General features: G+C 70.5%; 196 protein-coding genes, 7 pseudogenes and 1 riboswitch (1 of these 204 only partly in view). Of the genes and pseudogenes, 87 read left to right on the top strand and 116 right to left on the bottom strand.

Annotated elements, in window-relative coordinates; genetic code table 11:
• Window positions 1-128: 128 nt before the first annotated feature.
• A complete protein-coding gene (locus AVL59_RS25215; RefSeq protein WP_067308434.1) occupies window positions 129-878 on the bottom strand; it encodes a TioE family transcriptional regulator in 750 nt (249 codons plus the stop codon).
• Window positions 879-936: 58 nt separating this feature from the next.
• Here AVL59_RS25215 and AVL59_RS25220 point away from each other — a divergent pair, with 58 nt between their 5' ends.
• Entirely contained in the window at window positions 937-2,139 is a 1,203-nt protein-coding gene (locus AVL59_RS25220) for an erythromycin esterase family protein (RefSeq protein ID WP_067308437.1), read from the top strand.
• 391 nt (window positions 2,140-2,530) lie between these two features.
• Here the strand turns inward: AVL59_RS25220 and AVL59_RS25225 are convergent, their stop codons facing one another.
• Window positions 2,531-3,439, bottom strand: a complete 909-nt coding sequence (locus AVL59_RS25225; RefSeq protein WP_208870448.1) for a LysR family transcriptional regulator — start codon at window positions 3,437-3,439, stop codon at window positions 2,531-2,533.
• 195 nt (window positions 3,440-3,634) lie between these two features.
• Here AVL59_RS25225 and AVL59_RS25230 point away from each other — a divergent pair, with 195 nt between their 5' ends.
• The 4 genes from AVL59_RS25230 to AVL59_RS25245 all read left to right on the top strand — a co-directional run bounded on the left by AVL59_RS25230 (window position 3,635) and on the right by AVL59_RS25245 (window position 7,604).
• Window positions 3,635-4,330 carry a type 1 glutamine amidotransferase domain-containing protein gene (locus AVL59_RS25230; RefSeq protein ID WP_067308439.1) on the top strand — a complete coding sequence of 232 codons (696 nt, stop codon included), beginning with the start codon at window positions 3,635-3,637 and terminating at the stop codon, window positions 4,328-4,330.
• A gap of 89 nt (window positions 4,331-4,419) precedes the next feature.
• Window positions 4,420-5,103, top strand: coding sequence for a type 1 glutamine amidotransferase domain-containing protein (locus AVL59_RS25235; protein ID WP_067308442.1), 684 nt, complete (start codon window positions 4,420-4,422; stop codon window positions 5,101-5,103).
• Between the two features lie 291 nt (window positions 5,104-5,394).
• A complete protein-coding gene (locus tag AVL59_RS25240; protein ID WP_067308444.1) occupies window positions 5,395-6,360 on the top strand; it encodes an NAD(P)H-quinone oxidoreductase in 966 nt (321 codons plus the stop codon).
• 338 nt (window positions 6,361-6,698) lie between these two features.
• Complete coding sequence (locus AVL59_RS25245) at window positions 6,699-7,604, top strand: LLM class F420-dependent oxidoreductase (RefSeq protein WP_067308447.1); 906 nt, start codon at window positions 6,699-6,701, stop codon at window positions 7,602-7,604.
• Between the two features lie 287 nt (window positions 7,605-7,891).
• Here AVL59_RS25245 and AVL59_RS25250 read toward each other — a convergent pair whose 3' ends face one another.
• From AVL59_RS25250 to AVL59_RS25265, 4 genes are all read right to left on the bottom strand, one after another.
• Window positions 7,892-10,918: an AAA family ATPase gene (locus AVL59_RS25250; RefSeq protein ID WP_067308450.1), complete on the bottom strand. Its 3,027-nt coding sequence runs from the start codon at window positions 10,916-10,918 to the stop codon at window positions 7,892-7,894.
• On the bottom strand, window positions 10,918-12,072 hold the full coding sequence (locus AVL59_RS25255; protein WP_067308453.1) for an exonuclease SbcCD subunit D: 1,155 nt from the start codon (window positions 12,070-12,072) through the stop codon (window positions 10,918-10,920). The genes AVL59_RS25250 and AVL59_RS25255 overlap by 1 nt, the downstream gene beginning before the upstream one ends.
• A gap of 240 nt (window positions 12,073-12,312) precedes the next feature.
• The gene (locus AVL59_RS52535; RefSeq protein ID WP_159400072.1) at window positions 12,313-12,690 is read right to left on the bottom strand and encodes a hypothetical protein; all 378 of its coding nucleotides are present in this window, start codon (window positions 12,688-12,690) and stop codon (window positions 12,313-12,315) included.
• Window positions 12,691-13,636: 946 nt separating this feature from the next.
• Window positions 13,637-14,134 carry a hypothetical protein gene (locus AVL59_RS25265; protein WP_237281661.1) on the bottom strand — a complete coding sequence of 166 codons (498 nt, stop codon included), beginning with the start codon at window positions 14,132-14,134 and terminating at the stop codon, window positions 13,637-13,639.
• 1,941 nt (window positions 14,135-16,075) lie between these two features.
• Here AVL59_RS25265 and AVL59_RS25275 point away from each other — a divergent pair.
• Together AVL59_RS25275 and AVL59_RS25280 are read left to right on the top strand one after the other, a co-directional pair.
• Window positions 16,076-17,290, top strand: coding sequence for a cytochrome P450 (locus AVL59_RS25275; protein WP_067308464.1), 1,215 nt, complete (start codon window positions 16,076-16,078; stop codon window positions 17,288-17,290).
• A 476-nt stretch (window positions 17,291-17,766) separates the two neighbouring features.
• Window positions 17,767-18,099: a helix-turn-helix domain-containing protein gene (locus tag AVL59_RS25280; protein WP_067308466.1), complete on the top strand. Its 333-nt coding sequence runs from the start codon at window positions 17,767-17,769 to the stop codon at window positions 18,097-18,099.
• A 91-nt stretch (window positions 18,100-18,190) separates the two neighbouring features.
• On the opposite strand, the gene AVL59_RS25285 is transcribed toward AVL59_RS25280, so the two are convergent.
• The 3 genes from AVL59_RS25285 to AVL59_RS25295 all read right to left on the bottom strand — a co-directional run bounded on the left by AVL59_RS25285 (window position 18,191) and on the right by AVL59_RS25295 (window position 20,025).
• Complete coding sequence (locus AVL59_RS25285; protein ID WP_159400073.1) at window positions 18,191-19,138, bottom strand: hypothetical protein; 948 nt, start codon at window positions 19,136-19,138, stop codon at window positions 18,191-18,193.
• A 219-nt stretch (window positions 19,139-19,357) separates the two neighbouring features.
• On the bottom strand, window positions 19,358-19,684 hold the full coding sequence (locus tag AVL59_RS52540) for a hypothetical protein (RefSeq protein WP_159400074.1): 327 nt from the start codon (window positions 19,682-19,684) through the stop codon (window positions 19,358-19,360).
• Window positions 19,685-19,788: 104 nt separating this feature from the next.
• On the bottom strand, window positions 19,789-20,025 hold the full coding sequence (locus AVL59_RS25295) for a hypothetical protein (RefSeq protein WP_067308473.1): 237 nt from the start codon (window positions 20,023-20,025) through the stop codon (window positions 19,789-19,791).
• A gap of 305 nt (window positions 20,026-20,330) precedes the next feature.
• Between AVL59_RS25295 and AVL59_RS25300 the strand changes: the two genes are divergently transcribed.
• The 4 genes from AVL59_RS25300 (at window position 20,331) to AVL59_RS52545 (ending at window position 24,018) form a co-directional block, all read left to right on the top strand.
• A complete protein-coding gene (locus tag AVL59_RS25300) occupies window positions 20,331-22,025 on the top strand; it encodes a tetratricopeptide repeat protein (protein WP_067308475.1) in 1,695 nt (564 codons plus the stop codon).
• 479 nt (window positions 22,026-22,504) lie between these two features.
• The gene (locus tag AVL59_RS25305; protein ID WP_067308478.1) at window positions 22,505-23,062 is read left to right on the top strand and encodes a DoxX family protein; all 558 of its coding nucleotides are present in this window, start codon (window positions 22,505-22,507) and stop codon (window positions 23,060-23,062) included.
• A 167-nt stretch (window positions 23,063-23,229) separates the two neighbouring features.
• The gene (locus tag AVL59_RS25310; RefSeq protein WP_067308481.1) at window positions 23,230-23,754 is read left to right on the top strand and encodes a MepB family protein; all 525 of its coding nucleotides are present in this window, start codon (window positions 23,230-23,232) and stop codon (window positions 23,752-23,754) included.
• 111 nt (window positions 23,755-23,865) lie between these two features.
• On the top strand, window positions 23,866-24,018 hold the full coding sequence (locus AVL59_RS52545) for a hypothetical protein (protein ID WP_159400075.1): 153 nt from the start codon (window positions 23,866-23,868) through the stop codon (window positions 24,016-24,018).
• On the opposite strand, the gene AVL59_RS25315 is transcribed toward AVL59_RS52545, so the two are convergent.
• Window positions 23,996-25,054, bottom strand: coding sequence for an aldo/keto reductase (locus tag AVL59_RS25315; protein WP_067308484.1), 1,059 nt, complete (start codon window positions 25,052-25,054; stop codon window positions 23,996-23,998). The genes AVL59_RS52545 and AVL59_RS25315 overlap by 23 nt on opposite strands.
• 108 nt (window positions 25,055-25,162) lie before the next feature.
• On the opposite strand from AVL59_RS25315, the gene AVL59_RS25320 reads away from it, so the two are divergent.
• Window positions 25,163-25,789, top strand: a complete 627-nt coding sequence (locus tag AVL59_RS25320) for a TetR/AcrR family transcriptional regulator (RefSeq protein ID WP_067308487.1) — start codon at window positions 25,163-25,165, stop codon at window positions 25,787-25,789.
• Window positions 25,790-26,127: 338 nt separating this feature from the next.
• Window positions 26,128-26,352: a hypothetical protein gene (locus AVL59_RS54955; protein ID WP_237281662.1), complete on the top strand. Its 225-nt coding sequence runs from the start codon at window positions 26,128-26,130 to the stop codon at window positions 26,350-26,352.
• Window positions 26,353-26,448: 96 nt separating this feature from the next.
• On the opposite strand, the gene AVL59_RS54960 is transcribed toward AVL59_RS54955, so the two are convergent.
• From AVL59_RS54960 to AVL59_RS56645, 4 genes and pseudogenes are all read right to left on the bottom strand, one after another.
• Window positions 26,449-26,799 carry a hypothetical protein gene (locus AVL59_RS54960; protein ID WP_162494765.1) on the bottom strand — a complete coding sequence of 117 codons (351 nt, stop codon included), beginning with the start codon at window positions 26,797-26,799 and terminating at the stop codon, window positions 26,449-26,451.
• Between the two features lie 42 nt (window positions 26,800-26,841).
• Window positions 26,842-27,027, bottom strand: a complete 186-nt coding sequence (locus AVL59_RS54965; protein WP_159400076.1) for a hypothetical protein — start codon at window positions 27,025-27,027, stop codon at window positions 26,842-26,844.
• Window positions 27,028-27,036: 9 nt separating this feature from the next.
• Window positions 27,037-27,339, bottom strand: coding sequence for a hypothetical protein (locus AVL59_RS54970; protein WP_159400077.1), 303 nt, complete (start codon window positions 27,337-27,339; stop codon window positions 27,037-27,039).
• Between the two features lie 362 nt (window positions 27,340-27,701).
• Window positions 27,702-27,932 (bottom strand): annotated as a pseudogene (locus tag AVL59_RS56645) (recombinase family protein); the annotation flags it as partial.
• A gap of 74 nt (window positions 27,933-28,006) precedes the next feature.
• Here AVL59_RS56645 and AVL59_RS25335 point away from each other — a divergent pair.
• The 3 genes from AVL59_RS25335 to AVL59_RS25345 all read left to right on the top strand — a co-directional run bounded on the left by AVL59_RS25335 (window position 28,007) and on the right by AVL59_RS25345 (window position 30,530).
• A complete protein-coding gene (locus tag AVL59_RS25335) occupies window positions 28,007-28,426 on the top strand; it encodes a hypothetical protein (protein ID WP_208870449.1) in 420 nt (139 codons plus the stop codon).
• Between the two features lie 68 nt (window positions 28,427-28,494).
• A complete protein-coding gene (locus AVL59_RS25340; protein WP_067308490.1) occupies window positions 28,495-28,986 on the top strand; it encodes a PH domain-containing protein in 492 nt (163 codons plus the stop codon).
• A complete protein-coding gene (locus AVL59_RS25345) occupies window positions 28,983-30,530 on the top strand; it encodes a PH domain-containing protein (protein ID WP_067308493.1) in 1,548 nt (515 codons plus the stop codon). The genes AVL59_RS25340 and AVL59_RS25345 overlap by 4 nt, the downstream gene beginning before the upstream one ends.
• A gap of 719 nt (window positions 30,531-31,249) precedes the next feature.
• Here AVL59_RS25345 and AVL59_RS25350 read toward each other — a convergent pair.
• Window positions 31,250-32,218 carry an NADP-dependent oxidoreductase gene (locus tag AVL59_RS25350; protein WP_067308496.1) on the bottom strand — a complete coding sequence of 323 codons (969 nt, stop codon included), beginning with the start codon at window positions 32,216-32,218 and terminating at the stop codon, window positions 31,250-31,252.
• A 162-nt stretch (window positions 32,219-32,380) separates the two neighbouring features.
• On the opposite strand from AVL59_RS25350, the gene AVL59_RS25355 reads away from it, so the two are divergent.
• The gene (locus AVL59_RS25355; protein ID WP_067308499.1) at window positions 32,381-32,758 is read left to right on the top strand and encodes a winged helix-turn-helix transcriptional regulator; all 378 of its coding nucleotides are present in this window, start codon (window positions 32,381-32,383) and stop codon (window positions 32,756-32,758) included.
• Between the two features lie 145 nt (window positions 32,759-32,903).
• On the opposite strand, the gene AVL59_RS25360 is transcribed toward AVL59_RS25355, so the two are convergent.
• The gene (locus tag AVL59_RS25360) at window positions 32,904-33,623 is read right to left on the bottom strand and encodes an NADPH-dependent F420 reductase (protein ID WP_067308502.1); all 720 of its coding nucleotides are present in this window, start codon (window positions 33,621-33,623) and stop codon (window positions 32,904-32,906) included.
• A 94-nt stretch (window positions 33,624-33,717) separates the two neighbouring features.
• On the opposite strand from AVL59_RS25360, the pseudogene AVL59_RS25365 reads away from it, so the two are divergent.
• A pseudogene (locus tag AVL59_RS25365) lies at window positions 33,718-34,675 on the top strand (helix-turn-helix transcriptional regulator).
• Between the two features lie 507 nt (window positions 34,676-35,182).
• The gene (locus AVL59_RS25370) at window positions 35,183-36,424 is read left to right on the top strand and encodes a hypothetical protein (RefSeq protein WP_067308505.1); all 1,242 of its coding nucleotides are present in this window, start codon (window positions 35,183-35,185) and stop codon (window positions 36,422-36,424) included.
• Between the two features lie 164 nt (window positions 36,425-36,588).
• Here AVL59_RS25370 and AVL59_RS25375 read toward each other — a convergent pair whose 3' ends face one another.
• Window positions 36,589-37,326 carry a TetR/AcrR family transcriptional regulator gene (locus AVL59_RS25375; protein ID WP_079146977.1) on the bottom strand — a complete coding sequence of 246 codons (738 nt, stop codon included), beginning with the start codon at window positions 37,324-37,326 and terminating at the stop codon, window positions 36,589-36,591.
• 59 nt (window positions 37,327-37,385) lie between these two features.
• Between AVL59_RS25375 and AVL59_RS25380 the strand changes: the two genes are divergently transcribed.
• The gene (locus AVL59_RS25380) at window positions 37,386-39,056 is read left to right on the top strand and encodes an FAD-binding oxidoreductase (RefSeq protein WP_067308508.1); all 1,671 of its coding nucleotides are present in this window, start codon (window positions 37,386-37,388) and stop codon (window positions 39,054-39,056) included.
• Window positions 39,057-39,515: 459 nt separating this feature from the next.
• On the top strand, window positions 39,516-40,142 hold the full coding sequence (locus tag AVL59_RS25385; RefSeq protein ID WP_067308511.1) for a hypothetical protein: 627 nt from the start codon (window positions 39,516-39,518) through the stop codon (window positions 40,140-40,142).
• 158 nt (window positions 40,143-40,300) lie between these two features.
• On the opposite strand, the gene AVL59_RS25390 is transcribed toward AVL59_RS25385, so the two are convergent.
• Window positions 40,301-41,089, bottom strand: coding sequence for an AAA family ATPase (locus tag AVL59_RS25390; protein ID WP_067308514.1), 789 nt, complete (start codon window positions 41,087-41,089; stop codon window positions 40,301-40,303).
• 521 nt (window positions 41,090-41,610) lie between these two features.
• Between AVL59_RS25390 and AVL59_RS49385 the strand changes: the two genes are divergently transcribed.
• Together AVL59_RS49385 and AVL59_RS25400 are read left to right on the top strand one after the other, a co-directional pair.
• Window positions 41,611-42,006, top strand: coding sequence for a LysR substrate-binding domain-containing protein (locus AVL59_RS49385; protein WP_067308515.1), 396 nt, complete (start codon window positions 41,611-41,613; stop codon window positions 42,004-42,006).
• An 86-nt stretch (window positions 42,007-42,092) separates the two neighbouring features.
• Entirely contained in the window at window positions 42,093-43,637 is a 1,545-nt protein-coding gene (locus AVL59_RS25400; RefSeq protein WP_067308518.1) for an AMP-binding protein, read from the top strand.
• A 187-nt stretch (window positions 43,638-43,824) separates the two neighbouring features.
• Here AVL59_RS25400 and AVL59_RS25405 read toward each other — a convergent pair whose 3' ends face one another.
• On the bottom strand, window positions 43,825-44,727 hold the full coding sequence (locus AVL59_RS25405; protein WP_237281664.1) for an alpha/beta fold hydrolase: 903 nt from the start codon (window positions 44,725-44,727) through the stop codon (window positions 43,825-43,827).
• Entirely contained in the window at window positions 44,712-45,314 is a 603-nt protein-coding gene (locus AVL59_RS25410; protein WP_159400078.1) for a TetR/AcrR family transcriptional regulator, read from the bottom strand. The genes AVL59_RS25405 and AVL59_RS25410 overlap by 16 nt, the downstream gene beginning before the upstream one ends.
• 464 nt (window positions 45,315-45,778) lie before the next feature.
• On the opposite strand from AVL59_RS25410, the gene AVL59_RS25415 reads away from it, so the two are divergent.
• Together AVL59_RS25415 and AVL59_RS25420 are read left to right on the top strand one after the other, a co-directional pair.
• Window positions 45,779-46,723 carry a hypothetical protein gene (locus tag AVL59_RS25415; protein WP_067308524.1) on the top strand — a complete coding sequence of 315 codons (945 nt, stop codon included), beginning with the start codon at window positions 45,779-45,781 and terminating at the stop codon, window positions 46,721-46,723.
• 191 nt (window positions 46,724-46,914) lie between these two features.
• Window positions 46,915-47,178, top strand: a complete 264-nt coding sequence (locus tag AVL59_RS25420) for an SMI1/KNR4 family protein (RefSeq protein WP_335743779.1) — start codon at window positions 46,915-46,917, stop codon at window positions 47,176-47,178.
• Between the two features lie 46 nt (window positions 47,179-47,224).
• On the opposite strand, the gene AVL59_RS25425 is transcribed toward AVL59_RS25420, so the two are convergent.
• From AVL59_RS25425 to AVL59_RS25435, 3 genes are all read right to left on the bottom strand, one after another.
• Window positions 47,225-48,265, bottom strand: coding sequence for a sulfotransferase family protein (locus AVL59_RS25425; RefSeq protein ID WP_067317744.1), 1,041 nt, complete (start codon window positions 48,263-48,265; stop codon window positions 47,225-47,227).
• A gap of 178 nt (window positions 48,266-48,443) precedes the next feature.
• A complete protein-coding gene (locus AVL59_RS25430) occupies window positions 48,444-49,109 on the bottom strand; it encodes a VC0807 family protein (RefSeq protein WP_067308529.1) in 666 nt (221 codons plus the stop codon).
• 286 nt (window positions 49,110-49,395) lie between these two features.
• Window positions 49,396-49,863 carry a hypothetical protein gene (locus AVL59_RS25435; protein WP_067308532.1) on the bottom strand — a complete coding sequence of 156 codons (468 nt, stop codon included), beginning with the start codon at window positions 49,861-49,863 and terminating at the stop codon, window positions 49,396-49,398.
• Window positions 49,864-50,452: 589 nt separating this feature from the next.
• On the opposite strand from AVL59_RS25435, the gene AVL59_RS25440 reads away from it, so the two are divergent.
• From AVL59_RS25440 to AVL59_RS25450, 3 genes are all read left to right on the top strand, one after another.
• The gene (locus AVL59_RS25440) at window positions 50,453-51,112 is read left to right on the top strand and encodes an NADPH-dependent FMN reductase (protein ID WP_067308534.1); all 660 of its coding nucleotides are present in this window, start codon (window positions 50,453-50,455) and stop codon (window positions 51,110-51,112) included.
• A gap of 461 nt (window positions 51,113-51,573) precedes the next feature.
• On the top strand, window positions 51,574-51,999 hold the full coding sequence (locus AVL59_RS50850; RefSeq protein WP_067308537.1) for a hypothetical protein: 426 nt from the start codon (window positions 51,574-51,576) through the stop codon (window positions 51,997-51,999).
• 703 nt (window positions 52,000-52,702) lie between these two features.
• Complete coding sequence (locus AVL59_RS25450) at window positions 52,703-53,314, top strand: GNAT family N-acetyltransferase (RefSeq protein ID WP_067308539.1); 612 nt, start codon at window positions 52,703-52,705, stop codon at window positions 53,312-53,314.
• A 232-nt stretch (window positions 53,315-53,546) separates the two neighbouring features.
• Here the strand turns inward: AVL59_RS25450 and AVL59_RS25455 are convergent, their stop codons facing one another.
• Window positions 53,547-54,395, bottom strand: coding sequence for an SDR family oxidoreductase (locus AVL59_RS25455; protein WP_067308542.1), 849 nt, complete (start codon window positions 54,393-54,395; stop codon window positions 53,547-53,549).
• Between the two features lie 101 nt (window positions 54,396-54,496).
• Between AVL59_RS25455 and AVL59_RS25460 the strand changes: the two genes are divergently transcribed.
• Complete coding sequence (locus AVL59_RS25460; protein WP_067308545.1) at window positions 54,497-54,958, top strand: MarR family winged helix-turn-helix transcriptional regulator; 462 nt, start codon at window positions 54,497-54,499, stop codon at window positions 54,956-54,958.
• 532 nt (window positions 54,959-55,490) lie between these two features.
• Here the strand turns inward: AVL59_RS25460 and AVL59_RS25465 are convergent.
• From AVL59_RS25465 to AVL59_RS25475, 3 genes are all read right to left on the bottom strand, one after another.
• Complete coding sequence (locus AVL59_RS25465) at window positions 55,491-56,816, bottom strand: hypothetical protein (protein WP_159400079.1); 1,326 nt, start codon at window positions 56,814-56,816, stop codon at window positions 55,491-55,493.
• A 285-nt stretch (window positions 56,817-57,101) separates the two neighbouring features.
• On the bottom strand, window positions 57,102-58,241 hold the full coding sequence (locus AVL59_RS25470; protein ID WP_067308550.1) for a methyltransferase: 1,140 nt from the start codon (window positions 58,239-58,241) through the stop codon (window positions 57,102-57,104).
• A 348-nt stretch (window positions 58,242-58,589) separates the two neighbouring features.
• On the bottom strand, window positions 58,590-59,744 hold the full coding sequence (locus AVL59_RS25475) for a glycosyltransferase 87 family protein (RefSeq protein WP_159400080.1): 1,155 nt from the start codon (window positions 59,742-59,744) through the stop codon (window positions 58,590-58,592).
• A gap of 932 nt (window positions 59,745-60,676) precedes the next feature.
• On the opposite strand from AVL59_RS25475, the gene AVL59_RS25485 reads away from it, so the two are divergent.
• Complete coding sequence (locus AVL59_RS25485) at window positions 60,677-61,489, top strand: hypothetical protein (RefSeq protein WP_067308559.1); 813 nt, start codon at window positions 60,677-60,679, stop codon at window positions 61,487-61,489.
• Between the two features lie 51 nt (window positions 61,490-61,540).
• On the opposite strand, the gene AVL59_RS25490 is transcribed toward AVL59_RS25485, so the two are convergent.
• The 4 genes from AVL59_RS25490 to AVL59_RS25505 all read right to left on the bottom strand — a co-directional run bounded on the left by AVL59_RS25490 (window position 61,541) and on the right by AVL59_RS25505 (window position 67,542).
• Entirely contained in the window at window positions 61,541-63,529 is a 1,989-nt protein-coding gene (locus AVL59_RS25490) for a glycoside hydrolase (RefSeq protein WP_067308561.1), read from the bottom strand.
• A 78-nt stretch (window positions 63,530-63,607) separates the two neighbouring features.
• Window positions 63,608-65,008, bottom strand: coding sequence for a sensor histidine kinase (locus AVL59_RS25495; RefSeq protein WP_237281666.1), 1,401 nt, complete (start codon window positions 65,006-65,008; stop codon window positions 63,608-63,610).
• An 11-nt stretch (window positions 65,009-65,019) separates the two neighbouring features.
• Window positions 65,020-65,730: a response regulator transcription factor gene (locus AVL59_RS25500; RefSeq protein WP_067308567.1), complete on the bottom strand. Its 711-nt coding sequence runs from the start codon at window positions 65,728-65,730 to the stop codon at window positions 65,020-65,022.
• A 384-nt stretch (window positions 65,731-66,114) separates the two neighbouring features.
• Window positions 66,115-67,542, bottom strand: a complete 1,428-nt coding sequence (locus tag AVL59_RS25505) for an alkaline phosphatase family protein (protein ID WP_067308570.1) — start codon at window positions 67,540-67,542, stop codon at window positions 66,115-66,117.
• Between the two features lie 665 nt (window positions 67,543-68,207).
• Between AVL59_RS25505 and AVL59_RS25510 the strand changes: the two genes are divergently transcribed.
• Genes AVL59_RS25510 through AVL59_RS25530 form a run of 5 tightly spaced genes read left to right on the top strand, consistent with a single transcriptional unit; the run spans window position 68,208 to window position 75,550 of the window.
• Window positions 68,208-69,470 carry a phenylacetate--CoA ligase family protein gene (locus tag AVL59_RS25510; protein WP_067308573.1) on the top strand — a complete coding sequence of 421 codons (1,263 nt, stop codon included), beginning with the start codon at window positions 68,208-68,210 and terminating at the stop codon, window positions 69,468-69,470.
• Window positions 69,467-70,753, top strand: coding sequence for an MFS transporter (locus AVL59_RS25515; RefSeq protein WP_067308576.1), 1,287 nt, complete (start codon window positions 69,467-69,469; stop codon window positions 70,751-70,753). The genes AVL59_RS25510 and AVL59_RS25515 overlap by 4 nt, the downstream gene beginning before the upstream one ends.
• Entirely contained in the window at window positions 70,750-71,886 is a 1,137-nt protein-coding gene (locus tag AVL59_RS25520; protein WP_067308579.1) for a GNAT family N-acetyltransferase, read from the top strand. Before AVL59_RS25515 ends, AVL59_RS25520 begins: the two co-directional genes overlap by 4 nt.
• Window positions 71,883-73,049 (top strand): LuxE/PaaK family acyltransferase, encoded by a 1,167-nt coding sequence (locus AVL59_RS25525; protein WP_067308582.1) that lies wholly within the window; start codon window positions 71,883-71,885, stop codon window positions 73,047-73,049. The genes AVL59_RS25520 and AVL59_RS25525 overlap by 4 nt, the downstream gene beginning before the upstream one ends.
• Window positions 73,046-75,550 (top strand): acyl-CoA reductase, encoded by a 2,505-nt coding sequence (locus AVL59_RS25530; protein ID WP_067308585.1) that lies wholly within the window; start codon window positions 73,046-73,048, stop codon window positions 75,548-75,550. Before AVL59_RS25525 ends, AVL59_RS25530 begins: the two co-directional genes overlap by 4 nt.
• Window positions 75,551-75,637: 87 nt before the next feature.
• On the opposite strand, the gene AVL59_RS25535 is transcribed toward AVL59_RS25530, so the two are convergent.
• On the bottom strand, window positions 75,638-76,582 hold the full coding sequence (locus tag AVL59_RS25535) for a RimK family alpha-L-glutamate ligase (protein WP_237281667.1): 945 nt from the start codon (window positions 76,580-76,582) through the stop codon (window positions 75,638-75,640).
• Window positions 76,583-76,803: 221 nt separating this feature from the next.
• Window positions 76,804-78,192, bottom strand: coding sequence for an FAD-dependent monooxygenase (locus AVL59_RS25540; RefSeq protein ID WP_067308588.1), 1,389 nt, complete (start codon window positions 78,190-78,192; stop codon window positions 76,804-76,806).
• A 107-nt stretch (window positions 78,193-78,299) separates the two neighbouring features.
• Here AVL59_RS25540 and AVL59_RS25545 point away from each other — a divergent pair, with 107 nt between their 5' ends.
• On the top strand, window positions 78,300-78,896 hold the full coding sequence (locus AVL59_RS25545; protein WP_067308591.1) for a TetR/AcrR family transcriptional regulator: 597 nt from the start codon (window positions 78,300-78,302) through the stop codon (window positions 78,894-78,896).
• A gap of 32 nt (window positions 78,897-78,928) precedes the next feature.
• On the opposite strand, the gene AVL59_RS25550 is transcribed toward AVL59_RS25545, so the two are convergent.
• Window positions 78,929-79,900 carry an Lrp/AsnC family transcriptional regulator gene (locus tag AVL59_RS25550; RefSeq protein WP_067317748.1) on the bottom strand — a complete coding sequence of 324 codons (972 nt, stop codon included), beginning with the start codon at window positions 79,898-79,900 and terminating at the stop codon, window positions 78,929-78,931.
• Between the two features lie 186 nt (window positions 79,901-80,086).
• Here AVL59_RS25550 and AVL59_RS25555 point away from each other — a divergent pair, with 186 nt between their 5' ends.
• On the top strand, window positions 80,087-81,706 hold the full coding sequence (locus AVL59_RS25555; protein ID WP_067308594.1) for an amidohydrolase: 1,620 nt from the start codon (window positions 80,087-80,089) through the stop codon (window positions 81,704-81,706).
• A 12-nt stretch (window positions 81,707-81,718) separates the two neighbouring features.
• Here the strand turns inward: AVL59_RS25555 and AVL59_RS49395 are convergent.
• Both AVL59_RS49395 and AVL59_RS25560 read right to left on the bottom strand, forming a co-directional pair.
• Window positions 81,719-82,234, bottom strand: a pseudogene (locus tag AVL59_RS49395) (hypothetical protein); the annotation flags it as partial.
• A 49-nt stretch (window positions 82,235-82,283) separates the two neighbouring features.
• Window positions 82,284-83,303: an aldo/keto reductase gene (locus AVL59_RS25560; protein WP_067308596.1), complete on the bottom strand. Its 1,020-nt coding sequence runs from the start codon at window positions 83,301-83,303 to the stop codon at window positions 82,284-82,286.
• A gap of 137 nt (window positions 83,304-83,440) precedes the next feature.
• Here AVL59_RS25560 and AVL59_RS49400 point away from each other — a divergent pair.
• Window positions 83,441-83,662 (top strand): annotated as a pseudogene (locus tag AVL59_RS49400) (SbtR family transcriptional regulator); the annotation flags it as partial.
• Between the two features lie 576 nt (window positions 83,663-84,238).
• Window positions 84,239-85,450, top strand: a complete 1,212-nt coding sequence (locus AVL59_RS25570) for a hypothetical protein (RefSeq protein ID WP_237281668.1) — start codon at window positions 84,239-84,241, stop codon at window positions 85,448-85,450.
• A 296-nt stretch (window positions 85,451-85,746) separates the two neighbouring features.
• Here AVL59_RS25570 and AVL59_RS25575 read toward each other — a convergent pair whose 3' ends face one another.
• The 4 genes and pseudogenes from AVL59_RS25575 to AVL59_RS25595 all read right to left on the bottom strand — a co-directional run bounded on the left by AVL59_RS25575 (window position 85,747) and on the right by AVL59_RS25595 (window position 88,456).
• The gene (locus AVL59_RS25575) at window positions 85,747-86,238 is read right to left on the bottom strand and encodes a DUF4232 domain-containing protein (protein ID WP_067308598.1); all 492 of its coding nucleotides are present in this window, start codon (window positions 86,236-86,238) and stop codon (window positions 85,747-85,749) included.
• 356 nt (window positions 86,239-86,594) lie between these two features.
• A pseudogene (locus AVL59_RS25580) lies at window positions 86,595-86,793 on the bottom strand (hypothetical protein); the annotation flags it as partial.
• Between the two features lie 34 nt (window positions 86,794-86,827).
• Window positions 86,828-87,235 carry a nuclear transport factor 2 family protein gene (locus AVL59_RS25585; RefSeq protein ID WP_067308603.1) on the bottom strand — a complete coding sequence of 136 codons (408 nt, stop codon included), beginning with the start codon at window positions 87,233-87,235 and terminating at the stop codon, window positions 86,828-86,830.
• A gap of 594 nt (window positions 87,236-87,829) precedes the next feature.
• On the bottom strand, window positions 87,830-88,456 hold the full coding sequence (locus AVL59_RS25595; RefSeq protein ID WP_067308609.1) for an isochorismatase family protein: 627 nt from the start codon (window positions 88,454-88,456) through the stop codon (window positions 87,830-87,832).
• 171 nt (window positions 88,457-88,627) lie between these two features.
• On the opposite strand from AVL59_RS25595, the gene AVL59_RS25600 reads away from it, so the two are divergent.
• The 3 genes from AVL59_RS25600 (at window position 88,628) to AVL59_RS25610 (ending at window position 89,986) form a co-directional block, all read left to right on the top strand.
• Window positions 88,628-89,128, top strand: a complete 501-nt coding sequence (locus tag AVL59_RS25600) for a MarR family winged helix-turn-helix transcriptional regulator (protein ID WP_067308612.1) — start codon at window positions 88,628-88,630, stop codon at window positions 89,126-89,128.
• Window positions 89,129-89,236: 108 nt separating this feature from the next.
• A complete protein-coding gene (locus AVL59_RS25605) occupies window positions 89,237-89,584 on the top strand; it encodes a DUF1330 domain-containing protein (protein ID WP_067308615.1) in 348 nt (115 codons plus the stop codon).
• Window positions 89,585-89,770: 186 nt separating this feature from the next.
• Window positions 89,771-89,986: a hypothetical protein gene (locus AVL59_RS25610; RefSeq protein ID WP_067308617.1), complete on the top strand. Its 216-nt coding sequence runs from the start codon at window positions 89,771-89,773 to the stop codon at window positions 89,984-89,986.
• A gap of 213 nt (window positions 89,987-90,199) precedes the next feature.
• On the opposite strand, the gene AVL59_RS25615 is transcribed toward AVL59_RS25610, so the two are convergent.
• Window positions 90,200-90,673, bottom strand: a complete 474-nt coding sequence (locus AVL59_RS25615) for a hypothetical protein (protein WP_067308619.1) — start codon at window positions 90,671-90,673, stop codon at window positions 90,200-90,202.
• 361 nt (window positions 90,674-91,034) lie between these two features.
• Between AVL59_RS25615 and AVL59_RS25620 the strand changes: the two genes are divergently transcribed.
• Window positions 91,035-92,972: a trypsin-like serine peptidase gene (locus AVL59_RS25620; protein ID WP_237281669.1), complete on the top strand. Its 1,938-nt coding sequence runs from the start codon at window positions 91,035-91,037 to the stop codon at window positions 92,970-92,972.
• Between the two features lie 9 nt (window positions 92,973-92,981).
• On the opposite strand, the gene AVL59_RS25625 is transcribed toward AVL59_RS25620, so the two are convergent.
• The 7 genes from AVL59_RS25625 to AVL59_RS25655 form a co-directional block, all read right to left on the bottom strand.
• Window positions 92,982-93,740, bottom strand: coding sequence for an acetyltransferase-like protein (locus AVL59_RS25625; RefSeq protein ID WP_067308622.1), 759 nt, complete (start codon window positions 93,738-93,740; stop codon window positions 92,982-92,984).
• Window positions 93,741-93,845: 105 nt separating this feature from the next.
• Window positions 93,846-94,964 carry an enoyl-CoA hydratase/isomerase family protein gene (locus tag AVL59_RS25630; RefSeq protein WP_079146981.1) on the bottom strand — a complete coding sequence of 373 codons (1,119 nt, stop codon included), beginning with the start codon at window positions 94,962-94,964 and terminating at the stop codon, window positions 93,846-93,848.
• Window positions 94,965-94,992: 28 nt separating this feature from the next.
• Entirely contained in the window at window positions 94,993-95,343 is a 351-nt protein-coding gene (locus AVL59_RS25635; RefSeq protein WP_067317760.1) for a hypothetical protein, read from the bottom strand.
• Between the two features lie 141 nt (window positions 95,344-95,484).
• Window positions 95,485-95,606: riboswitch (cobalamin riboswitch) on the bottom strand.
• Between the two features lie 115 nt (window positions 95,607-95,721).
• Window positions 95,722-99,816, bottom strand: coding sequence for a molybdopterin-dependent oxidoreductase (locus AVL59_RS25640; RefSeq protein ID WP_372450427.1), 4,095 nt, complete (start codon window positions 99,814-99,816; stop codon window positions 95,722-95,724).
• Window positions 99,817-100,140: 324 nt separating this feature from the next.
• Complete coding sequence (msrA, locus tag AVL59_RS25645) at window positions 100,141-100,662, bottom strand: peptide-methionine (S)-S-oxide reductase MsrA (RefSeq protein ID WP_067308625.1); 522 nt, start codon at window positions 100,660-100,662, stop codon at window positions 100,141-100,143.
• Window positions 100,663-100,819: 157 nt separating this feature from the next.
• The gene (locus AVL59_RS25650) at window positions 100,820-101,527 is read right to left on the bottom strand and encodes an LmeA family phospholipid-binding protein (RefSeq protein ID WP_067308628.1); all 708 of its coding nucleotides are present in this window, start codon (window positions 101,525-101,527) and stop codon (window positions 100,820-100,822) included.
• A 46-nt stretch (window positions 101,528-101,573) separates the two neighbouring features.
• Entirely contained in the window at window positions 101,574-103,778 is a 2,205-nt protein-coding gene (locus AVL59_RS25655) for an MMPL family transporter (protein WP_208870452.1), read from the bottom strand.
• Window positions 103,779-103,936: 158 nt separating this feature from the next.
• Between AVL59_RS25655 and AVL59_RS25660 the strand changes: the two genes are divergently transcribed.
• Together AVL59_RS25660 and AVL59_RS25665 are read left to right on the top strand one after the other, a co-directional pair.
• Window positions 103,937-104,563, top strand: a complete 627-nt coding sequence (locus tag AVL59_RS25660; RefSeq protein ID WP_067308634.1) for a TetR/AcrR family transcriptional regulator — start codon at window positions 103,937-103,939, stop codon at window positions 104,561-104,563.
• Window positions 104,564-104,629: 66 nt separating this feature from the next.
• Window positions 104,630-105,016: a cupin domain-containing protein gene (locus AVL59_RS25665; protein WP_067308637.1), complete on the top strand. Its 387-nt coding sequence runs from the start codon at window positions 104,630-104,632 to the stop codon at window positions 105,014-105,016.
• 95 nt (window positions 105,017-105,111) lie between these two features.
• Here the strand turns inward: AVL59_RS25665 and AVL59_RS25670 are convergent, their stop codons facing one another.
• The 3 genes from AVL59_RS25670 to AVL59_RS25680 form a co-directional block, all read right to left on the bottom strand.
• Window positions 105,112-106,074, bottom strand: a complete 963-nt coding sequence (locus AVL59_RS25670) for an EamA family transporter (RefSeq protein WP_067308639.1) — start codon at window positions 106,072-106,074, stop codon at window positions 105,112-105,114.
• A gap of 124 nt (window positions 106,075-106,198) precedes the next feature.
• Entirely contained in the window at window positions 106,199-106,453 is a 255-nt protein-coding gene (locus tag AVL59_RS54985; protein ID WP_067308641.1) for a hypothetical protein, read from the bottom strand.
• A gap of 48 nt (window positions 106,454-106,501) precedes the next feature.
• Window positions 106,502-107,620: a PP2C family protein-serine/threonine phosphatase gene (locus AVL59_RS25680; protein WP_067308644.1), complete on the bottom strand. Its 1,119-nt coding sequence runs from the start codon at window positions 107,618-107,620 to the stop codon at window positions 106,502-106,504.
• A 32-nt stretch (window positions 107,621-107,652) separates the two neighbouring features.
• On the opposite strand from AVL59_RS25680, the gene AVL59_RS52570 reads away from it, so the two are divergent.
• Window positions 107,653-108,093 (top strand): hypothetical protein, encoded by a 441-nt coding sequence (locus tag AVL59_RS52570; RefSeq protein WP_159400081.1) that lies wholly within the window; start codon window positions 107,653-107,655, stop codon window positions 108,091-108,093.
• Window positions 108,094-108,108: 15 nt separating this feature from the next.
• On the opposite strand, the gene AVL59_RS25685 is transcribed toward AVL59_RS52570, so the two are convergent.
• Window positions 108,109-109,101 (bottom strand): XdhC family protein, encoded by a 993-nt coding sequence (locus AVL59_RS25685; RefSeq protein ID WP_067308648.1) that lies wholly within the window; start codon window positions 109,099-109,101, stop codon window positions 108,109-108,111.
• Window positions 109,102-109,164: 63 nt separating this feature from the next.
• Window positions 109,165-110,982, bottom strand: coding sequence for an APC family permease (locus tag AVL59_RS25690; RefSeq protein WP_067308651.1), 1,818 nt, complete (start codon window positions 110,980-110,982; stop codon window positions 109,165-109,167).
• A gap of 178 nt (window positions 110,983-111,160) precedes the next feature.
• On the opposite strand from AVL59_RS25690, the gene AVL59_RS49405 reads away from it, so the two are divergent.
• A protein-coding gene (locus AVL59_RS49405) for an IS5 family transposase (RefSeq protein ID WP_237281881.1) occupies window positions 111,161-111,960 on the top strand; the annotation gives its coding sequence in 2 pieces (ribosomal slippage) (window positions 111,161-111,496 and window positions 111,499-111,960; 798 coding nt in all).
• A gap of 187 nt (window positions 111,961-112,147) precedes the next feature.
• On the opposite strand, the gene lysA is transcribed toward AVL59_RS49405, so the two are convergent.
• Both lysA and AVL59_RS25710 read right to left on the bottom strand, forming a co-directional pair.
• Window positions 112,148-113,476 carry a diaminopimelate decarboxylase gene (gene lysA / locus AVL59_RS25705; RefSeq protein ID WP_067308654.1) on the bottom strand — a complete coding sequence of 443 codons (1,329 nt, stop codon included), beginning with the start codon at window positions 113,474-113,476 and terminating at the stop codon, window positions 112,148-112,150.
• A complete protein-coding gene (locus AVL59_RS25710) occupies window positions 113,473-113,721 on the bottom strand; it encodes an SAV_915 family protein (RefSeq protein WP_372450430.1) in 249 nt (82 codons plus the stop codon). The genes lysA and AVL59_RS25710 overlap by 4 nt, the downstream gene beginning before the upstream one ends.
• A 322-nt stretch (window positions 113,722-114,043) precedes the next feature.
• On the opposite strand from AVL59_RS25710, the gene AVL59_RS25715 reads away from it, so the two are divergent.
• Window positions 114,044-114,610 (top strand): universal stress protein, encoded by a 567-nt coding sequence (locus AVL59_RS25715; RefSeq protein WP_067308657.1) that lies wholly within the window; start codon window positions 114,044-114,046, stop codon window positions 114,608-114,610.
• Window positions 114,611-114,753: 143 nt separating this feature from the next.
• A complete protein-coding gene (locus AVL59_RS25720; protein ID WP_067308660.1) occupies window positions 114,754-115,530 on the top strand; it encodes a GNAT family N-acetyltransferase in 777 nt (258 codons plus the stop codon).
• A gap of 10 nt (window positions 115,531-115,540) precedes the next feature.
• Here the strand turns inward: AVL59_RS25720 and AVL59_RS25725 are convergent, their stop codons facing one another.
• From AVL59_RS25725 to AVL59_RS25770, 10 genes are all read right to left on the bottom strand, one after another.
• Entirely contained in the window at window positions 115,541-116,143 is a 603-nt protein-coding gene (locus AVL59_RS25725) for a sarcosine oxidase subunit gamma (protein ID WP_067308663.1), read from the bottom strand.
• Window positions 116,136-119,369 carry a sarcosine oxidase subunit delta family protein gene (locus AVL59_RS25730; protein WP_067308666.1) on the bottom strand — a complete coding sequence of 1,078 codons (3,234 nt, stop codon included), beginning with the start codon at window positions 119,367-119,369 and terminating at the stop codon, window positions 116,136-116,138. Before AVL59_RS25730 ends, AVL59_RS25725 begins: the two co-directional genes overlap by 8 nt.
• 12 nt (window positions 119,370-119,381) lie before the next feature.
• Window positions 119,382-120,614, bottom strand: a complete 1,233-nt coding sequence (locus AVL59_RS25735) for a sarcosine oxidase subunit beta family protein (RefSeq protein WP_067308668.1) — start codon at window positions 120,612-120,614, stop codon at window positions 119,382-119,384.
• Entirely contained in the window at window positions 120,611-121,894 is a 1,284-nt protein-coding gene (gene glyA, locus AVL59_RS25740) for a serine hydroxymethyltransferase (protein WP_067308671.1), read from the bottom strand. Before glyA ends, AVL59_RS25735 begins: the two co-directional genes overlap by 4 nt.
• On the bottom strand, window positions 121,891-122,751 hold the full coding sequence (locus tag AVL59_RS25745; RefSeq protein ID WP_067308674.1) for a bifunctional methylenetetrahydrofolate dehydrogenase/methenyltetrahydrofolate cyclohydrolase: 861 nt from the start codon (window positions 122,749-122,751) through the stop codon (window positions 121,891-121,893). Before AVL59_RS25745 ends, glyA begins: the two co-directional genes overlap by 4 nt.
• Window positions 122,752-122,787: 36 nt before the next feature.
• On the bottom strand, window positions 122,788-125,226 hold the full coding sequence (locus tag AVL59_RS25750) for a GcvT family protein (protein ID WP_067308677.1): 2,439 nt from the start codon (window positions 125,224-125,226) through the stop codon (window positions 122,788-122,790).
• 297 nt (window positions 125,227-125,523) lie between these two features.
• Window positions 125,524-126,489 carry an ABC transporter substrate-binding protein gene (locus AVL59_RS25755; protein ID WP_067308680.1) on the bottom strand — a complete coding sequence of 322 codons (966 nt, stop codon included), beginning with the start codon at window positions 126,487-126,489 and terminating at the stop codon, window positions 125,524-125,526.
• A gap of 13 nt (window positions 126,490-126,502) precedes the next feature.
• A complete protein-coding gene (locus tag AVL59_RS25760) occupies window positions 126,503-128,497 on the bottom strand; it encodes an ABC transporter permease (RefSeq protein ID WP_067308682.1) in 1,995 nt (664 codons plus the stop codon).
• Window positions 128,497-129,588, bottom strand: coding sequence for a quaternary amine ABC transporter ATP-binding protein (locus AVL59_RS25765; RefSeq protein WP_067308685.1), 1,092 nt, complete (start codon window positions 129,586-129,588; stop codon window positions 128,497-128,499). The genes AVL59_RS25760 and AVL59_RS25765 overlap by 1 nt, the downstream gene beginning before the upstream one ends.
• A 21-nt stretch (window positions 129,589-129,609) precedes the next feature.
• Window positions 129,610-131,079: an aldehyde dehydrogenase family protein gene (locus AVL59_RS25770; protein WP_067308688.1), complete on the bottom strand. Its 1,470-nt coding sequence runs from the start codon at window positions 131,077-131,079 to the stop codon at window positions 129,610-129,612.
• A gap of 221 nt (window positions 131,080-131,300) precedes the next feature.
• Here AVL59_RS25770 and purU point away from each other — a divergent pair, with 221 nt between their 5' ends.
• On the top strand, window positions 131,301-132,173 hold the full coding sequence (gene purU, locus AVL59_RS25775) for a formyltetrahydrofolate deformylase (protein ID WP_067308694.1): 873 nt from the start codon (window positions 131,301-131,303) through the stop codon (window positions 132,171-132,173).
• Between the two features lie 72 nt (window positions 132,174-132,245).
• Here the strand turns inward: purU and AVL59_RS25780 are convergent, their stop codons facing one another.
• Window positions 132,246-133,079: a methylenetetrahydrofolate reductase gene (locus AVL59_RS25780; RefSeq protein ID WP_067308696.1), complete on the bottom strand. Its 834-nt coding sequence runs from the start codon at window positions 133,077-133,079 to the stop codon at window positions 132,246-132,248.
• A 3-nt stretch (window positions 133,080-133,082) separates the two neighbouring features.
• The gene (gene betA / locus AVL59_RS25785; protein WP_067308698.1) at window positions 133,083-134,753 is read right to left on the bottom strand and encodes a choline dehydrogenase; all 1,671 of its coding nucleotides are present in this window, start codon (window positions 134,751-134,753) and stop codon (window positions 133,083-133,085) included.
• A gap of 152 nt (window positions 134,754-134,905) precedes the next feature.
• Here betA and AVL59_RS25790 point away from each other — a divergent pair, with 152 nt between their 5' ends.
• Window positions 134,906-135,703 (top strand): IclR family transcriptional regulator, encoded by a 798-nt coding sequence (locus tag AVL59_RS25790; protein ID WP_067308700.1) that lies wholly within the window; start codon window positions 134,906-134,908, stop codon window positions 135,701-135,703.
• Window positions 135,704-135,736: 33 nt separating this feature from the next.
• Here the strand turns inward: AVL59_RS25790 and AVL59_RS25795 are convergent, their stop codons facing one another.
• The 7 genes from AVL59_RS25795 to AVL59_RS25825 all read right to left on the bottom strand — a co-directional run bounded on the left by AVL59_RS25795 (window position 135,737) and on the right by AVL59_RS25825 (window position 142,048).
• Window positions 135,737-136,870 carry an aromatic ring-hydroxylating oxygenase subunit alpha gene (locus AVL59_RS25795; RefSeq protein WP_067308703.1) on the bottom strand — a complete coding sequence of 378 codons (1,134 nt, stop codon included), beginning with the start codon at window positions 136,868-136,870 and terminating at the stop codon, window positions 135,737-135,739.
• An 89-nt stretch (window positions 136,871-136,959) separates the two neighbouring features.
• Window positions 136,960-138,120 (bottom strand): NAD(P)/FAD-dependent oxidoreductase, encoded by a 1,161-nt coding sequence (locus AVL59_RS25800; RefSeq protein ID WP_067308706.1) that lies wholly within the window; start codon window positions 138,118-138,120, stop codon window positions 136,960-136,962.
• Window positions 138,117-138,479: a bifunctional 3-phenylpropionate/cinnamic acid dioxygenase ferredoxin subunit gene (locus AVL59_RS25805; RefSeq protein ID WP_067051502.1), complete on the bottom strand. Its 363-nt coding sequence runs from the start codon at window positions 138,477-138,479 to the stop codon at window positions 138,117-138,119. Before AVL59_RS25805 ends, AVL59_RS25800 begins: the two co-directional genes overlap by 4 nt.
• A 185-nt stretch (window positions 138,480-138,664) precedes the next feature.
• Window positions 138,665-139,297, bottom strand: a complete 633-nt coding sequence (locus AVL59_RS25810) for an MBL fold metallo-hydrolase (RefSeq protein ID WP_067308708.1) — start codon at window positions 139,295-139,297, stop codon at window positions 138,665-138,667.
• The gene (locus AVL59_RS25815; protein WP_067308711.1) at window positions 139,297-140,382 is read right to left on the bottom strand and encodes an S-(hydroxymethyl)mycothiol dehydrogenase; all 1,086 of its coding nucleotides are present in this window, start codon (window positions 140,380-140,382) and stop codon (window positions 139,297-139,299) included. Before AVL59_RS25815 ends, AVL59_RS25810 begins: the two co-directional genes overlap by 1 nt.
• Window positions 140,383-140,815: 433 nt before the next feature.
• Complete coding sequence (locus AVL59_RS25820; protein WP_067308713.1) at window positions 140,816-141,394, bottom strand: TetR/AcrR family transcriptional regulator; 579 nt, start codon at window positions 141,392-141,394, stop codon at window positions 140,816-140,818.
• 42 nt (window positions 141,395-141,436) lie between these two features.
• Window positions 141,437-142,048: a TetR/AcrR family transcriptional regulator gene (locus tag AVL59_RS25825; protein ID WP_067308716.1), complete on the bottom strand. Its 612-nt coding sequence runs from the start codon at window positions 142,046-142,048 to the stop codon at window positions 141,437-141,439.
• A gap of 84 nt (window positions 142,049-142,132) precedes the next feature.
• Between AVL59_RS25825 and AVL59_RS25830 the strand changes: the two genes are divergently transcribed.
• On the top strand, window positions 142,133-143,056 hold the full coding sequence (locus AVL59_RS25830) for an SDR family oxidoreductase (RefSeq protein ID WP_067308718.1): 924 nt from the start codon (window positions 142,133-142,135) through the stop codon (window positions 143,054-143,056).
• A gap of 188 nt (window positions 143,057-143,244) precedes the next feature.
• Here the strand turns inward: AVL59_RS25830 and AVL59_RS25835 are convergent, their stop codons facing one another.
• A complete protein-coding gene (locus tag AVL59_RS25835; RefSeq protein ID WP_067308720.1) occupies window positions 143,245-144,405 on the bottom strand; it encodes an alpha-hydroxy-acid oxidizing protein in 1,161 nt (386 codons plus the stop codon).
• A 109-nt stretch (window positions 144,406-144,514) separates the two neighbouring features.
• On the opposite strand from AVL59_RS25835, the gene AVL59_RS25840 reads away from it, so the two are divergent.
• From AVL59_RS25840 to AVL59_RS25860, 5 genes are all read left to right on the top strand, one after another.
• Window positions 144,515-145,552, top strand: coding sequence for an Lrp/AsnC family transcriptional regulator (locus AVL59_RS25840; RefSeq protein WP_067308722.1), 1,038 nt, complete (start codon window positions 144,515-144,517; stop codon window positions 145,550-145,552).
• Window positions 145,553-146,084: 532 nt separating this feature from the next.
• A complete protein-coding gene (locus tag AVL59_RS25845) occupies window positions 146,085-147,029 on the top strand; it encodes a DUF6424 family protein (protein ID WP_335743754.1) in 945 nt (314 codons plus the stop codon).
• A gap of 15 nt (window positions 147,030-147,044) precedes the next feature.
• Window positions 147,045-148,169, top strand: a complete 1,125-nt coding sequence (locus tag AVL59_RS25850; RefSeq protein ID WP_067308727.1) for a DUF2235 domain-containing protein — start codon at window positions 147,045-147,047, stop codon at window positions 148,167-148,169.
• A 181-nt stretch (window positions 148,170-148,350) separates the two neighbouring features.
• Entirely contained in the window at window positions 148,351-149,070 is a 720-nt protein-coding gene (locus AVL59_RS54990; protein WP_079146984.1) for a peptidoglycan-binding protein, read from the top strand.
• A gap of 71 nt (window positions 149,071-149,141) precedes the next feature.
• Window positions 149,142-149,855 carry a hypothetical protein gene (locus AVL59_RS25860; RefSeq protein WP_067308729.1) on the top strand — a complete coding sequence of 238 codons (714 nt, stop codon included), beginning with the start codon at window positions 149,142-149,144 and terminating at the stop codon, window positions 149,853-149,855.
• Here the strand turns inward: AVL59_RS25860 and AVL59_RS25865 are convergent.
• Entirely contained in the window at window positions 149,852-150,052 is a 201-nt protein-coding gene (locus AVL59_RS25865) for a hypothetical protein (protein ID WP_067308731.1), read from the bottom strand. The genes AVL59_RS25860 and AVL59_RS25865 overlap by 4 nt on opposite strands.
• Window positions 150,053-150,081: 29 nt before the next feature.
• Complete coding sequence (locus AVL59_RS25870) at window positions 150,082-151,791, bottom strand: SpoIIE family protein phosphatase (RefSeq protein WP_159400082.1); 1,710 nt, start codon at window positions 151,789-151,791, stop codon at window positions 150,082-150,084.
• 338 nt (window positions 151,792-152,129) lie between these two features.
• Here AVL59_RS25870 and AVL59_RS25875 point away from each other — a divergent pair, with 338 nt between their 5' ends.
• Window positions 152,130-152,612 carry a TetR family transcriptional regulator C-terminal domain-containing protein gene (locus AVL59_RS25875; protein ID WP_237281924.1) on the top strand — a complete coding sequence of 161 codons (483 nt, stop codon included), beginning with the start codon at window positions 152,130-152,132 and terminating at the stop codon, window positions 152,610-152,612.
• Here the strand turns inward: AVL59_RS25875 and AVL59_RS49415 are convergent.
• The 4 genes from AVL59_RS49415 to AVL59_RS25890 form a co-directional block, all read right to left on the bottom strand.
• Window positions 152,522-152,887 (bottom strand): hypothetical protein, encoded by a 366-nt coding sequence (locus AVL59_RS49415; protein WP_079146986.1) that lies wholly within the window; start codon window positions 152,885-152,887, stop codon window positions 152,522-152,524. The genes AVL59_RS25875 and AVL59_RS49415 overlap by 91 nt on opposite strands.
• Before the next feature lie 156 nt (window positions 152,888-153,043).
• Window positions 153,044-155,149 carry a nuclease-related domain-containing DEAD/DEAH box helicase gene (locus AVL59_RS25880; RefSeq protein WP_067308736.1) on the bottom strand — a complete coding sequence of 702 codons (2,106 nt, stop codon included), beginning with the start codon at window positions 155,147-155,149 and terminating at the stop codon, window positions 153,044-153,046.
• 205 nt (window positions 155,150-155,354) lie between these two features.
• On the bottom strand, window positions 155,355-156,128 hold the full coding sequence (locus AVL59_RS25885; protein ID WP_067308739.1) for a VOC family protein: 774 nt from the start codon (window positions 156,126-156,128) through the stop codon (window positions 155,355-155,357).
• A gap of 185 nt (window positions 156,129-156,313) precedes the next feature.
• Complete coding sequence (locus tag AVL59_RS25890) at window positions 156,314-157,231, bottom strand: alpha/beta fold hydrolase (protein ID WP_067308742.1); 918 nt, start codon at window positions 157,229-157,231, stop codon at window positions 156,314-156,316.
• Between the two features lie 112 nt (window positions 157,232-157,343).
• Here AVL59_RS25890 and AVL59_RS25895 point away from each other — a divergent pair, with 112 nt between their 5' ends.
• On the top strand, window positions 157,344-157,988 hold the full coding sequence (locus tag AVL59_RS25895; RefSeq protein ID WP_067308745.1) for a TetR/AcrR family transcriptional regulator: 645 nt from the start codon (window positions 157,344-157,346) through the stop codon (window positions 157,986-157,988).
• 84 nt (window positions 157,989-158,072) lie between these two features.
• Here AVL59_RS25895 and AVL59_RS25900 read toward each other — a convergent pair whose 3' ends face one another.
• Window positions 158,073-158,450: a winged helix-turn-helix transcriptional regulator gene (locus AVL59_RS25900; RefSeq protein ID WP_067308748.1), complete on the bottom strand. Its 378-nt coding sequence runs from the start codon at window positions 158,448-158,450 to the stop codon at window positions 158,073-158,075.
• Window positions 158,451-158,651: 201 nt separating this feature from the next.
• Between AVL59_RS25900 and AVL59_RS25905 the strand changes: the two genes are divergently transcribed.
• Entirely contained in the window at window positions 158,652-159,728 is a 1,077-nt protein-coding gene (locus tag AVL59_RS25905) for an MBL fold metallo-hydrolase (protein ID WP_067308751.1), read from the top strand.
• Between the two features lie 143 nt (window positions 159,729-159,871).
• On the opposite strand, the gene AVL59_RS25910 is transcribed toward AVL59_RS25905, so the two are convergent.
• A complete protein-coding gene (locus AVL59_RS25910; RefSeq protein WP_067308753.1) occupies window positions 159,872-161,002 on the bottom strand; it encodes an aldehyde dehydrogenase family protein in 1,131 nt (376 codons plus the stop codon).
• A 154-nt stretch (window positions 161,003-161,156) separates the two neighbouring features.
• Between AVL59_RS25910 and AVL59_RS25915 the strand changes: the two genes are divergently transcribed.
• Complete coding sequence (locus AVL59_RS25915) at window positions 161,157-162,836, top strand: IclR family transcriptional regulator domain-containing protein (protein WP_067308756.1); 1,680 nt, start codon at window positions 161,157-161,159, stop codon at window positions 162,834-162,836.
• A 41-nt stretch (window positions 162,837-162,877) separates the two neighbouring features.
• Here the strand turns inward: AVL59_RS25915 and AVL59_RS25920 are convergent, their stop codons facing one another.
• The gene (locus tag AVL59_RS25920) at window positions 162,878-163,399 is read right to left on the bottom strand and encodes a hypothetical protein (RefSeq protein WP_067308758.1); all 522 of its coding nucleotides are present in this window, start codon (window positions 163,397-163,399) and stop codon (window positions 162,878-162,880) included.
• Window positions 163,400-163,665: 266 nt separating this feature from the next.
• On the opposite strand from AVL59_RS25920, the gene AVL59_RS25925 reads away from it, so the two are divergent.
• Window positions 163,666-164,532: a LysR family transcriptional regulator gene (locus AVL59_RS25925; RefSeq protein WP_067308761.1), complete on the top strand. Its 867-nt coding sequence runs from the start codon at window positions 163,666-163,668 to the stop codon at window positions 164,530-164,532.
• Window positions 164,533-164,539: 7 nt separating this feature from the next.
• Here AVL59_RS25925 and AVL59_RS25930 read toward each other — a convergent pair whose 3' ends face one another.
• Window positions 164,540-165,103 carry a TetR/AcrR family transcriptional regulator gene (locus AVL59_RS25930; RefSeq protein WP_067317766.1) on the bottom strand — a complete coding sequence of 188 codons (564 nt, stop codon included), beginning with the start codon at window positions 165,101-165,103 and terminating at the stop codon, window positions 164,540-164,542.
• 273 nt (window positions 165,104-165,376) lie between these two features.
• Here AVL59_RS25930 and AVL59_RS25935 point away from each other — a divergent pair, with 273 nt between their 5' ends.
• Window positions 165,377-165,949, top strand: coding sequence for a hypothetical protein (locus AVL59_RS25935; RefSeq protein ID WP_099053131.1), 573 nt, complete (start codon window positions 165,377-165,379; stop codon window positions 165,947-165,949).
• A gap of 194 nt (window positions 165,950-166,143) precedes the next feature.
• On the top strand, window positions 166,144-167,580 hold the full coding sequence (locus AVL59_RS25940) for a GMC family oxidoreductase (protein ID WP_067308767.1): 1,437 nt from the start codon (window positions 166,144-166,146) through the stop codon (window positions 167,578-167,580).
• 169 nt (window positions 167,581-167,749) lie between these two features.
• On the opposite strand, the gene AVL59_RS53710 is transcribed toward AVL59_RS25940, so the two are convergent.
• Together AVL59_RS53710 and AVL59_RS25950 are read right to left on the bottom strand one after the other, a co-directional pair.
• Window positions 167,750-168,034 carry a hypothetical protein gene (locus AVL59_RS53710; RefSeq protein WP_067308770.1) on the bottom strand — a complete coding sequence of 95 codons (285 nt, stop codon included), beginning with the start codon at window positions 168,032-168,034 and terminating at the stop codon, window positions 167,750-167,752.
• Window positions 168,035-168,222: 188 nt separating this feature from the next.
• Window positions 168,223-168,951 (bottom strand): LysR family substrate-binding domain-containing protein, encoded by a 729-nt coding sequence (locus AVL59_RS25950; protein ID WP_067308774.1) that lies wholly within the window; start codon window positions 168,949-168,951, stop codon window positions 168,223-168,225.
• A gap of 407 nt (window positions 168,952-169,358) precedes the next feature.
• On the opposite strand from AVL59_RS25950, the gene AVL59_RS25955 reads away from it, so the two are divergent.
• On the top strand, window positions 169,359-169,946 hold the full coding sequence (locus AVL59_RS25955) for a hypothetical protein (protein WP_067308776.1): 588 nt from the start codon (window positions 169,359-169,361) through the stop codon (window positions 169,944-169,946).
• A gap of 116 nt (window positions 169,947-170,062) precedes the next feature.
• Here the strand turns inward: AVL59_RS25955 and AVL59_RS25960 are convergent, their stop codons facing one another.
• Window positions 170,063-171,511 carry an MFS transporter gene (locus AVL59_RS25960; RefSeq protein WP_067308778.1) on the bottom strand — a complete coding sequence of 483 codons (1,449 nt, stop codon included), beginning with the start codon at window positions 171,509-171,511 and terminating at the stop codon, window positions 170,063-170,065.
• 57 nt (window positions 171,512-171,568) lie between these two features.
• Between AVL59_RS25960 and AVL59_RS25965 the strand changes: the two genes are divergently transcribed.
• Window positions 171,569-172,237: a TetR/AcrR family transcriptional regulator gene (locus AVL59_RS25965; RefSeq protein WP_067308781.1), complete on the top strand. Its 669-nt coding sequence runs from the start codon at window positions 171,569-171,571 to the stop codon at window positions 172,235-172,237.
• Between the two features lie 123 nt (window positions 172,238-172,360).
• Here the strand turns inward: AVL59_RS25965 and AVL59_RS25970 are convergent, their stop codons facing one another.
• The 7 genes from AVL59_RS25970 to AVL59_RS26000 all read right to left on the bottom strand — a co-directional run bounded on the left by AVL59_RS25970 (window position 172,361) and on the right by AVL59_RS26000 (window position 179,658).
• Window positions 172,361-172,960 (bottom strand): TetR/AcrR family transcriptional regulator, encoded by a 600-nt coding sequence (locus AVL59_RS25970; RefSeq protein WP_372450288.1) that lies wholly within the window; start codon window positions 172,958-172,960, stop codon window positions 172,361-172,363.
• A gap of 51 nt (window positions 172,961-173,011) precedes the next feature.
• Window positions 173,012-173,452 (bottom strand): hypothetical protein, encoded by a 441-nt coding sequence (locus AVL59_RS25975; protein WP_079146989.1) that lies wholly within the window; start codon window positions 173,450-173,452, stop codon window positions 173,012-173,014.
• Window positions 173,453-173,563: 111 nt separating this feature from the next.
• On the bottom strand, window positions 173,564-174,328 hold the full coding sequence (locus AVL59_RS25980; protein WP_067308787.1) for a class I SAM-dependent methyltransferase: 765 nt from the start codon (window positions 174,326-174,328) through the stop codon (window positions 173,564-173,566).
• A gap of 97 nt (window positions 174,329-174,425) precedes the next feature.
• Window positions 174,426-175,631, bottom strand: a complete 1,206-nt coding sequence (locus tag AVL59_RS25985) for an aminotransferase class V-fold PLP-dependent enzyme (RefSeq protein ID WP_067308790.1) — start codon at window positions 175,629-175,631, stop codon at window positions 174,426-174,428.
• Between the two features lie 5 nt (window positions 175,632-175,636).
• A complete protein-coding gene (locus AVL59_RS25990; protein WP_067308793.1) occupies window positions 175,637-176,956 on the bottom strand; it encodes a pyridoxal-phosphate dependent enzyme in 1,320 nt (439 codons plus the stop codon).
• Window positions 176,953-178,422 (bottom strand): type III PLP-dependent enzyme domain-containing protein, encoded by a 1,470-nt coding sequence (locus AVL59_RS25995; protein WP_067308795.1) that lies wholly within the window; start codon window positions 178,420-178,422, stop codon window positions 176,953-176,955. The genes AVL59_RS25990 and AVL59_RS25995 overlap by 4 nt, the downstream gene beginning before the upstream one ends.
• A 183-nt stretch (window positions 178,423-178,605) precedes the next feature.
• Window positions 178,606-179,658, bottom strand: coding sequence for a CPBP family intramembrane glutamic endopeptidase (locus AVL59_RS26000; protein ID WP_067308797.1), 1,053 nt, complete (start codon window positions 179,656-179,658; stop codon window positions 178,606-178,608).
• A 138-nt stretch (window positions 179,659-179,796) separates the two neighbouring features.
• Here AVL59_RS26000 and AVL59_RS26005 point away from each other — a divergent pair, with 138 nt between their 5' ends.
• The 3 genes and pseudogenes from AVL59_RS26005 to AVL59_RS54995 form a co-directional block, all read left to right on the top strand.
• Window positions 179,797-182,139, top strand: coding sequence for a sensor histidine kinase (locus AVL59_RS26005; RefSeq protein ID WP_067308799.1), 2,343 nt, complete (start codon window positions 179,797-179,799; stop codon window positions 182,137-182,139).
• Entirely contained in the window at window positions 182,136-182,795 is a 660-nt protein-coding gene (locus AVL59_RS26010) for a response regulator (RefSeq protein ID WP_079146991.1), read from the top strand. The genes AVL59_RS26005 and AVL59_RS26010 overlap by 4 nt, the downstream gene beginning before the upstream one ends.
• Before the next feature lie 99 nt (window positions 182,796-182,894).
• A pseudogene (locus AVL59_RS54995) lies at window positions 182,895-183,261 on the top strand (MFS transporter); the annotation flags it as partial.
• A gap of 227 nt (window positions 183,262-183,488) precedes the next feature.
• Here AVL59_RS54995 and AVL59_RS26015 read toward each other — a convergent pair.
• Window positions 183,489-183,737 carry a hypothetical protein gene (locus tag AVL59_RS26015; RefSeq protein ID WP_159400083.1) on the bottom strand — a complete coding sequence of 83 codons (249 nt, stop codon included), beginning with the start codon at window positions 183,735-183,737 and terminating at the stop codon, window positions 183,489-183,491.
• Between the two features lie 449 nt (window positions 183,738-184,186).
• On the opposite strand from AVL59_RS26015, the gene AVL59_RS26020 reads away from it, so the two are divergent.
• A complete protein-coding gene (locus AVL59_RS26020; RefSeq protein ID WP_067308806.1) occupies window positions 184,187-186,379 on the top strand; it encodes an MMPL family transporter in 2,193 nt (730 codons plus the stop codon).
• Window positions 186,380-186,545: 166 nt separating this feature from the next.
• Here the strand turns inward: AVL59_RS26020 and AVL59_RS26025 are convergent, their stop codons facing one another.
• Window positions 186,546-186,752: a hypothetical protein gene (locus tag AVL59_RS26025; protein ID WP_067308809.1), complete on the bottom strand. Its 207-nt coding sequence runs from the start codon at window positions 186,750-186,752 to the stop codon at window positions 186,546-186,548.
• 419 nt (window positions 186,753-187,171) lie between these two features.
• On the opposite strand from AVL59_RS26025, the gene AVL59_RS26030 reads away from it, so the two are divergent.
• From AVL59_RS26030 to AVL59_RS50870, 3 genes are all read left to right on the top strand, one after another.
• Window positions 187,172-188,128, top strand: coding sequence for a GlxA family transcriptional regulator (locus tag AVL59_RS26030; protein WP_067308812.1), 957 nt, complete (start codon window positions 187,172-187,174; stop codon window positions 188,126-188,128).
• A gap of 104 nt (window positions 188,129-188,232) precedes the next feature.
• Complete coding sequence (gene gap, locus AVL59_RS26035) at window positions 188,233-189,231, top strand: type I glyceraldehyde-3-phosphate dehydrogenase (RefSeq protein ID WP_067308815.1); 999 nt, start codon at window positions 188,233-188,235, stop codon at window positions 189,229-189,231.
• Window positions 189,232-189,300: 69 nt separating this feature from the next.
• Window positions 189,301-189,462, top strand: a complete 162-nt coding sequence (locus tag AVL59_RS50870; protein ID WP_372450289.1) for a hypothetical protein — start codon at window positions 189,301-189,303, stop codon at window positions 189,460-189,462.
• Window positions 189,463-189,504: 42 nt separating this feature from the next.
• On the opposite strand, the gene AVL59_RS26040 is transcribed toward AVL59_RS50870, so the two are convergent.
• From AVL59_RS26040 to AVL59_RS26050, 3 genes are all read right to left on the bottom strand, one after another.
• The gene (locus AVL59_RS26040; protein WP_067308817.1) at window positions 189,505-190,158 is read right to left on the bottom strand and encodes a maleylpyruvate isomerase N-terminal domain-containing protein; all 654 of its coding nucleotides are present in this window, start codon (window positions 190,156-190,158) and stop codon (window positions 189,505-189,507) included.
• Window positions 190,159-190,467: 309 nt separating this feature from the next.
• Window positions 190,468-192,099 carry a sigma-70 family RNA polymerase sigma factor gene (locus tag AVL59_RS26045; RefSeq protein WP_067308820.1) on the bottom strand — a complete coding sequence of 544 codons (1,632 nt, stop codon included), beginning with the start codon at window positions 192,097-192,099 and terminating at the stop codon, window positions 190,468-190,470.
• 193 nt (window positions 192,100-192,292) lie between these two features.
• A complete protein-coding gene (locus AVL59_RS26050) occupies window positions 192,293-193,093 on the bottom strand; it encodes an SDR family NAD(P)-dependent oxidoreductase (protein WP_067308823.1) in 801 nt (266 codons plus the stop codon).
• 87 nt (window positions 193,094-193,180) lie between these two features.
• Between AVL59_RS26050 and AVL59_RS26055 the strand changes: the two genes are divergently transcribed.
• A complete protein-coding gene (locus AVL59_RS26055) occupies window positions 193,181-194,032 on the top strand; it encodes a helix-turn-helix transcriptional regulator (protein WP_067308826.1) in 852 nt (283 codons plus the stop codon).
• Between the two features lie 9 nt (window positions 194,033-194,041).
• On the opposite strand, the gene AVL59_RS26060 is transcribed toward AVL59_RS26055, so the two are convergent.
• Window positions 194,042-195,037 carry an ArsR/SmtB family transcription factor gene (locus tag AVL59_RS26060; RefSeq protein ID WP_067308829.1) on the bottom strand — a complete coding sequence of 332 codons (996 nt, stop codon included), beginning with the start codon at window positions 195,035-195,037 and terminating at the stop codon, window positions 194,042-194,044.
• Window positions 195,038-195,094: 57 nt separating this feature from the next.
• Here AVL59_RS26060 and AVL59_RS26065 point away from each other — a divergent pair, with 57 nt between their 5' ends.
• The gene (locus AVL59_RS26065; protein WP_079146992.1) at window positions 195,095-196,396 is read left to right on the top strand and encodes an MFS transporter; all 1,302 of its coding nucleotides are present in this window, start codon (window positions 195,095-195,097) and stop codon (window positions 196,394-196,396) included.
• A gap of 136 nt (window positions 196,397-196,532) precedes the next feature.
• On the opposite strand, the gene AVL59_RS26070 is transcribed toward AVL59_RS26065, so the two are convergent.
• A complete protein-coding gene (locus AVL59_RS26070; protein WP_067308831.1) occupies window positions 196,533-197,006 on the bottom strand; it encodes a nuclear transport factor 2 family protein in 474 nt (157 codons plus the stop codon).
• 142 nt (window positions 197,007-197,148) lie between these two features.
• Between AVL59_RS26070 and AVL59_RS26075 the strand changes: the two genes are divergently transcribed.
• From AVL59_RS26075 to AVL59_RS26085, 3 genes are all read left to right on the top strand, one after another.
• Window positions 197,149-197,703, top strand: coding sequence for a TetR/AcrR family transcriptional regulator (locus tag AVL59_RS26075; RefSeq protein WP_067308834.1), 555 nt, complete (start codon window positions 197,149-197,151; stop codon window positions 197,701-197,703).
• Between the two features lie 424 nt (window positions 197,704-198,127).
• A complete protein-coding gene (locus AVL59_RS26080) occupies window positions 198,128-198,904 on the top strand; it encodes a CAP domain-containing protein (protein WP_067308837.1) in 777 nt (258 codons plus the stop codon).
• A 193-nt stretch (window positions 198,905-199,097) separates the two neighbouring features.
• Complete coding sequence (locus AVL59_RS26085; RefSeq protein ID WP_067308839.1) at window positions 199,098-201,209, top strand: FUSC family protein; 2,112 nt, start codon at window positions 199,098-199,100, stop codon at window positions 201,207-201,209.
• On the opposite strand, the gene glpK is transcribed toward AVL59_RS26085, so the two are convergent.
• Window positions 201,190-202,701: a glycerol kinase GlpK gene (gene glpK, locus AVL59_RS26090; RefSeq protein WP_067308842.1), complete on the bottom strand. Its 1,512-nt coding sequence runs from the start codon at window positions 202,699-202,701 to the stop codon at window positions 201,190-201,192. The genes AVL59_RS26085 and glpK overlap by 20 nt on opposite strands.
• Before the next feature lie 41 nt (window positions 202,702-202,742).
• The gene (locus tag AVL59_RS26095) at window positions 202,743-203,510 is read right to left on the bottom strand and encodes an IclR family transcriptional regulator (RefSeq protein ID WP_067308845.1); all 768 of its coding nucleotides are present in this window, start codon (window positions 203,508-203,510) and stop codon (window positions 202,743-202,745) included.
• Between the two features lie 194 nt (window positions 203,511-203,704).
• On the opposite strand from AVL59_RS26095, the gene AVL59_RS26100 reads away from it, so the two are divergent.
• Entirely contained in the window at window positions 203,705-204,130 is a 426-nt protein-coding gene (locus AVL59_RS26100; protein WP_067308848.1) for an ATP-binding protein, read from the top strand.
• 304 nt (window positions 204,131-204,434) lie between these two features.
• Here the strand turns inward: AVL59_RS26100 and AVL59_RS26105 are convergent.
• From AVL59_RS26105 to AVL59_RS26120, 4 genes and pseudogenes are all read right to left on the bottom strand, one after another.
• Window positions 204,435-205,580: pseudogene (locus tag AVL59_RS26105) on the bottom strand (PP2C family protein-serine/threonine phosphatase); the annotation flags it as partial.
• Window positions 205,581-205,677: 97 nt separating this feature from the next.
• Window positions 205,678-206,436, bottom strand: coding sequence for an IclR family transcriptional regulator (locus AVL59_RS26110; protein WP_067308850.1), 759 nt, complete (start codon window positions 206,434-206,436; stop codon window positions 205,678-205,680).
• 194 nt (window positions 206,437-206,630) lie between these two features.
• A complete protein-coding gene (gene tatA, locus AVL59_RS26115) occupies window positions 206,631-206,909 on the bottom strand; it encodes a Sec-independent protein translocase subunit TatA (RefSeq protein WP_067308853.1) in 279 nt (92 codons plus the stop codon).
• 132 nt (window positions 206,910-207,041) lie between these two features.
• On the bottom strand, window positions 207,042-207,404 hold the full coding sequence (locus AVL59_RS26120) for an ArsR/SmtB family transcription factor (protein WP_067308856.1): 363 nt from the start codon (window positions 207,402-207,404) through the stop codon (window positions 207,042-207,044).
• A gap of 252 nt (window positions 207,405-207,656) precedes the next feature.
• On the opposite strand from AVL59_RS26120, the gene AVL59_RS26125 reads away from it, so the two are divergent.
• Together AVL59_RS26125 and AVL59_RS26130 are read left to right on the top strand one after the other, a co-directional pair.
• Window positions 207,657-208,850, top strand: coding sequence for a serine/threonine-protein kinase (locus tag AVL59_RS26125; protein WP_237281671.1), 1,194 nt, complete (start codon window positions 207,657-207,659; stop codon window positions 208,848-208,850).
• Between the two features lie 123 nt (window positions 208,851-208,973).
• Window positions 208,974-209,669, top strand: coding sequence for an esterase/lipase family protein (locus AVL59_RS26130; protein ID WP_237281672.1), 696 nt, complete (start codon window positions 208,974-208,976; stop codon window positions 209,667-209,669).
• Between the two features lie 601 nt (window positions 209,670-210,270).
• Here the strand turns inward: AVL59_RS26130 and AVL59_RS52575 are convergent.
• Window positions 210,271-210,441 (bottom strand): hypothetical protein, encoded by a 171-nt coding sequence (locus tag AVL59_RS52575; protein WP_159400084.1) that lies wholly within the window; start codon window positions 210,439-210,441, stop codon window positions 210,271-210,273.
• Window positions 210,442-210,829: 388 nt separating this feature from the next.
• On the opposite strand from AVL59_RS52575, the gene AVL59_RS26135 reads away from it, so the two are divergent.
• Both AVL59_RS26135 and AVL59_RS26140 read left to right on the top strand, forming a co-directional pair.
• On the top strand, window positions 210,830-212,395 hold the full coding sequence (locus tag AVL59_RS26135; protein WP_067308861.1) for an alpha/beta hydrolase: 1,566 nt from the start codon (window positions 210,830-210,832) through the stop codon (window positions 212,393-212,395).
• 91 nt (window positions 212,396-212,486) lie between these two features.
• A complete protein-coding gene (locus AVL59_RS26140) occupies window positions 212,487-213,731 on the top strand; it encodes an LmeA family phospholipid-binding protein (RefSeq protein ID WP_067308863.1) in 1,245 nt (414 codons plus the stop codon).
• Window positions 213,732-213,811: 80 nt separating this feature from the next.
• Here AVL59_RS26140 and AVL59_RS26145 read toward each other — a convergent pair whose 3' ends face one another.
• Both AVL59_RS26145 and AVL59_RS26150 read right to left on the bottom strand, forming a co-directional pair.
• The gene (locus AVL59_RS26145) at window positions 213,812-215,386 is read right to left on the bottom strand and encodes an alpha/beta hydrolase (RefSeq protein WP_237281674.1); all 1,575 of its coding nucleotides are present in this window, start codon (window positions 215,384-215,386) and stop codon (window positions 213,812-213,814) included.
• Window positions 215,383-216,630: a serine hydrolase domain-containing protein gene (locus AVL59_RS26150; RefSeq protein ID WP_067308865.1), complete on the bottom strand. Its 1,248-nt coding sequence runs from the start codon at window positions 216,628-216,630 to the stop codon at window positions 215,383-215,385. Before AVL59_RS26150 ends, AVL59_RS26145 begins: the two co-directional genes overlap by 4 nt.
• Window positions 216,631-216,811: 181 nt before the next feature.
• Here AVL59_RS26150 and AVL59_RS26155 point away from each other — a divergent pair, with 181 nt between their 5' ends.
• Both AVL59_RS26155 and AVL59_RS26160 read left to right on the top strand, forming a co-directional pair.
• A complete protein-coding gene (locus tag AVL59_RS26155) occupies window positions 216,812-217,534 on the top strand; it encodes an alpha/beta fold hydrolase (protein ID WP_067308867.1) in 723 nt (240 codons plus the stop codon).
• A gap of 11 nt (window positions 217,535-217,545) precedes the next feature.
• Entirely contained in the window at window positions 217,546-218,103 is a 558-nt protein-coding gene (locus tag AVL59_RS26160) for a GNAT family N-acetyltransferase (protein ID WP_067308870.1), read from the top strand.
• Between the two features lie 25 nt (window positions 218,104-218,128).
• On the opposite strand, the gene AVL59_RS26165 is transcribed toward AVL59_RS26160, so the two are convergent.
• Together AVL59_RS26165 and AVL59_RS26170 are read right to left on the bottom strand one after the other, a co-directional pair.
• On the bottom strand, window positions 218,129-219,034 hold the full coding sequence (locus tag AVL59_RS26165) for a YegS/Rv2252/BmrU family lipid kinase (protein ID WP_067308873.1): 906 nt from the start codon (window positions 219,032-219,034) through the stop codon (window positions 218,129-218,131).
• A 61-nt stretch (window positions 219,035-219,095) separates the two neighbouring features.
• Complete coding sequence (locus AVL59_RS26170; protein ID WP_067308876.1) at window positions 219,096-220,688, bottom strand: FAD-binding oxidoreductase; 1,593 nt, start codon at window positions 220,686-220,688, stop codon at window positions 219,096-219,098.
• 83 nt (window positions 220,689-220,771) lie between these two features.
• Between AVL59_RS26170 and AVL59_RS26175 the strand changes: the two genes are divergently transcribed.
• The gene (locus tag AVL59_RS26175; protein ID WP_067308879.1) at window positions 220,772-221,371 is read left to right on the top strand and encodes a TetR/AcrR family transcriptional regulator; all 600 of its coding nucleotides are present in this window, start codon (window positions 220,772-220,774) and stop codon (window positions 221,369-221,371) included.
• Entirely contained in the window at window positions 221,368-222,960 is a 1,593-nt protein-coding gene (locus AVL59_RS26180; protein ID WP_067308882.1) for a glycerol-3-phosphate dehydrogenase/oxidase, read from the top strand. Before AVL59_RS26175 ends, AVL59_RS26180 begins: the two co-directional genes overlap by 4 nt.
• A gap of 200 nt (window positions 222,961-223,160) precedes the next feature.
• Here the strand turns inward: AVL59_RS26180 and AVL59_RS26185 are convergent, their stop codons facing one another.
• From AVL59_RS26185 to AVL59_RS26195, 3 genes are all read right to left on the bottom strand, one after another.
• On the bottom strand, window positions 223,161-224,531 hold the full coding sequence (locus AVL59_RS26185; protein ID WP_067308885.1) for a S41 family peptidase: 1,371 nt from the start codon (window positions 224,529-224,531) through the stop codon (window positions 223,161-223,163).
• Between the two features lie 129 nt (window positions 224,532-224,660).
• Window positions 224,661-225,584, bottom strand: a complete 924-nt coding sequence (locus AVL59_RS26190) for an L-tyrosine/L-tryptophan isonitrile synthase family protein (RefSeq protein ID WP_067308888.1) — start codon at window positions 225,582-225,584, stop codon at window positions 224,661-224,663.
• A gap of 135 nt (window positions 225,585-225,719) precedes the next feature.
• Window positions 225,720-226,694: the 3' portion of a cytochrome P450 family protein gene (locus AVL59_RS26195; protein ID WP_067308891.1), read on the bottom strand. It continues 264 nt past the right edge of the window; the window shows 975 of its 1,239 coding nt (coding positions 265-1,239); its start codon lies beyond the right edge, outside the window; it ends in the stop codon at window positions 225,720-225,722.

Here is a 226,694-nt window from a genome sequence, read left to right on the forward strand (position 1 = left end):
CTCCCTCCAGTAGCCGTAGTTCCAAGCCGGCCGGGCTCGATCGGACCGAACACACTTGACGTTCCAGCAAATTGGGACTGATCGGAACCGCCTGTGACACTCGTTCCCTTCGCCCGGCGGCCGAAGGCTCATCCGCGTTCGCGAAGGTACGCCTCCAGCTCTGCGGCCCCGGTCAGCATCGCCCGCCCACGGGCGGACAGCCGACCCTGCCAGTCGCGCAGTGCGGCTTCCAGCGGCTCCAGACCGCCGGCCGCCCGCACCTGGGCGATCAGCGGGGCGATCTGCTCCAGCAGGTAGCCACCCCGCCTGAGCTGGTGGGCCAGCCGGGCGTCGCGCACGTCGGCCTCGTCGTAGACGCGGTACCCGGTTCGCGGGTCACGGCGCGGGCGTACCAGCCCGGCCGTCTCCCATTTACGCAGTGTCGCGGGCCGGATACCGAGCTTCCCGGCCAGCGGCCCGATGAACGTGCCGCTGGGCCCGGACACCGCGGCCGGCTCGGTCCCCGCACCGAGCTCAGGCGTCGGGGTGGGCTCCAGGTCACGGAGGGCGCTCTCCACGGCCTGGAGGGTCCGCCGGTCGTCGAGAAGCTGGGCGTGGCTCTCGTCGATGAGGCGGAATGCCTCCTCGGCCGCATCCTGGTTCACGGCCCGCATGATCGACGTCGCCGTCTGGTGGCCGTGGCCGGGCACCAGGGCGAGAAACGCGCGCAGGGCCCCCGCGTGCAGCGAGGTATAGGTGCGGTAGCCGTGGGGTGTGCGGCCGGCGGCCGGAAGGATGCCGGCCTCCTCGTAGTTCCTGATCGCCTGAGTCGACAGACCGTGCCCGCGTGCCAGATCGACCGGCCTGAGCCGCACGCCGCTTTGAAGGTTTCGCCCCATGTGACCGACGATATCGCGGAAAAGTTTCAACCGAGGGTTCAACGATACCGTTGAAGGCATGGCTACCGACATCAAGGACACCGCCCATACCGTCGAGGCTGCCGCCGTCATGAGCCTGCTCCCGGCCCGGCCCCGCCTGCTCGCCCTGGGCGAGCCCACCCACGGCCAGGACGCTCTGCTCGACCTGCGCAACGAGCTCTTCCGGCAGCTCGTCGAGCAGGAGGGCTACCGGACGATCGCGCTCGAGAGCGACTGCATGATGGGCCTGGTCGTGGACGACCACGTCACCTCGGGCACGGGCACGCTCGACGAGGTCATGGAGCACGGAATCAGCCACGGCTGGGGCACGTCCGCGGCCAACCGCGAGCTCGTGCGCTGGATGCGCGCCTACAACGACGGCCGCCCCGCGTCCGAGCAGCTCCGGTTCGCCGGTTTCGACGGCCCGCTGGAGATCACCGGCGCCGCGAGCCCCCGGCAGGCCCTCATCGCACTCCACGGGTACCTCTCGGCCCGGGTGGACGCGGACCTGCTCCCCTGCACTGCGGGGACACTCGACCGCCTGCTCGGCACCGACGAACGGTGGACCAATCCCGCCGCGATGATGGACCCGGCCCGGTCCGTGGGGCAGTCGGCCGAGGCCAGGGAGCTGCGGCTGCTCGCCGACGATCTGGCGGCGCTGCTCGACGAGCAGGCGCCGTACTTGATCACTGCGACCTCGCGGGACGACTGGGACCGGGCGCGCCTGTACGGGCGCACCGCGACCGGCCTGCTGCGCTACCACTACTGGATGGCCGACACCTCACAGGCCCGCATGACGCGGCTGGTGGGCGTGCGGGACCAGATGATGGCCCACAACCTCCTCGCCGTCGCCGCTCGGGGCCCGGCACTCGTCCACGCCCACAACGGCCATCTCCAGCGGCAGAAGAGCACGATGCGGATGGGCGGGATGCCGCTGGAGTGGTGGAGCGCCGGTGCGCTGGTGAGTGCCCAGCTCGGCGAGGGGTACGCCTTCGTGGCCACGGCCCTCGGCACGATCCGGCACCAAGGAGTCGACACGCCGCCGCCGGACACCGTCGAAGGACTCCTGTACGCCCTCCCGGAGGACCGCTGCGTCATCGACGCCCCGCGGCTGGCCACCGCCCTCAGCGACGAACGGCCCGCGCCCCGCGTTTCCCCCTGGTTCGGCTACTCCCCGCTCGACCCGTCCCACTTGGCGGACAGCGACGGGATCGTGTTCGTCAAGGACGTCCCGCGACGCTAGGGCCGGCATCGGGGCCTGTGTCCCGGATCACGGGGATCGCTACACCCCTTGGCGAGTCCCAGCAGTGAGCCCGGCTTCCTTCCCGCTATGAGCGGAGCCGGACGATGAGGGCAGCGGCGGTGACGGTGCCGATGCGGACGTAACCACGCTTGTCATTCACCGCGTTGCGCCTCGCCGGCGTCCTGTGGCCGATTTTCATGGCGGCGGCCGATCCTTTCCGGGACGGGTCAGAATGGTCAGTGTTGTGTGCCGGCGAGGCGCGACGCGGTGAGTCCATGACTTCGCATGGCGAATGGGTGCGGTGTCGGGCCCGTGCCCGCCCCAGCCGGCCGGCAGTGCCGACTCCGCAGACCGATGGCAGACAGACGCGGCCTCCGGGTGACAGGTGGGCTCACCAGGTCTTCGCGGCGGTCACGAGGCACTCGCGTACGAGCGTCACGTGCGGATTGGTGGAGCTGCCCGGGCGTTGCACGAGGTAGGCGGTGTTGATCGGGGGGTCCTCCGGCTGGTGGAGCAGTCGGAGGGCGCCGGAGGCGAGTTCGGTGCGGCACATGTAGCTGGGCAGGACGCTCCAGCCGGCGCCTGCGGTGACGGCGGTGAGGACGCCGCGCAGGTCGGGGATGGTGATCGCGGCCTGGGTGTGCAGGCGGCGGTTGAAGACGTGGCGCCAGTAGCGGCGCGCGATGGGGAGATCCTCGGCGTAGGTGATCAGTGGCAGGGTTTCCAGGGCGGCGGGCAGTTCCTGTCCCTTGAGCCGTTCGGCCCATGCCGGGGCGGCGACCAGGACGAATTCCTCGTCGGCGAGGAGTTCGGCGTGGAGAGTCCGGCCACGGGGCCGGCGGGTGGCGACGACGAGGTCGTGGCGTCCGGCCCGCAATTCTTCGAGCAAATGTTCGGTAAGTCCGATAGTCACCCGCAGCCGGACGCCCTGCGCGACCAGCGGGGCCAGCACATGGAGGCCGGCGACGCTCATGAACTCCGCGGGCCCGGCCAGATGCACCGGTGCCACGGTACTGCTGGGCTCCTCGCCGGCGATCGCGGCCAGTTGATCGAGAGGAGCCGACAGCTGCCCGGCGAGTTCGTCCGCGTGGGGCAGCGGGGTGACGCCGTGCGCCCGGCGTTGGAACAGTTCGCGGCCCAGGCGGTTCTCCAGCGCCCGGATCTGCGTGGTCACGGTGGACTGCGACAGCCCCAGCTGTCGCGCGGCGGCGGTGAAGGACCCCAAGCGGTGCACGGCGAGAAAGGTGCGCAGCAGATTCAGGTCCAGCGGACCGGCCCCATGAATGCCCTGATCGCTCACGACGTCGAGCCTACGAGGTGCGCCCGGCAGTCACCTGCCGATCCGTCCCCGTACGGGGCATCGATTCGTCGATACCACGTATCGGTGCATTCATTGGCGCAGATACTTCAGCACCTTTAGTTTCGAGAACGACAGCGATGACGTTCTGAGCACGCAGCGCCAGAACGCGAACCACCGGCTCTCGGAGACCGCACCATGTCGAAGATCCTCTTTGTGATGACCGGCGCCGACCACTGGACACTGGCGGACGGCTCCAAGCACCCGACCGGCTTCTGGGCCGAGGAGGCCGTCGCCCCGTACCAGGCGTTCACGGCCGCCGGCCACGAGATCGTCGTTGCCACCCCGGGCGGCGTCGTGCCGCCCCTGGACCAGGGCAGCCTGGCGCCCCAGTTCAACGGCGGCGAGGAGGGCGCGAAGAAGATGGCGGACGCCCTCGCCACGATCAGCGAGATCCAGCATCCGATCAGCCTGGAGGACGTCGGCCTCGACGACTACGCCGCCGTCTTCTACCCCGGTGGCCACGGCCCGATGGAGGACCTGGCGGTCGACTCAGACTCCGGCCGCCTGCTCACCTCGGCGCTGAAGTCCGGCAGGCCCCTCGGCGTGGTCTGTCACGCCCCGGCTGCTCTGCTCGCCGCGGTCGAGCAGGACGGCACGAACTCCTTCGCCGGGTACAAGGTGGCCGCGTTCACCAATGCGGAGGAGGCCCAGTCGGGTCTCGCCGACAAGGCGAAGTGGTTGCTGCAGGATCGCCTGACGGAGGCGGGTGTGCAGGTCCAGGTGGGCGAGCCCTGGGTGCCGAACGTTGTCGTGGACCGCAACCTGTTGACCGGTCAGAACCCCTCCTCCTCCGCGCCCCTGGCCGTGGAGCTGCTGAGGAAGCTGGCCTGACGCGCGCAATCACCGATCGCGCATGCGGGGGGGGTACTGGACGCCGCGTTCCCCAGTCGGACCCGGCCCTTACGGTCATAGGGAAACAGATGAGCAGAATCCTCGCCGTGGTTACCAACCAGGCGACCTACGGGACGAACCACCACCGGACCGGACTGTGGATCGGAGAGCTGGTTCACTTCTACGACGGGGTCCGCCGGGCCGGCTTCGAAGTCGATATCGTCAGCCCCGGAGGGGGGCAGGTGCCGCTGGACCCACGCAGCACCAGATGGGCCGACAAGGAGGTGCGCGACTACATGAGTGATCGCGCGTTCATGTCGAGCCTGGACCACACCAGCAAAGCGGCCGATGTCGACCCGGCGCGGTATGCCGCGATCTTCTACACCGGCGGGCACGGCGTCATGTGGGACTTCCCCTCCGACACCGCGCTCCAGCAGGCCGCCCGGGAGATCTACGAGAACGGCGGCGTGGTCTCCTCCGTCTGCCACGGCGCCTGCGGGCTGCTGGACATCACCCTCTCCGACGGCTCCCTGCTTGTCGACGGCCGCACAGTCACCGGGTTCTCCACCGCGGAGGAGCGAGTCGCCATGGTGAAGAGGCGGGTGCCGTTCCTGCTGGAGGACGAACTGCGCAAGCGGGGCGCGCACTATGTCAGGCACACCATCCCGATGGCCCCCTTCGCCACCGCTGACGGCAGGCTCGTGACGGGGCAGAACCCGTACTCCACCAAGGCCGTCACCGCACGACTCATCGAGACGCTGCACCGCCTTTGAGCTGATCGACAACGCCTGGCCCGGCCCTGCTCGTAGAGCCTCTCGGGGCGATCGGCTGTTCTGCCCACGTCTCGTCGGGTGACAGGTCTCTCGTTCTGCGAGCTCGGGGCCGCCCGGGGCCGGGGCGCATCGGTCTCGGTGCGCGGGCCGGCCAGGGCAGGCCCGGGCGGAGGTCCCGCGGCGGCCCCGGACCGGAGTGAGCCTGCCGGGCGGGCCCTGTCGCCTGGCATCTCGACACCATGGGGACCGGCGTATGTGCCGTCCCGTCAGCTGCGTACTTGGAGGAACGCCGTGAAGGCAATTTCGATCAAGGAGCCCGGGGGGCCGGAAGTCCTGCAGTGGATCGCTGCGGAGGACCCCGTCCCCGCAGCGGGAGAGGTGGTCATCGACGTCGTTGCCAGCGCCGTCAACCGCGCTGATGTGGCACAGCGGCTGGGGCTGTACCCGGTTCCGGAGGGAGCATCGCCTTACCCGGGGCTGGAGGTGTCCGGACGGATCAGCGCCGTCGGCGAGGGTGTGACGCACTGGCAGCCCGGCGACGAGGTGTGCGCGCTGCTGACCGGGGGCGGATACGCGCAAAGGGTCGCTGTCCCCGCGGGGCAGCTGCTCACGGTGCCCAAAGGCGTCAGCCTGGTCCAGGCGGCAGCGTTGCCGGAAGCCACCGCCACGGTGTGGTCCAACGTCTTCATGACCGGTGGACTGAAGGAAGGCGAGACCTTCCTCATGCACGGCGGGGCCGGCGGCATCGGCACAACGGCCATACAGATCGCCAGGGCCTATGGCGCCCGCGTCGTCACCACGGTCGGCGGCCCCGAGCAGGCTGCCAGGGTCCGAGAACTCGGCGCCGACCTCGCGGTCAACTACCGCACCGAGGACTTCGCCGAGCACGGCCCCTACGACGTGATCCTCGACGTCATCGGCGGCGACTACCTTCCGCGTAACGTCAATTCCCTGGCCCTGGACGGACGCCTGGTCATCATCGGGCTGCAGAACGGCCTGTCGGCCGAACTCAACCTCGTCGAACTCCTCGCCAAGCGCGCATCCGTCCATGGCACCACCCTGCGCTCCCGCCAAGCCGGCCAGAAAGCCGCCATTGTGGCCGAAGTCCAGGAACACGTATGGCCCTTGATCGAGAACGGAACCATGCAGGTCGTCATCGACCGGACCCTGCCCATGGACCAGGCCGCAGAAGCGCATCGCATCCTGGACGCCCCCCACATCGGCAAAATCGTCCTGCTCAACCCCGATGCGGCTTGACTCCGAGAGTCATTCGCAGCGCAGGAAGCGGCGGCGCACATCATGGCCGTAGCGGACACTGTCCGTCGTGACGACGCATGACCGCGTCGGTGCGCACTGCAATGACACGCGATGGGGCATCCACCTGGGTGCCGGCACCGACTCGACGGGCCACCGCAAACGATGTCGGCGGCCGAACCCGGTTCAGTGATGCCCGGTGATCGTCCAACGTCTGGCCGGATCCGCGCGAGCCTCGCAGGCGTGTGGTTCCGGACGCTCTCCCACCGGTCCGACTCGGCAATTTCAGCAAACCCCACAAACAACTCTCTAAGTATTATTAGATGATTATGGGCGCTGATATGCGAAGTGGTGTTCTTGTCACCACGCACGGGCTGACGCTCGACGGCGTGGTCGGACAGATCAGGGCGGCGGCTCGGGCAGGCGTGGGCACGGCTTGGCTGCCTCAGGTCCTCGGGGACGACGCGCTGACCACGCTGGCCGTCACCGGCCGTGAGGTGCCGGGCATCAGACTGGGCACCGCCGTCGTGCCGACCCACCCCCGGCACCCGCTGGCGCTCGCCGGGCAGGCACTCACGGTGCAGGGCGCGACGGGCGGGCGGCTGACGCTGGGCATCGGTCCGAGCCACCGGGCGACCGTCGAGGGGATCTACGGATATTCCTACGACCGGCCGGTGCGGCACGTACGCGAGTACCTCACGGCCCTGGCACCGCTGCTCCGCGGCGAGCCCGTCGAGTACCGCGGCGAGACGGTGACGGCCGTCGGCGCGCTCGACGTGCCCGGCGCGACGCCGCCGTCGCTGATGGTGGCCGCGCTCGGTCCGGCGATGTTGCGGCTGGCGGGCGAGTTGACGGACGGCACCGTCACGCTCTTCACCGGGCCACGCACCATCGCCGACCATGTGGTGCCGACGATCACCCGCGCCGCGAGCGAGGCCGGGCGACCGGCGCCGCGCGTCGTGGTCGGCCTGGCGGTCTGCGTGTCCGACGACCCGTCAGCGCGGCGCGAGTTGCTGAGCACCGTCTACGCGGCTGTGGGCACCGGTGGCGAGCCGAGTTACCGGGCGATGCTCGACCGCGAGGGCGTCGCCACGGCGGTCGACGTGGCGATCGCCGGCGACGAGGCGACCGTGGAGCGCGAGCTGCGGCGGTACGCCGACGCGGGCGCCACCGAGTTCATGGCGACGCTCTTCGGAACCGACGAGGAGAACGCGCGGACGCTGGAGCTCATCGCGTCGTTCGGCTGAGCACGAGCCCCACGGCGTCCCCGATGACCACCATGGGCACACGGCCCGATGCCGGTGGCCGCGCCGCCCGTTCGGGGCAGGGCGTCAGCTCGACGGGGCGCTGTTCGGTGAGTCCGCAGCGTGGATGGCCAGAACCATCGACCGGCCCCGACACAGGCGTCGCATCCCGGCCGCCCCGGCCAGGGCGCGGGCACCTGATTGCCGTGAGGCTCTTCGATGGGGCGCCCTGCTCGGTTGCGGTGATCGTCGACTCAGCCCGTCGCTCCCAGAGGGCCCGCGGAGAGAGCTCACAGGTCGGTGTCGACGACATGGCGGAGTGCGGAGCCGTTGCGTTGCTTGGTCACGCGCAGCTGGTTGGGGATCCGGCGGCCCAGTTCGGCAACATGGCTGACGATTCCCACGGATCGGGCGCCGGCGCGGAGCTGGTCGAGGACGTCCATGACGTCCTGGAGGTTTTGTTCATCGAGTGTGCCGAAGCCTTCATCGATGAACAACGTTCCCAGAGGGCGGCCGCTGGCTTCCTGGGTCACGACGTCGGCCAGGCCCAGGGCCAGGGCCAGTGAGGCTGTGAAGGTTTCACCGCCGGAGAGGGTGGATGTCTCCCGATGGGTGCCGGTCCAGGTGTCCAGGACTCTCAGCCCCAGTCCGGCCTTGAGGCGGCCGCGGCGGCCTGCTTCCTTTTCGTCACTGTGTACGAGCAGGTAGCGGTCGGAGGTCATGGCTTGCAGGCGGGTGTTGGCTGCCTCCGCGATCTCCTCCAACCGAGCGGCAAGGACATAGGCCTCCAGCTCCATGCTCAGGGTGTTGGTGGTGTCGGTGGCACAGGCGATGCGGGCCAGCCGGTCAGTCAGCGCGTAACGCGCTTGCAGGGGGGCGAGGTCGGCCAGGCGGGCGGTGAGATCGGCGACGAGAGGGGTGAGGTCAGTGACGCGTTTGTGGGCTTGTTGGGGCGCGCCGGCGGTGGTCTTCAGTTGTGCTTCCGCCTGGCGGAGAGTGTCGGCGGCGGCCAGCAGATCGGCGGGGGGCTGGGCGTGGGCTTCGATCAGGCCGGACCGGTTCAGGGTGTTGGTGACGATCGCGTCGTCGTGGTCCCACTGTTTGAGTTCCTCGGCCCATTGCCTCAGCAGTGAGGTGGGTCGCAGGGCGGCGGCAGCGTCCTGCCGGGTGGGGAATCCTGCCTGGTGGGCGGCTTGGTCAGCGGCGTTGACGGCGTCCTGGTGGCGGTCGGCGGCGGCAGCGAGGAGTTGGGCTGCGTCGATGGCGTGAGAGAGGTTCTCGGCCTCACGAACAAGTTCGCTGATGCGGTCCTTCAGCGTGGTGGCGGTGCCGCGTGCGTCCGCGAGGGTGAGGGCGATCGTGCGCTGCTGCTGTGCCAGGGCCGTGTGTCGAGTCCGGCATTCGACGAGCAGGTCTTTGGCTTCTTGGCGCTGCTGGGTGCGGGTGTCACATTCGGTGCGGAGGGTGGCGAGGTGCTGTTGGGCTGTGCCGAGTCGGCCGGCCTGGTCGCAGGCGGCTTGGTGGGCTGCGCGCGCTGCCTCGAGTTCGGTTTCGAGGGATGCGATGGAGGTGGTTCCCGCTGCCCCCAGTGCCTCGGCGTGCTGTGTGGCCAGGTCGCTGCCGCTGCGGGTGGCGTCGGCGTGGGCGGCTTCGGCCTCTTCGTGGGCGGTGCGGGCCTCTTCTTCGGCCTCGCGGGTGGGCCGGCCGGCCGGCAGGGGTGCTTTGCTGGGGTGGACGGTGGAGCCGCAGACCGTGCAGGGGGTGCCGTCGGCCAGTTCGGCGGCCAGTTCGCCGGCCATACCGTTCAGACGGAGCTCGCGCAGGTCGAGCCAGGTCTTCTTGGCAGCCAGGGCTTCGGCGTGCCGCTGTGACTGCAGGGTTTGTGCCTGGTCGAGACGCTCGGCCAAGGTGTCGCGGTTGCGGGCTGCGGCGAGCGTCGCGTCCAGGTCCTTGACCTGCTCCTCGAGTTGGGGGATGCGATCGGCTGCCTTGCTCAGGGCCTCGATGAGGGCGGTGTGTTCGGCTTGGGTCGCAGGCCAGGTCTGGAGCCACTGATCGGCATCGTCGTGGACGCCTTGGGCCTGTGCTTCCTTGTCCTTCAGGTCGGCCAGTTGCCTGTCCAGTTCTGTCAGCCGCTCTTCTTGCGGAAGCAGCCCTTGAAGGCGGCCGATCTCGGTGTGCCGCTGGTCATGGGCCAGCTGCAGCTGCGGGGTGCCGGCGTGGGTGTGGGCGGCGTCGAGTGCGGTGCGGGCGACCGTCTCGGCTGCCTGCGCTTCCTGATGGGCATGTGCGGTGCGTTCGACGGCGTCCAGAGGTATCCGCAGTGGTTCGGCTCGTGTGCCGTGGTCGAGTTGTTCGCGTAGCCGGGGATGGCCGCCGGCCTGCTCGTCGAGGGCTGCGCGCTGCTGGAGGGCGTCGGTGTACTGGGTTTGTCGGTCGGCCAGGTCCATGGCGGCTTGCTGGTCTTGTTTGGCCTTTTGATAGGCCCCGTCGCTGTGGTCTTCTTCGGCCAGGGCGACGGTGTGTGCTTCCTGGGCGCGATCGAGCAGGCCTTGGGCCCAGGCGAGGGTGGCCGCGGGCTGCTCGGCGTCGGGGCGGGTTGCGTGCCGGGCGCCGCTGTCCTCGGGCAGGATCGGGCCGGCTGCCTGGTCGATGCGTTCACTCAGGTGCAGGAGGCCGGTGGCGACCTGTTCGAGGTCTTCCTTGGCTGCCCTGCTGCGCTTGGCCAGCCAGCCTTGCAGTTCCTGGAAGCGGCTGGTGCCAAAAAGCCGGCTCAGCAGGCCGGCGCGGTCCTTTGCGTCTGCGCGCAGGAACTTGGCGAAGTCTCCCTGGGGCAGCAGAACGACCTGGCAGAACTGTTCTTTGGACAGTCCCAGCACCGCCTCGATCTCCCGGGCGGTGTCCTGATGGTTCGCGCAGACAGGTTCCCAGTCGCCGCCCGCATCCAGGGTGCCGGCCCATTCATGGAGCTGCACGGTGGCCTCGGCGGTGGCGAAGCCGTTCTTGGCACGGGAGCTGGGGTAGCTCTGTTTGGGGGTTCGTGTGATCTTCAGGCGGCGGCCGGCCGCGCTGAAATCCAGGGTCACCTTGGTACGCCGGTCGACGGGGGCGTGATCGCTGCGCAGGCGGTGGGTGGGGCGGACGCCGGGCACCGTGCCGTAGAGGGCGAAGCAGACCGCGTCCAGGACGCTGGTCTTGCCTGCTCCGGTGTCGCCGCGCAGCAGGAAGAGCCCCGCCCCGGACAGGTCGTTGAAGTCGACCGATTCACTGTTCCCGAACGGGCCGAAGGCCTGGATGTTCAAATGGTGCAGATGCATCAGTGGACCTCTCGCACGGCGGCTTCGGTACGGACGGCTTCCAGGCCCTGACTCAAGAGACCTTCTTCGGCGGGGGTGGCGGGTACGCCCGTGACGTGGTGGAGGAAGCCCACGGCGATTTCATGATCGCTACGCCCGCGTACCCGGGCCCGGTAGGACTCCCCCTCGCTGCGACGCCCGGTGGAGAAGCTGAGCTTGAGCGTCTGAGGGAAACGCTGCTTCAGGCGTTCCATGGCCATGTACGGCCGGTCCGCATCGGTCAGTGTGATGTGCAGCCAGCACCTCTCGTAGCGGGCGTACTCAGGGCTGGTCAGCAGGTCCTGCAAGGCGCCACTCACCTCTCGCAGCTCGTACGGCACCGGGCATGGCAGCTTGCGTGCCGTCAGCGCGGCGTCGGCGGCCAGGTCGATCAGCCACATCGCCTTGGGGTGGGAGGCTTCGGAGAAGGAGTACGCCAGCGGGGATCCGCTGTAGCGGATACGGTCACTGACCCGCTGGCAGCGGTGCAGATGTCCCAGCGCCACATAGTCCACCCCGGCGAAGACCGACGCGGCGACGGACGGGACGCCTCCGGCGGTGATGTCGCGTTCGCTCTCACTGACCTCGGCTCCGGTGACGAACGCGTGGGCCAGCACCACCGACCGGGTGCCGGCCGGCTGCCCGGCCAGATCGGCACGTACCGCGTCCATGGCGGCGGCCAGCACCGACTGATGGCTGGGCCGCTCGGCCTGCACCTGGGTGTGCACGAGGCCGGGCTCCAGGTAGGGCAGCCCGTAGAAGGCCACGGGGCCGTGTTCGTCGGTGAGGACCACCGGGCGGGCGCAGTCCTCGACGCTGGTCCGCAGATGGATTCCCGCGTGCTCGATGAGACGGGAGGAGACACCCAACCGTCGTGGGGAGTCGTGGTTGCCGCTGATCATGACGAGCGGGACACGCAGTGCAGCGAGTTCCTCAAGGACCCACTTGAACAGGTCGACCGCGTCCAGCGGGGGGATGGCGCGGTCGAAGATGTCGCCGGCGACGGCCACGACGTCGACGTGATCCGCTTGCACGGTCTCCAACAGATGTCGGAGAAAAGCGCGTTGCGCGTCCAGCAGGGGCTCGCGGTGCAGTGGACGGCCCAGATGCCAGTCCGACGTGTGCAGGATCCTCATGCGCCCAGACCGTAACCACTGAGAGGTCAGATAGGGGCGGTTTTCCTGATAATCGTGCATCTCTAAGGGAAGACAATGACATGAGAGGAATGGTTTCTCCGCACGTCCCGCCCCGGTCCGAGTACACGCGATAGGCCCCAGCCGGGCCGACGGCCGCCCCTCCTCTCCGGGACATCACGCTTTCGCGGCCTCTGGCCCGCCCCGTGCCGTGCGGAGCGGGCCCCCACAGGCCCTGCACCATCAAGTCACCAGCCGCGCCACAGGACCAGGCACCCTCCCTGGCGAGCCGGGCTGATCGCGCGCCGGCCAGAAGGGCGGAAGGATCTTCTCCAGGCGGGAGGTGACGGCTCCCTCGTTACGGCCCAGTTCGCGGGCCATCTCCGCCACCGGCACCTCGTCTGCGTTCATCCGAGCAAGCCGTTCGTCCTCTTCGGGACTCCGGCGCTCGTATGCCCGCGGATGGCTCTGCCGTTTCTCCGCCACCGTGTACGCCTTGGGCTGAGCGGCCTGTTCCTGTGAAGAGACGGCAGCCCGCGCGGCGGGCACCAAATCGGCTGGATAGGCGGCGAGCTTGAGAACGTAGAGCTTCCAACGAATCGCGTTCTCGGATCGCCCCAACTCGCGCGCGAGTTCAGAATCTCCATGCCCGACTGATGCAGCCGACGAAGGCGTTCCTCATCGTCCGGTGTCCACGCGGCACCGGTGCGCACCGCACGTGCGTTGCCCGATGCACCAGCTGCCGGCGAGGCTTTCGCGATGGAAGACGCCGATGAGGGCAGCACAGTGGCCGATGGCGCGGCGGCTGTGTCCTGGGACGCGGCGACTGCCGCCGCGATCAGCCGCCCCACCGCCGCCAGATCACCAGGAGCCAACTCGCCCGACAGCTCCCCTTGGATGACTCCGTCCACCATGGTCCAGGTTCCCGATCAGCGATCACGGCGTCTCGGTCACCGTGCCAGACACCATCCTGGTCACGAAAGGCATACACAAGGATCGCCCAAGTCTCCTCTCACTCAAAGATCACAGTCCCTTACTTTGAGGGGCAGTTGGCAACGCGCGGTCGTCACCCCGCCCCTCGCAGCATGTCAACCCTGCCCACCGACCGTCCCCGCCACCCCGTGACATACGCCCGTTCGAAGGGTGCACAGTCATGCCCATTCGCGCCATGTCAGGGGGCCGGCTTCCAGCGACTCAGGCACTGACCATCAGAACCGGTCGGCAGACCAGATGCATAACCAGGCGCTGCTCCAAAGAAGTTGGGCATCTCGAAGACGACAGTATGGGACACGACATAGCCGGCCCGGCTGGTCGTGGTCAGCATTGGGCCGCCATCTGGAAGTGATGTTCGGAGCAGCCACGGGGGACCCCGTCGGCGATGGGCGCGGGTCCCCAGGAATGTGCGGGAAGGACGCCGAAGCCCTGGCCCTGCAGACCGCCGAGGAGGGCCGGCACCACGGAGGGCTTGATGCTGTTCGCGCAGATACGGGGGCGCGGAGGGGATGCCTCCTCCTTGGAAACGGTCAGTACAGGCAGCACGACAGAGGCCCAGGAAGCAGACCGGCTGTCACTCCTCTCTCAACCGCGCCCAGGTATGAGTGTCCAGACTGTCGTGGGGGCCGAGGCGGGAGAGTTCGACGCCGTCGCGTCCCAGTGCCACGATGACGGGGCGGACTGCACGGCTGGTGTAGGGGGACGTCCAGACAGCTATCAGCCTGCGCTGCGCGGGAGCCTCGATCCGGCGGGCACCGATGAGAACGTGGCCCACGTCCCGCCCGAGGCGCACTTTGGCGCAACCGATCCACGGGGCCATGGTGATGGAGTGCGGAAGGTCAAGGCTGCGGGTGAGACTGAGGGCGCCCCCGCCGTTGCTGACGTCGAGCACATCGACGTTGACAGGATCGTCTGCGGGGCCGCTGCCGCCCCCCACGTCCCGCCACTGCTCGCCGGACCACTCCAGGAGCGCGATGTGCTCACACGCCCGCGGCGATTTCGGACGCCACACCATCCAGATCGCCCCGGCACCGGCAGTGCCGTCGACATCGACCGACACCACGGTCAGCATGCGCCGCGGCATCCACCACGGCTGCGGCTCATCCCTCGCCGGCGCCCGCCTCGCCACGCCCCGCAGAAATGTCTCCAACCGGCGTCCCGCCCATACGGCCTCTCCCCATGCCCGCATGCACCTGTGATACCCGGCGCGCGAAATCATCAAGCCCCGAGCCAAAGCCGCTGAAGCAACGCCTCACCACCTTGCGGCCCAAAAGATCACGGCTGGATGGATCTTGGGGAGCGAAGTCAACGGCTTCAAAGCCACCGTCTCAAGTCGGACCGTCGGAGCGTCTCTTCGATGTGGCCGGCACGTTGGATGACTTCGGGGCGGACGCCGGATGGCCTGTTGGGCGAAGAAGAAGCCACCGCGCAACGCTGGTTCCGTGGCCGACCGGGCGAGCCCGCTGCCACGAGCAGGCGCGTCCATGCGGGTTGCATCCACGGCACGGACGAGCCGAAATCGGCACCGCCGCCGTTGTCCAGGACATCCATCACCACGGCAAGAAAGGCAACCCCCATGCAGCGCAACACACTCTTCCTCGCCCTGTGCGCCCTCCTTACCGCCGCCGCAACAGGATTCCTCGCCACCACTGCTCTCCGGACCAGCCGCGCACCGCACTGACAGCGGCTCCCCTCTCCCGACCAGATCTTCACGCAGAGACTCGCCCACCTGCGTTTCCTTGATCGGGCCCCGGCACGGCGCCGAGCCTGAGCGCCCCGGCAGGGTCCACGCCGCTGCGGTGTCCGCACCCAACCGAATCCGGAGGATCAAGGACTGTCACCCGACCAGCCCCAGCAGGCCGGATCACCCGGACGCGGATCGTGCACGCCCGCTCGCGGGACCCGCACTGCCCGAGCTCGCCCTGGAGGGAAACCTCCAATGCCGATCTCGTCCCGGAGCCAGCCTGCGATGCCGAGCAGCGGCCCTCCATCGGACCATCAACCAGTTCGGCATTGGCGGAGGCGAGGCCCGCCATCGGGACCCTGCTGGGGATCGTCGCGATTCCGGCCGTAGACCCACCCGCACGGCAGGGCCACTCGGTCGGCGGCGCCTTGGCAGTTCAGGGCAACTCATACGTGGGCCACTGGGCCCGACACGGGACGGCCCGCGCGCCTTGGTGCCGCAGGCGGCGGACGTCCCGACAGCCACAGCCGAGGAGGTCACCGGCAGCCCGGTTCGCACCTTTGTCCTATGGGCGCAGAACCATGCCCTGGAATTTCTTCCAGATTGATGATTTGACAATGCGGACCGGAGCCTGGGATCGGCGCCTGCCCAACCGGACACAACGGCCGCACGCCGGCCGACGGACCACTCCATTGTCCAGTCCGTTGCCTGAAGCGTCTGTTCTGCGAGGCACGCCAACCTGCCGCATATTGATACAGATGACCTCTTTCAGGCCAGACAACCGGGAGGACGCTATGTCCAGCGAGCCGCGAGGCGGCGCACCCGACGTTCTCCAGCCGGATGAGATCCGCTCCGCAGCTTCGCCCCTCTCCGAGGCCGGCCTCAGGGACGAAGTGGCATCCCGGATCGCGACCAGCCCGAGCCAACCCGTCACCGCCCAGCAGATCACCGCTGTGGCCGGTTGAACGGCCATCGCTCAGGCAGCACAGCCGACCGGACAAGGGCCTTCCCGCATCGCCGCAAGAGCCGCGGCAGGAGTCCCGGTGCCCATATACCGGACGGCCCGGCCCCCAACGGCGAGATCCCTGACACGGCTCTCCGTGTAAGGCCGGCCGCAGACAGCCCGGGGTTCGACCGGCGGCGCCTCCGCCACGGTGATGGACATCGAGAAATCGGTGCTCGGGACACAAGCCCTTCTGACCCGATTCTGCGGCTGCTCGAACAACCCCTTCGGCCTATCCATGCCACCCGAAGCTCGCTGTACGGCGAGTACGGGAAAAGCCTGCACCCTCGAAAGCGACGCACCCCTCGACGCATTAAGGACTCCCCATGACGTCCCACGACACGACAGCGCGCTCTTGCCCCTTCGACTTCGCTGACGGGTTGGAGTTCGATCCCTCGCTGGCCGCGTTGGCGCAGCGCGGCCCCGTCAGCCGGATCCGATTGCCCTACGGCGAGACCGAGGCGTGGCTGGTGACCAGCTTCGCCGGAGTGCGCCAGGTGACGTGCGACCCGAGGTTCAGCCGGGCGGCGATCGTCGGGCGCGACTATCCGAGGATGACGCCCGAGCCCATCGTGTCCCCGGAGTCGATCAACGTGGCGGACCCGCCGCACGCCACCCGGCTGCGGCATGTGGCAGCCCAGGCGTTCACACGGGAGCGGGTGGCAGGCATGCGTCCCGCCGTGGACCGAGTGGTGGCCGGTCTGCTCACGGCGATGGCCGAGGCGGGACCGCCCGCGGATCTGGTGACACATCTGTCCGTTCCGCTCCCCCACCTGACGATCTGCGAGTTGCTCGCCGTCCCCGAGTCCGACCGCGATCACCTGCGCACGTGCACCATGCGGCTTCTGGCCACCTCCCCGGACACCAAGCAGGACGCGGCCGACGCCAAGGCCGAGCTGCGGAAGTACTTCGCCGACTTGATCCCGGACCGGCGGCGCGCGCCGGGCGAGGACCTGCTCAGCGCGATGGCCGCGGCCCCGGTGCCGGAGGGCGAGGAGCCGCTGAGTGACGACGAGTTGGCCGTCCTGGCCGTGACGCTCATCCTCAGCGGCAACGACACCGCGACCTGCCAGATCAGCAACATCGCCTATCTGCTGCTGACCCGGCCCGAGGAGCGGAGCGCGCTCGAGCGCGAGCCCGCGCGGTTCCCCGACGCGCTGGAGGAGCTGCTGCGGTTCATCCCCTTCCGCAAGGGCGTGGGCATCCCACGGATCGCGCTGGAGGACGCGGAGGTCGAGGGAACCGCCATCCGGGCGGGCGACTACGTGCACGTGTCCTACCTGGCAGCCAACCGGGACCCGGTCATCTTCCCCGATCCGCACACCCTGGACCTCGAGCGCCCGGCCCACCCGCACATGACATTCGGCTGGGGTGGGCACCACTGCCTGGCCGCACCGCTCGCACGGGCGGAGCTGGACAGCGCGGTCACCGGCTTGCTCACCCGCTTCCCGCACCTGCGCCTCGATGTCGACCGCGACGAGATCCAATGGGACACCGGGACCATCCGCCGCTTCCCCATCCGCCTGCCCGTCACCTGGTGAGGCCGGGGCAGCGGGACTGCTGGACGCAGCGCCCGGCCATGCTTCGGACGCGTACGCCGGCCCGCAAGTCACAAAGCGCCAGCTGACGAGTACGCGGTCGTGGCCTTCGTGGTGTGCGAGTGGCGCGCGATCTGACAGGGGACCTCCGCGCCGGGCTCATGGCGGCGGCCCGCCGGTGAACCGGCGGGCCGCCGACGAGCACGTCCCCACGGTCGTGGAACGACTGGAGTGGTCGGGGTACTGCCGACGCCTGCGGCTCGAGACGCCGTCGCCTCGGATCAGGCCGGACGAGACGGCCACTGACCCGACAGGGTGACTTTGCGTTTCTTTCTCGAAGTGAATTACTGCAGGTCAGCGACCTCGACGTGGGATGTTGGGCGTAGATTCTTCACCGACCGGGTTTTTAGTCATAGCTAAAGGTGGCATCCTCATGGAGTGGCAACAAGTGTTGCCACTCCATGAGTTGGGGGTGCCCCATGGGCATTTTTGCCCGTGACGAGAGCCGGACGAACTTAGCGGCTGCCCGGATAGCGAGGCAGGCGACGGCCTCCCTCGCCGGACTGCTGGCAGGGCTGGGCAAGAACCGCTCCGATCTGGCGCACGCGATGGGCGTCAGCCCGGGCCGGGTCAGCCAGATCATGTCCGGCGATGCGAACCTGACGGTCCGGACGCTCGCCGCCGTGGCGGAGGCGCTGGATGCCGACGTCCAGATCACCTTCTGTGCCCGACCACGGTCAGCGGACGCCGAATCCGGCGGCACCACAGATGCGTCGCCCGTCAGGAGCAGCGGGCTCCCGGCCCACCGGTAGGCGTCTTCCCGGCCCACCGCTGCGCGTCGGGACCAGCGCTTCTGCCTCAGTCATCCCGCCCGCCCGCAGCGGATCACGATCCCGCCTTGGTTCAGCGGGTCAGCCAGCGGTCGAACCACCGACGCTGCGGTGGCAGTGCCGGACTGTGGAAAGCGTCGTTCGACATCGCCTTCGCCCGCAGCGTCTGGAGTTCTCCGTTCTCGCTCCTACGGCCGTGGACGTACGCGAAACGCAGCAGGTGTCCGCACTGTGCGAGGGCGGTGCCGAACGCCTGGCGTCGGGCGATGAGTTCATCACCCGTCGGCTCACGCTCAGCCTGACGGCACGACTCGTCGATGCCGGTCTGCACGTCCAGCGCCGCGTCGATCGCCTTCTCGACATCCGCATAGATGGCGTTGATCATTTTCGTCTCGGCAGCGAGCGGATGCCGCTCCAGCAGGTACAGCTTGAGATCGTGGACGAACACCCTGAGCTGGGCAGAGGTTTCAACACCGTGCAGAAAGCGGTCCGACCAGGTACACGCGTCAAGGTGCACACGCTGCACCAGCCGCTCCCTGGCCAGGGCGATTCCCAGCGTCATGAACTTGACGTACGGCTGCGCCGTCTCGTCCTGTCTCCGTCGGGGCAGCGCGGTGGCACCCGTCGCGGCGCCCGCGATCACCGGAGGAATCGATGCCGCGTGCGGAAGCAGTACCACCGCGCCGGCCGCCACCGCTCCCATCAACGCCAGCACGAGCAGCATCAGACCGGACGATGCCCAGCTGCCCAGCAGTCGTCCTTTTCCGGCGAACTCGCGTGCCAGCCCGACCCACGCGATGGCCGCGCTCACGGCGGCCGGTAACGCGTAATCACCTGTCCAGGTGTGGTGAAACCAACTCATCGACGGCGCCCCCAACACATTCCACGGACAGGCCGGACCGCCGTCAGCGTGCGGAAGCCAGGCATGCCTCCCTTTCGGCGTGTCACGCCAGCGCCCAGTCCTCTCGCCGCGCACCTTTCGTCGAGAACTGCCGCGACTATGACTGATGATGTCAGTCAACGGGACACCACGCCGTTACTTCGAGCAACAATTGTCCAGCGTGTCTGACCGTCGAGAGTCCGCCCACACCCGTGCAGACGGTCCGTCTGGATCCCGACCACGCTTGTGCGCGCGGCTCGCTGTTACGTGACCGTGTGAAGTGCCCGCCGTGACACCCCTGACTCACCTCTCGCTCCGTCGTACAGGGAAGCACGGTGCAGGCCACTGCGGCGGAACCCTTCACACGCGCGGCATTGCCGACTGCTCCAGCGCCTTGCGAGCAGCGAGATAGCCGGCGATTTTGAACGCCAACTCATGGGAGCCGAACGCCTCGGCTCGGACCTGCCGAAGCACCACCTTGGTGGCGGCCTCGACACCGTGCTCGGGCAGCCCCAACTGCTCCTTGATCCCCTCGGCGACTGCGGCGAAGAACCGCGGCAGATCCCCGGCGGGCTCGTACTCCACCGCCAGCCCCTCGGCCACCTCGAAGACGAACCCCTCGGCCGCGGGCTCGAAATCCACCACGATCTCCGCGAAGTGCGGCGCGCAGTTCTGTCTTTGATGCAACACGCGCACGCCACGGACCGGCTGCGACGGAAAGCGGAATGGCCTTGACGTCATACCGTAACGCTAGAGCCTCAGCCTGCTTCGCCGGCCCACAGGGCGGCGTACTAGTTGTGGGCGTAGTGGATGTGGTCGCGGTTGTTGCAGGCGTCGTCCACCGCGTCATCCGTCCACGGTGCGGGCAGCGGGACGAGCCCGAGTGCTTGCTTGCAGAGGTTGGCGGCGGAGAAGTTCCGTCCAGTGACGTTGATGTGACCGTGGTCGCTGTCGTTGCCGGCGTGGGCTGGGGTGGCGAGCGCGAGACCGGTCATGGTGAGCGCGGCGAGCGCGCCGATCTTTTTCATGACCGACTCAACGACGCCACATCGGCCCAGGTCACGCCCGCTGCTCTCAAGATCAAGCACGTCTTTGCGACATGTATTGGTGGGGCGAAGTCCTGCCACCTCGAAACCCTGTTCGCTGCGCGGACATGAGCCCAGAGCCAGAATCCGGCTCGGCCCAACGACGTAATTCTCCAGACATCGCACCTGGGTAGTTCCCTACCTGAATCGGCCGTATCTCCGCCATCCTTCGCTAGGGTCGTCGCACCGGCCGCCGTCGCGCCATCCCAGTAACCGGGGCGGTTGCCCGTCAGTGTTGAGGAGCTCGTATGCACTACTACGACCTCGGTAGTCACGGTCGGCGCGTGACGACATCGTCCTCCGATGCGCAGACCTGGTTCGACCGCGGGCTCAACTGGACGTACGCCTTCAACCACGAGGAGGCCGTCCGCTGTTTCGAGGCCGCCGCCGCGACGGATCCCGACTGCGCCATGGCCGACTGGGGCCTGGCCTACGCACTCGGCCCCAACTACAACAAACCCTGGGAGTTCTTCGACGAACAGGACCTCGGGCGGACCGTGGAGCGTGCGCATGCCGCGGTACAGCGGGCGCAGGCGAAGGCCGCCGGCGCGACCCCGGTCGAGCAAGCGCTCATCGGCGCACTGTGTGCCCGCTATCCACGGGCCCAGGCGCCGGACGCCGAGGACTGTTCCGTGTGGAACGTCGCCTATGCCGACAGCATGCGAGCCGTCCACGAACTGGCGGTCGACGACCTCGACGTGGCCACCCTGTACGCCGACGCCCTGATGAACCTCACGCCCTGGCAGTTGTGGGACATCCGCACGGGCAGGCCGGCTCCGGGCGCGCGCACCACCGAGGCCAAGGCCGTACTCGAGCGGGCGCTCGCCACACGGGCGGGCGCGCGGCACCCGGGCCTGCTGCACATGTACATCCACCTGATGGAGATGTCGCCGACTCCCGAGGTCGCCCTGCCGGCGGGTGACCGGCTGCGCGGTCTGGTGCCGGACGCGGGCCACCTCCAGCACATGCCGTCACACCTGGAAGTACTCTGCGGCGACTACCGCCGTGTGATCTCCGACAACGCCGAGGCGATCGCGGCCGACGAGAAGTTCCACACCAGGGCCGGGGCGATGAATTTCTACACCCTGTACCGGTGCCACAACCTCCACTTCAAGATCTACGGCGCGATGTTCCTCGGGCGCTTCCAGGACGCGATCGACACGGCGGGCCGGCTCGAAGGGGCCGTACCCGAGGAACTGTTGCGGGTGGACAGCCCTCCCATGGCGGACTGGCTGGAGGGCTTCCTCGCGATGCGGGTGCATGTGCTCATCCGCTTCGGTCGCTGGGACGACATCCTCAGCCTTGAGATGCCCGCCGACGCGCAGCTGTACTGCGTGACCACGGCAATGCTGCGGTACGCGCGCGGAGTCGCGCTCTCGGCCACGGGCCGGATCGACGAGGTCGAAACGGAACGTGAACTCTTCCGCGCCGCGGTCGCCCGGGTTCCGGAGACGCGGATGTTGTTCAACAACACCTGTGCGGACATCCTGGCGATCGCCGCGCAGATGCTGGACGGAGAGCTGGACTACCGCAAGGGGAAGGTAGACACGGCGTTCGCGGCACTGCGCCGGTCGACGGAGCTGGATGACGGCCTCCCGTACGACGAGCCGTGGGGGTGGATGCAGCCCACCCGGCACGCATACGGCGCACTGCTTCTCGAACAGGGCCTGGTCGCGGAGGCGGAGGCCGTCTACCGCGCCGACCTCGGACTCGACGACACGCTGCCGCGCCCGCTGCAGCACCCGGGCAACGTCTGGGCGTTGCACGGCCTTCACGAGTGCCTCGTGCGGCTCGGCAAGGAGGGAGAGGCACAGATCGTGGCCCAGCAGCTGAAGATCGCCGCGGCGATGGCGGACGTGCCGATCGACGCGTCCTGCTTCTGCCGTTCGGAGACCACCGCCGCTTCCGGGCCTCGGCACGGCTGCTGTGCGGGGGACGACTGAGCATCACAGAGCGGCAGACAGGCTCCGGCGCCGACTGGACCGACTTGCTGACTGAAACGATCCCTCGCTGCCGGGAGTCACGACGACGGTGGCGCGTTCGTCCGGGACCGGGAACGGCCCGTAGTTTGGTCGTTCGCGCCGTGTCACAGGCGCGCTCCTCGGGGGCTGCCGACGGTCATTCTGATTCCCCTCAGTCTGCTGGCAGTTGAGCAACCGCGTCCGCCCAACGGCCGCACCGGAAACCAGTCCAGGAGCGGGCCAGGCCGTCCTCAATCCCTCAAAATCTCCGCTTCGTATACATAGAGATGAGCGCTCATCTAGGAATAATTCCTCGATGGCATGGACCGGTGCTTCGGCCGTCACTCGTAGTGGACGGGCCCTGAATCTCGGCATACCCGACGCATACATACCAGCATTATTTGCCCGCTCGGGGGAAGCGCAGCTCACCGTACGCCCGCTCCGGCGATGGGAGCAACAGCATGCTTGCACAACGCATTCTGTACCGTCCTGCGAGTTCCGAAGACTCACCGGTGCCCCGGACCACCGCGTCGGCATCGTACGCGGCGGACTGGGGCATTCTGCTCCTCAGACTCACTTTCGGCCTGTTCATGGCCGGACACGGCGCTCAGAAACTGTTCGGAATTTTTGGCGTCCACGGTCTGAGCGCGACCGGTAGGGGATTTGCCGCCCTCGGCTACCACCCCGGAAAGCTCTTCGCCGCGCTCTGCGGCCTCTCCGAATTCCTCGGGGGCCTCGGCCTGGCTGTCGGACTCCTCACCCCGCTCGCGGCCGCTGCCGTGATCGGCGTGATGATCACTGCGGTGGCGACGGTGACAGGGGCCCATGGCCTGTGGGAGACGCACGGCGGGGTCGAGTACAGCGTGGCCATCACCGTGACCGCCCTGGCCATCGCCGCCATCGGCCCGGGCCGACTGGCCCTCGACTGGTTCTTCCGCTGGGGTACCGGCGGCTGGGGCGAGGCCGCCCTCGCACTCGGCCTAGGAGGTGTGAGCGCAGCAATCGTGCTCAGTCTGTAACCACATGACACACCCCGGTACGCTCTTCCCCCGCAGCACGCAGACGCCGACGGCGCTTGCCGCCTCATGACCTGCGTCCTCTCAAGGTGTGTCTGTCTCCGGAGACAATCAGGCAGCTCACGGAAGGCCAGGACAGCGGGCCCGGTCCGCGATGGCAGGATGACAGCATGGTGACTAATCAGCCCTGGGCCATGCTTCATGGTGACCTGCTCGCGGCGAAGACGCTGGCGTACGACCCGAGCGGCTTCACCTGCTCGCCGCCGGTACCCGAACCGGAGAGCGCCGAGTACGCGGCATGCGCGTTCACACTCGATGGCCGCTCAGTGCGCTTCCGCGTGGCCAAGACCACCCCGACGAAGGTGGGTCAGTTCGTCACCGTGTGGCAGCGGTCCGAGGAGGGACCGATCCGGCCCTTCGACGTCGAGGACGACGTGGACCTCTTCGTCATCAGCAGCCGCGACGACGACGGCTTCGGGCAGTTTGTCTTCCCGCGCGAGGTGTTGTGCGAGCGCGGCATCGTCTCCCGCGACGGCTCCGGAGGAAAGCGCGGATTCCGCGTCTATCCGCCGTGGGTGACCACGACCAACCGGCAGGCCCGCGGCACGCAGGCGTGGCAGGTGAACCACTTCCTCAGCCTCGGCCAGGACGGTCCCGCCGACCTGGCACGCACCCGCGCCCTCTACCACCCGTAGGTGGTCACCACGGTCACTCTCGCCACAAGGCCACCACCTGCCCCAGCGGGCTCGCCCAACACCGCCCGAGCTTTCCAGGCGAGCTTGTCGTCACCGGGAGAGTGACGTCCGATGGGTGCTCAGTACCACTGCGCCGACAGCGAGGACGACGACCACATCGACGATCCCTCCGAGGTTGCCCTGTTCATGCCGATCGACGACCTCAACGACACGGACGACACGTTCCTCGTCACCCACCACGTCAGGCAGCGGTCACAGGCGTGAGGTCACCGACCGGCGGGTTGAGGCGGGCGAACCCTTCCTGGCGCTGGTAAGGAAAGTACGGGTAGGGCGCTGTCCTGCCGCTCGCCGCGTCGAGTTTCGCCATCTGGTCGGGCGTGAGTGCCCAGCCGACGGCGCCGAGGTTCTGGCGAAGCTGCTCCTCGTTGCGGGCGCCGATGATGACGGAGGAGACAGTCGGCCGCTGCAGCAGCCAGTTGATGGCGATTTGCGGAATGGCCTTGCCGGTCTCCTGCGCGATTTCGTCTAGGGCGTCGATCACGCGGTAGAGGTGCTCATCATCTACCGGCGGGCCGTAGTCGGCGGTGTTGTGCAGTCGACTGCCGGCGGGGAGCGGTTGATCGCGGCGAACCTTGCCGGTGAGCCGTCCCCAGCCGAGCGGGCTCCAGACCAACGCTCCGAGGCCCTGGTCAAGTCCGAGGGGCATCAGTTCCCACTCGTAGTCGCGGCCGACGAGGGAGTAGTAGACCTGATGCGCGATGTAGCGCGAGTGGCCGTATCTGTCGGAGATCGCAAGGGACTTCATCGCCTGCCAGCCGGAGAAGTTGGAGACGCCCAGGTAGCGGACCTTGCCCGCTCGGACGAGATCGTCGAGCGTGGACAGGGTCTCCTCGATCGGTGTGCCTGCGTCGAAGGCGTGCAGTTGGAACAGGTCGATGTAGTCGGTGCTGAGCCGGCGCAGCGCGTCCTCGCACGCGGTGATCAGGCGCGACCGAGAGGAGCCCGCATCGCCTGGGCCGTCCCCCATCGGCAGGCTGGTCTTGGTGGACACGATCACCTGGTCCCTGCGGCCTTTGATGGCGTCGCCCAACACCTGCTCGGACGCGCCGCCGGAGTAGACGTCGGCGGTGTCGAACATCGTGATTCCGGCGTCCAGGCAGATGTCCACGAGGCGGCGCGCTTCTCGCGCATCAGTGTTGCCCCAGGCGCCGAACAGCGGTCCTTGGCCTCCGAAGGTGCCGGCGCCAAAGCTCAGCGCGGGGACCTTGAGTCCGGATGCACCCAGCCGCCTGTACTCCATGGTCGCTCCTCGATCTCCTCAGCCACGGATGACTAACGGTTCCGTGGTTCCGTTAATATGTGGGTCAAGGTAGCAGAATCGAGCGACTAAAGAAACTGGAGTCCCGTTATGGATTCGGAGAGCGCGGGGCCGGGGACCGTCCGGCCGGGAGGGCGCACGGCGCGAGTGCGGGCGGCGGTGCTGCAGGTAGCCGGGGACACACTGGCTGAGCAGGGCTTCGCCCACCTCGACCTCGCCGACATCGCGCGCCGCGCCGAAGTGGGCAAGACGACCGTCTACCGTCGCTGGGGAACGGTGACCGGCTTGGTGGCCGACCTGCTGACGGACATGGCCGAGCAGTCGCTGCCGCGTACCGAGACCGGTTCACTGCTCGGCGACCTCAAAGCCAACGCCCGGCTCGTGCAGCGCACCTTGGCCGACCCGCGGCAGGGAGCGCTGTTCAAGGCCGTGATCGCAGCAGCCACCTGCGAGGCGAAGACGGCCGAGGCCCTCCATCACTTCTACGACATCCGTGTCAAGGAGTGGGCCCCTTGCGTCCAGCAAGCCATCGACCGGGGCGAGGTGCCCGACGGTACCGACACCCACGAAGTGATCCGCGCTGTCTCCGCCCCGCTCTACTATCGCCTGCTGACCAGCGGCGATCGCCTGGACGAAGCCGCCGCGGACCGGGCCGCCGAAGCCGCCGCGGTTGCCGCGCGGGCGGGGGCGTACAAACGGACCGAAGGGCTTGCGTGACCGAGCCGGCTCCGTCATCGAGCGCGGATCCATGTCTCTCCATCCTCGATCTTCACCGCTATCCGCCCTGGGAGTGTGCCGGGGTGATCGGCGAGGTGGTCCTGTGCGGATTGAAGCCTCACTTTGCGGGGGATCTTGCGGGTGTCGCGTATGTAGCCCCGGACGGGTCGGAGTTACGCCGCCCGCTGACGGAAGCATGGGCCGTGCCGTTCGAGCGCGCCCTCCCCGTACGCGCCTTCGCGTCGTACCGTCGGCAGCGCAACTTGCCGGGCCGGTGGTGGTCGGCGACGACGGGCGGGCACGTCGGGTAGGAGTCCTGGCTGGAGCGCGACCGCGTCATGCTGGTGGACTTCGACCCGACGGTGGTGGGTATCTCCTCGCAGCCGTTCTGGCTGTTCTGGTCGGCGGCGAACGGCCGGGCCGTCTCACACGCGCCGGACTACTTCGCCCGTCACGATGACGGGACGGCCGTGGTCATCGGCTGCCGTCCAGCCGAGCGCCGCGGCCCCCAGGACCGCGCGAAGTTCGAGGCGACGGAGGCAGCCCGCGCCGAGGTGGGGTAGGAGTTCCGGCTACTGGGTGCCCCGGATCCGGTCGTGGTCCGAGACGTCCGGTGGCTGGCGGGCTACCGGCACGGTGACCTTCGACGGCGGCGAACATCAGGTGGTGGCGCTGGCCGGGACGGCGGTGCGACTGCGGTCGGCCGGAGGGGCGGAATCGGTAGTGCTGGCCCCCTTCTTGATGGCGGCGCCGGACTTCGCTGTTACCGGCGCCGAGCCGTCGCCGGAGATGGAGCCGTTCGGGCCGCTCCAGACGCTGCCGGAGTCGGCGCGGGCGGCGGCGGTTGAGTGGCTGCGGCATGTGGTGGAGGTGGAGACCGGGCTGCCGCCCGGGGCCGAGCCGGGCACACCTGCGCGGCCGGAGTACGACCCGGCGACGCGGTCACTGACCGAACGGATGAGGGCGAAGGCGTCCGAGCTGGGGGTGAGCCTGCGGACGGTGGAGGGCAAGCGGTCGCGCTACCTGAAGCAGGGGCTTCGGGGGCTGGTGGATCAGCGCACGACGCGGCGGTGGGAGGCCACGGGCCGGGCGGATGCCCGGCTGGTGGCTGCGATCCGCGAAGTGCTCGACAGCGAGACGAACATCTCGACCGGCACGCGGTCGCGGCTGATCCGCCGCCGCGTGATCAAAACGGTGGAGGCCGCGCACGGTGAGGGGGTTGTTCCGTTGCCGAGCACGCGCACCTTCTACAAGCTCGTCGACGTGCTTTCCACGGGCAAGCACACCTTCGGTTCGGCGGTCACGCGGCGGCAGACGGCGAACCGGCCCGAGGGGCCGTTCACGCCGACGTTCGCGGACCGGCCCGGGGAACAGGTGCAGATCGACTCCACCCCGCTGGACATGATGGTGGTGCTCGACTCCGGACTCACCACCCGCGCGGACTTGACCATCGCGGTCAATGTCGCCACCCGCACCATCTGCGCGTCGGTGCTGCGGCCGGTGGGCACGAAGGCGGTGCGGGCTACACCGGGCCGAACGTCTCCCGTCACGGCGAGAGGGTCGAGGACCAGGCTGTCTGGACGATCCCCGAACTCCAGGACCTTCTTGACGAGTGGCTTCTGGCCGGGTGGCAGGCCAGGCCGCACGACAGCCTGCGCGACCCGTTCAGGCCGAAGAAGGCGATGTCGCCGAACGACAAGTACGCCTCGGTGGTCGCGGCCTGCGGCCATCTGCCGCTGGTGCTGCGGGGCGAGGACTACCTGGAGCTGCTGCCGGTGGCCTGGCGGGCCATCAACGACTACGGCATCCTCATCGCTCACCGCACCTACGACGCGCCCGAACTCGGGCCGTGGCGGCGGCAACACTCCGGCCACGCGGCCAAACGCGGACTCTGGGAGGTGCACAACGACCCCTACGACCTCTCCCGTGTCTTCGTCCGCACCACCGGCGGCTGGATCACCGCACCCTGGGACGACCTGCCGCTGGTGAGCGCCCCCTTCGCGGACTTCACCTGGGACCACTCCCGGGTCCGCAGGCGGAGAAGATCCACCTCGAGCTCGGCGAAGGTGGCGAGGATGTTGAAGATCAACTTGCCCATGGGCTCGGTGGGGTCGTAGAGGGTGCCGCCGAGACAGAGGCGGACGCCGCGGGCGGCGAGGGATTCGCCGGTGTCACGGGCGTCGGGGACGGAGCGGGCGAGGCGGCCTCGCGCTCTTCGTGCACACGCTGCCGATCGACGGCAACGACCCCTCGCTCCAACTGGCGGGCATCGGCACCGGTATCATCTGCCGACTGGTAGCCGCGGCACTGCTCCCCGCCCACCGGGACGCCTCCGGCGAGGTCTACACCAAGGGCGGTATCGGTTACGCGCTGGTGTGGACGGTACTGTCTGCCTCACGTGTGCTCTTCGCCTACGGTTCACAGCACTGGTTCAGCGAGGGCATCGTCCGGTTCAGCATCGACTACAAGCTCAGCGGACAGGCCGTCTACTCCAACGCCTTCGTCTTCATGGCCCTGGCCATGGTGCTGACGCGGACCGCCGTCCTGCTGGACAAGCGCCGCCGGCTGCGCGACGGGCAGACTCCTGCGGCCGGCAACACGGCGGGACACCAGGCGAGTTCCGTCAATACGCACTGATATGACGGAGCGTCAGGTCCGGCTTTGGTGCAAGATCGTCTCGGAACTAGGGTGAAGCAGTGAAACACATGGATGATGTCAGGCTCAGGCCCCCGCGCAATCGTGTCGAAGCCCGGGCAGTGGGCTGGTGGACGCTTCAGTCTGCGATGTTCGCCCTGCCCCTGCCGATCGTCTTCGGCGTGCTGTATCTCTTCATCCCGCCCGCCAGGCTGTTCTTCGGCTGGGCCTTCGTGATCTCGCTCGTACCGGGCCTCGCCTACATGGCCGTCATGCCCGTCTGGCGCTACCGGGTGCACCGTTGGGAGACCACCGACGAAGCCGTCTACGCGGCGTCCGGCTGGCTCTGGCAGCAGTGGCGGGTCGTGCCGCTGTCTCGCATCCAGACCGTGGACACCCTGCGCGGGCCTCTCCAGCAGCTCTTCGGTCTCTCCGGCATCACCGTCACCACCGCCTCCTACTCCGGCGCCGTGAAGATCAAGGGAATCGACCACCGGACCGCGCGGGAAGTGGTCGAACACCTCACCAAGTCGACCCAGGCCACGCCGGGAGACGCGACATGAGCCACGACACCGAACAGCGGGAGGCCACCGGGACCTCCAACGACGCCGCCGAAGGCCCCGAGTGGAGCAGGCTCAGCCCCAGACTGCTGTTGGTCAACCTGAGCATGCTCGCCGGACCGCTCGCCCTGTTCGCCGTCACGGTCGCCTTGACCGGAGCCGACCTCCAGGCCCTCATCTCGCTCGGCTCACTGGTGATCACCTTCCTGGTCATCACCGGGATCAGCACGATGCGGCTGCTGACCACCCGCTTCCGCGTCACCGGCGACCGCGTCGAACTGCGCTCCGGCCTGCTCTTCCGCAGCCACCGCTCGGTCCCCGTCGACCGGATCCGCAGCGTCGACCTCGAAGCCAAGCCGATGCACCGCCTCTTCGGCCTCACCTCGCTGCGCATCGGCACCGGCGAACAGAGCTCGTCCTCCAGCCGCAAGCTTTCCCTCGACGGCATCACCAGGCATCAGGCGCGCGAACTGCGCAGGCTCCTCATCGACCGCCGTGGCAGCGGCCGCGCCACCGGCCAGGACGAAGACGTCACCATCGCCGAGATGGACTGGGCCTGGCTGCGGTACGCGCCGCTCACCGTCTGGGGCGTCGGCAGTGTCTTCGTCGGCGTCGGCACCGCCTACCGCATCCTGCACGAGATGAAGGTCGACCCGCTCGAACTGGGCATCGTCAAGGACATCGAGGACCGCTTCGGTTCCGTACCCCTGTGGTTCGGCGTCCTCGTCGCCGTCGTGATCACCGCCGTCGCGGGTGCCGCGATCTCCACCGCCACCTTTGTGGACGCCTGGACCAACTACCGCTTGGAGCGCGAGCAGGACGGTAGTTTCCGAATCCGCCGTGGACTGCTCATCTCCCGCTCCGTCACCATCGAGGAGCGTCGGCTGCGCGGCGTCGAGGTCGCCGAGCCGATGCTGCTGCGCTGGGCGGGCGGCGCCAGCCTGAGCGCCATAGCCAGCGGCCTCAGCAACAGCGACGAGAACCGAAGCCGCTGTTCCCTCACCCCGCCTGTGCCCCGGGACGAGGCCCTGCGGGTCGCCGCCACCGTCCTCGCCGAGGAACAGTCCCCGACGGAGCTGACCGAACTCGTCCCGCACTCCCGCGCCGCCCTGCGCCGTCGCATCAACCGCGGCCTGTTGGTCCTCGCGCCTGTCGTCGCGATCCCGCTGGGCCTGGGGCTGTGGCTCACCCCCGTCCTGGTGCACACCGCCTGGATCACGGCACTCGTCGGTATACCGGTCGTCATCGCCCTCGCCAACGACGCCTACCGTGCCCTCGGCCACGGAATCCGCGACCGCTACCTCGTCGTCCGTGCCGGTACCTTCGCCCGCCGCACCGTCGCCCTCCAGCGGGACGGCGTCATCGGCTGGAACATCACCCGCTCCTACTTCCAGCGACGCAACGGGCTGCTCACCATCGGCGCCACCACCGCGGGTGTCGGCTGCTACAAGGTGCGGGACGTATCCCTCGGCGTCGGCCTCGCCTACGCCGAAGAGGCCGTACCCAAGCTGCTCGCCCCGTTCATCGAACGCTCCCCGCGCGGCTGACCCTCAGGCCAACTGGCGATCCCCCGAGAGGTGGAGGGGCGGCACCCCGCGTGCCATCCCTCCACCTCGCACCAATCGCCCCGCATACGGTAGGGGCCGTACCCGGAAACGACTTCCGGATACCGCCCCTACCGCTCGTCCTTCGCACGCCCAGCCCGCCAGCTCCTCCAGCCTCGGCACCAGCGACACGGGAGAGGGAAGGAACGGAACCTCGTCTGCAAACCTGTTGTCGAAGACTGCGGGTCACGATGCCACAATGGCCTCGACAGCGGGGGCCATTTGCGGGTGACCAGATCGGCGACCACCTCGTCTCCGACCTGCCGCAGCGCAGCGATCACTTCGGCGGCCAAGACCGTGAGCGCGGGAAGGCTGACGGGCAACGGGCAAAGTCGACTCGCTGACCACCGGCATCGGGAGCGGCGCCGGATCGGACCCGTAGCAGGCGAGACCGCTGGCCAACATCACCCGTGGTGCTGCCCCCCTCAGACGCCGACTGTGCCCAGGCAGCGTCGAGCAAGGCGCGACTCAGCACCGCTGAGTGTGCCCTCAACAGGCTGAAGAAGTTGCGGGCCGTCGCCACCCCGCTGCGCCAAACGCAGCCGCGGCTTCTTGGGCAAAGTCACCGCAGCGGCCTTGGTCATCCCGGCTCCGCGCAGATCGGCCGGACGGCTCCTGGTGGGTCAAGGACCCGGTGACCGTCATACCCCTGGCGGTCTGGATCAGGCCGTGGTGCGCAGGACGAGCTTGCCGCGCGTGCGACCGTTCTCACCTCGGGCGTGTGCCCGGGCGGCCTGCTCCAGCGGGAAGACTTCCTCGACTTCGACCACGACCTGACCGGCGTCGACGAGTTCGGCGATACGGGTCAGGGCCGGAGCGTCCGGCTCCACCAGGAACGGGGTGACCTGGACGCCGCGGGCCTGCGCGGCGGCGGCCAGTTCGGGCGAAACACCGGCCGGGATAGCGACGAGCAGACCGTTCGGGCGCAGGACCTGGAGCGAGCGCAGGCTCGTCATGTCGTGGGTGTCACCGACCAGGTCGATCACGACGTCGATGTCGCGCGCGACATCCTCGAACCGGACCTCGGTGTAGTCGATGACCTCGTCGGCACCCAGCTCCTTCAGCCAGGCGTGGCGGCCGGCGCCGGCCGTGGCGACAATGTGCGCGCCCAGGTGCTTGGCGAGCTGGACCGCGAAGTGGCCGACCCCACCGGCCGCGGCGTGGATCAGCACGCGCTGCCCGGCTCGGAGGTCCGCGGTGTCCACCAGCGCCTGCCAGGCGGTCAGCGCCGCGAGCGGCACCGCCGCCGCCTGCTCGTGTCCCACCGTGATGGGCTTGCGGGCGAACTGACGGGCGGGGGCCGTGACATATTCGGCGTATCCGCCGGCCGAACGCGGGAACCACGGCATCCCGTACACCTCATCACCCGCCTTCAGGGTGGTGACGCCGAAGCCCACCGCCTCCACCACTCCGGAAACGTCCCAGCCGAGTACGAACGGCGGCTGCCCCAGCACCCCCGCGATGCCATCGCCCGCCCTGGTCTTCCAATCCACCGGGTTGACGCCGGCGGCGTGCACCCGCACCAGCACCTCCGTCGGCAGCGGCTCGGGCCGGGGTACCTGCTCGACACGGAGTACCTCCGGGCCGCCGAAACCGTCCTGGACCACCGCGCGCATCATGCCTGCGGACATGAGTCATCTCCTGGAATCGCACCATGCAGAGAGCGGAAGGCCTTTCGGCGGCCTCCGCGCCGGCAGGACTGCCGACGGGAATGAAGCTACGTCCGAGGGTGTAGTTACCAGCAAGGGAGAGTACTTCCCTTTGGAAAGCACCCTGGCGAGAAGAGCCCTCAGATGACGACCAGCTGCCCGACCGGCCGGCACTCGCACCACGACGCCTACGCCGCGCAGTGCCCCTGCCGCGCCCTGCTCGACCTGCTGGCCAACAAGTGGTCCACGCTGGCCATCGGCGCGATGGAGGAGGGACCGCAGCGGTTCGGCGCACTGCAGCGCCGACTCCAGGGCGTCAGCCCCAAGGTGCTGACTCAGACCCTGCGCCGCCTTGAGGACTTCGGCCTGGTCGACCGCACCGTCTACCCGGCCGTGCCACTGCACGTCGAGTACGCCCTCACCGCGCTGGGCAAGAGCGCCGCCGTCCCGCTCAACCTGCTCCGCACCTGGGCCGAGGAGAACATCGACAACACCGGCCAGGGCCTGCCGTCGCAGCAGTGACGTAGCGTCAAGTCGCTTTGCAGGCCTGCCGAGAGAGCGAGGTGTTCGGTGGCTTCTTCGGGCTACAGGAACTTGTACGGGCGGTGAGGTGCGGAGCCGGTCACATACCCCCCGGCCACGTCATACCCCCGGTCAGGCGCAGGGATCAGCGGACGACCTTGATGCCGAAGTGGCCCCCGAACTGTTGGCCGAGGCCGAAGCCGATGGCGGAGTGCATGTGCGCGTACATCTCCATGCCGCGGGCGGCGACCAGCGGGCCGAGGTCGAGGATGTCGGTCCAGCCGTAGGACTTGAGCAGGGCAGCGGTCTGCTGCTTGGCGTCGGCGTGGTCACCGGCGACGAACATGGTGTGATCCCCGCCGCCGACGCCGGCCGGGTTGACGACGGTGCTCTGCTCCTGGGTGACGAAGGACTTCACGACCCGGGTACGGGGCAGCGCTCGCTGGATCTGCTCGCCCAGGCTGTCCGTGTCGACCGGCTCCAGCTTCGGCATGATCCCCCACGGCGTGGGCCAGGGGTGCTCCGGCTCGTGCTGGTAGACGAACGGGACGGCGTAGTCGATCAGGGTCTTCCCCGTCAGCTGGTCGGCGATCACTGTGAGAGCCGCGACCGCGTTGTGGCCGTCGATGCCGCTGATGACCAGCTCGTCGGCGGCGGCCGCGGCCTCACCGAAGGGCAGCAGTGTGATTCCGGGATGCTCGGCGAGGAACTGCTGGAACGGCGGGTTACCCATCATGTCGGGCTCGGTGCGGGCCAGCGTCGCCTGCGGATCGCGGGTACCGACCACGACCTCATGGCCGAGTTCGAGCAGCTTGGCGATGTGGCAGCGGGCGCCGCCGCCGGTACCGAGAACAGCGATCTTCATGGGTAAACCTCCCGATTTGCTCCGCGTGGACGCCAACCACGTTAGGGCGGTTTCAGGACAGCTCCTGTCCTTTGACACGGGCATCATGGAATTCATGACGAGCGACATGACCGCCCGCATGTTGCGGCTGCTGTCCCTGCTGCAGACCCGGCGGGAATGGTCCGGCGCCGATCTCGCCGAACGGCTTTCCGTGACCGTGCGCACCGTCCGCCGCGACATCGACCGCCTGCGTAACCTCGGCTATCCCGTCGACAGCGCCCGCGGCCACGCCGGCGGCTACCGCCTCGCCTCCGGCACCGACCTGCCGCCCCTCCTCCTCGACGACGGCGAGGCCGTCGCCATCACCGTCGCCCTGCGCACCGCGGCCGGTGGCCTGACCGGCATCGAGGAAACCGCCCTGCGCGCCCTGGCCAAACTCGAACAGGTCCTCCCCCGCCGCCTGCGCGGCCAGGTCAATGCTCTCCAGACGACTGCCTCCGGTATCGCCTGGGAGACCCGCGGCCCGCGTGCCGACCCCGCTCTGCTGGCCGCCCTCGCCGTCGCCTGCCGCGACAGCGAAATCGTCACCTTCGACTACACCGCCCGCCACGGCACCACCACCGCCCGCCGGGCGGAGCCCTGCCACCTGGTCGACTCCGGCGGCCTGTGGTACCTCCTCGCCCACGACACCGACAAGGACGACTGGCGCCTCTTCCGCCTCGACCGCATGACCGATGTCGCACCCACAGGCCGGCGGGTTCCGCCGCGCCCGGTTCCCGGCGGCGACCCCGCGGCCTTCGCCGCCGGTCGTCTCTCCGCAGCCCCCACCCGCTACCGCGCCATCGCCACCGTCCACGCCGCCGCGGACCACGTCCGCGCCCGCAACCGCGGCCTGGCCACCCGCCTGCGCCCCCTCGACGAAAGGACCTGGCCTCGACGCCTCCGACGACCACCTCCCCCGCATCGCCCAGACCCTCGCCGGCCTCGACACCGACTACACCCTCGACGCCGACCCGGAGGTCCTCAGCCACCTCCGCACCACAGCCCGCCGCACTCTGCGGGCCATTGCGTGATTGTCTATGAAGTGGGCTCGAGCGCTGATTGAGTCAGCACCTGGCCGAACGGGCCGACCACGACGCAGAGTCACACCCAGGGGGCGTGGACCGCACGGCTCTGTTGCGCGCGTTGTGCCGGCTTGATCCGGCGCCTCCTGCGTACAGTTCGCCGACGAGCCCGAAGAATCCGACGTCCCGCCAAACGGTTGAACGGGCGTGACGGCAACCGCTCTCGGCGAGGCGCACCAAGCACCCCCGCCCGCAGCCGACCTCACCGTCCGGGGAGGGCGACGGCACGGTCGTAGTGCCGCACGAGCCGCGACCACGCGGACTGCCGTGGATGAACGCAGTACACCACGCGAGGTGGCCCCAAACGCCCTGGCTGCCTGGCCACGGAGTTCCACCCGCACCGCCCGCCGTCCGTCCGTCCCGGATGCGGGGAGGGGCGACGGGCGGCAACCTGAAGTCGTGGGAGGGGATGACAGTGCGGGACCCGCACCTCGGAACCCCGGGAAAGGATCCCTCGTGGTGACCCCCGACTCCCCGACCATCACGGTGGACATCGCCGACGACCTGGTGACTCTTCCCGTGGACGGCTTCTTCCAGCGGCTCGCGAAGGCACTCCCGCCTCTCATTCGGTTCACCCTCGGGCCCACGCTGCGTGAACATCCGAAGTGGGGCCGCAGACTGCCCTTCTCCGTGCCCGGTTACGGGGCCTTCGCCTCCCCCGGCCACGTCTGCCGGCCTGACGTCCTGCTCACCTCGCAAGGCCCGAGAATCTGTGAGCTGGATTTCGTACCCTCGGGTCGTGGTTGGGTGCTGGCCGGCCTGGTCAGTGACGCGGACCGGATCGCCTTCCTGCGGGAGTTCGCCCACTGGTACGAGTCCATGGGCTCGACCCGTGTGTACTACGCGACCGGCACGGTGACCGAATGCCGGGAAGAAGTCGACCTGTTCTCAGGCGCCCTGCGCGACATGCTCGGATTCGACATCACCTCGATCAACATCGATGTCGACACGCCCGCACCGCACGGACTCGTCGACCGGCTCTTCTACCGGTCGGAACTCGAACATCCGCTGCGCACGGGAGGACACCGCGTGGTCACCGCCGAACCCTGGCTCGACTCCAAGATGATCTTTGCCGTCCTGCACGACGCCTCACTGACAGCCGTTCTCGAGGAATCGATCGGCGCGGAGAACCTCGCCTTTCTGCGCAAAGCGTGCATCGAGTCGTATCTGTTCGACGATGTCCGATCGGCATTGGAGAGCGGAGCGTTGGTGCCCGGCGACCGCAGCGCGTGGGTGCTGAAGGCGACGGATGTCGAGGAGCGCCAGTGCTGGGGTTCCCGGGGCGTCGTGTTGGGGCGCCAACGGTCCGACCGGGAGTGGAGTGCCCTGTTGCGGGGCGAGGGCCCCGACCGGGAAGCACTCGGTCGCTGGCCGATCCTGCAGCGGTTCGAGAGGTCGTCCGACTTCTCGGCGCTCTGGAACGCGGGGGTTGAGGGGAAGGTGCCGGTAGCCGCCCCCGAGAGGCTGGGGAAGCGGCCGTCTCCCGTCACCCGACGGCCGGCGAGCGGTCGGGTCAACGGGCGGCTCGGCACGTATTTCCTGGTGAGCCACGAGAGCGACCGTATCTTCGTGCCCCCGCTGGGCCCCCTGTGCCTGCGACAGCACCCGCTCACGCATGGAACGGCGGACTCCGTCACGATGTCTTTCCGGGCCAGGGGGGAATGCGCTCGCGTCCTGCGGGCCGGCCTGCGATCGTGAGGATGCGCCAGAGGACCTGAGTGAGAACGGTCAGGGAGGTTGCGTCCTGTCGGCCCGCCTGCTCGCGGAAGTCGGCGCGTCGGGACCCGACATCGTGCCCGGCAACGTACATGTCCCCGAGGTCGAATCCGCTCTGTTCAAACGGGATCCACCGTTGCCGTCGTTCATGTGGTTGCTGCCTGGTCACCCACCTTCGAATCAACCGATCCGTGCCCGTCGAGGGGCGTCGGCCTCGTGGTCATGCGGATGACGGTGAGGAGGCGGGCGCAGCGGTCGGTCATGTCCTGTGCGGACAGTTCGGGGTGGGAGATCCACCAGCCGATCAGTGCGCTGACGGTGCCCGTCCACACGTGCTTGAGCGCGTCCGCGTCGAGGGTGTCGTGGTTGCCCTGCTCAAGCAGCAGAGCGGCCGTACCCGAGGCCGCGAGTTCGTCGATCGCCTCACGATGGCGCCGGGCGGCGTGCCAGGGTTCGGAGCCCGCCCGCAGGGTCCGGTCGTACAGCACGAACCACGCGTGCCGCTGATCCTCCAGCGCTTGGAAGAGGGCGGCGAGGACAGCGTGCGCCGGCTCGCCTTCCGGCGGGCACGTCGCCATGGTCTGGTCGATCGCCGTGAGCAGCCGGGGGCCGATGTGATCGACGCAGGCCGCATAGAGGCCGTCCTTGGAGCCGAAGTAGGTGTAGAGCATCGGCTTGGTGACGCCCACGTGCCGGGCGATCTCGGCCATCGACGCCGCCGAGTGGCCACGCCTGCCGAACTCCTCCAGGGCTGCGGCGAGGATCTGCTGCTCCCGGCGGGCCCGTGGAACGCCCTTGGTACCGGCGATGCGGTTCCCGCCGAGCCCTGCTCGCGTTCCGCCGTCGGCCGGATCCGGTGCGGTCGAGGCTCTTGCGATCGTCATGGGAGAACTATACGTTGCAGTAACTTACCAATTGGTAAATTACTGGAAGGTCAAATCTCGTGACCGACAGCAGCACGCCTGGCCCCTCCGGCTCCGGCTCCCCCACAGACCGCTCATGGTGGGGCTGGGGAACGGTGGACCAGGCACTGTCCGACGCCGAGTGCACCGCGCTCGGCAAACTGATCCCCGGAGCAGCGGACACCCCCTTGCCCGTGCCCGACGTCCCCGCTCTCGCCCTGCCGAAAGTACGGGTCCGGCCGCCCTCCGCACTCGCTCCCCTGATGTCGTCCGCTCCCCGGGACCGGGCTTCGCACACTTACGGCAAGGCGTACCGGGACGTGCTCCGGGCGCTCGCCGGGGATGTCTCCGCAGCCCCCGACCAAGTCGTCCGCCCCCGGACCGAGCAGCATGTGATCGACGTCCTCGACTGGGCGGCCGAGGCCGACGTGGCCGTCGTGCCGTACGGTGCGGGCAGTTCGGTGGTCGGCGGGGTCGAGTACCGCGCGGACGCGCGCCACGGTGTGGTGTCCCTGGATCTCTCCGCCCTGGATCAGGTGCTGGAGATCGACCGGGTCAGCCGGGCCGCGCGCATCCAGGCAGGCGCGCTCGGCCCCGATCTGGAAGCCCAACTGCGTCCTTACGGCCTGACCCTGCGCCATTTCCCGCAGAGCTTCGAGTTCTCCACGCTGGGCGGCTGGCTCGCGACCCGGGCCGGGGGCCACTACGCCACGCTGTTCACCCACATCGACGATCTCGTGGAATCGCTGCGCGTGGTGACGCCCGTCGGGATCAACGAGTCGCTGAGGCTGCCCGGTTCGGGCGCGGGCCCCTCCCCCGACCGGCTCTTCCTGGGCTCCGAGGGAACACTCGGCGTCATCACCGAGGCCTGGATGCGCCTCCAGGAACGCCCGCGGCACAAGGCGTCCGCCACGGTGGTCTTCGACGACTTCCACGCAGCCGTGGAGGCCGTGCGCGCCGTCTCGCAGTCAGGACTGCACCCGGCCAACTGCCGGCTTCTGGACCCGGGGGAGGCCGCTCTGGCGGGAGTCGCGCAGGACGGTGAGAGCGTGCTCGTCCTCGGCGTGGAATCCGCGCACGCGCCGGTCGACGCACGCCTGACCGAGCTCCTCGCCCTGGCCCGCGACCACGGAGGCACGCCCATGTCCGGGGGTCCCGACGGAGGGGACACCGCCGCACGGACGTGGCGCTCGGCATTCCTGCGTATGCCGTACCTCCGTGACGCGCTCGCCCGCATGAGCGTGGTCACCGAGACCTTCGAGACGGCCTGCACCTGGGACCGCGCCCCGGAGCTGTACGAGACCGTGCGCGGACGGCTCACCGAGGTCGTGCGAGAAGTGACGGGGGCGGTCGGCACGGTCAACTGCCGCTTCACCCATGTCTACGCGGACGGGCCCGCGCCGTACTTCACCGTCATCGCGCCGGGCCGGCGCGGTGCGGAGGTGGCCATGTGGGACGAGATCAAGTCCGCGGCCATGGACCTCCTGCACGATCTAGGTGCGACCGTGACCCATCATCACGCGGTCGGTCGCGACCACCGGCCGGGCTACGACCGCCAGCGTCCGGAGCCCTTCGCGCTGGCCCTCGGCGCCGCGAAGCGGGCACTCGATCCGGCCGGGATCCTGAATCCGGGCGTGCTCATAGATCCGACCGCGCCTGCGTTCAATGACTCGAAGCCGGCTGCGTTCAGCGATCCGACGACGGTCGGCTGACGCGTCCGGGTGGCCGCTGCTCCCGCCGACGCGCCCACGCTGACGTGCCCCGTCAGTGACACCGCCGACATCTCCGCTTCCACGCACGCCGTGCGCCACCCTCAGCGACGGCGCGCCAGTGACCAGGAGTCACCGACGAGTCCGGAGGCGCCAAGCGGCATTGGCCGCTGTGGCGTTGGCCGCTGTGGCGTTGGCCGCTGTGGCGTTGGCCGCTGTGGCGTTGGCCGCTGTGGCGTTGGCCGCTGTGGCGTTGGCCACCGCGGTGGTTGCGGGGGCGGCACCCAGCGGTCGTCGTCGATACCGGCGCGCACTCGACATCGGATCGTGACGACCGGGTCTTGCCCCTCTCTCGCCCCGCACGCCATAGTTACCGGCAAGTAGCCACCATGGGCGGAAACGCCGTCCCCCACGCCTTCCGGTCCACGGCGGCTGGGAGTGTGTGCGGGACGAAGGGGCTCGATGACTGATCACGCGCGCGCCGCCGTGGAACATCTGCGTGACAGCACCAACTTCCACTGGTACGTGATACCCCTGCTCCTGTTCGTCCTGTACGTGTACGCGGTCGAGGTCGAGCGCCGGAACTGGAACGTCGTGTTCGCCGGCCTGGCGCTTTGGGGCGCGGACTGGTTCAACGAGATCTGGAACTCGCTGGTGTTCCACTTCAGCGGCCGGGCGCCGGTATGGGGAGCGAGCGGCGACAGCGCTTACCAGATCCTCATCGGACTCAACATCGAGATCTGCTTCATGTTCGCCGTCATGGGCATCGCGGCGGCCAAACTCCTGCCACCGCCGGGCACACGCATCCTCGGCCTCCCGAACCGCCCCGTCCTCATCGCGCTCAACTCGGTGGCGTCAGTGGGAGTGGAGCTCCTGCTGAACAGGGCCGGAGTCCTCACCTGGGACTGGCCGTGGTGGCAGGCCGGATTCCCCTTCCTGATCTTCCTGATCGGATACGTCCCGTTCTTCACCGCCTGCTTCCTCGTCCACGACATGGCGGCCGTACGCACGAAGGCGGTGACCGTGGGAGCCCTTTTGGGAATCGACGTGGCGGCGCTCGCCGTCTTCGGAACCCTCGGATGGCTGTGACGTCGCTGACGCCGAGCCCGAGAAATGCGAGGCTCTGATCCGCGCGCTCGCTTTCGCGCAGTGCTCGTCCCTGCCCCACCTCGCGTCCTGCTCTTCGATGTCCGGCCATGACTGAGCGTCGTTCGTCACAGACATCGGCCCAGGACCCGGATACGTACTCAGTGCCAACTGCTCCGAGCATCGTCGATCTCGCCGGTGCCGAGCAGATTCTTCAGGAAACGGCCCGGTGCTCCGAGGAATTCGCGTGTCAGGCGCACCGGAAGGGCTTGGTCGAATTCGACCTGCTCCAGTCCTCCGTCGTCGGAGATCTCCATGATTGTCGCGCCGGGGAGGGCGAGGAGAACCGGCGAGTGTGTGGCCACGAGGAATTGGCTGCCTTGTGCGACAAGCTCGTGCATCCGGGCCAGGAGGGCAAGGCAGCTTTGGACGGAGAGAGCGGCCTCCGGCTCGTCCAGAAGATACAGTCCCGCAGGACCGAAACGGTGGGTGGCCAGATCCAGAAAGGACTCACCGTGGGAGCGCTCATGCGGGGACACTCCGCCGTAGGCCGGCAGCAGTGGCCGTCCTCCGGCCACGTTGAGCCTTTCGATCTCGCTGGCCACGTTGTAATAGGACTCGGCCCGCAGGAAGAAGTCGGTGCGGGGCTTCCGGATCCCCCAGGCCAGGATCAGGTGGTCACCCAGCTCCGACTCGGTGGCGCGGGTGGCGAACCGGAAGTTCCGGCTACCGCCCTCGGGATTGAACCCGGCGGCCACCGCGATCGCCTCGATCAGCGTCGATTTGCCCGCACCGTTCTCACCCACCAGGAATGTGACCCCCGGCGGCAGGACCAGTGTGCCTGAACCAGCGAGTTGCCTCACAGCGGGAAGGCTGAACGGGTACCGGCTGTCGTCGACGCCCGGGGCCAGCCGGACCTGCTGGATGAACCTGCCGTGCGCGGACGTCATGGGGCGCACACCACGCTTGCGTGCAGCATCGTGGCCTGGTGGCCGCTCGGTCGCGAAATTTCATCGTCGTGGGCCACGTGATACTCCCGAACATGCTGGCCGCGAGGCGAACGGTGCGTTTCCGGTCACGCTACATGTCCTCACTGACAATATGGGTGGAGGCTCCGGGCTCGCCTACCGGCCGATCTCCGGCACCATTCCGCAGCCCTCAGCATCGTCGACACTGGACGATCGTGTGCATCGACCCGGCCACCGCATGGACCCGGCCGCCTGCGCCGCCCCGACCGAGTGAACAGCGACGCTGCCACAAAGCGGAACGCCGTTTCAGCCGGCTCAAGCACAACATGGCCCCGACCGCGTGCCACGACAAACGCACCCACCGTTACCAAGCCCTTTCTGCTCCGGGTCGAGCGGGCGCTGGCCGAGCTCGATGATGCTCGGCGGGAGACGGCCGATACCGCTGGTGCCGGACCGGGCCGTGTCGCCATCGCCGCCGAAACGCTGTTCTGCGCTCGGCCGAAGTGGATTTCGCGCTCGCCTCCCAGCCGTTGGCCGAGCGCGTCGCGGTGGCAGAGTTGGCCGACGAGGAGTTCGTCAGCACACGCCCCGGCCACTGGCAACGTGCCTTGCTGGAGCGGCTTTTCGCCCATGCGGGACTTACGCCGCGGGTGGTCTGTGAGGGCGACGAAGCCGCTGCCACCACGGAACTGATCGGCGCCGGGCTCGGCATCGGCCTGATGCCGGCCGTCACCCGGCGGGCCCTCGGCGAATTCAGCCCGGCGACCTGGCTGCGGCTGGACGCCGCCGACTGCCACCGGACACTCACCTTGGTGTGGCGCCCGCACGCCTACCTCTCCCCCGCCGCCCAGGACTTCCGCCGACTGGCCGTAGAACGGTTCATTCTCGACGAGTCATGAGCACATGGCGAAACAGGTCGTGGTAGGCATGAGCGGTCGGCGCTAGCGTCAAGGGCGTCCACCGGTTCCGACATGGGAGAACTGTGATGAGCCAGCGACACGCCGCTGTGGAAGCCGGTTCCGGTGGGTATGTGGAGGCCGTCCTTCATGCGCTGTCCGCCGAGCCGTCTCGGGCGGTCATCACGACCGCCGAGGGGCTGGTGATCAGCGCGGCGGAGTTCCGAGATCGGGTCTACCGGCTCGGCGGGGAGCTGACGGAGCGCGGTGTGAGCCGCGGCGCGACGGTCACCCTGCTCACCGGCAACACCGCCGAGGCCCTCGTCGCCCGCTATGCCGCCAATCTGGCCGGTGCCCGGGTGGTCACCCTCTACGAGGGCATGAGCCCGCCGACCATGGCGCACGTGATGGCGAGTGTGGACTGCACCCTGCTGCTGGTGGACGACCAACGGCTCGCCACGGCCGGAGAGTTGCTGCAGGACCCCGTCGTCCCCCAAGTGCTCTCCCTGGGGCCGAGCGGCTTCGCCGAGGACGTACTGGTCACGGCCGCCGGGCGCCCGGCGCGACCGATGGGTGGTCTGGTGGGGCCGGACGACGACTGGTGCATCCGGCACACCGGCGGTACCACCGGCATTCCCAAGGGCATCCGTATGACCCATGGCTCCTATCGGCGAAGCCTGGACCACAGAACCACCAACGCCGGTGACCCGCCGCGCTACCTGGCCTGCACCTCACTCGCCCACCTCGCCGGAATCTTCACCGACATGGCGCTCCATCAGGGCGGCTCGGTGGTCCTGCGGCACGGATTCGAGCCCGGGGACGTGCTGGCCACGATCGAACGGGAGCGGATCACCCACATCTGGCTGTTGCCGCCACTGCTCTACCAGCTGCTGGATCACCCGGACCTGCCCCGCACCGACCTGTCCAGCCTGTGCCGCATCACCTACGGCGGCACCGCCGCCTCACCGACCAGGATGCGGCAGGCGGCCAAGGTCCTGGGTCCCGTGCTCTACGGCTTGTACGGACAGGCCGAGGCGCAGCACATCACCGAAGCGGGCCCCGGAGAGCAGGAGGTGACCGGCCGAGGCGGACAGCTGACCGTCGGCCGGGCCCTGCCCGGCGTGGAGATCGCCATCCGGGACGCCGACGGCACCACCCTGCCGCCCGGGGAACGGGGCGAAGTGCAGGTGCGCACGCCCTATGCGATGCACGGTTACTGGAAGCAGCCGGAGCTGACCGCCGAGGTGCTGCGGGACGGCTGGGTGCACACCGGTGACGTCGGCTATCTCGACGAGGACGGCTACCTCTACATCGTCGACCGGATCAAGGAGATGATCGTGGTCGTCGGAGGCCATGTCTACCCGGCGGAGCTGGAGGACCTGCTGCTGAGTCATCCCGCCGTCGCCCAGTGCGCGGTCTTCGGCACCCGGGACGAGGAGTCGGTGGAGCATGTCCACGCCGCCGTGGTACCTGTCGCCGGACAGCGGCCCTCACTGGAAGAGATCAGGGACTTCGTCACCGCCCGCAAGGGTCACCTCTACGCTCCCGACGCCGTGCACCTGATGCCCGCCATCCCGCTGACGGCGGCCGGCAAGCCCGACAAGCGAATGCTGCGGTCCCAGCTGTCCGACTGAGGTACGTCGGCCGCGAGTGGAGAGTGGACAGCCCCGGACCTCGTCGGTAGGTCGAGTCGCCCCGTCGGAGCACCAACCAGCCGTCGGGCCCCTGTCGATGAAGTCGTCCAGCGCCCCCTATCGGTTACGGGGCCCATCCCTGTTGACTCACTCGTTCGGCGAGACGAGTGGACGCACAGCGGTCGGATCACCAGGCGTCGAGGAAGCGGGCGAGGTGTGCGGCGACCTCTCCCGGAGCCTCTACCTGGGGGTAGTGGCCGACGGCAGGCGGTCCGGTGAGTTCACTCACCGTCGCGGACGGCATGCGCTGCCTGATGCGGGCCAGTACGTGGGCGCCGCTGATCGGGTCGGCGGGCCCCCAGAGGAACAGGGTGGGGCCCAGATAGCCCTCCAGTGCCGGGACCCAGCGTGCCTGGTGAGTGCGCCGCTCGTCGATGTAGCGCAGTAGCCGCGGAGCAAGCAGGTGTCCCCGGTCATGGCGGATGCTCTCCCACATGGCGTGCAGATCGCCGCCAGGGACGGGTCTGCCCAGCACCTGGCGCATCGTGGTGCGGAAACCGCGTTCAGTGACGGCCCGAGCGAGCAGCGGGCCGAGCGGGCCGTGGAGCAGCCGCTGCACGCGAACGGGCCGGTGCAGGTCCGGGTAGAGGCCGCCGTTCAGCCAGGCCATGCGGGTGATCCGGTCGGGGCTGCGGGTGAGTAGCTCCTGGGCCACGCTGACGCCGTAGTCGTGAGCGACCAACGCCGTGTCGGTGATGCCGAGGCCGCGCCAGATGTCCTCCACCAGGTCGGCCTGTTCCAGTACCGAGTACATGTGCCGTCGCGGTTTGTCGCTGTGCCCGAAGCCGAGCAGGTCGAAGGTGATGACGCGGTGTCCTCGTGCCGCAAGCCGGGGCACGATCAGGGACCAGTCGTGGGAGGAGGTGGGAAAACCGTGCACGAGAGTCACCGGCGGGCCGGCGGCGGGACCGTCCTGGCGGACGAACAGCGTGTGCCGGCCCGTGCGCCCGTGAACGGTGATCCTGCTTCCTCCTGCGACCCAGTTCGCGCTCGTAGGCATGGCGGTCCGGGGCATCAGCGGCTCTCCCATGTTCCGGCGATTCCGTCGAGAAGGCAGCGCAGACCGAAGTCGAACTCCCCATCACCGTCGAGCCCGTTCAGCAGCGCTGAGTGGGCGGCGACCAGCGGATGCGTCCGGGTCGACAGCGAGGCGAACAGGCTCGTCATAGCCGCGCGTTCGCCCGGTGTGCGCGCCGCGCCCCCGGTGTCCAGGAGTACGGAGCCGACTACGTAGTGCGTGACCGTCAAATAGATCCGTACCGTACTGTCGGCAGGCCAGCCCGCCTCGGTCAGCAGCCCGAGTCCGTGTTCACGGGCGCGCAGGGCGTTGGGCCCGAGCAGTTGTCCCAGGGTCAGCAGGGGCACCAGTGCGCGGTGCGCGAGCAGGACACGACGGTACTCGCGTGCCCCGGCCTCGGTCGCGGCGCGCCAGTCCGGGCCCGGCGCGGGCAGGGAGATCTCCCCCAGCATGTGGTCGACCAGTTCCACAAGCAGTGCCTCGCGGCTCGGGACGTGCCGGTACAGCGAGGTGTGCCGCAGCTTCATCCGCTCGGCCACGGCCCGCATCGTCAGCGCGTCCAGGCCCTGCTCGTCGGCAATCCGGAGCGACGCATCCATGATCACGTCAAGGGTGAGACCTCCCGGCCGGGACCGCTGGCGCGCCCGGGCCGCATAGCGTCCGCTCCACCAGGCGGCCGATCCGACCACGGGATTCCGCTCGTCCGGCGGTTCGTTCTGTGTGGTGATGCGCTGGGTCAAGTGCGGGCTCACCGTTCATGGAGGGGCGGGCGTGGCGACAGACGTGATGGGGCATGCGATTGCACTCGCACCGTTCGCCCGGGTGACGTCAAGCGGTTGTGCGTCCAGTGGACGCATGTTATGCGTCCACTGGACGCATAACAAGCATGGCTTTGCGCGACCGGCCTCCCGCTCGGAGTTCTCCTACGCGCTCCCCCGGTAGGCCGCGCACGCGGAGATGGCGTCGTCGTCGGACGCCCCGTGGATCAGCAGGCGAATACCCTGCCGTGCTGCACCATCTTGCACCTGCGCGGTGCACCGCTCGCACCATCTATTCTCTCGGCATGCGGCGCACGGACATCACTGGGGACGACGGCACGTGGACAGGGTTGTCTCTAGAGGTACAGACATGCCGCCAACCGGGTCTGTGCCTGTTCAGCGCCGAGCAACGGCTGCTTCTCACCCAGCAGCAGCGGCCCGTGCTCCTTGCCACTGTCGACAAGCACCTCTACGGAGTCGAGTTCTGGCCCACTGACGCCTACCGCTCACCCATCCCGCCCTTGCGGGCCGAGACAGGACGGGCTTTGGCCGGCAACCTGGATCGCTGGGCCTACCGCTTCGCACAGCACCTGCTCGAATCACCAGGCAGCCCTGTGCACGACGGCCGATGGCTGCTCTCACGCGAGAGCCCGCTCTTGCGCTGGAACCATGGCCGCCGATCGCAGGCCGAATACTGGAACTCGATGCTCATCGAAGGTCACCCGGACGGATACATCGACTGGTTCATCCATTCCTGCTCGTGGGAGATCTTCCCCTTGCGCCCGATGCCCGATGCCGCCGACAGCCGGGTCAAGGCGTATCGCAAGCAAGCCCGTGACGGAACGCTGCCGCCCGTTCTGTTGTGGTGGGTCAGTGGCTTGGACTGCCATCTGATCCTGGACGGCCACGCGCGGCTCGCCGCTGCGCTCGCCGAGTCGATCGCACCTCCGCTGCTGCAATTGCACCGCACCGCACCGAGCGATGACGTAGCTGCAGGCACCCAACAGGCGGTGCATCTCTACGAGGCCGAACTGGCCCGCTTCGCCGAACTCCGCACCGCCCATGGCTCCTCCGTCCCCGATGGTGCCGCCGTCGCAGGTCCGGCTCTTGCCCGCCGTATCCACGAACTGCACACGGGACAGCAGCCCACTTGGGCGTGGCCGCTGCCAGGCGGGGAAGTCCAGTGGCACCGCATTGCAGGCGAGGTGACTGCTTCACCTCAGCCGGACGATGTCAATGACGAGTGCTGAGCCGCTGGTGAAGATCTCGGGCGCCCGGTGATCTGCGGGGCCTTGTGGCGAACGCCGCGCGTCCCGAGACACGACCTCACTCCGCCTCGGCAACTGGCCTGGGCTGTTCAACGTAAGGCTGGTCATTTGGGACTACTGCTTGAGCGATCAATCACCGTACAGTCTCATGGAGGTAGTGCTGGCTGCATCCGCTGCCTGCGGACCTTGCGGCGCTCCTTCGGGAGAGCAACGGTATCGAGGGCGAATACGGAGCAGGCTTGATCTGGTCGGCCAAGCAGATCGCTTTCGAGAACGCCACTCTTCGCAGCAACGAAGATCTCGCTGCGCTCTACATGCCCTTCGATCCTCTGCTCTTCTTCGCGGACGCTGGGAACGGAGACCTCTTCGCTCTGCTCCCCGGGCTGGACCGCTCCGACGTCTTCGCCTGGAACCACGAAGAAGACAGCCGTACTTGAGTCGCTCCGAGTCTGGCCGAATACCTCGAACCCAGGCGTACGGGCTCTAGCGGTTGAGGATCGGCCCTCTCTCCAGAGCGCGGGTGCCCGGAGCGCAACTCTCCCGAAGTGCGTCGAGTTCAGCGGCCGGCAGCTTCAGGGCGGAACCGCGTCGGCTGTGGTCGAGGAGTTCGGAACCGGTGAGAAGCCAGTGTGGGAGGGGGTCGACGCCGACGAATTCGGCCAGGCGGGTCAGCTCTGCGGTGGGGTTGTCGAGGATGTCCTCGTAGGCAAGCGTGGTGCGCTGGTCGGCGGGTAGTCGGCTGAGGAACTCCGTTCCCTCGGCGACGAGTTCGGACCACAGGGTGCCGAACGTCCGCAGGGGGATGTCCCGGTCGCGCACGAGGGCCGGATCGAACCGCTCGTCCAACAGCGGTGACAGGTCCGCAGGCAGTGCACGTACGTGCTCGTCGGTCAGGTTGGCGAGACTCTCGACGCCGGCTCGTGCCTTGATCTCGCGCAGCAGGGAGATCGCGCGGTATCCGGGGTGACGGCTCATCGAGAGGGCGCAGTCCGGTCCGTTTCTGAACATGTGCACGAACCTCGCGTCCGGGAACGCGGCCCGCAGCCCTGGTGCCCAGCCCGTCGAGTAACCGGATCGCTCCACGACGGCGGTCCGTCCGAAGCGCGTGCAGAGCAGGCTGAAGAGCGCTTGGTGGTGCTCGGCGGCGGTGCGCTCCGGCCACTGGACCACTGCTGGGTGGAGCTCGTCGATGAGCCCGTCCGGGTCATCGGTGAGGTGAGGCAGCACCATCAGGGAGAGCGCGGGAATACCGGTGGTCTCCGCCGCGTACCTGCCGGGGCGGCGTGTGTAGAGGAATTCCGGCAGCGGCAGCCCGCTACGGATCATCCGCTCGAAGTGCGGGGCGGGGCGGAAGAGCGACTGCCAGAAGTCTTCACCTGTCACCTCGCCTTCGGGAAAGGCGGCGTCGCCCACGGAAGCCATGAACTCGTTGAGGCTCAGAACATCCGGATGGGCGTTGAGGATGCGGGACAGCGCAGTCGACCCGCTCCGCCCCGTCCCCATGACGAAGGTCAAGGTACGCATCGTCACCCTCCGAAGCTTCGTGACGCCCAGGACCGAACCCTGGCTACCACAGCACTATCCCATGACCGCAAATGCCTCCGAACGAGTTCTGGCACGAGTTCCGCGGAGCACGCACCCCACACCGCCCCTACGCTCTGTGCCGTGCTCCTGCACCTGGGCGACACCCGTGACTCCGTCGTCAGGAAGCCACGGCCACGGTCTCGTTGTGGATGACGGCGAGCCGGGCAGGCTTCCGCGCATACCGCCGGCTGAAGAGTTCCAGGCCCATGAACAGCGCCACGTACTGAAGCGTGGTCACCAGCACCACCGAATCGATGGGCAACGTGTACGCGAGCACCACCCGCACCACCGAGTCGAGCAGCAGACCCACACCCCAGACCGCCGTCAGCCGCCGCATGACCTGGCGGAAGGTCGGCGACGCCTGCCAGTTGCGCTCCAGCTCCGCACGCTTGTCACCCCTGGCCACCGACGACAGCACCCGGTACATGAACGGCTGACCGCGCAGCGTGGCCAGGAACACCAGCCCGATGACCCCCGTGATCCAGCCGTCCTTGGCGAACATCAACCGCGGACTGCCCGTCACCGCCGACATCGCCGCACCCAGAGCCACCATGCTCAGCACCAGGACACCCAGCATCCCGACACGCCGCTCCCGCACCACCGTCAGCAGCCCCTCCAGCAACGGCGGAACGGCACTCGCCAGCACCGCCCACCACAGACCGACCCCGGCCGCCCGCAGACCGTAGAACACCGCCAGCGGAGCAACGACATTCAGCCCCAGACTCTGCAACAACGGCCCGTTCGACGAACCCGCCCGCTTGTTCACCATGTGCGTCCCGGTCATGTGCCCAGCCCTCGTCCGTGTCCGTTCCCGACGCCATCGAAACTACGGATCCGCACGAACGCGATCCATGCACCCAGCCACCGAGAAGAGTGGGGCCACACCCACCCCCGTGCGGGGCCTGGACACACACCCCCGCCCCCGCGGCTGTCCCTGCGGCAGTGTGCGCTGGCAAGCGGTTCACCCAGGCCGCACCACACCGCCTGCACCCCCTCTTGACGACGTTGCCGCACGAGACCGGTGTCTCGGTCCGCTTCCCGCACGACGTCTTCGTCGGGCGCCTCACGGGTCAGTCGGCGAACACCCTGCCCTGCTTCACGATGTAGTGCGCCGGCGCGGAGCACCCGATGGACGGTGTGACGAGCAGGCTCACGGTGAGCGGTGCGGGCTCCGTGCTCGCGGTCGAGAACGTGCAGACGGCACCGCTGCCCGTGAGCGGATACCAGAACCACCCGTCGACATCGCCGACGGTGACCCGGTCAGACTCCTTCCAGGCGCCATCGGCGTGCGTGTAGACCTGCAGCCGCACGGAGGCCGCGTACTGGTCCTCTGCCGACCGCACCGCGGTCAGCGTGACCTTGTAGTCACTCCCGAGCACGGAGGAGGCGATCACCTGGGTCCGCGGCGCTGCGGTGTCGGCGTTGGACTCTCCGGCTCCTGCGGCCCCGAGGGCAGCAGCCATGAGGACGGTGCAGGCCGCGGTCGCGACGCTGCGGGTGCGGGTGCGGGTGCGGGTGCGGTTACGGACGAAGCTCATGCGATCCCCCGTTGCAGCAAGTTGTACCGAAAGGACGGATTGGTTCGTACGGTGATAACGACCCGTCACATGGCTCCGGGGTTGTACGGCGATTCGTATGCCGGTTTCGGGGCCGGGCAGGCTCCGGGTCGGCGTCGGCGGTGCGAACGCGGGCAGGGTCCATCAGACCGGCCAGGGTCGGTCGCCCGCTTGAAACCAGAACTCGGGCAGGCCACGGCATCGGCGGATTGCCTCTCGACAGCGAGTGCCTGACGATCACGGTCCGCAAGATCAGCAGATCGTCAGTGGTGCGGGACCTGTGGAAGGCGCCCCATGCGCTGCTCAGCAGCTGAGGCTATGCCTCCTCCAGGGCCGCGACGGTTCTCGGGGGCCGTGACGAAGACCGAGGCGACGATGTTCGTAGCACCGTTTCCCGGTGCCCTGGTCGAAGTATTGGCCCCCCTTTTGCATCGTGAGCACCCGAACCCCCGGCCTGGCCGACTCCCAGGCTGCCGGTTCCCAGCCCGGTCGCACGGTGGCCGTCTCACGACCACACTGGTCCGTGGAGCGCCCCGCTGGAGGCGCGTGCCCACTACGGAAGGACGGACCCATGGCCACGGACACGCCTCCCAGCCCGCTGCGGGTGCTGGTCTTCGGCGCGGCGCTGCGTGCCGAATCGACCAACGCCCGCCTCGCCTCCCTCGTGGCCCGACTCATCTCCGACACCGGTGCCACCGTCGACCTCGCCGCCATGCACGACTTCGACATGCCCGTGTACGACGGCGACACGGAGGCCACCGAAGGGCTGCCGCATGGCGCCCTCGCCCTGCGTGACCGCCTCGAGCAGAGCGACGCCTTCGTCATCTCCTCGCCGGAGTACAACGCCTCCGTGCCGGGAGTGCTGAAGAACGCGATCGACTGGGTCTCCCGTGTCCGGCCGCAGCCGTTCAAGACCAAACACGCGATGCTCGTATCCGCCTCGCCGTCCCTGGTCGGCGGCAACCGCGGGCTATGGGCCCTGAGGATTCCCCTGGAACACCTGGGCACCCGCGTCTACCCGGACATGTTCAGCGTGGCCAACAGCTATCAGGCCTTCGCCGAAGACGGAACGCTGGCCGACCCGGGGTTGCAGCAACGTCTCACCGAGACAGTGTCGGCTTTCCTCAGCCTCGTCGAAGCGGATGTGCGCTACGTCTGCCTGGAGCGCCGGTGGTACGAGTTCCTGGGAGACCGCACTGAGGCGGCCATCACCCAACGGGCCGAAAGATGACACGAATGTCGTGAGGCACAGCCGACGGAGCATCGATGCGGACGTGTACATCGGGCATATGGGCCGGCCCTCATGCCCTCGTCGACTGAACACGACCGACCGAAGCTTCAGAGCCGCTTTTCCGTGGGGCACCCTTCCCAAGATCACGCCGTCCTGGCGCTTGCCGCCGCATCGCTCCCCCCTCACCCGAACGGCCCAGCCCCCTTTGCGGACCCTGGGCCGTGTTCGACGGGTCGTGTGAAAGCGCCGTTCCCCCTGGGCGGGGTCGGCCTCGACCATGACACGGACGTGAGCCAGGGCTGATCGGTACGGACACGACCTCCTTGCTGGATCGCTCGGTCACTTCGGAGAAGAGCCGTCGGCCCGAAGAGCCGACGTCAGTAGCCCGAGTGGCGGCATTGCGGCCACTTCCGGACAGTAAGAACCATGAACCGTCACCGACGCCCACCTCGGCGGGCCCCGTGGATCGCGGGCGGTGCCGTTGTGCTCATCCTCAGCGGCATCGGCATCTGGGCGTTGGTGACGCCGCACCACGGCACTCCGCACCCGCCACCATCGGCCATAACACAGCCCACACCGACACGCACGCCGAAACCCACGCCGACAGCGACAACCCGTTCCCCACAACCGACACCGTCCAGCAGCCGGTCCCAGCCGACGCCCAGCAGAACGACAGCCGTCCCGTCACCCCCACCCGTGCCGAAGCCGACATCGACGCCGACGTCAAAGCCGACGTCAAAGCCGACATCAACATCGACACCGACGCCAAAGCCGACATCGATGCCGACATCGACACCGACGCCAAAGCCGACATCAACACCGACATCGACGCCGACGCCGATGCCGACATCGGCACAGCCCTTGGTGCCCAGGCCTTCGACACCTAAGCCCTCGGCAACAACGACACCGAGAATCGCACCCGCCTCACCCGTGGCACCGACGTCGCCCGCCTCACCGACATCATCATCACCACCGCCACCCGCATCGCCATCGCCCACGCCAACGCCATCAACGAGAGCGACACGCTGGTACACAAGCCCGGCGGCAACGGCCGCTGCCCAGCGAATGGCCGCAGCCGGGGCAGTCGGCGACCCTGCTTGCTCGCTGTCGGCCGTCCGCCAGCCGGATCCGGCGCTGCTCCCCAGGGGCCTCACATCGGTGGGCACCGGGCGGGCCGGTAACTACTGGTGCCTGATCTGGTAACGCCGTGGGGGGCCGACGAAGTGGGTCGGATTGGCTGCGTCGGCGTAGCGTTCGTAGGCATGCGGTCTCCAGTCGGGCATCCGTACCGAACGGCACTCGCATCGCATGCCGCACGCACCGGAGCCGACTCCGCCAACTTGGTGGGGCTGCCTCATTGTTGGCACCCGGCGATAACGACCAGCCCCATGAGGCCGCTGATGCGCCAGTCCGCCGCGGCGACAGTCCCTAGGCCGTCACATGATCCGACCTGCAGACCCATGCCGAGCGTCAGCCCAGCGATGACCGCCTGTTTCACGGTGCCGCAACTCCCACCATCGCCCGCGGACCGACCCTCGCCTCCCGGCCGGAATTCGATCGCCCTCGACAGGGCGCGCTTACGGTCGGCTCATGGAGACGACTGCAGACGGCGCGCCGGCGCTTGCCATTGCAGGGACCATCGTCTATCGGTTGGCGCGGCTTGAAGACGGCGAGGCTCTTGCGGGCCTCGACGGGTCGTTCATGACCGATTCGGTGTTCACGGTGGCCGTGACGGACGAGGGTTTCGGAATCCACGAGACTCCGGTGGAGCCTCCCATCCACAAGGTCTTCCCCGATGACGAGGACGAGGACCAGAGCGAGGGCGACGACGGCGGCGACGACGACGGCGACGGCGATCCCGCGTGGAGGCGGACGGTGGTCGCCTTCGACGGGAATGAGCTGTGCGGTTTCGTGAAGACCGCCTTCAATCCGTGGAACGCTCGCCTGACCATCTGTGATATCGAGGTCGCGCCGGCGTGGAGGGGGAAGGAGGTTGGGCGAACCCTGATGAATCACGCCCTCGGCTTCGCGAAGGAATGCAAGGCCGCGCACGTGTGGCTCGAGGTCAGCAACATCAACGCGCCCGCCATTCGCGCCTACCTACGGATGGGTTTCGTCTTCTGCGGGCTGGACACCACGCTCTATGACGGCACGGAGTCGGCTGGTGAACAAGCGCTCTTCATGGCCCGCCGAGTGCAATGACTCCCCCGGCTGGTCAGAAGGAGGCGTGCAGGCGCCACCCAGGAGCGGGGAATGGGTGAGGCGATGGCGGCGATCGACCCGAACTCGATGAACGTCAGCCGGACACGGGCCTGCCAACCCGGCCCACACCCCCTGCCACCCGTACGTGTCCGCTGGGCCACGGTGCCCCGAAGCGCGACAACGGCCCGAGGGGGCGGCACCTGTGTGGCGCCCCCTCGCCGGGTGCGGACGGTCAGGCGACCCAGCCATTGGTGATGCCGAGGACCGCGGACCCGTCCAGATCGGTGATCTTGGTTCCCACGAAGCCGCGGGCCCAGTCGGAGGTCTGGAGGCGGAAGGCGGGCTGGTCCGCGGTCAGCGCCTCGATCACCGCCTCGGCGGCGCCCTCGGCGGTCTGCGCGCCGTCCAGGAACTGCGCGACCGTGCGGTTCACGTAGGCGCTGAGCTGGGGCGCGTACACCCCGGCACCGGCGACGGCCTGCTCCAGGTCGACGCCGACGTTGGCGACGAACTCGGTGGCCACGGCGCCGGGCTCGATCACGGAGACGGACACGCCGTGCGCCGCGGCTACGGGAGCCAGGCTCTCCATGTATCCCTCGACGGCGAACTTGGCCGCGCAGTAAGCCTCGTTGAAGGGCTGCCCGATGACGCCGCCGACGCTGGTGACGGTGATCAGACGGCCACCGGAGGCACGCAGGTGGGGCATGGCCGCCTTGGAGACATTGAGTACGCCGAAGAAGTTGACCTCCATGACCTTGCGGACCTCGGCCACGGACTCGTTCTCCAGCGTGCCGAGGTGTCCGGCGCCCGCGTTGTTGACGACGGCGTCCAGGTGTCCGTAGTCGGCGAGCACGCCGTCGATCGCGGACGTGATGGATGCCTCGTCGGTGACGTCGAGCCGGCGGATGTCGAGTTCCACACCCGCCTCCGCGGCGGCCTTGCGCAGGGCGTCGGAACGGCTGGGGTCACGGAGCGTGGCGACCGTGGTCCAGCCGGCGCGTGCGGCGGAGACGGCGGCGGCGAGACCGATGCCGGAGGAGGTACCGGTGATGAGAACGATCTTGGAGGACTGGGAAGACATGGGGATGCCCTTCATGGGACGGGGTTGCTGCGCACTTGAGTGCGTGTACACACACCATATTGCATCTACGTGTGTGTACACGCAACCGCTAAACTGGGGACATGCCGAAGAAGAAGCTCACACAAGCGGAGATGCCGGTGGCCGACTATGCCTTTTACGGGCTGGTCTGGGCCGGGACCGTCCTGACGGACCGCGTCGACCGTGCCCTGAGCAAGGCGCACGACCTGCCGGTCTCCTGGTTCGAGGTCCTGCTCTGGCTGGCCTCCAGCCCCGATCCCGTTCCGGCCTCGGTCCTGGGTAACAGCACCATGCTCAGCCGCAGCCAGGTCTCACGCGTCGTCGACGCCCTTCAGAGCCGCGGCCTGGTCACCCGCACCCCCTCCCCGCGCGACGCCCGCTCCGTCGAGGTCTCGCTCACCCCCGAGGGCCACCGGCTCTTCGAGGCGGCCGACGCCACCCGCCGGGAGTGCCTCGCCCCTGTCTTCACTGACCTCCTCGACCAGGACGACCTGCAAGCGCTCGGCACGGTGTGGCAGAAGCTCAAGGCCGACAAGGACGCCTAGGCTCGTCCAGCGGCGACACCTCTCTCACCCTCCCGCACATCTCGTGCCGCCGGAAGGAGAGGCGCCCTCGCTGGAGGGTGGCTCCCGGTCCCGGTCAGGGCTTCCCCACGCCTGAGAGGAAGAGCGAGTACGGCCTCGACGGCTGTGGTCATGAGCGTGAGGGTGCCGGTCCTCTCCCCCGCAGCCGACGGCACGATCGATCTTCACGAGCCGGCTGACCGGCACTTACGCCCAGGACCTGTGCGGTGCCGTCGGGCAGGGGGGTGATGCGGACCTGGCCGGCGGGGAACGGGTCGCGACACCCGTACGCCGGCCGGCTCCCCGGCAGACACTCAAACAAGCGCCCCTCTTACGCGGCTGCGGCCAGGGCCCGGCTGGTGTGCCTGTCGGACCACCGGCAGAGCCCATCGCGGCCGCCGACGGTGGGCTCTGCCAGGCGCCACGCTGCATGAATGCACAACACGACGGCAAGCGTCATCTGCCCGGCCGGGAAGGGCGGACATCCGGTACGCCTGCCCTTCCCGGCCGTATTTCAGCGACGCCGGAGGAAGACGAACAACACGCCGGGGCCATCCGCCGGCGGGGAGAACGCACCGGCCGCGCGAAGGGACAGGAAGGGCGGTTGCTGTCCGTGCGGCAGTGGCGTCGGATGCCCTGTACTCATCGACACCGCCACGGGCGCACCGGCTGCGGTGTCGTCGCCCTGGGCGATGCCGTACGCCTGTCCGTCGTCGTCGACCGACAGCAGCTGGATCTGACGGCTGGTGCCGCTTCCCGCGAAGCAGTAGCCCTTGCCCGATGTGAGGTCGAACGCGAGCGGTCCCGCCAGCAGGTAACGGCCGTTCGTCGACAAGGCGCTGGGGGTGTCGAATTCCGGCAGATCGGTTGCCGAGCACCTGGTCGAAGCCTCGACCTTGCCGCTCTCGGTGTTGTGCACGGCCCATATGTGGTCCCCGTTGTCCGCGGCGGACCAGGAAGCGATGAGATGGCCGGAGACGGCGAAGTGGGCCGTGCTCTTGTACTGCGCATAGTCGTGCGTCGAGGCCCCGGGCGGAACGACGCGGCTGGAGTTCCAGACACCGGGGACACCGAACCCGCCGACGGAGTTGGCCAGCACCGGACCGCGCGATGTGAGCGCCTTGACCTCACTGTCGACACAGGCGATCTCCCCACACGTGGGTTCGCCGAGTTGTGTGGTGATGGGGTAGTGCTTCACGTGCCCGGTCCGCATGTCGACGGAGATGGACTCGTCTCCGTCCTCCGTGCTGACCAGCAGCCCCGCTCCGCCGTCGCGCGCCCGCGCCACACCCGAGTACTTCTCGACCGGCACCTTCACCACGTGTGCGGGGACGGCCGTGGCACCGGAAGCGTCGACGGGGTAGATGTCGACCTCGACCACTTCCTGGGGCTTGTTGAGCGCGTCACCGCTGTCCGCGCCCCGTGCCCAGACGGCCAAGTACTCCCGGCCGTCCTGTTTGACAGCCTCCACGCCCGGGGTCTCCTCGGTGACCCGGCCGACGATCTCCCGCGGCTTCGGCGGCTGCCAGGGCTTGGTGCCGAACCGCAGCACGCCGGTTGTTTCGTCACGGGCCTCCAGGACGTACGAGCTCCCCCGCTTCTGGAGGAGCGCGACGACCCCGGCCCCGGGCGCAACGGCATAGGGCCGACCGGTGCCTCGCTCCGGGACCCAGGTGAGAGCCTCCTGCCAGCCCTTGGTGTTGTCGAACGCCCGCGGGACCGGCACGTTCACCTTCAAGGCCTGTTGACTTCCGCCGGGGCTCGTCGCCTTCGGGCCTACGCCCTTGCCTCCGCCCCCTCCCCCGTCCCCGCTCGCGCCGCAGGCCGTCAGTGCCACCATCCCCACAAGCATGGGCACAGCCAACGATGCCCTTGTACTTCTCACGAACGATCAGCCTCTCAGTCACACGGCAGGCCAGGTCGATCGACTGCTGCCCCCGTAATGTCCCTACGAGATCAGGACTTTACCGATGCCCGTGATCCAACGATCGCGTGACGGTGGCGGGCGTGATGAGTGCGTCTCATCATCACCGGTGCCGCATACGGCGTTTGCCGCTCCCTCACCCATCACCTCAGCCCCACCACCCAACTTTGGGTCGGCCGACACTGGGCACAACCCACTGCGTCACCGGTCTGTTGTTGTCAGCCGCCACAGCGACGTGATCTCGGCACTACGCGCGGCGTGGAGCGGGTCGGTGGCGTCCCTGGAGCGTGGGTGCCGAGGCTTGGTGTCGATCTTGTCCACGACCCGGAGGTGTGCTGCCTGGATGGCGGTGAGCAGTTGTCCGCGTGTCCTGAGGCCGAGATGCTCTGCGAGGTCCGACAGGACGAGCCAGCCCTCCCCGCCCGGTCGGAGGTGCGCGGACAGTCCGGTGAGGAAGCCTCGGAGCATGGCGCTGTCCGCGTCGTAGACGCCTTGCTCGATCGGGCTGGTCGGACGGGAGGGCAGCCAGGGCGGGTTGCACACGATCAGGTCGGCGTGGTCTTCGGGAAACAGACAGGGACCCGACACCTCGATACGGTCAGCCAGCGCCAGCCGGTGGGCGTTCTCCTTGGCGCATGCCAGAGCACGCGGGCTGATGTCGGTGGCCACGACGCGGCCGATTCCTCGGCGGGCCAGGACCGCGGCGAGCACGCCGGTTCCCGTACCGAGATCGAATGCCGCGCTGCCTGCGGGGCTGCACCGGGTCACCGGCGGCAGCGGCGTGTGGGCGACCAGATCGACGTACTCGCCTCTGACGGGTGCGAAGACGCCGTAGTGGGGGTGAATACGCGTGCCCAGCACCGGCACATCGATGCCCCTCAGACGCCACTGGTGAGCGCCGATCACTCCCAGCAATTCCCGGAGGGAGATCACCATGGGGCCCTTCGGCGGGCCGTAGGCTTCCAGACAGGCGTGGCGAACGTCGGGAGCCCGGCGCAACGCCACGGTGTAGCCGTCGTCCAGGAGCACCAAGAGCCTGCCCAGGACGCGTGCGCGGTGGGCGCCGGCGCGGCGGTGCAGATCGAAGGACTCCTTCTGGGAGGTGTTGGCACTGGGCCGTTTGCGATCGATGCGACGGCCCATCGCCCGCAGCAGGTGTCGGGCGTTGTGGAAGTCGCCTTGCCAGAGCAGCCCCGTGCCTTGGCGCGCCCGGCGGTAGGCCTCGTCGGCCTTCGTCCGGTCGTCGACAACGACGACCCGCCGCGGAAGAGCCGAGCCGTTCTCGGAATGCCAGCGGGCGGAATGGTGGGTGTGACCTTCTGTCCAGTGGATCGTGGACACCGTGATACCCCTCGTGATCGAACGTGCAGGGACACGAAGAGCACTTCGACGAGGAGCAGGCCGAACCGACGTCTGTCCACGGGACAGACGTGTGCGTTGAGGCAGGTGGCCGTTACCGCCCTCGCGTCGAAGCGCGAGAGCGGACGTCCCAGAGAACCATGCCGAGCATCACGGTCAGCCCTTTCGGATCAGAGGCAGCAGACTCGCACAGGTGCTGCTCCGCCGCCAAGCGCGACGGGTCGTCATCGTGCTGAGTGACCGGTTCAGGTGGGGATCGTGGACTCGGCGCAGACTTCCTTCACGTGTCGTGCCCTCTCACCCGGCTTCGGAGCACGCAGGTCCTGGTGCTCAGCCACGATCGTGACGCGCGTCGGTCGACGGCCGAGTACGTACTGCGGCGAACCCGGCCTGTTCATGGCCGGCTGCCTGAACCGGGCGGAGGCCAAGGGTGAGGAACGTCAGCACGGCGCACAGGACGTAGGCAGAACCGAGCCAGGCCAGCGGGGTCGGGTACGGGGCGCCGGAGGGCAGAGTGTCTTCCGTACGGCTCAGGAGCGGTACGAGACGGGTGGCGGTGGCAGTGACCCATGCCGCGAGGGTGACGCGGCTCAGAAGCCACTGCCGTTGGGGGCCGTGAGCCAGCCAGATCATGGCGGGCAGGCACCAGACCCAGTGGTGACTCCACGAAATGGGGCATGCCACCAGCCCGTAGAGCTCCACGGCGATCATGATACCGAGACGGTCACCACACCGAATGGCGTTCCACAGTGCGAGTGTCGCGACGACGGTCACCACTGTGAGGGCGGTCCACCATGTCATACCGGAACCCGGACCGTGGTCGAGGAACCTGCTCAGCACACCTCGAAGTGACTGATTCCGCACCGACCACACCAGGCCTATCCGCTGAGTGTCCATCACCAGGGCGGACCAGTACCGCGCCGACTCCTTCGGGGCGATGAGCCATCCCAGCGCCGTAGCCCCGCACACCGTTGTCACCGTCCACGCCGCTGCCCGCCATTGCCTGGTCGCCAGCAGATACAGCCCACCGACGACCGGAGTCAGCTTCACGGCGGCAGCCACACCGACAGCGATACCCCGGCCCGCAGCCGTACGCAGCCACGTCACACCCCCCAGGATCAACGCGCCCAGCAGGAGGTTGACTTGGCCCTGGTCCAGAGTGTGGCGTACGGGTTCCAGCCATAGGCCGGCAGCGGACCAGAGCAGGACGCGGGACCGTCCCCGCGTGTCCATGGGAGTGGGAGGAACGAGTCGGCTCGCGCAGCCGGCCATCACGAGGAGAGCCGCCACGGAGGCCGACTGCCACAGGCACACCGTGACCGTCCAAGGGAGGCGCGACAACGGCAGGAAGACCAGGGCGGCGAACGGCGGGTAGGTGAACGGCAGCAAGGGAATCGGCGGCGCGGTGTGGAGCTGGTAGTCGTAGAGGCCACCTGAGAGCACCAGCGGAGATGCCTCGCGGTAGACGCGCAGATCCAACGTCACGGGAGGGAAGGCACTGACGGACAGCACATGCAAGGCCAGGGAGAGGGCCAAACACCACCCGGCATGGCGAGAGCACCACTCGCCGATCGCTCGGCCGCCGCTCAAGACCGTGTTCATCACGAAGGAGCGCGGCGGCCCTCCCCGGCGATGTACAACGTGGTCCTGATCCGCGCCATCGTCATCGAGCACACCGGTGTCATCAGCCGGCCGTGCCCGCTCCTGCCCGTCACGCCCACGCCGCAGAAGGGACCGCCAAAGCGGAATCATCGTGGTCTTGACTACGTTTCCCGCGGCGCGAACGGCCGCAGACGACTCGCTGCTTCTCCTCAAGAGTGGATCCTCCCGTTACCCAACGCGGTACCCCGACATCTGGACACGGGCGCTGTGCTCCGAAGAGCCCGCGGATGACGGCCGGGCTGGGGGCACAGGGGTTTGAATGCCGCCGTAGACAACACGCGAACGTCGGCCGACCCAGCGGTGGAGGGCTGCCGTCCGCCAGGCCTGGATCTCTCCTACGTCGCGCTTCGCCCCAGCCGGGATGTGGCGCTTTCACGAGCCACCCGACGCGAGGGGCGGCAGCTGAAGGAAGTAGAGCCGATCACCGGCCTGTACGGAGCGTTCGTGGACCTCGGACCGCTCGAAGACCACGTGGTCGATTCGCGTGTTCAGTCCGTGGAGCAGACCGTGACGGAGATTGCCGCCGGTCTGCGGGCGGGCCGGTTCCTGGTCGGGACTGAGTGAACTTGAGCTCAGACGGCCCCATGCTCGCCCGTCGCAGAGAGGGGCGCATGGCTCTTTCGGCGCATCGTGGCCGAGTGCTGCCTGCATACAGGCGACTACAGAACGTAGGGTTGGCCCGTCTGGTGTGCGCTCGGGAGTGACGATGTGACGATGACGGGACCTGGGCGCGTTTCCGTGAACAGGGAGTAGGCATGACGGGTGGCAAGTCGCGGTTCGACGACATCTACGTCCAGCCGGACCCGCGCGCCTACTTCACCCGGCTGGCCCCGCTGGAGTACGAGATCCCGCACCATGCCCAGCCGGTCTTCCGAAGGGAGGCCGCCGAGCGGGCAGCGCTGGACAACGGCCGGCCGGACCGGCCGGTGGTGCTGGACGTGTGCTGTTCGTACGGCATCAACGCCGCGCTGCTCAATCACGATGTGACGCTCGCCGAACTGTACGAGCGGTACACGTCCGATACGGCCGGACGCATGTCGACGACGGAACTGGCCGCCTGGGACAAGGAGTTCTACGCCGGGCGCCGACGGCCTCAAGCCCTTTCGGTGTACGGCCTGGACATCGCGGCGCCGGCCGTGCACTACGCCCAGCAGGCCGGTCTGCTGGACGGCGCCTTCACCGACGATCTGGAGCAGGCGCCGCCCGGGCCCGAGCTGCGCAGCGCGCTGACGGATGTCGGGCTGATCACCCTGACGGGCGGCGGGAGCTACGTCACCGAGCGGACGTTCGCCGCGCTGCTGGACGGCGCCCGCCGCCCCGTCTGGGTGAGCGCGTTCGTGCTGCGGACCGTGTCGTACGAGCCGGTCGTACGGACACTGGCCACGTACGGCCTGCGTACCACGGTGGATCCGTCCCGCACCTACCCGCAGCGGCGCTTCACGGACGAGCGGGAACAGCGGTATGCCATCGAGGCCGTGAGAGAACTCGGCGGTGACCCGTCCGGGCGGGAAGAGGCAGGTCGTTTCCACTGTGTGCTCTACGACTCCCGCCCCGGCTCGGTGTCGTAGCGGAACGGCTGCCGGCCCCGCACGGCCGTCGCCGTGCCCTCCGGCGATGTCTCACAGGCCCTCGGGGCACAGACGCTGGGCCTTGCCGCCCTTGGCCACCGCCTCGACGCACCCGGCGGGCAGGCCGTCGTGCGAGGTGGTGGAGAAGTTGGCGGTCATGGTCAGCGTGCCGTCGCCGAACGTGGTCCGCTGCACGAGGTGGTCCGGAGTCAACCGGCGGAAGTCCGTCATCGGCTCAGTCGCCGCGGCCTTGTGCAACGGCTCGAAGTACTTCTGCAACGCGGCTATCTGCCGACCGTGCTGGTCGAGTTCGGTCTTGTCGAGGACCATGTTGAGCGGCACGTTGTACAGCATCGCCAGCAGCGCGCGGGTGCGGCTCTGGTCGGGCAGCTTGGACCATGACAGTTCCCAGCGCTCGGTGCTGATGACCGAGTCGTGCAGCACCGTCTGGTACAGCGGCACCCGATACCTGGGGTCGTACATCGCCTTGGCCACATCGGCGGGGAGGTGGACCGGTTTGAAGAAGATGGCGGGCGCGCCGTAGGGCGCGTAGCCGCCCCAGGTCGCACGGTCACGCTCCAGTTTCCACAGCCGGTCGTCAACCGGTGTACCGGACCCGTGGCTGAAGGCCAGCACACGGTTCGCCCAGGAACCGGCGCTCTCCGAGCCGAGCACCAGCTTGCGATCGCCGGACAGCCACGCCATGCGTGCCAGGCGGTTGCGGCGGTCCTGTGCCTGGGTCATCGGGTGTGCGGGCGAGTGATCGGTGAACAGCTCACCGGCGGCGTCGACATCGAGGAAGTAGCTGGTGGCGCCGGCCGCGGTCATCTCCCGGGTGCGGTCGGCCAGGTAGTGACGGGCAGGCTCGGCCTTCCGGAGTGCCTCGGAACTGACGTAACAGCCGCGGCCGCCGAACCCGGTGACGATCTTGCCGTCCGCTCCGCGCACACAGGCATCCGGCCATACCGGGGCGGGCCACTTCGACACCGAGGTGTCGGCCGACGCGGGGTCCTGTGCGTTGGCCCAGGAGTCGTACGGCCCGACGAGGTAGCCGGCCCGCTTGGCCAGGTCCGTCGCCGCGTGGTTCATGGGTGAGCCGTCGGCGTCGTAGCCGATCCACATGCGGTCGATGCCGAGATCCCGCAGTCGGCGTATGCCCTCGGGGGTGCGGGCCTGGCCCCAGGTGTAGGCGTGGAAGGCACCCACCAGCTTGCCGGCTTCGGGGTTGCGGGCGATCTTCTCGCGCAGGGTGGTGATGCCGCCGTGCTTCTGCAGCCAGGCGCGGTAGTCGCGGGCCGCGGCCACCGGCGATCCGTCGGTGAGCGCGAAGGTCACCGTGTAGTCGGTCGTCGACTCCTTCGGTGAGAAGCGGTGCTCCGTCTCGGTGTGCAGACGGCCGTGGGTGGAGACGAACTTGAGCGTGGTGCCGATGTCGGTCTCGGCGATGTAACTCGCGCCGTGCCGCCCGGACTGGCTCGTGCCCCAGAACGGCATGGTCAGGCCGTCGGCCATGCCTGCTTGTGACCCCGCGAGGCCTGCCGACGCCGAGTTCCACCACTTGTCGGTGACCGGAACGGACAGGCCCTCGCCGCGCGGAATCTGGAGCTCTGTCGTGTCCGGTGCGGTTCCCGTCACCGGCCAGTTCAGTGTGGTCCCGCGGTCGGCGTGCACGGTCATCGCCAGCCGGCCGTCCCTTGCGGACGCGGTGACCGTGAGTCCCCTGGCCGGGTACCGCCAGGCGGCCTTCTCGCCGTGCACCGAGATCTCTCCGGCGGAGCCGAGGCTGCCGGCGGCGGGGGCGGAGAGCGGCCAGGTGCGGCCGTCGTCGGCCCGGGCCCGCACGGCCAGGGACGCCACATCCACTTCCGCGCGTCCACCGGCGACGGGTACGGTCAGCCGGTCTCCGTGTGCTTCGATGCCCCGGTGGTCGTGCGTGCCGGTCCCGAACGCCGTGGCCGTGCCGATCACGCCGATCACCGCGAGCGCACCGCTCACCGCGGCGACCTTCTTCCTGGTCTTCTTGATCTTCCTCTTGCTCATGGTCGGCCACTGTCGTGGCGGCGGATAAGAACATTGTGAGAACCGTTGGTTCGTGCCGGTGACGGACCGGACGCCCTGTCAGGAACCGGCCGGACCGTTGGACGGAATGCGGAGCCGGAAGAGCGCGCCGCCGCCGGGGGCGTTTTCGGCGGTCAGGTCGGCGTGGTGCGCGCGGGCGATCTGGCGGGCCATGGCCAGGCCGAGACCGGAGCCGGGCAGGACACGTGCTGTGCGAGCCCGGTAGAAACGGTCGAAGACGTAGGGCAGGTCTTCCGCCGCGATACCGGACCCGTGATCACGGATGGCCAGGTCGAGGTGGTCGGCCGCGTGGATGAGCGTCACCTCGACGGGGCGGTCGGGCGGGCTGAACTTCGCCGCATTGTCAAGGAGGCTGGACAGCAGCCGGGAGAGCCGGGCCGGTACGCCCGCGACGATGGTGGTGTGCGCCTGCGGACTCACGGCGAGGTCGAAGGGGGTCAGCGGCCAGTGGTCGCGGGCGGCGTCGACAGCGTGGGTCACGACGGCCGCCAGGCGCACGTCTTCGACCAGTGGGTCCGGCTCCTCCTCGCGGGCCAGCTCGATCAGGTCGTTGACCAGGAGCGTGACCTCCCTCAGCTGGCGGCCGAGCGCGCCGGCCGCCCGTTCGCGCTGGGCTTCGGTGAGGCGGGCGGCACGGGTGAGCAGTTCGGCGTTGGTGCGCAGCGCGGTCAGCGGGGTGCGCAGTTCGTGCGAGGCGTCCGCGACCAGTCGGCGCTGGGCGGTGATGGACTTTTCCAGCTCGTCGAGCATGGTGTTGAAGGCGGCCGCGAGCCGGGTGATCTCGTCCTCGCGGCCCGTCGCGTCCGACGGCAGCTCGATGCGGTGCCGGGCGTCACGGGTGGTGGCGATGCGTTCGGCGGTGGCGGTGAGCCGGCTGACGGGGGCGAGGCCTGTGCGGGAGACCCAGTAGCCCAGGGCACCGGCCAGGAGCACCCCGGCCGCTCCCACGACGGCGAGCAGGCCGGCGGCCTGCCGCACCCCGCGGTCGACGGTGTCGGCGCGCACAGCGACCTGCAGGGCGCGGCCCCTGTCCAGCGGCGTGGTGAGCATCCGGGCGCGATGGGTGGCGAGGCGGAGTTCGCTGTAGTACGAGCCGTGGGTGCCGGCGGCGACCTTGCGGGTGGTGCCGGTGACCGGCAACAGGTACGGCTTGGAGGGATCGTCGACTGCCCGGGCGGGGACCAGCTGGGCGCAGGCCGGGGCGGCGAGATACCGGCATTCGCCCTGGACGACGCCGACCGGTTCGTGCCGGTACTGCTGGGCGGCGAGCCGGGCGGACTGGGTCAGATGCAGGTCCAGTTGCTGGAGCAGCTGGTGCCGGATCACCAGGAAGGCGGCCGTGCAGACGCCCACCACCACGAGCGCGACGGCCAGCGAGGCGGCCAGGGTCAGCCGGGTGCGCAGCGGTCGCCGGCGCAGCCAACGCGCGGGCGGGCGCATCCGTGCACCCTTCATGGCAGGTCCAGCCGGTAGCCGACGCCGTGCACGGTGTGCACGAGCCGCGGCTCGCCCCCGGCTTCCAGCTTGCGGCGCAGATAGCCGATGTAGACGGCCAGGGAGTTGGAGTCGGGACCGAAGTCGCCGCCCCACACCCGGTCGTGGATCATCTCCCTGGGCAGAATCTGGCCGGGGTGCCGCATGAGCAGCTCCAGCAGGGAGAACTCGGTGCGGCTGAACTCGATGGCACGCGTACCGCGCCTGCCGCTGCGGGTGGCGGGGTTCACCGAGAGGTCGGCGAAGGACAGGTCGGTCTCCGCCTCCGCCCCGGCGGGCGTGCTGCGCCGCAGCAACGCCCGGATGCGCGCCAGTAGTTCGTCCAGCGCGAAGGGCTTGACGAGGTAGTCGTCGGCGCCCGCGTCCAGACCGTCGACGCGCTCGCTCACGGAGTCCAGGGCGGTGAGCACCAGTACGGGAGTGCGGTCGCCCAGAGCCCGGAGCCGTCGGCACAGGGCGAGCCCGTCGAGGCCCGGCATCATCACGTCGACCACCATGGCGTCGGGCTCCCAGTCCGCGGCGGCCGCCAGCGCGGCCAGGCCGTCCTCCGCGCCGCGTACCTCGTAGCCCTCCACGGCCAGTCCGTCCTCCACGGCATACCGCACCTCTGGCTCGTCGTCCACGACCAGGATCTTCGGCGCTCTCGTGCGGCCACCAGCAGTATTCATGGGGGACAGCCTGCCAAACCCGCCGTCGGAACCTCGCGTCCGGACGACGGAGCGGCCCAGGATCCGCCGTCCGTGGGTTTCGAGTCCGCCCCGCTGCACCAGGCACCGCGGTCGATCCCGCCGCTCGCCCGGTGGATCGGCATCGGCCGGCTGATCCGCGGGATCGCCCAGCCCCTGGCCGCCGCCTCCGAGGACCGTGCCCGCCCGCGGCCGGCAGATCTTCCTCGCCGCCTGGGCAGGCGTCCAGGACCGGGGCGTGTGGCTCCGCCGGGCAGGCGGACGCGAGCCGTGTGTCAGCGGCGTCCGGTCCAGGTGGGAGCGCTTGCGAAGTGCGCCCGCGGAGAGGGCCCGGGCGGGCGTGAAGGGCCCGGGCCCTGTCGGGTGTCACACGTGCGGACGCCGGCCCGACTCCTGTTGCGGGAAGGTCTGGTCCGCTCCCGGAAGGGTCGGTTTCGGCAGCGTCGCCACCTCCTCCTTCGCCTTCTCCAGCTGCTCCGCCGTGTCGTCGGGGAGCTGGGGCGGGCCAGGCTGGGCGTCACCGAAGCGGAAGGCGGTCGTGAGGTCGCCGAAGGTGGAGCGCCGCCAGTCGCTGATGTTCGGCTCCTCGACCCCGGTGAACCGCTCGAGGAACTGGAGGGCGGAGGTGTGGTCGAAGGCCTCCGAGGCGACCCAGCCGCCGACCGTCCAGGGCGAGACGATGACGGCCGGGACGCGGAAGCCAGCGCCGATCGGCAGGCCCTGGATGTACTCGTCCGGCGTCCCCGGCGCTGCGGTCGGCGGGGCCACGTGGTCGAACAGTCCGTCGTTCTCGTCGTAGTTGAGGATGAAGGCGGTCTTGCGCCACACGTTCGGGTTGGCGGCGATCGCCTCGATCTTCGAGGCCACGAAGTCGGCGCCGGCCGCCGGGAGGTAGTCGGGGTGCTCCGACTGGTAGCCCGTCGGGATGATCCAGCTCACCGTCGGGAGACGGTCGCCCCGGGCGTCGTCCTCGAAGGTGCCTTCGGGCTGCGGGCGTACGCCCCGCTCGTACAGGTCGGAGCCGGGCCGTGCCTTCTTGAAGGCGGCGAACTGCTCGAGCATGTTGCAGCCGTAGTCGTCGTCCTGCTGGTACACCTTCCAGCTGATGCCGGCCGCCTGGAGGCGCTCGGCGTACGTCGTCCAGCGGTACGGCGTCGGCGCGACGTTGCTGATGATCGGGCCGCCCTGGGTGCCGCCCGGGTCGATCGAGCCGGTCATCCACATCAGGCGGTTGGGCCAGGTCGGGCCGAACACCGAGCAGAAATAGTTGTCGCAGATGGTGAAGGTCTCGGCGAGCGCGAACTGGAACGGGATGTCCTCGCGCGTGTAGTAGCCCATCACGTAGGGGCCGTGGACGCCGTCGGCCTTGCGGTGGGCGGGCAGCCAGCGGTCCATCTTGCCGCCGTTCCAGGCCTGGTGCTGCACGGACCAGGCGTGGCTGGTGGACGGGATGGCCTGGGCGCTCGACTTGTGGGTGTCGAGGTGGAAGGGCAGCAGATAGCCCTTCGGGTTCACGGCGTCGGGCTGGTAGAAGACGGAACGTCCGTTGTCGAGCTTGAGAGCCTGCGGGTCGGCGAAGCCCCGGACGCCCGACAGGGTGCCGAAGTAGTGGTCGAAGGACCGGTTCTCCTGCATCAGCATGACGACGTGCTCGATGTCCTGCAGTGAACCGTTCTTGGGCGGCTCGGCGGCGACGGCCTTCCGGACGCTCGGCGGGAGCAGAGAGAGGGCCGCGGCGGCGCCCAGCGCGCCCGCAGCCGAACCCAGGAGTCTACGGCGTGTCAACTCGGCCATGTTTGCCCCTTCTTGAGCAAGAGAAGCTCTGCGGAGTGACGGCCGGCCCGGCGAAAGAGCGGGCCATCGATCACCCTCCTCCAGGACCGCGGGGCGTATCAGGGAAGGGCGGTGAACATGTGGCCAACGCGCGGGAATGGGTTGGCCAAACCGTGACCGTCAACACCCCCACGTCGCATGGCTGTTGCCGGGCGTTGAGAAAACGGTGGCTCCTACAGGGATCAAGGGGCGGCTTTCCGGGCTCCTGATCGACCAGCACCCCGGGCATCGAGCGCGGCCGAGCCGGACGAGTCGCTACGGTGCCGCATTCGGCCAAGAAGCGAGCCGGCCGTCGATCACGCCCATTCATAAAGCCCGCTTGAGGAACGCTCAATAATTCCTTATAGAAAGGGGTTTCATGTGACAGCCGTCTCGCGTCCGGAGGGAACCAAAAGCGGTCACATCTCGTCCGCTCGAGCACCGAAGCCCCTGCTCACATGGCTTGTTAGCGCAAGCCCGTCCCGAATGTTGAGATATCCTTCTGGTCCGGACGCCCCGTTCATCGCGGGCGAGCCGTTGATTCATATCGTCAACGACAAGGCCTTCCATCGTTCCGGAGCGGCCCACTCGTCGTACCTCCGTCGGCCTTTCCCTTCCGACGGTTCACGCCTTTCGAGCAGGAATTGATGCCCGTTCAACCACTTACGGAGCTCATACGCTTCGCGCGCAACAATTCACCTTTCTACCGTGAGCTCTATGCCCACCTTCCCAGTGAAGTGGCGCAACTCACAGACCTTCCCGTGGTGCCGCAGACGGACTTCTGGCGGGCCAACTCGCCCCGCGACAACAGGCTCCTGACCGCACCCCTCCACGAGGCGGTCGTCTTCCGCAGCGGTGGCACGACGGGATCCCCGAAGTTCTCCTACTACACGCGCACGGAATGGCGAGAGTTCACCACGGCGTTCGGCGCCGGACTCGTCCGTGCCGGGCTCCTGGCGGGCCACCGCGTCGCCGATCTGTTCTACGCGGGTGATCTGTACGCCAGTTTCAGCTTCGTCCTGGACTCGCTGCACCGTTCCCCGGTGGCCAACGTGCGCTTCCCGCTCGGCGGTGCGGCGCCCTTGGAGTCGATCGTGGCCACGCTGGAGGACTTCCAGGTCCAGGTCGTCGCCGGTACGCCCACCACGCTGTGCTCCCTCGCCGAGCGCCTCACCAGCGCCGGCCGCTCGCTACCGGACGTGGAACTGCTGTTCTTCGGCGGTGAGTGCCTCTTCGGCGACCAACTGCCCCTGCTCGCGGCCGCGTTCCCGAACGCACAGGTGCGGTCGCTCGGCTACGCGAGCGTCGACGCCGGGCTGCTCGGCGAGGCGGTGCCCGGCGGCGACCCGCGCGTGCACCGTGCTTTCACCCCGTACACAGTGGTCGAGATCCTCGACGACGAGACCGACCGGCCCGTCACCGGCGACGGCGTTCCGGGGCGACTGGTCGTCACCGATCTACGCAGACGGCTGATGCCGGTGCTCCGTTACCCGGCCGGTGACCGGGCCCAATGGGTGGACCGGGACGCCGGTGTGTTCCGCATCCTGGGTCGCGCCGAGGAAGGCGTACGCGTCGGTCCCGTCTCCCTCTACACCCAGGACGTCCACGACATCGTCATGGCCGCCGACACGGCCGGTGAGGTGACGGGGATGCAGCTGGTGGTGCGCCGCGGCGACGGCCGTGACGGCCTGGCACTGCGGCTCGCGGCAGGTGAGCCCGGCGACGGGAGCGCCGCGTTGGGGGACGCCGTCGCCGCCGCGGTCCTGGCGCAACGCCCGCTCTATCGGAGTGCGGTCACCGCCGGTCATGTGAACCCGCTCACCGTCGAATGGGTCCGGCACCAGGATCTGGCCGTCAACGCTCGTTCGGGCAAGCTCATCCGGGTCGTCGACGAACGGCCGCATTCATGAGCGCGGTGGGGACCGGCGCACGCCGTCTGCCCCTCGTGCTGCGCAACCCGTCCTTCGGCCGGGTCTGGGCCGGTCAGCTTCTCACGCAGGCCGCGAGCAGGATGTTCCAGGTCGGCGCGGTCTGGTGGCTGGTCGGGTTCGCGGGCGGAGCGCACCGCGGGCTCGACTCGGGCCTGTTCCTCATGGTCAGCACACTGCCCGCGGTCGCCCTCGCTCCCGTGGTCGCCCGCGTGATCGCCCGTCACGCCCCTCGGACGGTGCTGGCCTGCGCGGCCGCCGTGGCCGGCCTGGTGGCCATGGCGGCGGCCGTCCTGGCGCAGGCCGGGGCGCTGCCGATGGCGGCGGTCTACGCGGTGGGGCTGGCGCTGGCGGCCTGTCAGGCCCTCTTCGACCCGTGTCTGACGACATCGGTGCCACAACTCGTCGACGACGCCGACATCGAGGCGGCCACCGGATTCGAGCTGTCCACCCAGTCGGTCGCGGGGCTCGGCGGAGGACTGCTCGGCCCGCTCATCGTCGACACGGGCGGCCTCCCGGGTGTCGTCGCTGCCTGCGCCGCCGCCTATCTGCTCGCCGCCCTGCTGGTCCGCTCGGCACGGTTCCCGCACGCCACGACGCGGACGGACGGAGCGGAGAGCGGCGCGGCACCCGCGTCGCGGACGCTGCGCCAGGTGCTGGCAGGACTGCCGTTCATCCTCCGTGTACTGCTCTGTTTCGCCGCGGCCAACGTCTTCACCACCGCCGTCTACGTCGTGATGCCGCTGTACACGCGGGGTGTGCTGCACTCCACCGGTTCGACCGTGGCCTCGCTGGAGGCGGCGCTCGGCGTGGGCACGCTCGTCGGGTCCTTCACCGGCGCCCGCGTTCCGGGACGTCCCGTCGCCGTCGGCAGCGCGTGTCTGACCGTGATGGCCGTGGCGCTGGGTCTGCCGGGTCTGGCCGCCGGGCACGCCGTCGCGTTCGGTGCGCTGGCCGTCGCCGGCTGGTGCGTCGGTGTGATCGGTGTCCGCTTCGTCGCACTGTTCCAGCGACTGGTGCCCGCCGGTGACAAGCCCGAGTTCTTCGCGGCCATGCAGGCGCTGCTCGGTGCCACGTTCCCCGTTGCCTCACTCGTCTTCGGCGCACTCGGTGACCATCTGACGGCCCGAACGCTCTGCCTGGTGCAGGGCGCGGGTCTCGTGCCCGTCGCGCTGGCGCTGTGGTGGCTCGGCGGCCGGGCGGACTCCGGCGATGTGCGGGCGTCCGCCACGCAGCCCCTGGCACGGGCGGGAGAGACGTCATGAGCGTCGTCCTCGCCCCCGCCGCGGTCCAGGACATCGCGGAACTGCGGCAGTTGTACTTCGAGGTGTACGGGCACGGCTACCCGGTGCCGCTCGGCAGTGACCCGGCCGTGATGCGCCGCCTGATCACCGACGGCACCGCGCACTGGCTCACCGCCCGCACGCCCCGTGGCGACCTCGTCGGCTCCGCCGTGGTGCAGACCGATCCGGGCAGCCGCATCGGCAAACTCGTCGGGCTCGCCGTGCATCCGGGTCACCGGGGCGGCGGGCTGGCTTCCCGGCTGACCGGTGCCGTCTGCGCCGAAGCGTTCGCCACCGGCCGCCTCGACTCGGTGTACGCCACCGTCCGGGTCGTCACCGAGGGCCCCCAGCACGTCGTCGTACGCAACGGTTTCAGGCCGCTCGGCCTGATGCCCAACGCGGTGGAGGTCGAAGGGTGCGAGAGTCTCGCGCTGTTCGCCCGTTACGCCGACGGCGTGCTGGATCGCCGCGCCCCCGTCGAGCGCGTGCCCGAACGCCTGTCGGCGCTGCTGTCCGCCGCGTCCGCCGGGATCGGTATCGACTGCTCCGCCACCGGGATCGTCCCGGACCGCGCGGCGGCACGCTCCGCCTCCGGTGCCGATCCCATCGAGCTGATCGACGCCCCGGCCTTCGTCCGCCGCCGCTTCCTGGAGCGTTTTCCCGACGCGGGCGACCGCTTCTTCCCGCTGCACACGCCGAACGCGCTCCTGGTGGCGGCCGACGGCGGCTTCGAGGCGTACGCCGACCTCGACCCGGTGGCGGGAAGCTGCGCCCTGGTCGCCGTGCATCCGCGCCCGGCCGCGGTGGCCGGCGCGCTGGAGGCGCTGATGACCACGGTCACCCGGGCCGGCGCGGACTATGCCGAGACGCTGCTCCCTCTGGCCGACACCGAGGCGCTGGAGGTATTCCTCGCCTCGGGGTTCGTGCCCAGCGCGGTCTATCCGGCGATGCGCCGCATCGACGACCGCTTCCACGACTACGTGGTGCTCTCCCGCACCAGCCGCCAGATCGACTTCCGCACGACGGCCGTCAGCCCCTTGCTGCAGCCGTATCTGGGCGCCTACCTGAGCGCCTGGACCGCCACCTACCTGCCCCTTCACGAGGTGTCCCGATGAACCCCCATCTCGCTCCGGTCGAGGTTCCCGACCCGGCGGCGCTCGGCCACGTGCAGCGGCTGTGCGACCTCGACGAGCCGTACGCGGCCGGCGCCGACGTCGACGAGCTGTTCGCCGCGGCGATGGCCGAGACCAACGCCTGGCACACCCGCCGCTCCCCGCTCTTCGCCGCCCTGCTCCAGGAGACGCCCGAGGCTCCCGCGCCCACGGTCGGCGAAGGGGTGCGCACCCCGCTCGTGCCCGCCGCCTTCTTCAAACGCCACGAGGTGCTCTCCGTCCCCCGCGACGAGGTGTTCCTGCATCTGACCTCCTCGGGCACCACGGGCCAGAAGTCGCAGATGTTCTTCGACGAGTGGACGATCCGCTCGGCGCAGCGCATGGTGGCCCGGATCTTCGACCACTACGGCTGGATCACCCCCGACCAGCCGGTCAACTACCTGCTCTACAGCTACGAGCCCGCGCCGTCGCTGAAGCTGGGCACGTCGTTCACCGACAACTACCTGTGCGACTTCGCCCCGGCCCGGCACACCACACACGCGCTGCGGCACACCGGCTCCGGCCACGAGTTCGACGTGCACGGCTGCATCGCGGCGCTCCAGCGCTATGCGCAGGACGACGTGCCGGTCCGTATCCTCGGCTTCCCGGCCTTCCTCTACTTCACCCTGGAGCGGATGAGGGCGATGGGTCTGCCACCGCTGCGGCTGCCCGAGGGATCGCTGGTGGTGCTCGGCGGCGGTTGGAAGGGCCATGCCGACCGCCAGATCGGCAAGGCCGACTTCTGTGCCGAGGTCACCGAGCGCCTCGGTATTCCGGGCGACCGGATCCGCGACACCTTCGGCTCCGTCGAGCACTGCGTGCCGTACGTCGAGTGCGCACACCACCGGCTGCACGTGCCGGTGTGGTCGCGCGCCGCGGTCCGCGACACGGGGACGCTGCACCCGCTGCCGTACGGAGAGCGCGGCTTTCTTCACCTGGTCAGCCCGTACATCACCTCCGTTCCGGCACAAAGCGTCGTGATGGGCGACCTCGCCTCGCTGCACCCGGGCGAGGAATGCCCCTGCCCGCTGTCCACCGACTGGTTCACCGTGCACGGCCGTGCCGGGGTGAGCCGTAACCGCAGCTGCGCCGTCGCCGCCGCCGAACTGATGAAGGGAATGTCGTGACCACCTCCGCACCTCACCTCTGGCAGGGCGAGTACATCGACGATGCCGAGGCCGGCCGGCGGCTCGCCGGGCTGGCGGAGCTGACCGGGCGGGTCCTGGCGCGTCCGCTGCCCACCGACGTGGTGCTCGCCGCCTGCGCCGCGGTCAGCCGTGACCTGTCCGATCCCGGCTCCGCCCTGTACGGCCGGCTGGCGGGGAACCTGCCCGCCGACGAGGCCGCGGCCACCTTGGCCGAGCTGGCCGGCGCGCTCACCCGGCAGGCGCTGGAACGCAAGCTGCGCCGCGAGCTCGGCGGGCTGCGGCCGGAGCGGCTGACCCGGCCGGACGGCCGCGAGACGGTGTACGAGTCCTGGGCGCCGGTGGGCCTGCTGGTGCACATCGCGCCCGGCAACGCCGCCGCCGTGGCACCGCTGAGCGTCGTCGAGGGCCTGCTGGCAGGCAACCTCAACGTCCTGAAGACCAGCAGCTCCGACACCGCACTCGCCCAGGACCTGCTCGCCGCGCTCGGGACCGCCGACCCGACCGGACTGGTCACGGAACGCGTCGTGGCCCTCCGCTTCCCGTCGTCGCGCCAGGACTGGATCCGGACGCTGTGCGGACAGGCGGACGCGATCGCCGCGTGGGGCGGCGAGGACGCGATACGCGCGGTGAGCGAGCTCGCACCGCCGGGCTGCCGGGTCGTCGAGTGGGGGCACCGGATCTCGTTCGCCTACCTGACCCCTCAAGCGGCCACCGACGACGACATCCTGGACGCGCTCGCCGAGGATGTCTGCCGCTTCGAACAGCAGGCCTGCTCCAGCCCGCAGGTGGTCTATCTCGACACCTCGGACGCCCAGGACGTCTTCGCCCTCGCCGAGCGGTTCGCCGAACGGCTGGCGAAGGTGTCCGACGCCCGGCCCGCGCCGCGCCCCGGACCGGCCGAGCAGGCGGAGATCACCACCGTGCAGCAGCTGGCCCGGCTCGAAGAACACCTGGGTCTCACCCGCGTGTTCACCGCGGCCGACGGTTCATGGCGGGTGATGGCGGACACCCGGCCCGCACTCGACGCCTCCCCGCTGCACCGCAGCGTGTGGGTGAAACCACTCCCCCGGCACCGCGTCGCGGCGACGCTGCGGCCGATGCGCCGCTATCTGCAGACCGCGGCCGTGGCCGGGAGCCGGACGGACGTGGCCGAGCTGTCGCGCGCTCTCTTCGCCGCCGGGGTCACCCGGGTCACACCGGTCGGCTCCATGCTGGAAGGCTACGAGGGCGAACCCCACGACGGGGTCTACGCGTTGCAGCGCTACAGCCGCCGGGTGAGCGTGCGTGCGCCGGGCGCGGAGTTCGGCACCGTCGCGTGCCTGGACGACCTGGTGGCGCCCCCGGTTCTGCCCCCGGCGCCGACGGCGCCCCTGCTCGGCAAGGAAGGCGTGCAGCACGCCCTCGTCTCCCTGGACCCGCGCCACGCCCATCTGTACTTCCGCAGCGGGGGTTCCACGGGCACGCCCGCCCTGTCGGTGTTCACCTGCGACGACTACGACAACCAGATGCGCGCCGCGGCCGACGGACTGCTCACCGCCGGTTTCGACCCGGCCCGTGACCGGGCGGCCAACCTGTTCTACAGCGGCGGGATGTACGGCAGCTTCATCAGCTTCTTCTCCATTCTGGAACGCCTGAACGCCACCCAGTTCCCGATCGCCGCGGGCCCCGACCACGCCATGACCGCCGAAGCGCTGGTCACCCACGGGGCGGACACCGTCTTCGGCATGCCGTCCTACCTGTGGCAGCTGTTCCACGCCGAGGCCGACCGGCTGCGTGCGTACGGCGGGATCAGGAAGGTCTTCTACGGTGGGGAGCACTTCACCGCCGAACAACGCCGGGTCCTCACCGAGGAGTTCGGCGTCGAGGTCATCCGTTCCGCGGCGTACGGCAGCACCGATCTGGGACCGCTGGGCTATCAGTGCACAGCCGGCGAGGGCTCAGTCCACCACGTGCTGACCGACCTGCACACCTTGGAGATCCTCGATCCGCACAGCGACCGCCCCGTGGCACCGGGTGAGCCGGGACGGCTGGTCTTCACCTCCCGGGGCCGTGCCGGGCAGCGACTGGAACGCTACGAGATCGGTGACCTGGGCCGCGAAGTGCAGGGCGCGTGCACGTGCGGCAGCCGGGTACCGCGCCTGGAACTGCTCGGGCGCTACGGCGACGTCGTGCGCGTCGGCACGTACTTCCTCAACTACCGGCGCATCCTGCGGGCCGCGCAGGACCGCCTCGGCTACCACGGCGAACTGCAGTTGGTGGTCGCGTCCGGCTCCGACCGGGAGATGCTGACGGTCCGGCTCGACGACCAGTACGCGAACGACCCCGAGTCCGCACGGGACGCCCTCGTCGCCGAGGTGACAGAGCTGGCCTCGGCCGAGGCGGAGGGCCTGCTGGCCCTCTCCGTGGAGACCGTGCGCAGGGAGACGTTCGAGCGCACGGCGACCAGCGGCAAGTTGCGCACGGTCATCGACCTGCGCTGACCACGGCACCGTATGGGCGGCGGACGGGCTCCGCCGCCCATAGGGGCTGCCGTGCGGCAGCCCCGGTTGACGCCCTCGGCCCGGGATTCAGCCTTGGCCGCGGAGGGACAGGCGACGGGCGATGCAGGCGGAGATGGCGGGGATGATCGCGGTCATCTCCGGGCGCCAGCCCGGGACGGCGTTCACCTCGCAGATGGCGTAGGTGTCCCCGGAGGCGAACAACAGGTCCACCCCGGCGATGTCCAGGCCCAGGGCGCGGACCGCGCGCGCCGCCAGCTCCTCCGCCTGCGGATGGCGGCCCGCGCACCGGGTCGCGGAGCCGCCCTTGGCGATGTTGGCGGCGAGGACGCCGTTGCGGGAGGCGTGCAGTACGGCGTCGACCGGCTCGCCGTCGACCACGACCACGCGCAGGGCACGGCCGTGCGAGTTGGCCACGTGTTCCTGGAAGAGGAACGGCGCCTCCTGCGTGAGGCTCCCGGCCACCTCGCGCAGCAGGTGCGCGTCGGGGGCGAGGAACACCTGCCCGCCCTTGGCGCCGTTGACGGACTTCACCACGCACGGCGTGGCCAGGTGGGGGCTGCGGACGACGCCTTCCAAGGGGGCGGTGGCGTAGGACAGCGTGTCGGGCACCGGCAGTCCGGCCAGGGCGAGTTCCTGCAGCTGCCAGACCTTGTTACGGGATTTGAGCTGGGCGTCCAGTGTGTTGACGAGGGTGCTGCCCATGCGCTCGAGGTGCCGTAGCAGGGTCACCTCGCGGTCGTTGTGCATGGGGCCGGCCACCTGGCGCACGCACACCACCTCTGGAGCCGGCAGGTCCGCGCCGCCCAGCGTACGCAGCGTCAACCGCCCGCCCTGGACGCCGAAGAGCAGCTCGTCGGTGTGCCAGACCGCGAAGCGGGGGCCGTAGGTGTCGGCCAGCGCTGCCGCCAGGTCGCGCGTGGACCGGCGCAGCACGGCCGGCCGCTGCCGCACCAGCATCCACACATCGGCGGGGGCCGGGACCGCCGACAGGGCAGGCTGCTGTGTGACCACTCCGGCTCCTCACCTCTTCGCCGCCCACCGCCCGGGGGCCGTCGGCGGGCCAGTCTCGCAGTTCCGTGAGCGCGGTGTCACGGACGGCGGAACATGGTGCCGACGTGGCGTGCCTGGAGTCGGCAGCCGTTGAGGTGCCATCAAAGGTCCGGTCCCCCGGAGGGCATGACCAAACAACCGGATTCGCGTCGCACCGGCCGGGAGAGGGCGTTCGGCCGGTGTCAGTTGCCGCGAGCGCCGATGTACCCGTCGGGGCGGATGACGACGGAGGTGCCGTCCCAGGCGTCGTAGGCGGCGTGTGCGTGGCCCGCGGCGTCGACGACATAGGGGCCGGGTGAGGTCCGACCGGGCCGCAGCACCGCGTAGGCGTGGGGCTCGTCCGGCGCGGGCGTGCCGAACGTCAGGCGGGTCTGGTGGGGGCCGCGGTAGAGATCGAAGAGCCGGGTCTCCTTGCCGTCCGGGCCGACGACCGGGGCGTCCGGGGCGCGATCGCCAGGGACGATCCGGCCTTCGGTGGTCCGGTAGGTGACGTCCAGCTGGCGGGTGCTCCCATCGCGCTCGTGCGCGTCCTCGGCCTTGTCCTTGAGTCGCTCCAGCAGCTCCGAGGAGATGCGCAGCACCCGCGCCGCCGTGGCGCGTCGCTCGGTCTCGTAGCCGTCGAGGAGTTCGGGCGAGCCATCCGCCAGTTTCCACCCCAGGTTGTACGCGTCCTGCACACCGGTGTTCAGCCCTTGTCCGCCGGTGGGCGGGTGCGCGTGGGCGGCGTCCCCGGCGAGGAACACCCGGCCCACACGGAAGCGTTCGGCCAGCCGCACATTGGGGCGCCAGATGCTCGACCAGGCCGGCCGGCTCAGCCGGACCCCCGTCACGAACCCGTCCAGGATGCCCTGGAGCGTGTCCAGGGAGGCGTCGGTCACGCCCTCGGGCAGCGGTGCGTGGAACTGGAAGAGCCGGTCCGTGTCCGGCAGCGGGCTCAGATGGACGCCGTGCATCGGGTCGGCCGCGTGGGCGAACCAGTGGGCCCACGCGTGGTCCAGCCCGTCGGCGGCCACGTCCCCGATCAGCATCCGCATCGCCTCGTCCGTCGCCCCCTGGAAAGGCACACCGAGCCCCTTGCGGACGGTGCTCCCCGCGCCGTCGGCACCCACCAGGTAGGCGGCGCGCATGGTCTCCCCGGTCGACAGGCCGACGGTCACCCCGTCCGCGTCCTGGGTGAAGTCGGCCAGCGCCGTGCCGAGTTCGACCCGCACCCCGAGCCCGGCGAGCCTGTCCCGCAGGATGGCCTCGGTCCGCGACTGTCCGAGGATCCACGCGTTGGGGTACGGCACGTCGGGGGTCGGCGGCACGGGTTCGGCCGACCGGCGGTCCATGACGTGGGCCCCGTCCAGGTGGACGCGCGTCGTGGGCACGGGGCACCCCTGGCGCAGTACCGCGTCCAGAACGCCGAGGTCCTCGAACACTTCGAGCGTGCGCGGCTGAAGGGTGTCCCCCCGCGAACCGGCGAAGTACCGGTCCGCCTGGTCGACGACGCGCACGTCGAGCCCGCGCCGGGCCAGGTCGATACCCAGCGTCAGTCCGGTCGGCCCGGCTCCCGCGACGATCACATGCATGCTTCCCCCACTGATTCCGGTCTCATGAATCCAGATTCACTGAATCATCATTCACTGAATCTGGATTCATCTTCACCGTTGATACGGTTCCCGTCAAGGGAGGTTCCGTGAAGCGCAAGGAGAGAGCGGCGGAGACCGAGGCCGCGCTGAAGGCAGCGGCGAAGCGGGTGTTCGCCGAGCGTGGCTACCTGGCCACGAAGATCAGCGACATCACCGCTGAGGCCGGCCGCGCGGCGGGCTCCTTCTACAACCACTTCAGCGGCAAGGAGGCCTTGCTCGAGGCGCTGATGGCCGACATGGCGGCCGAGTCCGACACGGTGGCCGCCGAGCCTGGGCATCTGGGGGATTTCACCGACCCCGAGGCCGTCCGCCAGCACGTCGCGGTCTACATCCGCCTCTACCGGGAACACATCGGCACGATCCGCGCCATGCAGCAGGCCGCGCTGGTCAGCGACGACTTCGCCGCCGTCGTGAACCGCTTCTCCGCCGCCGAGACGGAAGACGTCCTGGACCACGTGACGGCCGTGACCGACGCCGGACGCACCCTGCCCGCCCCACCGGAGATCGCCGTCCGTATGGCGTTCGGGCTCGTCCACACCTTCCTGCAGAACTGGCGGCGGCAGTTCGACACCCTGACCGACGAGCAGGTGACGGAGGCCCTCACCCGCTTCGTCTATCGCGGACTCAACGGCCGCGACTACTGACGCGGTGTCCTGCCCGGTTCGTCGGGAACCTGTCAGCGATGCACGTGGGCGGAGCGGCGCGCGAGACCGGTGCGTTTGGCGGTCGCCAACAGCGGGGTCGTATCCACGGTGTTGATGCCGCTCAACGGGCCGACCGTGGTGACGAGGAAGGCATACAGGGCGTCAAGGTCCGTCGCGGCAACGGCGACCAGCAGGTTGGCGGGGCCGGTCGTCGCGGCGGCGAACCGGACCTGCGGGTGGGCGGCGAGGTTCTCGGCGGTCCGCGCCAGCGCGCCGGGCTGCGCGGTGATCCACAGCAGGGCCTCGGCGTGCACGCCGAGCAGTGCGAGGTCCACCTCGGTGGCGAGGCGGACGACCTGGCCGCGCACCAGTGCGTCGAGGCGTCGGCGGGCGGTGAGTGCGGTGGTGCCGGCCCGGCGGGCGAGTTCGGTGTAGCTGGCGCGGCCGTCCTCGGTGAGGGCCGCGGTCAGCGCGTTGTCGATGTCGAGCGGTGCGGGTCGCGCGGTGGGCTGCGCGGGGGCGAGGCGGGCCGTTTCCTCGGAGGAGAGCAGGCCTGCGGTCCAGCGGAACGCGGTGGGGAAGACACGCAGCAGGGTGTGGGCGGTCCATGAGTGCACCGCGTCGGTGGCGGGCAGGTCGCGCAGCAGGAGCGTGTTGCGGGCCTCGGGGCCGTCGAGGAAGAAGACGGCCGAGATCTCGTCGCCTCCGCCGAGGATGTCCACCCAGACGGTGTCGCTGCGGCGCGCGAGAGCCTGGGCCACCTGACGGATCCGACTGGGGCGACAGCGGATGCGCAGGGCGATCGGGACCAGGTCGGGGAAGTACGAGGGGTTGCGGACGGCGGTGGCGCACAGGGTTCCGTCGGCGTACAGCGGTGCGGCGCGGCGTACGACGGTGCGCTCCGAGAGCCCGAGAACGCGACCGACCTCACGCCAGGAAGCGCGCGGGGAGGCGAGGAGAACGGCCACGATCCGGCGGCCGGTCTCGTCGAGTTCCTGTCGCATGATCTGCATGATAGGCCCCCTCCGTGACATGTTTCCTGTGCCAGTGGCCGCCGAATGTGGGGTGATCTGCTGAAGCCACATACAACGGTCTGGTCGGCGGAGACGACGGCCCGTGCACCACGGGCCGAGGCCAGGTCCGGTCCCCCGCGGCCCACCGCCCAGGAAGCGTCGAGATGGGAGAAGACCATGACCGATCACGGTGCCGATCTGCTGATCCGAGCCGCCGCGGTGCACACGCTGGTGCCCGGCCAGGACCCGCAGCGGGCGTTGGCGGTGCGCGGTGATCGCATCGTCGCCCTGTCGTCCGACCCGAAGGGCCTCGACGCCTGGGTGACGGCGCGCACCCGGATCCTCGACCTGCCCCGGGCCACGGTCCTGCCCGCGTTCGACGACACCCACACCCATCTGATCTTCGCCGGCCACAGCGCGCACGACGTCCCCGTCCACCGGGCCCGCACCATCCCCGAGTTCCTCGAGCTGATCCGGGAGCGGGCCGCCACGACGCCCGAAGGCCAGTGGATCCGCACGACCGCCAACTGGCAGGAACTCAACCTGGCGGAGCGTCGCCTGCCCACCGCCGCCGAACTCGACCAGGCCACCGAACGCCATCCGGTCCTGGTCAAGCGCGGCGGCCACAACGACGTCGTCAACTCATGCGCACTGCGCCTGGCGGGCATCACGGAGGACACGCCGGTCCCGGCCGGCGGCGTGATCGGCCGCGACGCCGACGGCCGACTCAACGGCCGGCTGATCGACAACGCGCTGGGTCTGGTGGAGCGACTCGTCCCCGCACAGGACCGGGCCCGACGCGTCGACGGGCTTCGGCTGGCCAGTGGTCAGTACGCCGCCACGGGGATCGGTACCGTCCGCGACTGCGCGGTCTCCCTCGACGACTACGCCGTCCTGCTGGACGCCCGCGACGCGGGCGCGCTCAGCACCCGGGTGCGCGCGCTGATCTCGGCGATCGGCCTGTCCAGCGCGGCCGAGGTGGACGACCTGCTCGATGCCATGGAGGACTGGCGCCACTCCGCCGACCCGTGGCTGGGGACATGGGGAGTGAAGTTCGGCCTCGACGGGGGCCTGGAGGCGGGAGCCACCGAGGAGCCCTACGCCTGCGACCACACCTTCTCCGGCACGCTGACGTGGGAGCCCGACGCACTGGTCGAAGCCGTCGAAGCCGTGGTCCGCCGTGGTTGGAGGGTCGGCACCCACGCCTATGGCGACCGTGCCGTGCGCATCCTCCTCGACGTCTACGAACGCGTACTGCGGAACAATCCCGGCCTGCCCGGCGGCACCCTCGTCATGGAACACGGCGGCCTCGCCGGTCCCGAGCAGCCCCGCGCCGTCGCGCTGGGCGTCCCCGTCACCATTCAGCAGCCGTTGCTGCACGACACCGCCGAGGTCGAGCGGGAATTCTGGGGCCCGGAACGCGTCGCCGCACTGTTCCCGGCCCGGGGATGGCTCGACCAGGGCGCACTGGTCACCGCCGGATCCGACTACCCCGTCGGCCAGTTCGGCGCCATGCGCTCGGTCTGGGGCATGACCACCCGGCAGACCGTCATCGGCGTCCAGGGACCCCAGCACTCCATCACCTACGACGAGGCCATCGCCCTCCACACCACCCATGCCACGCGCCTGCTCGGAGAGGACCATCTGCGCGGCACGCTCACCCCGGGCCGCCTCGCCGACCTCACCCTCTGGGACCAGGACCCCGCTCGGTGCCCGAGCGACGCCCTGCGCGACCTGGACCCCACCCACACCCTCCTCGGCGGACGCCTCGTGCACGGCGCCGGATCCGGCGACTGACCGTGGCCGTCCCGCGATCCCGGCCGGGTACGGCGCCGGCAGCCCCAGGACGACGTGCCGGAAACCGGCGTCGATCGCCTCTCCGATCGCGTCCCGGGTGCTGCTGGGCCGGTCGTAGGAGACGGGCAGATGGATCGAGCGGGTGACGGAAGCGGGGTCGCGGCCGATCTCGCCGCAGTAGCGGTCCAGCAGTGCGCCGCGGCGGACGGGGGTGCTGGACGGGCTCGGGGTTGCCGAACGCTCCGGTGAGGTGGTGGTACTCGCCGTGGACGTCGAACGGTTCGACCTCGGTCCACAGCCGCCGGATCACCGTGCATGCCTCGGCGAGGCTCCCCACGGCGTGGGCGGCTGGTTGCGTCCGTCCGGGTCGCCGACGATCGGCATGAGGTGACCGGACAGCCACGCGTGCTCGATCTCCGGGGTCGCGTCCGCCTCGCGCCAGACCCGCAGGACGTCGTGGTAGTCCACCTGCGAGGGAGCGTCGGGTTGTCGGTCCTTTCGAAACCGGCGGCGCCGACCGGGGCGCACCCCGAACTCGGAGGCCGCGGGTGTGAATACGGCAGCCGGCCTCGGACGATCAGCGGCGTCGCAGCGACGGATCGAGCAGCGCGGGCCGGGTGTCGAACTTCTCGTGCGCGGCGAGGTCGGTGCCGGGGGCGACGATCGCGTCGATCGCGTCGAGTACGTCGGCGGGCAGCACGGTGTCGGCGGCGGCGAGCTGCGCGTGCAGGTGATCGAGCGTGCGGGGGCCTATGAGCGCACTGGTCACGGCGGGATGCGCCGTCACGAAACCGAGCGCGAGCTGGATCATCGTCAGGCCGGCCTCATCGGCGACTTTCGCCAACTGCTCGATGGCATCGAGCCTGGCCCGGTTGGAGGGGCTGGTGGTGTCGAAGCGTTCCGGCAGGAACGAGGAACGGTGGGTGGTGATGTCCCGGCCCTGGCGAATCGCCCCCGACAGCCAGCCCGAAGCCAACGGGCTCCACACCAGCACGCCAAGCCCGTACTGCTCGGTCACGGGGAGCACGTCGGCTTCGATCCCGCGTTGCAGGATCGAGTAGCTGGGCTGTTCGGTGACGTAACGCCCCAGGTGATGCTCGCGGGCGGCCCACTGGGCCTGTACGACGCGGTACGCGGGGAAGGTCGAGGAACCGAAGTATCGGATCTTTCCCGCGCGCTGCAGGTCGGTCAGTGCCGACAGCGTTTCCTCGTCACTGGTGTGCGGGTCCCACCGGTGGATCTGGTAGAGATCGACATGGTCGACACCGAGACGGCGCAGGCTGTTGTCCAGCTCCGCCAGCAGCCAGCGGCGCGAACCGCCCTGGTGGTTGCGCTCGTCGCCCATGGGCAGGCCGGCCTTCGTGGCCAGCACGATGTCGTCGCGGCGGCCGGCGATGGCTTTGCCGACCATCTCTTCCGACTCGCCGGCGCTGTACATGTCGGCGGTGTCGATGAGGTTGATCCCGGCCTCGAGGGCGGCGTCGACGATGGCGGTGGCCTCGTCCTGGGTGGTTCGTCCGATCCTGCCGAAGTTCATCGCGCCGAGCGCGAGGGAGCTGACCTGCACACCGGTGCGGCCCAAAGTGCGGTAATGCATGACCGTGTTCCTCCATGACGGGTGAAACAGCGTGGTGACAATGCGCGCAGTGGCGACCAAGGTCCCGCTCTGAGAACGCGAGCAAACGGAACCTTGTTCCGTTAACAATACGGAACAGCGTTCCGCATTGGCAAGCGGCCGGCTTCGACACCTTGCACGGCTACTTCCTCAACCGCCTCGTGCCCGTCTGCACCCAACTGCTCGAAGCCGTGGCCGCCTCCGGCGAGATCCGCCCCGATCTCAGGGCCTACGAGCTCATGCGCGGCGTCGGGAACCTCTGCATCGGCGCGGAGAGGGACGCCCACTACGACGCACGCCGACTGCTCGGACTCCTCATCGCAGGACTGCGCCGACCGCACCGCGGGGCTGCGGATCATGACCAGTCACCGGAGCCCTCGCCGCATTCCACGCATCCCGTCGTGCGGTTCACAGCTGTGCCGCCGGTCCTCCTTTGTGTGGGCGTCGGCGCGCCCCATCGCCTCGCGGCATCCAGGCGAGTGACTCCGCTTCAGCTGGGCCCCGGCGGTGAGTGACGCCCGGTGCACTCAACCTCCATGGCCCGCTCGGCCGGCCGCTGCGGCCGGGGGGGTGCCCTCGCTCAGCTTCCGCTGCCGCGGCCTGCCCTGGGGAACAGCCCATGCCCTTGCCTCTGCCCCTCCGTCCGGTCACAGCGTTGCGGTGTCCCACCTGGGCCAAAGAATGCCAACAGGAAACCGTGACTTGAGGAACCCAGGGCGTTCGTCATCCCTCTAGAGAGGTGACGCCGCGCAGTGCCCGGGTCCTCGGCCGTCCCCACGCCGGAGGCGGGCGGAGGGGAAGGACGGAACGTGCGGAACCGGGAGACGGCGGAAGCCGTGCCCAGGGACAGCAAGGACGACAGACACAGCAGAGGCAGCAGGGACAGAACGCGCATCGGACGGATCGGGCGTTCCCCGGTGCGGTGGCATCACGCGCTGCTGACCTTGTGGACGGTCGTCTGGTTCGTCGTGGCCGAGCGCCACGGGGCCGTGTCCTGGCACTACCTGAGAACCGGCCAGCAACTGCTCTTCGGTCAGCTGTCCGGCGGCGGCCTAGCGCTCTACGCCAACCACCCCGACCTGCAGATCGGCCCGGTCAGCTTCCTGGTGGCCGCGCTGTTCGAACCCTTCCCCACCGCGGTGGGCGAGAAACTCGCCGACGCCTTCATGTCGGGCCTCGGCCTGTACATCCTCGTTCTGATCGGCCGCGCCGCCGCCGACCACTACCGGGGCACCGGGCTCAACCACCAACGCCTCCAGCAGCGCGTGCTCATCGCCGGGGCGGCCTTCATCCCCATGTGGGTGGAGGTCTCGGTACGGTTCGCGCACCTCGACGACGTCCTGGCCCTGTTCTTCACCACCCTGGCCGTACGTGCGCTGGTCCGTGGCAATGCCATCTCGGTCGGCGTCTTCCTGGCACTGGCGGTCGACTCCAAACCCTGGGCGGTCGGGTTCCTGCCCCTGCTCCTCGCACTGCCACGCCCCACGCGCCTGCGCTCCGCCGCCTGGGCGGTGGGCTTGGTGGCCGTCGCCTGGCTGCCCTTCTATCTCACCCACATGGAGACCCTGGCCGCTGCCCGCTTCACCATCCCCAACCAGCCCGCATCGTCCCTCCGCTGGTTCGGCGTACACGATCCCGCCACCCCCTGGTGGGACCGTCCGGCCCAGATGGCCCTGGGTCTCGCGCTGGGCACACTGGCCGTCCGCCGGCACCGCTGGCCGGCGGTCGTACTGCTCGCTGCCGACGCCCGCATCGTCCTGGACCCGAGCGTGTACACGTACTACAACGCCTCGGTCCTCCTCGGCACCCTCATCTGGGACTCGATCGGCCAGCGCCGCCTGGTCCCCTGGGTCAGCTGGGTCGCGCTCATCTCCCTCTACGGCAGCGCCTTGCTGGTCCCCTCCGACTCCGCCCAGGGCTTCATCCGTCTCGCGTTCGCGGTGGGCTCCGCCGCCTACGTCCTGTGGTGGCCCCAGCGCACACCCCGCAGCAAGCGCAGGGGGCGACGGCCACAGAGTCCACCGCCGACGCCATGGTCGTCCGAGCGGGATCCCGTCGCGGTGCCCCACCAGAGATCGTCGCCGTCCACGGGACTTCCCATGCTGGGGCCGCCCCTGCCGGTGCCGTGAGGACGTGCCGAAACTGCTGGTCACAGCCGCGCGTTGAGGACTGCGATCCGCGCGGGCGCCTGGTAGCGGACGGCGAGGTTGCCGTATCTCATGGCCCCGAGCAGGCCTTGCACACCTTCCTACCTTCCTGCGCGAGCCGATCGCCTTCCAGGCCGCTCACGACGCCGTCAACGAACAGCTCAGCGGCCTGGAACTGCCCGTCACCACCGCCTCGCGCGTCGAACTCGACACCGCCGTCGAGGAACCGCCCGGACGCCGGCGTGCAGGAGCGTGCCGGGTCGGGCCGGCAGGGCCGTCTAGCGCGGTTGTGGTGGGCCGATCTGGATGGTGTCCTCGCATATCTGGGCCTTCAGATGGTGGCCCTTCGCGTCGGTCAGCTGCGTGGAGGCGCCGTAGTCGTGCCGGGCGGGGTGGGGCGGTGTCACGTAGAGGGACGGGTCGAGGTCGGCCGTGATGAAGCAGTAGCCGTCCGGGGCGAGGTGGGGGTCGTAGAAGACCGGGAAGTCGATGGTGCGGCCCGAGTCGAGCACCACCCGGTGCGCCTTGCCCTTCTTCGGCTTCGACGTCGTGCCTTGCGCCTTGCCCACCTGGGCGTCGAGCTCGGGGACGCCATCGAGGGCGCAGGCCTGTGAACCGGTGTTCCTGGCGGTGAGCATGGCCGCCGGCGCGCCCGGCCGCTTGTCGGTCAGGCGGGTCAGCCTCCAGCGCAGGTGCGATGTTCCGCAGTTGGCGGCGCTGTCGTGGCCGCCACAGGCGACCGTCCCCAGCAGCACCGCCAGACTGAGCATGCAGACCGTTGCTGTCCTACGTGTCCTCAAGACATCCCCCCGTGGAGAGGCACCCTGCCTCTGCGGACAGAAAGATGCAGTCTGTCCTGGGGAGGTTCCGGCGCATGACCGCACGGGCCGGCCGCCGCCGCGTCCACACCGGCGGACGGTCCGGCTTGATGCCCTGCAGCGAAAGCGGCGCAAGCCCGGCCAACTGACCGTTCGTCAGGTACCCCGCGCCCCACAAGGCACGATCATCCACAGCCAAGGTCCGCTTTCGTTACCGACCCCAGACCTGATGTGCTCGGCCGGCAGCGGGCAGCGCACGGCGCCGTGACGGCCCCAGGCGATCGGTGCGCGTGACCGGTTGGGCGGGTTCAGAGTGTCAGCACCGGCCGGGTGGAGAAGTCCTCGCAGAGATCCTCGCCGTCCGGGCCGTACACGAACTCGACCATGGCAGGCTTGCGGTTGGCGGTGGCCAGGGGCAGCCACGCCCAGCAGGTGGCCGTATCCCCCGCACACCGACTCGCCCCCGTCTCCGCCGTGGACCGCGACGGCGTCACTCGTCAGTTCCGCGCGACCCCGAGCCGGTCAGGCACATCGCCTGGGTTCAGTGAGTCTTTGCTCCTGCCGCCTCGGGGGACGCGAGAGCGGCCTGCATCGCCACGCCGTCCACGTAGGAATGCTTCTCCTTCACCGCACAGTTCTCGACCACCACATAGTCCACGAGATCGACGCCGACCACGGCACCGGACGCGGACGTCCCGGTCAGCTTCCACTGGACGACCCAGAAGTCCTCGCCCGTGCGGAGCGAGACGAACTCGAAGGCCAAGTCCGGGACTAGCGCGAACATCCCGGCCACCGACTCGCGGATGGCCGTCCGTCCCCGCACGGGAGCCTGACCCGAGTGCAGGTGGAACACCGAGTCGACGGTGTGCAGTTCGGCGATCCGGTCGGGGTCGCGCGCCTTCCAGCAGGCGTGGTAGCGCTCGAACAGATCACGGGTGGCAGCGGTCACGGTCGGGCCTCCGTCTCAGGCAACAGCGGGCACACCGCATGCAACTTTCCGAACAGCCGGTAGGTCAATCCATTTGGTTGCACGCTCCCGATAAGGGACCAACTGGGCGCTTGCGCCGCTGTGTTCACGAGGCAGGCGTCAGCCCAGATGCCGTAGGAAGAGAGCGGATGCCTCTTCACCGACCCGGACCCGGACGGCTCCCAGACTGTCCGGTGTCACGGACGCGCCGTCGATGGGGGCGAGTTGGGACACGGCTCGCCCCCGGGGATCGGACAGGTTCGCCGCGGCCGCACCCATCACAGCCCGTAGTCCGCCCTCCGACGCCTGCGACACCCTCTTTCGCAGGGCCTCTGCCGGCCCGGGGTGCTCCGGGACCACCGGCGAGGGCACGCTCACCGCCACGACGCCCCGCAGGAGGCTCGCGCAGATCACGGCGAGACGGGTCGTTCAGGACACGTATGTGCGGGTGCGGTTGTGGCTCCTTTTTCCCCGGAGATCGTCATGGCGACATCGCAGGTCGCGCGATTCACGTCCACCGGCTGACGCTCACCGCGGGTGGAGTGCTCCGTCGGCGAGCGGTCAGGCCGGGAGCCTCTAGGCCTGGTAAGCCGCGGAGATCTGGCCGACCAGGACGGCGAACGGCATGTCGAGGGCGGCGTAGAAGGAGCCGGCCTCGGGGAGGGCGTTGTCGGCCAGGGCCTCGACCATGAGGGTGGCGTAGTCGCTGACGATGACGCCCGCCTGCTGCACGCGCAGCAGACCCGCCTCCCGTTTGGCCTGGCTGAACGTGCCGGAGGCGTCCACGGCGACGTACGCGTCGAATCCGGCGGCCGTCGCGGAGATCGCGGACAGTGCCGCGCACACCTCCAGCGACACCCCGGCGAAAATCAGCTTCTGCCGGCCGGTGGACTCGATGGCCTCGCGGACGCGGTCGTCGTGCCAGGCGTTGACCGTACTGCGGTCGATGATCTTGTGTCCGGCGGGCAGGGCCTCCACCAGCTCGGGGGCGGTCGGCCCCCACATGCTGTCGGCCGCGGTGGTGGTGACGACCAGCGGGATCCCCAGCACGGTCGCCGCCCGTGCCAGCGCCACCACGTTGTGCTTCAGCTCGCCGAGCGGGATGTCCCGGACGCCGGACAGAAGGCCTACCTGGTGGTCGACCAGGACCACGGCGGCGTTCTCACGGGTGATCGACTCCAGGAACTTGCTGCGCTCGCTCATCTTCCGCTCCTTCGATGTTGAGCCACAGCCTCACTGGTCACCAATCTTGATAGTCAACTTTAGTGACCATTTGAAGTATACCTCGGGCCCCCGGGGCGCAAGCGCTGAGCGGGCACTAAAATCACCGGTCACACAGCACAGCGACGGACGACCGCCGAGACGGGAGAGGCGTTGACCGGGCACCCGACTGCGGAACCGGACCTCGGCGTGCTCGCCGCCCGGGTTCTCTTCTCCGTTCAGCGCGAGCTGTTCACCGCGCTCGCCGAGCAGGGCTTCGACGACATCCAGCCCCGGGCCGGCGCCGTCCTCGCCTACCTGCGCGCCGACGGCATCCGCGCCAGCGAACTCGCCCGCGCCTCGGGACAGCACAAGCAGGTCATCGGCTCTCTCATCGACGACCTCGAACGCCTGGGATACGTCGAACGCAAACCCGACCCCGCGGACCGCCGCGCCAAACTGATCTACCCCACCGAACGCGGCCTCCTCCAGATGGAGACCGCCGCTTCCATCATGCGCACCATCGAGGAACGGCACGCGCGGGCACTGGGCAATCAGGAGTACGCCACCTTCAAGACGGCTCTCCTTCGCGTGGCCGAACTCCAGCGCCGGGCCGGCACGGCGGCGAGCGCACCGGGACGCGGCAAGGGCGACCGGGCGACCAAAGACGGTTGAGCCGCAGCGCCCCCCGGCGCGAGCCGCATTACCTGCCAGGTCATCGACCGCGGCGCCTTCCGGCGGCAGGATCGTGGACGTCAAGAACCGATCGGCCGGAAGGATGCCATGTCTGCCTACGCGATTGCCCATCTGCAGGAAGCCGCTCCCCACCCGGAGATCGCCGAGTACATCGAGCGCGTCACCGCGACCTTCGAACCGTACGGCGGCCGCTTCCTGGTCCACGGCATGCAGCACGAGGTGAGGGAGGGCGCATGGCCCGGGCACGTCGTGGTGATCGGTTTCCCGTCGATGGCCCATGCGCGGGCCTGGTGGGACTCGGCCGCATACCAGGAGATCGCGCCGCTGCGCTCGCGTCACATCGAGGGCGACATCATCCTGGTGCCCGGCGTGGGCGAGAGCTACAACGCGGCGGACACCGCCAAGGCCATGATGGAAGTAATGTCCGCCGCCTGAAGCCTTGGGTCCGCACGACGCCATCGCCGCTCCCGTGGCCCCCGTGACGGATCCCGACACGGCGGCGTCGGCCACGCGAGCGGCGGGGCCATCAGGGTGGCCCCAGGTCGTGTCGGGCGGCAGGGGCGGGGCCGGTTGGCCATGCTGGGCCGGGAGCAGACCCTTCCAGGCGACAAGGAGCACGGTATGCCGACGGACCCGGTCGGACGATTCCTGGCGGCCCTGGACCCGGAGCACCGGGATGCCGTCGGCGCCAAGCCGCGCGCGGAACAGGAACAGCTCGCGGCGGCCTGGGAGCGGGAACTGGAAGCGGACACCGAGCTCGACACCCTTGACGAGCTGTCCCCGCCGGCGGCAGAGGCCGAGGCGGCCCGCCGCGTCCTGGAGCGCGAAACCAGCTGAGACGGCCGTACCGCCGCATCCCCATGACACCCCCTGCGCCCGCCGGCTGTCGGCGGACCGCGCCGGGCGACCGCGGACGCTTCACCTCGTGGATGAGACGACCGGTGGCGCACCGCTTCCGCACGCGTGTGCCTGAGCCTGCCGGCGATCAGCCGGACTTGGCACGCCGCGATCGGGCCCAGAAGACAGCCGTGCCCGCTGCCGCGGCGAGGATCAGGCCGCCCGCGGCCCAGGCGGCCACACCGGCTCGCAGGTCCTGGAGGGGTGCGCCGTCGCCTGAGACGTGGAGCAGGCGGCTGCCGGCGCGGCGTGGGCGATGCGCAGGCGGGCCCAGGGCGGGTTCGAGCTGTCGTGACGGTCGTCGGGGCGATGCCGGTAGATCGGGTACAGGCCGGGCGCCGCGTCGCATTTCAGGGTGGTGGTGGCGGTCAGTACGGCTCGGGCACCGCGCAGTGTGGGACGGTCGGTGAAGACCGGCGAGGTGAGGGTGACAAGCCCGTCCGATCCCTCGTCGTCGTTGTCGGTGACCGTGATGCGGCTGCCGGCCCGGAAGGTCCGCACGTCCCCATCCGATTGCGGCCAGGGATCCTTCACGTCCCAGTGCTCCTCCCGGTCGGACGGGGGGAGCCTTTTCACCTTGTCACGGCAGGCACGGCGGGTGGCCGCGTCGGCCGGCTCGACGCGCACCCGTGCCCATCGAACCCCTTGCCCGGCCCGACCGCCGGCTCCGGCGTCGGTCAGGGTGACCGGATGTCGCCCGGATGCACGGACCGGACACTGCGGAGATGGAGCGGGGCGGTGTGGGTGGGGAGGCTGAGGCCGGCCCGGCTGCCAGGAGGGACAGCCGGAGCGGCAGTGCCGCCCATGCCGCGGTGCGGAGTCGAGCCATCGCCTTGGCTGTCTGTGCTTTGACGCTGCGTCATGGCAGCGGGTGACGGTTGATACGCTGCCCACTTCACGTCGAACTGGAGTGCTAGCCAGGCCTTCGGGCCGAACGTCCGGCCGGCACTGCCCCGTTCGGCTTTCTCCAAGACGGAAAGTCACCTCGTTGAGTTCCCATTCCAGATGGATCACGGTCCTCGCACTCGGTCTGTGCACGGGCATAGTGGGCGACGGACCGGCGATCGCCGCGACGGGCACCCCGCTGCCGTCGGCTGACAGCGCGCCATCGACCCATGCGAAACAGCGCCTCGCGGCATCGGTCGCGCCCACCCGCCCGGCGCCGAAGGCCGGCACGCGGTCCGCCGGGCCGGCTTCCTCGTCCGCCTCCCCGGGCGGCGGGCCGAGCCTGGGTGAAGAGGAGAAGTTCTGGACGGCGGACCGCATGGACAACGCGGTCCCGGTCGACGCCGTCCCCGGTCACTCCCCCGTCGCCGCCGCGCCCCGCAACCGGGTACGCAACGCTGCTCCCCCGGGCACGCCCGCCCCGGAGCACTTCGACGGCCATCCGATGGTGGGCACGTTCTTCTACGACGGCAGGCCCCTGGGCGGCAAGAGTACGTACTGCACCGGCAGTGTCGTGCACACGGCCGCTCAGGACATCGTCCTGACCGCCGGGCACTGCGGCCGCGGTCTGGAGACCGCCGCCCACCGCATATTCGTGCCGCAGTACCGCAGTGGGCAGTCCGCCGCCCAGCAGCCGCACGGTGTGTTCCCGGTGTCCCGGTTGTACATCGACCCGCGCTATGCCGCGAACACCAAGGATCCCAGCTCCGACCTGGACCTGGCGTTCGCGCAGGTCGATCCCAACAGCCGAGGTGAAGTGGAAGCCGTCACGGGCGCGTTGACGTTCACGCCCGCGAGCAACTACACCCATCAGGTCACCGTCATCGGCTATCCCGGCTCCGACAGCGTCAACCCGAAGCACCAGGCGATACGCTGCCCGGTCACCACCTCGCGTCTGCCGGGGTTCCGGCAGATACGCATGACCTGCAAGGGCTTCTACGGAGGAGTCTCCGGCGGCCCGTGGATCGAGGGCTACAACCGGACCACCGGCACGGGCAACGTCATCGGCAACACGGGCGGTTACTTCGGGGGCGGGGACGACGCCAACGACGACTGGGTGACGTACGCGCCGGTCTACGGCAAGGACGCCCAGGACCTGTTCGCCGATGCCGCCGCCCATCGAACGGTGGGCCCCAGGCCCCCGTACCAGCCGTCGACCGACGGCCCGGCGCTGCCCGGCTCGGCGAGCACCTGGCAGCATGCCAAGCTCCTGGCCTCGGGCGACTTCCGCCACACCGGCCACAGCGACATGATCGTGGTCTGGACCGACGGCAAGGTCACGCTCTACCCCGGCGACGGACAGGGCGGTTTCGGCTCGGGGCAGCAGCTGCTGGCCGCCAACGGCACCTGGACCCACGCCGAGACCATCACCGCCGGCGACTTCACCGGTTCCAGCCAGTTCGACCTGATGGTGCGCTGGTCCGACGGCGAGGTCACCCTCTTCGGAGACGTCGGCTCCAAGGGTCTGCACCAGGCGGGCACCCGGATGATCGGCCCCAACGACACCTGGAAGAACGCCACCCAGATCACCGCGGGCCGCTTCGGCGCGGGCCAGTACGTCACCGACCTGATGGTGCGGTGGTCGAACGGCGAGCTGACCCTCTACACCAACGTCGGTGCCGGTACCTTCGGCCAGAAGCACCGGCTCAAGGAACCGAACGGCACGTGGAAGAACGCCACGCTCCTCACCGGCGGTGAGTTCTCCGGCAACCAGAAGTGGGACCTGATGGTGCGCTGGTCCGACGGCGAACTGGACGACTACGTCGGCACCACCACCTCTGCGCTCGGCACCGAGCGGCGCCTCCTGGACGCCAACGAGCCGTGGACCCACGGCGTGGCGATGACCACCGGCGACTACACGGGAAACGGCCGCACGGACGACCTCGTCGTCCGCCGGTCCGACGGTGAGACCACCATGTACACCGACACCGGCGTCACCCGGCTGGGTGACGAGCACACGCTCGTCACCCCGGCCTCCTGAGCGAGGTCGTCAGGTGGTCGAAGGACGCACGCCGTGCCGGATCCACACGTTGGGTTCGACGTAGACCGCGCGGTCATGTGCGGTGTCGCAGTGGACCGGGACGAGGGCGCCCGGTACGTCGATGTCCCCGTCACTGTCGAAGGGCAGGCCGGTCCACTGCCGCCACTGGGCCAGGGAGCCGCTGACCGTCATCGACGCCGTGGCGACCTTCTCGACGCTGCCACCGGACTTGACGTGCACGCGCAGCCACGGGTCGGCAGGCAGTCCGTCCTCGCGCCGCCGGCGGATGTAGTCGGCCATGGGGACCCGTGGTTCGAGGTGTTTGGCCGTGGGACGGACCGGGGCCAGCAACGCGTCGTGGCCCTGTCGTCGGGCGCCGTCCCGCAGCGCGGTCAGCATGCGGTAGGACAGACCACGGCCGAGGTACTCGGTGTCCACCGTGATCTCCAGCGCGCTGGCTGTCGTCGGCGCGTTCCCGAGGTGCCGGTCGCGGTAGGCCCATACGAGCACTTGGTCCCAGCCCTTGTCCGGCATCTCCTCACGGCCGTCGAGCCCGGCGTCGAAGGGCACACTCAACCCGCGTGCCACTACGCGGTCGCCGTCCGTCGCCACCACGCAGTACTCGGGGAAGTCTTCGGCCACCCGGCTCAACAGGGCGCCCGCGACCAGATCCTGAGGGATGAAAGCGGGCCACGTCTCGGTCATCTCGTAGAGCCGGGACGTCAATGACGGACGCTCGGTGAGCGGGGTGATCAAGATGCTGTCCATGTCTGTCACGGTGGGGAACCCTGTCATGGGAACACCCTCTTGGCCAGCGGTTTTACCCCTCGACGGCGGCTCGTGCCGGCCGTCCGGTGAACACGTCGGTTCAGCTCACCGGGCCGCCTCGGGAGTCGTGCCGGGCCCGGCGAGGCCGAGTTCGTGTTCGCCGAGGGAGGTGAAGCAGCGCTCGACGTCGGTGTCGGTCACTTCGGCGAGGGTCGCGGGCGACCAGCGGGGGTTGCGGTCCTTGTCGATGACCTGGGCGCGGATGCCCTCCACCAGGTCGGGAGTGCTCAGGGCGGCGCAGGAGACGCGGTACTCCTGGTCGAGAACCCGCTCCAGCGAGCCGAGCCGCCGGGCGTGGCGCAGGGCGGCCAGGGTGACCTTCAGGGCGCTGGGCGACCTGGTGAGCAGGGTCTCCGCTGCTTCCTTCGCCGCCGTGTCGCCATGGGCGAGCAGCCGCCGGACGATCTCCTCCACCGTGTCGGCGGCGTAGCAGGCGTCGATCCACTCCCTCCGGCCGGCCAACTCGCCCGTGGGCGGCGACTGCGTGTGACGGGCGAGCACCTGCTCCACGGTCAGGTCGGCGAGGTCGGCGACGAAGGCCCGGAGCGCGTCGGACGGCACGTAGTGGTCGGCGAGCCCGCACAGCAGGGCGTCGGCGGCGCCGATCTGTGCGCCGGTCAGTGCGAGGTGGGTGCCCAGTTCGCCCGGGGCGAGGGAGAGGAGGTAGGTGCCGCCGACGTCGGGGACGAAGCCGATGCCGGTCTCGGGCATGGCGACCCTCGACCGTTCGGTGACGATCCGTACGCTGCCGTGCGCCGAGATGCCGACGCCGCCGCCCATGACGATGCCGTCCATGACGGCGACGTAGGGCTTGGGGTAGTGGGCGATGCGGGCGTTGAGGTGGTACTCGTCGCGCCAGAACGCGGCCGAGGCGGTGCCGTCGCCGTCGCGCGCGTCGTCGTGGACGGCGCGGATGTCGCCGCCCGCGCACAGACCGCGCTCCCCGGCCCCGGTGATGACCACGGTCTCCACGGCCGGGTCGTGCTCCCAGGCGGTCAGGGCCTCATCGATGCGGCGCACCATCGCGTGGGACAGCGCGTTGAGTGCCTTCGGCCGGTTGAGGGTGATGTGGGCGGCCCGTCCGGCTGTGTGCAGCAGGACGGATTCCTCGGTACCGGTCGTCCGAACGCCTCCGTCAGGCCGCGGGCCACGATCGACACGCATGATCTCATCGGTTCCTTGTCTCGATGGTTCAACGACGGCTCACGCCGCGCCGGTCCCGGGTCGCCGCGCTGAGCCGCGGCGGTGTGAAGGCATAGAGATCGAGGATCTCCGGCAGGGGTGCGATGCCCGGCCCGCCCGCGCGTACCCAGTCGGTGATGTCCTCGGTGGCGTGGGGGTCGTTGACGAGTCCCAGCCAGACCGGTCGGCCGCCGGCGGCCCGTCCGGCGGCGGAGGGCTGTACGACGATGACGTTGGCCTGTTCGCAGACGTCGAGGCAGGCGGAGATGCGCACAGGAACCTCCGCTCGCAGACGCGCGGTCTGCCCCGCGTGATCGACGCCGGTCACCTTGGTACTGCCACAGCAGCAGTCCCGGCACACGACGACACGGCAGGGCGCCGGTTCGGCCCCCGGTACGACTACCGCGTCGCCGGATGCCGGTTCCGCCAGGTTCTCTGGCACGGTCAACCACTCCTCCCCCGGGGAAATCCGCCCCGGTGTCCGTCGAGGAGGCGACCGCGTGAGTCTCCTGGCTCTCGGGTCGTCGCTCGTCCCGGCCTTCCCGCCCTCGCGGACAGTGGCCTGTCGGAACTCGCTCACCGATCACAGTGGCGGGACCGCGCCGGATTCACACCGGCTTCCTCGGATCGCCGTCGCCTTGTCGCGGATCATCATTCCATCGCCGACCAGCTCCCGTCATCCTCGCGACGACGACCCGGGCACCCGGACCGGCCGACGCGGCGGCCCCGGCCGTCGTGGTCAGTACACGTCGCGCGCGTAGCGCTTGTCGGCGGCGAGCTGTTTGACGTACGCCGCCGCCTCGGCCTCGTCCAGGCCGCCGTGGACGACGGCCGTCTCCCGCAGGGCCCGGTCGACGTCTTTGGCCATCCGGGAGGCGTCGCCGCAGACGTAGAGATGGGCGCCGTCCCGGAGCCAGGACCACAGCTGCGCACCGTGTTCGCGCATCCGGTCCTGGACGTAGATCTTGGCGCGCTGATCGCGGGAGAAGGCGGTGTCCAGACGGGTGAGCGTGCCGTCGGCGAGGAACGCGGTCAGCTCCTCCTCGTAGTAGAAGTCGGCGGCCCGGCGCTGTTCGCCGAAGAACAGCCAGTTCGGCGCGTGGTGGCCGCGGGCCCGGCGGTCCTCCAGAAAGCCGATGAAGGGCGCGACGCCGGTGCCGGGGCCCACCATCACGGCCGGTGCTGCGGGGTCGGCGGGCGGGCGGAAGTGCGACGCCCGCTGGACGCGGACCGGAACCGGTGTGCCGGGCTCGGCGTCGGCGAGGAACGGGGAGCACACGCCCTGTCGGGGGCGGCCGCCGAGGTTCTCGTAGCGGACGACGGAGACGGTCAGCGAGACGAGGTGAGGGTCTGTCAGGGGGCTGGAGGATATGGAGTACATGCGGGGTTGCAGGCGCCCCAGCACGTCGGCCCATTGCTGTGCCCCGGCCCGGATTCCGAACTCGGCGACCACGTCGACGGCCTGGCGGCCCCAGGACCACTGGGCCAGCTCCCCCTTGTTGTCCTGCCGCAGCAGCTTGCGCAGCTCGCGCGGGTCGCGGGCGCGGTCGGCGACGAAGCGCAGCAGGCCGGGAGTGATACGGGTGATGTCCAGATGGCGCAGCAGTGCCTCGGCGAAGGGCACGTCCCCGGCGTTGGTGACCCGAACGGCCGCGTCCGCGTCCAGGCCGGTGACGGCCAGCCACTCCGTCACGAGCTCCGGCCAGTTGACCGGCTGCACCGCCAGGGCGTCCCCGGCCTCGTAGACCAGCGGGGTGTCGCTGTCACGCGTGTCGAAGGTGAAGCGCCTCACCTCCTTGACCGCACCGGGCAGGCTCAGCAGGCGGTTTCCGGTCAGGCGGGCGGTGACGGGGGCGGAACGGCTCGGGCGGGGAGCCGCCGGGGTGGCGGGGGCCGGATCGGGCGCCGGATCGAAGGCGGGATCGGAGGCCGGGTGCTCGGGGCTCTTCAGCACAGTGAGCACCTGGTCGAGCCAGGCCCCGGCCTCGGTCTCGAAGTCCGGTTCGCAGTCGGTGCGCGGGGCCAGGCGTATCGCCTCCAGCTCCTCCATGCGCCGGTCGAGACGGCGGCCATGGCCGCAGAAGTCGTCGTACGAGGAGTCGCCGAAGGCGAGGACGGCGTAGCGCCTGCCCGCGAGGCGCGGGGCGTCGGGCGAGGCGAGGGCGTCCCAGAACTCGGCGCCGTTGTCCGGGGCGTCGCCGTCGCCGAAGGTGCTCGTGATCAGCAGCAGGTCGGCGTCGGAGGGCAGCGCTGCGGGGTCGGCCTCCTCCATGGGCAGGAGGGCGGCGGAGTGGCCGTCGGAGGTGAGTCTCTCGGACGCGGCGATCGCGAACTCCTCGGCGTTGCCGGTCTGCGACGCCCAGAGGATCACGACCTGGCGGCGCGGGGCGTCCGCGGACGGGGCGGACGACCGCGGGGAGCCGTCGATGCCGTGCGCGGTGGAATGCGTCGCCTCCGCTCTGGAGTACATCCCGGCCAGCGCACCGTTCACCCACAGGGCGTGCTCCGGGCTGAAAGGGGCGTCCGGCGGCAGCACCGGTACGCCCGGCGCGCCGAACGGGATGCCGGCCAGGAAGCCGGTCAGATAGCGGCGTTCGTGTTCGGTGAGGACCGGCAGGGGCGCGGGTTCCAGCCCGAACGGGTTGGGAGAGGAATGGGCAGCAGGGGAGGCGGGCGGTCGAAGGGCCGACGCGGCCGATGGCGGAGTGGTGGCCTCCGCGGCCGCAAGGGCCGGTGCCTGAACCGTCACCGGGGTGGCCACCTTGGTCAGCGACACCGCGCACACCTTGAACTCGGGCTGGAACGACAGCGGGTCGACGGCATCGCTGGTCACGGCGTTGACGCTCAGGTACTCCCCGAACAGGTCGTTCCAGTGGAACGGCGCGAAACAGCAGCCCGGCCGTACCCGGTCGGTGACGACCGCGGGCAGCACGGCCCGTCCGCGCCGCGAGGCGACCTCCACCGAATCCCCCTCGGCGAGGCCCAGTTCGGCCGCGTCCTGCGGGTGCACCTCCACGAAGGGGGCGGGGTTGAGCTTGGTCAGCTTGGCCACCTTGGCCGTCTTGGTCAGGGTGTGCCACTGATGCTGGAGGCGGCCGGTGTTGAGCACGTACGGGTAGTCGTCATCGGGCATCTCGGCCGCCGGGATGTGCGGACGGGCGTAGAAGACCGCACGTCCGCTCGCGGTGGGGAAGGTCGGCGTGCCGTCAGCACCGAGGTACCGGATCGGGTTGCGGTCGGAGCCGTCCGCGGTCGCCGCCGGCCACTGGACCGGCGTGGTGCGCAGCCGTTCGTAGCTCACACCGCGCAGGTCCCAGCCGGTGACCGGGTTCCAGGCGCGCTTGAGCTCCTCGAAGACCTCCTCGGCGCTGTCGTACGCGAAGCCCTCCTCGTACCCCATCGCCCGGGCCACGGCGGCGATGATCCGCCAGTCCGCCGTCGCCTCGCCGGGCGGATCGGCGGCCGGCCGGGCCAGGGTGAGGTTGCGCTCACTGTTGATCAGGACGCCCTCGGTCTCGGTCCACAGCGCACCGGGCAGCACGACATCGGCGTACGCGTTCGTCTCCGTCTCGGCGAACACGTCCTGGGTGACGATGAACTCGGCCGCCTCCAGGCCCTCGATGACCGTCTTGCGGTTCGCGACGGAGGCGACCGGGTTGGTGCAGATGATCCAGCAGGCCTTGATGTCCCCGTCGGCCATCTTCCGGAACATCTCGACCGTGCCCTTGCCGACACCGTCGGCCCGGATCGAGCCCGGCTCCAGCTCCCACAGCTCCTCGACGAAGGCCCGGTCGGCGTCGGCGAGTACGGACCGCTGCCCGGGCAGCCCCGGCCCCATGTAGCCCATCTCCCGGCCACCCATGGCGTTGGGCTGGCCGGTGAGGGAGAAGGGCCCGCTGCCGGGGCGGCAGATCGCGCCGGTGGCGAGGTGGAGGTTGACCAGCGCGTTGGTGTTCCAGGTGCCGTGCGTGGACTGGTTCAGGCCCATCGTCCAGCAGCTCGTCCACTCCTCCGCCTCGCCGATCAGCCGCGCCGCCTCCCGGATGTCGTCCTCCGGGATGCCGGTGATCTCGGCGACGGTGGCGGGCGGGTGGTCGGCGAGGAAGGCGGGCATGGCCTCCCAGCCCTCGGTGTGCTCGGCGATGAAGTCGGGGTCGATGTGGCCGTTCGCGTGCAGCAGGTGGAGCAGGCCGTTGAGGAGGGCGAGGTCCGTGCCGGGCTCGATCTGCAGGAACAGGTCGGCCTTGTCGGCGGTGGCGGTGCGGCGCGGGTCGACGACGATCAGCTTGGCGCCCGCCGATTTCACCCGGTCCATCATCCGCAGGAAGAGAATGGGATGGCAGTCGGCCATGTTGGAGCCGATGACGAAGAAGACGTCGGCCTTCTCGAAGTCCTGGTAGGAGCCGGGCGGCCCGTCGGCGCCCAGCGACAGCTTGTAACCGGTGCCGGCGCTGGCCATGCACAGCCGGGAGTTCGACTCGATCTGGTTGGTCCGGATGAAGCCTTTGGCCAGCTTGTTCGCCAGGTACTGCGCCTCCAGGCTCATCTGCCCGGAGACGTAGAGGGCGACCGCGTCCGGCCCGTGCTCGTCGACGACCGTGCGCAGGCGGCGGGCGGTCTCGGCGACGGCTGCCGCCACCGGGGCGGGCCGCGGCTCCTCGCCGCGGTCCTGGCGGACGAGGGCGGTGGTCAGGCGTCCGGGGGCGGCGAGCATGTCCGCCGTGGTCGCGCCCTTGGTGCACAGCCGGCCGAAGTTGGCCGGGTGCTCCTTGTCCCCGATCGCCTTCAGGACCGTACGCCGCCCGTCCGGTCCGGTGCCGACGTCCAGGACCATGCCGCAGCCCACCCCGCAGTACGAGCAGACCGTCCGCACCTTCGTCGTGTCGTCGTTCCGCGAGCCCGGCGCGGCCACGGCGCCTCCCTTGCTGTGCTCGGCCTGATCCCACCGCATGACCGTACGAACCGCTCGTTACGCGGGTGTCTCCGCATGTGATCATCAGGGGTTAAGCGCACCGCACAGAGCCTGGCGGGCTGCTGTGAGCACAGCGCCCGCCCGGCGGTCAAGGGTTGCGCAGGCCGTCGGCCCCGGGGGCGACGGCCTGCGATCATCACCCGCCGGCCAGAGCGGGCGAGATGTACGGCGGAGGACGTCCCGGTGTCAGTTCGTGCTGGAGGAGGTTCGGCGCGGCAGCTTCCAGTTGGGCCGCGGGAAGTGGCAGGTGTAGCCGTTCGGGTAGCGCTTCAGGTAGTCCTGGTGCTCGGGCTCGGCCTCCCAGAAGTCGCCGACCGGCTCGACCTCCGTGACCACCTTGCCCGGCCACAGCCCGCTCGCCTCGACGTCCGCGATGGTGTCCAGGGCGACGCGGTGCTGCTCTTCGTCGGTGTAGTAGATGGCCGAACGGTAGCTGCGCCCGAGGTCGTTGCCCTGGCGGTCCTTCGTGGTCGGATCGTGGATCTGGAAGAAGAACTCCAGGATGTCCCGGTAGTTCGTGGCCGAGGGATCGAAGAGGATCTCGATGGCCTCGGCGTGGTCGCCGTGATTGCGGTACGTGGCATTCGGTGTGTCACCGCCGCTGTAGCCGACCCGCGTGGACACCACGCCCGGCTGCTTGCGGATCAGGTCCTGCATGCCCCAGAAACAACCGCCCGCCAGTACGGCTCGCTCGGTTCCCACAGTCATCGGTCGCTCCCTCGCACTTGATCCGCCCTCCGGCGCGTTCGTCGACGCGCCGGTTGCACGTTCATCCAGCTTATTACTACCTGCAAGTAACCATCCAGCGGGTCGGGTCGCCGCGCCCGGCCTCGCCCGCGCCCGTGCGGTGCCGCCGGCCGGACGCTCAGGCCGCCGCTCCCCCGCCCGCGCTCGGTGTCGGGCCCGGGGCGATCGAGAAGCCGAGGACGAGTCCGTTGTCGGCGGCGTGCGCCGAGGTCAGCGCGACGCCGTGGGGCAGGCCGGTGACGGGGACGGTCCGGGGCTGGAGTTCACGGTGCAGACCGGCGGCGGACGGCAGGTCGGCGACCGCCATGCTGCGGCCGAGGACGGTCACGGTCGTGGGCGTGATGGTGAACGAGTCCGAGGTCGCGGTCAGCCTGGCACGCACGGTGACCGGCAGCCCGAGGGCTCCGGTGTTCCCGCTGAGGACGAGGTCGCCGTTCTGTCCCGTGGCGGTCATGCCGTCGCCCGACGACCCCATGCGCCGGGCCACCTGGTCGTATCCGACGGTGGCGGTCGCGCTTCCGCCGGCGCTGTCGCCGTCCGTGGTGACGCCCTTGAGGCGGACGGTCACGTCCATCGTCGTGTGCTGACGGTGTATGTCCTTGGCGCTCACCTCCACGTCGCCGACCTCCCCTCCGAGGGTGCGGAGCCCGGCGAGCGGCGTGGTGAGATCGGCGTGGACCGGCCCTTCCGCTTTCAGCCGGCGCGATGCCTGGGCGACGACTCGCTCCTCGGTCCTGTGCTCGACGACGAGGTCGGTCGCGCACGTGAGGGCGGCCAGTGTCACGGTCACCGCGAGGAGGATGCGGGTGCCGGTTCGGCGATTCACGGTCGTGTGCTCCGATTCGATGGGGTGTTCGGGGCCTGTGGGGTCATCAGGCTCGCAGATGCGGGAGGATCCGGTCGAGTCGGCGGGGTATCCACCAATTGGCCTTGCCCATGAGGAACATGGCGGACGGCACCAGCATCAGGCGGACCACCGTGGCGTCGACGACCACGCTGATCGCGAGTCCGAGGGCGAGCATCTTCACGACCACGGTGGGCGAGGCGGTGAAGGACAGGAACACGGCGGTCATGATGAAGGCCGCGGCCGAGATGACGCGCGCCGTCGCGGACAGTCCCTCGCCCACGGACAGCCGGTTGTCACCGGTGCGCTGCCATGCCTCGGCGATGCGGGACAGCAGGAAGATCTCGTAGTCCATGGACAGCCCGAAGACGATGGCGAACATCATCATCGGGACGTACGACTCGATGGGCACCGGCTCGGACAGCCCCAGCAGTGAGTCGCCCCAGCCCCATTGGAAGACCGCGACGAGCACGCCGTAGGACGCGGCCGTGGTGAGCAGATTGAGGACGACGGCCTTGAGCGGGATCACCACACTGCGGAAGACCGTCATGAGCAGCAGGAAGGCGAGAACCAGGACGATGCCGATGACGATCGGCAGCCGCGCGCCGACCGTGTGCCGGAAGTCGGCCTGGCCGGCCACGCTGCCGGTGAGATAGGCCTCGGCGCCCGTGCCGCCGAGGGCCTTGGGCAGTGTCTGCCCGGAGAGGGTGTCGAGCAGGGCGTCGGTGGCGGCGTCCTGCGGGCCCGTGGCCGGGGTGACCGTGGTGACGAGGATCCTGCCGTCGGCGCTGGGCTTGACGGGGGTGAAGGAAGCGACCCCATGGGTGCCCCGCAGGGCCGCGGTCACGTCGTCGGAGATCCGGCCGGCGGAGGTGTGCGCCTCGCTCATGTCGATCACGGTGACGACCGGGCCGTTCGCGCCCGTTCCGAAGCCCTGCCCGTCGGCGTTCGCGATCCAGTCGTATGCGGTGCGGGTGCTGCTGCCGGGTCGGTCCGCGCCGGCGTCGACGTGGCCGAGGCGCATGGACAGCAGCGGTACGGAGCACACGCCGAGCACGGCGAGGCCGATGGCCAGGAAGGTCCAGGGGCGCCGGGAGACGAGTCGCGCGTAGCGGTGCCAGCCGTCGCGCGCTCCCGTGCTCTCGGCGACGGCGCGACGCAGCCGGAGCCGGTCGATGCGCCTGCCGACCAGGCCCAGCGCCGCCGGGACCAGGGTGAGGGCGGCACCGCCCGTGACGATGACGGCGAGGGTCGCCGCCAGGCCGATCTTGCCGATGAAGGTCAGCCCGCACGCGTAGAGGCTGAGCATGGCGACGGCGACGGTCAGGGCGGCGATGAAGACGGCGCGTCCGCTGGTGCGCGCAGTGCGGGCCGCGGCCTCGACCGGATCGCGGCCGTCGATGAGGTCCTGTCGGAAGCGCGTGGTCAGGAACAGGGCGTAGTCGATGCCCACGCCCAGGCCGATCATGCCGGCAAGGGTGGTGGCGGAGGTCGCGAAGGACAGGGTGGCGGCGACGATGCCCACGATGCCGAGGCCGACTCCGACGCTGATCAGCGCGGTCACCAGCGGCAGCAGCGAGGCGAGGACACTGCCGAAAGCCAGGAGCAGGATGACCAGGGCGGTGACGACGCCCACTGCCTCGCTCAGCTTGTCGTTGGCGGGTTCCCGGACCACCTGGTCGAGGTCGCCGCCGTAGGCGACGCCGACCCCTGCCGCCCGGGCGGGCTCCGTCGCCGTGTCGAGTCGCACGGTGTAGTCGTGGCCGAGGTTCTTCAGCTGCTCGTCGAAGGAGACGGTGGTGTACGCGGTGCGTCCGTCGTCGCTGGTCACGAGCCCGGACACGGCGGTGACGCGGGGCATTGCGCGCAGGTCGGCGAGGGTTCGGTCGAGTGCGGACCGCCGGTCGGCCACGGTGCCGGAGCCGGTGTGGAAGACGACCTTGCCGCTGGGCCGGCCGGCCTGGGGCATGGAGGCGTCGAGCAGGTCGGCGCCGGTGTGGGAAGCGGTGCCGGGCAGGCTGACCTGGTCGCTGAAGGTGGGTGCGGCGATGTGCCGCCCGGCCAGAGCCGCGGCGAGGATCAGCAGCCAGGCCGCGATGACCGCCGCCGGATGCCGGGCGCAGAAGCCGCCGAGGCGGCCGAATCCACCGAGTGCGGGAGTGGGTTCCGCCGGCGGGTGCGCGTCGGTGCGCACTGCGCTCAGCTCTGGGGACTGCTGCGAGGGTCGGGGCACCCTGGCCTCCAAGGAGAAGTGTCACGAGTGACACGAACTCTAGAGAGAAAGTGGCACGAATGACAATTGGCAGCAGTGCCAGTTTCTCTGGCCGCGCCTGTCCCGCGTGACATGTGTGCCGATTGACAGCCGGGACACCATGGCGGAGGCTTCGGCCCATGCCGAGTGAGATCACCCCCGCTGGACTGCGCGAACGCAAAAAGGAGGAGACGCGGCGCCTGCTGCTGGAAGGGGCCGCGCGCCTGTTCGGGGAGCGGGGCTTCGAGGGCACCACGGTTGCGGACGTCGCCGCATACGCGAACGTCTCGGTGCGCACGTTCTTCCGGTACTTCGAGAGCAAGGAAGCGCTGCTGCTGCCGGACGGCGTCGAGATCTTCGCCTACGTCGAGAACGCCCTGTCCGAGCGCCCGGCGGACGAGGCGCCCCTGGACGCGGTGTGCAACGCGCTGCTGGCGGCCGCCGAACCGTTCTCGGCCTCCACTCTGACGGCCCTCAGCCATCCGCTCGAGGACATCGAGAACGTCGTCACGACCCGCCTCGTCCAGGCCTTCTCCGACTTCGAGGAGCGGCTCACCGTCCTGGTGCAACGCAGGCTGCCCCCGGACACGCCCGATGCCGACCTCAAGGCGGCGGTGATCGCGTGCGCGGCTCTGTCCGCCGTACGCGCGGTGCTGCGCACGCGCCGAGCGCGCCGCGCCTCCGGCATCGCGGACACCGGCACCGCGCCTCTGGTGCGGGCCTTCGGGATCCTCCACGAGATCGGCACTCTCGAGCAAGGCGCCTGACCTCACCAGGGTCGGTGCCCCCGAGCGCCGCCAGGACCCGGCGGGCGGCTGTTAGCGTCCGGGCGCATGGACGACAGCGTGTACGTGGGCAACGCGGGCAAGGACGCGGCCCTGGACCGAGGCTGGCTGCTCGGGCATTTCAAGGAGCGGGGTGACCCTCGCCGGAGCGACGCCGTAGAGATCAAGTGGGGCGTCCACCCACGGGGCGACACACGAACGCAGTGGGTCAGGGGCGAGGAACGTACGGCTCTCCTGGTTCTGATCAGCGGTCGCTTCCGGGTCGAACTCCCCGGTCGGAGCGTGCTGCTGGAGCGGCAGGGCGATTACGTCGTCTGGGGCCGGGGCGTGGACCACTCCTGGGTCGCGGAGGAAGAGTCGGTCGTGCTGACCGTACGGTGGCCTTCCGTCCCGGGATACGCGGTACCGCGGGAGGCGGAGCGAACGAGTGCCTGAGTCGATGAGAGTGCCGGTGGCGGGGGCGCCCGGTGCAGCGACGCCCCGGTCCGGTTCCCGGGGGCCGTGGAACCGGACCGGGGCGTGCCCGGCGACTATCGGCCCCGGCCGCCGGCCCCGACCGGCACGGCCAGGAGGACCAGACCCAGGGCGAGGACAGCCAGTCCGCACCAGGAGGCTGCCGTCAGGCGTTCACCGAGGACACCGACGCCCAGGATCGCGGCGACGGCCGGCTCGGCCAGGGTGAGCGACGTGGCCGCCGACGCGGGCGTACGGCGCAGTCCGTACCCGAACAGCCGGTAGGCCAGGAAGACGGTGAACAGAGCGAGGTAGACCGCCACCGCCCCGCCGCGGGCGGTGGTGAGCCAGTGCGTGCCGGCGAACAGCACGAGCGGCAGGACGAGCAGCCCGGCCGCGCCGAACAGCACGCCCATCACGGCGTCGGAAGGGTGCCCTCGGGTGATGAGCCTGCCGCCGATCAGTGAGTAGACGGCGTACGACAGTCCGGCGCACGCGGCGAGCATCACGCCCGTCGGGTCCATCGGCGTGGCGTGCCCGGTGAGCCCGGGCCCGAGCACCAGAAGGGTGCAGCCCAGCACGGCGGCCGTGGTGGCGCGCATCCAGCCTGCGGTCGGCCGGGACTGTCCGGTGACCCAGGACAGCAGTCCGGCGAAGACCGGGGCACTGCCCAGCGCGATCACGGTGGCCACCGCCACGCCGGTGCGCGCCACGGCCGGGTAGAAGGTGACCGGATACCCGGCCACCGCCAGGGCGCCGAGGATGAGCAGCCGGCGCTCGGTGCGGGTGCAGGCGCCGGGCAGTGAACGGGCGCCGCGCGAGGTGAGGAACAGCAGGATGCCGCCGAGGACGAGCCCGGCACAGCCGATGGCCGCCGCCGGTGCACCGGTGGGCGCGAGAGATCCGGCGGTCCCGGTGGTACCCCAGAGCACGGCCGAGGCGAGGATGGGCGCGGGGCCGCGGAGGACACCGGTACGTGAAGGGCGCCGGCCGGCGGAGGCCGGGCGCGCGGGAGTCGGAGAGGAACTGCGATTCGGCACAGTCGTGGTCTTCCGTCGTCGAACGGGTCTGGGACTCGATCCGAAACGGGCGCACGACAACAGCCCCTGACCGACCTTGGGGTCGGTGGGGGCCGGGGGTCAAACCGTCAGTGTCTGCGCCCTGTCAGGCGCAGAGCGGCGGCAGAACGACGTGCCAGTAGGTGTTCACCCCGCGATGGTACCCGGGCGGCAGGCGCCCGCAGGCGCCGGTTCGGGGTCCTCGACCGGCCCTCGGCCTGCCGCACCGGACACGTCGCGCCCTGTGCCGGAAGGGCTCGGCCGTGGTGCCCCGCACGACGAGACGCGCGGTGAGGACGACCTCGCGGGGCTCGGTGCGGTCCTGCTCGAAGCGGTCCAGGCGTTCGACGCCGTCGGTCACCGGGCCGTGCCGGGCACGGCCCGGGAGGTGCCGGCGGCTTCCGGTCGGCTACGTGGAGTCCTTCCGGTCCGGGGGGTTCCGGCAGCGTACGGCGAGGGCCGCGATGTCGTCTTCGAGCCTTCCGCCGCTGTAGTGCAGCAGGTCCCGGTGCAGTCGGTCCAGCAGCTCACGGGGCGGCGCCGGGCCGAGCTGCCGCATCCAGTCCGGCAGCGGGAAGAACGAGCCGTCGCGGTCCCGGGTCTCCGTTACGCCATCGGTGTAGAGCAGCATCTGGTCGCCCGCGCCGAAGGCCACGGTGTCGACGACGTAGTGCTCGCCGAGGAGTGTCGCGAGGTTGAGCGGCGTCGAGGGCGTGGTCGACTCGAGAACACGGATCTCCCCTCGCCGCACGAGCAGGGGCGGCGGGTGCCCGCAGTTGAGAATGCTCACCCGCCCACCGCCGTTCGGGATCTCGGCGATCAATGCGGTGGCGAAGTGCTCCGGCTGGTCCTGGGCGGGGGTCGCAAGGCTGTACCGGGCCATGCTGGCCTCCAGGCGGTGGATGATGCTCCTCAGGTCGGGCTGGTCGTAGGCGTTCTCCCGGAAGCAGTTGATCACCGCCGAGGCCGCTCCCACCGCCGGGAGACCCTTGCCGCGCACGTCGCCGATGAGCAGCCGGACCCCGTACGGCGTGTCGGCCGCCTCGTAGAAGTCGCCTCCGATCCTGGCCTGCTCCTGGGCCGCCAGATACAGCGACTCGATTTCGACGTTCTGGATACGGCGCGGCAGCGGGCGGAGCAGCACTTTCTGGGCCGCGTCGGCGACGAGCCGGACCTGGAAGAGCATCTCCTCCCGCTGGAGTCGAAGATGGCTGGCATACGCGGCCGCCAAGGTGACCGCGATGATCGCGGCAGCCGTGTACGGCGTCCCCAGGTCGGAGTAGACGAGGCTGAGCCCGATCATCACCATCAAGGAGAACGCCCCGAGCAGGATCGTCGGGACGACGGGCCACAACGCGGCCGCGAGGGCGGGTGCCGCCGGCAGCAGGCGGCTGAAGGCGATCTCTCTGGGGGTGGCGAAGGCGAGGCCGGCGATGAGGACCGTGAGGATCACCGGTGAGAGCAGTACGACTTCCCGTCGGCCACCGTTCGGAGGGCGGCGGCGCCGGTGCCGTCCTGACCTGATCACAGAAGGCATCTTATCGGGACAGAGCGGACGTCGTGCTGCGAAGACCTCCGGCGACCAGCGGCGCCGTCCACCACCCGGGTGACCCGGCCGGGGTCCGAGCGAGCCCGGCGGCGGTCTCCACGGGTCACTTCGAGGTGACCGAGGAGGAGACCTGCCGCTCAAGGAGCCGTACGCGGCCGCCCGCGTGGTCGGCGTCGAGTTCGCCGTCGACGGCCACTTCGGCGGCACGCCACGCTCTGCTGCCGCTGACCCGCGACCGGGGCCGGCCGGCGCCGCGCGCCCAGGGCGTGACGGATCAGAGCGCGAGGGGCTGCTGGGCGGGGCAGCAGGAGCCGCAAGCCATCACCGGCCACTCCGGCCCAGAACCACCAGAAGCTCTGGTCTACGAGGGCCGTACGGATCCGCAAGTGGCGGATGGCTCGCCGGTTGCCGCGCTGATCCAGTCGACCGACGTGTCGCTCGCGGCCGCGTGACGCCCGGTCGGCCGGTCAGGCGTTGACCGGCCCGTCCCCTTCGCGCGGCACGCGGGCCTCGCGCCCGTCGAGGGCGGCGAGCACCTCGGCGCAGACGGCCAGTGCCGTCTCGGCCGGGGTGCGGGCGCCCAGGTCCAGGCCGATGGGGCCGTGGATGCGCGCGAGGTGTCCCTCGTCGAGGCCCGCCGCGACGAGGTCAGCGGCGCGGCGGGCCTGGGTGCGGCGGGAGCCGAGCGCGCCGACATAGGCGATGCCGGCGGTCAGGGCGGTGGACAGGACCGGTGTGTCGACGTCGGGGTCGTGGCTGAGGACGATCAGGCAGGCGGCGGCAGGACGCTCGGTGAGCAGCCGTACGGCGTTGTGGACGGTGGACTCCACGGTGGCCTGCCAGCCCAGCAGGTGAGCCTGTGCGACGAGCAGTTCGGCGAGTTCGCCTCCTCCCACGATGACCAGATGGGGTACGGCCGGGAACGTCTCGATGAGGACGAGTCCGTCGTCCGTGGAGCGGGCGTCCCGGCCGGCCCGGCGGCGGGCGAGCAGTTCCCGGGCGCGTGCGACCGCTTCGGCGGGCCCGTCGTCAGCCGCCGGCGCGGGCGTCGCCACGGTGCTGTTCACTGTGGTCCGTCCCTCGTCCAGCCAGGTGATCAGCGCGACGTCGGCCCCGTCGGCCAGCAGTTCCCACCAGCGGGCGGGAACGGTGTGCAGGGACTGCAGCAGCACCTCGGCCTGGCCACCGCAGGTCAGGCCCGCCCGTCTCACCTCGTCGTCGTGGACGGACACCTCGCGCACGCACGCGGTGCGGCCCGCGGGCAGGGCAGCCGCCTCCGTGACCAGGTACGCGTCGAACACACCGCGGTACAGGGTGCCGAGGCAGTGACCGTCCTGGTCGATCAGGACGGCGTCGGCGGGGTGCCGGGGGCCGAAGCCCTGCTCGGTGAGGGGGCGGGCGAGGACACCCGTACGGCCCTCGGCCGCCCACTGCCGTGCCGTCCGAGCCAGCTCACGCATGATCGCGGCCCTCCTCGTCCCGTCACCGGAATTGTCAGGAATTGTAGTGAGACGCACGCCGGATCAGACACTCAGCCGGTAGGGCAGCATGCACACCACGACATCCGTGCGCGCTCGCAGGACGGTGGCGAGCAGCAGTCCGCGCTGGTTCTGGAGGATCTCGTAGCGGCGGTGCCTGGGCTCGACCTCGGGGATGAGGACGGCGATCTGGCGGCCGTTCCCGGCCGCGCGCTGCACGTAGTCCACGATCGGCTGGACCAGGGAGCGGTGCGGACTGTCGATGATGTCGAGCCGCACGCCCGGGTTCCAGCGCTCCCAGGACTCCTCCAGGATCCGCGTCCTGTCGGGATCGGCGTGGACGGCGACCGCTACCACCTCGTCGCCCAGGGCGAGGGCGGCGGTGATGGCGTGCCGGGCGAGCTTGCTGACCTCGCCGAGCGGGACGATCACCAGGCTGCCGGCGCGCCGGTCCGGCGGGTCCGGGACCCGGCCCAGCTGCAGTTCCTCGCCCACGGCCGTGTAGTAGCGCTGGATGCGGTCGAACAGCAGCATGAGCAGCGGTACGGCGATCACGACCACCCAGGCGCCCTCCAGGAACTTGGTGGTGAGGAGGATGATTCCGGCCAGGGTGGTGAGCACCGCGCCCGTGCCGTTGATGAGCGCGCGGCGCTTCCAGCCGACGGGCTTCTGGGCCGCCCAGTGCCGGACCAGCCCGACCTGGCTGAGCGTGAAGCCGATGAACACGCCGATGGCGAAGAGCGGGATCAACCGGTGGGTGTCGGCGTCGGCGGCGACGAGCAGGACCGCGGCCAGCAGGGCCAGCGCCAGCACACCGTAGCGGTAGACGGGCCGTTCGGCGCGCAGCCCGAACAGATGGGGCAGGCGGTGGTCGCGGGCGAGCAGGCTCATCAGGACCGGCAGTCCGCCGAAGCTGGTGTTGGCGGCGAGCCCGAGGACCAGGGTGACGAGCAAGTTGGTGGCGTAGTAGGCCCAGCCGTCGCCGTAGGCGCCGGCGGTGAGCTGGGCGAGGACCGTGACGTCGCCACGCGGCGCCACGTGGTCGCGGCGGATCAGCACCGCGAGACCGATCAGCATCAGCCCCAGCAGGGCGCCGAGCATGAGCTCGGTGCACTGGGCGCGCTTGACCCTGGGCGTGCGGAAGGTGGGTACGGCGTTCGCGATGGCCTCCACTCCGGTCAGCGCGGAGCAGCCGGACGAGAACGCCTTGAGGATGAGCAGGATCCCCAGGGTCTCGGTCGCGTGGACGGGCTGTGCGGCGCCGACGACGGCGGCCGGGTGCGTGCGTAACAGACCGACGACGATGACGCCGAGGATCGCCACGATGAACAGGACGGTGGGCAGCATCAGCACCCGCGCGCTCTCCGCGACGCCCCGGAGGTTCACGGCCGTCAGCAGCGCCAAGCCCACCAGGCAGACGAGGAGCTTGTCGTGGGCGAGGGCGGGGAAGGCGGATGTGAGCGCGTCGGCGCCGGCCGTGAGACTGACGCAGACGGTGAGGACGTAGTCGACGACCAGACTGGCCGCCGCGAGCAGGCTGGCCGTCGGGCCGAGGTCCTTCTTCGCGACGGCGTAAGCGCCTCCGCCGTCCGGGTGAACGGCGATCACCTGGCCGTACGACACCACCAGCGCGGCGAGCAGGAAGGTGATCGCCAGTGTGATGGGGAGGGTGGCCGCCAGCGCCCCGGTTCCGGCGGCCACGAGGGCCAGCACGATCGCCTCGGGACCGTACGCGACCGAGCTGAGCGCGTCGAGCGACAGCGTGGCCAGGCCCTCCAGGCTGGTCAGGTGGTGCTTCTCCCCTTCGCCCGGGCGCAGGGGGACTCTCGGTCGCAGTTCTCGACGTGCCAGGCCATACGCCATCGGGACCTCACCGGGGCCGCTCGGACGGTCGCCAACAGTTTCCTTCGGACGGGAGCCGGGCGCGTGTGTTCATGGCCCGGGCGGGTCGGCCGGCGCGAGTGAGGGAGGACCGGCCGACCCGCCCGGGGGTCTTAGAGGTCATCTCATTTGGGGTGTTCGATAGGCTCCAGATGTGGGGATCGTTGAGCGGCTTGTGCCGGATGAGCTGTGGGAGTTGTTCCAGCGAGTGGTTCCGGAGGCGCCGAGTCGGCCTCAGGGTGGTGGCCGGCGCCGGCACGGCGACCGGGAGGTGTTGGCTGCGATCGTGTTCGTGGCCACGTCGGGCTGCACGTGGCAGCAACTGCCGTCCGCCTCGTTCGGGCTTTCAGGGCCCACGGCTCACCGGCGCTTCGCCGAGTGGTCGAAGGCCCGGGTGTGGGCGAAGCTCCATCGCCTGGTCCTCGACGAACTCGGCTCTCGCGGTGAACTGGACTGGTCTCGCTGCGCGATCGACTCGGTGAACATGCGAGCCCTGAAAAAGGGGACCTGACAGGTCCGAATCCGGTGGATCGCGGCAAGTACGGTTCAAAGATCCACTTGATCACCGAGCGTACCGGGCTGCCCCTGTCCGTCGGGATATCCGGTGCCAACCTGCACGACAGCCAGGCCCTCGAACCGCTCGTGCGAGGCATCCCACCCATTCGCTCCCGGCGCGGACCGCGCCGACGACGGCCCGCCAAACTCCACGGCGACAAAGGCTACGACTACAACCACCTGCGCCGATGGTTACGCAGCCGCGGCATCCGACATCGCATCGCCCGCAAAGGCATCGAGCCCTCCACACGGCTGGGCCGCCACCGCTGGACGATCGAACGCACCATGGCCTGGCTCGCCGGATGCCGCCGCCTCCACCGCCGCTACGAACGCAAAGCCGAACACTTCCTGGCCTTCACCAGCATCGCCTGCACCCTCATCTGCTACCGCAGACTCACCAAATGAGATGACTTCTTACTGCGGCGCCTCCGCCGAAGACCCCGGGGACAGGGCCGGCAGGAAGTTGAGCGGGGCGAGGACGAGGGCGGCTCCGGTGGCGAGGGCGAGCAGGAACACCAGGGACGGGGCGTCACCTCCGGGCGAGGGCCGGGCCGTCGCCTCGTCCGGAGGTGGTTCAGGGGGACGCCGCGCGCTACAGGCCCACGTCGCGGCTGCGGATGTCGTCCAGGGACTCGCGGCGGACCAGGAGGCGGGCGGTGCCCGCGTCCACGGCCACCACGGGCGGGCGGCCGACCAGGTTGTAGCCGGACGCCATGGACAGGTGGTATGCGCCCGCCACCGGCACGGCCAGCAGGTCTCCGGGACGTACGTCGGAGGGGAGTTCCACGTCGGTGTCGAGCACGTCGCCCGCCTCGCAGTGGCGGCCCATCAAGGTCACCGCGGCGGGGGCCGCGGTGCTGTGCCGGCCGATCAGGCGGGGCGCGTACCGCACGCCGTACAGGGCGGGGCGCGGGTTGTCGCTCATGCCGCCGTCGATGGCGACGAAGGTGTGGTCGCCGGTGCGTTTGACGGACAGCACGTGGTAGAGGGCGATGCCCGCGGGGCCCACGACGGCCCGGCCCGGCTCGATGATCAGGCGGGGCACGGGGAGTCCGGCCACCGCGCAGGCCTCGCTCAGCTCCGCGCGGACCTTGCGGGCCAGCGCGGTGAGGTCGAGGGCCTGCTCGCCGGGCCGGTAGGCGATGCCGTGGCCGCCGCCCAGGTCGAGTTCGGTCAGGATCAGGCCGTGCTGTTCGTGCAGCCGGGCCATGAGGCCCACCATGCGTCGCACGGCGGCCAGATACGGCTTGACGCTGGTGATCTGCGAGCCCAGGTGGCAGTGCAGGCCGGTGAGTTCGAGCTGGGGCTGGTCCAGGATCCGGGTGATGGCGTGCTGGGCGTAGCCGTCGGCGATGGACAGGCCGAACTTCTGGTCGTCGGTGCCGGTGCGGATCTTGTCGTGACCGCCGGCGCTGATGCCGGGCACCACGCGGACCATGACCTTCTGGTGGCCGCCGGGGCCGACGGCGGCGGCCAGCCGGGCGATCTCCGACGGGCTGTCGATCACGATCCGTCCGACGCCCAGGCGCAGGGCGGCCTCCAGGTCGCGCGGGGACTTGGCGTTGCCGTGCAGCACGATCCTCTCGGGCGGGAACCCGGTCGCGACCGCGAGTTCCAGTTCCCCGGCCGAGCAGACGTCCAGGCCCAGGCCCTCTTCGGCGGTCCAGTGGACCATGGCCCGGCACAGGAACGCCTTGGCCGCGTAGAGGACTTCGGCGTCGGGGAAGGCTGCCCGGTAGGTGCGGCAGCGCTCGCGTACCTCGTTCTCGTCGAGGACGTAGACGGGGGTGCCGAAGCGTTCGGCGACCTCGGCGAGCGGTACACCGCCCACGGACACGGCGCCCACGCGGGGCTCGTCGGTGGAGACGGGCCACACCGACAGGTCGGGGCTGGTGACCGCGGGTTCGTGGAGTGTGGTCATGATGCGCTCCCCCCTCGTCCGACCCGCAGCGCGGGCTCGGCCTGGTTGATCCACGCCTGTTCGGGGCCGAGCGTCACGGTCAGGCTGCGGACGGAGGTGAAGCCGACGGCCGTCCGGTCGCCGACGGGTGTGCGGAACAGCCGGGCGGCGCACCCGGACGGTCCCGGCCGGACCGGGACGAACAGGGGTCCGGCCGGGAACCGATCAGAAGGCTCCGGGTCTTCACCGCACAGGAGTTCTGCCATGGGATTCCTCCTGGAGGATCCGTGGTTCGTGTGACGAGGTGAGCGCGCCGGACGCGGGAGGCGGAACCGGGGCTCGCCCTCGACGCTACGTCCGCCGCCCATGAAATCCGGACACCTTCTGACGCGATGCTTGCGGCGATCCGGGTGACGCTGACGGGATGCTGACACCGCTGGTCACGCGCCTGCGGGGAGGCTGTCAGAAGTGCGCCAAGAAGTGCCGCGCAGGCTGTTCGAAGTCCGGCAGCGGGAGTTCCATGGAGGCGGTCCGCAAGACGGTCGCCAGCGGGGATCCCCCCGCGGGCGCGCGAAGAACGGTGGAGTCATGTCCGAGTCCGAGGCCCCCGCGGCCGTCCGTGTCGTGGTCGGGGTGAGCGGTTCCCTGGGCAGCATCACGGCCTTGTGCCGGGCGGCCGGAGAGGCACGGCGACGGGGTGCGGAACTGTGGCCGGTTCTGGCCTGGATGCCGCCCGGTGGCGAGCTGTCCGGCCGCCGGTTCCCGCCTCCGAACGACCTGGCCGACGAGTGGGAGCGGCTGGCGCGCGAGCGGTTGCTGACCGCGCTCGACGACGCGTTCGGCGCCGCCGGTCCCGGGGTCGCCATGCGTGCGCTGGTCGCCCGGGGCGCCACGGGTCCCGCGCTGGTCGACATCGCCGGCCGCGAGGACGACGTCCTGGTGGTCGGCGCGGGCCGCCGCAGTGTGCTGCACCGCGCGGTCACCCGTTCGGTGAGCCACTACTGCCTCACCCACGCCGGCTGCCCGGTCCTCGCCGTGCCGCCGTCTCCGCTGGAGTCCGAACTGGCGGCCGTGCACCGCCGGAACACCTGGCGGCTGCGGCTGGACACGAGGCATCTGCTGACCAAGCGCAAGACGGTGCCGCCGGAGGCCTGAACCGGGCACCTGTGGTCTCACCCCAGCCGGACTCGTGGGCCCCACCGTGCCGCCGGGCTCGCCCTCGGCGCCGAGGGTGCCGGGGCCGCGGTCCGTCGCCCTCCCGATCCGTATCCCGTCTTCCCCGACCCCACGAAGCCTTGATGATCGAGATCTCGCCGCCGGACCGCCGCGTGCTCGCGCACTGGTTCCCCACCGGCTCTCCCGGTCCCGCCACGATCGGTGAGCATGTACTGGCCACGGGCATCGGCCGCTGGTGGGCCGATCAGCCCGTCCAGCCGAGCATGGTCGCCGTGTCCTGCGCCGGCCATGTCGTGCTGCGCGGCAGTCCGCAGAAGCTCACACCGGGTGTCCTCGCCCCGCTGGCCGGCAACCGGGTCGAGGCTCCGGCACCGTTCCTGCCCGCCCTCGGGGCCGCGTTCGACCGGCTCACGCCGTGGGAGCGCATGATCTGGACGCTCCAGTGCGAGCCTCGGCCCGTCATCGTCCCGCGCACGGTGACCGTACGGCGACTCGAACCGGCGGACGCCGACGCCGTCGACGCCCTCGGCCCGGACGCTTCCTGGCTGTCGGCCGGCTGGGGCGGCCCGCGCGGCCTCTCCATGTCCGGGCACGCCTGGGGCGCGGTGGGCCGCGGCGGTCGCATCCTGGCGGTGACCTGCACCTTCTTCCGCGGGAGCCGCTACGAGGACGTGGCGGTGTACGCCGTCCCCGACCGCAGGGACCATCGCCTCGCCCTCGCCTGCGTCGCCTCCCTGTGCGCGGACATCAGGGCCCGTGGCCGCACGCCCGGCTGGAACTGCTCGGTGCACAACCGCGCCGGTCGTCTCCTGGCCTGGACGGCCGGGTTCCGCCTGGTCCGTGAGTACGTCCACTACGCGGCGGGGAGCCCCGTGTCACGCGAGCGGCTCAGCGCCTAACGGCAACGGGTCAGACGTATTCCACCGCGGCGTCCAGCAGCCACTCCTTCAGATAGTCGGCGAAGGACGAGCGCACCAGCACCCAGAAACCCGACCGCGGCTCGTCGCGCGCGACCAGGACGACCTGGGTGCGGGCCAGGTTCGTCTGTGCGCAGCGGCCGGGGCCGAAGGCGCGCGGGTGCAGATCGAGCGAGCAGCCGTGGGACAGCAGGTCGCGGGCTCGGGGTCCGGTGACGAGAACGGTGGTGCGCTGGGCGGAGACGTCCGTGACGGAGACCGGCTCGTCCGCGGCCACCGAACGGATCCGGCTGTCCAGGTCCCGCTGGGTGCCCGGGCGGCCCACCACCAGCCATTCGTCGGGCCCGAGCCACAGCGCGGTCAGGTCCCCGGCACGTACGACGGTGTCGGGCTCGAGCGGCAGCGGGATTCCCAGGGAGAGTCCGACGTCGTCCGCCGTCGCTCCCTTGGGGTCGAGGCGGACGTTCAGCTGGGCCAGGAAGGGCAGTTCGGCCAGGCGGATCGCGCCTGCGGAGGCACGGGTGACGGCCGCGAGGCGCTCGGCGGCGTGCGCCAGGGGGCTGCGCTGCTGCGCGGTCGGGGCGGTGTCAGCCATCGCGGCGGGCTCCCTCGGGGTCGTAGAGGACGGGGTGTGCGACGGTCACCGGAAGGAGCCGGTCGCCCACAGGTGCGTAGAGACGTTCACCGATGCGCTCCCGGCCGCCCTTGATCAGGGCGAGTGCGAAGGTCCGGCCCAGTGCCGCGCTGCGGTAGCTGGAGGTGACATGGCCGAGCATGGGTACGGGCGGGGCGGGCAGCACGCTGTCCGCGACCAGGTGCGTGCCCTCCGGCAGCAGGGCGCCCGGGTCCTCGGGGAGCAGCCCGACCAGGTGCTTGCGGTCGGGGCGGATCGTGTCGGCGCGGGCGTAGGAGCGTTTGCCGATGAAGTCCGGCTTCTTCTTCGACACCGCCCAGCTCATGCCCAGGTCCTGGGGCGTGACCGTGCCGTCGGTGTCCTGGCCGATGATCGGGTAGCCCTTCTCGGCCCGCAGGACGTGCATGGTCTCGGTGCCGTACGGGGTGATGCCGTGGGCGGCGCCCGCCCGGTACAGCGACTCCCACAGGGCGAGGGCTTCCCAGGGCGAGACGTTGATCTCGTAGGCGAGTTCGCCGGAGAAGCTGATCCGGCACACTCTGGCGTCGATGCCCGCGACGGTCGTCTCCCGCCAGGCCATGAACGGGAAGTCGTCGTTGCCGGCGGCCAGTTGGGGGGCGAGCGAGCCGAGGACCTCGCGCGAGCGCGGGCCGACCAGGGCGACGGTGGCCCACTGTTCGGTGACCGAGGTGCAGTGGACCCGCAGTTCGGGCCACTCCGTCTGCAGCCACTCCTCCATCCAGTCCAGTACCGCGGCCGCGTTGCCCGTGGTCGTGGTGACCAGGAAGCGGTCCTGGGCGAGACGGATGACGGTGCCGTCGTCGAAGACCATGCCGTCCGGACGGCACATCACGCCGTAGCGGATCATGCCGGTCTTCAGCGTGCTCATCATGTTGGTGTAGAGCAGGTCGAGGAAGGCGCCGGCGTCCGGGCCCTGTACGTCGATCTTGCCGAGGGTGGAGGCGTCCATGAAGGCGACGCCCTCGCGGGCGGCACGGCACTCGCGCAGGACCGCCGCCGCCATGTCCTCGCCGTCCCGCGGGTAGTACCAGGGCCGCTTCCACTGGCCGACGTTCTCGAAGAGCGCACCGTGCTCGGCATGCCATGCGTGCAGCGCGGTCACGCGGACCGGGTCGTGCAGCGCGCCTCTGTCGCGGCCCGCGAGGGTGGCGAAGGAGACCGGGGTGTAGGGCGGGCGGAACGTGGTGGTGCCGAGGGCGGAGATGTCCACGCCGAGGAGTTCGGCGACGATCCCGCCGGCCAGGACGCCGGCCGTCTTGCCCTGGTCATTGGCTGTGCCGGCCGTGGTGTAGCGCTTGGTGTGCTCAACGGAGCGCAGTCCGGCGCCGGTCGCGCGGGCCAGGTCGTCGACGGTCACGTCGCGCTGGAGGTCGACGAAGCGGGGGGCGCCGGTGGGGGCGGGGACGGAAAAGACGTGCATGGGCGGGGACTGGGGCTGGGCCGCGACCGTGGGGAGCGCGGGTGCCTCGGGGGTGTAGCCCTCGGCCTCGACGGCACGGGCTCCGGCCGCCGCGCCGTGGGCGAGGACCGCGGCGAGGTCGAAGGTGCCGGCCGCGCTGCCCGCGACCTCCAGCGGCTGGCGGCAGGTGTCGGGGACGAACGTGCCGAGCGCGCTGTCGTGGCGGAGCTTGCCGCCCGCCTGGCTGAACAGATGCGCCACGGGGTTCCAGCCGCCGGACACCAGGAGGAGGTCGGCGGCCAGCTCCCGCCGCGGGGCGATCTCTCCGTACGGGGCGATGGTCACGGCGGTGAGGCGGGCCTCGCCCGACGTTCCGGTGACCGCGTGGCCGGCCAGCACCTCGATGCCGGCGGACCGGGCACGGCCTGCCCACTCCCCCGGTTCGGGGCGCGTGTCGACGATCGCCGCGATCCCGACGCCCGCCGCCGCGAGGTCGAGGGCGGCCGCGTAGGCGCTGTCGTTGGTGGTGAAGACGACGGCCCTGCGGCCCGGGACGACGGCGTGACGGTTGACGTACGCGCGGGCCGAAGCGGCCAGCATCACACCCGGGCGGTCGTTGTCGGCGAAGGCCAGGGAACGCTCGTGGGCGCCGGTCGCGAGCACCACGCGGTGGGCGCGGATGCGCCAGACGCGTTCGCGGGAGACATTGTCCGGGGCTTCGGCGCCGAGGTGGCCGGTGCGGCGCTCGACGGCGAGGAGGTGGTTGTCGTCGTAGTAGCCGAACACGGTGGTACGCCGCAGTACGCGCACCTCGGGGGCGGCCTCCAGCCGGGCGGCGGTCGCCGCCACCCAGTCGAGGTGTTCGCCCGTGCCGAGCAGGCTGCCACCCGGCTCCGGCCGGTCGTCGGCGAGGATGACGCGTGCGCCGCTGTGCGCCGCGGCCGCCGCCGCCGCGAGGCCGGCCGGGCCCGCGCCGACGACCAGCAGGTCGCAGTGGGCGTGCACGGCGTCGTAGCGCGCGGGGTCGGGTTCGGTGGCCAGGCGGCCCTGGCCGGGGAGGCTGACGGCGACCAGGCCGTCGTGGAGTTCGACGGTCGTCGCGGGCAGCATCGGCTCGGGGAAGGGCTCCTCGATCTGCACCACGGCGTTGGGTTCCTCGACTCCGGCCGAGAAGATGCCGCGCGGGCGGCCGAGTCTGATGCTGGTCGCCGCCGCGATGACGCCGTTGGCCAGGAGAGCGGAGGCGAGGGTGTCGCCGCGGAAGCCCTGATATTCGGTGCCGTCGAAGGTGAAGGTGAGCCGGTCGTCGCGGTCGACCCGGCCTCCGGTCGGCAGTCGGAACGCCTGCCCGGGAACACCCACTGGGGCGGCTTCCCGATGCGTCGTCGGCTGGGGGCCGGTGGTCGTGGATCGCCCTTCCGGCTCGTCATCGAACTCCCCCGGACGGGCCGGACACACTGGACTCGGCCGAGAAGTGACCGCTCGTGGTTCGACGGCCGCCGGACGCTCCTCCCCGGCTCTGTACACGGCGAGGATCTCGTTCCTGGCCGTGTCCCGCACCGCGTTGAACCATCTGCGGCAGCCCGCCGCATGGCTCCACCGCTCGGCGAACGGGCCCTTCGGGTTGTCGCGGAAGAAGAGGTACCGCGCCCACTCCTCGTCGGTGAGGGCCGCGGGGTCCTCGGGGTACGGCACATGTGCCTGGCCGCCGTAGTGGAACTCGACCTCGTCACGGGGCCCGCACCACGGGCAGGGGATGAGCAGCATGGGTTCGGCTCCCTAGTGGGCCACCGCGGCCGCGCCGTGCTCGTCGACGAGCGCGCCGGTGGTGAAACGGTCGAGCGAGAAGGGGGCGTTGAGGGTGTGCGGGGTGTCGTGGGCGATGGTGTGGGCGTAGACCCAGCCGACGCCCGGGGTGGCCTTGAAGCCGCCCGTGCCCCATCCGCAGTTGAGGTAGAGGTTGTCGACGGGGCTGAGGCCGACGATCGGCGAGGCATCGGGGCTGACGTCGACGATGCCGCCCCAGGTGCGCAGTACATGGGCGCGGGCGAAGACCGGGAAGAGCTCCAGGGCGGCGGACATCTGCTCCTCGATGATGTGGAACGCGCCGCGCTGGGTGTACGAGTTGTACGCGTCGATGCCCGCGCCCATCACCAGTTCGCCCTTGTGCGCCTGGCTGACGTACACATGGACGGCGTTGGACATGACGACCGACGGGTGGACCGGCTCCAGCAGCTCGGAGACCAGGGCCTGCAACGGGTGGCTCTGCAGCGGGAGTTCGATGCCCGCCATCGCGGCCAGCACCGAGGTGTGGCCGGCCGAGCACAGGGCCACCTTGCCGGCCGCGATCGGGCCGAGCGAGGTCCGCACGCCCACGATCCTGCCGCCGACGACATCGAGTCCGGTGACCTCACAGTTCTGGATGATGTCGACGCCGGCCGCGTCGGCGCTGCGGGCGAAGCCCCACGCGACGTAGTCGTGCTTGGCGATTCCTCCGCGTGCCTGGTAGGTGGCGCCCAGGACCGGGTAGCGCACGTCGGGTGAGGTGTTGACGATCGGGCAGACCTCTTTGACCTGCTCGGCGTCGAGCCATTCGGCGTCCACGCCGTTGAGCCGGTTGGCCTCGACGCGGCGCACGCTGTCGCGGACGTCCTGAAGGCTGTGGGCGAGGTTGAGGACACCGCGCTGGGAGAAGAGGATCGGGTAGTCGAGCTCCTCCTCCAGGCCCTCCCACAGTCTGAGGGCGTGCTCGTAGATCCCGGCGCTCTCGTCCCACAGGTAGTTGGACCGGATGATCGTGGTGTTGCGGGCCATGTTGCCGCCGGCGAGCCAGCCCTTCTCCAGTACGGCGACGTTGGTGACGCCGTGGTTCTTCGCCAGGTAGTGGGCGGTGGCCAGGCCGTGTCCGCCGCCGCCCACGATCACCACGTCGTACGACCGCTTCGGCTCGGGGTTGCGCCACAGCCGGTCGGGGTGGTCGGGGATGTCTGCGCCGGGGGTGCTGGGGCTCATCGGGCGTCTCCGTCGTCCGAAAGGTGCGGGTAGAGCGGGTGCTCGGCCGCCAGGGCCGCCGTGCGGGCGCGCAGTGCGTCCGTGTCCGGATCCGGCTGGAGGGCCCGCGCGATCACGTCGGCCACCTCGGCGAAGTCCTCCTCGGTGAAGCCTCGGGTGGCCAGGGCCGGGGTGCCGATCCGCAGGCCCGAGGTGACCATGGGCGGGCGCGGGTCGAAGGGGACGGCGTTGCGGTTGACGGTGATGCCGATCTCGTGGAGCAGGTCTTCGGCCTGTCTGCCGTCGAGTGGGCAGTCCCGCAGGTCGACGAGGACCAGGTGGACGTCCGTGCCGCCGGTGAGGACCTTCACCCCGGCGGCGGCCGCGTCCGGGCGGGTGAGGCGGTCGGCGAGGGCGCGGGCGCCGGCGAGTGTACGGGCTTGGCGTTCGGCGAACTCGGGCGACGCCGCCACCTTGAACGACACGGCCTTCGCGGCGATGACGTGCTCCAGCGGGCCGCCCTGCATACCCGGGAACACCGCCGAGTTGATCTTCTTGGCGAGGTCGGCCTCGTTGGTGAGCACGACTCCGCCGCGGGGGCCGCCGAGGGTCTTGTGCGTCGTGGTCGTGACCACGTGCGCGTGCGGGACGGGGCTGGGGTGCAGTCCGGCCGCGACCAGGCCCGCGAAGTGCGCCATGTCCACCATGAGGAGGGCGCCGACCTCGTCGGCGATGCGGCGGAAGGCGGCGAAGTCCAGCTGTCTCGGGTACGCCGACCAGCCCGCGATGATCATCTTGGGGCGGTGTTCCTTGGCGAGGCGTTCCACCTCGTCCATGTCGACCAGGTGATCCGTTTCGGTCACGTGGTACGGCACGACGTTGAACATCTTGCCGCTGTAGTTGATGCGCATGCCGTGGGTGAGGTGCCCGCCGTGCGCGAGGTCCAGGCCGAGGATCGTGTCGCCCGGCTGGAGGAGGGCGAAGAAGACGGCGGTGTTCGCCTGGGCGCCCGAGTGCGGCTGGACGTTGGCGTAGCCCGCGCCGAAGAGCGACTTGACGCGCTCGACGGCCAGCCGCTCGGTCACGTCCACGTGTTCGCAGCCGCCGTAGTAGCGCCGGCCCGGGTAGCCCTCGGCGTACTTGTTGGTGAGGACCGAGCCCTGGGCCTCCATCACCCCGCAGGGCGCGAAGTTCTCCGAGGCGATCATCTCCAGGGTGGACTGCTGGCGGCGCAGTTCGGCGCGAAGCGCGGCGTGGACCTCCGGGTCCAGCTCGGCCAGCGGGATGTTCAGCGCGTTCATGGGGTGTTCGCGTTCCTCTCGGCGGCCTCGACGACATTGGCGAGCAGCATGGCCCGGGTCATGGGTCCTACGCCCCCGGGCATCGGCGCGAGCCATCCGGCGGCCTGGGCGGCGTCCGGGTGCACGTCGCCGGCCAGCCCGTGCTCGGTGCGGGTGATCCCGACGTCCAGGACCGCGGCACCGGGGCGGAGCATGTCCTTGGTGATCAGTCCGGGCGAGCCGGCGGCGGCGACGACGATGTCCGCCTCGCGCACGTGCCAGGCCAGGCCCTTGGTTCCGGTGTGGCAGAGGGTGACGGTGGCGTTCTCGGAACGGCGGGTGAGGAGGAGGCCGATCGGCCGCCCGACCGTGATGCCGCGTCCGATCACGCACACCCGGGCCCCGGCGAGCGGGACGTCGTGACGGAGCAGGAGTTCCACGATGCCGCGCGGGGTGCAGGGCAACGGGGCGGCCACGCCCAGGACCAGCCGGCCGAGGTTGAGGGGGTGCAGTCCGTCGGCGTCCTTGGCGGGGTCCATGCGTTCGAGTACGGCGTTGGCGTCCAGGTGACCGGGGAGCGGCAGCTGGACGATGTAGCCGGTGCAGGCGGGGTCGGCGTTGAGTTCGTCGATGACGTCCTCGACCTGCCGCTGTGTCGCGTCGGCGGGCAGTTCTCGGCGGATGGAGGCGATGCCGGCCTGGGCGCAGTCCCGGTGCTTTCCGGCGACGTAGGCATGGCTGCCGGGGTCGTCGCCGACCAGGACGGTGCCGAGGCCGGGCGGTCTGCCGTCGGTGGCGGTCAGCTGGGCGACGCGCGCGGCGAGTTCACGGCGGATCTCGGCGGCGGTGGCCTTGCCGTCGAGCTTCTGTGCGGTCACCGGCGGTGTTCCTTCCCTCGAAGCTCTCGCGGTGTGCTAACCGCGCAGGCGGGACATGGTGGGGTCGAACAGCGGCTCCTCGGCCACGACCGCCTCGACGCGCCGGTCGAAGTAGCCGATGTGCAGGGTGGTGCCGGGGGTGGCGAGTTCGGCCGGGAGCCAGGCGTAGGCGATGCCCTTGCCGATCGTGTAGCCGTAGGCGGTGCTGGTGACGTAGCCGACGGCGCGGTCGCCGTCGTACACCGGTTCCTTGCCCATGACGACGGACCGGGGGTCGTCGATGGTGAGGCAGGTGAGCCTGCGGCGGACGTCGGCCTTGCGGCGTTCGAGTGCGGTCTTGCCGATGAAGTCGTCCTTGTCGAGCTTGACGGCGAAGCCGACGCCGGCCTCGTAGGGATCGTGCTCGTAGGTCATGTCGGTGCCGAAGGACCTGTAGCCCTTCTCCAGGCGGAGGCTGTTGAAGGCGCCGCGGCCGGCGATGATCCCGCCCAGCGGCCGGGCCGCCTGCCACAGTGTGTCCCACAGCTTCAGGCCCTGGTCGGCTGTGGTGTACAGCTCCCAGCCGAGCTCGCCGACGTACGACAGGCGCATCGCGGTGACGGGGACGCTGCCGATGTGGGCGCGCTTGGCGCGGAAGTACTTCAGGCCGTCGCCCGAGAAGTCGGAGTCCGTGAGGGGCTGCAGCACCTTGCGGGCGAGCGGGCCCCACAGTCCGATGCAGCAGGTGCCGGGAGTGATGTCGCGGACCTGGACCGAGCCGTCGGCGGGCAGGTGACGGGTGAACCAGTCGAGGTCCAGGTTGCCGTTGGCGCCGACCTGGAAGAGGTCACGGGCCAGCCGGGCGACGGTGATGTCGCTGCGGATGCCGCCGTCGTGGTCCAGGAGCAGGGTGTACGTCACCGAGCCGACCGACTTGGCGACCTTGCCGGTGACCAGCCGCTCCAGGAAGTCGGCGGCGCCGGGGCCGCTCACTTCGAGGCGCTTGAGGGCCGTCATGTCGTACATCGCGACCGTCTCACGGGTGACTTGGGCCTCGGCGCCGACGACGGGCGACCAGTACCGCGCGGCCCAGTCGTCGGGGGTCGGGACGGAACGCCCCTCGACCAGCCCCGCGTTGGCCTCGTACCACTGGGGCCGCTCCCAGCCGTTCGCCTCCAGGAAGAACGCACCGTGCTCCTGCTGGCGGGCGTAGAAGGGGCTGGTGCGGATCGGGCGCGGCTTTCCGGACGGCTGGAGGGGGTGGAGGATGTCGTAGACCTCGACGAAGTTCTGGCAGTCGCGGGCCAGGACGTACTCCGGGGCGAGCTGGTGCGGCTCGAAGCGGTTGACGTCGCACTCGTGCAGGTCGAAGGAGGAGCAGTGGCCGTCGACCAGCCACTCGGCGACGGCCCGGCCGACGCCGGCCGAGTGGGTCACCCACACGGCCTCCGCGACCCAGAAGCCCTGGACGTCCGGTGACTCGCCGAGGAGCGGAAAGCCGTCGGTGGTGAAGGAGAACAGGCCGTTGATGCCCTCCTCGACCTTGGCCTCCTTCGTCGCCGGGAGCAGGGACCGGGTCTCGGTCCACGCGTCCTCGAAGTCCTCCTCGGTGAACTTCAGGACCGACGGCATCTCCTCGGCCTCGTCCACGGAGAGGATGTCGTCGGCGGAGACGGGCATCGGGCGGTGGCCGTAGTAGCCGATGCCCAGGCCGTCGAAGCGGTCGCGGTAGTAGAGGTCGGCGTCCTGGTGGCGCAGGATCGGGCGTACCGCCTCCTCGGTCTGGCCGGCGAGGGCCGGTACGGGCCCGGTCCAGGCGAGTTGGTGGGCGAGCGGGGTGAGCGGGAGGTTCATCCCGACCATGCGGGCGATCTTCGGGCCCCAGATGCCGGCACAGCACACGACGATGTCGGCGGGGATCTCGCCCTGATCGGTGACGACGCCGGTCACCCGGCCCTCGCTCTGGCGCACGTCGAGGACTTCGTGGCGGGCGAGGAAGCGCACGCCCCGCTCGGTGGCGCGGCGGATCTGCGCCTCGACGGCGAGGACGGCCTTGGCGAGGCCGTCGGTGGGGACGAGGAGGCCGCCGAGGATCTTGTCCCGGCTGACGAGCGGGTGCCGCTCCACGCACTCGTCGGCGGTCAGCAGGCGCGCCTCGATGCCCCAGGCCGTGATCCAGCCGTGCCGGCGGTGGAGTTCGGTGAGGCGCTCGGGGGTGGTCGCCACTTCGAGGCCGCCGACCTGCAGGAAACAGGGCCGGCCGTCGACGTCGAGGGAGCAGAGCTTCTCGACGGTGTAGCGGGCCAGCTCCGTCATGGTCTTGGAGGGGTTCGTCTGGAAGACCAGGCCCGGGGCGTGCGAGGAGGATCCCCCGGTGGCCGGGAGGGGCCCCTGGTCGACCACGGTCACTTCGGTCCAGCCTCGTGCGGAGATCTCGTCCGCGAGGGCCGCTCCCACGACGCCCGCTCCGATGATGACCACTCGGGGTCCCGCCATCGCCAACCTCCGAACTCGAAACCAGTCCAGTTGCTGTCTACGCAACGCGATTCAGGTTGCGCAACTCAATGTGCCCGTCCCGAGGAGGGGTGTCAAGGGGGCGCAGTACGTCCGTGAACAGCGGAAAACGCGAAGGGCCCGGCAGACTGCGCAGGCAGCCTGCCGGGCCTTTCGAGGCTCGTGTTTCGGGGCGCCCCGAAGGGGCGCGCGACCGCGTCGGCATGCGGATCCGCCACGTGGGCGCGACCAGCCCCGACGGACCCGCGGTTCCCCACGGCCCCGTCGGCCGGACGTTCGCTACTTCAGCCAGGCGTCAACCTTGCCGCGATTCGCCTCCACCCACTTCCGCGCCGCCGCGTCGGGCGACATCTTGTCCTGCGCGATGTACTTGGCCACGGTGTTCTGGTCGTCGTTCGTCCAGTTGAACTTCTTCACCAGGTCGTAAGCCGGGCTCCCGGACTTGGCGAACTTCGCGCTGACGATCTTGTCCAGGTTGTAGACGGGATAGTCGCAGGCGACCTTGGCGGCGTCCGCGTCGCACCCCGTCTTGTACGCGGGCAGGTTGACCTTGACCAGTGGCACCTCGGACAGGAACCACTGCGGTTCGTAGAAGTAGCCGATCGTCCACTGTTTGTTCTTCTCCGCGGTGCGGAAGGCCTGGATGAGCGCTGTCTCGCTGCCCGCGTACACCACCTTGTAGTCCAGCTTCAGATTCTTCACCAGCGCCGCGTCGTTGGTGACGTACGACGGGTCCCCGTCGAGCAGCTGGCCCTTGCCGCCCGACTCGGAGGTCTTGAAATTGGCGGCGTACTTGTCGAGGTTCTTCCAGTCGGTGATGTCCGGATGGGCCTTGGCCAGCCACGGCGGCACGAACCAGCCGATGATGCCCTTGTTGCCGGTCTGCCCCGCCTCGACGGCGGTCTTCTGCCCGGTGATGTACTTCTTCTTCAGATCGTCGTGGCCCCAGTTCTCCAGGACGGCGTCGACCTCGCCGGTCCCGAAGCCCTGCCAGGCGATCTCTTCCTTCAGGTCCTTCTTGGTGACCGTACAACCGAGGTCGTGCTGCGCGACGTAGGCGACGACCGCCGCGTCCGCCTCGTAGCCCACCCACGGGTTGACGGCGAGATTGAACGTGCCGCACTTGCCGCCCGAGCTCTTCGAGCCCCCGGAGGAGCTGTCGCCGACCTTCGCCCCTGAACAGGCCGTGAGGGTGAGGCCGAGGACGGCCATGCCGGCCGCGCCGGCTCGCCAGTGTCTTGCCATGGTGTCGTGCTCCTTAAGCCCTGGCGCGTCGCGCCGCAGCCTGAGTGATCCGGTCGAACATGACTCCGAGCAGTACGATGGCGAGTCCCGCCGCCAACCCCTTTCCGTACAGCTCTCCCTGCGAGAACCCGGCCACGACGTCGTAGCCGAGGGCGCCGGCCCCTACCAGGCCGCCCACCACAACCATCGACAGCACATAGATCAGGCCCTGGTTCGTCGCGAGAGTCAGGGCGCCGCGTGCCATCGGCAGTTGGACCTTGGTGATGATCTGCCAGGTGTTGCACCCGGCGGAGGTGGCCGCCTCCACGGTGGCCTCGGGCACGTTCCGCACCCCGTCCGCGATGATCTTGATCGCCACGGGCGCCGCGTAGACGACGGCCGCGACGATCGCCGTGAAGCGCGAAGGGCCGAACATCGCTAGGAACGGCACGAGATAGACGAACGGCGGCATGACCTGGGCGGCGTCCAGGGTGGGCCGCACCAGCCGGTCCACCAGTCGGCTGCGTCCCATCCACACGCCGAAGACGGCGCCGAGGAGCATCACGAGCACGGTCGCCACCACGGAGGAGGCGAGCGTGGTCATGCTGTCCGACCACAGTCCCGTGGCGACGAGCAGGCCCACGCACACGGTCGCGATCGCCCCGGCCCACCAGCCGCCGAGCACCACACCGAGGCCGACCAGGACGGCGGCGACCAGCCACCAGGGCGAGTCGGTGAGCAGCGTCTGGAACGGGTTGAGCAGACCGTTGGTGATCGCGTCGCGGAAGCCGTTGGTGAGGCCCGACAGATGGTCCTGCATCCACGTGGTCGCGGTGTCCGCGGCGCTCGCGATATGGCTGCCGGTACTGCCCTGGCCGGGGAACTCGGCGGCCCAGACGTAGGTGTGGGACAGATAGACCAGCACGGCCGACACGGCCGCGCCCGCCGCCAGCAGCGGTGTGCGCCACTTCAGGAAGCGGTCCTCCGAGCGGCGGGCCGCCTCGTCGCGTCCGGCGGCCGCCGTGGTGACCCGGTCGAGCACGATGGCCATGACGACGATGGCGAGTCCGGCGTTGAAGGCCGTGCCGACGTCGAGGGACTGCAGGGCCTGGACCACGGTCTTGCCGAGGCCGGGCGCGTCGATCAGGGCGGCGATGGTCACCATGGCCAGAGCGGCCATGATGGTCTGGTTGACGCCCATGACGACCGTGCGCCTGGACATCGGCAGCAGGACCTTCAGCAGTTGCTGCACGCGCGTCGTGCCCAGCGAGTCGGCCGCCTCGACGGTGGTCTCGGGTACGGACCGGATGGCGTGCGCGGTGATGCGGATGGCGGGCGGTGCCGCGTAGATCACCGTGGTGATCACGGCGGAGGCCCCTCCGATGAGGAAGATCAGGGTCAGCGGGGCGAGGTAGACGAAGGTCGGCATCGTCTGCATGAAGTCCAGGAAGGGCGTCATGATCCGGTTGAACCGGTCGGAGAGACCGGCCCAGACGCCGAGCGGGATGCCGATGAGCAGCGCCACGAGGACCGCCGACAGGGTCAGCGCCAGCGTGTCCATGCTCTCCTGCCACAGGCCTTGCAGCCCGAGGAAGGTGAAGCCGGCCACCGCGAGCAGCGCGACCCGCCAGTTGCCCACGGCCCAGGAGACATAGCCGGTGAGTCCCACGACGCCGAGCCAGCCGATCTGCGGGAGGGGGCGGCCGTCGGTGGGCTGGGAGATCAGGGACTGCACGAAGGTCACCAGGTTGTCGATGACCAGGCGGATCTCGTTGAAGAAGTAGAGGAAGAGCGGGTTGGAGTTCCGGTTCGCGCCGACGCTGTCGTTGACGTCGTTCAGCCAGCGGTGCAGACCGGTGAGATCGGCCGCGGCGAGGGTGAGCGTCTGCCGGCCGCGCAGCGCGGCGAACAGCACCAGCCAGACCACGAGGATCGCCGCCACCACCATGGGACGGCTGATCCTGCGGCCCGCCACCGCGGCCCGCGGCACCTTGTCGGTCTTGTGGGGTTTCTCCACGGCCAGGGCCATCACGCGCCGCCTTCCTGGCCGGCCACCACCGCGAGGATCTCCTCGTCGCCGACGATGCCGAGCAGTTGGCCGTTCTCGACGACCTTGACCGGCTTCTCGGCGGCCAGCACCGCCCGGGTGGCCTCGCGCACGACGACGTCCGGGCCGAGTTCGGGGCCGTCGAGGGCGTCGTCGGGCCCGGCCGGGCGCATGATCCAGCGCAGGGTCAGTACGTCGCCGCGCGGCACGTCCTTGACGAAGTCCCGTACGTAGTCGTCCGCGGGGGCCCCGACGAGCTCGTCGCCGGTGCCGCACTGGACCATCCTGCCGTCGCGCATGATGAGGATGCGATCGCCGAGCTTGAGGGCCTCGGAGAGATCGTGGGTGATGAACACCATGGTCTTGCCGACCTCGTGGTGCAGCCGTATGACCTCGTTCTGCATGTCGCGGCGGATCAGCGGGTCGAGCGCGGAGAACGGCTCGTCGAAGAAGAGGACGTCCGGGTCGCCGGCGAGGGCCCGGGCGAGGCCGACGCGCTGCTGCATGCCGCCGGAGAGCTGGTCGGGGTAGGACTTCTCGTAGCCGGCGAGGCCGACCAGTTCGACGACCTCCAGGGCCCGCTTGGTGCGCTCGGCCTTGCCCATGCCGCGGATCTCCAGGCCGAACGCCACGTTGTCGACGACCCTGCGGTGCGGCAGCAGACCGAAGTGCTGGAAGACCATGGAGAACTTGCTGCGCCGCAGTTCGCGCAACCGCCTGGGGTCGGCGCCGCGGATGTCCTCGCCCTCGAAGACGATCTCACCGGCGGTGGGTTCGATCAGCCGCGTGAGACATCGCACCAGGGTGGACTTGCCGGAGCCGGACAGGCCCATGACGACGAACACCTCGCCGGGCGACACCTCGAAGTCGACGTCGCGGACGGCGGCAGTGCATCCGGCACGGTCCATGAGCTCGCGGCGGGTCAGCCCGCGCAGTTCCTCGGAGCCCGGCACCTGGTCGGCCTTCGGCCCGAACACCTTCCACAGCCGGCGCACGGAGATGACCGGGGTGCGGTCCTGAGGATCCTGGGACGTGTCGCGCCGCTGCGACACCTCGGTCTGTGCTGGGGTCACGATCGACCTCTTTTCGGCGTTTCAGCCGCGGAACCAGTGCTGCGGCCGGGGTTGGATGTTCTGCCAGACGTGCTTGGGCTCTCGGTATTCGTCCAGACCTGTCGGTCCCAGCTCCCGGCCCACGCCCGAGTGCCCGAACCCGCCCCACTCCGCCTGGGGCACGTAGGGGTGGTAGTCGTTGATCCACACCGTGCCGTGGCGCAGCCGGCGGGCGACCCGCTGGGCCCTGCCCGCGTCCTGGGTCCAGACGGCTCCGGCGAGTCCGTACTCCGTGTCGTTGGCGATGCGGACGGCGTCGTCCTCGTCGTGGAAGCGCTCGACGGTGAGCACGGGGCCGAAGGACTCCTCGTGCACCACGCGCATGTCCTGGCGGCACTCGTCGAGGACCGTCGGCGGGTAGTAGTAACCGTTCGCCAGCGCGGGGTCGTCGGGGCGCTCGCCGCCGCAGCGCAGTACGGCGCCCTCGGCGAGACCCCCGGCGACGTATGCCTCGACCTTCTCCCGGTGCTGCGCGGAGATGAGCGCTCCGGTCTCGGCCTCGGGGTCGAAGGGCCCGCCGAGGCGGATGAGCCGGGCCCGCCGTACCACCTCGTCGACGAAGGCTTCATGGATCGAGTCCTCGACGATCAGCCGGGCACCGGCCGAACAGACCTGTCCGGAGTGCAGGAAGACGGCGGTGAGCGCGAAGTCCACGGCGGTCTCGAAGTCGGCGTCGGCGAAGACGACGTTCGGGTTCTTGCCGCCGAGCTCCAGCGCGACCTTCTTCACCGTCGCCGCGGCGGTGGCCATGATGCGCCGGCCGGTCTCCAGACCTCCGGTGAAGGACACCATGTCGACGCCCGGGTCCTCGGACAGGGGCGCGCCGACCTCCGCTCCGGCGCCCAGGACGAGGTTGGCGGCGCCGGCCGGAACTCCCGCCTCCGCAAGGGCCCGCATCAGCAGGATCGAGGTGGAGGGGGTGAGTTCGCTGGGCTTGAGGACGACGGTGTTGCCCGCGAGCAGGGCCGGGGCGACCTTCCAGGAGGCCTGGAGCAGGGGGTAGTTCCAGGGGGTGATCAGTCCGCAGACGCCGACGGGCTCGTACGTGACCCGGCTGAGGGCGTCGTCGCGGCCGGTGTCGACCACCCGGCCTGCGCTCGTGCCGGCGATGCCGCCGTAATAGCGGAAGCAGGAGACGACGTCGGCGATGTCGTACTCGCTCTCGACGAGCCGCTTGCCGGTGTCCAGCGACTCGGCGCGGGCGACGTCCTTGGCGTCGCGTTCCAAGATGTCGGCGGTGCGCAGGAGCAGTGCGCCGCGCTCGCGCTCGGGGGTGCGCGGCCAGGGGCCTTCGTCGAAGGCGCGCCGGGCCGCGGCGATCGCGGCGTGCGTGTCGGCGCGGGTCCCCTCGGACACCGTCGCCACGAGCGTGCCGTCGGCCGGACAGCGGATCTCCCGGTGGCCGCCGGCCGTCGGGGGCCGCCATTCTCCATCCACATACAGATCTGCCACGCGCCGAGCCCTTCGAATGGAATTCGTTGCGCATTGTGCATTGGATTGCTTGTGGTGGAACACCCTGGCCGAATGGGCGGACGTACGTCAAGGGGGCGGCGGATCCCGATTCGGACACCTGCACAACAGCCCTTCCACCCCTTGACCGCGACCCGCTCCGGAGCCAACCATGTTGCGCATCGCTCACCAAGTTGTGCCATACGCACCAAGGGAGGCCCTGTATGTCCCCCAGCCCCCGTCCTGGCCGTGAGTACGTCCTCACCCTCTCCTGTCCGGACACGGCCGGACTGGTCCACGCCGTGAGCGGCTTCCTCGTCAGGAACTCCGGCAACATCTTCGAGAGCCAGCAGTTCGACGACCGGCAGCAGGGCCGCTTCTTCATGCGGGTTCACTTCGACGTTTCGGACCCGGACGTCGACCGGGAAATCCTGCGTCACCGATTCGGCCCCGTCGCCGAGGCCCATGGGATCTCCTGGACCCTCCGGGATGCCGCGACCCCGACCCGGACGCTGATCATGGTGTCCAGGTTCGGCCACTGCCTCAACGACCTGCTCTTCCGCTGCCGCACCGGCGCCCTCAACATCGAGATCCCGGCCATCGTCTCCAACCACCGGGACTTCGAGTCACTGGCGGGGACCTACGGCATCCCCTTCCACCACATCCCGGTGACGAAGGAGACCAAGCCCGAGGCCGAGGAGCGGCTGCTGGGCCTGGTCCGGGAACTGGACGTCGACCTCGTGGTCCTGGCCCGCTACATGCAGGTCCTTTCCGACGACCTGTGCAAGGAGCTGGAGGGCCACGCCATCAACATCCACCACTCGTTCCTGCCCAGCTTCAAGGGAGCACGGCCCTATCAGCAGGCCTACGAGCGCGGGGTGAAGCTGGTCGGCGCGACGGCCCACTATGTGACGCCGGACCTGGACGAGGGACAGATCATCGAGCAGGACGTGGTGCGGGTCGACCACTCCCTCGATCCCGACGATCTCGTCACGGTGGGCCGCGACGTGGAGGCACAGGTACTGGCCCACGCGGTGAAGTGGCACACGGAGAGCCGGGTCATGGTGGACGGCAACCGCACGGTGGTCTTCCGCTGAGCGGCCCGCACCGAGTCGGGCGGTGCCGGATGCACGGATCCGGCACCGCCCGGCGTTCGTGTACCCGCGCACTCAGCGGAGGCGGTCGAGCAGTGCCCGGCGCCATCTCTCGGTCTCCGCGATCTGGTTGAACGTGAAGACGTGCAGTCCCGCCACCCCCGCGGACGGCGCCGTGAACGCCTCCGCGCCGCGCTCGAGGAGCCGCTCGGGCTCGTATCCCCCGGGCCTGGCGAACCGCCAGAACCAGGACGCGTGCCTGGCCAGGAAGCGCGTGGACTCCCCCACGCCGATCTTCGTGGCCATGGACAGCAGCTTCGCCCGTTGCACGGGACCGGCGACGCCCACGTGCACGGGCAGTGCGACCTCCCGGCGTCGTATCCGGGTGATCCAGTCGCCGAGCAGGCGCGGATCGAAGCAGAGGTTGCTGACGATGTACGTGGCGTGCGCCCGCTTGTCCCACATCGCCTGGATGGTGATGTCGTCGTGGATGAGCGGATGGCTCTCCGGATAGCCGGTGATCCCCAGGTGCTCGAAGGGTCTGCCCAGCTCGCCGAGCCTGCGCAGGACCGGCAGCGCCCCGTCGTACGTCCCGGCCGGCGCATCGGCGTCGCCGGCCGGGACGAAGACGTCGTCGACGCCTGCCGCGCGCAGTCGTTCGACGACCTCCTTCAGGTGCGTGTCGTCCCGCAGCAGCCGTGCGGGCAGGTGCGGGACGACCCGGTAGCCGTGCGCCGCGAGCCGCTCGGTCAGGCCGAGCGTCGGCTCCAGGCCCTTGACCGGCGAGGCCGTGACCGTGACCACGATGTCGCGCGGGACATGGGCGAGGACCTTCTCCTCGGTCGCCCTCGCCGGCAGCACCTCGTAGCGGACGCGGCCGAGCAGCCCTCTCAGGGCCTCGGCGGCCAAGGCCTACCCGACCCGCTTCTGGGCGTCGCGGTACCGGTAGTACACGGCCTTCGACGGCGCGAGCGGCTCCTTGCCGAGGATCAGGTCGGCCGCCTTCTCGGCGATCATCATCACCGGTGCGTAGATGTTCCCGTTGGTGACGTAGGGCATCACCGAGGCGTCGACCACGCGCAGCCCGTCGAGACCGTGCACCCGCATGCTCAGCGGGTCGACGACGGACATCTCGTCGGTGCCCATCTTGCAGGTGCACGAGGGGTGCAGCGCGGTCTCGCCCTCCTTGGCGACCCAGGCGAGGATCTCCTCGTCGGTCTCCACCGAGGGTCCGGGCGAGATCTCACCGCCGTTGTACGGGGCGAGCGCGGGCTGGCCGAGCAGTCTGCGGGCGACGCGGATCGCCTCCGCCCACTCCCGGCGGTCCTGCTCGGTGGAGAGGTAGTTGAAGCGCAGCGCCGGGTGCTCGCGCGGGTCCTTGCTCCTGATCTTCACGGAGCCGAGCGCGTCGGAGTACATGGGCCCGACGTGCACCTGGTAGCCGTGGCCGCCGGCCGGCGAGGAGCCGTCGTAGCGGACCGCGACCGGCAGGAAGTGGAACATCAGATTGGGGTAGTCCACGTCCTCGTTGCTGCGGGCGAAGCCGCCCGCCTCGAAGTGGTTGGTGGCCGCGGGCCCCTTCCGGAACAGCCACTGCAGCCCGATGAAGGGGGCGCGCCACTTCGCCATGTACGGCTGCACGGAGACGGGCTGCTTGCAGGCGTACTGGACGTACACCTCCAGGTGGTCCTGCAGGTTCTCGCCGACGCCGGGCAGGTCGTGGACGACGTCGATACCGAGAGCGGCCAGTTCGGTGGCGTTGCCGACGCCGGAGAGCTGCAGCAGCTGCGGGGAGTTGATCGCGCCGCCGCAGAGGATGACCTCGTCGGCGTGGACCTGCTGGGGCGCTCCCTTGCCGCGCCGGTACTCGACGCCGACGGCCCGCTTGCCCTCGAAGAGCACGCGGGTGACGTGGGCACGCGTCGTGACCGTGAGGTTCGGCCGCTTCATCGCGGGCTTGAGGTACGCCTTGGAGGCCGACAGCCGGCGCCCGCGGTGGACGTTGCGGTCGAACTTGGCGAAGCCTTCCTGCCGGTAGCCGTTCACGTCGTCGGTGGGGGCGTAGCCCGCCTCCTCGGTGGCCTTGAGGAAGGCGGTGAACAGCGGGTTCGTCGCCGGGCCGCGTTCGAGCACGAGGGGGCCGTCGTGGCCTCGGAACTCGTCGTCGGGATCGGCCGCGAGACAGTTCTCCATCCGCCGGAAGTAGGGCAGACAGTGCGCGTAGTCCCAGGTCTCCATGCCGGGGTCCGCGGCCCAGCGCTCGTAGTCCATGGGGTTGCCGCGCTGGAAGATCATGCCGTTGATGCTGCTGGATCCGCCGAGCACCTTGCCGCGGGCGTGGTAGATGCGCCGGCCGCCCATGTGGGGTTCGGGCTCGGACTCGTACTTCCAGTCGTAGAAGCGGCTGCCGATGGGGTAGGTCAGCGCCGCGGGCATGTGGATGAACACGTCCCACGGGTAGTCGGACCGGCCCGCCTCCAGAACCAGCACCCGGTTGCCGGGGTCGGCCGAGAGCCGATGGGCCAGTGCGCTGCCGGCCGACCCACCACCGACGATGACGAAGTCGTAGTGCAGAAGAGCCATGGTGCCTCGTCTCGCTCGCGCCGTCGATACGCGAGGCATGCTAGTACGGGTATCGCTATACGCACTAGGTTGCGAACAACGCAACTTGCACAAGCCTTCGGTTCCCGCGGGTTGCTTGCAGGGATGTTGTTTACTGCGCGTATAGTTTCGTTATGAGCAACTTGAGCCCGAATGCCGAAACGAACGGTTCACAGGCCGGCGGGGTGCAGTCCGTCGACCGGGCCATCAGCGTCCTCGAGATCCTGGCCCAGCGCGGCGAGGCGGGCGTCAGCGAGGTGGCCGGCGAGATCGACGTGCACAAGTCGACCGCGTTCCGCCTGCTCGGCGCCCTGGAGGCACGCGGCCTGGTGGAACAGTCGGGCGAGCGCGGCAAGTACCGGCTCGGCTTCGGCATCGTACGCCTGGCGGGCGCGGTCACGGGCCGGATCGACATCACCCAGCAGGGGCGTCCGATCTGCGAGCGCCTGGCCGAGGTGATCGGCGAGACCGTCAACATCGCCGTCATGCAGGAGCAGTACGCGGTCAACCTCTTCCAGGTCCGCGGTCCGAGTGCCGTCGGCGCGCACAACTGGGTCGGCCAGCTGACCCCGCTGCACGCCACGTCGAGCGGCAAGATCCTGCTGGCCCACCTGCCCGCCAAGGAGCGTGCCGCGCTGCTGTCGGATGCCGGGCTGAAGAAGGTGACCCCGCACACGATCAGTGCCAAGGCGAAGCTCGAGAAGAACCTCGCCGAGGCCCGTGAGCGGGGTTACGCCTGGACACTGGAGGAGCTGGAGATCGGGCTGCACGCCATGGCCGCGCCGATCCGCGACCGGGACGGTGAGGTGATCGCGTCGATCAGCGCGTCCGGGCCTTCGTACCGGTTCACCGAGGAGCGGATGCACGAGCTCGCTCCGGTGCTCCTCGAGGGTGCGGAGGAGATCAGTCACCGTATGGGGTTCCTCGGCTGAGGCGCGGGCGACGGACTCCCGGCCCCGCCGGGACTACTCCGGCCGCCGGGTGCCGAGGCGCCCGAGCACCCAGTCGTGGAAGGCGCCGATGTGGTGCTCGCTGGGCACGAGCACACCCCCCTTGGCGTACAGCCGGGAGCTCATCCCGGGCTGAGTGCGCTCGCAGGCGTCGAAGTCCTGGCGGTTGACCCGGTCGAAGAGCTCCACGGACCGGCTGACGTCCTTGCCGCTCTCCACCACACCGGGGAGGTAGAGCCAGTCGCACTCGACGACCGTGCGGTCGACGGCCACCGGGTACATGCGGTGGAAGATCACATGGTCGGGCACGAGGTTGATGAAGACCTGCGGCTTGACGGTGATCGCGTAGTAGCGGCGGTCCTGGTTCTCGGACACGCCGGGGATGCGCTCGAGTCCCTCGGAACCGTCGACGGTGAAGCCGTGGATCTCCTCGCCGAACTCGGCGCCGTGGCCCACGTAGTACTGGGCGGCGTAGCCGTCGGCGAACTCCGGGAGCACCTCGGTCAGTTCGGGGTGGATCGTGGCGCAGTGGTAGCACTCCATGAAGTTCTCGATGATGAGCTTCCAGTTCGCCCTGACGTCGTAGACGATCCGCCTGCCCACCGCGAGATGGTCGATGCCGTAGTGCTCGATCGACTCCACGTCACCGAGGCGGGCGATCACCTCGCCGATGACCTCCTCCTCGAAGGAGGGCGGGTTCTCCGCCAGACAGACCCAGACGTAGCCGAGCCATTCGCGCACGGCCACGTTCACCAGCCCGTACTCGGTACGGCCGACGTCGGGCATCTTGGTGAGGTTGGGCGCCGCGACGAGCTTGCCGCTCAGGTCGTACGTCCAGGCGTGGTACGGGCACTGGAAGGCGCGCTTGACCTCACCGCTCTCCTCGGTGCGGAGCTTGGCGCCGCGGTGCCGGCACACGTTGAAGTACGCACGGACGGCGTCGTCTCGCCCGCGGGTGACGAGGATGCTCTCGCGGCCCACGTCGACGGTGCGGAAGGCGCCGGGCTTCGGCAGGTCGGAGGCGCGAGCCACGCAGAACCACATCGTCTCGAAGATGTGCTCCTGCTCCTGGGCGAAGATGCCCGGGTCCGTGTAGGAGGAGCCCGGGAGGGTGGCGATCAGGCTGTCCGGCAGGTTGGTCGAGGTCACGCTGCACTCCTCGGAAACGTCGTGGATCGGTCATTCACCCGCCGGGAAGAGCGACTTCGGACGGCGTTGGGTATGGAGCGTCGGTGCTGTCAGGGAGCGGCGGCGAGCTGCTTGCGCCAGCGGGTGAACAGCCGGGGCTGGTTCATCCCGAGTACGGCGACCGGCCGACCGGCGCGCCGGTAGACGGCCAGGAAGCAGCGGTCGTCGGTGGTGCCCTCCTCGACCGTCACACTGTCGGCACCGGTGGCATGGCCGGCGAACTGGATCTTCACTCCGTACTGGTCGGACCAGAAGTACGGCGGCCGGGGCACGCCCGGCTCCGTCGCGCCGTGGGCGAGCAGAGCGGCGACGGCGGCATCGGGCCGTTCCATCGCGCCGGTCCAGTGCTCGACACGGCGGTGCGCACCGGCGCGTGGGTCGTACCAGTTGGCGCAGTCCCCGACGGCGATCACACCGGCCACACCGGTGCGTCCGTCGGCGCCGCACTTCACGCCGTTGTCGAGTTCGATGCCGGACCCCCGCAGCCAGTCGACGCAGGGACGCGCGCCGACACCGACGACGACCGTGTCGGCGGGAACGCCGCGGCCGTTCTCCAGCAGCACGGCGTCGACCCGGTGCTCCCCGCTCAGCCCCTTGACCCCGACTCCGCACAGGAGCCGTACGCCGTGGTCCGCGTGGAGTGCGGAGACGATGCCGCCCATGGTCTCGCCGAGCGGCCCCGCCAGGGGTGTCGGCGCCGCCTCGACGACGGTGACGTCGAGTCCCAGGGCGTACGCGGTGGAGGCGACCTCGGCTCCGATGAACCCACCGCCGATCACCACCAGCCGACCGCCCCGGGCGAGGTCGTCACGCAGGGCCCGGGCGTCGTCCAGGGTGCGCAGCACGTGCACGCCGGCCAGGCCGTCGGTGCCGGGCAGCGTGCGCGCGGCCGCACCGGTCGCGATCACCACGCCGTCGGCGCGTATGTCCCGGCCGTCGGCGAGCCGGATCGCCCGCTCGGCGCGGTCGAGCCCGGTGGCACGGGTGCCGAGCACCCACTCCGCCCGCAGGTCCTCGTCGTCCCGTTCCAGTGCCAGGTCCGCTTCGCCGATGGCACCGGCCAGGAACTCCTTGGACAGCGGCGGTCTGTCGTACGGGCGGTGCGGCTCGTCGCCGATGACGACCAGCCGCCCGTCGTACCCCTGTTTGCGCAGCGAGCGCGCGGCCGACAGGCCGGCGAGCGAGGCGCCGACCACGGCCACGGTCCTCACGCGGGGCCTCCGGCCAGGCGGGCGGCGATACAGGGCGGAAGGTTGGGAGCCTCCGTCGAGATCCGCACATGGATCATGCCGTCCTCGACGACGACCTCGTGGGTACGGACCGGGAGCTTGGCCGGAGGAGCGTCGACGGCGCCGGTCCTGAGGTCGAACTTCGAGGCGTGCAGCGGGCATTCCACCTCACAGCCCTCCAGCCAGCCATCGGCGAGCGAGGCGTCCTGGTGGGTGCAGGTGTCGTCGATGGCGAAGAGCTCGCCGTCATCGGTGTGGAACACCGAGACCGGTGGGTCGATGTCGAGCCGGTGGGCCTCGCCTCGCGGCAGATCCGCGAGTCGGCACGCGGGAATCATCATGACACCTCGGTGCGTATAGCGAAACGGATTGCGATTAGCGCAACGTCAGTCTGGGGGCCGCCCGGAACCGTTGTCAAGGCGTCCACGGGCCGGGAAGAGCCGGTTGCGACGACTGCTTTCCGCGCAGGTCAAAGCGCCCCCGGACGATGAGCGTGAGCAGGCGGAACGGATGCTGTGCGGGGCGGTCAGAAGCCGCGGTCGATCCACGCCTGAAGGTGCGGCGCCTCGGCGCCGATGGTGGTGGTCTCCCCGTGACCGGTGTGCACCACGGTGGCCTCGGGCAGCGTGAGCAGCCGTTCCCGGATCGAGTCGATGATGGTGGGGAAGTGGCTGTACGACCTTCCTGTCGCGCCCGGACCGCCCGCGAACAGGGTGTCACCGCTGAAGAGCGCGGTGAGGTCCGGGGCGTGCAGGCAGACGGCTCCGGGCGCGTGGCCGGGGGTGTGCAACACGGTCAGCCGGGTGTCCGCGACGGTGAGGGTCTGCCCGTCGGCCAGTTCGCCGTCGGGCGTCCGGTCGGGATGGGTCTGCTTCCACAGCGGCAGATCGTCGGGATGCAGCAGGATCGGTGCGCCGGTGCGGGCGGCGAGGTCGGGTGCGGCGTCGATGTGGTCGTTGTGCGCGTGGGTGCACACGATCGCGCGCAGGGCGCGTCCGCCGAGGGCCCGGACGATGGCGTCGGCGTCATGGGCCGCGTCCACGACGACCGCCTCGCTGTCGTCGCCCACGATCCAGACGTTGTTGTCGACCTCCCAGGTGCCGCCGTCCAGCGAGAACGTCCCCGAGGTGACGAGACGTTCGATGCGCGCGCCGGCCATCAGAGGACCACCACCGAGCGCAGGACGTCGCCGTGGTGCATCCGCTCGAAGGCCTTCTCGACGTCGTCCAGGGCGATGGTCTCCGTGACGAAGGCGTCCAGGTCCAGGCGGCCCTGGAGATACAGGTCGATGAGCATGGGGAAGTCGCGGGAGGGCAGGCAGTCGCCGTACCAGGACGACTTCAGCGATCCGCCCCGGCCGAAGACGTCGAGGAGGGGCAGTTCCAGCTTCATCTCGGGGGTGGGCACCCCTACGAGCACGACGGTGCCGGCCAGGTCGCGGGCGTAGAAGGCCTGCCGGTACGTCTCCGGCCGGCCGACCGCCTCGATGACGACGTCGGCGCCGAAGCCGCCGGTCAGCTCCCGGACCGCGTCGACGGGATCGGTCTCCTTGGAGTTGACCGTGTGGGTCGCGCCCAGCTTCCTGGCCGTGGCCAGTTTGCGGTCGTCGATGTCCACCGCGATGATCCTGGCCGCGCCCGCAAGGCGAGCCCCGGCGATCGCCGCGTCCCCGACTCCGCCGCAGCCGATGACCGCCACGCTGTCCCCGCGCCCCACTTGGCCGGTGTTGATCGCCGCGCCGATGCCCGCCATCACCCCGCAGCCCAGCAGCCCGGCGGCGGCAGCCGACGCGGCCCGGTCCACCTTGGTGCACTGCCCGGCCGCCACCAGCGTCTTCTCGGCGAAGGCGCCGATGCCCAGAGCGGGCGAGAGTTCCGTGCCGTCGGTCAGGGTCATCTTCTGCTTCGCGTTGTGGGTGGCGAAGCAGTACCAGGGCCGGCCACGCAGGCACGCTCGGCAGTTTCCGCACACGGCGCGCCAGTTGAGGACGACGAAGTCTCCGGGTGCCACCTCCGTGACACCCTCACCGACCGACTCCACCACACCCGCCGCCTCATGCCCGAGCAGGAAGGGGAAGTCGTCGCTGATGCCGCCCTCGCGGTAGTGCAGATCGGTGTGGCAGACGCCGCAGGCCTCGACCTTGACCAGCGCCTCACCCGGACCGGGGTCGGGCACGACGATCGTCTCCAGACTGACGGGGGCGCCCTTGCTCCGTGCGACGACGGCACGAACCTGGTGAGTCATGGTCACTCCTCGGCTGGCTCAGAGTCGAGATGTTGCTCATTACGGCACACATCTCACGTGTCGCAACACAGCATCGTGGAGCACCCGGGCGGCGGTCAAGGATCCGTATGCGCCTGTGCGCGAAATCCGAGGGTGCGCAGACGAAGGGCGCACACCCGATCCCCGAGGCCGAGGGGCTGGGCCTTCGAACGCGTCCCGATGAGCGCCCCGAGCCGGGCTTGGCCAGATCGCGACAGCCGTGGGATGCGAGGTGCGCGGAAACACCGGAAACCCGAGGTCGCGCCGTACGAAACGGTACTCGGGCCACCGGTTCGAGCTCGGGCACGACCGCCTCGCCGCGCGGCACAGCCGGGGTCGCCGTCGGCACGGGTCGCCGGCCGGTTCGGACCGCTTGGATCGGATGGAGGCGGGCGAGCGCCCGTTGCCCTGACCTCTACTCCGCCGCCACGATGCGCTCCACCGCGGCCGTCACCAACTGCGCGCGCTCTGCCTCCGTGAACACGTCCGGCAAAGTGAGCTGCTCGACGATCAGCCAGTTCAGAGCCAGTATGAGCAGCTTGACGGCCATGGCATCGCCGGGGAGACCGGACGCCTCGTGGTAGGCGACGTTCGCGTCGATGTCGGCCCGGACCCGCTCGGTGAGGATCTTGCGCAGTCCGGGGCGGCGGGTGCTCTCGAGGCGGAGTTCGAGCAGTGCCAGATAGCCGGTGCGGAAGGAGGCGACGCGGCCGACGAGTTCACGCATCAGCTCGGCGTAGGTTTCCCGGTCGCGGCCGGCTGTCCGCTGGCGGGCGATGGTGTCCTTGTCGGGCTGCAGCCGCTCATAGACGCGCGCACCGGCCTGAGTGAGCAAATCGTCGCGATTGGCGAAGTAGTTGGACGCGGTGCCGACGGGTACGGCGGCCTCGGTGTCCACTGCCCGGAACGTCAGGCCCCGTGCACCCTCCCTGGCCAGCACCTCGATAGCGGCGTCCACGAGGGCGGCGCGCCGCTCGTCGTTCCGTCTCGCCACTGACACCACTCCATGCGCAGCACTACACCCGGACCACTTCAGTCAGAGTACTGGATGGGAGCCTTCGGAGATGCGGGGGGAAGCGACCTCACCGCCCATGGTCACAGCCTTGAGCTCGTTCAGCGATTCCCTCATCAGCTGCGACATCTCGCGTTCCTCGGACGCCGCGATCCAGCGCTCGAAGCCGATCTTGAAGACGGCGACCCCCGCCTCCGCGGCGAGGCTCGCGGCCGGCTCCGCGACGCCGCGCCGACGCAGGGTCTCGGCGAGCGCGGCCGACAGCGTGGCGAGCTTGATCAGCTCGCGCTCCCGGAGTTCCGCGTTCGCCGTGATCACAGCATGTCGTTGGCGCGCGTACTCGCGCCGGTCGACGAACACCTCCGAGACCGCGTCAAGTCCCGCCGCCAGCGCATCGACCGGCGCCACGGACTCCGCAGCACCCGCGACGGCCCGCACGAACAGCTCCTGCAGGTCACCGGAGCCGGCGAACAGCACCTCGCGCTTGTCGGCGTAGTGCCGGAAGAAGGTCCGCTCCGTGAGCCCGGCCCGTTTGGCGATCTCCGCCACGGTGGTCTGCTCGTACCCGCGCTCGCTGTACAGCTCCAACGCCGCTGTCGCCAGGCGTCCGCGCGCGTCCGGCTCCCATCTACCCATGCGCAGATCTTACGTGATGACAGTCTCTGACATCAGGTGTACTGTCGATGTCAGTAACTGACATCAGTAGATCGGGGCACTCCCATGCGCATCTTCGTGACCGGCGCGTCCGGCTGGATCGGCTCAGCAGTCGTTCCCGAACTCATCGACGCGGGGCACCAGGTCCTCGGGCTCGCCCGCTCCGACGCCTCGGCCGCCGCACTCTCCCAGGCCGGGGCCGAGGCCGTCCGGGGCACCATCGACGACCTCGACGTCCTGAGGAACGCGGCCGCCGCGTCCGACGGGGTGATCCACCTCGCCTTCAAACACGACATCGCCTTCTCGGGCGACTTCCGGGGCGCCGCCGAGGCCGATCGCCGAGCGGTCGACGCCTTCGGCGACGCCCTCGCCGACTCCGGCCGTCCCTTCGTCCTCGCCTCCGGTCTGGCCGGGATCGCACCCGGGCGTGTGGCGAGTGAGCGGGACATGCCCGCGCTCGACGGCTCGCCGATCTCGACCCGGGCGGCCACCGCACAGGCGGTCCTCGCACTCGCGTCGCGCGGCGTGCGCTCGTCCGTGGTGCGGCTCTCCCCCACCTGCCACGGCGAGGGCGACAACGGTTTCATGGCAACCCTGGTCGCCCTGGCCCGCGCCAAGGGTGTCTCCGGCTACATCGGCGACGGGGCCAATCGCTGGCCGGCCGTCCACCGGTTCGACGCCGCACGGCTGTTCCGGCTGGCGGTCGAGAAGGCTCCCGCCGGATCGGTGCTGCACGGGGTCGCGGAAGAGGGTGTGGCGATCCGCGACGTCGCCGAGGTGATCGGCCGTCACCTCGACGTGCCGGTGACCTCCGTGCTCCCGGGGGCCGCGGCCGAACACTTCACGTGGCTGAGCGCCTTCCTCGGTCACGACGTCCCGGCGTCCAGCGCCCTCACCCGCGAACTGCTGGGCTGGAAACCGACCCACCCCGGCCTTCTCCCCGACCTCGAGAAGGGGCACTACTTCCGCCTCCCGGCCACCACGGACTGACCCGGTCCGGGGCGCCGCCTGCGCGGTGAACGTACGGCGGCACCGCTGTTCCGCCACCGGTACCGGGTTCCGCGCGGGGGCCCGGCACCGGCGCAGGCACGGATCGTCCGCGTCGTCGGCGGGAAGCCCCCGGTACGGAACGGCCCCTTGCACGGACCGGCGCCGGGCAGAGTGCCCGGGCGTGGGTGTCAGGTGAGACGGCGGAGGGCGTCGGGGGTGACGTCGGCGAGGGTGGGATAGCCGTCGACGGCCATGAGCAGGTCGGCCTCGGCCAGCAGGGACCGCAGCACATGGACGACACCGTCAGTGCCGGCCAGAGTCAGGCCGTAGACATAGGGGCGGCCGATGCCGACCGCGGTGGCACCCAGGGCAAGGGCCTTGATGATGTCCGGTCCGGTGCGGACCCCGGAGTCGAACAGGACGGGCAGGCCGTCGGCGGCCTCGACCACTTCCGGCAGGGCGTCGAGCGCGGGCAGGCCGCCGTTGGCCTGCCGGCCGCCGTGGTTGGAGCAGTAGATGCCGTCCACGCCGCCGTCCTTGGCGCGACGGGCGTCATCAGGGTGGCAGATGCCCTTGAAGATCAGCGGCAGGTTGGTGATCGACCGCAGCCAGGGAAGGTCGTCCCAGGTCAGGGGGTTGCCGAAGATCTTCGCCCAGTGCATGACCGCCGCGGCCGGGTCGTCCTCGGGAGCCTTGGCGAGCCGGGAGCGGAAGACCGGGTCGCTGGTGTAGTTGGTCAGGCAGTGGCCGCGCAGCTGGGGGAAGTTGCCGGCCGTCAGGTCGCGGGGCCGCCAGCCGGTGATCCAGGTGTCGAGGGTGACCACGATGCCCTTGAAGCCCGCCGCCTCGGCCCGGTGGACCAGGCTCTCGGCCACCTCCCGGTCGGTGGGGGTGTAGAGCTGGAAGAAGCCGGGGGTGTCGCCGAACTCGGCGGCGACCTGCTCCATCGGATCGACGGTCAAGGTGGAGGCGATCATCGGCACGCCCGTGCGGGCGGCGGCGCGGGCGGCGGCGAGGTCACCGTGGCCGTCCTGGGCACAGAGACCGAGCACGCCGACCGGGGCCATGAACACCGGCGTGGGCAGGCGCATCCCGAACAGATCGACGGACAGGTCGCGTCGGGTGGGGCTGACCATCATGCGAGGCACGAGGCCCCACTGCTCGAAGGCGCTGACGTTGGCCCGCTGGGTGTACTCGTTGCCCGCACCGCCGACCACGTAGGAGCGCACCGCCGTCGGCATCGCCGCCTCGGCCGACAGCCGCAGATCGTCGGACGTCATGGGCAGGCTCGGCAGCACCCCACGCAGTCCGTCGAGGTAGATCTCGTCCTGATAGTCGGCGAAAGCCATGATGCAGCCCTCCTGTACGCCCGCCGGGTGCGGCCGCTCGAAGTCCACAATGGGATGGTGGCGCAGGAAAGCCGCCGAAGGCAGGATTCTGGCTCACAAGGCGGGAACTATGCAGGATGATGCACCATCGCTGCTGGGAGAGGATGAACTCGCGCTGATCAGCGCCCTGCAGCTGAGGCCGCGGGCCTCATGGACCGAGCTCGGGCGCGCCCTGGGCGTCGACCCGGTCACGGTCGCTCGCCGCTTCGGCCGTCTGTCCGAGCAGGGCGCCGCCTGGGTGGGGTTCTCACCCGGCCCGCGCCTGTTCGAGCAGATCTGCGTGGCCTTCGTGGTGATCGACTGCGCGCCGGGAGCGACCGCCCAGGTCGCCCAGGTACTGAGCGCCCACCCCCACATGGTGACGATCGAGCGCGCGGCGACCAGCCACGACATCCTCGCCACCGTCGCCGCCCGCGACCTGCCGGCCCTTTCCCGCTACACCCTCGACCTGCTCCCGCACGTTTCCGGAATCGCCGCTGTGCAGGCCAGGATCGTCACCCACATGTTCACCGAGGGCGGCCGCTGGCGCGTCGCCGCTCTGGCTCCCGGCCAACGCGCCCAGCTGACCGACCCGTCCCCGGCCCGAGCCCCAGTCGTTGCCCGAGGCGAGATCACCCCGTTCGACCGCGCCCTCGTCGCCCGGCTCGCCCAGGACGGCCGCGCTTCCTACCAGAGCCTGGCCAACGACCTCGGCGTCAGCCTCTCCACGGCCAAGCGTCGCCTCGAACTGCTCAGCCGCCGCGGCCTCCTGCGGTTCCGCTGCGACTTCGCCCGCCCCCTCGGCGGCTGGCCCGTCGCGGTCACCCTCTGGGCCAAAGTCCCACCCGCCGAGCTCCCCGAGATCGGCCAGGCACTCGTGCGCCTGCCGGAGACCCGCAACTGCGCGGCCGTCAGCGGACCCCACAACCTCATTCTCCAGGCCAGCCTGCATTCCGTCAGCGACGTCCTGCGCCTGGAGATCCAGCTCACCACCGCTCACCCGAACCTCGACATCGTCGACCGCGTCGTCACCCTTCGCCAGGACAAGCTGCTCGGGCATCTCCTCGACGCCCATGGCCGCTCCGTCGGCGCCGTCCCGCCCGACCTCTGGGCGGAGCCGACGATGTGACGCACCGAGACCAAGAGGTGCAAGGCCGACGCCGGTTCCTGAGCGGAGCCGGGCGTGCGGCGCACTGCACGGTGCTCGCGTGCGTGGGCCCCGGCGGTCGGTGTCCGGCGAAGTCGAAGTGCGCGTCCGTCACACTGAGCACCGCACCTGTACCGGAGCAGCCGTACCGCGCAAACGGCAGTCCCGGTCACGAACGACGTGCTGGGGCACCGGAATTCGGGGCTGCCACCGCGCACGGGCAGCACCCACGGCGCCGCCGACAGCTCGGACGACGCCCCCTCTCGCGTCCGCGGAGCGGGAACATGCTCCGGCCGCGGGCACCCTCGTATCCGTGCGGTTCGTGGTGGAGGCTGCCGTTGGGCCAGTCGCTCCACACGAGCGCGAACACCGCGGCGGACTCACCCGGACCGCGCCATGCGAGGTTCCCAGCCCAGCGGCGAGGACGGATCCCTCCGTGTGGCAGTCGAAGCGCTTGGCCGCTTTCCACGTTCATCGGCGCCTCGAGTCGCGGCACACCGGTTCGAGGCGCACGATGACTGCAGGGGGACTCTGCCCCGTGCGGCGGGGATCAGTGCGCGGGGCCTGGCCGAGGAGGTCAGCCATGGCTCAGGCCGAACTCCATCCGGGCGGCGTCGAATCGGAGAACCATCCGTGGAAGATCCGCCTCGTCGAACACCCGAAGCGATTTGAATCGGCGCAGTTCACCGCCGCCAAGAAGACGGCACACGAAATCCTTCGCAAGATGAACGACGCCGACCTGCCCTACGGGCCACGGCCTGTCGATGCGGGGCCCGAGCACGCCGAGCACTGGGAGATGCACCATGGCGGCAGCCTGTGGGTCATGGGCTCTCACGGCTGGCTGATGTACCGCGCCCGGGTGGGCATCGAGTGGAGCATGCAGTTCTGCGCCGACCCCGACAAGGTCGAACGGCTCCGGCAGGAGGCCGCCGAGTTGGTCGACGCCTTCCCCCGCACTCTGCCCGCGCTGGCGGAACTGGGTTACGACCGCGCCGAGGAACTGCTGCGCACGCCGATCAAGGACGCCGACGGGGTCGAGGCCTGGACCGACTCCCTGTTCAACGCGTGCGTGCCGCTGAGCCGCGAGAACCACCAGGGGATCCTTCCCAAGGTGCCCGGTGAACACCACTACCCCTGGCCGGTGAAGGGTGCGGACTTCGTGCGCTACGACGACTTCCAGCTGTGGGTGACGCTGCCCGACGGCACCCATGGCGCCGTGGCTCCGGTGGACCGCCGCGGCTCCGGCGACGGACACGTCCGCCTGGCCTTCGCCCCCGAGGGCAGCGCCGCCGCGGCGACGCTCGCGGAGGCGCAGGACCGTGGACTGATGGCCGTTCTGCCGGCGAACAGCCCGGTCGCGCTGCAGGCCTACTCCCGGCAGATCTCCCCCGACCGGCGCACCGCCTCCGGTCCTCTGTCGGCCGAGGCGTCACGGCACGGCCGCCATCGCTCCGGCTAGCGAAGGAGCGCGGGCATGCCTCGTGCGATCGTCGTCTGCCTCGACGGGACGGGCAACCAGGTGGGCGCGAGTCACCCCACCAATGTGGTCAGGCTGATGGAGATGCTGGACGCGGACGATCCGGCCCGGCAGCTGGTCTACTACGACCCCGGCGTCGGGACCATGTCGTCGGCCACCGCCCACGGCCCGGTGGGCCACCGGTTCTCCCGCCTGTGCGGCCTCGCCTTCGGCAGTGGGATGCGGACCAACCTCGCCGAGGCGTACACGTACCTCATGGGGCACTGGCAGCCGGGTGACCAGGTGTATGTGTTCGGATTCAGCCGCGGCGCCTACACCGCCCGGGCGCTCGTCGGCATGCTGAACAAGCCCGGTCTCATGCGCCCGGGCTCGGAGAACCTGGTGCCGTACGCCGTGGCGAAGTACGCCTTCAACCACGACATCGACGAGAGCGAGCGGGAGGTCGCCCGGTTCTCGCACACGTTCTGCCGGCGCACCGAGAACGAACCGCTGTGGGAGGACGTCAAGCGGAACGATCCACGGCAGGTCTCGCACCACGCCCTGCCGGTGACCTACCTCGGCGTCTGGGACACGGTGAAGGCGGCCGGTCTGCTGCGCCTGGGCAATCTGCGGTGGCCGTACACCCACGAGTTGCCGAACGCGGCCCGCATCCGGCACGCCGTGTCACTCGACGAGACCCGCCGCCCTTACCACGAGTTCCTGGTGAAGCCCCGTCCCGCGCCGCGTCAGGGCACCGCGGAGGAGGTCTGGTTCGCCGGGGTGCACTCCGACGTCGGCGGCACCTTCGCCCATGCCGAGGGCGCGCCCCTGCTCTCCGCGATCCCACTGAAGTGGATCATCGACGGTGTCACCGAGGACCTGGTGTTCCGCCCCCAGGCCTACGGCACCACCTGCGCGATCACCGAGGAATTCGCCGGCGCCCCGGTCCACGACAACGGCTCCCTGTGGATCCTCGCGGGCCGGCGCTCCCGTCCCCTGCCGAACGACGCCGTGCTGCACGCCAGCGTCAGGCTGCGGCGGGAGCGGGATCCCCGGTACCGTCCGGATCTGCCCGGTCCGCAGGAGCCGGGCCGCTGGGCGGACCCCGACTGGACCAAGCCGGTCCCGCCGCCGGGCGGTTGAGAGCCGTCAATAGCACAACTCCAGTGGCACGTCTTCTTGAACAGGCTTAGCGTAGAAATTGACTCCTCGCTCACACCCCACCCTGATGGGCTGTGAGTTCACCGTCGCCCGACCGTGGGTGATCAATCCCGGATTCGGTTCGCCGCGGCGTCATGGGACTGAAGGAAGGAAGCGAGCCACCATGGTCGCTCTGTCCAACGTCCGGTTCGGCAAGACCAACGAGGACGTACGCACCGTACAAAGAGCCCTGATCGCACGGGGCCACCAGATCCCGGACGGAGCCACCGGCACCTTCGGCGAACAGACCAGAGCCGCCTACCGCGCCGAGCAGCTCGCCCAGGGGTTCACCGGAGCGGACGCCGACGGCATCCCGGGCTGCCGCTCACTCAGCGCCCTCGGCCGCCACGCCGGCTTCGCCGTCGACTGCACGGACGCCGCGCCTCCGGTGCGTGCGGGCAGGCTCACCCTCGGTCAGGTCACGTACCACGACCCCAACGACGCGTTCGGGGAGGCCGCGATGCGGCGGTACGCCGACACGGCATGCCACCTGACCGGCATGGACCCGGAGTTCGGCGTCCCGGCACTGGTCACGATCTCCAGGCGGGAGTCCGCCTACAACAACCCCAGGTTCCGGGTGAACGACACGGATTCCAACGCGCGGGGCCCCCTTGCCGCCGACGGGCACCGGCAGAACTGTTCCCGCGGCGCCACCCAGTGCATTCCCACCACATTCGCCGCGTTCCACCAGGCGGGCACGGCGACGACGCCCTACGACGTGGTCGCCGACATGTGCGCGACGGTCAACTACGTGCGCGACAGATACCACGTCAACCAGTCGGGCTCGAACTTCACCGCCCGCGTGCAGCAGGCAGACCCGAACCGGCCTCCGCACGGTTACTAGGAACGCCGTTCCGGCCGCTGCGACGGCGTCGGCCGCACACCGCCAGGGGTTCGGGCCCGAGGAGCCGAGTCATGACGCAGCACAACCCTTTCCCTGTCCCGGAGGAACCGGGACTGTTGGTGCCGGTCGGGGTCGCGGGCTGGCAGAACGGATACGACGCCGGTATCAGCTCGCCGCCCGGCGTACCCCGTACACCGCTCGTCCGCAGCCTGGAATACGCGCAGGCCTGGGCGCAGGGCGCTGTCGCGGGCAACGCCGACGGGCGGACCGAGGGGTGGCGGTGGGCGTACTTCAAGGGAGCCGTCCGGCCCGAGCCCAAGGACGCGGCGAACGGTCACTACGGCCCCCAGAACAGCGGCGAACCGGGGCGGACGGGCAGCGGAGCCTTCGCCCGGAGCTGGCCGGCAGTCGGTGAACTGCCCCTTCAGGTGATGCTGGCGCAGTTCGCCGAGGGGGACAGCGACGAGAACGGTCTCACCGGCAGGATCCTCGCCCGGGCCTGCGCCGACAAGGGCATCCCGCGCCTGTACCTGGCGGTCGGACTGAATTCCTCCGGACCCGTGCGGGAAGCAACCGGCGATCCGTTGAACGACGCCGGTTACTGGCACGGCACCGTGTGCGAGTCGCTGGAGGAGGCCGCGTCGGAGGCGTCCGCGCAGATGCCGCCGTCCCGTATACCGCACTTCGTGGCGCTGGTGCGGTACGCGCCGGCGGCCGAGCACCACTTCTTCGACCTCCTGCCGGCGGCCGACGGATTCCCGCCGCACCGCGGCGGGAGCGGCTAGAACAGGGCGTCCTGATCAGGTTCCTGACGGAGCAGTGGGGCGACGTCCTCGCCCCTCCATTTCCGCTCCAGGTGCTTGCGCCAGCCCTGAGGCGGGGGCCACGGTATGCCCCATTCGGCAAGCTGCTTCTTCGTCCAACCGCCGCCGGAGGACTGCGCGGCGGTCACTTCGTCGGGTGAGGGTACGTAGTCGGCCATCTGATGATCATGCCCTGCTCGACGCTCCGTCATACGTGGACTTCCGACGCGTGCGGGCGTGAGGCGTGTCCAGGGCTCAGACGGGCGGCGAGGAGTGCGATGTCGTCCTCGCACATGCCGTTGGTCAACTGGGTCAGCAGCGTGTCGAGCAGGTCCTCCAGCGAGCCGTCGGCAGACAGTCCCAGCGTGGTGAGGGCGCGCACGGAGTCGTCTATGTCCACGCCCCTTTGTTCCACGAGTCCGTCGGTGTAGAGCAGGAGGACGGAGCCGGGCTCGAATGCGAACGTTGTCATCTCGTAGTCGCCGAGTTCGGTTCCGATGGGCGGTCCGGCCGGCAGGCTCATCAGGCCGGTGCTGCCGTTCGGGCGGATGACGAGCGGCGGCAGGTGCCCGGCCGTGGCCGCGGCGCAGGTGCCCGCCTGCGGATCCATCAGCACGAGCAGGCACGTGGCGACACGGTCGAGGCCGATGCGTGCGGCCCTGCGGTCGGCTTCGCCGAGCATGGCGTCCACCGGCATGCCGGAGGCGGCGACGGTGCGCAGGACGGAGCGGTACTGGCTCATGGCGACCGCGGCCTGGAAGCCGTGTCCCATCACGTCGCCCATGACCAGCAGGGTGCGGCAGTCCGGGAGTGCGATGGAGTCGTACCAGTCTCCGCCGACGAGGACACTGCGGCCGGAGGGCAGATAGCGGGTCGCCACCTCGACCGACGGGTGCGGGCTGTCCGGCTCCGACAGCAGGGCGCGCTGGAGTTCCAGCGTCATGGTGTGCTCGCGGCTGTAGCGGTGGGCGCTGTCGATGGAGACGGAGGCACGTGCGGCCACACCTTGTGCGGTGAGGATGTCGTCCTCGCTGAACGGCGGTGACGCTCCGATCCGCATCATGAGGGCGATGCCGACGCAGCGGCTGGCCGTGGGCAGTGGAACGATCAGCACCGAGTGGACACCGGCCGCCCGGAAGAGCCGCATGTGCTCGGGTTCGACGACGGCCTTGTGCAGCAGTTCGTCGGACGCCAGGTTGGCGAGCCAGGGCCGTCCGCTGTCGATGCAGCGCCGGGGCGCCGAACCGCGCGGGAGGTCGACGTACGGATCCGGTCCGAGTTCACGCAGGTGTCGTTGCAGTTCGGGCTGTGCCGACAGCTTCATCTTGCGCAGCCGGATCATGCCCGGCGGCGGCGGGGGCACACCGAAGAACTCCTCCTCGACGATGCCCACTCCGACCACGTCCGCCAGGGCAGGCGCGAGGAAGTCGGCGAGTTCGGCGCAGGTGGCCTGGAGGTCGAGGGTGGTGCCGACCCGGGTGGCCGCGGCATCCAGGAGGGCCAGTCGCTGGTGGGCGTTCTCGAGGTCGTCCAGGTACTGGCGCAGGTTGCTGACCTCGACGGATATTCCGCACACCCCGACGACGTGGCCCTGCACCTCGAGCCGGTGGAAGACCGCGCGCCAGAGTCTTCGTCCCACGGGTGAGGGGACGCGCGTGGTTCCGTTCAGGGTCACTTCCCGGGGCTGCCCGTCCGCGAGCACCTCGATCAGCACGTCGTCGGGGGTCTGCACGTCCGGCAGCACCTCGCCCAGCTTTCTGCCGAGAAAGGTGGCGGCGGGTACGCCGGTGACCCGGCACCAGGCGGGGTTGACGTAGAGATGGCGCAGATGACGGTCGAGGATGACCACGGGAGCGGACGTGCCTTCGATGATGCCCTGGAGGAATCCGCACTCACAGGACATCTGCGTGCCGTCCACCGACGGTATGAGAGGTTCGTTCCCCATGGTTCGCGGCGCCGGGGACTGCACCTGGGGAAAGAGCCACGACGGCGGGAGTCGTTCAGGATTCACCGTCTTCTCCTGCTGTACGGGCAGAGTCGTTCCCTTCCCCCATCGTGCGGGGAGCGGGGGTGTGCCGCATCTTGGTCGGCGGACGCGGGACGCGCCCGCCGCTGCCCGAGATCCACCCGGACCGTGACCAGCTCCGTCACCATGATCCGCACCACCATCGCGTTGAGCGCGCGCAAGGGTGCCGGCGGCCGAGGCGGCGCTGCCGGGCGTAAGGGTCGTCGCCCGGCAGGACGTGGGCGGTGCCGATGCTGGTCTTCGCGTTCCGGCAGGTCGTGGAGCGGACGCGGGCCCGGGTCGCCGGCCTCGACGCGCGCACCGGCCCGCGTGAGGCGCTGTCCGCCGCCCTGCGTGAACTGCTGCCGCTCGACGAGGACCGGCTCGCGGAATGCCGCGTGTACGTCGCCTTCGCCGCGCGCGCCGCCACCTCGCCCGAGCTCGCGGCCGTACGACGGGAGACGCCGGCGGCGATCCGTGCCGAACTACGGCAGACGCTGAGCGTGCTGCCCGCGCCCCCGCGCGGGCCCCGGCCCGACCCCGAGGTCGAGGCCCGGCTGCTCCTGGCCGTCGTCGACGGCCTCCTGTTCGACGCGGTCAGCGCTCCGGGGACTCTGTCCCGAGCCGGTACGGGGCGGCGGCTTCAGATCCGGTCCGTCAGGTCGTCGGCGTACACCTGGGACAGTGGCTGCGGGCCGACGTACTGCTGGCAGTTGCACTGCCCGGCCTCGTAGCGCACCGGCTTCCTGTTCTCGTCCCAGGCCGTCGGGACCTCTACGCGTTCATGGCAGTGGCCCTGCTTGTCGTGCTTGGCCAGGTGGTGTGTGCACCCGCACACGGGTTCCGGTGCCAGGTGCGCCGCGTCGACGGCGAGCCGTTCCTCCTTCGCCGCGTCCATCAGTTGCAGCTTCCGCTCGTGCCGGTTCCGCAAAGCGGTACGGACGTTGTCCGCGATCCAGGCGAAGCCCCCCGTCCAGAAGAGGACCATCACCAACCAGAACCACTTCATCGGTCATCCTTCCCCCGGCGGCCGTCCTTGCTGCGGCCGCAGCGCTCTCGGTGCCCGTCAAGGGTGCACCGGGTCGTCAAGATCAGGATAGACACGGGCCGGGCCGAGCTGGTGACACAGGCCGAGGCCGCTGCGACTCCGTGCGAACAGTGCCGGCTACCGGTCCACACTGCCCAGCCACAGCACGTCACGCGCCCGGGTCATGGCGACGAAGAGCCGGCTGCGGGACAGTTCGTCGCGCTCGCGTCCGGTTTCGGAGGCCTCCGTGTCGGGCGCCCGGGAGCTGTCCGTCAGGGTCGCGTCGTACTCGGGAAGGTAGACCCGCTTGAACTCCAGCCCCTTGGCCCGGTGGTAACTGCCGAGTTTGACGGCGTCGACGGGGCGGCCGTCGTAGTGCTCCAGCAGGCATACGGAGATGCCCGCCCGTTCGAGGAGCCGCTGGTAGCGGCCGATGGCGCGCATGGAGGGGCACAGCACCGCGCTGTCGGCTCGGGCCGCGGGAGGCAGGCCGTGCAGCGCCTCCAGGAGGGCCTGGTCGTGCTCGGCCGGCGTCGGCCTCGCGACCCGGATCACCTGGCCGTCGTGGTACGTGAGGTCCACTTCCCTGCGGCCCGGCGTGCGCAGCCCGTCGATGTCCTCGAAGGAGTCCTCGGCCACGACGGCGAGCGCCGTGTCGAGGATCTCCTTGCTGTTGCGGTAGTTGGTCCGCAGTACCTGTCCACGATCACCGCGGATGTCGATGCCGGCCTCGGACAGCCGGAATCCGCCTGGGTAGACGGCTTGTTGGCCGTCACCGACCAGGAGCAGCCCGTTCGGGGCATCGCCGACGAGGGCGTGCAGGAGGCGCACTCCGACCAGGGTCAGGTCCTGGACCTCGTCCACGATCACGGCCGCGTAGCGGTGTTGTCCCGTACGGCGCCGCGCCTCGGCCAGCGCCAGGGAGAGGACATCGTTGAAGTCGTGTACGCCGCGCTCGGCGCGGAGGGCCTCGTACGCCTCGTACAGCGCCCAGACGGCCTGCCGATGCACACGGCGCAGGCTCGCACGCCGGCGTCGGCGGATCACCGTGGCGTACTCCTCGAAGGACGTGATGCCCCGGCCCTTGATGACGTGGTCGATCTCCTCCTTCCAGTACCCCGGGGCCGGATCGATCTCGGTCAGGCGGCTGTCGCGGCCGACGTGTTTCCAGGCGAGGCTGAAGGCGGTCTCGGCCTTGTCTCCGTGCAGCCGGACCGGGACGCCGCGGTCCTGCAGGAACTCCTGGGCCCAGGAGTGCAGACTGCGGAAGTCGACCCTGTCGGCCACGGCGGGAGACATGGTCTTCAGGAACGTGGCCTGCACCCGCGGGAGGTTGTTGGCGAACGTGACGTACAGGAGCCGGCCGGTGGTGCGTTGGGCGAGGTGGGCCGCGCGGTGCAGGCCCACGACGGTCTTGCCGGTGCCGGCAGGACCGCTGATCCGTGCGGGGCCGGCCCAGTTGCGGCGCACCAGAGCCACCTGGTCGGGGCCGAGGAAGGTCATCCACTGTTCGATCGGGGCCCGCAGCGTTTCGTCCAGTGCCGCCTCGCGCAGCCCGTCGAGGTCGAACAGGCCGTCGGACAGGTCTTCCTGAGGCTGAGCCGGTGACGGGGGCAGTGGCTGCGGCTGCGGCTGCGGCTGCGGCTGCGGCACAGCGGATCCCTCGTACTCGGGGAAGACCCGCTCCAAGAGGTCGGCGATGGCGCGTACGGACGCGGCGGGCAGCCGCAAGCGCTCCGAGAGCAGGGCCGGACCCACCTCGTGCTCCCCCAGCAGCCGGATCCTGCCCAGTGCGGCATCGACGCGGTGACCTGCGAAGACCATGAGAGGCTGGACCGCGACCGGGGACATCCCCAAGGACGCGACCGCCGACTCGGCCGCTTTCGTGACGGCCAGCAGTTTGGCCGCGTGCTCGTCGCGAGCCTCGCCGCCCGCGCGGAGCCTTCCCTGCGAAATCTCCGGCGCGGAGCGCCAGTTCTTGACATCGAGGACGAACACCCCGCCGGGACCGACCAACAGCATGTCCACATTGGCCGCCCGTGTTCCGGGCCATCTGCGATCCACGAGTAACCGCCACCCACGCGCGGTCAGGACCAACAGCTGTGCCGCGACTCTGCGTTCGCCCTCATCGGCGGCTTCCCATCGGCGTGCCTGCTGCCGGGCCGCCTGCCACTGCTCCCTCAGCAGCCGCTCCTGCCGCCGCGCCTCCTGCGCCCGCCGCGACGCCGATCCACCCACCGCCATGCCACTCCCCCCTCGTACGCAGAGTAGTGATCATAAGGCGATCGGTGAGGGGCGGGGCAGGGCGCAGGACGGACAAGGTCCGTCCGCATCGGACGACTTCGGCCATCTGCCGGGGCCGGCGGACACGCGGCACGGCAGCGTGCCGGTGGCTGCCTCGCCCACGGCCCTGGGCCGAGCTCGGGAGCCCGCGTCGTCCCGATGACGGTCAGCCTTGGCGAGGGTTCGGCTTCAGCACGGCGAACACCGCCTCGCTCGGGTCTTCCAGCCAGGCGATGCGGCCGACGTCGGGCACGTCCGCGGCCGGCATGCGCACGGTCCCGCCGTTGTCCCGTACCGCCTCGACCACGGCATCGGCGTCCGCCACCGCGAAGTACGGCACCCAGCGCGCCTCTTCGCGCTCCCCCTGCAGCTGGGCCACGCCACCGAAGGAACCCTGCTGCTGGTCTCCGTACGCGATGCTGAGGACCCGGTACGTCATGCCGGGCGCCTGCATGTCCCGCGAGCGCCAGTCGAACAGCCCCTGGTAGAAGCGGATCGCGGCCTCCGGGTCGGCCGCGTGCAGCTCCACCCACACCAGCGTGTCGTCCTCGGATGCCTTCTGCAGCCCCATCGCGGAGTGCAGGACGGCGAACTGGGCGCCTTGGGGGTCGGTGAACTGGGCCAGCCGTCCCTCGCCCACACTCATGGGCTCGACACGCACGCTGCCACCGCCGGCGACCACCTGACGGGCGGTGGCCTCGATGTCGTCACTGCGGAAGTACGTCGTCCAGGCCGGACTGGCGCCCGCCTCGGTCAGCGGCCCGAGCGCGGCGACGATCTTCGCGTCCTTCTGGAAGAAGCCGTACCCGCCGGCCTGCGGCCCCGCGGACACGACCCGCCAGCCGAAGACGGCGCCGTAGAAGGCGGCGGCCGCCTCCGTGTCCGGGCTGCCGAGGTCGATCCACATGGGTGAGCCGGTGCGGAAGTCGGTGCCGAGCATGGGAGTCCTCCTGCGAATCCGGTACGGGGACCGCCACTATGCCGACCCTCCGGACAGGGCTCGGCACACCGCCACGCCCGTGCCGGGGGGTTCACCCGAGGTGGGGAACGACGTTCCGCAGGCTGCCACAACCGGCACGCCGGAGTCTCGTGGGTCTCCGGCTCGGTGCCCGCGTTCGGCGGCCGTCAGTCGACGGAGGCCATGAAACTCAGCATCCGGCGATTGATCTCGTCCGCGTGGTCGATCCCGGGTCCGTGGCCGGTGTTGGAGACGATCTCGGCGCGGGCACCCGGTATCAGGCGTGGGACGCGCTCGACCTGCCGCCGCGGGTGCACGAGGAGGCTTCGCTTGCCGAGCACCAGATAGAGCGGGGTGCGGATGGTGGACAGTTCCTCCTCGGACAAGGGCAACGGGGCGGGGCGACGGATGCGGTAGGCGCGCACCCCCACCCTGATCATGGTGCGCAGCTCCGGCATGATGAGGACCGGTTGTTCGAGCCACGCTGCCAGTCGTGGGCGCAGCGCCTTCGGCGCGAAGGTCGCGAAGAGGCTGACGAAGATCCAGACGAAGAAGCGCAGGCCCACTTTCTCCAGGCCGCCGGGGTCGAGGAGCGTGACCGAGGCGAGGCGTTCGGACCTGCGGTGTGCCTGATTCAGGCCGAGCCATCCGCCGTAGGAGGCGCCGACCAGGTGGACGCGGTCGAGCCCGAGGCCGGCCAGTGTCTCGTCCAGACACTGTGCGGCGCGTTCGGGCTGGTGGATGGCCTCGCGCTGAATACTGCGTCCGGGGTCACCGGGGGTGTCTATCGCGTAGACCGGGCGGTCGGCGCTCAGGGCAGGGGTGTTGGGGTACCACATGGCGGAGCAGGAGCCCGCTCCGTGGACGAGGACGACGGGGGTTCTCGAGCGGGCCGCCGGGTTCGCGGGGCCGTACCGGTAGACGTGCGTGGTGCCGAAGGAGGTCTCCACGTCCGTTTCCGTGAGAGCGGTCGCTCCCAGGGCGTAGACGGCGTCGCAGGCGGCGAAGTAGCGGTCACGCCAGGCATCGCTCACGTATCGGCCGACATCGGCCTGGGGGCGCGTCAGGGTCTGGGACACGGTCACCTCCGGGTGCGGATCCTTTGTGGTACGAACGTATCACGATGTTGGTACGGCTGTATCATCAAGGGGCCGGGGCGGACCCGACCGGCGGAGACAGCGAGCGGAGGAACGGTCGATGCCCAAGCGCGTGGACCATGCGGAGCGCCGTACCGAGATCGCCGAGGCTCTCCTTCGGGTTGCGGCGCGACGCGGACTGCACGCCGTCGGAATGCGCGATGTGGCCGCCGAGGCCGGCGTGTCACTGCGACTGGTGCAGTACTACTTCGAAACCAAGGAGAAGCTGCTGCTCCACGGGCTGCAGCAGCTGGCGCGGAGATTCGAGGAACGGGCCGCCGCCCGGGTCCGGGCCGCCGGGCAGGCTCCGGGACCCCGCGCGACGATCGAGGCCGTACTGACGGCGGCGTTGCCGACGGACGAGGAGAGCCGTACGTTCCACCTCGTCTACACCTCGTACGCGGTGCTGTCCGTCACCGACCCGGCGCTCGCCGCCCAGCCCTTCATCAAGAACCCCGACGCCGCCGAGAGCGCCCTCGTCGAACTCCTCCGGCAGGCCGAGGAGGGCGACCTCATCCGGCCTGATGTGGATGTGGAGTTGGAGGCCGTCAGCCTGCTGGCCATGTCCGCCGGACTGGGCACCAGCGTCCTGGTCGGGCAGCGCAGCGCGAAGTCGGCCGCCATGATCCTGGACCACCACCTCGACCGGATCTTCCGGGGCGATCACCTCCCGGACCGATCGGCGGACGCCACCGAACGCCGGTGAAGGCACCGGGTCGCACCGGCCGTCGAGGGCAGGGCGTGCGATCACAGCGACAGACACCACGGACGACCTCCGAGCGTCCGCGCGTCAGCTCCGGTGGTTTCGGTCGTACGTCTCCCGCGCCTCGCCGATCGCCGGAGCCACCTCCTCAGCCCAGCGCCGTATCTCCCGCACGACCGGGCACATGGTCCCGCCGAGTTCGGTGAGTTCGTACTCCACGCGGACCGGCACCTCGGGGTAGAGCCGCCGGGCGACTAGCCCGTCCCGCTCGAGGTCGCGAAGGGCCCGGGCCAGCACCTGGGCGCTCACTCCCAGCTGGTGCCTCAAGTCGTTGAAGCGGGTGGGGCCGTCTTCGAGAGCGTGCGCGATGAGCACCGTCCAACGGCCGGCCAGCCGCTCCATCGCCTCTCGCGCCGGAGTACCCGCGCCGTAGATCTCGGCTTCACGCCGCGGCGTTCCGCTCATTTCCGCACCTCGCCCGGACTCGGCATCTTCTTCCCTTCCAACCCGCGATTCATAACGGTCATTCAATTCCCACCTGGTCACTCAAGAGTGACTTGATGACATGAAAGTTAGCCATCCGAATAACTTGATGAAACTTCAAGTAACTCGTAGCGTTGATCTCGGCCGGCCATTGATCCCCCTAGTCGGAAAAAGAGGACAGTCATGCTCGATCGTCGTTCCGTAATCCGTGGCGGCAGTGCCGCAGCCGTCGTCGGCGCGGGAGCTCTCGCTTTCAGTCCCGGCGGCGCCAGGGCCGCCGAACCCGTCGACACGGAGAACCGGTCGCCGAAGAGCGCCGGGGCGACTTCCGGTGCCGTCACCGAGGCCCCCGGCTTCCTGCCCCTGCCCTCGGATGCGAAGCCGCTGCCCGACAACGGAAAGGGCTATCGGCTGCAGCGCGCCGGCAAGAACGGCTACGTCGTCATCACCGGTTTCGTGCAGTCCGTCTTCGTGGTGACCCGCGACGGCGTCGTACTCGTCGACGCACCGCCCGCTTCCCGCGCCATACTCAAGGAGGCCATCGCCTCCGTGACCGACAAGCCGGTGACTCACTTCATCTACAGCCATTCCCATCTGGATCATGTGGGCGCGGTGACCGAATTCCCGGACGCGATCCGTATCGCGCACGCCGACTGCGCCACCATTCTCGCACTGCACAAGGACCCGGCACGGCCGATGCCCCAGAAGGTCCTCCACGGAAAGCACAATGTTCTGCACATCGGAGGCGAGGAGATCCATGTGATCTACCCGGGCGCGAACCATGAGTCCGGGAACATCCTCACCCACTTCCCCGGCCAGCGGCTCGTGGCCATGACCGACGTCGTCATGCCGGGCTGGGCCCCCTATCGCGGCTGGGGCAACGCGGACTACCTGCCCGGGATTCTCCTCGCCCACGACGCCATTCTCGACCTCGACTTCGACACCTACGTCGGCGGTCATGTCTACCGCACCGGAACACGAGCCGACGTGAAGCGGTCCCGGGCATTCTTCGTCGACTTCTGGAACACCACGAAGAAGAACATGGGAGCGATCTCCTTCACCGAGGCCGCCTCCGAGGTCGAGTCCGCGAACGTCTGGGCCGCGCAGAAGGTCTGGATCGACCGCGTCGCGAAGGCCACGCAGGCCGAACTCGTCGAGCGCTGGGGTTCTCGTATCGCCGCGGTCGACACGTTCAGCGCCGACACCGCGGGTTCCGTGGTGGTGTCCATTTCCACCGACGCCACCATCAACTTCCCGTAGACCGCGTGATCTGACGGCCGGTCCGGTTCGCTGAGGCCGGGGGCGCGCGGCACAGCGCCCCCGGCCTCAGCGGTTGCCGTTCACCTTCGCCCGACGCATCGACCGGCCCGATGGACGCTCGGATCGGCCGCAGCCGGAGTCCTTCACACCGCCCCAGATCTTCGATGATGACTCCGGCGGTCAGCCCGTAAGGGGTGTCGTTCGGTGACACCGGTGAGCACCACCGGGCGGATCAAGGTGTCCGGCCCCTCGGGCCTGCCGGTGCCCGCCGCGAGGGTCGCGCCCTTGGCGACCGCGTCCTCGACGAGCGCCGCGATGCGCTGTGCGGCCCGGGAGTTGACGACGGGGCCGACGGCGACGGCGGGGTCGGTCGGGTCGCCGCGGTTCAGCCCGGCCGCCCGCGCGGCGGGCTTCGCGGTGAACTCCTCGGCGAGCAAGCGGTGGACGATGACACGGCCGAGGCACATACGGATCTGGCCGGAGTTCACGAAGGACCCGAGGACGGCCGCGTCCACGGCGTAGTCGAGGTCCGCGTCCTGGAGGACCAGCAGGGTGTTCTCGCCGCCGAGTTCCAGGCGCGCGGGCTTGAGGTGCCGGGCGGCGTGGACCGCGATGGCACGGCCCACCTCGATGGAACCGGTGAAGTCGACCATGTGTACCCGCTCGTCCGCGACCAGTGCCGAGACCACTTCGGCGGCGTCCGCACGGTCGTTGGTGACGGCGTTGAGCACCCCTGCGGGCACGCCGGCCTCCCGCAGCACGTCGGCGATGAGCAGGCCGCACGCGACCGGGGCGTCTTCGCTGGGCTTCATCACCACGGTGTCGCCCAGGGCGAGCGGCAGCGCGATCGCGCGTGCGCCCAGGACGAGCGGGGCGTTCCACGGCGAGATGGCGGCGATGACGACCTTGGGGACGCGCGCCTGGGTGGAGATCACTCCATCGGCGTCGGTGGCGAGCACCTGTCCGGCCGACTGGCTGACGGCGGCGGCCGCCTCCAGAAGGATGTCGGCGCCGAGGCGGGCGTTGAACGCCGCCCAGGGCGCGGTGGCGCCGACTTCTCCCGCCATGATCCGCACGATGTCGTCGGTGCGGTCGGCCATCGGCCGAGCCGCCCTGAGGAAGATCTGACGGCGCATGGCGGACTTGGTGGCCGCCCATTGCCCGGAGGCCGCGCCTGCGGCGTCCACCGCGCGCCGTACGTCCTCGGCGGTGTCGGCGGCGACCTCTGTGTGGACGCCGCCGATCCAGGGGTTGGTGTCGGGGGTGGTGGACAAGAGCCGGTCCCTCGCCTTTTCACTGAGTGAACTTTCATTCATTAAACGTGAAATCTGAGTCTGAGGTGTCTGCGCGGCGCTGTCAACGCTCGGTAGCGTTCTCTCGTCAGGGATCGGAACGAAGAGAACGAAGAGCACGGGAGCAGAGTCGGCGATGGCAGGACGCGCGAGGGCGACGACCGGTGGCGCCACGGAGGCAGGGCCCGGCGCGGAGGCGGAGGGCCCGCTGGCGCGGGGCCTCGCGGTGCTGAGAGCCGTCGCGGAGGCCGACGGACCGGTGCGCCTGGCCGACCTCGCCCGATCGACGGGCCTGGCGCGCTCCGCCGTGGACCGGCTGGCCGCGACACTGGCGCACCTGGGGCATCTGCGGCTGACGGACCGCGATCTCCGGGCCGCCCCCCTGCTGATGGAGTTCGGCAACGCCTACCTGCGCGCCACGAACCTGCCCGACAGCGTCCAGCCCCCTCTGGACGGCCTGGCCCGCGCCCTCGACGAATCCGTGTCCCTGATCACGGAGGACGGCTGCGACATGCGCATCGTCGCTCGCGCGATCCCCCCGGAGCGAGTGATTCCGCTGGGGTTCAGGGTCGGCGATCTGCTGCCCGCGGACCGCTGCGCGGCCGGAGCCGTCCTGGCCGGCGCCTGGGACAGCGAACAGCGGCTGGCCTGGCGGGCGCAGCGCGCCGCCGACCCACTCGACACCGGCTATCCGGCTCTGCCGGCGCGCTTCGCGCGGCTCGGGAAGGAGGCGGAGGCGGGCTTCGCCGCCTGGATCTCCGACGCGGCCGAGCGGGGCTGGGCGCTGGACGATCAGATCGCGGCTCCGGGTCTGGTCGCCCTGTCGGTTCCCGTTCCCGGTCAGAAGGACGGGCCCCGGTATGCGGTGAGCGTGCTCGCACACACCAGTCGCTTCACCGCCGAGGCCCTGCGCGCACACGCCCTCACCCATCTCACCCGGGCGGCACGGGACATGGGCGACGCCCTCGGCGCCGACCGGCCTGCGGCCGGCCGGCTCGCCCCGTCCCCTTACACCGACGCCAAGCCGGAACTGGGGCCCTCGTTCCTTCAGGCGCTGGCTCGCGGCCTCACCGTGCTCACCGCCCTCGGAGGCGCCCGCGGCGGCCTCACGCTCAACGAGGCCGCTCAGGTGACCGGTCTGTCGTACCCGAGCACACGCCGCAATCTGCTCACCTTGCTTCAGCTGGGTTACGCCGAGCAGCGCGGACGACGCTTCCTGCCCGCTCCGCGCACTCTCGGCCTCGGCTACGCGCGCCTGTCAGGCCTCGGCCTGGCCGACATCGCACAGCCCCATCTGGCCGAACTCGCCGCTCGCGTGCACGAGTCCGCCTCCGTCGCCGTTCTCGACGGAGCGGAGGTGCGTTACCTGGCCCGCTCCGCCACCCAGCAGGTCACGAGCGTCAGCGTCCAACCGGGAGCCCGGCTGCCCGCCTACGCCACCTCCATGGGGCGCGCCCTGCTGGCCGATCTGTCGCACCCGGACCAGGAGCGACTCCTCGCCGCACTGCCGCCGCGCCCGCTGACCTCCTTCACCCGCACCTCGCCCGCGGATCTGACGAAGGCCATCGAGGGGGCAGGGCAGGACGGGTACGCCGTCGTGGAGCAGGAGCTGGAGGTGGGGCTTCGTTCCATGGCGGTCCCGCTGCGCGACGCGCGCGGCAACGCCGTCGCCGCGGTCAATCTGGCCCTGCACGCGGGGACGGAAACTCCCGAGCAGTCACGCGAGCGGCTGCTGCCCCACCTGTTCTCCACCGCCCGCGCCATCGAGGCCGACATGGCCGCGGTCTTCGCGTTCGCGCCGGTACGCAGCGACTGAGGTGCGATGCACGGCACGACGGCGGCCGCGGAGCCACGTCGTCACTCGGCCGCCTCCGCGGGACTGTAGATGAGTCCCAGGTGTGCTCCGTAGACCCAGTGCCAGAGGAACACGCCTGTCATGTACTTCCAGCCGAATCCCCAACTGAGGAACCCCGGGTGCAGGCCGCGGGCGGGTGCGAAGACGAACGGCGTCATGAAGCTGATGCCGACGCACGCCAGAAGAGTGCCGAACAACAGGCCCTTGGCAAGGTTGCCGCGCACCGTGTTCCCCCACCGCAGGGCGGGGTGCAGTGCGCAGGCGAAGAGCACGGCGAACACCACACCGTCGACGTAGTGCGACAGCCCTCCCACAAGAAACTTCTGCAGGGGGGTGCCGAAGGGGATGAAGACCCAGCCCTGCGAGGTGTTCCAGTCGAGCCTCATCATCCCGACCCCACCGAGCCAGAATCCGAAGACGGTCGCGAGATGGGTTGCCACCAGACCGGCGAGCACGGCGGCCGCGACTCTGTGATGCGTGGCCCAGGTCCGCCACCAGGAAGACTGCTCCGCTGAAAAGGACATGGAGACTCCGTTGGATGAGGTGTATCAGGTGTGTCCGATACGCACGACCGGAGACTGACCGAGTGAACGCTCGGCGCATGCACCAACCGAACCAGTCCACTCAGTGAAATTCTCTTCGGTATGCGAACGGCAGTCTGTAGTCACCTTGTTGACGTGTCAAGCCTCGTCGAGTCAACCGGACCCACTTGTCGGCGCACCCCGTCACAGACATGGCGGCGATGCTGCTACCTTAGGAGAACGTTGGTTCTCACTGAAGGGTTCCGGCCATGAGACATGGAGCAGATCTCGGCATGCTCCGCACCTTCCTGTGCGTCTACCGATGCGGCGGCGTCGCCAGAGCCGCAGGCCTGCTCGGACTGTCGCAGCCCGCCGTCTCGCGTCATCTCAAGGCGCTGGAAGGCATCATGGGACGGCCCCTCTTCGACCGGCTGGGGCGCGGAGTGGCGCCGACCCAGGCCGGAGACCTCCTCGCCGCCCAGATCGCCACCCACCTGGACGCCCTGGAAGACGCGGTCGACGCGCTCCCTCCCACCAGCGCCAACGCCCCCGTGCTGCTGGGGGCGCCGAGCGACCTGCTCGCGGTCCATGTCCTGCCCAAGCTGACCCCGCTGCTGACGAGCGGTGTCGATGTGCACTGCCGCATCGGCTTGTCACCGGAGCTCGCGCAGGTGGTGCTGCACGACGAGTTGGACATCGCCGTCGTGACCAGGATCGAGCGGGCCCCGACGAGACAGCTTCACCTCAGGCATCTGTGCGACGAGGAGTTCGTACTGGTGGGCCCGGCCGGAGAGGCGCCGTATACGCCGGAGAACGACAGCCGACGTTTCATCGGGTACTCCCCCGCCATGCCCATGGCCCGGCGCTACTTCCGCATGTGCTGGGGCATGCAGCCACCGACACCCGGGTTGACGGTAGCCGACCTTCGGACCGTGGTGTCCGCCGTCGCCGCCGGCGCCGGACTGAGCGTCGTCCCCCGCTATCTCGCGCAGGATGCCTTGGACGCCGGCGCACTGAGTGTGCTGCACACACCGGACACGCCGGTGAGCAACTCGATATACCTGGCCACGCGACGGGGCCGGGAACACCTGCCGCAGATCAACGCGGCCTTCGAGTTGCTCTGCCAGACGGCCTGAGTGACACTCAACCCACCCGCGCCGACTGCAGCAGAACCGCCGCGGCCGCTCTGCCCCGTGCGGCCGACTGAGGGTCACCCGAGATGGCGGCGGTGGTCATGGCCCCTTCGGCGAGCAGGACGACATGATCGGCCACCTCCGAAGGAGCGCCCGCCCGCCGCACCAGATCGACCACGAAGTGCCGGAACCGCTCCTTGTGATGGCGCGCCGCTTCGGTGACTTCCGGGGAGGTGGCTCCCAGTTCACCGAACGAGTTGATGAAGGCGCAGCCACGGAAATCCGGTTGCTCGAACCAGATGTGCAGCCAGTCGAAGACCGCGAGCACACGTTCACGCGCCGACGCGTCCGCCGCCTCGACGTACTCCTCGAGTTCGCCCCGCCATCGGGCGTCCCGCCGCCGCAGATACTCCTCGACAAGGACGCCCTTCGAGGGGAACTGCTGGTAGAGGCGCCGGAGCGTGACCCCGGCGGCCGTACGCACAGCGTCCATCCCGACCGTCTGAATGCCCTGGCTGTAAAAGAGCTGTTCGGCCGCGTCGAGGATCCGGGTCCGGATCGGGTCATCGTGCATCGTTGGGGCGCCCTTGCCGTCCATGTGCGAGAACTTTCGTTCTGTCACCTTACTCGGCGGGTTGAGTCACTTTCCAGAGCGTGAGGGACCGACCTCGGACACAGCCGGTTCACGGGATGCCGACAGTCCGAACATACCTGCCATTGGCGATGGGGTGCATGAGCGGGGTATTCACCATTGTTGTGAGTACTATTCGGTAAAGCAACGGCACACAACCTCAGGGAGAGAGTGACTGTGGCCGAGAATCATGATGAGACAACCAGCCTCAGACCGTTGTACGCCGCCCGGCTGGCAGAGGATCTGAAGCGCAACGCCGAGGAACAGGAGCGGCTCAGCAGCGAGGTGGCCGCGATCCAGGAGAAGCTGGAGACGCTGCGCCAGGACCAGGCCCTCTTGGCGACCATGCAGGAGGCGCTCGTCGGCGCGCAGGACATGGGTGACACAGCGGCCGCGCCCACCGCCAAGGCCTCTCTTCCACACCAGGCCACGCCTGTTCCGCAGGCCGGCAAGCAGAAGACGAACCGCGCCAGGAAGACGACGTCGGCGAAGAAGACGGCACCCGCCGCACGCACCGCCGATGCGCCCAAGGGCGCGGGCAGTCCGACGCTGCGCGATCTCGTGGTCAGTCACCTGGGCGGGGAGAGTGAGCCGCGTTCGGCCCTCGAAGTCACCGACGCCCTGATCGGCGCCCACCCCGACCGCGGGATCAAACTCACGGTGGTGCGCAGCACCCTGGAGGCCATGGTCGCCAAGGGGCACGTCCGTCGCAGCAAGCAGGGCAAGTCCGTCTTCTACTCGGCGGATCCGGCCGTGGCCGAGGCCGGGCAGGAACCCGTGACCGCCTGACCGGCTGTCACGTCGATGGGCGGTGTCGGGCAGGTCCTGCAGGACCTGCCCGACACCGCCCATCGGCATTCCCCGGTCACCCTGAACTCGACGACACGTTGCATTTACTGATGGTTGACGATCACTCGCATCATGGCTCGCCCGGTGACTGATCGGTTTGGCTGGGACAACGTCGCCGTCGAAAGGGATGTCCCATGCGCACTGTCATCGTGGGAGCCGGGTCCGCCGGTCTCGTCTGTGCCTGGAAGCTCAGCGCGGACCCAAGTCATGAAGTCGTCCTGGTGGACGCGGGTACGGACCCCGGCCCGAATGTGCCGGACGAACTGCGCACGGAGATTCTCCTGCCGGCGCACTACTACTGGCAGTACACCGACGAGGACACCGGCGCCTTCCTGCCGCGAGGCAAGGTGTTCGGCGGCAGTTCCGCGGTGAACGCGGCAGCGGCGGTCCGCGGTCAGCCTTGGTGCTACGACGCCTGGGACTCGGCACTGTGGTCGTACGACGCCTGCCTGCCCGCCTTCCGTGCTCTCGAAGCCGACCAGCAGTTCGGTCAGGAGGACCACCACGGGGCCGAGGGACCCATAGCGATCACCCGGTACGAGCAGAGCGCGTTCGACCTCGTCTTCCAGGACGTCTGCCGGCGCCACGGCTATCACCCGGTGGCCGATCACAACGCCCCCGGAGCCCTCGGCTTCGGCCCCTTTCCCACCAACCGCGTCGACGGTGTGCGGTTGAGCACCCTCGTGAGCGTGCTGCCCCTCATCCGTTCCCGCGCCAACGTGGTCCTGCGGCCGGCCAGTGAGGTGCTGCGGGTGCTGGTCAGCGGGGGCGCGGCGCACGGTGTGGTGCTGCTGGACGCGCAGGGGCAGCATGTCGTCGAGGCCGACCGCGTCATCCTGTCGGCCGGGACGTTCGGCACACCGGAGATCCTCTTCCACTCGGGCATCGGCCCGGCCGACGACCTGCGGAACGCGGACCTGCCGGTCCTCGTCCACGCGCCGCAGCTGGGCACGAACCTGTCCGATCACGTCCTGTTCCAGCTGAACGTGGACGTCACCGACGCCTCCCAACTGCCCATGCCGGGTGGTCAGGGCACCTTGCTCACCTACGAACTGCCCGGCGACCGTCATCCGCAGGCTCAGATATTCGCCTACCACGCCGCCTTCTTCGACCCCACCGCGGGCCCGCACGCGGCCGCGGTGACCGCCTCGCTGGTCACCCCCGAGAGCCGGGGCCACCTCGCGTTGGGCCGAGGACGAGCCCGAGTCCGCCTCCGTCATCTGTCGGCGCCCCTGGACCGGTCACGGGCAGCCGACATCGTCACGACGGCCGCCGGCATCGTGGACGACCTGGCCGCACAAGGACGGGTCAAGCTGCCCGACGCACCCTGGTGGCGCAGCGAGGACCTGCCGCAGGCTTGCCGCGCCCAGGCCCTGTCGTACCACCACCCGGTGGGCACCTGCCGGTTGGGCCGGGACGATGCCAGTGTCGTCGACGAGCGTCTACGAGTCCGGGGCGTGGACCGGCTGATGGTGGCCGACGCCTCCGTCATGCCGACCATTCCGCGGGCCCACACCAATCTGGCCACGATGATGATCGGTTACCGGGCGGCAGACTTCGCCGCCGAGTGACTCCCGTGTGTGAAGGTGCCCGGGACAAGTCACCGTCCCGGACAACTCCACGTGCTTGTAGGGCGGTTGGGCGAGCCGGGTCAGGGCCCCGCGGGCGGCTCGCCGAGGAGTCGGCGGACGGCCGCCTCGTCGTAGCCCGGCTCGGTCAGGACATGATGGCTGTGCCGGCTCAGCACAGCACTGCCTTGCGCAGGGGCCACTTGCTCGCCAGGAAGGCGCCGAAGGGCTGGACGAGTACCTGCACCACGAGGGCGAGTGAGATGACACTGAGGAACTTGGTCCGGCTGAAGTCAACGCTCGATGTGGCCCAGGTCAGGGCGAACGTCGTCTTGACGTAGGTGATCGCCACGCCGGCCGCGCCCGCCAGGGCGCCCAGCACGGTGAGCAGCGGGTAGCGGGAGATCGCCTGCGCGGACGTGAGGGCGAGTGCCAGGTCCGCGTGAGATTCCCTCACTGTGCACGTTGTGTCGGGCCGGCGTCCAAGACCAGAATGCGGGGCGCGTTGAGACCGTCTGCGTCTCAATCGACTCAACGCGTGAGTGCCTCCCGCTCAGCCCGCGAGTGACATCGGCTCAATGCGCGAGTGGGACCCACTCAACCCGCGAGCGGGGTCCACTCAACCCGCGAGCGATCACGAGAGCGCTACCGGTCGGACTCGGCCGACGTCGGCAGCACCCGCTCGGCGACGCGCAGCATCGCGTCCAGGGCCGCCGACCGGTTGCCGGTGCGCCAAGCCAGTGCGATGGGCAGCACCGGAACGTCCGGTCCCGCCAGTGGGCGAAAGCACACCTGATCGAGGCGAATGGCGTCGGCCGAGGCGACCACGATGTCCACACCCACCCCCGCGCCGACCAGCGCCGGCAGGGTGTACACGTCCGGTGCTTCCTGGACGATGCGGGGCACGAACCCCGCATCGTGGCAGGCCTGCGCCATGGCCTCCCGTACGGCCGAGCCCCGTGAGGCGGGGAAGGTCACGAACGGCTCCCTTGCCCGTTCGGTCAGGGGAATGTCGGTGCGCGCCGCCGGGGGATGGCTGTCCGGCAGTGCCACCAGCAGCGGTTCCCTGCGCACCACCCGGGCGGTGATGCCCCGGCGGACGGGCAGCGACACGAAGCCCAGGTCGAGGGTGTCACCGGCGATCTGCCCCAACGCCTCCCCCGCGTGGGTCTTCCCCCGCAGAACGAGTTCGATGCCGGGGCGTTCGGTTGCCACGGCGCGGCTGAGCACCGGCAGACAGCTGTAACTGCCGGCTCCCGCGGACCCGATCGCCACCCGGCCGACCGCGCCCGATGCCAGGACGCGATCCGCGGCACCGCGGTCGGCCACCGGCGCCTTCCTGGAGATGAGCACGTTCCCCGCGGAGGAGGGCATCGAGCCGGCCCTCGACACCGTGTACGGCTTCGGGGGCGCTCACAGTGTCCACGAGCACCTCGCGCGCGGCGCCTTCGGCAAGATCGCCATCCGGGTCGCCGGCCGACTCACGGACGACTGCCCACTGACACCGGCGGGCGGGGCACGCGGCCCGCGGCTCGTCCGTCGGCAACCTCGATCGGCCAACAGGGGGCTGCTCCCGACAGAGTCCGAGCTACAGGAAATATTTCAGCCACACTGCAGAGACCATTGCGCACGTCTTCCGTACTATCGCTAAGACACCACTGTGCGGCAGTAACCGCTGGTGTTCACAAGGCACCAGGCTCAACACCGCATGCCTTGGATTTCGCATACGCCACGAACCGGCCGCCCGCCGGACGTGGCCTTCGGGAAGGGGTGCACCCAGCATGTCCGAAACCACCACAGCGACCACCGAGTTGACTTCGCAGTACAGCGCACAGGTGACCGGCGACCTCGAGCGCAACCTCAAAGAGCAGGAACGCCTCAGCGATGAGATCCAGGCACTGCAGCAGCAGTTGGCCTCCCTTCAGCAGGACCACACCGTCCTGCTGAACATCCAGCAAGCCCTCGGTCTCCCGACGGTACCCGCTCCCCGTGAGAAGGCCGCGGCCAAGCCGGTCGCGGGCAAGCAGGCGAGGAAGAAGACTGCCGCCGCCGCTCCTGGGCGCAAGGGAGCCGGCAAGAAGAGTTCGGCCGCGGCGACTTCGCCGTCGGCGCTGCCCACGCTCGTCGACCTCGTCCGTGAGCATCTTGCGGGTCAGAGCGAACCCCGGTCCGCCGCCGAAGTCACCACCGCGCTGGCGGAGCGACACCCCGAGCGCACCGTCAGGACAACCGTCGTGCGCACCACGCTGGAAGGGCTCGTGGCCAAGAACCAGGCCCAGCGCACCAAACAGGGCACATCCGTCTTCTACACCACCTCCGACACTGCCTCGCCGGCCACACCCGCCGAGCAGAGCCCCGAGTCCGACTGAGCGGCGATCCGCCAGGCGCCCGAGTCAGTGCCCGTCATCCGTCGTTCCGGCGGCTCGCACGTCGCCGCCGGGGTGGTAGTACGACGCCGGGGCGAACAGGGCGACGGGGGTTGTCGTCACGAGTGTGTTCCTTCCAGTCGGTTGTCCGCGGTGTCGCCGGGGTGGAGGCCGGGTGTGGCGGCCCGGCTCCGGGGCAGTATGCCGATGGCGACGGCCGCCGCGAACACGAAGAGGACGGCTGTGACGGTCAGGCCGAGGGCGTAGCCGTCGTTGAGTGCGGCGGGGTCGGTGGCCGTGCCGGTGCGGTGTGCGGCGAGCGTGGCCAGAGCGGCCAGGCCCACACAACCGCCCAGTTGGCGTGAGCTGTTGAAGAGTCCCGATGCCATGCCGGCCTCGCGGGAGGCGACGCCGGTGGTCGCGGCCGCGGCGATCGGGGCCAGCACGAGTCCGGCACCGACGCTGGTGACGAGGGACGGGCCGAGCACGTCCGTGAGGAATCCGCCGCGGGGACCGATGAAGGAGAACCAGGCCAGACCCACCGCGGCCAGCAGGGCTCCGGGCACCAGTGAGGCGCGGGGGCCGCGGGTGGCAGTGATGCGGGTCGCGACGGCCGTGCCGGCGACCAGCCCCACGGAGAAGGGCAGGAATCCGGCACCGGTCGCCGCCGCACTCATGCCCAGGACCTGTTGCATGTACAGGGACACGAAATAGAACGCCGTGAACTGGCCGGCCGCTGCCAGGAACACGAGCAGGTTCGCGCCGGCGACCCATCGGCTGCGCAGCAGGCTCAACCGCAACAGCGGTGACGACGTGCGCGATTCGGCGTAGGCGAAGGCGGCGAGCAGGGCGACCGCGGCGCCGAGGCTCCCCCATGTCGCGGGCGACCCCCAACCGACCGCGTCGGTGCGGACGACACCGAGCACCAGGAGCCCGATGCCGCCGGTGCCGAGGACGGCACCCAACGCATCGAGCCTCTCGCCCCGGCGGGGTCGTGCCACGGCGGGCGGTGTGGCGGAGACCAGCGCGAGGGCCACCGCCACGATGGGCACGTTGATCAGCATGACCCAGCGCCAGCCCGCGTACTCGGTCAGCAGCCCGCCCGCCAGCACGCCCAGCGCACCACCCGCGGCGTTCACCGCGCTCCACACCCCGAGTGCGCGGACGCGCCGGGGGCCTTCGGGGAAGGTGGTGGTGATCATCGCCAGCGCGGCAGGGGTGGCCGCGGCGGCGCCGAGGCCCTGCCCGGCACGGGCGGCGATCAGTTGCCAGGGTTCCTGGGCCAGTCCTCCCGCGAGCGAGCAGAGCCCGAAGACGGCCATGCCCAGCACGAACAGCCGGCGCCGGCCGTACAGGTCGCAGGTCCGGCCGCCCAGCAGCAGGAACCCGCCGAAGGTGAGCGCGTAGATGTGCACGACCCACGACAGGTCGAGCGGGGCGAATCCCAGGGCGGTGCGGATCGCGGGCAGTGCGATGGTGACCACCGCCATGTCCAGCGCGGCGACGAACTGGGCGACGGCCGCGGCCGCCAGCACCACTCCAGGGCGCCCTTCTAAGTTTCTATACATGTAAGAAAACTAGCGCGAAGTGATCGCTCCTGTCGACACCTGGGGGATGATGGCGCCATGTCGCAACCGTCCGCACCGCGCAAGACTCCCGGCCGGCCTGCCCGTATCTCACGCCAGGACATCATCGAGACGGGCCGCCGGATCGTGACCGAGGAGGGCGTGGACCGGCTGACCATGCGGCGGCTGGCCAAGGACATCGGCAGCACGCCGATGGCGCTCTACCACCACGTCCGTGACAAGGAAGAACTACTCGTCCTCCTGCTGGACGACTACGCGGCGCGGACGATGCGCCGCCCCGAACTGCCCGCCGACCCCCGCGAGCGGGTCGTCGTCGCGGCCGCGGCGATCCATGGGGCGCTCGCCGACTGCCCGTGGATCGTGGAGGTGCTGACCGCCGACGACCTCATGTCGACGTCCGCGCTGTGGTTCGTCGAGCAGATCGTCGACGGCCTGGTGGAGTGCGGGCTCACCCCGGAGCAGGCTGTGCACGGGTACCGTGCGATCTGGTACTACACCGCGGGCGAGATCGTGATCCGGACGGCAGCTGCCCGACGGCGCGCGGCCGATGAGCGCCCGACCTACCGGGAGCAGGTCTTCGGCGAACTCGACCCGGACGAGTATCCCCGGCTGGCGCAGGTGGCGGACCGGTGGGCACCGCTGACCTCGCAGGACACCTTCCTGGTCCAGCTCCGTGCTCTGGTGGACGGCCTCCTGATCCCCCGTTGACCCGCGCATACAGCCGGCGCGGCCGTTTCCGGCATGCCTTCGGCGGCGCGGTGTCGTCATGGGGCCCGGCGCGGAAGGCCGGTTCGTGGCCGGGTCGGACGAGAGTCTCCCCGGCCGTCGCTCTCACCCCAGAGGGTCCGGCTCGGCCGGCTGGCCGACGGCGCCTCGGGTGAGCAGCAGGAGGGCGTCGACCAGGTCGTCCGCGGGGCTGCCCGTCGCCAGACGCCGTAGTTGCAGACCCATCACCAGGGCGACGGTCGTGGCCGCCAGGCGTTCCGCGTCCGGGACGCCGAGAGCGGTGAGGATCCGGGCGGCGAGCCGGTCGTAGGCCCTGAACGCCTCCGCCGCCGACTCGCGCAGTCGCTCGTCGCGCCCGGCATGGATGTACAGCTCGAAGGGCGCGAGATGGGCGCTGTCGAGTGCCGTCCCGCACGCGACCTGGCCGGCCAGGGACGCCGCGCCCTCGACGTCGATGCCCTCGGTCTGGCACTGGTCGGCCAGCTCGGTGAAGTACCGTGCCTCTTCGCGTACGAAGTGCAGCAGGCTCTCCCGCAACAGGTCGTGCTGGGTGGCGAAGTGGTACGTGACCGAACCCAGTGAGACTCCGGCCTCCTTGGCGATCCTCCGGTTGGTGACCGCCGCGACGCCGTCCTCACCGATGATCCGCAGAACGGCTGTGATGATGCGCTGGCGGGTCGAGGCGGAGGAGGCGGCGTTCAACATACGGCTCATTGTTCCAGCTGGACCCCGGTCCTCGTCGGGCGGGTAACGATCTCAGGAGCCCTTCGGGAACGCGGCGCGCAGCGCGGATCCGTTGCCGATGACGGCGGCCGCGGCGAGGGGCAGGGCACACGCGGCCTGGATCCCGGCGAACCACGCCGGGCAGATGCCGGGGACCATGTCGACGGCGACGATCACGATCGGCATGAGGCTCGACAGCACCCGCACGCGCAGATACGCCCAACGCGCCCCTTTGGAGGCGACGACGGTCAGCCAGTAGATCACCGCGGCGCTCGCGAGCAACCCGAACGACCGGCCCCACATGAACGAGGTCACCGTGCGGTCGGTGACCGCGAGGAAGGCGAGTGCCATGAACACGCCCGTGCTCAGCGCGCCGTAGACCGCGACGAGCCGCTTCACCGTGCCGAGCGCGTGCTGGGTGCGCGGATGGTCGGGGTGACTCGCGCCCGCGGTGATGTGGTAGGCGGTTCCCATGTCCGTCTTCCTCCATGTCGTCCTGGTCTCGACGCTACGGATCGCGCGAGTGCCGGGATATGGGCCTGGACGCACGAGCGGGTGGGGTCAGGCCCACCGCCGACGCACGGCTCAGCGGATCGCGACCACCACATGACTGTCGCCGTACTGCCAGACGGGACCCGCGTGTCGGAAGCCCGCCTCCCGCAGCAGTCGTACGTGCGCGGACAAGGGGAGGCCGGCGGCGCCTTCGGCGCCGGTCACCGGCTGACGGGCGTGGCGTTCGGCGAGGAGGTCGGCCAGTTCGGGGTCCTCGGCGACGGCCGTCCACCAGGAGACCCAGTCCTCGTGGGCGTAGGCCCGCTGCCGCTCCGCCCGGCGGCGGCCGGCACACCGGGCGATGGCGGCGAGTGCGGCGTCGTCCTGCGGGAGGTGGTCGCCGTTGACGAGGATGCCGCCGGGGCGCAGGAGTGCCGCGAGTTCCCGATAGGCACGGCTCAGGACGTCCGGGCCGAGGTAGTGCAGTGCCGTCGTGGACACGGCCGCGTCCAGGGGGCGGTCGAGACCCAGGGCCTCGGTCCAGCCGGGTGCACCGATCACCGCGTCGACGTAGCGGGCCGCGTCCGCGTGGTGGGTGCGGGCCAGCTCCAGCAGCAGCGGGTCCCGGTCCACGGCCACGATGTCCGCGTCCGGCAGCCGCCGGGCCAGCCGGGCCGCCAGCGACCCGGGGCCGCAGCCGAGGTCCGCGATCAGGGGGCGGTGCGCGCCCGCGGCGATGATGTGCTCGACGACGTCGGCGATGACCGTGAAACGCTCCTCCCGGTCGACGGCATACCGTTGTTGCTGACGTTCCCAGCGTTCCACCCATCGCTCGGCCGTCGCCAGGCTCAGCCCCATCCGGTCGTCCCACCTTGCCGTCTCGCACCTGAACTCGCTTGTCCGGCGCCGACCTTACAGGTGGAAACGGTTTCCATTACGCGCCTGGTCGGCCGTGTCACCCCAAGGTGGTGAGGACGGATAACAGACGGTCGATCTCCTCGGTGCTGTTGTATACGTGCAGGCTCACCCGCACCGAGTCGCTCTTCTCCCCCGCGCCGCCCTGGCAGTGGCTGTCGGACCGGACCATGAAGCCGTGGCTGAAGAGGATGAAACCCAGATCGCCGGAGTCGATGTCGCGGTGCCGGAAGGTGACGATGCCCTGGCGCCGTTGAACGGGCGAGTCGGCGGCCAGACTCGTCCGGCAGCCGAGGACCTCGTAGGCGTCGAGGTGGCGCAGCGCCTCGGTGAGCCGGGCCGCCAGGGCCACCGTCCACCGCTCGATCCGTTCGGTCCCGGCACCGTCCAGCCAGTCCAGCGCCGCGACCAGCGAGGCGATACCGACGGTGTTGGGTGTGCCCGACCAGCCGCCCGGGGCGAATTCCGGTCCGCGCGCCTGGCGCGCCCAGACGGCTCCCGAACCGGGCAGGGCCATGGCCTTGTGTCCCGAGAAGACGACGAAGTCGGCGTCCAGACGTGACAGCTCCACCGGCAGATGGCCGACGCTCTGGGCGGCGTCCAGGCAGATCACGGCGTCCGGCCCGACCGCCCGGCGGATGCGGTGGATGTTCATGTCGCCGCCGTAGACGTGGTGGACGTGGGTGACGGCGACGCATCTGGTGCGGGGACCGGCGATGTCCGCCAACGCGGTGTGGTCGTAGTCTCCCGAGGCCTGCTGGTAGGGCATGGGCAGGAGCTTGACGTGGACGCCTTGACGGGCCAGTTGCCGTCGGGCCTCCTCCCAGGGCGAGATGTTGGCCTGGTGGTCGGCGACGGGTACGACGATCTCGTCACCGTCGGCGAGGAACCGGGGAAGCCAGTCCCGGCCGACGGTGCGCAGTCCCTCGGTGGCGCCGCTGGTGAAGTGCACGCTCGACCGCTCGGGGGCCGGGTCGCCCAGGAACCGCTTGACCCGGTCGCGGGCCTGCTCGACCAGGGTCGTGGTCCGGTTGGCCCAGGTGTAGGTGCCGCGCCCGGCGTTGGCGTTGGTCGTGGTGAGGTAGGTCTGGACGGCGTCGAGTACGGCGCGTGGCTTCTGGGCGGTGGCCGCGCTGTCGAGGTAGACCAGGTCGGGGTGCCCGGTGACGATCGGGAACTGGGCGCGCAGGGCCTGCTGCCAGGCCCTCAGCTCCTCGGTCGCGGCGGCATGGTCGGGTACGGCCACGGCGTTCAGTCCCGTACCAGCGGGGCGCCGGCGTCGCGCCAGGCGATGATGCCGCCGCTCAGGCTGCGGACGTCCGGGTGTCCCATCCGGGTCAGCAGCGCGGCGTAGCGGGCGGACTGCTCACCGACCGGGCAGGCGAGCAGCACCGGGCGACTGCGGCTGAAGGGCAGGCCGCCATGGAGCAGTTCCTCGAACAGCGCGTCGACGACGTTGACCGAACCGTCGATGTGCAGGGCGGCGTAGGCGGAGGGGCTGCGCAGATCGACGACGAGAGGCCGGCCGGTGGCGATCCACGTCCGGGCCTCGGCGACGCCGATGGACGGGGCGGCGCGTATCTCGGCCTCGGGCAGGTCGGCCGGTGAATTCCTGCGCCGGGGCCGGCCGAACAGGTCGGGGCGCCGTCGGCGGACGTAGCTCAGGTAACTCTCGACGCGGTCGCACACGATGAACACGGCTGACTGATGCTCCGTCAATTCATGCTCGATGTCGCGCAATTGGCGGACGGTGCCGAAGTAGGCGGCGCCTCCCGTGGGGCCGGCCAGGATGCCGCAGCGGCGGTTCAGGGTCAGCATGCCCTCGATGGCGTCATCGGCGCTCACCGACTCGATCGTGTCGTAGGTGCCGGGGTCGAACAGCCCGACCTCGTGGGCTTCGTCGATGGTACGGATGCCGGGGATGAAGTCGGACTTGGCCGCGACCAGCCCGACGACCCGTACCGCGGGGTCGTGTTCGCGCAGCACCCGGGCGACGCCGGTCGAGGAACCGGCGGTGCCCACGCAGGCGATGAACCAGTCCGGTGCCCGGCCGTCCAGGTCCTTGACGATCTCCGGTCCGGTGCCGGTGAGATGGGCCTCGGTGTTGCGCGGGTTGAAGTACTGGTCGGTGTGCAGGTAGGCACTGCCGGGTTCGGACAGTGCCCGGTGGAAGAGGGTGAGCGGGTCTTCGGTGGCCGTGGGGTCGAGGCATTCGCTCTGGCCGGGGAGCTCCTCGATCTCCGCGCCGAGGAGCAGCAGGAGGTCCTTGATCTCCGGGATGCGCATCCGGTTGGTGACGCTCTTGAAGCCGAGTCCGTGCATCCCCGCGAGCACGGCCAGGGCCTTGGCGGTGTTGCCGCTGGACAGCTCCACGACCTGCCGGCCGCTGTCGTCGGCGCCGGTGAGGTGCGGGCGCGCCATGTGCCAGGCGGCCCGGTCCTTGACCGATCCGAACGGGTTGAGCAGCTCCAGCTTGGCGTACAGGTCGATGTGCCGCAGACCGTGCACGGCCGGGTCGATGCGCACCAGCGGCGTGTTTCCGATGGCGTCGGTGATGCTGTCGTACCTCACTGCGCTCCCCCCACGGAAGTGGTCGGCCAGTACTGATCGTCCAGGCACCACCGCCACGAACCGTCGTCCTGCCAGGCGGCGATCTTGCGGCCCACGGGCCGGCGCTGGGCGCGGGTGGCGTGGAAGTCCATGCAGTAACCGGCGGTGTTCGCGAAGGCCATCAGGTCGCCGGGCTCGGGGCGGCGGGGCAGGAAGACCGTCCGCCGTGTGATGAGGTCCGTCTCCAGGCAGAGGCTGCCGAAGAGATGGACGGCGACCGGGTGTGCGGGGCCGGTGCGGGCCGCGTCCCGCGGGAGGACGACAGGATCCACGAGCACGCCGTGTTCCTCCAGGGCGATGTCGTCGGCCTTCGCCTCCAGTCGTACGAGGAGTTCCCCGCCGCTCCGCTGGGTGCGCACCTCCAGCACGGTGGCGAGGGTCAGTCCGCACTGGTCCACCAGCGCCCGCCCGGGTTCGGTGTGCAGGTCGTAGAGGTGGTCCAGCAACAGCGCGGCCAGCGGCCGGCCGTCGAAGGACGTGGCCGGACGCGCGAGCAGTTCGTCGAGGTAGCGCGCCGCGGCGACGGGCCGGTGGGCCGGGTAGAGCCCGAGCGTCCCGCGCAGCGTGCCGGCCTCGCCGCGCAGCCCGTAGCCGTACCCGCCCCAGGTCAGGGGCGGTCGGGTGCCCAGGACGGCGGCGGTGAGTTCGGTCGTGTAACGCTCCCACTGCTCGCGCTCGGCGACATAACCGACGCCGAATCCGCCACCGGCGTCCACGGCCGACGGCCGCAGTCCCCTGCTTCGGCACTCCTCCAGCACCCGCAGACAGCCTTCGAGGGCCGCCGCCTTCTCGTCGAGGCTGATGGTGTCCAGGTGACAGGCCACACCGGTGAGGTCGACGGCGTCATGGTGGCGCTCGACGGCCTCCAGGAGCGGGTCCAACTCCCGTACGGGTGAGCCGAAGCGGCTGCGCCTGCTCAGCACCCGCACACCGGCGGTCTCGAATCCCGACAGCCGCAACAGGACGCGGCATCGGGGCAGCGCGTGCCGGCGCACCAGAGTGGCCAGCTGTTCCAACTCGTCCCGGCTGTCGGTGCTGACGGCGACCGACGTACGAGCGGCCAGCCAGAGGAACTCCCGGTTCTTCGGGCCGGTGGCGGTGATGCGGTCGGGGGTGAAACCGGCGCCGAGAGCGTGCTGCAGCTCCTCCAGCGAGGCGACGTCCACGCCGGCGTCCGTGGCGGCCAGCCGCCTCAGCAGGGCGCTGGACCGATTGGCCTTGTGGGCGAAGAAGATCTGGCCGGAAAGGTGGTGGTCGCGGTACACCGACCGGAACCGCCGCACGTTCTCGGCGATCTGGTCGGGCACGACGACGTGCAGCGGCGAGCCGAGGGCGTCCGTGAGCGTGTGCAGCAGCCCGGGGGCCTCCAGCAGGGACCGCAGCCGCGGTTCCAGCCGCGGTTCGAGGTACAGGGGCTGCCCGCCCATGCCCGGTCCCCTCCCCCGTGCACCAGGCCCGGCATCCCGGGCACAGCCGACCGCTCCCCGCAGTGCGCCGTACAGCACCCTTCCCCTCCCGGGTCGGTTTACGCCCTGTACCTCCCATGGTGGGCGGTACGTCGACTGTTTTCGGCACATCCGGCGCACGGACCTTGACTTCCGTCCGCCGGCTCATGCCCGGTCGCCGCCTCCCGCTCCGGCGTTCGGGTACGGGGGCGCGACGGGTGCGCCCGGCGTGGGCCGGCCCGGCCAGGTCGGCGACACGGGAGCGCCCGTGAGTGGTGCGTACGAGGTGGCGACGGCGGGTGGCACGGGCGGGAGCGGCGCCGGGGCCTGACGGACCGGCGGACGGCGGCGCGTCCACCACACGACGGCCGCCGCGTACAGCAGGATGCTCACGACGTCGATCGCGACGACCTGCCAGGGGGCGTCCGCCGCCGTCTCGTCGCTCTTGAGCCCGTCGACGACGGCGGCCGCGAAGCCGAAGGAAAGCAGGTTGTTGACCGCGTGCAGCCCGATGGCCGCCTCCAGACCGCCCGTGCGCCAGGTCAGCCAGCCCGCCGTCACCCCGAACACCACCAGATCGGCGAAACCCCACACCGTTCCCCAGCCGTGTGCGGCGGCGAACAGGACGGCCTGGGGCAGGATCGCCCACCAGGGCGAGCGCGCCAAGGCGCCGACGGCCTGCGTCAGCCAGCCCCGGAACATGTACTCCTCGGCGGCCGTCTGCAGGGGAACCAGCACGACGAGCATGGCCAGCGCGGGCCCGAAGACCGTCCATCCCGCCCACCGGGACTCCTGGCCGCCGTCCGTGGGCAGCAGCAGCATGCCGACCGTCGACAGGGCGACGATCGGCAGGGCCGTCAGCACGCACAGCGCCAGCAGGCGCCATCTGAGCCGGCCGGTCACGGAGGAGACCGTGCCCGCCGGGCGCTGCCCGATCCAGCGCACGGCCAGCAGCACGACGGGTATCCCCACGGCGAGAAGGAGCAGGTCCACGGCGGTGCCCGAAACAGGTCCGAACTCCACCGATCCGTCGGGGCCCTTGGGGTATCCCTTCCGGGAACCCCACGCGTCGAAGACGAGGTAGAGAGTGGTCACGGCGATCGTGTAGACCAAGGCCACGACCAGGGTCCCCACCCAGGGGCGCCACCACCGGTGGTGCACCGACAGCCGGGCGAGTCGATGGTAAGGCAGGGGTTCGGGCAACGGTGAAGTCGTCATGACACCACCCTTTCCTGCCGCACCCGGCCCTGCCGTCGCCCTGCGGCACGAACGGCGCCTCTATCGCTGGGTAGGGACGGGCCTCGGTCTCAGGGCCGGTGCCCGCCGTCCTGGCGGCCCTCTAGGCTCGTCGCCGAGATGGAGACGATACGCAACTGGCTTCTGCCCCTCGTCCTGGCAGCCGGACAGAGCGCCCTGATGTGGACCGCGCTGGGCCCGGACGAGAAACCCGGCCTGCCGGGCCTGATCGCCGTCGCGTGTGCCCTGTCCCTGGAGACGGCCGCGCTGAGCCGGCGTCGGCAGGCACCCGTGCGGGCGCTGGCCGGGACGCTGTGTGCCTACCTCCTGGGCACGGTCGCTTGGCAGGACGGCTACATCGGCCCCGGCTCGCTGGTCGCCGTGTACTCGGTCGCCGTCCGCTGCCCCGTGCCGGTGACGGTCCGGGCCGTCGCCGCAGCCGTGGGCGTCGAGTGGGTGCTGTCCGCCGTACTCGAGGGCTTTCGCGCCTCGCTCCTGACGATGGCGCTCGCCCTGAGCGCGTACGTCCTGTGCGCGGGGCTCGGCGAGGCGCGGCGCCAGTGGCTCGGCGGGCGGCTGACCGCGGCCCGCCGGCTGGCCGGAGCGGAGCACGCCCGCCGGACGGCGGGCGACCAGGAGCGCCGGCGCCTCGCCCGCGAGCTGCACGACGTGAGCGCCCATCACCTCACCTCGGTCGTCGTCACCGTCGATGCCGCACGCAGACTCAAGGGCAGCAGGCCGGAGCTGGCCGCCGAGGCACTGTCGTTCGCGGCACGCACCGGCGCGGAGACCATGGAGTCGCTGCAGCGACTCGTCGGTCTCCTACGGGACACCGACCGTCCGGGCCTTGGCACCACGAGTGCCGATATCGAGGAACTGGTCGCGGGATTCGGCCGACTGGGCCGGCCCGTCGCGGCCCACATGCCCGACGACCTGACCGGCCCGACGGCGGAGGCGATCCACGGAATCGTCCGCGAGGCTCTGACCAACGCCCTGCGGCACGCCCCGGGCGCCGCCGCCCGTGTGCTCGTCCGCCGGGCGGACGGCCTGCTGGAACTGACGGTGGAGAACGCGCCGCCGCGCGCCGGAGCGGCACACGACGCCGGCGGTCTCGGCGGGGGACGCGGCGTGGCGGGGATGCGGGAACGGGCCGCGGCGGCCGGAGGCGAGCTGACCGCGGGCCCCGGCCCCGACGGCGGATGGCTGGTCCGCGCGACACTGCCCGACACCGTCGGGCCCCGGCATCCGTCCGGGCCGGTGTGGCGGCGCGACGTCCTGCGGGAGCAGCGGCTCGCCGATCCCGCCCTCGCGCTCACCGCGATGGTCCTGCCGGTGGTCACCGCCCTCACGGCCACGGAGGACTGGTCGGAACGGACCCGGCGCGCCTCGGTCCCCGAGCTGATCGTCGTGACGGTGCTGCTGGTCCTGCACGCGCTGCCGCTGCTGTGGCGCAGACGTGCCCCCTTGGCGTCCTTGGCGGCTGTGCTGGCCACGGCCTGGCTGTGGCCCGTGGCCGTCGCCGTGGCGCCTCTGTCACCACGGGTGTCGCAGTTTCTCGTCGGGGGCACGCTCGTGGAGATGCTCGCGGTGTACGCGCTCGCCGCCTACGGGCGGGGGGCCTCCACCACCTGGCCGGCGGTGATCGCGGCGACCTTCGGGACGGCTTCGGTGGTCACGGCCACGGCGGCTGTCGACGGCTCGCTGGCGGGTGACCCGGTCGACGGGCTCGTCGTGGTGATGGTGGTCCTCCTGGGCATCCTGCTGGCTCCCCTCTTCGCCTCCCTGAGCGGCGCGGGACTCGTCGTACGCCGCCGGCGCCTGCGCATTCTGGCGAACGACGACTTCGCGCTCGCCAGTTCGATGTGGCACGCGCAGCGGGCCGCCGAGGCCGAACGTCACCGGCTGGCGCTGAGGTTGCGCGAGGCCGTACTGCACCACACGGCGTCGCTCGTCGACCTCGCCGGGCGGGGACGGCTCGACGACGTGGCCACCGCGGCCCGGGCGGCCCTCGCCGCCATGCGGGACATGCTGCACGGCCTCTGCGACGGTGAGGATCCCGGCGGCAGGCTCGCTCCGTCGCCGACCGCCGGGGACCTCGACGCGCTGTGCCGCGCGCAGCGCGCCGCCGGCCGCGATGTGCGGGTGCGCGGGCTGCCCGAAGCCGCGCGGGACCTTCCGCCGTCCGTGGACGTCTCGGCGTACCGGATCGTCGAGGCGGCGCTCGGCGCGGGAGACCACGGCCCGGCGCGCGTGACCCTGCGGCGGCGGCGCGGCACCGTGCACATCACGATGACGGGCGTACCGCTCGCCGTCGCCGGCCCGGTCGCAGAGCGACTGCGTGTGCAGGTCACCGCGGGGCAGGGACGCATTGTGTTCGAGCCGAGCGGTAATGTACGGGTGTCGTTGCCGGCCGGACCCGCTCCGGCCCCCGTCCAGGAGGTGTCCCCGTCGCCATACGCGTGATCGTCGTCGACGACCAGGCCGTGGTCCGGGCGGGCTTCGCCGCGATCGTGGACGCCGAACCCGACCTGACCGTCGTGGCCGAGGCGGGTGACGGAGCGACGGCGGTGTCGCTCGCCTGCGCCGAGGAGCCCGACCTCGTCCTGATGGACATCCGGATGCCGGGCATGGACGGACTCACCGCGACCCGCCTGATCACCGCGCCGGCGAACGGGCCCCGGGTGCTGGTGCTGACCACCTTCGACCTCGACGAGTACGTGTACGAGGCCCTGCGCGCCGGAGCGTCCGGGTTTCTGCTGAAGGACGCCCAGCCCGAAGAACTGCTCTCCGCGATCCGGGTCGTCGCGGCCGGCGAGGGCATCCTGGCTCCCGCCGTGACCCGGCGCCTCATCGACGCCTTCGCGCAGGGCGTCCCGCAGCCGGCCTCGGACGCCGGGGGCCTCGGCCAGCTCACGCCGAGAGAGCGGGAAGTGCTGCTGAAGATCGCTTCCGGCCTCACCAATGCCGAGATCGGAGCCGAACTCGGCGTGACCACGGGCACCGTGAAGACCCACGTGAACGCCCTGCTGTCCAAACTCGGGCTGCGCGACCGGGTCCAGGCGACCATCCTCGCCTACGAGAGCGGACTCGTCCGGCCCAGCGGGATCCGGCGGAGCTGACGGCTCGCCACCGATACAGGCATCCGCTTCAGCCGGCCCCGCCCAGGACGCGGGGCAGCCCGAGGGCGGCCGTGCGGACGGCGACTGTCGCGCCCTGCGGGCCCGTTCCCCGAGTCCGCACTCGGCGTCGGACGGTGGCGCCAACGACACCGCGCCGAAGCTCCGCGGCTCCCTTGGCGTCGCTGTCCCGGGTCCCCTGCTGGGCACCGCGTACGAGGGACAGGCCGGGCGACCTGGTCGGTGGTCACCTCCCGGCCGCCGCGCCGGACGCCGCCGATGAGTCGGTGGGCGCCGGCCTCGGGGTCGCGGACCAGGTCGCGAAGTCCCCTACCGGCGGCTCTCAGCAGGCCCAGCCCTGCTGAACGCGGCGATCGGGTCCTTCGCGCACACCAGCCTCGTCGGAGGCATCATCATGGCCGCCGGCACCCTGATCGACCTTGCCGTACCGCCCCGGCGGCAAGTCCGCCGGAAAGCACCGCCGACAGAATGCGGAAGGCGTCGGGCAGGAACGCGCGAAAGCCGCCCGGCTCCGCGCAGTTCCGCGGCGGACAACCACCGCGGCCCGAAAGCGGACAACCACCCCGGCCGGAAAGCGGACAATCACCCCGGTCCGAATTCGATGGGCGCCTCACTGTTCAACCGCTGCTGACGGAACCGGCACCCGCACCGAACACCCCGGTGCGCCCGGACACCCTAGAGCGGCCAATGGTCCGGTGCGGGACTCGACGCCACGACACCGTCCAGCACCCGGTCCCGAAGCTGGACGACAAGCCCTTCGATCGCTTTGACCAAGGCCACCACGACATGCTCCGGTTCCCCGGAAGCGACCGCCACCTCGGCATCCTCCAGGAGCCGGAGTGCGTCGGTGGCCAGTTCCGCCCGGAAGACACGCTCCTCTTCACTGGGACCGGTCAGGAACTCGGGACCGAGGGCGGTGGCCAAGCCCTCCAACTGGGTACGAGAGCAGACAAGTTGCTCCATTACCGCTTCAAGTCGTTCTGATAGCACGTATCTTGAACGACCCACCCCCTGCCAAGGTCACAGATCATAAAAGTGCGCATGGCAACCTTCCCCCGGGGTAGGGAAATCGGGCCCGCATGCGGCAGCTTGTGGTCGGAAATCAGCCATCGAAGACAGGGCGGGTCCGGCGACGCCACACCCCGACCCGCCATTCCACATAAGGAGTTCACCTCTCCAGCGGGAGTCTTAACCGAAGGTCAACGGTGTCTCACATCAGTGAGCGCCGGATGTGATCCCGTGCCGCGATTCACTATGATCGGATCCCAAGACAATCATTCGACCGGCCCCTTGGTGAATGCCGGTCGGGGTCGCCGATGCCAGGGTCCGCTCCCCGGGCGGCGGTGATCTTCCCACCCAGGAGGACCCCCCGCATGTTCCGACGTATCGGGAACACTGTCGTCCGTCATCCCATCTGGACGATAGTGGCGTGGTTAATCGCGGCGGTTGCCATCGTCGCGACTGCGCCGAGCCTTCCCTCGAGCACTGATGAGAGCAGCTTCCTACCCAAGAGCTACGAATCCATCAAAGCGTCGACTGTCCAGGACAAGGCGTTCCCCAGCGCCTTCACTCCCTCGGCGATCGCGCTGTACCAGCGCACCGACGGCGGCAAGCTGACCGCCGCCGACGCGAAGGACATCGCCCGGATCACCACCGAACTGGGCAATAAGCACATCGACCAGGTACAAAAGGTCATCCCCGGCCCGCCGTCCAAGGACGGCAAGTACGGCATGACCCTGGTCCAGATGAACGACAAGACCGCCGGCCAGCCCAAACAGGCGGACGCCGCCAAGTCGCTCCGCGAGGACGCCAAGAAGTTGACCGGCGGCACGCACCTCGAGGTCAAGCTCGGCGGCCCTGCCGCGCAGTCCCTCGATCAACAGGATTCGTCCAAGCGCGGCGATGCGGTGATCGGCATCGGCACCTTCGCCATCATCCTGATCACTCTGCTGATCATCTTCCGGGCGCCGATCCTGGCCGTACTCCCCCTCGTACTGATCGGTGTGGTCTCCGCCATCGCCAACGGGCTGATCGCGTATGCCACCAAACTGTTCGATCTCCAGGCCAACAGCTCGATTTCGTCAATTCTCATCGTCGTGCTCTTCGGCGTGGGAACGGACTACTTCCTCTTCCTGATGTTCCGCTACCGCGAACGTCTGCGGGCCGGCGACGAGCCCAAGATGGCCATGATCAACGCGGTCGGCCGGGTCGGTGAGGCCATCGCCTCGGCCGCCGGAGCGGTCATCATCGCCTTCCTCGCGCTGACGCTGTCCACACTCGGCTTCCTCCGGCAGATGGGCCCGGCCCTCGCCATCGCGGTCGGCGCCACCCTGGTCGCGGGCCTGACCCTGATCCCGGCCGTGGTGTCGCTCATCGGACCGAAGGTCTTCTGGCCGTCCAAGTCCTGGAAGCACGAGCCGAACAACGCCCGTTTCGCCGCCCTCGGCCGTGGTGTGCAGCGCCGCCCGGCGCTGACCGCGGCGGTGTCCGGCCTCATCCTGGTCGTGCTGTCACTCGGTACGTTCGGCTACAACGCCACGTTCGACCTGGCGTCGGGCTCCATGCCGAAGACCAAGGAGTCCATGGTCGTCCAGGACGAGATGAAGGACGCGTACTCGGCGGGTGCCGCCGCGCCGACCGATGTCTACCTGTCCAGCACCGACGGCAAGCCGCTGGACAAGACCACCTTCGACGCGTACGCGAAGAAGCTCGGTGCCGTGGACGGCGTCGCGAGTGCTCGTATCACCCAGTTGAACAAGCCGGGCACCACCGCCGACTTCACCGTCACGCTCAAGTACGAGGCGTCGACGGACAAGGCGATCGATGCCGTGGGTGACATTCGCGAGGTCGCGCACTCCAACGCCCCCTCCGGCACCGAAGCCGTCGTCGGCGGCCTCTCCTCGATCTACAAGGACATCGACTCCGCGGTCAACCACGACTACCGGACGGTCTTCCCCGTAGCCGCTGTCCTCATCATGATCATCCTGGGGCTGCTGCTGCGCAGCATCGTCGCCCCCTGGTACCTGATGGCCTCGGTGGGCCTCGGCTTCGGCGCCACCCTCGGCTCCACCGTGTGGATCTTCCAGAAGGGGGTGGGACACTCCGGCCTGATGTTCCTGCTCCCGGTGATCATGTATCTCTTCGTGGTCGCCATCGGAACCGACTACAACATCCTCATGATCGCCCGGCTTCGCGAGGAGGCCCGCGAGGGCCGCAGCCCGCGTGAGGCAGCAGGCATGGCACTGCGGCAGACCGGGCCGACCGTGGCCGCGGCGGGCTTCATCCTGGCGGCCACCTTCGCCACGATGATGCTGGCGGGCCAGGCGCTGCTCACGGAGATGGGCTTCGCCGTCTCCTTCGGTATCGCCATCGCCGCGTTCGTCATGGCGATGTTCTTCACCCCGAGCCTCACCGCGCTGATCGGCCATGCGGCATGGTGGCCGGGGCACGGGGACCAGGCGGTGGAACCGGCATCCGGCGCGGCCGCCGGGTCCATCGGCTACCAGCCCGTCGCCGACGAGGGCCACGACAGGGTTGCGCACGACCCCTCGGGCCGTCGCGGCTGAGTTCGCCCTCGATCGGATCCCGCCCACATCGGGAACGATCCGAGTATGACCGCCGTCTCCCAGGAGGCGGCGGTCATGTCGTATCCGCCCTCCGCGGTCGCACCGGGCCACGCCGGGAACGCGTACCACCTCCGACGCCGACGGCCCGCCGCGGCCGCGCAGAACGTCAGTTGGGTCGGGCCTCGATCCGGTCGAGCCACTCCCCCGGCAGGCCCCGCTGCAGGTCGGTCAGAGCCGTGGTCCACGGGAGGACGGCACGCAGGGCGACGGCGGCGGCGACCGGTCCTTCACCGCACTGCGGAACGGCCCTTACGCGTCCGCCACGGGGACGCTGCTCGGTGCCGCCCTGAAGACGGCGAACCGGCCGCACCACAGGACGGCCCGGTCTCCTGGACGGCCCATGCCGACCTGGCCGCGGCGGCCGCGATCGCGCTTCACCGAGGGAGGCCGCTCCGACGGACCGACGCCCCCCCTCACCGCCGCACGGGCCCCCGACCCGGCCGGCATCGCGCGGATCGCCGGCGAGCTGACCGGGCGCCGGATCAGGCGCGTCGTCGTGAGCGACGATCACCACCGGGAAGACCTGGCCTCCCACGGTGTGCCCGAGGCCCGAGCCGACCTGCTCCTCGGGATGCTCGCCGCCTCCCGTCGAGGCGAGGTCGCTCCGCCGGACCCCACGCTCGCCGACCTCATCGACCAGCCACCGACTGCCGCGCGGGACGTCCTCAGGACGACGCCGGCTCGGGCGCTGACCCGCACCCGTACCGCGCACCACCACGTACCCTGCTCCCCGTGTCCGCCTCCCGTCTGCGTCGCGTCGCCGTCCTGGTGCTCGAAGGTGCGAAGCCGCTCGATGTCGGCATTCCCGCACAGGTGTTCACGACCCGCGCGAGCATGCCGTACGAAGTGCGGGTGTGCGGTGCGGCCCCCGGGCTCGTGACCGGTGGCGACGGCCTGTCGTACCACGTCGCCCACGGCCTCGACGCGCTCGTGTGGGCTGACATCGTCTTCGTGCCCGGCTACCGGTTTCCCGACCGCGAGGACCCACCGGTGGCCGTCGTCGACGCGCTGCGCGCCGCCCACGCCCGCGGCGCTCGGCTCGCCGCCATCTCGACGGGCGCCTTCGCCCTCGCCGCCACGGGCCTGCTCGACGGCAGGCGCGCCACTACGCACTGGCATTACGCACGGGCACTGGCGGCGAAGCATCCGCTCGTCCAGGTCGACGAGAACGTCCTGTTCGTCGACGAGGGCAGCGTGCTGACCTCGGCCGGCGCCGCCTCGGGCATCGATCTGTGCCTGCACATCCTGCGCGGCGACCTCGGCGTGGCCGCCTCCAACCACGCGGCCCGCCGCCTGGTCGCGGCCCCCTACCGCAGCGGGGGCCAGGCGCAGTACGTGCCGCGCAGTGTGCCCGAGCCGCTGGGTGAGCGGTTCGCCGCCACCCGCGAGTGGGCGCTGCACCGGCTCGGCGAGCCCCTCACCCTGGAGGCGCTCGCCCGGCACGCGGCGGTGTCCCCGCGCACCTTCTCGCGGCGCTTCGGCGAGGACACCGGGTACACGCCGATGCAGTGGGTCATGCGCGCCCGCATCGACATGGCGCGTGAGCTGCTCGAACGTTCGGAGCGGAGCGTGGAGCAGATCGCCGCCGAGGTCGGTCTGGGCACCGGCGCGAATCTGCGGCTGCACTTCCAGCGCATCCTCGGCACGACGCCGAGCGAATACCGGCGCACCTTCACCCGGGGCGAGTAGCCGCCCGTGCGTGTGGCGCGATCCTTTTGAACCGTGGCGATCTCGCCTCTGTCCTGGCCGGGGACGGCCCGCGAACCTGGTGGCGAACCGAAGGGACGGAACACATGACTCGCATCGCCATCAACGGATTCGGCCGCATCGGACGCAATGTGCTGCGCGCACTGCTCGAACGCGACAGCGCCCTGGAGGTCGTGGCCGTCAACGACCTCACGGAGCCCGCCACTCTCGCGCGCCTGCTCGCCTACGACACGACGGCCGGGCGGCTCGGCCGGCCGGTGACCGTCGACGGGAACGCCCTCGTCGTCGACGGCCGTCGCATCACGGTGCTCGCCGAGCGCGAACCGGCGCGGCTGCCGTGGGCCGAACTCGGGGTGGACATCGTGCTGGAGGCGACCGGCCGCTTCACATCGGCCGGGGCCGCCCGCGCCCACCTCGACGCGGGCGCCCAGAAGGTGCTCGTCAGCGCACCGTCGGACGGCGCCGACGTCACCCTCGCCTTCGGGGTGAACACCGACGCGTACGACCCGGCCCTGCACACGATCGTCTCGAACGCCTCCTGCACGACCAACGCGCTTGCGCCGCTGGCGGCGGTGCTCGACGAACTCGCCGGCATCGAGCACGGTTTCATGACGACGGTGCACGCCTACACGCAGGAGCAGAACTTGCAGGACGGCCCGCACCGCGACGCCCGCCGGGCTCGCGCGGCCGCCGTCAACATCGTCCCGACCACGACAGGGGCCGCCAAGGCCATCGGTCTCGTGCTGCCGAACCTCGACGGCAAGCTGTCGGGGGACTCGATCCGGGTGCCGGTTCCGGTGGGCTCGATCGTCGAACTCAACACGACCGTCAGCCGTGACGTGACGCGCGAGGACGTGCTGGCCGCGTACCGCGCCGCGGCCCAGGGGCCGCTCGCCGGCATCCTCGAATACTCGGACGACCCGCTCGTGTCGTCCGACATCACGGGCAACCCCGCCTCGTCCGTCTTCGACTCCGCCCTCACCCGGGTCGACGGCCGCCACATCAAGGTGGTCGCCTGGTACGACAACGAGTGGGGCTTCTCCCACCGCGTGATCGACACCCTCGAACTGCTCTCCGCCCACTGACATCGCAGGCATGCGTCCTCCTCGTTCTCCCCTTTCGATGTCACGGACGGCGGGGACGACTCGTCTCTGATGTCGGAGAAGCCGGTCTTCCGCGGTGCCGAGAACGTGGCGCGGATGCTCGCCGCGATCCGCTCGGTGAGCAACCCCGACAAGCTCGCGCATGTGGGTCCCGTGGCGGACGCCTGGGCGATCCTGCGCGAGACGCAACAGGCTCGCCGGGGCGCGGAGTGACCGCAAAAGCCGTGTCCGGTGCGGAAGTCCAGCAGGGGCCGCTCACCCGAGGATGAGCGGAAGGCGGGTGGCGAAATCGCCCAGTGCGGCCTTCTCCGCGTCGGTCGGTGTGCGACGTCCGGTGCCGATCAACAGCGCGTCCTCGTCGGAGAACGAGGCGGGAAACGGGTGCCCGGCGATCTTCTCCAACGACGCGCGGGCCGCCGCGAGGGTCTCCGCGGGCGGCCCGGCGGCCGACGGCAGATGTGCGATCAGATCGAGGTGGTGCAGGGTCCATTCGAGCAGGTACGCGCAGAGGTAGTCGCCGGCGGTCAGCACCTCGTCGCGGGTGCTGACGCGGGCGGCGGGATCGGCGAGTTCGGCGGCACGGCCGGCGGCGGAGCCGACGTCGTCGAGATGGAACCTGAGCAGCCACGGCTCGCCGTACGCGGCGGCCAGCCGAGGGATCAGCGCGTCGAGCGGGTCGTCGCCGGTCGGGGGTCCGACGAGCTGCCAGTAGGTGACCGCGTCGACGGTCGGTTCGGTTTCGGCGGGCGTGACCAGGGTGATCAGGACGTCCTGGGCGTCGATGACCAGGTGGCACACCAGGTCCCGCACGAGCCAGCCGGTACAGCCGGACGGCCGCTCGAAGTCCTCGTCGGCGAGATCGGCGACCGCCGTGCGCAACGCCGTCCAGGAGCGTGAGAAGAGATCCACCGCGGCACGCTAACGCCGGACGGGAACGGCGGACAAGCGTGTTCGGGTGGTCGAAGTGCTGGACGGGTACGTGCGTGCCCGCCGCGTACAGGCCGGCGCCGTCGGCGGTGAAGGCCAGGGAGACGATCCCGTCACCGCCCCGACGAGGAGGACTCGGTGCGGGGCGGACCGACCGTGTATTTCTCCGAGAGCGGTGACCATACCCGCACCGGCGCCCGGATCGACGAGGCGCGCCTGTACCCGAACACGGTTCCACTGAGCCGTCGGGCCCTGGACGGGGGTGCCGGTGCGGGAGCCGTCGGCGTGGACTCAGAGCTTGGCGCCGAAGTCCTGGGTCCACCACGGGCCGCCCGAGCCTTTGTGGACGCCGACCCCGATGTCCTTGAACGAGCAGTTGAGAATGTTGGCGCGGTGGCCGGGGCTGTTCATCCAGGAGTCCATCACGGACTGCGGGGTCTGCTGGCCCATCGCGATGTTCTCCCCGTACGTGGACCAGTGATAGCCGGCGGCGGTGATGCGCTGACCCGGGTCGGCGCCGTCCGGGTTGGTGTGGTCGAAGAAGTTCCGGGCGGCCATGTCGTCGGAGTGGCCCTGCGCGGCCTTGTCCAGCTGGGCGTTCTCGGTCAGCGGGCCACAGCCGGCGGCCGCACGCTCCTTGTTCACCAGCGCCACCACCTGCGCCACGGTGCCCGCGGGGGCCGGCTGCGGCTGCGGTGCGGCGGACGCGGTCCGCGTCGGCCGGGGGGATCGTACGGGAGCGGACGCGGTCTTCTTCGCGGGGTGCGGGGTCTTCTTGGCACTCTTGGTCTTCGACGGCGACGGCGACGGCTTCGCGGAGGCGGACGGCGATGTCGCCACGGCACTGGGTGCGGAGAGGTCCACGACCGGATCGCCGGCGCTCTGTGTGGTGGTCGTGCCCTCCGTCCCGGCTCCGCCGTCCGTTCCGAAGTACCACAGGCCGCCGCCCGCGACGCAGGCCGCCACCACGGCGCCGCCGACGGCCCGGCGCCGGATGCGCTTGCGCCGCCGGGCTTCGCCCCGGGAGCCCGCCCGGCCGCGCGGAGCCGCGTGTCCGCCGGCCTGAGCCGCTTCCGCGTGGTCCGCGGACGCGTCAGGCAGGGACGCCGAACCGGCCAGGGCCATCCCGCCCGAGCCGGGCCCCATCTTCGCCAGCAGCGCCGCCGACACCGGGATCAGCGCCAGTCCGGCCAGCAGTCCCTCCGCGGGCATCAGCCCGCTCCAGAGGCCTGAACAGCGCACGCAGTCGCGGGCGTGCCGGGCTATTCGCTTGCGCCACAGCGCCGAGGGCCGGCCGTCCCAGGAGGCCAGCACGCCCCGCAGTTCCTCGCACGGCGGCTGCGCGTCGAGCGCCCGTACCACCACGCGAGCCGCCTCCAGCTGCGCCTTCATCCGCTGCACGCGGACCGCGGTGTGCTGGGGCGACAGCTCCAGGGCCGCAGCGACCTCACCCCGGGTCAGCTCGCCGGCGCACTCCAGCCACCACAGCGAGAGCAGTCCTCGGTCGTCCGGCTCCAGCCAGCGCGTCGCACTTGCCGTCTCCCTGCGCTGGCCGGACAGTTGCAGCCGCACCATGGTCAGGTCCACGAAGTCCGCGCCCGGATCCGCGAGTTCCTCGGCTTCCTCCACGGCGGCCGCCGTGAGCTGCCGGTCCTGCCAGTGCGCCCGGACCTGGTTCATCGCTATCGCCACGAGCCAGGAGCGGAAGCTCTCGGGGGTGCGCAGACCGTCCAGCGCGTCCAGGGCGCGCAGCATGGTGTCCTGCACCACGTCGTCGACGTCGACCGAGCCGTTCAACGCACGCCCCACGATGTTGTAGACGAGCGGGAGGTACGCACTGACCAGCGCGTCCTGGGCCCCGGGGTCACCCGCTCGGGCAGCGTTCACCAGTGCCACCGAATCCACCGCGTGCTGTGTGCTCATCAAAAGCTTCCCTGTCCTCGATGCCGAACGTTTCTGTCCGATACCTGGGAGACCGCTGGGCGGGCCCCGGATAACGGTTATTCGGACACTCGTTCCACGTGAGGTTCCTCGCACCGGCCCTGGGACCGCAATGGGGGAGATCACAACCGGGGGCGGGAACGGGAAGCCGGCACCGATCCGGCGGTGCCGCGGTTCAGGCCCGGGCCCCGCCGTCGACGCGCAGGACCGTACCGGTCACGTAGGAGGCGCGGTCGCTCAGGAGCCAGGCGGCGGCCTGGGCGATCTCGTCGGGGGCGGCGGTCCGGCCGAGCGGGATGCTCGCTGTCAGACGCTCCAGGAGGCCGGGCGATTCCGCCTCCCACGCACGGATCATGTCGGTCAGCGTGCCGCCGGGAGCGATCGCGTTGACACGGATGCCCTCTGGGCCGTAGGTGACGGCGGCCGACTCGGTGAGGCTGTTGACCGCCCGCTTCATCGCGCCGTAGGCGGGCAGTTCAGGGTTGGCCCGCAGGCTGCCGATGGACGAGTTGTTCACGATGGCCCCGGTTTGGGCGGTGGCGCGGATGGCGGCGACCTCGGCGACCATGGACACCCAGACGCTCTTGAGGTTCACGGTGTAGAGGTGGTCGAAGTCGGCCTCCGGCAACTCGTCCAGGGGACCGGGCCGCTGGATGGCCGCGCCGTTGTTGAAAGCGATGTCGAGCCGTCCGTACAGAGCTACGGCGCGGTCCACGGCGGCGCGCACTCCGGCCGCGTCGGCCAGATCGCACGCCACGTGGTCCGCGCTGCCGCCCGCCGCCCGGACCTCCTCGGTCACCGCCTTCAGCTCTGCCTCCGTCCGGGCCGCGAGCAGCACCCGCGCGCCCTCCCGGGCGAACAGCCGGGCCGCTGCGGCGCCGATGCCGCGACCGGCACCGGTGATGAAGGCGACCTTGCCGGCCAGCAGGCCCGGGGCGTCGGAGGCGAAGGCGTCAGTGGTGGGTGTGTTGTTCATGGCAGCGAGCCTGCGCCGGTCCGGGGAGCCGATCCAGGCACCGGCGGTACCTGGATCGGCTCGGCGGCAGCGGCGCACACTGGGAGTGTGGACAGACGAGAACTGGCGGCCTTCCTGCGCAACAGGCGCGAGCGCATCACGCCCGCCGACGTGGGACTGCCCGCCGGACCGCGCCGCCGCACCCCGGGGCTGCGCCGTGAGGAGGCGGCGCAGCTGGCGTTCATCTCGACCGAGTACTACACGCGGCTCGAACAGGCCCGTGCTCCTCGCCCGTCGCGCGAGGTGCTGGCCGGGCTGGCCCGGGCGCTGCGTCTGTCGGACGCCGAGCGCGATCACCTCCACCACCTCGCCGGCGAAGTGCCGGGACCGCCGCCCGGGCCCCCGCGCGAGGTGCGGCGGAGCATCCTCGATCTGCTGGACCGGCTGCCGCAGGCCGCGGCGTTCGTGACGTCGGCGGTGTTCGAGGTGCTCGCCTGGAACGATCTGGCGGCCGCCCTGATGGAGGACTTCTCCGCCCTGCCACGGCGCGACCGCAATCTGGTGCGCCGGGCCTTCCTCGGCCCCTGCCCCGAGGGGCGGCGGTTGTACGGGGTGTCCGACGTGGACGCGTTCGCCCGCACCTCGGCCCGGCGGCTGCGCGCCGCCGCGGCTCGCTATCCGGAGGACGCCGAGGTGGCCGGCCTGGTGCGGGAACTCCTCGCCGGCAGTGAGGAGTTCGCTCGGCTGTGGGCCTCCCATGAGGTGTCCGCCCGGCCCACCCTGTGCAAGACCTTCGAGCATCCTCTGGTCGGTCCGGTCACCGTCCACTGCGACGCCCTCGACATCAGCGACCGGGACCAGCAGGTGGTCATCTACACTGCCACGCCCGGCTCCCCCTCCGAGGAGGCGCTGCGGCTCCTGTCGGTCATCGGCACCCAGCGCATGGACGTGGCCGGCTGAGCCGGGGCGTCACCGAAAGCCCTCACGGCACAGCTCGTCGCCCAGGTCCGTCCGCCTGTAGCGGACGGTGCGGCCGCTGCGGGTGCGGCTGAGGAGGCCCGCGTCGTAGAGGACGGCCAGGTGCTGACTGACCGCGCCCGGGGTGACGTCCAGGCGGTGGGCGAGTTCGGTCGTGGAGGCCGGTTCGGCGAGGAGGCTCAGCAGGCGGGCGCGCGGGCGGCCGAGAAGCCGTATCAGGGCGCGGTCGGTGACCGGTGGCGGCGCCTCGGAGAGGGTGGCGCGGCCGCGGGCCGGATAGATGAGCATCGGCGGGCGTGACGCGTCGAGCACCGTCTGGGCGCCGCGGGCGAAGAGCGTCGGCATCAGCACCAGACCGCGGCCCGCGATACGGATGTCGGCGGACGGCCAGGGGGCCGTGTCCCCGGTACGGGTCAGCCGCAGCTGGTCGCCGGTCCACACGAGCCGCGGGTCGAGCCCGGCGAACAACGCGGCCGCCCCCTGCTCCGCCAGCACCCGTGCCTGATGGGCGAGATCGGACTCCAGGATGCTGTGCACCCGCGGCCACCAGGCGTCGCTCAGACAGGTGTGCCAGTAGGCGTCGAGAGCGTCGGCGAGCCGGGCGAGGAAGGCCACGGGGTCGTCGAGCCCGCGCATGACGACCGGCGGGAGTGCGTCCTCGGTGCGGTAGGTGGCACGGAAGTCGGCGGTGACGACCTCCGGCGGGGTGCGGCGGACCTCGTCGAGCTCGTCGGCGAAGACCGGCCGGGCGCGGGCAGGGCGCGGGCTGAGGAAATCGGGCACCCACAGCCAGGGAGCGACCAGCGCGGTGAGCAGTTCGCGGTCGAGGGTCTCCAGACGCGGGCGGATGCGGCGCAGCCACGGCCGGTGGTGCGGATACCGGGCCGGATCGTGCAGACAGCGCAGCGAGAACACCGCCTCCTGCAACGGGGAGTACGCGAAGGAAGTGGTGGCGAGGTCACCGACCGCGAAGCGGAACTCGATCATTGAGCGCCACGCTAAATCATTGTCGGACGCGAGCGGGCACCGGGTTCTCTGTCGGGCATGACCACGCCACCACTCTCGCACGCCCCCGACCAGGACGGCGGCCCCGAGCCGGACCGCGCCACCCGCGCGGGCGGGCTGCTGCCGGCCGACCCGGCGCTGCGCCTCGCCACCGTGCTGACCGCCGTCAACTCCCTCGGCAACGGGCTCTACTTCCCGCTCGGCGTCCTGTACTTCACCCGCATCGTCGGCCTCGACGCGTCCGCTGTCGGGCTCGGGCTGACGGTCGCGGGCCTGATCGGTGTGGCCGCCGGGGTGCCCGCCGGCCGGGCCGCGGACCGCTGGGGCGCCCGGCGGGTCGGGGCGCTGCTGTGGGGCGGGACGGGGATCGCCACGGCCGCGTACACGCTGGTGCACTCCTACGCCGGGTTCCTCGTCACGGTGATCTGCGCGACCGGATTGCAGATGGCGAGCCGCGGGGTGCAGGGCGCGCTGTACGCCGACGTGCTGCCGGCGGCGACGCGGGTGGAGGCGCGGGCGTACCTGCGGATGGTGACGAACGTCGGGATGGGCATGGGCGGCGCGCTGGGCGCGGTCGCGCTGCAACTGGACTCGCGGGGCGCGTACCTGACGGTGATCGTGCTGAACGCCCTGTCCTTCGCCGGTCCGGCACTGCTGGTGCCGCGGCTGCCGCTGGCCCCGCATGTCGGTGAGCGCGCGGCCCCGGACGCGGACGCCCCCGCGGCGGACCGCTGGCGAGCGGTGCGTGACCTGCCGTTCCTGGCGGTGACCGTGCTCAACGCGGTGCTGGTCGTGCAGTACACCCTCTCCGAGGTCGGGCTGCCGCTCTGGATCGTGCGGCGGACCGAGGCGCCGCGCTGGACGGCGGCCCTGCTGATGATCGTCAACTGTGTGCTGGTGGCGCTCCTTCAGGTGCGGGTCGCCCGCCGGGCCTCCCGAGTGCCGAGCGCGGTACGGGCGATGGGCTGGTCGGGGCTGCTCCTGGCGGCGGCCTGTGCGGTGTACGCCGTGTCCGCGGGTCTGCCCCCGGTGTGGGCGGTGCTGTCGCTGACCGCCGGGTCGGTGGTGCAGGTCTTCGCGGAGGTGCTGTCGGCGGCCGGCGGCTGGACCCTCGGGTACGAACTGGCCGACGTCCGCGCGCACGGCGTCTACCAGGGTGTGTTCGGCGCGGGGATGTCGGCCGGGATGATGGCGGGACCGGCCCTGGTCACGGTCACCGCGATCGCCCACGGCGCGCTGGGCTGGGCGGTTCTGGGTGTGCTGTTCGCCGCGGCCGGGCTCGCGGTGGCGCCCGCCGTGCGCTGGGCACAGCGGGACGCCTGGCGGGGCGAACCGGCCTGACGCGTCCGCCTGGTGCCCCGGGGGACGGGCCGCTCCCGGAGACGGACCGCCGGACGTTGCGCACCGCGTCGAGCGGAGCGCGCTTCGACGCGTGGGACCGGCATCCGGGGCGGGGCCGCGTCGAGCGGCCGCGTCCTCAGAAGCCGAGGTCGCTGAGGCCGGGGTGGTCGTCGGGACGACGCCCCAGCGGCCAGTGGTACGCGCGCTCGGACTCGGGGATCGGGAGCGTGTTGATGGAGGCGTGGCGGGTGTGCATCAGCCCGTGCTCGTCGAACTCCCAGTTCTCGTTGCCGTAGGAGCGGTACCAGTTCCCCGAGTCGTCGCGGTGTTCGTAAGCGAAGCGCACGGCGATGCGGTTGCCGTCGTGGGCCCACAGTTCCTTGATGAGCCGGTAGTCGAGCTCGGTGCTCCACTTGCGCGTCAGCAGCGCGACGATCTCGTTCCGGCCGGTGGCGAACTCCGTGCGGTTGCGCCAGCGGGAGTCCGGTGTGTAGGCGAGCGACACCTTGCGCGGATCACGGGTGTTCCAGGCGTCCTCGGCCAGGCGGACCTTTTCGATGGCGCTCTCGCGGGTGAACGGCGGTACCGGCGGGCGGGTGGCCTCGGTCATGTCGGCTCAACTCCTTCGTACTCGGGGCGCGCCACGGATCGGGCGAGCCTGTGCACCAGTGCGAGAACGTTCGTTCTCCCTGACGCTTGCTAGCATAGAGAACGTGCGTTCTCAAGGCAAGGACACTCCAGGCGAGGCAGAGATGACGGAGCGGGACCCGGCCCGGCAGAGAGTGCTGGACGCGGCCGACGAGCTGTTCTACAGCCGGGGCATCCAGGCGGTGGGGATGGACGCGGTGCGCAACGCCTCAGGGGTTTCCCTCAAGCGCCTTTACGCCCTGTTCCCCTCCAAGGACGCGCTCGTGCTGGAGTTCCTGCGCGAGCGTGACGCGCGGTGGATGAGGGCTCTCGCCGATCACGTCGACGCGCGGCCGACGCCGGAGGAGCGCATCATCGCGGTGTTCGACTGGCTGCACGGTTGGTTCTCCGAGCCGGACTACCGCGGGTGCGCCTTCATCAACTCCTTCGGCGAGCTGGGCGCGGTCTCGCCCCAGGTGGCCGAGCAGGCACGGCACCACAAGCAGGCATTCCACTCATATCTGACCCAACTCGTCGAGGCGTCCGGACGCCCGGCCGCGCTCGCCGGCCACCTCGCGCTCCTGGCCGAGGGCGCGATCGTCACCGCGGCACTCTTCGCCACACCCGAGCCCGCCCGGCAGGCGCGCGACGCCGCCCACCACCTGCTGCACACGCCGTGACACCAAAGCGGAGGCTTTGGTTCCGTGACATCCGTCACCCCACCTGCCGGAGTTAGGCGTGCCGGATAGTAGATGCCGCTCTCTCGACATATGGGATTTGTCCGGCTTGACGCACTCGCCGGCCGTGTAAGGCCCGCCCGCGCTCCGGACACTCGACGATTTCACCCGTTCTCGGAGACGGACAGGCCTTCTGACAAGGTGTCAGCCCCTTCGGCCGAGCGGTCCGCACCGGGCCAGCACGCTCCGCAGCCCTTGGCAAGGGCCCCGCAGGTCTACGGAGCAAGATAGTACGAAGGCGCTTTGCCCTCCCTGTGAAGCCGTTCTAACAATGACGACCCGAACAACGTCTCCGCAGCTCAGGAGCGGGGTCCGCGCAGAGTCAGCCGCACATGGGGCGCTCGGCGACTACCGGGTGAGGTCACGCATGGCAAAGCATCGTAAGAAGCAGCATTACCGGCGGATGGTCATAGCCGCAGTCACGATGGGTGCCGTGGGCATACCGTCCGTCGCCGTGGCCTGCGCCGACTGGCCGACCGACGGCGGAGGCGAGCCCGGCGGCGGACACGGTTACGCGGCCGCGCACATGCGGTACCGGGCCGACGGCGAACACCACCGGGGTCATCACCACCGGCGCCATCACCACAAGCACCACGAGACCGTCGCGCCCGCCCCGGTCACGTCGAAGACCCCGAGCGCCCCGGCGGGCCCCGCGAAGACCACCCAGCCGGCCAAGCCCAAGGCCGGCCCGTCCACCACCGCCCCCAAGGCCACCGCCTCGGCGACTCCCGCGGCGCCGAGCACTCCCAAGCCCACCGCCACGGCGTCCTCGGTCGTCGCACGCATCGTGCAGCTCGTCAACGCCGAGCGCGGCAAGGCCGGTTGCTCCGCCGTGACCCTGAACACGACCCTGACCAAGGTGGCGCAGGCGCACAGCCAGGACATGGCGGCCCACCAGAACATGTCGCACACCGGTTCCGACGGCTCCGACCCCGGCCAACGGATCACCGGCGCCGGCTACGCCTGGAGCGCCTACGGCGAGAACGTCGCCTACGGCTACTCCACCCCCGAGCAGGTCATGGCCGGCTGGATGGCCAGCCCCGGCCACCGGGCCAACATCCTCAACTGCTCGTTCAAGGAGATCGGCGTCGGTCTCGCACAACCGGGCAGCTACTGGACCCAGGACTTCGCGACGGCCCGCTAGGACGAACTCCCGAGATCGTCCGCGCTCTCCCGCGATCCCGCCCGGCGACGACGGCGACCCGAGGAGCGGTACTCACGTCCACCCGCGTGACCGCCCGGGCCGCCGTCGCGCTGCCCGTGTGCCCGTACCGGCCGACAATGGGCGTACGGCGGGGTCGACCCCCCGGGGCGGGGCCGGGGAAGGGAGCGGCCTCATGCCGGCACGGCACCTCTCCCCCGACCGTGTACGGGCCGCACGGCAGGCGGTGCGTGTGACCGTGGCGGCCACCGCGGTCTTCTACCCGGCCGTGTACGCGCTGCACCAGCCGGTCATCGCGGTCTACGCCCTGTTCACACCGATCGCCCTCGGTCTCCTGTCATCCCCGCCCGGCGGGAGCCGCCGGCGGGCCCGGGTCGTCCTGCTCGCGCTGCCGTTCGCCCTGGCCCTGACCGCCCTCGGCACGGTCCTCGCCGTGACCACCGGCGCGGCGGTGGCGGGCATGGTGGTGGTCGGCTTCGCCCTGACCTTCGGCGCGGTCTGCGGACCGGCACCGGCGGGCGTGGCCCCCGGGCTGCTGCTGTTCTACGTCCTCGCCTGCTTTCCGCCGTACGCGCCGGACGCCCTGCCGCAGCGGCTCGTCGGCGTGCTGCTGGGCACCGCACTGCTGCTCCTGTGCGAGCTCCTGCTCCTCCCGGCCCCGCCCGACCCGCCCTACAGCGAACGGATCGCCGACGCGCTGGACCTCGCGGCCACGTCGGCGGTCGTCGCCGCACACGGTCGCGGCACAGCCCCGGACCGGGCCCGGCTGCTGAGCACGACCGGACGGGGACTGCGTCTGTCCCAGCAGCCACCCGGTTCACGTCCGACCGGGGCCGGCCGGACCCACCGCGCCCTCGCCGAGGCGGGAGCGGCGACGCGCCGTCTCCTGGACCAGCTGGCCCGTACGACTCCCACGGCCAACCGTGACCTGGCCTCCGAGACACTGCTGCGGGGCATCGCGGCCGCGTGTACGAGGACGGCGGACGCCCTGCGCGGCGCGCCCGCCGTGCCGGGGCCCGAGGTGTTGGAGGAGATGGCCGCCGACTTCGTCGCCCACCGCGGGCGCTCCTCGGGCTCCCGGACGGCACCGGCGCCGGCGCTCCTCGTGCACCGGTCCACCGTCCTGGCCACGGCCGCGTCGGCGATCACCGTGCAGGCCGCGGTCGCCGTGGCGCTCGGAGGGCGGCGCACCCTGACCGGGCTCCCGCGCGAGCAGTTCTGGTACGCGCGGCCGAGCACGGTACGGCTGTGGGCGGCTCGGCTCACCGGCAATGTCACCCGCCGTTCGGTCTGCTTCCAGAACGCCGTGCGCACGGCCGTGGGTATCGGGGCGGCTCGTCTGGTGGCGGGAGCGCTGGATCTGTCGCACGGCTTCTGGGTTCTGCTGGCGGTGCTCACCCTGGGGCGTACGACCGCGGGGGCGACCTGGTCGGCGGTGCGGTCGGCGGCCGTCGGCACGCTGCTGGGGGCACTGGCGGCCGGGGTGCTCCTCTTCGAGGCGGGCGGCGCCGCCGTCGTGTCCGCGGTGGTGCTGGTGCCGGCGATGCTGCTGGCCTTCACGCTCGGGCCGATCGCCGGACCCGCCTGGGCGCAGGGCCTGTTCACACTGGTCGTCGCCTGCGCCTTCAGCCAGCTCTCACCGGTCACCTGGCGGCTGGCGGAAGCCCGCCTGCTCGATGTGCTCACGGGTTGCGCGATCGGGCTGCTGTGCGGCCTGCTGGCCTGGCCGTCCGGCGCCCGTGGCGAGGTCCGGCACAGCATGGCCGAGCTGCTGCGCGCGGCCGCGCCGCTGGTGGAGGTCACCGCGGCAGCCACGGTCGCCCCCGGCACCCCCGACGCAGCGGGGCGCCCGGCCGAGGAGGCGGTGCGGCTGACCCGGCGCCGGCTGCGCATCGCGGAGGCCGCCTACGCCCAGTACCGCACCGAGGCGGGCAGGAGTCCCGCCGACGGCGGCTCCGACTGGCTCGCCGCCCTCAACTGCGCCGGCCACGCGCTCGTCGGCGCCCATTGGCTGCCCCGGCTGAGCCCGGGACCCATGCCGCCGGACGCGCGGCACTGGGCGCGGGAGTCGGCCGGGGAGCTGGCCGACGCCTTGGTCCGCGCGGCCGACTTCCCGCCCGGCGGTGTACGGGTCCGGCGGACACCCATACCCCGGTCCGTCCTCGCCGCGGTACCCGCACCGGCCCTGCCCGCACTGGTCGATGTGGAGGTCTGGTTCAGCGGCCTCGGGGCGGATCTGGCGGAGATGAGGGGAGACAGCCGCCCGGTCAGGAGCCGGGCGGCCTGATCCACCCCAGGGACCGTTCGACGGCTCGCTGCCAGTTGTCGTACTCCGCGTCCCGACGGCCGGGGTCCATGTCGGGCAGCCACCGGGCGGCCGGATGCCAGTTGCGACGCAGGACTTCCAGGTCCGGCCAGTAGCCGGCGGCCAGTCCCGCGGCGTAGGCGGCGCCGAGGGAGACCGTCTCGGCGACCATGGGCCGTACCACCGGCACGTCCAGCACATCGGCCACGAACTGCATGAGCAGGTTGTCCGCCGTCATGCCCCCGTCCACCTTCAGCTCCTTCAGCGCCACCGAGGAGTCGGCGTTCATCGCGTCGACGACCTCGCGCGTCTGCCAGCCGGTCGCCTCCAGGACGGCCCGGGCCAGGTGCCCGCTGGTGATGTAGGAGGTGAGGCCGACGATGACCCCGCGCGCGTCACTGCGCCAGCGGGGCGCGAACAGGCCGGAGAAGGCGGGGACGATGTAGCAGCCGCCGTTGTCCTCGACCGTCCGCGCGAGGGTCTCGATCTCCGGGGCGCTGCTGATCAGTCCCAGACGGTCGCGGAACCACTGCACCAGTGAGCCGGTGACGGCTATCGACCCCTCCAGGGCGTAGGCAGGCCGCTGGTCCCCGATCTTGTAGGCGACGGTCGTGAGGAGGCCGTGCCGGGACCGTACGACATCACTGCCGGTGTTGAGCAGCAGAAAGCTGCCCGTCCCGTATGTGCACTTCGCCTCGCCCGGGGAGAAGCAGGTCTGGCCGAAGAGGGCGGCCTGCTGATCGCCGAGGGCCGCGCTGATACGCAGGCCCGGCAGAAGCGTGCGGGCCTCGCCGTAGGTCTCGGCGGAGGACCTGATCTCGGGCAGCATAGGGCGGGGCACGCCGAAGAACCCCAGCAGTTCCTCGTCCCAGGCGAGCGAGCGGATGTTCATCAGCATGGTGCGGCTGGCGTTGGTGGGGTCGGTGATGTGCAGGCCTCCGTCGACGCCCCCGGTGAGGTTCCAGATCAGCCAGGTCTCCATCGTGCCGAACAGCACCTCGCCGTGTTTGGCGCGCTCTTCCAGCCCCTTGACGTTGTCGAACAGCCAGCGGATCCGCAGTGCCGAGAAGTACGTCGAGGGCGGCAGCCCGCACCGCTCCAGGAAGAACTCCTCCCCTGGACTTCGTCTGAGGTCCTCGACGAGCGGCGCCGTGCGGGTGTCCTGCCAGACGATCGCCCTGCCCAGGGGGGCGCCCGTGCGCCGGTCCCAGAGCACTGTCGTCTCCCGCTGGTTGGCCACACCGGCGGCGGCGACCTGCTGCGCGGCGAGGTTCGCGGCGGAGAGGGACTCGGGCATGACGCGTCGCAGGTTGTGCCATATCTCGACGGCGTCGTGCTCGACCCAGCCAGGTCTGGGGAAGTGCTGCTGGTGCTCCCGCTGGGCGACCGACACCAGGCGTCCGCCGTGGTCGAACAGAATGCATCGGGTGGAGTTGGTGCCCTGATCGATGGACATGACATACCGCTCAACCATGAACGGGTCCTCCTTCCGATGGGTCGAGGGGCGGGAGGGGCCTACCAGCGAGCGGCTCCCAGGTCTCTGGAGATGGCCCTCGCGGCCTCACGGATCAGGGTGATCAGGCTCGGCCGGGGCCGGCCCTGGCTGTCGCAGATCCTCTCGACCGGGCCGGACAGCCCGATGGCACCGACGACCAGACCGCCGTGTCCGCGGATCGGCGCGGCGAGTCCGGCCTCGCCCATGCTCATCTCCTGGACCTCGGCGGCCCACCCGACCTCCCTGACCTCGGCGAGCGCCCGGGTGAGCTGCTCCTGGGTGACCAGGGTGTGCCTGGTGTACGCCTCCAGGCCCGACTCCAGGGCGGCGTCGAGAGGTGCCGTCCCGTAGGCCAGCAGCACCTTGCCGAGCGAGGAGGCGTGCAGGGGCAGCAGCGCGCCCACGTCCAGGGTCTGGAGCGTGTCGTCGGGGCGGAAGACGTGGTGCACGACGAGGACCTTGCCTTCCAGAGGGGTGCCCAGGCGTACCGCTTCCCCGCTCCGGGCGGCCAGGGCGTCGGCCCAGTTGATGGAGCGCGACCGCAGTTCGTTGACGTCGAGGTAGCTCGTGCCGAGGTGCAGGAGGGCGGCCCCGAGCTGGTATTTTCCGGTCGCCGCGTCCTGCTCGACGAAGTCCACGTGCTGGAGTGTGCGCAGGATGCCGTGGGCGGTTCCCTTCGCCAGTCCGAGCGAGGCCGCGACCTCACCGAGTCCGAGTCGGCGCGGTCCACCGGCGAGCAGACGCAGGATCGCCGCCGCCCGTTCGATGGACTGGACTGGGCCGGCCATGATGCGAGCCTATTACCGGCATGGGCGTTTTGCCCTGCGTAGAGGCGGCGCGGGGGCGACGAGGGGCAGCCGCGTTCGGTAATGCCGACCACGGTTCATTGACCGGCCTTGAATCGCTTTTTAGCGTGCTTGACAGCCCGGCAATGCGCCGAGCCCGGCGCCTGACCGGCAGCGCTCACCACCCTGGAGAGAAGATGGCGGTACAGCTGAACACGCCGCTTCGGGAGGCATACGAGGACATCTGTCCGATGCTGCCCGTCGCCGGGACCGTCTCGACCGCACGCCGACGCGCGCGGGGGCTCCTCGTCGACTGGAACGTGTGCCCGAAGATCGTCGAGGACTCGCTGCTGGTGGTGTCGGAACTGGTCACCAACGCGATCGTGCACGCCCTGCCCCCGGCGGTGCTGCGGCTGTCCTGGGTCCGCTGCGACGGGCTCGGCACCCTGCGTGTCGAGGTCACCGACGGCGGCCCCGCCCTTCCGGGGGGACACCTGGGCACGGGATGCGACCCGGACGAGCACGGTCGGGGCGAGGGGATCGTCCATGCGCTGGCCGACCGGCACGGCATCCGCATCCACGGCGGCGGGGTCACCCGCTGGGCCGACCTCGTCACCACGTGAAACGGCACGGGCTCGGCTGCCCGCACCCGGACCGGACGAGCGTGGTCCCCTGCGGGAGACTCCCCCTTCCGGGCCGATGTCAGGCCTGCTCGGACAAGGGCCGGTACACGCGCTTGCCCTTCCGTCGAGCGGCCTCCCCCGGTGTGCGGGCGAAGCCGGGGCGACCCCGGCTCCCCGCGGCCCCGGTTCCCTGACCTTCCTGCCGCCCACCGTTGCGACCCACGGCCGCGGAGCGGGAGTGCGGCAATGCGGACGCGGCTTCGCGACCGGCGTCGTACGGAGGTTCCGAAGCGGCCGGTGTGCGTGCCGCCGACTCCGACGCGGCCGGTGTGTCGGCGGTCTGCCGACGCAGCAGGAGCAGGGCCGCGTCGTCGTGCAGCCGGCCGCCCACATGCGCCAGCAGTTCGTCATGGATCCCGGTGAGCGTTCGCGCGGGCTCGTCGGTCACATGGCGCGCCACGCCTTCGGCCAGCGGGTAGAACTCACGCGCGTGGTCGCGGGCCTCGATGACCCCGTCGGTGTAGAGCAGCAGCTGGTCTCCCGCCGCGAAGGGCATCCGCTGCAGGCGGGGCTCCTCGGCCGAGAGGGAACGCAGTCCGAGGGGCGGAGCGGGATGGGTGGGCTCCAGGGCCACGACGCCTTCGGGCCCGGAGATGAGCAGCGGCGGCGCATGCCCGCAGTTGACCACCTCCAGCTCCCCCGGCCGCGGGCATCCGACGACCACGGCCGTGACGAAGTCGTCCGGTCCGAGATTGCGCGCCAGGCTGCGCTCGATGCGCTCCACGACGGCGAGGAGATCGGGCTCGTCGTAGGCGGCCTCGCGGAAGACACCGAGCACGAGCGCGGCCGTTCCCACGGCCGGCAGCCCCTTCCCGCGCACGTCGCCGACGATCAGCCTGATCCCGTGCGGGGTGGGCACCAGGGCGTACAGATCCCCGCCGATCCGGGCCTCGGCCGCCGCGGCGCTGTAGCGAACCGCCACCTGGAACGGGCCGACGGTCTCCGGGACGGGCTGGAGCACGGCGTGCTGGGCGGCCTCCGCCACCGAGCGGACGGCCGCGAGCACCCGCTCGCGCCGACCGCGCAGCGCGCTGGCCAGGGCGCTCGCCAGAGTGACGGCCAGCAGGGCCGACAGGACGGCCGCCAGCTCGCCGCCCGGAACCGAGTGCCTGCCGCCCAGCGTCACGCCGAGCACCGTGGCGAGGAGACCGACGCACAGGACGCCCCGGGGTCCGTTGGTGGTGGCGGCCAGCGCGGGACCGGCCGCCAGCAGCGGCAGCCAGACCATTCCCCCGCCGCCGACCACGTCGAAGAGCACGATCACGGCGACGATCAGCACCGGCAGCACGGGTGTCCCGGCGGCCAGCTGCGCGGCGGCGCGGCCGGTCACTCGCTGTGTGTACGGCCGCATCGGCCAGTGGCCGTCACCATGGTCTCGGGCCTGACTCATGTTCGTCCGCAGTCCTCACCTGTTCGGGGCGCCGCTCCCGGCATGTCCGATTTATCCAGGAAAGCGGCTCTGCGAGGCTGCCTCAAGGAGAGGGTTTTCAGATAGTGAGCGAGAGGCTCCTGGTCACCCGGCTCGCGCCGGCGAGCAGCCGGTCCCGGATCTCCTGGAGTCGGGCGAGCCGCTCGGCCGGCACCGAGACGCCGAGCGAGCCGAGCGTGTCCCCCCGGTACACGGGCACCGCGACGCACACCGTGCCGAGCGCGTACTCCTCGAGATCCGTGACGGCCGGGGCCAAGGGGGGAGAGTCCAGCCTGCGCAGGAGCTCCGGAAGACTGGTGATCGTCCGTGGCGTGAGGTCGGCCAGGTGGTGCCGGGAGAGGTAGTCCCGGCGTGAGTCCTCGTCCAGTTCGCGCAGCACGCTCTTGCCCAGCGCGGTGGCGTGCCCGGCGTCCTCGAAGCCCACCCAGAGGTCGACCCGGGGTGCCCGGGGGCCGTCCACGATCTCGGCGACCCTGATCTCGCCCTCCTCGTAGAACGTGAGGTAGGTGGCGGCGGCGAGCTCGTCCCGCAGCGCGGCGAGCGTCGGCCGGACCCGGCTCAGCAGCACCTGCGCACGACCCGCGGCGTGCAGCGTCTGCACCTTGTCGCCCAGGACGAAGCCGCCGTCGCCCAGCTTGCGCAGGTAGCCGTCGTGGACCAGCGTCCGCAGCAGGTGATACGCGGTGGCCAGGGGCAGCCCCGTCTCCCGTGCCAGCTGCTTGGCCGGCGCGCCGTTCTCGTGCGCGCTCACCGCCTCCAGCAGACGGAACGCCCGCTGCACCGACGTGATGAGCGTGGGGCTGTCGGGGGCACCCATACGAACAGCCTGCCCTTGGCGCCCGGCCCAGGCAAGGCAGGACCGGGCACCAGCGGAACAGGACAAGCCGCAGCTCAGGCGGTCCGGCAGCGGATCGGCGACAGACATCACCATGGGTCCTTGGCGGCAGCATTCCGAAGCGCGGACGTTTCGGGACGACAGCAGCCGCAACCTGACGGGCGACCGCCGGGACGTCAGCGGCCGGCGGCGTCCTCGGAGGCCGCCCGGGGCGAAGCCGCCTGGGGCGGGGTGGCCTCGGTGGCCTTCGGGGCCGGCCGCTCGGGCGCACCCTCGGCGGGGGCGGCGGCCTGGCGGGCGTCGCCCTCCTTCATGGCCTTCGCCTCGCTCTTGAGGATGCGCATCGACTTGCCCAGTCCGCGCGCGGCATCCGGCAGCTTCTTCGACCCGAAGACCAGGATGATGACGATCGCCACGATCAGCAGATGCCAGGGTTCCAGTCCGTTGCGAAACATCCCGCCAGCCCCTTCTGCGCGCCGGGCAGCGGTGCGCGCCCGGCGTACGGCACCCCTGCCATGATTGCCATGTTGCGCAACTGTACAACCTCGGGCGGCTCAAATCCCCGTGGCGGCAAGGCCGTAGAGGTCTCAGCGGCCGAGGCCGCGCAGTCGCCGTACGGGACCGGTGGCCCGCCGCGAGCTGCCGGCCAGCTGGCCGATCATCACCCGCACGATGGTCACGACGTCGGGGTCGTCGATGTAGTAGACGTGCCGTCTGCCCTCGCGGCGCGCGTGCACGAGCCCGCCGAGCTTCAGTTTCGCCAGATGCTGGCTGACCGCCGGCAGCGTGCCGCCCACCCGGTCGGCGAGATGCGTGACATCGCACTCGCCCTGCGACAGGGCCCACATCAGATGCAGCCGGGAGGAGGAGGCGAGCAGTCCGAACTCGGCGGCAGCGGCCGCCAGCACCTCGGCCGACGGATCCTCGAAGCCACCGGCGTTCCGCGTCACAGCGCTCTCCCGTCCCACCCTGTTCACAGCCGACGCACGTGCGCCCACCCAGTGTAGTCGTCCGGCCCGGACGATTCTGCGCACCGGGCCTCCCGGGCAGGAAGTCGTCCAGGACATACCGACCCCCGAACCGCTCGGGAGAACGGACACCCGCCACTTCGATAAGATGATCTTGAAGCGCCACAACTGCGTCCGCGTGGTCGGTCATTGGGTGGCACGGCGCGGGTTGTCGTCGAGAGTAAAGGGACGCGGGTGGGACTGCTTCTGGCGGATCGCTACCAGTTGGACGGGCTCCTGGGGCAAGGCGCCATGGGTGAGGTGTGGCGAGCCACGGACCGGACTCTGGATCGCGCGGTGGCGGTGAAGCTCCTGCGCGCCGAAGAGGCGGCGGACACCGAGCGCTTCAAGCTGGAGGCACAGACGGCCGGCCGTCTCAACCACCCTCATGTGGTGGGCGTGTACGACTTCGGCTCCCACCACGGCCGGCTCTACCTGGTCATGGAACTCATCGAGGGCTGGACCCTGGCCCAGGAACGTTCCCTGCGCGGCACCCTGCCCCCGCACGAGGCGGCGACCCTCGCGGCGCAGATGGCGGCGGGGCTGTCCGCCGCACACGCCCAGGGTGTGGTCCACCGGGACATCAAACCGGCCAACGTGATGCTGACCGCCGACCGCACCGCGAAGATCACGGATTTCGGCATCGCCCGCTTCGCCGACGACGCGGCCGGGACCCTCACGGCAACCGGGAAGGTCGTCGGCACCGCCGACTACCTGGCTCCAGAGCGGGCTCTCGGGCGCCCCGCGCAGCCGGCCTCCGACGTCTACTCGCTCGGCTGCGTGCTGTACGAACTGCTCACCGGGCGACCGCCGTTCCGCGGCGCGACCAGTCTGGCGGTCGTACAGCAGCACGTGGACGCCGCGCCCGTCCCGCCCTCGCATCTGCACGCCGGGACACCGGGCCCACTGGACGACTACGTCATCGGCATGCTGGCCAAGGACCCCGCACACCGCCCCACCGCGGAGCAGGCGGCGGCCTGGCTGGCCGGGACCCGGTACGAGGAACGGCCACAGCCCACGCCGCTCCCGCCGGCCGCGCCGCCACCGCCGGCCACCCATCGGGCCGCCGGCGGCGCACGCTCCGCTCGGTCCCGTGGGAGGAGCCGTCGCAGCCGGGCCACGCAGGTGGCGCTGGGCGGGGCCGGCGTACTGCTGTTCGCGGCGGCCGCGGCCGTCGGATCGAACCTCAACTCTTCTGACGACACGCCGCGTTCACCCGCTCCGTCCGACTCGGCGCCGGCCGGTGGGACTCCGCCGGCCAACGCGCCGTCGGCGACCGCCCCCGCCCCGCCCGCGGTGCACCGCGAGGACGCCGACGCGAACGCGCACCCCCAAGTGCGGCACGGACAGGACCGGGAGAGAGAACACGGAAGGCACGCAGAGCACTGAGCCCCGTGCCCCGGCGCCTCGGGCGGTGACGACGCGGCGGATCGAAGATGAGGGATGTTCATTTCCGTCCCGCACCCTCATCATGTGGCCACTGCGACAACTGACGCGCCGCCAGGAGGCCCCGTGGTACGCCTGCATGCCCGAGCCCTGCTGTGCACTCTCGCTCTGCTGCTCGGTTCGGCGGCGCCCGCTTCGGCGGCGGTACGTGAGCGGGCGGCGGGCACCGGGGTCACGCCGGTCATCCTCGTTCACGGCTACAACGCGGACCCCGGCGTATGGGGCTCGCTGCGGGCCGACCTGCTGGCATCCGGTTACACCGAGGACGACGTGTTCGCCTGGGGCTACGACACCAGCCGGTCCGTCAACGAGACCCTCTCCGGCCGCTTCGCCTCGTACGTCGAGCAGGTCCTGGCCCGAACCGGGGCCCGCAAGGTCGACCTCGTGGCCCACTCCTTCGGCAGCCTCGTCACCCGCTGGTACGTCAAGTACGGCGGCGGCACCGCGACCGTGGACCACTGGATGTCGCTGGGCGGCCCCAACCACGGCACCACCCTGGCCTGGGGCTGCGCCCTGTGGTCACAGGCATGCCGGGACATGACGCCCGGATCGTATGTGCAGACCCGGCTGGCCCAGGGCGACGAGACACCGGGCGCGGTGCGCTACGACACCTGGTGGTCGGACTGCGACGAGGTCGTCGACCCGGACAGCAGCGTGCACCTGGACGGGGCCGACAATCACCCGGCGGGCTGTCTGGCCCACAACGACCTGCTCACCGACGCCACGGTCTCCCGGCAGGTAAGGGCCTTACTGCGGGGCTAGGGCTCCTGCCGTCCGCTCGACACGGCGCGCGGCCGGGCCGTCCCACCTCAGACACTTTGTACCGATCCGGTCGAGGAGCCGGCGCACCGGTCGCAAGGATCGAACGGGCCCCGCGATCGCCGTCTCCCGCGCCCGTGACGCCTGTGGCGCATGTCACACCAATCCGGCATCCGTGGCGCCCGCGTTCCGGACAGTCACCGCGCATGACCGCATCGAGCAACTCCCTGCGCGCCGACCGCCGGCCTGCCGGAGTCGAACCGCGCCGGGGCACGGCGGGCGGTGTGACACTCGACGTGGCGACGACGGGCCACGGCCCGGCCGTCCCGCTGTCGCACGGCTTCCCGCACACGTGGCGGATCTGTACCCATGCCATACGTGCCCGCGAGCGACGGACGTCGGCAACGACGGGCCCGCCGTGGTGGTTCGGCTTCCACGGCGCACCCGGCCCGGCGGAGTCCGCCCTCGTGGGCCATGAGGAGATCTACGGAGTACATCGGGAGGGACGGCGAGTCCGGCAGGCCCTGCCGCCGCTCCTCCACCCGTTCCTCGCCCGAGCAGTGCACGGCATCCGCCGTACAACCGGGGCCGTCGCCGATGCGCCCTACGGGACGATGCGCGTGATCTCCCCGTCCTCGGGGTCCCCGTACTTCGTGATCAGCTGCTCGTCGCTCATGCTGTCGACTTCTTCGCTTCTCTGGACCGGAAAGATCACGTGGGTGTCCTTGTCCGTCCAGTACTCGACTATGCGGAGCGTGTCGGTGGCTCGGCTCATGCGGTGCTCCCTTGCGACGCGTGGCGTTCAGAGTGCGTCTGTGCAGGTCGAGGGTCAATAGGAATAGGGGCTTCCGTTTCGACTGCCGGAAGCGTATGTTCCGCTTACCCCGCGTCGGCGCCTTTCGGGGCGTCGGCCCGCCGATCCCGGGGCGGCGGGCCACGCGGGGGCCAATCGCCTGATCCCCGAGGCCGCGGGCCTCGCGGCGATCAGTAAGTGCGGATGGCCATCAGCCCTTTCGGGTTGTCCTCCGCATGTCTCTTTCCGTGTCCGTCGGGAGTCGTAGCAAGACCGCCCTACAGAGGGATTCGCCTGCATCCTAGACACGAAATGGTCGTTCCGACCTGGAAGTTGATCGAAAGGAACGGCCATCGTGCGCATAGGACGCATGGCGCCCTTCATCGCGGTGGGGATCACGGCCACGCTGATCCCCGCCCTCGCCCCGACACAGGCATCCGCGACGGAGCCCCTGAGGAGATTCGAGAACCAGAAGCCCGCTTGGCACCGTTGTGACACGTCGATGCCCCCCGGGCTCCAGTGCGCGACGATCGAGGTTCCGCTCGACTACGGCCGGCCCACCTCCAAGACGCTCAAGCTGGCCATCTCCCGGATGAGGACCAGCGTCCCGGGCAAGCGGCACGGCGCGATCCTGTTCAACCCCGGCGGTCCCGGCGGCGAGGGCCTGGACATGCCGGCCATGATGAAGGTCACGCTGCCCGAGAAGGTACGTGAGCAGTACGACCTCATCGGGTTCGATCCGCGCGGCGTGGGTCGCAGCAGCCCGGTCACGTGCGGTCTGACGGCCACGGAACAGAACACCGAACACCCCTACAGGGCGGGGACGTTCAGCCGCGACGTCAAGTGGGCCCGGACCGTCGCCGAGAAGTGCCGCGCGAAGAACGGCGGCAGGCTCGCATACATGACCACCCGCAACACCGCCCGCGACATGGACATCATCCGCGCCGTCCTGGGCGAGAAGAAGATCTCCTACCTCGGCTACTCGTACGGCACGTACCTGGGCGCCGTCTACGCGCAGATGTTCCCCGAGCGCACCGATCGCTTCGTACTGGACAGCGCGGTGGATCCGGCCCGGGTCTGGCGGGGCATGATCCAGGTGTGGGCGGAGGGTACCGAGCCGGCGTTCACCCGCTGGACGAAATGGACCGCCCAGCACCACGGCACCTACAAGCTCGGCGACACCCCGGCCAAGGTGAAGAAGACGTTCTGGAACCTGATCGCCCGGGCCGACCGCCATCCGATCGAGTCCGGCGGCGGGAAGCTCGACGGGGACGAGATCCGTGCCGCCCTGCGCGGCGAATTCTTCAGCCCCAAGACCGCGGCCGAGGCCGTCGTCGAGTTCAAGAAGTCCGCCGACGGCGAACCGGCCCCGCGCCGCACGGTCGCGCCGGGCGGCGAGCGGGGACCACGCCGCTTCGCGGCGCCCGCCGCGCAGACGCCGGAGGACAACAGCCCCTCCGTCTTCTGGACCGTGGTCTGCGGCGACACCGCGGCCTGGCCGCGCGACCCCGACCAGTACCGACGTGACGCGATCCGGGACAAGGCCAGGTACCCGCTGTACGGCGACTTCGGCTCCAACATCACACCCTGTGCGTTCTGGAACAGGCCGGCCGAGCCCGTCACGACGGTGGACAACAACGTCGGCCTGCTCACCGTCCAGAACCAGTGGGACCCCCAGACACCGCTGACCAGCGGCCTCGGCATGCATCACGCCCTGAAGGGCTCGCGCATGGTCTATGTCGAGGGCGGCGAGGGCCACGGCGTCTACTCCGACGACCCGCGCTCGTGCGCCAACCGCGCGGTCAACACCTACCTGAGCACCGGAAGGCTTCCGGCGCAGGACGTCACCTGCAAGGCGTCCGGTCGCCAGAGCCCCGGCGTGAGCCGGCCCATCCTTCCGACACCGCGGCAGACACCGGGAGGGCCCCGCTTCTGACGACGGGTTGACGGCCGCGAAGTGGCTGATTCCGCGCCTCACTTAGGGTAGGACTTGCAGGGCGGGTATGGTTATATGATCAAATCTCCCGATGCGTACCCCCCACATACAGACGCATCAACCTGCTCAGTCCGACGGGCCTCCCACCGAGGAGGTTCCACGCGGCCGTAATCCGTACGACGAACTTGCCTCGCTCGCGGACAATCCGCTGGACGACTTCCTCACCGAGGACGCCACGCCGGGCCCGCAGGACGACGACGCCGAGGAACCCTGGTCTCCGCCCAACCACAGGCGTGGCAGCCGCCGTCGCAACCGCGCCACCGGCCTGCCCATCGTGCTCAGGGCCCTCGTCTGGGTGCTCACCCTCGCCTGCCTCGTCACCCTCGCCGACCGCTGGGCACTGCTGTACGCCGAGCACAAGGCCTCCGATCGGCTCAAGGATCAATTGCACCTCGCGGCCGCCCCCGAGGTACGGATCGGCGGCTTTCCCTTTCTCACCCAGCTGGCCGCACGGCGCCTCGACTCGGTCCGCGTCACCGTCCCGGACATCCCGGCCCACCGGGTCACTCTCACCCAGGTCACCGCGACGGCGGACGGGATACGCATCGACGGCGACGGTCTCACCGCCGTGCGCGGCGCACTCGTCCGGCAGATGCACGGGCGGGTTCTGCTGTCCTTCGCCGACCTGAACCGCGAACTCGGCGCCTCCCAGGTGGCCTTCACCGCCCACGGGCCCGGCGGCATCCAGGCCCGTGGCTCCCTGCACGTCGCGGGGCACGACCTGCGCCTACGGGCCGACGCCCGGATCCGCCGGAACGGGGAGCGCGGCATCGCCACGTCCGTGGACGGCATGCGGCTCGACATCGGTGGCCTCGCGACGTACCGGCCCGGCACCGGGCCCGAGGAAGGCCTCCATCTGACGCGCGCCTCGGCGCGTCAGCTCACCCGGGAGACGGAGAAGATCAAGGCGTTCCTGGCCGTCCCGGAGATCGTGCACCGTCTGGGCGTGCCCGACAGCGCGGTGCGTGCCGCGCTGCACGACGAGGACGAGCTCCATCGCCTCACCGGCGCGCCTCGCTTCCTGCACGACCTGACCCGGGTGAACCTCGTGGACGCGGCGCTCGCCCACCCGAAGCTCCTCGAACGTATGGGCCTGGACCTCTCTCTTCTCACGGCACTGACCAAGCTCACCCGCCCGCAGATCGCCGACCGCTTCTCCTTCGCCTTCCAGCTCCCGAAACCGTCCTCGGGCGCGCTGCGCCTGCAGCGTGTGACGGTGGCCAAGGACGGCGTCCACGCCGACGTCACGGGCACAGGACTGCTCCTGGGACACTGAAGACGGTCTCCGGTCCGGGCGGCACGCACGGCGTCCCGCCCGGCTCAGCCGGTGACGTTCATTCCCCCCGGCCGCGATGCCTACCGAGCGCGGGCCGCGCAGGTGATGTCCGTGGCCGGCAGGCGGCCGGTGGCGAGGTACGCGTTGACCGTGGCGTCGGCGCAGCGGCTGCCGTACACGCCGAACACCGCGTGCTGGTCGGCGCCACGCAGGGTCACCAGGCGGGAGGAGCGCCACTCACGGTGCACGGTGGTGGCACCCTCGTAAATGGTGCGCGGGTCTCCGGTGGCGTTGACGAGCAGCGCGGGGAGATCGCGGCGCACGGTGGTCGGGCGCTCGCGAGGCCGGTCCCAGAAGGCACAGGCGTTGAGGTTGTTCGTGACGGGGCCGAACAACGGGTCCTGCGCGCGGGCTCGTCGGACATCACGCCAGTAGACCTCCGGGTCGTGGGGAGCGAAGGCGTCGCCGCACAGGATCGACGTCTGCACACTGCCGTACGGCGACTCGCTCCCGGTCAGCTCGAACTTCAGCACATCGGCGAGCCACGGGGACGGGGTGACCCGTTGCCCGTTCGCCGCGCGCAGCATGTCCCGCATCCCCCGTGCGAAGTCGCCGTAGGCACTGTCGTTGTCCTGCGAGAGTCCGTTGAACAGGACGATGGGCGCCACGTGCTCGTCCACGCGGTACTCGCCGAGCCGCAGCGGTGTGCGCGCGGCCGCGGCCTGGACGCGGTTCACGCTCGCCAGCACCGCCGCGCGGGTGCGGCCCAGACCGTAGGTCGTGTCGCGGGCGGCGGTCCACGAGGCCCAGCCGTCCAAGGCGTGCCGGTTGGCCGGCCCGACGCCGCGCAGCAGCCGGGGACCGTACCGGTCCGGGTCGATCACGCCGTCCAGCACGACCCGGTCGGTGCGGCCGGGGAACATCGTGGTGTACACCTCGCCGAGGTAACTGCCGTACGAATAGCCCAAGTAGGAGATCCTCCGCTCGCCGAGCGCGGCGCGCACGACGTCCATGTCGCGCGCGGTGTTGCGCGTGGTGGCGTAGGGCAGCACATCGCCCGCGTGCGTCCGGCAGCGCCGGGCCAGGTCTTCGGAGAAGGCCGCGACACGGTCGAAGCCGGCGCGGTCGCGGCCGGCGCCGCGAAACACGGAGCCGGTCGGCCAGTGGCAGTCCAGCGGGGTGCTGCGGCCGACGAAACGGGGGTCCATGCCCACCACGTCGTAGCGTCGTCCGACGTTCTTCATGGCCTTGCGCACCCACGGCGGGTCGCCGATCGTCTGGCCGCCGGGGCCGCCGCCGTTCAGCAGCAGCGGGCCGACGCGGTGGGCGGTGTCGGTCGCGCGGATCCGGGAGAGGGCGACCGTGATCGTACGGCCGCCCGGATCCGCGTAGTTCAGCGGAACGGTCACGTCGGCGCACCGGGCGCCCGCCTGCTCCAGCTCCTTTCCGGTCGCGTCGTGGGGGCCGAGCAGGCAACTCTTCCAGGTGAGGTGCTGGTGGTGGTAGCGGGCGAGCGGGTCGGGGGCCGCCGCCCGGGCCGCAACGGCGGTGACGGGCAGCGCGGTGAGGGCGAGGGCGGTGGCGGCCAGGCCCAGAGCGGCCCTTCGTGCCGTGGTCGCCCTTGCCGGCTGTAAGGAGGTTGCCAGGTGGTTCAAGGATTCGTCCCTTCTGCGGTTCGTGTTTCTCCGGGGGACCGGTCTTCGCAGAACGCGGTCTCGACGACATTCAGAAAGTCCTGTTCGGACTGGAGCGTGGCCGGTACCTGGTTGAGGGCGACCGCGACGGTCCGCCCGCCCGGGCCCGTCGCGCTCAGCGCCCGGTGGCCTCCCGGCACGGTCCCCGCGTGGCCCCACCACATGCCGCCGCAGCGCAGCGGAGAGGCGATGAGACCCAGTCCGTAACGGGCGCCGGGCCAGAGCCGGTCCGGGTCGGCCGCCACCGTCCGCCGCATCTCGGCGAGTCGGTCCGCGGGCAGCAGCCGGCCGCCGAGGAGCGCGGTGGTGAACCGCGTCAGATCGCCGGGCGTGGAGACCAGGGCGCCGCCGACCCCGCCGAAGCTCGTGTTCCAGTCGGTGCCGTCGACGCGGTGCCCGTCGGCCGCGATGAAATAGCTGCGGGAATACGGCCTCCGGATGCGGGGGTCGTCTCCGGGCCAGTACGTATCGCGCAGCCCGAGGGGCCGGATCAGACGGCGGGTGATCTCCTGCTCGGGAGGGCGCCCGGTGACTTCGCCCACGATCAGGCCTGCGAGGAGGTAGTTGGTGGTGGCGTAGTGCCAGCCGCCGCGCGGGCGCGGCAGGTCCAGTGCGCGGGCGACGAGCTCGCGCGGTGTGAAGTGGCGGTACCGCAGGTGCTCCGGGTGCTCCCACTCGGGGGCGTCGAGGTAGTCCGGCAACCCGCTGGTGTGCTGCAGGAGTTGTCGTACGGTGATCCGGCGGCCGTCGTAGCCGTTCTTGCGGACCACCCCGGGAAGGTAGCGGTCGACGGGGGCGTCGAGCGAGAGGCGGTGTTCGGCGGCGAGCTGGAGCACGACGGTCGCGGTGAACATCTTCGTGACGCTCCCCGCGCGCAACCGGTCCGTGACGTTCATCGGGCGGCCGCTGCTCAGATCCGCCGTTCCGGCGGCCTCTCTCCAGCGCGCGCAAGGTCCGCCGTCCGCGTCGGTGACCAGGACGGCCGCGCCGGCGAGACCGTCTCGGTCGGTGAGCGTGCGCAGCGACCGGCGCAGCTCGCCGTGCGCTCCGCAGCCGGCGTGCCGCCCGGGGTCGGCCGGCGCCACTACGGCCACTGGGGCGTCAGCCGCGACGGACGGCACGGCGGACGCCACGACGGACGCCGCCAACAGGGCCGCCACGCATGCGCGTCCGCCCAGCGTGGAGGAGATGGGAAAGGTCGCCATGCGCAACAACGCTAGGTTCGCGCCGCGATGAGATCACTCCTGCTGGCCGCCGGGTCCCGGGTGGGGGCAACCCCAGCGCACAGCAGGGGCGTTCCCCCGGGCGGGACGCCGGCCGGGCATGATGGTTCGCCGCCGGTGAACGCCGTTCCGGCATCAAGATCGTTCCGCGTACCCTCCGGACATGGCTGATCAGTGCTCGATCGATGTGGGCGGGGTCCGGTTGGCCTATCGGGTGTCGGGTCCGCCGGAAGCTCCGCCGTTGGTCCTGTTGCACGCGCTGGGCGAGGACGCGAGCGACTGGGAGCCGGTGCTACCCGTCCTCGCCCGTTGCCGACGGGTGTACGCCCCCGACTTGCGGGGGCATGGCCGTAGCGACCGGCCCGGAGAGTACTCGCTCGAACTCATGCGCACCGATGTGCTGCGGTTCCTGAACGCGCTGGGACTGGACCGAGTGGATCTGATCGGGCATTCCATGGGCGGGATCGTCGGCTACATGCTCGCGCAGGATCACCCGGAGCGGGTGCGCCGGCTCGTCCTGGAGGACGTTCCGCTGCCTCGTCCCCGGGAGCCCAGCGTCCCGGCCAGACCGGACGGCGCCCTGCCCTTCGACTGGGAGATGGTGCTGGCCGTCAGGCGGCAGATCGACGCGCCCGACCCCAGCCGGCTGGAGCGGCTCGGCGAGATCACCGCCGAGACCCTCGTGGTGGCGGGAGGGCCGGCCAGCCATGTGCCTCAGGACGGCGTCGCCGAGCTGGCCCGCCGTGTCCCCGACGCTCGGATGGTCACCCTCCCGGTCGGGCACCTGATCCACCGGGCGGCGCCGGAGGCTTTCGCGGAGGCGGTTGCGACGTTCCTGTCGATCGCCGCCGTCAAAAACACATGGACGCAGGATGCCGGGTCTTGATCCCATACGGGATGACCTCATTGTGGGTGGGCGAGCGGGTGCGTCTGCGCGGTATCGAGCCCGACGACTGGGGCGCCTTCATGCGCTTCGCCGAGGACGAGGAGCGGTCGGGTGACCTGCCGAACCCACCGCGTTCCGCGGAGAGCTTCCGGGTGTGGGCCAAGGAACAGGCCTCCGCCAAGCCCGGCGACGACTGCTTCCGGCTCGCCGTCGAATCCGTCGACGGCGGCGAACTCGTCGGTGCCGTCGGCTCGAACCGCGCCGATCCACGCGCGGGCTGGTTCGAATACGGCACAACGATAGGCGCGGATCACCGCCGCAAGGGCTACGCGGCGGAGGCCGCGGTGCTGTTGCTGCGCTTCATGTTCGCCGAGCGGCGCTACCACAAGTGCGAAGCGAGGATCTTCGCGCACAACGAGGCCTCGCTGGCGCTGCATCGTCGGCTGGGTTTCGCCGAGGAGGGCCGGCTGCGCGACCATGTGTTCCTGGCCGGCCGGCACCGCGATCTCGTCGTGATGGGCATCCTGGCCGACGAGTTCGTCCAGCGGCACCCGATCAGCGAGCTGTGAGAGACCCCCGCCGAGCTGGACGACCTCAGTCCCCGTCGGCGCCGGCCGGTCGGTACAGCACGGGCAGATCGCCGGGCCGTACGCGGACCGTCACCGGCAAGGTCGCCTCCACCTCGCCGTCGGCGCCGTAGGGGACGGGGCGTGAAGCCTCGATACGGAGTTCCTTGCCGCGCAGGACCCGCACCTCGGGGCGGCGGATGTGGGCGCCGGTCTTCAGCTCGTTCATGAGGGCGAAGAACAGCCTGCGCGGCGCCTCGCGGATCATGACGACATCGAGCAGTCCGTCGTCGACCCGTGCGCCGGGGGCGATGAGCCGGCCGGAGCCGTAGTAGGGGGAGTTGGCGGCCACGACGGTGTAGCCGCGGTGGGTGTGTTCCTCGCCGTCGACGGTGACGCGGTAGTCCGCCGCTCGCCACGTGGTGACGGCGCGCAGGCCGCCCGCATAGTACGAGGCGGCACCGCGCAGCAGACGGGCGTGGTTCGCGTGCCGGTTGGCCAGCGCGTCGACCCCGGCGTAGACGCTGCCCAGGACCACGGTGTTCCGGTGGACGGCCGACTCCACCTCGATGGTGTCGACGTGCCGGGGCTCGGCGTGGAGCAGGATGTCGGCGAGCCCGGCGGGGTCGGAGGGCAGGTCCAGGGCGCGGGCGAAATCGTTGCCGCGGCCCGCCGGCACCAGGCCGAGGACCGTGCCGGTGCCGCTGAGCGCGCCGCCGATGCCGCCCGCCATCCCGTCGCCGCCGACCGCCAGGACCACCCGGCCGCGTTCGCCGGCCTGCCGGGCGATGTCCTGGGCGTGGGCGAGGCTGCGGCTGTACTCCGTCTCCAGCTCGGCTCCGGCTTCACGGAGCAGACGGGCCAGGTGGAGCAGCGACGCCGCCCCGGTCGAGTCGCCCGCGGTCGGGTTGACGACGGCGGTGAACTGTCGCATCGGTGTGCCTCCGGGCGGTGACGGTAGGGGGTGGGACGGCCGGGCGGGGTGGATCGGTCGGTCAGTCGGTGGGCAGCAGGACGCCTGGGTTGAGGAGTCCCTCGGGGTCCAGGCGGCGCTTGACGGCGCGCAGGGCCTCGATGCCCAGTTCTCCGGCCTCCTTCACGTACCAGTCACGGTGGTCGGTGCCCACCCCGTGGTGGTGGCTGATGGTTCCCCCGGCGGCGAGCACGGCGTCGTTGGCGGCGTGCTTGGCCCGTGTCCAGTGTGCGACGGCGTCCTCGCCCTGGGCGCTGACCACGGTGAAGTACAGCGAGGCGCCGTTCTCGTACACGTGGGAGATGTGGCACATGACCAGGGGCGGGGTGCCGGTCTCGGTGAGAGTGTCGGTGAGGGCGGTGCGGACCGCGGCGTACAGGGCGGGGATGCGGGACCAGAAGGCGGCGGTCTCCAGCGTCTCGGCGAAGGCTCCCGCGTCCAGCAGGGCGTCGCGCAGGTAGGGCGCGGAGTAGCGGCCGTGGGCCCAGCGTTCGCCGGGTTCGGCGCCGAGCAGGGTGCCGCCGGCGGCGCGCAGGACGGCCGCCGCCTGCTCGCGGCGCTGGGCCGTTTCCTCGGCCGTGCCCTCGTAACCCGCGATCGCCTGGCATCCGGCGTCGCTCCGCGCCAGACCGGCGCCGATGGCGTCCGGCTGGGCGAGGCCGATCAGCGTCTCGGTCTCGTCGGACAGGCGCAGCACGGTCGGCCGGGGTCCGTCCTGGGCGAGCCGGCGCAGCGCCGCAGCCCCCTCCTCGAAGGAGGCGAAGCGCCAGCCCTCGTAGATACGCGCCTCGGGCAGCGGGCGGATCCGTACGGTGACGGAGGTGATGACGCCGAAGGCGCCCTCGGAGCCGAGGATCAGCTGGCGCAGGTCGGGTCCTGCGGCGGAGCGGGGAGCGCGGCCCGTCTCGATGGTTCCCTCGGGGGTGGCGAGGGTGAGGCCGAGCACCATCTCGTCGAAGCGGCCGTAGCCGGCGGAGGCCTGTCCGCTGGAGCGGGCGGCGGCGAACCCGCCGATGGTGGCCCACTCGAAGGACTGCGGGAAGTGGCCGAGGGTGAAGCCGCGCTCGGCGAGCAGGGCCTCGGCCTCGGGGGCGCGCAGGCCGGGCTGGAGGACGGCGGTGCGGGAGACCGGATCCAGGTCGAGCACGCCGTTCATGCGGCGCAGGTCCAGGGCGACGAAGGCGCGCCGTTCGGGGGCGAGGCCGCCCACGACGGAGGTGCCGCCGCCGAACGGCACGACGGCCAGACCGTGTGCGGCACAGGTCTTCAGGACGGTGAGGACCTCGTCGTGCGAGGCGGGCAGGACCACGGCCTGCGGGACGTCGGAGACATCGCCGGTGCGCAGGCGCAGCAGGTCGGGCGTGGACTTGCCGCGGGTGTGCCGGATGCGGCTCTCGGCGTCCGTGCGGACGTGGTCCGCGCCGCCGACGGCCTCGGCGAGCGACTTCAGCGCCGCGGGGTCGGCCGTGGGCTCGGGCAGCCGGATGTCCTCCAGGGCCGGGGCCGGCGTGGTGTGCGGCTTGACGCCGAGCAGGTCGCGCAGCAGTCCGGTCACCGTGTCGGGCAGCGGTGCCGCCTTGGCCGGGTCGCCCCAGCCGTTCCACAGCATGTCCATTGAACGGTCGTCCTCACAGGTCGGTGTGCTCGGTTCGCGCGGCGGCGTCTCCGCCCGGCCCCCGGGGCGTTACACTGTGACACATGACGCCTATTCGTCACAACGGTTCGGACAATGATCACGTCCTCGACGCGGTGCGCGACTGTGTGCTGGCGGTCGGAGTCCGCCGCACCACCCTCGCCGACGTGGCCCGCCGCGCCGGCGTGTCGCGCATGACGCTGTACCGGCGCTGGCCCGACCTGCGCACGCTGGTGGGCGATCTGATGACCCGCGAGTGGATCGCCGTGGCCACCCGCGCGATCCCGGAGTCCACGCCCGGCACGGACACCCGGACCCGGATCGTGGAAGGTCTGGTGGCGGGGGTGGACGCGTTCCGCGCGCACCCCCTCTTCCGCAAGATCGTCGACGTCGATCCCGAACTGCTGCTCCCTTACGTGCTCGACCGGCGCGGGGCGAGCCAGGAGGCGCTGCTGGCCCTGCTCGCCGACGCGCTGCGCGAGGGCCACGCGGACGGATCGGTCCGCGTCACCCACACCGAACGGCAGGCCCGCGCGCTGCTGCTGCTCGTGCAGTCCTTCACCCTGTCCCTGCGCACGATGACCGACGAGGACGACCCCGACCTCGACTCCCCGGCCTTCCTCGGCGAGTTGTGCACCCTTCTGGAGAGGACCCTGACGCCATGAGCCGAACCGAGGCCGTACGAGACTCGTCCCTCAACGCCGGACGGCGTACCCGGGAACTGGACGGGGCGACGGACGGCACCGTCGCCGACGTGCTGGTCGTCGGGCTCGGTGCCACGGGGGCCGGTGCCGCCCTGGACGCGGCCGCCCGCGGTCTCGACGTGGTCGCGGTCGACGCCCACGACCTGGCCTTCGGCACCTCCCGCTGGAGTTCCAAGCTCATCCACGGCGGGCTGCGCTATCTGGCCTCCGCGCAGTTCGACGTGGCGCACGAGAGCGCGGTCGAACGCGGGGTGCTGATGACCCGTACCGCCCCGCACCTCGTGGCCGCGCAGCCATTCGTGCTGCCGCTGACCCCGCTGGTGTCACGGGCCCAGGCTTCGCTGGCCTGGGCCGGGTTCCGGGCGGGCGACATGCTGCGGCTCGCCGCCCGGACGCCGCGGCAGGTCCTGCCGGCCCCGCGCCGGCTGTCGGTGACGGAGGCCCGGCACCTGGCGCCCTCGGTGCGCACGGACGGGCTGCGCGGCGGGCTGCTCTCCTGGGACGGCCGGGTGAGCGACGACGCCCGGCTGGTGACCGCGCTCGCCAGGACCGCCGCCGCGCACGGCGCGCGCGTGCTGACCCGGGTCAGGGTGCTGCAGCTGACCGGCACGGGCGCCCGGATCCGCGACGAACTCACCGGCGAGGAGGGCGAGATCCGCGCCCGCGCCGTGATCAACGCCACCGGGGTCTGGGCGGGCGACCTCGTCGAAGGCATTCGCATCCGTCCCTCCCGCGGCACCCATCTGGTGCTGCGCTCGGAGCGGCTCGGCGCGCTGCCGGCCGGCCTGCACCTCCCGATCCCCGGTGAGACGAACCGCTTCGTACTGGTCCTGCCCCAGGGCGACGGCCGGGTCTATGTCGGTCTCACCGACGAGCCGGTCGACGGCCCGGTCCCGGACGTGCCGGAGGTACCCGAGACCGACATCGGCTTCCTGCTGGACGTACTCGGCTCCGTGCTGGACACGCCGGTACGCCGGGACGAGGTCGTCGGCGCCTTCGCCGGGCTGCGCCCCCTGCTGGACATGAGCGGGCACGACGGCCCCGGTGACACACCGGCCCGCACCTCCGACATCTCGCGCCGACACGCCGTGCTGACCTCGCCCGACGGTGTCACCACCATCGTCGGCGGCAAGCTCACCACCTACCGGCGGATGGCGCAGGACGCCGTCGACGCCGCCGCCGAGGCCCGTGGCCTGCCCGTGCGCCCCTCCCCCACCGCCGCCCTGCCGCTGGTCGGTGCCGCCGCGCTCGAACGGCTGCGCGCGCTGCCCGCACCCCGCCGTCTGGTCCGCCGCTACGGGACGGAGGCCCCTGCCGTCCAGGCCCTGGCCGAGCCGGATCCGGCGCTGGCCGAGCCGGTCCTGCCGGGACATCCGGTCACCCGGGCCGAACTCCTTTGGGCCGCCCGGCACGAGGGCGCACTCGACGCGTCGGACCTCCTGGACCGGCGCACCCGCATCGGCGTCGTCCCCGAGGACCGCGCCGAGGCGCTGGCCGTCGCCGCGGAGGTGCTGGAACGGGCCGGGTCCACGGCGCACAGCGAGCCGTGATCCAGCACCGGCCCCGGACGATGCTCCGTACGCCCGGCCGGGGCATTCCGGGCGCACGGCAAGGCTCCTCGGGCGGTCAACCGGCCACGGTCCGCAGGTACTGTTGAGGGAGGGTCAGCGCCGGACTCTCACGGACTTCCCCCGTGGGAGGCAAAGGGAGCCTGGCAGAGGACGATCGGCGCACTGACGTGCGCTCATGTTCAGGCTGCCGGGAGGATGTTCACCGCCCGGTCGAACGCCGAGTCACGGCCCTTGGCGAACTCCTCCTTCGTGAAGACCGGTTCGACGAGGTGAGGCGGGATGCCCGTGCCGTCGTAGGTGCGGCCGGTGCGGGTCAGGAACTCCTCGTTGGGCAGGGCGAAGACCATGCCGTCGGGGAGGTGGCGCACCATCACGTCCGAGAAGACGCCCTGTGTGGGCTGTCCGATGCGGACGGTCCGGCCGGGCCGGTCGATGAGCGCCTGGGTGAAGGTCTCACCCGCGCTCACCGTCGAGCCGCCGGTGAGCACGGCGACGGGGCCGGTGTAGCGGGGCGCGTCGGCCGGAACGACGGGAACGGGCTCGGGGCGGGTGTGCCGGGTGGGGTCGGCCGGGTCGTTCCGGGCCCGCTTGGCGTAGGCGAGGTAGGGGCTGTCGGTCAGCCGCTGGGCGATGCGGACGCCCAGGGCGTCGGCGCCGCCGCCGTTGATGCGCAGATCGATGATCAGCCCCTTCAGACGCTTGACCCGCTCGGACGTCAGGACCGTGTTCAGCGTCTTGTCCAGTTCCGCCCGCTCGGCGCTGTACGGGGCGTTCTCGCCGGCGTAGCCGCCGAAGCCGGAGACGCGCAGATAGCCCTGGCCGGACGGCAGGTCGGCGTACGTGATCCGGCCGGCCGCGAAGTCCTGCCGGTAGGGGGCGTCCTTGAGGTCGCGTTCCACGATGAACTTCTTGACCTTGGCGTCCAGTTCCTCGCCCGGTACCTCCGTGCCCGGCCTGACCTCGTAGAACCTGTTGTCGCCGTCCCGGACGAGGACATGGGCGTCGTACAGCGGCCCCACCATACGGCTGAAGATCGTGAAGAGTTCCTTCCGGGTGGTGTCCCTGTGCACCTGCGGCCGGTACCGCTCCCGTACGGCTTGCCAGTCGACGCCCTTGGCGGCGAAGAACGGGTAGTTCTCCTCGAAGGTCTGCCAGAAGACGTCGAAGGCGGTGCGGGGGTCGTCCGGCAGCGCACGGGCGCAGGCGGCCGGCAGTGCCGCGAGCCGGCGCAGCTTGCGGTGGCCCACCGAGCTGTCCGCGGCGAGGGTGGCGTGGTCGCGGTCGTGCCCGGTCCGTACGGTCAGGAGGGTGCCGTCCGTCGTCAGGTACGTACCCGGGCCCGTCTGCCGTGAGGTGTCGCCCTTGAGGCAGCCGATCGATGTCGTCTGGTACTCCTGCAGGACTCCCCCGCCCAGGGCGAGGACGGTGCCGTAGCCGTCCATGCGCCACACCCCGTCGGTTCTCGGCGGGCTCGGCTGCGCGGCTCCCGCGGCCGGGGCGGCGGCCGCCGTGAGGGCGAGGGCGACGACGGTGGTCGTGACGATGCGCACGGACTTGTCCTTCCGGTGTGTACCTGCGTCACACCACCGTGGCCGACGGCACCCTGCCCCCACCATCCGGTGGGCCGGTGCATCGAGGGTCGGGACAACCCCCGTGTCCGCACCCGCTTCCGCGGGGGCTCAGCGCTGTTCGAAGTGGCTGGGCCTGGTGCCGCGGTGGACCAGTCGGCCCAGCCCGGCGGCCCGGGCCCGGGGCAGCAGGGTCCAGGTGCCGTCGGGCCTCAGGAGCGCGGCCGAGTGCCAGGGGGTGGTCCAGGCGTCGGGCGCGTCGAGCAGGCGGATGCCGAACTTGGCGGCGCCGACCGGCTGGGGATGGATGGACAGGCGCACGGCACGGGGGTGGTGCTCGGCGATGAGGGTGCCCCAGGCCCGGCTGCGCTGGATGACGCCGTAGGCCCGTTCCCGGCACTCGCGTTGGAGGGCGGAACGTGTGCCGGAAAAGTCCGTTGCGTCCTCGACGAGGAAGCGGGTGATGCCCCGGTACAGGGCGAGGGTGGGCTCGTCGGACCTGACCTGGGCGCGCAGGGCCGCCACCGGCGGGGCGTACCGGTCGTGGACGCGGGCGCGTTTCGCGTCGTGCGCGAGCGGCCCGAAGACGTCGCGAAGGTCGAAGACGGAGAGTCTGCCGAGGGCCAAGTCGTCGATGAGTGTGCGTAGTTCGTCGGCGTAGGCGTCGATGTGCCGGTCGGGGACACGGATGAGATCGCCGAAGACATGGCCGTCGGAACAGATGACCACCCGGGCACCGGGCGGGTAGACCCGCTCGATCTCGGTGCACAGCGTGTTCAGGAACCGCAGGGACAGGCGCTCCGCCTGGTCGGGCAGCCGGCCCAGCACCTTGGCCGGGTTGGGCGACTTGCAGGGGAAGGCGGGCAGGGTGAACTCCACGGGCACGCCCTCGCGCACGAAGGCGGCGATCCGGCGGTGCTGGTGCGCGAACGCCTCCGCGGGCGCGGGTGCGCGGTCGGTCGTGCGGTGGTGCGGCAGCAGCAGGTTCAGGATCGCGGTGCTGATGCGCGTGGGGTGGGCGGTCGTCAGCAGCATGTCGTTCCTCCGGGTGCGTGGGGCATGAGGGCATGGCGCCGTGGCATGGGGCGGCCAGGCGCTGTCGGTCGGTGCGGGCGGGAAGCCGGGGCCGGGCCCGGAGACGGGCCGGGCCCGGTCAGCGGGACGTGTCGGTCACAGCCGTCGGTCGTAGCCGGCCGGCAGTTGGTTCGTGCCACGGCCGAGGACGGCCGGGATCCACGCGATGTCCTCGTCCGCGACGGCCAGATGGAGACCGGGCAGCCTGGTGAGGAGGGTGCCCAGGGCGATCTGGAGTTCGGCACGGGCGAGCGCGGCGCCGGGGCAGAAGTGGATGCCGTGGCCGAAGGCGAGGTGGGGGTTCGGGGTGCGGTCGAGGTCGAGGGTGTCGGGGTCGGGGAAGCGTTCCGGGTCACGGTTGGCTGCGCACAGGGAGACGATCACCGAGTCTCCGGCCGGGATCCCGGTGCCGTGCAGATCGCTGTCCTTGTCGAAGAACCGCCAGGTCGTCAGCTCGAAGGCGCTGTCGTAGCGAAAGAGTTCCTCCACCGCGCGGGGCAGCAGGCCCGGCTCCTCGCGCAGTCGGGCCAGCTGCTCCGGGTTGCGGAACAGGGCGATCAGGGCCGTGGTGATCTGATTCGTCACCGGCTCCTGTCCGGCAACCAGCAGCTGGAAGATCATCGAGTCCAGCTCCTCCTGCGACAGTTCGCCACGGTCGCGGGCCACGACCAGGCGGCCGAGCAGGTCGTCGTCCCCGTGGTCCCGCTTGTGCGCGACGACGTCCGCGATGTAGCTCTGCAGGCCGTGGAGCCGGGCCTCGTACAGCGGGCGGCCGGGATCGGTGGGGCCGACCGGCTGGACGACCTTGCCCCAGTCCCGGTCGAAGCGAGCCGCCAACTCCTGTGGCAGACCGATGACTTCGGCGAGGACCAGGAAGGGGAAGCGGGCGGCGAAGCCTGCCACGAGGTCGGCGGGGCCGCTCTCGGGGAGCGCGTCGACGACGGCGTCGGCCAGTTCCTGGAACCGGGGCCGGAGCCGTTCGACGCGGCGCGGGGTGAACGCGTCGGTGACGAAGCGCCGCATCCGGGTGTGGACCGGCGGGTCCTGGTGGAGGAGGTGGGCCTGGAGCTG

The organism is Streptomyces griseochromogenes (assembly GCF_001542625.1).
Classification (GTDB): Bacteria; Actinomycetota; Actinomycetes; order Streptomycetales; family Streptomycetaceae; genus Streptomyces; species Streptomyces griseochromogenes.

What these genes read in the sequence shown, in the direction of transcription:
- AVL59_RS25830 (WP_067308718.1), top strand. Translation starts at nt 142,133, where the DNA reads ATGCGCATCTTCGTGACCGGCGCGTCCGGCTGGATCGGCTCAGCAGTC.
- AVL59_RS25450 (WP_067308539.1), top strand. Translation starts at nt 52,703, where the DNA reads ATGGAGACGACTGCAGACGGCGCGCCGGCGCTTGCCATTGCAGGGACC.
- AVL59_RS25720 (WP_067308660.1), top strand. Translation starts at nt 114,754, where the DNA reads ATGATCGAGATCTCGCCGCCGGACCGCCGCGTGCTCGCGCACTGGTTC.
- AVL59_RS25495 (WP_237281666.1), bottom strand. Translation starts at nt 65,008, where the DNA reads ATGCGCCCGCCCGCGCGTTGGCTGCGCCGGCGACCGCTGCGCACCCGG.
- AVL59_RS25840 (WP_067308722.1), top strand. Translation starts at nt 144,515, where the DNA reads ATGCAGGATGATGCACCATCGCTGCTGGGAGAGGATGAACTCGCGCTG.
- AVL59_RS25850 (WP_067308727.1), top strand. Translation starts at nt 147,045, where the DNA reads ATGCCTCGTGCGATCGTCGTCTGCCTCGACGGGACGGGCAACCAGGTG.
- AVL59_RS25965 (WP_067308781.1), top strand. Translation starts at nt 171,569, where the DNA reads ATGTCGCAACCGTCCGCACCGCGCAAGACTCCCGGCCGGCCTGCCCGT.
- AVL59_RS25510 (WP_067308573.1), top strand. Translation starts at nt 68,208, where the DNA reads ATGCCCGTTCAACCACTTACGGAGCTCATACGCTTCGCGCGCAACAAT.
- AVL59_RS25345 (WP_067308493.1), top strand. Translation starts at nt 28,983, where the DNA reads ATGAGCCACGACACCGAACAGCGGGAGGCCACCGGGACCTCCAACGAC.
- AVL59_RS26170 (WP_067308876.1), bottom strand. Translation starts at nt 220,688, where the DNA reads ATGGACATGCTGTGGAACGGCTGGGGCGACCCGGCCAAGGCGGCACCG.
- AVL59_RS25390 (WP_067308514.1), bottom strand. Translation starts at nt 41,089, where the DNA reads ATGACGTCCGCGCACGGCAGGTTCATCCAGCAGGTCCGGCTGGCCCCG.
- AVL59_RS26075 (WP_067308834.1), top strand. Translation starts at nt 197,149, where the DNA reads ATGACGGAGCGGGACCCGGCCCGGCAGAGAGTGCTGGACGCGGCCGAC.
- AVL59_RS25315 (WP_067308484.1), bottom strand. Translation starts at nt 25,054, where the DNA reads ATGGAGTACAGGCGGCTGGGTGCATCCGGACTCAAGGTCCCCGCGCTG.
- AVL59_RS25825 (WP_067308716.1), bottom strand. Translation starts at nt 142,048, where the DNA reads ATGGGTAGATGGGAGCCGGACGCGCGCGGACGCCTGGCGACAGCGGCG.
- AVL59_RS25920 (WP_067308758.1), bottom strand. Translation starts at nt 163,399, where the DNA reads ATGTCCTTTTCAGCGGAGCAGTCTTCCTGGTGGCGGACCTGGGCCACG.
- AVL59_RS26160 (WP_067308870.1), top strand. Translation starts at nt 217,546, where the DNA reads ATGACCTCATTGTGGGTGGGCGAGCGGGTGCGTCTGCGCGGTATCGAG.
- AVL59_RS25885 (WP_067308739.1), bottom strand. Translation starts at nt 156,128, where the DNA reads ATGCTCGGCACCGACTTCCGCACCGGCTCACCCATGTGGATCGACCTC.
- AVL59_RS25375 (WP_079146977.1), bottom strand. Translation starts at nt 37,326, where the DNA reads ATGACGATCGCAAGAGCCTCGACCGCACCGGATCCGGCCGACGGCGGA.
- AVL59_RS25730 (WP_067308666.1), bottom strand. Translation starts at nt 119,369, where the DNA reads ATGCTGCTCATCCCCTGCCCGTGGTGCGGGCCCCGTGACGAGGTCGAG.
- AVL59_RS25895 (WP_067308745.1), top strand. Translation starts at nt 157,344, where the DNA reads ATGCCCAAGCGCGTGGACCATGCGGAGCGCCGTACCGAGATCGCCGAG.
- AVL59_RS25305 (WP_067308478.1), top strand. Translation starts at nt 22,505, where the DNA reads ATGCTTGCACAACGCATTCTGTACCGTCCTGCGAGTTCCGAAGACTCA.
- AVL59_RS25950 (WP_067308774.1), bottom strand. Translation starts at nt 168,951, where the DNA reads ATGCCCTCCTCCGCGGGGAACGTGCTCATCTCCAGGAAGGCGCCGGTG.
- AVL59_RS25460 (WP_067308545.1), top strand. Translation starts at nt 54,497, where the DNA reads ATGCCGAAGAAGAAGCTCACACAAGCGGAGATGCCGGTGGCCGACTAT.
- AVL59_RS25595 (WP_067308609.1), bottom strand. Translation starts at nt 88,456, where the DNA reads ATGAGCGAGCGCAGCAAGTTCCTGGAGTCGATCACCCGTGAGAACGCC.
- AVL59_RS26135 (WP_067308861.1), top strand. Translation starts at nt 210,830, where the DNA reads ATGGCGCCCTTCATCGCGGTGGGGATCACGGCCACGCTGATCCCCGCC.
- AVL59_RS25750 (WP_067308677.1), bottom strand. Translation starts at nt 125,226, where the DNA reads ATGGCGGGACCCCGAGTGGTCATCATCGGAGCGGGCGTCGTGGGAGCG.
- AVL59_RS25685 (WP_067308648.1), bottom strand. Translation starts at nt 109,101, where the DNA reads ATGCGTGAGCTGGCTCGGACGGCACGGCAGTGGGCGGCCGAGGGCCGT.
- AVL59_RS54990 (WP_079146984.1), top strand. Translation starts at nt 148,351, where the DNA reads ATGGTCGCTCTGTCCAACGTCCGGTTCGGCAAGACCAACGAGGACGTA.
- purU (WP_067308694.1), top strand. Translation starts at nt 131,301, where the DNA reads ATGTCCCCCAGCCCCCGTCCTGGCCGTGAGTACGTCCTCACCCTCTCC.
- AVL59_RS25320 (WP_067308487.1), top strand. Translation starts at nt 25,163, where the DNA reads ATGGATTCGGAGAGCGCGGGGCCGGGGACCGTCCGGCCGGGAGGGCGC.
- AVL59_RS25710 (WP_372450430.1), bottom strand. Translation starts at nt 113,721, where the DNA reads ATGGCAGAACTCCTGTGCGGTGAAGACCCGGAGCCTTCTGATCGGTTC.
- AVL59_RS25760 (WP_067308682.1), bottom strand. Translation starts at nt 128,497, where the DNA reads ATGGCCCTGGCCGTGGAGAAACCCCACAAGACCGACAAGGTGCCGCGG.
- AVL59_RS26140 (WP_067308863.1), top strand. Translation starts at nt 212,487, where the DNA reads ATGCGTACCCCCCACATACAGACGCATCAACCTGCTCAGTCCGACGGG.
- AVL59_RS25690 (WP_067308651.1), bottom strand. Translation starts at nt 110,982, where the DNA reads ATGGCGTATGGCCTGGCACGTCGAGAACTGCGACCGAGAGTCCCCCTG.
- AVL59_RS25415 (WP_067308524.1), top strand. Translation starts at nt 45,779, where the DNA reads ATGCGGCGCACGGACATCACTGGGGACGACGGCACGTGGACAGGGTTG.
- AVL59_RS26190 (WP_067308888.1), bottom strand. Translation starts at nt 225,584, where the DNA reads ATGCTGCTGACGACCGCCCACCCCACGCGCATCAGCACCGCGATCCTG.
- betA (WP_067308698.1), bottom strand. Translation starts at nt 134,753, where the DNA reads ATGGCTCTTCTGCACTACGACTTCGTCATCGTCGGTGGTGGGTCGGCC.
- AVL59_RS26150 (WP_067308865.1), bottom strand. Translation starts at nt 216,630, where the DNA reads ATGGCGACCTTTCCCATCTCCTCCACGCTGGGCGGACGCGCATGCGTG.
- AVL59_RS26110 (WP_067308850.1), bottom strand. Translation starts at nt 206,436, where the DNA reads ATGGGTGCCCCCGACAGCCCCACGCTCATCACGTCGGTGCAGCGGGCG.
- AVL59_RS26080 (WP_067308837.1), top strand. Translation starts at nt 198,128, where the DNA reads ATGGCAAAGCATCGTAAGAAGCAGCATTACCGGCGGATGGTCATAGCC.
- AVL59_RS25940 (WP_067308767.1), top strand. Translation starts at nt 166,144, where the DNA reads ATGCGCACTGTCATCGTGGGAGCCGGGTCCGCCGGTCTCGTCTGTGCC.
- AVL59_RS25255 (WP_067308453.1), bottom strand. Translation starts at nt 12,072, where the DNA reads ATGAGGATCCTGCACACGTCGGACTGGCATCTGGGCCGTCCACTGCAC.
- AVL59_RS25625 (WP_067308622.1), bottom strand. Translation starts at nt 93,740, where the DNA reads ATGGACAGCATCTTGATCACCCCGCTCACCGAGCGTCCGTCATTGACG.
- AVL59_RS25905 (WP_067308751.1), top strand. Translation starts at nt 158,652, where the DNA reads ATGCTCGATCGTCGTTCCGTAATCCGTGGCGGCAGTGCCGCAGCCGTC.
- AVL59_RS25310 (WP_067308481.1), top strand. Translation starts at nt 23,230, where the DNA reads ATGGTGACTAATCAGCCCTGGGCCATGCTTCATGGTGACCTGCTCGCG.
- AVL59_RS25975 (WP_079146989.1), bottom strand. Translation starts at nt 173,452, where the DNA reads ATGGGAACCGCCTACCACATCACCGCGGGCGCGAGTCACCCCGACCAT.
- AVL59_RS25660 (WP_067308634.1), top strand. Translation starts at nt 103,937, where the DNA reads ATGCCGAGTGAGATCACCCCCGCTGGACTGCGCGAACGCAAAAAGGAG.
- AVL59_RS25455 (WP_067308542.1), bottom strand. Translation starts at nt 54,395, where the DNA reads ATGTCTTCCCAGTCCTCCAAGATCGTTCTCATCACCGGTACCTCCTCC.
- AVL59_RS25835 (WP_067308720.1), bottom strand. Translation starts at nt 144,405, where the DNA reads ATGGCTTTCGCCGACTATCAGGACGAGATCTACCTCGACGGACTGCGT.
- AVL59_RS50870 (WP_372450289.1), top strand. Translation starts at nt 189,301, where the DNA reads ATGTCGGAGAAGCCGGTCTTCCGCGGTGCCGAGAACGTGGCGCGGATG.
- AVL59_RS25755 (WP_067308680.1), bottom strand. Translation starts at nt 126,489, where the DNA reads ATGGCAAGACACTGGCGAGCCGGCGCGGCCGGCATGGCCGTCCTCGGC.
- AVL59_RS25865 (WP_067308731.1), bottom strand. Translation starts at nt 150,052, where the DNA reads ATGGCCGACTACGTACCCTCACCCGACGAAGTGACCGCCGCGCAGTCC.
- AVL59_RS49415 (WP_079146986.1), bottom strand. Translation starts at nt 152,887, where the DNA reads ATGAAGTGGTTCTGGTTGGTGATGGTCCTCTTCTGGACGGGGGGCTTC.
- AVL59_RS25915 (WP_067308756.1), top strand. Translation starts at nt 161,157, where the DNA reads ATGGCAGGACGCGCGAGGGCGACGACCGGTGGCGCCACGGAGGCAGGG.
- AVL59_RS25465 (WP_159400079.1), bottom strand. Translation starts at nt 56,816, where the DNA reads ATGGTGGCACTGACGGCCTGCGGCGCGAGCGGGGACGGGGGAGGGGGC.
- AVL59_RS26085 (WP_067308839.1), top strand. Translation starts at nt 199,098, where the DNA reads ATGCCGGCACGGCACCTCTCCCCCGACCGTGTACGGGCCGCACGGCAG.
- AVL59_RS25605 (WP_067308615.1), top strand. Translation starts at nt 89,237, where the DNA reads ATGTCTGCCTACGCGATTGCCCATCTGCAGGAAGCCGCTCCCCACCCG.
- AVL59_RS25995 (WP_067308795.1), bottom strand. Translation starts at nt 178,422, where the DNA reads ATGGGCGGGCAGCCCCTGTACCTCGAACCGCGGCTGGAACCGCGGCTG.
- AVL59_RS25875 (WP_237281924.1), top strand. Translation starts at nt 152,130, where the DNA reads ATGCTGGTCTTCGCGTTCCGGCAGGTCGTGGAGCGGACGCGGGCCCGG.
- AVL59_RS25575 (WP_067308598.1), bottom strand. Translation starts at nt 86,238, where the DNA reads ATGCTCAGTCTGGCGGTGCTGCTGGGGACGGTCGCCTGTGGCGGCCAC.
- AVL59_RS26045 (WP_067308820.1), bottom strand. Translation starts at nt 192,099, where the DNA reads ATGAGCACACAGCACGCGGTGGATTCGGTGGCACTGGTGAACGCTGCC.
- AVL59_RS25665 (WP_067308637.1), top strand. Translation starts at nt 104,630, where the DNA reads ATGGACGACAGCGTGTACGTGGGCAACGCGGGCAAGGACGCGGCCCTG.
- AVL59_RS25930 (WP_067317766.1), bottom strand. Translation starts at nt 165,103, where the DNA reads ATGCACGATGACCCGATCCGGACCCGGATCCTCGACGCGGCCGAACAG.
- AVL59_RS25925 (WP_067308761.1), top strand. Translation starts at nt 163,666, where the DNA reads ATGAGACATGGAGCAGATCTCGGCATGCTCCGCACCTTCCTGTGCGTC.
- AVL59_RS25805 (WP_067051502.1), bottom strand. Translation starts at nt 138,479, where the DNA reads ATGATGATTCCCGCGTGCCGACTCGCGGATCTGCCGCGAGGCGAGGCC.
- AVL59_RS25490 (WP_067308561.1), bottom strand. Translation starts at nt 63,529, where the DNA reads ATGAGCAAGAGGAAGATCAAGAAGACCAGGAAGAAGGTCGCCGCGGTG.
- AVL59_RS25295 (WP_067308473.1), bottom strand. Translation starts at nt 20,025, where the DNA reads ATGAAAAAGATCGGCGCGCTCGCCGCGCTCACCATGACCGGTCTCGCG.
- AVL59_RS25355 (WP_067308499.1), top strand. Translation starts at nt 32,381, where the DNA reads ATGACGACCAGCTGCCCGACCGGCCGGCACTCGCACCACGACGCCTAC.
- AVL59_RS25265 (WP_237281661.1), bottom strand. Translation starts at nt 14,134, where the DNA reads ATGCTGACCGTGGTGTCGGTCGATGTCGACGGCACTGCCGGTGCCGGG.
- AVL59_RS26165 (WP_067308873.1), bottom strand. Translation starts at nt 219,034, where the DNA reads ATGCGACAGTTCACCGCCGTCGTCAACCCGACCGCGGGCGACTCGACC.
- AVL59_RS26065 (WP_079146992.1), top strand. Translation starts at nt 195,095, where the DNA reads ATGACCACGCCACCACTCTCGCACGCCCCCGACCAGGACGGCGGCCCC.
- AVL59_RS25550 (WP_067317748.1), bottom strand. Translation starts at nt 79,900, where the DNA reads ATGCGACAGGAACTCGACGAGACCGGCCGCCGGATCGTGGCCGTTCTC.
- AVL59_RS26050 (WP_067308823.1), bottom strand. Translation starts at nt 193,093, where the DNA reads ATGAACAACACACCCACCACTGACGCCTTCGCCTCCGACGCCCCGGGC.
- AVL59_RS25215 (WP_067308434.1), bottom strand. Translation starts at nt 878, where the DNA reads ATGGGGCGAAACCTTCAAAGCGGCGTGCGGCTCAGGCCGGTCGATCTG.
- AVL59_RS26100 (WP_067308848.1), top strand. Translation starts at nt 203,705, where the DNA reads ATGGCGGTACAGCTGAACACGCCGCTTCGGGAGGCATACGAGGACATC.
- AVL59_RS25280 (WP_067308466.1), top strand. Translation starts at nt 17,767, where the DNA reads ATGGGCATTTTTGCCCGTGACGAGAGCCGGACGAACTTAGCGGCTGCC.
- tatA (WP_067308853.1), bottom strand. Translation starts at nt 206,909, where the DNA reads ATGTTTCGCAACGGACTGGAACCCTGGCATCTGCTGATCGTGGCGATC.
- AVL59_RS25425 (WP_067317744.1), bottom strand. Translation starts at nt 48,265, where the DNA reads ATGCGTACCTTGACCTTCGTCATGGGGACGGGGCGGAGCGGGTCGACT.
- AVL59_RS25955 (WP_067308776.1), top strand. Translation starts at nt 169,359, where the DNA reads ATGTCCGAAACCACCACAGCGACCACCGAGTTGACTTCGCAGTACAGC.
- AVL59_RS25300 (WP_067308475.1), top strand. Translation starts at nt 20,331, where the DNA reads ATGCACTACTACGACCTCGGTAGTCACGGTCGGCGCGTGACGACATCG.
- AVL59_RS25350 (WP_067308496.1), bottom strand. Translation starts at nt 32,218, where the DNA reads ATGTCCGCAGGCATGATGCGCGCGGTGGTCCAGGACGGTTTCGGCGGC.
- AVL59_RS25815 (WP_067308711.1), bottom strand. Translation starts at nt 140,382, where the DNA reads ATGACTCACCAGGTTCGTGCCGTCGTCGCACGGAGCAAGGGCGCCCCC.
- AVL59_RS25385 (WP_067308511.1), top strand. Translation starts at nt 39,516, where the DNA reads ATGACTGATCACGCGCGCGCCGCCGTGGAACATCTGCGTGACAGCACC.
- AVL59_RS25810 (WP_067308708.1), bottom strand. Translation starts at nt 139,297, where the DNA reads ATGGCCGGCGCGCGCATCGAACGTCTCGTCACCTCGGGGACGTTCTCG.
- AVL59_RS25245 (WP_067308447.1), top strand. Translation starts at nt 6,699, where the DNA reads ATGCGAAGTGGTGTTCTTGTCACCACGCACGGGCTGACGCTCGACGGC.
- AVL59_RS25970 (WP_372450288.1), bottom strand. Translation starts at nt 172,960, where the DNA reads ATGTTGAACGCCGCCTCCTCCGCCTCGACCCGCCAGCGCATCATCACA.
- AVL59_RS25640 (WP_372450427.1), bottom strand. Translation starts at nt 99,816, where the DNA reads ATGGTCCTGGACGTCGGCACCGGACCGGACGGGCGGCGTACGGTCCTG.
- AVL59_RS25275 (WP_067308464.1), top strand. Translation starts at nt 16,076, where the DNA reads ATGACGTCCCACGACACGACAGCGCGCTCTTGCCCCTTCGACTTCGCT.
- AVL59_RS26005 (WP_067308799.1), top strand. Translation starts at nt 179,797, where the DNA reads ATGGAGACGATACGCAACTGGCTTCTGCCCCTCGTCCTGGCAGCCGGA.
- AVL59_RS25860 (WP_067308729.1), top strand. Translation starts at nt 149,142, where the DNA reads ATGACGCAGCACAACCCTTTCCCTGTCCCGGAGGAACCGGGACTGTTG.
- AVL59_RS25500 (WP_067308567.1), bottom strand. Translation starts at nt 65,730, where the DNA reads ATGAATACTGCTGGTGGCCGCACGAGAGCGCCGAAGATCCTGGTCGTG.
- AVL59_RS26175 (WP_067308879.1), top strand. Translation starts at nt 220,772, where the DNA reads ATGACGCCTATTCGTCACAACGGTTCGGACAATGATCACGTCCTCGAC.
- AVL59_RS25960 (WP_067308778.1), bottom strand. Translation starts at nt 171,511, where the DNA reads ATGTATAGAAACTTAGAAGGGCGCCCTGGAGTGGTGCTGGCGGCCGCG.
- AVL59_RS25520 (WP_067308579.1), top strand. Translation starts at nt 70,750, where the DNA reads ATGAGCGTCGTCCTCGCCCCCGCCGCGGTCCAGGACATCGCGGAACTG.
- AVL59_RS25790 (WP_067308700.1), top strand. Translation starts at nt 134,906, where the DNA reads ATGAGCAACTTGAGCCCGAATGCCGAAACGAACGGTTCACAGGCCGGC.
- AVL59_RS25900 (WP_067308748.1), bottom strand. Translation starts at nt 158,450, where the DNA reads ATGAGCGGAACGCCGCGGCGTGAAGCCGAGATCTACGGCGCGGGTACT.
- AVL59_RS25735 (WP_067308668.1), bottom strand. Translation starts at nt 120,614, where the DNA reads ATGAGCCCCAGCACCCCCGGCGCAGACATCCCCGACCACCCCGACCGG.
- AVL59_RS25440 (WP_067308534.1), top strand. Translation starts at nt 50,453, where the DNA reads ATGGCCACGGACACGCCTCCCAGCCCGCTGCGGGTGCTGGTCTTCGGC.
- AVL59_RS25435 (WP_067308532.1), bottom strand. Translation starts at nt 49,863, where the DNA reads ATGAGCTTCGTCCGTAACCGCACCCGCACCCGCACCCGCACCCGCAGC.
- AVL59_RS52545 (WP_159400075.1), top strand. Translation starts at nt 23,866, where the DNA reads ATGGGTGCTCAGTACCACTGCGCCGACAGCGAGGACGACGACCACATC.
- AVL59_RS25610 (WP_067308617.1), top strand. Translation starts at nt 89,771, where the DNA reads ATGCCGACGGACCCGGTCGGACGATTCCTGGCGGCCCTGGACCCGGAG.
- lysA (WP_067308654.1), bottom strand. Translation starts at nt 113,476, where the DNA reads ATGACCACACTCCACGAACCCGCGGTCACCAGCCCCGACCTGTCGGTG.
- AVL59_RS26020 (WP_067308806.1), top strand. Translation starts at nt 184,187, where the DNA reads ATGTTCCGACGTATCGGGAACACTGTCGTCCGTCATCCCATCTGGACG.
- AVL59_RS26060 (WP_067308829.1), bottom strand. Translation starts at nt 195,037, where the DNA reads ATGATCGAGTTCCGCTTCGCGGTCGGTGACCTCGCCACCACTTCCTTC.
- AVL59_RS25845 (WP_335743754.1), top strand. Translation starts at nt 146,085, where the DNA reads ATGACTGCAGGGGGACTCTGCCCCGTGCGGCGGGGATCAGTGCGCGGG.
- AVL59_RS25230 (WP_067308439.1), top strand. Translation starts at nt 3,635, where the DNA reads ATGTCGAAGATCCTCTTTGTGATGACCGGCGCCGACCACTGGACACTG.
- AVL59_RS26000 (WP_067308797.1), bottom strand. Translation starts at nt 179,658, where the DNA reads ATGACGACTTCACCGTTGCCCGAACCCCTGCCTTACCATCGACTCGCC.
- AVL59_RS25560 (WP_067308596.1), bottom strand. Translation starts at nt 83,303, where the DNA reads ATGCATTACCGCACTTTGGGCCGCACCGGTGTGCAGGTCAGCTCCCTC.
- AVL59_RS25250 (WP_067308450.1), bottom strand. Translation starts at nt 10,918, where the DNA reads ATGCATCTGCACCATTTGAACATCCAGGCCTTCGGCCCGTTCGGGAAC.
- AVL59_RS26070 (WP_067308831.1), bottom strand. Translation starts at nt 197,006, where the DNA reads ATGACCGAGGCCACCCGCCCGCCGGTACCGCCGTTCACCCGCGAGAGC.
- AVL59_RS25410 (WP_159400078.1), bottom strand. Translation starts at nt 45,314, where the DNA reads ATGGATGCGTCGCTCCGGATTGCCGACGAGCAGGGCCTGGACGCGCTG.
- gap (WP_067308815.1), top strand. Translation starts at nt 188,233, where the DNA reads ATGACTCGCATCGCCATCAACGGATTCGGCCGCATCGGACGCAATGTG.
- glyA (WP_067308671.1), bottom strand. Translation starts at nt 121,894, where the DNA reads ATGAACGCGCTGAACATCCCGCTGGCCGAGCTGGACCCGGAGGTCCAC.
- AVL59_RS25340 (WP_067308490.1), top strand. Translation starts at nt 28,495, where the DNA reads ATGGATGATGTCAGGCTCAGGCCCCCGCGCAATCGTGTCGAAGCCCGG.
- AVL59_RS26155 (WP_067308867.1), top strand. Translation starts at nt 216,812, where the DNA reads ATGGCTGATCAGTGCTCGATCGATGTGGGCGGGGTCCGGTTGGCCTAT.
- AVL59_RS52575 (WP_159400084.1), bottom strand. Translation starts at nt 210,441, where the DNA reads ATGAGCCGAGCCACCGACACGCTCCGCATAGTCGAGTACTGGACGGAC.
- AVL59_RS25400 (WP_067308518.1), top strand. Translation starts at nt 42,093, where the DNA reads ATGAGCCAGCGACACGCCGCTGTGGAAGCCGGTTCCGGTGGGTATGTG.
- AVL59_RS54955 (WP_237281662.1), top strand. Translation starts at nt 26,128, where the DNA reads ATGCTGGTGGACTTCGACCCGACGGTGGTGGGTATCTCCTCGCAGCCG.
- AVL59_RS26095 (WP_067308845.1), bottom strand. Translation starts at nt 203,510, where the DNA reads ATGGCCGGCCCAGTCCAGTCCATCGAACGGGCGGCGGCGATCCTGCGT.
- AVL59_RS25725 (WP_067308663.1), bottom strand. Translation starts at nt 116,143, where the DNA reads ATGGCTGACACCGCCCCGACCGCGCAGCAGCGCAGCCCCCTGGCGCAC.
- AVL59_RS25505 (WP_067308570.1), bottom strand. Translation starts at nt 67,542, where the DNA reads ATGGCCGAGTTGACACGCCGTAGACTCCTGGGTTCGGCTGCGGGCGCG.
- AVL59_RS25715 (WP_067308657.1), top strand. Translation starts at nt 114,044, where the DNA reads ATGTCCGAGTCCGAGGCCCCCGCGGCCGTCCGTGTCGTGGTCGGGGTG.
- AVL59_RS26180 (WP_067308882.1), top strand. Translation starts at nt 221,368, where the DNA reads ATGAGCCGAACCGAGGCCGTACGAGACTCGTCCCTCAACGCCGGACGG.
- AVL59_RS25235 (WP_067308442.1), top strand. Translation starts at nt 4,420, where the DNA reads ATGAGCAGAATCCTCGCCGTGGTTACCAACCAGGCGACCTACGGGACG.
- AVL59_RS25360 (WP_067308502.1), bottom strand. Translation starts at nt 33,623, where the DNA reads ATGAAGATCGCTGTTCTCGGTACCGGCGGCGGCGCCCGCTGCCACATC.
- AVL59_RS25880 (WP_067308736.1), bottom strand. Translation starts at nt 155,149, where the DNA reads ATGGCGGTGGGTGGATCGGCGTCGCGGCGGGCGCAGGAGGCGCGGCGG.
- AVL59_RS25540 (WP_067308588.1), bottom strand. Translation starts at nt 78,192, where the DNA reads ATGCATGTGATCGTCGCGGGAGCCGGGCCGACCGGACTGACGCTGGGT.
- AVL59_RS25980 (WP_067308787.1), bottom strand. Translation starts at nt 174,328, where the DNA reads ATGGGGCTGAGCCTGGCGACGGCCGAGCGATGGGTGGAACGCTGGGAA.
- AVL59_RS25515 (WP_067308576.1), top strand. Translation starts at nt 69,467, where the DNA reads ATGAGCGCGGTGGGGACCGGCGCACGCCGTCTGCCCCTCGTGCTGCGC.
- AVL59_RS25485 (WP_067308559.1), top strand. Translation starts at nt 60,677, where the DNA reads ATGACGGGTGGCAAGTCGCGGTTCGACGACATCTACGTCCAGCCGGAC.
- AVL59_RS25555 (WP_067308594.1), top strand. Translation starts at nt 80,087, where the DNA reads ATGACCGATCACGGTGCCGATCTGCTGATCCGAGCCGCCGCGGTGCAC.
- AVL59_RS25220 (WP_067308437.1), top strand. Translation starts at nt 937, where the DNA reads ATGGCTACCGACATCAAGGACACCGCCCATACCGTCGAGGCTGCCGCC.
- AVL59_RS25405 (WP_237281664.1), bottom strand. Translation starts at nt 44,727, where the DNA reads ATGGGAGAGCCGCTGATGCCCCGGACCGCCATGCCTACGAGCGCGAAC.
- AVL59_RS25430 (WP_067308529.1), bottom strand. Translation starts at nt 49,109, where the DNA reads ATGACCGGGACGCACATGGTGAACAAGCGGGCGGGTTCGTCGAACGGG.
- AVL59_RS25630 (WP_079146981.1), bottom strand. Translation starts at nt 94,964, where the DNA reads ATGCGTGTCGATCGTGGCCCGCGGCCTGACGGAGGCGTTCGGACGACC.
- msrA (WP_067308625.1), bottom strand. Translation starts at nt 100,662, where the DNA reads ATGACTGTGGGAACCGAGCGAGCCGTACTGGCGGGCGGTTGTTTCTGG.
- AVL59_RS25525 (WP_067308582.1), top strand. Translation starts at nt 71,883, where the DNA reads ATGAACCCCCATCTCGCTCCGGTCGAGGTTCCCGACCCGGCGGCGCTC.
- glpK (WP_067308842.1), bottom strand. Translation starts at nt 202,701, where the DNA reads ATGGTTGAGCGGTATGTCATGTCCATCGATCAGGGCACCAACTCCACC.